At 68.2% G+C, this 207,774-nt stretch carries 174 protein-coding genes and 10 pseudogenes (1 of these 184 only partly in view); 106 read left to right on the top strand and 78 right to left on the bottom strand.

The window, feature by feature from the left end:
• Window positions 1–96 precede the first annotated feature (96 nt).
• The 4 genes from ACFV2O_RS24960 (at window position 97) to ACFV2O_RS24945 (ending at window position 3,423) form a co-directional block, all read left to right on the top strand.
• Window positions 97–903: an SDR family oxidoreductase gene (locus ACFV2O_RS24960; RefSeq protein ID WP_379253871.1), complete on the top strand. Its 807-nt coding sequence runs from the start codon at window positions 97–99 to the stop codon at window positions 901–903.
• 9 nt (window positions 904–912) lie between these two features.
• A complete protein-coding gene (locus ACFV2O_RS24955; protein WP_379253870.1) occupies window positions 913–1,110 on the top strand; it encodes a ferredoxin in 198 nt (65 codons plus the stop codon).
• Between the two features lie 139 nt (window positions 1,111–1,249).
• Window positions 1,250–2,842: a succinic semialdehyde dehydrogenase gene (locus tag ACFV2O_RS24950; protein WP_379253869.1), complete on the top strand. Its 1,593-nt coding sequence runs from the start codon at window positions 1,250–1,252 to the stop codon at window positions 2,840–2,842.
• Window positions 2,843–2,937: 95 nt separating this feature from the next.
• A complete protein-coding gene (locus ACFV2O_RS24945; protein WP_355075053.1) occupies window positions 2,938–3,423 on the top strand; it encodes a glutathione peroxidase in 486 nt (161 codons plus the stop codon).
• 218 nt (window positions 3,424–3,641) lie between these two features.
• Here the strand turns inward: ACFV2O_RS24945 and ACFV2O_RS24940 are convergent, their stop codons facing one another.
• The 3 genes from ACFV2O_RS24940 to ACFV2O_RS24930 form a co-directional block, all read right to left on the bottom strand.
• Window positions 3,642–5,006 (bottom strand): NtaA/DmoA family FMN-dependent monooxygenase, encoded by a 1,365-nt coding sequence (locus tag ACFV2O_RS24940; RefSeq protein ID WP_355075055.1) that lies wholly within the window; start codon window positions 5,004–5,006, stop codon window positions 3,642–3,644.
• Window positions 5,007–5,025: 19 nt separating this feature from the next.
• Window positions 5,026–6,060, bottom strand: coding sequence for an LLM class flavin-dependent oxidoreductase (locus tag ACFV2O_RS24935; protein WP_379253868.1), 1,035 nt, complete (start codon window positions 6,058–6,060; stop codon window positions 5,026–5,028).
• Between the two features lie 171 nt (window positions 6,061–6,231).
• Window positions 6,232–7,671 (bottom strand): MFS transporter, encoded by a 1,440-nt coding sequence (locus ACFV2O_RS24930; protein WP_379253867.1) that lies wholly within the window; start codon window positions 7,669–7,671, stop codon window positions 6,232–6,234.
• Between the two features lie 255 nt (window positions 7,672–7,926).
• Between ACFV2O_RS24930 and car the strand changes: the two genes are divergently transcribed.
• On the top strand, window positions 7,927–11,400 hold the full coding sequence (gene car, locus ACFV2O_RS24925) for a carboxylic acid reductase (RefSeq protein ID WP_379253886.1): 3,474 nt from the start codon (window positions 7,927–7,929) through the stop codon (window positions 11,398–11,400).
• A 3-nt stretch (window positions 11,401–11,403) separates the two neighbouring features.
• Here the strand turns inward: car and ACFV2O_RS24920 are convergent, their stop codons facing one another.
• Both ACFV2O_RS24920 and ACFV2O_RS24915 read right to left on the bottom strand, forming a co-directional pair.
• Window positions 11,404–13,068, bottom strand: a complete 1,665-nt coding sequence (locus tag ACFV2O_RS24920; RefSeq protein ID WP_379253866.1) for a sulfatase-like hydrolase/transferase — start codon at window positions 13,066–13,068, stop codon at window positions 11,404–11,406.
• Between the two features lie 196 nt (window positions 13,069–13,264).
• Window positions 13,265–13,954: a TetR/AcrR family transcriptional regulator gene (locus ACFV2O_RS24915; RefSeq protein WP_356965597.1), complete on the bottom strand. Its 690-nt coding sequence runs from the start codon at window positions 13,952–13,954 to the stop codon at window positions 13,265–13,267.
• 150 nt (window positions 13,955–14,104) lie between these two features.
• Here ACFV2O_RS24915 and ACFV2O_RS24910 point away from each other — a divergent pair, with 150 nt between their 5' ends.
• The 3 genes and pseudogenes from ACFV2O_RS24910 (at window position 14,105) to ACFV2O_RS24900 (ending at window position 16,919) form a co-directional block, all read left to right on the top strand.
• On the top strand, window positions 14,105–15,046 hold the full coding sequence (locus ACFV2O_RS24910; RefSeq protein WP_379253865.1) for an NAD-dependent epimerase/dehydratase family protein: 942 nt from the start codon (window positions 14,105–14,107) through the stop codon (window positions 15,044–15,046).
• A 292-nt stretch (window positions 15,047–15,338) separates the two neighbouring features.
• Complete coding sequence (locus tag ACFV2O_RS24905) at window positions 15,339–15,782, top strand: nuclear transport factor 2 family protein (RefSeq protein WP_379253864.1); 444 nt, start codon at window positions 15,339–15,341, stop codon at window positions 15,780–15,782.
• Between the two features lie 96 nt (window positions 15,783–15,878).
• Window positions 15,879–16,919 (top strand): annotated as a pseudogene (locus ACFV2O_RS24900) (IS3 family transposase).
• 51 nt (window positions 16,920–16,970) lie between these two features.
• Here the strand turns inward: ACFV2O_RS24900 and ACFV2O_RS24895 are convergent.
• Window positions 16,971–17,849 (bottom strand): hypothetical protein, encoded by an 879-nt coding sequence (locus ACFV2O_RS24895; protein ID WP_379253863.1) that lies wholly within the window; start codon window positions 17,847–17,849, stop codon window positions 16,971–16,973.
• A gap of 1,049 nt (window positions 17,850–18,898) precedes the next feature.
• Entirely contained in the window at window positions 18,899–19,570 is a 672-nt protein-coding gene (locus ACFV2O_RS24890; RefSeq protein WP_379253862.1) for a serine protease, read from the bottom strand.
• A 301-nt stretch (window positions 19,571–19,871) separates the two neighbouring features.
• Between ACFV2O_RS24890 and ACFV2O_RS24885 the strand changes: the two genes are divergently transcribed.
• Both ACFV2O_RS24885 and ACFV2O_RS24880 read left to right on the top strand, forming a co-directional pair.
• Window positions 19,872–20,450, top strand: coding sequence for a hemerythrin domain-containing protein (locus tag ACFV2O_RS24885; RefSeq protein WP_379253861.1), 579 nt, complete (start codon window positions 19,872–19,874; stop codon window positions 20,448–20,450).
• A 238-nt stretch (window positions 20,451–20,688) separates the two neighbouring features.
• Entirely contained in the window at window positions 20,689–21,738 is a 1,050-nt protein-coding gene (locus ACFV2O_RS24880) for an FAD-dependent oxidoreductase (RefSeq protein WP_379253860.1), read from the top strand.
• 61 nt (window positions 21,739–21,799) lie between these two features.
• Here the strand turns inward: ACFV2O_RS24880 and ACFV2O_RS24875 are convergent, their stop codons facing one another.
• From ACFV2O_RS24875 to ACFV2O_RS24860, 4 genes are all read right to left on the bottom strand, one after another.
• Window positions 21,800–22,342: a TetR/AcrR family transcriptional regulator gene (locus ACFV2O_RS24875; protein ID WP_379253859.1), complete on the bottom strand. Its 543-nt coding sequence runs from the start codon at window positions 22,340–22,342 to the stop codon at window positions 21,800–21,802.
• Between the two features lie 98 nt (window positions 22,343–22,440).
• A complete protein-coding gene (locus tag ACFV2O_RS24870) occupies window positions 22,441–23,418 on the bottom strand; it encodes an NADP-dependent oxidoreductase (RefSeq protein WP_379253858.1) in 978 nt (325 codons plus the stop codon).
• Between the two features lie 241 nt (window positions 23,419–23,659).
• Window positions 23,660–23,902, bottom strand: coding sequence for a hypothetical protein (locus tag ACFV2O_RS24865; protein ID WP_379253857.1), 243 nt, complete (start codon window positions 23,900–23,902; stop codon window positions 23,660–23,662).
• Window positions 23,899–25,506 (bottom strand): cytochrome bc complex cytochrome b subunit, encoded by a 1,608-nt coding sequence (locus tag ACFV2O_RS24860; protein WP_379253885.1) that lies wholly within the window; start codon window positions 25,504–25,506, stop codon window positions 23,899–23,901. Before ACFV2O_RS24860 ends, ACFV2O_RS24865 begins: the two co-directional genes overlap by 4 nt.
• Before the next feature lie 315 nt (window positions 25,507–25,821).
• Between ACFV2O_RS24860 and ACFV2O_RS24855 the strand changes: the two genes are divergently transcribed.
• Window positions 25,822–26,913, top strand: a complete 1,092-nt coding sequence (locus ACFV2O_RS24855; protein WP_379253856.1) for an AMP-binding protein — start codon at window positions 25,822–25,824, stop codon at window positions 26,911–26,913.
• Entirely contained in the window at window positions 26,913–28,316 is a 1,404-nt protein-coding gene (locus ACFV2O_RS24850) for an aldehyde dehydrogenase family protein (RefSeq protein ID WP_379253855.1), read from the top strand. The genes ACFV2O_RS24855 and ACFV2O_RS24850 overlap by 1 nt, the downstream gene beginning before the upstream one ends.
• Here ACFV2O_RS24850 and ACFV2O_RS24845 read toward each other — a convergent pair.
• On the bottom strand, window positions 28,313–28,996 hold the full coding sequence (locus tag ACFV2O_RS24845) for a PAS and ANTAR domain-containing protein (protein WP_379253854.1): 684 nt from the start codon (window positions 28,994–28,996) through the stop codon (window positions 28,313–28,315). The genes ACFV2O_RS24850 and ACFV2O_RS24845 overlap by 4 nt on opposite strands.
• A gap of 345 nt (window positions 28,997–29,341) precedes the next feature.
• On the opposite strand from ACFV2O_RS24845, the gene ACFV2O_RS24840 reads away from it, so the two are divergent.
• Window positions 29,342–30,037, top strand: a complete 696-nt coding sequence (locus tag ACFV2O_RS24840) for a type 1 glutamine amidotransferase domain-containing protein (protein WP_379253853.1) — start codon at window positions 29,342–29,344, stop codon at window positions 30,035–30,037.
• Between the two features lie 99 nt (window positions 30,038–30,136).
• On the opposite strand, the gene ACFV2O_RS24835 is transcribed toward ACFV2O_RS24840, so the two are convergent.
• A complete protein-coding gene (locus tag ACFV2O_RS24835; protein ID WP_379253852.1) occupies window positions 30,137–31,204 on the bottom strand; it encodes a glycerophosphodiester phosphodiesterase family protein in 1,068 nt (355 codons plus the stop codon).
• 264 nt (window positions 31,205–31,468) lie between these two features.
• On the opposite strand from ACFV2O_RS24835, the gene ACFV2O_RS24830 reads away from it, so the two are divergent.
• The 7 genes and pseudogenes from ACFV2O_RS24830 to ACFV2O_RS24800 form a co-directional block, all read left to right on the top strand.
• A complete protein-coding gene (locus ACFV2O_RS24830) occupies window positions 31,469–32,107 on the top strand; it encodes an SgcJ/EcaC family oxidoreductase (RefSeq protein ID WP_379253851.1) in 639 nt (212 codons plus the stop codon).
• An 8-nt stretch (window positions 32,108–32,115) separates the two neighbouring features.
• Window positions 32,116–32,823 (top strand): SDR family NAD(P)-dependent oxidoreductase, encoded by a 708-nt coding sequence (locus ACFV2O_RS24825; RefSeq protein ID WP_379253850.1) that lies wholly within the window; start codon window positions 32,116–32,118, stop codon window positions 32,821–32,823.
• Window positions 32,824–32,834: 11 nt separating this feature from the next.
• Window positions 32,835–33,278, top strand: a complete 444-nt coding sequence (locus tag ACFV2O_RS24820; protein ID WP_379253849.1) for an SgcJ/EcaC family oxidoreductase — start codon at window positions 32,835–32,837, stop codon at window positions 33,276–33,278.
• Window positions 33,278–33,901, top strand: coding sequence for an NAD(P)-dependent oxidoreductase (locus ACFV2O_RS24815; RefSeq protein ID WP_379253848.1), 624 nt, complete (start codon window positions 33,278–33,280; stop codon window positions 33,899–33,901). The genes ACFV2O_RS24820 and ACFV2O_RS24815 overlap by 1 nt, the downstream gene beginning before the upstream one ends.
• A 99-nt stretch (window positions 33,902–34,000) precedes the next feature.
• Window positions 34,001–34,588, top strand: coding sequence for a hypothetical protein (locus ACFV2O_RS24810; protein ID WP_379253847.1), 588 nt, complete (start codon window positions 34,001–34,003; stop codon window positions 34,586–34,588).
• A 460-nt stretch (window positions 34,589–35,048) separates the two neighbouring features.
• Window positions 35,049–36,020, top strand: a complete 972-nt coding sequence (locus ACFV2O_RS24805; RefSeq protein WP_379253846.1) for a DNA polymerase domain-containing protein — start codon at window positions 35,049–35,051, stop codon at window positions 36,018–36,020.
• Between the two features lie 497 nt (window positions 36,021–36,517).
• Window positions 36,518–36,675: pseudogene (locus ACFV2O_RS24800) on the top strand (transcriptional regulator); the annotation flags it as partial.
• Between the two features lie 349 nt (window positions 36,676–37,024).
• On the opposite strand, the gene ACFV2O_RS24795 reads toward ACFV2O_RS24800, so the two are convergent.
• Window positions 37,025–37,378, bottom strand: a complete 354-nt coding sequence (locus tag ACFV2O_RS24795; protein WP_379253845.1) for a hypothetical protein — start codon at window positions 37,376–37,378, stop codon at window positions 37,025–37,027.
• The gene (locus ACFV2O_RS24790) at window positions 37,371–37,826 is read right to left on the bottom strand and encodes a hypothetical protein (RefSeq protein ID WP_379253844.1); all 456 of its coding nucleotides are present in this window, start codon (window positions 37,824–37,826) and stop codon (window positions 37,371–37,373) included. Before ACFV2O_RS24790 ends, ACFV2O_RS24795 begins: the two co-directional genes overlap by 8 nt.
• Window positions 37,827–38,165: 339 nt before the next feature.
• Between ACFV2O_RS24790 and ACFV2O_RS24785 the strand changes: the two are divergent.
• A pseudogene (locus ACFV2O_RS24785) lies at window positions 38,166–38,383 on the top strand (hypothetical protein); the annotation flags it as partial.
• A 24-nt stretch (window positions 38,384–38,407) separates the two neighbouring features.
• Here ACFV2O_RS24785 and ACFV2O_RS24780 read toward each other — a convergent pair.
• On the bottom strand, window positions 38,408–39,388 hold the full coding sequence (locus ACFV2O_RS24780) for a zinc-dependent alcohol dehydrogenase family protein (protein WP_379253843.1): 981 nt from the start codon (window positions 39,386–39,388) through the stop codon (window positions 38,408–38,410).
• A gap of 99 nt (window positions 39,389–39,487) precedes the next feature.
• Here ACFV2O_RS24780 and ACFV2O_RS24775 point away from each other — a divergent pair, with 99 nt between their 5' ends.
• Entirely contained in the window at window positions 39,488–40,057 is a 570-nt protein-coding gene (locus tag ACFV2O_RS24775; protein ID WP_379253842.1) for a TetR family transcriptional regulator, read from the top strand.
• 150 nt (window positions 40,058–40,207) lie between these two features.
• Here ACFV2O_RS24775 and ACFV2O_RS24770 read toward each other — a convergent pair whose 3' ends face one another.
• The gene (locus ACFV2O_RS24770; RefSeq protein WP_379253841.1) at window positions 40,208–41,179 is read right to left on the bottom strand and encodes a DMT family transporter; all 972 of its coding nucleotides are present in this window, start codon (window positions 41,177–41,179) and stop codon (window positions 40,208–40,210) included.
• A 280-nt stretch (window positions 41,180–41,459) separates the two neighbouring features.
• On the opposite strand from ACFV2O_RS24770, the gene ACFV2O_RS24765 reads away from it, so the two are divergent.
• Window positions 41,460–42,023: an RNA polymerase sigma factor gene (locus tag ACFV2O_RS24765; protein WP_379253840.1), complete on the top strand. Its 564-nt coding sequence runs from the start codon at window positions 41,460–41,462 to the stop codon at window positions 42,021–42,023.
• Window positions 42,020–42,391, top strand: coding sequence for a hypothetical protein (locus ACFV2O_RS24760; RefSeq protein ID WP_379253839.1), 372 nt, complete (start codon window positions 42,020–42,022; stop codon window positions 42,389–42,391). The genes ACFV2O_RS24765 and ACFV2O_RS24760 overlap by 4 nt, the downstream gene beginning before the upstream one ends.
• Window positions 42,392–42,603: 212 nt before the next feature.
• On the opposite strand, the gene ACFV2O_RS24755 is transcribed toward ACFV2O_RS24760, so the two are convergent.
• Window positions 42,604–43,500 (bottom strand): LysR family transcriptional regulator, encoded by an 897-nt coding sequence (locus ACFV2O_RS24755; RefSeq protein WP_379253838.1) that lies wholly within the window; start codon window positions 43,498–43,500, stop codon window positions 42,604–42,606.
• Window positions 43,501–43,600: 100 nt separating this feature from the next.
• On the opposite strand from ACFV2O_RS24755, the gene ACFV2O_RS24750 reads away from it, so the two are divergent.
• Window positions 43,601–44,443 (top strand): TIGR03620 family F420-dependent LLM class oxidoreductase, encoded by an 843-nt coding sequence (locus ACFV2O_RS24750; RefSeq protein WP_379253837.1) that lies wholly within the window; start codon window positions 43,601–43,603, stop codon window positions 44,441–44,443.
• Between the two features lie 51 nt (window positions 44,444–44,494).
• A pseudogene (locus ACFV2O_RS24745) lies at window positions 44,495–44,617 on the top strand (ABC transporter permease); the annotation flags it as partial.
• Between the two features lie 124 nt (window positions 44,618–44,741).
• Here the strand turns inward: ACFV2O_RS24745 and ACFV2O_RS24740 are convergent.
• Window positions 44,742–45,299, bottom strand: coding sequence for a TetR/AcrR family transcriptional regulator (locus tag ACFV2O_RS24740; RefSeq protein WP_379253836.1), 558 nt, complete (start codon window positions 45,297–45,299; stop codon window positions 44,742–44,744).
• 83 nt (window positions 45,300–45,382) lie between these two features.
• Here ACFV2O_RS24740 and ACFV2O_RS24735 point away from each other — a divergent pair, with 83 nt between their 5' ends.
• The 3 genes from ACFV2O_RS24735 to ACFV2O_RS24725 all read left to right on the top strand — a co-directional run bounded on the left by ACFV2O_RS24735 (window position 45,383) and on the right by ACFV2O_RS24725 (window position 47,493).
• Window positions 45,383–46,600, top strand: coding sequence for an FAD-dependent monooxygenase (locus ACFV2O_RS24735; RefSeq protein WP_379253835.1), 1,218 nt, complete (start codon window positions 45,383–45,385; stop codon window positions 46,598–46,600).
• Between the two features lie 69 nt (window positions 46,601–46,669).
• Entirely contained in the window at window positions 46,670–47,140 is a 471-nt protein-coding gene (locus ACFV2O_RS24730) for a DIP1984 family protein (protein WP_355075129.1), read from the top strand.
• A 188-nt stretch (window positions 47,141–47,328) separates the two neighbouring features.
• On the top strand, window positions 47,329–47,493 hold the full coding sequence (locus ACFV2O_RS24725; RefSeq protein WP_379253834.1) for a hypothetical protein: 165 nt from the start codon (window positions 47,329–47,331) through the stop codon (window positions 47,491–47,493).
• Window positions 47,494–47,593: 100 nt separating this feature from the next.
• Here the strand turns inward: ACFV2O_RS24725 and ACFV2O_RS24720 are convergent, their stop codons facing one another.
• Window positions 47,594–47,785, bottom strand: a complete 192-nt coding sequence (locus ACFV2O_RS24720; protein ID WP_379253833.1) for a hypothetical protein — start codon at window positions 47,783–47,785, stop codon at window positions 47,594–47,596.
• 573 nt (window positions 47,786–48,358) lie between these two features.
• Here ACFV2O_RS24720 and ACFV2O_RS24715 point away from each other — a divergent pair.
• The 3 genes and pseudogenes from ACFV2O_RS24715 to ACFV2O_RS24705 form a co-directional block, all read left to right on the top strand.
• Window positions 48,359–49,579: a PucR family transcriptional regulator gene (locus ACFV2O_RS24715; protein WP_379253884.1), complete on the top strand. Its 1,221-nt coding sequence runs from the start codon at window positions 48,359–48,361 to the stop codon at window positions 49,577–49,579.
• A gap of 280 nt (window positions 49,580–49,859) precedes the next feature.
• On the top strand, window positions 49,860–50,084 hold the full coding sequence (locus ACFV2O_RS24710) for a hypothetical protein (protein ID WP_355075138.1): 225 nt from the start codon (window positions 49,860–49,862) through the stop codon (window positions 50,082–50,084).
• 54 nt (window positions 50,085–50,138) lie between these two features.
• A pseudogene (locus ACFV2O_RS24705) lies at window positions 50,139–50,398 on the top strand (hypothetical protein); the annotation flags it as partial.
• Here ACFV2O_RS24705 and ACFV2O_RS24700 read toward each other — a convergent pair.
• The gene (locus ACFV2O_RS24700) at window positions 50,376–50,996 is read right to left on the bottom strand and encodes a hypothetical protein (protein ID WP_379253832.1); all 621 of its coding nucleotides are present in this window, start codon (window positions 50,994–50,996) and stop codon (window positions 50,376–50,378) included. The pseudogene ACFV2O_RS24705 and the gene ACFV2O_RS24700 overlap by 23 nt on opposite strands.
• Before the next feature lie 220 nt (window positions 50,997–51,216).
• The gene (locus ACFV2O_RS24695) at window positions 51,217–51,435 is read right to left on the bottom strand and encodes a 2Fe-2S iron-sulfur cluster-binding protein (RefSeq protein WP_379253831.1); all 219 of its coding nucleotides are present in this window, start codon (window positions 51,433–51,435) and stop codon (window positions 51,217–51,219) included.
• Here ACFV2O_RS24695 and ACFV2O_RS24690 point away from each other — a divergent pair.
• The 5 genes and pseudogenes from ACFV2O_RS24690 to ACFV2O_RS24670 form a co-directional block, all read left to right on the top strand.
• A pseudogene (locus ACFV2O_RS24690) lies at window positions 51,400–51,739 on the top strand (enoyl-CoA hydratase/isomerase family protein); the annotation flags it as partial. The gene ACFV2O_RS24695 and the pseudogene ACFV2O_RS24690 overlap by 36 nt on opposite strands.
• Before the next feature lie 218 nt (window positions 51,740–51,957).
• Complete coding sequence (locus ACFV2O_RS24685) at window positions 51,958–53,808, top strand: SCO2524 family protein (RefSeq protein WP_355075144.1); 1,851 nt, start codon at window positions 51,958–51,960, stop codon at window positions 53,806–53,808.
• Window positions 53,809–53,818: 10 nt separating this feature from the next.
• Window positions 53,819–54,733 (top strand): SCO2523 family variant P-loop protein, encoded by a 915-nt coding sequence (locus ACFV2O_RS24680; RefSeq protein WP_355075146.1) that lies wholly within the window; start codon window positions 53,819–53,821, stop codon window positions 54,731–54,733.
• On the top strand, window positions 54,734–55,744 hold the full coding sequence (locus ACFV2O_RS24675; RefSeq protein ID WP_355075148.1) for an SCO2522 family protein: 1,011 nt from the start codon (window positions 54,734–54,736) through the stop codon (window positions 55,742–55,744).
• 1 nt (window position 55,745) lies between these two features.
• Window positions 55,746–56,717: an SCO2521 family protein gene (locus tag ACFV2O_RS24670; RefSeq protein WP_379253830.1), complete on the top strand. Its 972-nt coding sequence runs from the start codon at window positions 55,746–55,748 to the stop codon at window positions 56,715–56,717.
• Between the two features lie 12 nt (window positions 56,718–56,729).
• Here the strand turns inward: ACFV2O_RS24670 and ACFV2O_RS24665 are convergent, their stop codons facing one another.
• The 5 genes and pseudogenes from ACFV2O_RS24665 to ACFV2O_RS24645 form a co-directional block, all read right to left on the bottom strand.
• Window positions 56,730–57,551 carry a hypothetical protein gene (locus ACFV2O_RS24665; protein ID WP_379253829.1) on the bottom strand — a complete coding sequence of 274 codons (822 nt, stop codon included), beginning with the start codon at window positions 57,549–57,551 and terminating at the stop codon, window positions 56,730–56,732.
• Window position 57,552: 1 nt separating this feature from the next.
• Window positions 57,553–58,029 (bottom strand): GNAT family N-acetyltransferase, encoded by a 477-nt coding sequence (locus ACFV2O_RS24660; RefSeq protein WP_355075154.1) that lies wholly within the window; start codon window positions 58,027–58,029, stop codon window positions 57,553–57,555.
• Window positions 58,030–58,220: 191 nt separating this feature from the next.
• Window positions 58,221–58,359: pseudogene (locus tag ACFV2O_RS24655) on the bottom strand (3-hydroxyacyl-CoA dehydrogenase); the annotation flags it as partial.
• On the bottom strand, window positions 58,360–58,503 hold the full coding sequence (locus ACFV2O_RS24650) for a hypothetical protein (protein ID WP_379253828.1): 144 nt from the start codon (window positions 58,501–58,503) through the stop codon (window positions 58,360–58,362).
• Between the two features lie 43 nt (window positions 58,504–58,546).
• A complete protein-coding gene (locus tag ACFV2O_RS24645) occupies window positions 58,547–59,200 on the bottom strand; it encodes a TetR/AcrR family transcriptional regulator (RefSeq protein WP_379253827.1) in 654 nt (217 codons plus the stop codon).
• A 238-nt stretch (window positions 59,201–59,438) separates the two neighbouring features.
• Between ACFV2O_RS24645 and ACFV2O_RS24640 the strand changes: the two are divergent.
• Window positions 59,439–59,644, top strand: a pseudogene (locus tag ACFV2O_RS24640) (enoyl-CoA hydratase-related protein); the annotation flags it as partial.
• Window positions 59,645–59,706: 62 nt separating this feature from the next.
• On the opposite strand, the gene ACFV2O_RS24635 reads toward ACFV2O_RS24640, so the two are convergent.
• Window positions 59,707–60,216 carry a threonyl-tRNA synthetase editing domain-containing protein gene (locus ACFV2O_RS24635; protein ID WP_379253826.1) on the bottom strand — a complete coding sequence of 170 codons (510 nt, stop codon included), beginning with the start codon at window positions 60,214–60,216 and terminating at the stop codon, window positions 59,707–59,709.
• 560 nt (window positions 60,217–60,776) lie between these two features.
• On the opposite strand from ACFV2O_RS24635, the gene ACFV2O_RS24630 reads away from it, so the two are divergent.
• The 5 genes from ACFV2O_RS24630 to ACFV2O_RS24610 all read left to right on the top strand — a co-directional run bounded on the left by ACFV2O_RS24630 (window position 60,777) and on the right by ACFV2O_RS24610 (window position 63,860).
• The gene (locus ACFV2O_RS24630; protein ID WP_379253825.1) at window positions 60,777–61,070 is read left to right on the top strand and encodes a WXG100 family type VII secretion target; all 294 of its coding nucleotides are present in this window, start codon (window positions 60,777–60,779) and stop codon (window positions 61,068–61,070) included.
• A gap of 33 nt (window positions 61,071–61,103) precedes the next feature.
• Window positions 61,104–61,424, top strand: a complete 321-nt coding sequence (locus tag ACFV2O_RS24625) for a WXG100 family type VII secretion target (RefSeq protein ID WP_355075161.1) — start codon at window positions 61,104–61,106, stop codon at window positions 61,422–61,424.
• Entirely contained in the window at window positions 61,421–62,935 is a 1,515-nt protein-coding gene (locus tag ACFV2O_RS24620) for a hypothetical protein (protein WP_379253824.1), read from the top strand. Before ACFV2O_RS24625 ends, ACFV2O_RS24620 begins: the two co-directional genes overlap by 4 nt.
• Before the next feature lie 18 nt (window positions 62,936–62,953).
• Window positions 62,954–63,211: a hypothetical protein gene (locus ACFV2O_RS24615; RefSeq protein WP_364432179.1), complete on the top strand. Its 258-nt coding sequence runs from the start codon at window positions 62,954–62,956 to the stop codon at window positions 63,209–63,211.
• A 262-nt stretch (window positions 63,212–63,473) separates the two neighbouring features.
• Window positions 63,474–63,860, top strand: a complete 387-nt coding sequence (locus tag ACFV2O_RS24610) for an HIT family protein (protein ID WP_379253823.1) — start codon at window positions 63,474–63,476, stop codon at window positions 63,858–63,860.
• 71 nt (window positions 63,861–63,931) lie between these two features.
• On the opposite strand, the gene ACFV2O_RS24605 is transcribed toward ACFV2O_RS24610, so the two are convergent.
• Window positions 63,932–64,246 (bottom strand): hypothetical protein, encoded by a 315-nt coding sequence (locus ACFV2O_RS24605; RefSeq protein ID WP_379253822.1) that lies wholly within the window; start codon window positions 64,244–64,246, stop codon window positions 63,932–63,934.
• Between the two features lie 355 nt (window positions 64,247–64,601).
• Here ACFV2O_RS24605 and ACFV2O_RS24600 point away from each other — a divergent pair, with 355 nt between their 5' ends.
• The 3 genes from ACFV2O_RS24600 to ACFV2O_RS24590 all read left to right on the top strand — a co-directional run bounded on the left by ACFV2O_RS24600 (window position 64,602) and on the right by ACFV2O_RS24590 (window position 68,094).
• The gene (locus tag ACFV2O_RS24600; RefSeq protein ID WP_379253821.1) at window positions 64,602–64,916 is read left to right on the top strand and encodes a hypothetical protein; all 315 of its coding nucleotides are present in this window, start codon (window positions 64,602–64,604) and stop codon (window positions 64,914–64,916) included.
• Window positions 64,917–65,297: 381 nt separating this feature from the next.
• Complete coding sequence (locus tag ACFV2O_RS24595; protein ID WP_379253820.1) at window positions 65,298–66,779, top strand: phospholipase D-like domain-containing protein; 1,482 nt, start codon at window positions 65,298–65,300, stop codon at window positions 66,777–66,779.
• Between the two features lie 475 nt (window positions 66,780–67,254).
• The gene (locus tag ACFV2O_RS24590; RefSeq protein ID WP_379253883.1) at window positions 67,255–68,094 is read left to right on the top strand and encodes an alpha/beta fold hydrolase; all 840 of its coding nucleotides are present in this window, start codon (window positions 67,255–67,257) and stop codon (window positions 68,092–68,094) included.
• Window positions 68,095–68,421: 327 nt separating this feature from the next.
• Here ACFV2O_RS24590 and ACFV2O_RS24585 read toward each other — a convergent pair whose 3' ends face one another.
• Window positions 68,422–68,613, bottom strand: coding sequence for a hypothetical protein (locus ACFV2O_RS24585; RefSeq protein ID WP_355075174.1), 192 nt, complete (start codon window positions 68,611–68,613; stop codon window positions 68,422–68,424).
• Window positions 68,614–68,713: 100 nt separating this feature from the next.
• Window positions 68,714–68,911 carry a hypothetical protein gene (locus tag ACFV2O_RS24580; RefSeq protein ID WP_379253819.1) on the bottom strand — a complete coding sequence of 66 codons (198 nt, stop codon included), beginning with the start codon at window positions 68,909–68,911 and terminating at the stop codon, window positions 68,714–68,716.
• 251 nt (window positions 68,912–69,162) lie between these two features.
• Between ACFV2O_RS24580 and ACFV2O_RS24575 the strand changes: the two genes are divergently transcribed.
• From ACFV2O_RS24575 to ACFV2O_RS24540, 8 genes are all read left to right on the top strand, one after another.
• A complete protein-coding gene (locus ACFV2O_RS24575) occupies window positions 69,163–70,089 on the top strand; it encodes a helix-turn-helix domain-containing protein (protein ID WP_379253882.1) in 927 nt (308 codons plus the stop codon).
• Entirely contained in the window at window positions 70,079–70,285 is a 207-nt protein-coding gene (locus tag ACFV2O_RS24570) for a DUF397 domain-containing protein (protein WP_355075176.1), read from the top strand. The genes ACFV2O_RS24575 and ACFV2O_RS24570 overlap by 11 nt, the downstream gene beginning before the upstream one ends.
• 236 nt (window positions 70,286–70,521) lie before the next feature.
• Entirely contained in the window at window positions 70,522–70,887 is a 366-nt protein-coding gene (locus ACFV2O_RS24565) for a hypothetical protein (protein ID WP_379253818.1), read from the top strand.
• A gap of 32 nt (window positions 70,888–70,919) precedes the next feature.
• Window positions 70,920–71,060 (top strand): hypothetical protein, encoded by a 141-nt coding sequence (locus tag ACFV2O_RS24560; protein WP_379253817.1) that lies wholly within the window; start codon window positions 70,920–70,922, stop codon window positions 71,058–71,060.
• A 195-nt stretch (window positions 71,061–71,255) separates the two neighbouring features.
• Window positions 71,256–71,678 carry a hypothetical protein gene (locus ACFV2O_RS24555; protein ID WP_379253816.1) on the top strand — a complete coding sequence of 141 codons (423 nt, stop codon included), beginning with the start codon at window positions 71,256–71,258 and terminating at the stop codon, window positions 71,676–71,678.
• A 76-nt stretch (window positions 71,679–71,754) separates the two neighbouring features.
• Window positions 71,755–72,600: an LLM class F420-dependent oxidoreductase gene (locus ACFV2O_RS24550; protein ID WP_379253815.1), complete on the top strand. Its 846-nt coding sequence runs from the start codon at window positions 71,755–71,757 to the stop codon at window positions 72,598–72,600.
• Between the two features lie 29 nt (window positions 72,601–72,629).
• Window positions 72,630–72,821, top strand: a complete 192-nt coding sequence (locus ACFV2O_RS24545) for a hypothetical protein (protein ID WP_379253814.1) — start codon at window positions 72,630–72,632, stop codon at window positions 72,819–72,821.
• Window positions 72,822–72,882: 61 nt separating this feature from the next.
• Entirely contained in the window at window positions 72,883–73,629 is a 747-nt protein-coding gene (locus ACFV2O_RS24540) for a DUF6882 domain-containing protein (RefSeq protein ID WP_355075187.1), read from the top strand.
• Between the two features lie 9 nt (window positions 73,630–73,638).
• Here ACFV2O_RS24540 and ACFV2O_RS24535 read toward each other — a convergent pair whose 3' ends face one another.
• Window positions 73,639–74,835, bottom strand: a complete 1,197-nt coding sequence (locus ACFV2O_RS24535) for a lipase family protein (protein WP_379253813.1) — start codon at window positions 74,833–74,835, stop codon at window positions 73,639–73,641.
• Between the two features lie 427 nt (window positions 74,836–75,262).
• On the opposite strand from ACFV2O_RS24535, the gene ACFV2O_RS24530 reads away from it, so the two are divergent.
• Both ACFV2O_RS24530 and ACFV2O_RS24525 read left to right on the top strand, forming a co-directional pair.
• Window positions 75,263–75,847, top strand: a complete 585-nt coding sequence (locus ACFV2O_RS24530) for a hypothetical protein (RefSeq protein WP_379253812.1) — start codon at window positions 75,263–75,265, stop codon at window positions 75,845–75,847.
• A 122-nt stretch (window positions 75,848–75,969) separates the two neighbouring features.
• On the top strand, window positions 75,970–77,925 hold the full coding sequence (locus ACFV2O_RS24525; protein WP_379253811.1) for a GMC family oxidoreductase N-terminal domain-containing protein: 1,956 nt from the start codon (window positions 75,970–75,972) through the stop codon (window positions 77,923–77,925).
• 18 nt (window positions 77,926–77,943) lie between these two features.
• On the opposite strand, the gene ACFV2O_RS24520 is transcribed toward ACFV2O_RS24525, so the two are convergent.
• From ACFV2O_RS24520 to ACFV2O_RS24490, 7 genes are all read right to left on the bottom strand, one after another.
• Window positions 77,944–78,318, bottom strand: coding sequence for a DUF742 domain-containing protein (locus ACFV2O_RS24520; RefSeq protein ID WP_379253810.1), 375 nt, complete (start codon window positions 78,316–78,318; stop codon window positions 77,944–77,946).
• A complete protein-coding gene (locus ACFV2O_RS24515; RefSeq protein WP_379253809.1) occupies window positions 78,315–78,731 on the bottom strand; it encodes a roadblock/LC7 domain-containing protein in 417 nt (138 codons plus the stop codon). Before ACFV2O_RS24515 ends, ACFV2O_RS24520 begins: the two co-directional genes overlap by 4 nt.
• A gap of 29 nt (window positions 78,732–78,760) precedes the next feature.
• Window positions 78,761–81,088, bottom strand: coding sequence for a nitrate- and nitrite sensing domain-containing protein (locus ACFV2O_RS24510; RefSeq protein WP_379253808.1), 2,328 nt, complete (start codon window positions 81,086–81,088; stop codon window positions 78,761–78,763).
• Window positions 81,089–81,792: 704 nt separating this feature from the next.
• Entirely contained in the window at window positions 81,793–83,508 is a 1,716-nt protein-coding gene (locus ACFV2O_RS24505; RefSeq protein ID WP_379253807.1) for a 3-deoxy-7-phosphoheptulonate synthase, read from the bottom strand.
• Between the two features lie 50 nt (window positions 83,509–83,558).
• Window positions 83,559–85,028, bottom strand: a complete 1,470-nt coding sequence (locus tag ACFV2O_RS24500) for an NAD(P)/FAD-dependent oxidoreductase (RefSeq protein ID WP_356965660.1) — start codon at window positions 85,026–85,028, stop codon at window positions 83,559–83,561.
• A gap of 785 nt (window positions 85,029–85,813) precedes the next feature.
• Entirely contained in the window at window positions 85,814–86,296 is a 483-nt protein-coding gene (locus ACFV2O_RS24495) for a nuclear transport factor 2 family protein (RefSeq protein ID WP_379253806.1), read from the bottom strand.
• Window positions 86,297–86,471: 175 nt separating this feature from the next.
• The gene (locus ACFV2O_RS24490; RefSeq protein ID WP_379253805.1) at window positions 86,472–87,128 is read right to left on the bottom strand and encodes a TetR/AcrR family transcriptional regulator; all 657 of its coding nucleotides are present in this window, start codon (window positions 87,126–87,128) and stop codon (window positions 86,472–86,474) included.
• Window positions 87,129–87,300: 172 nt separating this feature from the next.
• Between ACFV2O_RS24490 and ACFV2O_RS24485 the strand changes: the two genes are divergently transcribed.
• Complete coding sequence (locus ACFV2O_RS24485; RefSeq protein ID WP_379253804.1) at window positions 87,301–87,792, top strand: GyrI-like domain-containing protein; 492 nt, start codon at window positions 87,301–87,303, stop codon at window positions 87,790–87,792.
• Between the two features lie 154 nt (window positions 87,793–87,946).
• Here ACFV2O_RS24485 and ACFV2O_RS24480 read toward each other — a convergent pair whose 3' ends face one another.
• Both ACFV2O_RS24480 and ACFV2O_RS24475 read right to left on the bottom strand, forming a co-directional pair.
• Window positions 87,947–88,099 carry a hypothetical protein gene (locus ACFV2O_RS24480; RefSeq protein ID WP_379253803.1) on the bottom strand — a complete coding sequence of 51 codons (153 nt, stop codon included), beginning with the start codon at window positions 88,097–88,099 and terminating at the stop codon, window positions 87,947–87,949.
• 240 nt (window positions 88,100–88,339) lie between these two features.
• Window positions 88,340–88,948 carry a TetR/AcrR family transcriptional regulator gene (locus ACFV2O_RS24475; protein ID WP_379253802.1) on the bottom strand — a complete coding sequence of 203 codons (609 nt, stop codon included), beginning with the start codon at window positions 88,946–88,948 and terminating at the stop codon, window positions 88,340–88,342.
• Between the two features lie 55 nt (window positions 88,949–89,003).
• Between ACFV2O_RS24475 and ACFV2O_RS24470 the strand changes: the two genes are divergently transcribed.
• Both ACFV2O_RS24470 and ACFV2O_RS24465 read left to right on the top strand, forming a co-directional pair.
• Window positions 89,004–92,189 (top strand): carboxyl transferase domain-containing protein, encoded by a 3,186-nt coding sequence (locus tag ACFV2O_RS24470; RefSeq protein ID WP_379253881.1) that lies wholly within the window; start codon window positions 89,004–89,006, stop codon window positions 92,187–92,189.
• Window positions 92,190–92,371: 182 nt separating this feature from the next.
• Window positions 92,372–92,497, top strand: a complete 126-nt coding sequence (locus ACFV2O_RS24465) for a hypothetical protein (protein ID WP_379253801.1) — start codon at window positions 92,372–92,374, stop codon at window positions 92,495–92,497.
• A 54-nt stretch (window positions 92,498–92,551) separates the two neighbouring features.
• Here the strand turns inward: ACFV2O_RS24465 and ACFV2O_RS24460 are convergent, their stop codons facing one another.
• Window positions 92,552–93,727, bottom strand: coding sequence for a serine hydrolase domain-containing protein (locus ACFV2O_RS24460; protein WP_379253800.1), 1,176 nt, complete (start codon window positions 93,725–93,727; stop codon window positions 92,552–92,554).
• A 155-nt stretch (window positions 93,728–93,882) separates the two neighbouring features.
• Between ACFV2O_RS24460 and ACFV2O_RS24455 the strand changes: the two genes are divergently transcribed.
• The 7 genes from ACFV2O_RS24455 to ACFV2O_RS24425 all read left to right on the top strand — a co-directional run bounded on the left by ACFV2O_RS24455 (window position 93,883) and on the right by ACFV2O_RS24425 (window position 100,269).
• Window positions 93,883–94,296 (top strand): YciI family protein, encoded by a 414-nt coding sequence (locus ACFV2O_RS24455; protein WP_355075219.1) that lies wholly within the window; start codon window positions 93,883–93,885, stop codon window positions 94,294–94,296.
• Between the two features lie 14 nt (window positions 94,297–94,310).
• Window positions 94,311–95,540: an RNA polymerase sigma factor gene (locus tag ACFV2O_RS24450; protein ID WP_379253799.1), complete on the top strand. Its 1,230-nt coding sequence runs from the start codon at window positions 94,311–94,313 to the stop codon at window positions 95,538–95,540.
• An 80-nt stretch (window positions 95,541–95,620) separates the two neighbouring features.
• Window positions 95,621–96,265, top strand: coding sequence for a pentapeptide repeat-containing protein (locus ACFV2O_RS24445; RefSeq protein ID WP_379253798.1), 645 nt, complete (start codon window positions 95,621–95,623; stop codon window positions 96,263–96,265).
• 168 nt (window positions 96,266–96,433) lie between these two features.
• Window positions 96,434–97,474, top strand: a complete 1,041-nt coding sequence (locus ACFV2O_RS24440; protein WP_379253797.1) for an AraC family transcriptional regulator — start codon at window positions 96,434–96,436, stop codon at window positions 97,472–97,474.
• Between the two features lie 294 nt (window positions 97,475–97,768).
• Window positions 97,769–98,791, top strand: coding sequence for a PP2C family protein-serine/threonine phosphatase (locus ACFV2O_RS24435; protein WP_379253796.1), 1,023 nt, complete (start codon window positions 97,769–97,771; stop codon window positions 98,789–98,791).
• Between the two features lie 35 nt (window positions 98,792–98,826).
• Complete coding sequence (locus ACFV2O_RS24430; protein WP_355075227.1) at window positions 98,827–99,687, top strand: SDR family oxidoreductase; 861 nt, start codon at window positions 98,827–98,829, stop codon at window positions 99,685–99,687.
• 54 nt (window positions 99,688–99,741) lie between these two features.
• Window positions 99,742–100,269, top strand: coding sequence for an AAA family ATPase (locus ACFV2O_RS24425; protein WP_379253795.1), 528 nt, complete (start codon window positions 99,742–99,744; stop codon window positions 100,267–100,269).
• 16 nt (window positions 100,270–100,285) lie between these two features.
• Here ACFV2O_RS24425 and ACFV2O_RS24420 read toward each other — a convergent pair whose 3' ends face one another.
• Genes ACFV2O_RS24420 through ACFV2O_RS24400 form a run of 5 tightly spaced genes read right to left on the bottom strand, consistent with a single transcriptional unit; the run spans window position 100,286 to window position 103,941 of the window.
• On the bottom strand, window positions 100,286–101,791 hold the full coding sequence (locus ACFV2O_RS24420) for an FAD-dependent oxidoreductase (protein ID WP_379253794.1): 1,506 nt from the start codon (window positions 101,789–101,791) through the stop codon (window positions 100,286–100,288).
• A 52-nt stretch (window positions 101,792–101,843) separates the two neighbouring features.
• Window positions 101,844–102,779: a glycosyltransferase family 9 protein gene (locus ACFV2O_RS24415; RefSeq protein WP_379253793.1), complete on the bottom strand. Its 936-nt coding sequence runs from the start codon at window positions 102,777–102,779 to the stop codon at window positions 101,844–101,846.
• Window positions 102,776–103,093 (bottom strand): hypothetical protein, encoded by a 318-nt coding sequence (locus ACFV2O_RS24410; RefSeq protein ID WP_379253792.1) that lies wholly within the window; start codon window positions 103,091–103,093, stop codon window positions 102,776–102,778. Before ACFV2O_RS24410 ends, ACFV2O_RS24415 begins: the two co-directional genes overlap by 4 nt.
• Window positions 103,090–103,548, bottom strand: a complete 459-nt coding sequence (locus ACFV2O_RS24405; protein ID WP_379253791.1) for a hypothetical protein — start codon at window positions 103,546–103,548, stop codon at window positions 103,090–103,092. The genes ACFV2O_RS24410 and ACFV2O_RS24405 overlap by 4 nt, the downstream gene beginning before the upstream one ends.
• A gap of 57 nt (window positions 103,549–103,605) precedes the next feature.
• On the bottom strand, window positions 103,606–103,941 hold the full coding sequence (locus tag ACFV2O_RS24400) for a hypothetical protein (RefSeq protein ID WP_379253790.1): 336 nt from the start codon (window positions 103,939–103,941) through the stop codon (window positions 103,606–103,608).
• A gap of 195 nt (window positions 103,942–104,136) precedes the next feature.
• Here ACFV2O_RS24400 and ACFV2O_RS24395 point away from each other — a divergent pair, with 195 nt between their 5' ends.
• Window positions 104,137–104,556 carry a CBS domain-containing protein gene (locus tag ACFV2O_RS24395; protein WP_355075241.1) on the top strand — a complete coding sequence of 140 codons (420 nt, stop codon included), beginning with the start codon at window positions 104,137–104,139 and terminating at the stop codon, window positions 104,554–104,556.
• A gap of 12 nt (window positions 104,557–104,568) precedes the next feature.
• On the opposite strand, the gene ACFV2O_RS24390 is transcribed toward ACFV2O_RS24395, so the two are convergent.
• From ACFV2O_RS24390 to ACFV2O_RS24380, 3 genes are read right to left on the bottom strand one after another with little or no spacing between them, the layout of a single operon-like run.
• Window positions 104,569–105,288 carry a metallophosphoesterase gene (locus ACFV2O_RS24390; protein WP_355075242.1) on the bottom strand — a complete coding sequence of 240 codons (720 nt, stop codon included), beginning with the start codon at window positions 105,286–105,288 and terminating at the stop codon, window positions 104,569–104,571.
• Between the two features lie 5 nt (window positions 105,289–105,293).
• On the bottom strand, window positions 105,294–105,563 hold the full coding sequence (locus ACFV2O_RS24385) for a BON domain-containing protein (protein WP_379253789.1): 270 nt from the start codon (window positions 105,561–105,563) through the stop codon (window positions 105,294–105,296).
• On the bottom strand, window positions 105,564–106,127 hold the full coding sequence (locus ACFV2O_RS24380) for a nucleotidyltransferase family protein (RefSeq protein ID WP_355075246.1): 564 nt from the start codon (window positions 106,125–106,127) through the stop codon (window positions 105,564–105,566).
• A gap of 142 nt (window positions 106,128–106,269) precedes the next feature.
• On the opposite strand from ACFV2O_RS24380, the gene ACFV2O_RS24375 reads away from it, so the two are divergent.
• Window positions 106,270–106,695 (top strand): ChaB family protein, encoded by a 426-nt coding sequence (locus tag ACFV2O_RS24375; protein WP_379253788.1) that lies wholly within the window; start codon window positions 106,270–106,272, stop codon window positions 106,693–106,695.
• Window positions 106,682–107,194: a DUF6328 family protein gene (locus tag ACFV2O_RS24370; RefSeq protein WP_379253787.1), complete on the top strand. Its 513-nt coding sequence runs from the start codon at window positions 106,682–106,684 to the stop codon at window positions 107,192–107,194. The genes ACFV2O_RS24375 and ACFV2O_RS24370 overlap by 14 nt, the downstream gene beginning before the upstream one ends.
• A gap of 1 nt (window position 107,195) precedes the next feature.
• Here ACFV2O_RS24370 and ACFV2O_RS24365 read toward each other — a convergent pair whose 3' ends face one another.
• Window positions 107,196–108,395 (bottom strand): glycosyltransferase, encoded by a 1,200-nt coding sequence (locus ACFV2O_RS24365; RefSeq protein ID WP_379253786.1) that lies wholly within the window; start codon window positions 108,393–108,395, stop codon window positions 107,196–107,198.
• A gap of 396 nt (window positions 108,396–108,791) precedes the next feature.
• Between ACFV2O_RS24365 and ACFV2O_RS24360 the strand changes: the two genes are divergently transcribed.
• The 11 genes from ACFV2O_RS24360 to thpD all read left to right on the top strand — a co-directional run bounded on the left by ACFV2O_RS24360 (window position 108,792) and on the right by thpD (window position 117,738).
• The gene (locus tag ACFV2O_RS24360; protein WP_355075253.1) at window positions 108,792–109,205 is read left to right on the top strand and encodes an STAS domain-containing protein; all 414 of its coding nucleotides are present in this window, start codon (window positions 108,792–108,794) and stop codon (window positions 109,203–109,205) included.
• A gap of 90 nt (window positions 109,206–109,295) precedes the next feature.
• Window positions 109,296–109,979, top strand: a complete 684-nt coding sequence (locus ACFV2O_RS24355) for a PAS and ANTAR domain-containing protein (protein WP_379253785.1) — start codon at window positions 109,296–109,298, stop codon at window positions 109,977–109,979.
• Window positions 109,980–110,148: 169 nt separating this feature from the next.
• Window positions 110,149–110,580 carry an anti-sigma factor gene (locus ACFV2O_RS24350; protein ID WP_355075255.1) on the top strand — a complete coding sequence of 144 codons (432 nt, stop codon included), beginning with the start codon at window positions 110,149–110,151 and terminating at the stop codon, window positions 110,578–110,580.
• Window positions 110,570–111,355 carry an RNA polymerase sigma factor SigF gene (locus tag ACFV2O_RS24345; protein ID WP_379253784.1) on the top strand — a complete coding sequence of 262 codons (786 nt, stop codon included), beginning with the start codon at window positions 110,570–110,572 and terminating at the stop codon, window positions 111,353–111,355. The genes ACFV2O_RS24350 and ACFV2O_RS24345 overlap by 11 nt, the downstream gene beginning before the upstream one ends.
• Window positions 111,356–111,867: 512 nt before the next feature.
• Window positions 111,868–112,215, top strand: a complete 348-nt coding sequence (locus tag ACFV2O_RS24340; protein WP_355075259.1) for a hypothetical protein — start codon at window positions 111,868–111,870, stop codon at window positions 112,213–112,215.
• Window positions 112,216–112,661: 446 nt separating this feature from the next.
• Window positions 112,662–113,372, top strand: coding sequence for a response regulator transcription factor (locus ACFV2O_RS24335; RefSeq protein ID WP_379253783.1), 711 nt, complete (start codon window positions 112,662–112,664; stop codon window positions 113,370–113,372).
• Window positions 113,359–114,468 (top strand): ATP-binding protein, encoded by a 1,110-nt coding sequence (locus tag ACFV2O_RS24330; RefSeq protein ID WP_379253782.1) that lies wholly within the window; start codon window positions 113,359–113,361, stop codon window positions 114,466–114,468. Before ACFV2O_RS24335 ends, ACFV2O_RS24330 begins: the two co-directional genes overlap by 14 nt.
• An 84-nt stretch (window positions 114,469–114,552) precedes the next feature.
• Complete coding sequence (ectA, locus tag ACFV2O_RS24325; protein WP_379253781.1) at window positions 114,553–115,155, top strand: diaminobutyrate acetyltransferase; 603 nt, start codon at window positions 114,553–114,555, stop codon at window positions 115,153–115,155.
• Window positions 115,152–116,429, top strand: coding sequence for a diaminobutyrate--2-oxoglutarate transaminase (gene ectB / locus ACFV2O_RS24320; RefSeq protein WP_379253780.1), 1,278 nt, complete (start codon window positions 115,152–115,154; stop codon window positions 116,427–116,429). Before ectA ends, ectB begins: the two co-directional genes overlap by 4 nt.
• Window positions 116,426–116,824, top strand: a complete 399-nt coding sequence (locus tag ACFV2O_RS24315) for an ectoine synthase (RefSeq protein ID WP_379253779.1) — start codon at window positions 116,426–116,428, stop codon at window positions 116,822–116,824. The genes ectB and ACFV2O_RS24315 overlap by 4 nt, the downstream gene beginning before the upstream one ends.
• 8 nt (window positions 116,825–116,832) lie before the next feature.
• The gene (gene thpD / locus ACFV2O_RS24310) at window positions 116,833–117,738 is read left to right on the top strand and encodes an ectoine hydroxylase (RefSeq protein ID WP_379253778.1); all 906 of its coding nucleotides are present in this window, start codon (window positions 116,833–116,835) and stop codon (window positions 117,736–117,738) included.
• A 94-nt stretch (window positions 117,739–117,832) separates the two neighbouring features.
• Here the strand turns inward: thpD and ACFV2O_RS24305 are convergent, their stop codons facing one another.
• The 3 genes and pseudogenes from ACFV2O_RS24305 to ACFV2O_RS24295 form a co-directional block, all read right to left on the bottom strand.
• On the bottom strand, window positions 117,833–118,996 hold the full coding sequence (locus tag ACFV2O_RS24305; protein ID WP_379253777.1) for a lactate 2-monooxygenase: 1,164 nt from the start codon (window positions 118,994–118,996) through the stop codon (window positions 117,833–117,835).
• Window positions 118,997–119,090: 94 nt separating this feature from the next.
• Window positions 119,091–119,705: pseudogene (locus ACFV2O_RS24300) on the bottom strand (ribosomal RNA small subunit methyltransferase A); the annotation flags it as partial.
• 191 nt (window positions 119,706–119,896) lie between these two features.
• Window positions 119,897–122,050, bottom strand: coding sequence for a hypothetical protein (locus ACFV2O_RS24295; RefSeq protein WP_379253776.1), 2,154 nt, complete (start codon window positions 122,048–122,050; stop codon window positions 119,897–119,899).
• Between the two features lie 407 nt (window positions 122,051–122,457).
• Here ACFV2O_RS24295 and ACFV2O_RS24290 point away from each other — a divergent pair, with 407 nt between their 5' ends.
• Together ACFV2O_RS24290 and ACFV2O_RS24285 are read left to right on the top strand one after the other, a co-directional pair.
• Window positions 122,458–123,540 (top strand): dihydrodipicolinate reductase, encoded by a 1,083-nt coding sequence (locus ACFV2O_RS24290; RefSeq protein WP_379253775.1) that lies wholly within the window; start codon window positions 122,458–122,460, stop codon window positions 123,538–123,540.
• A complete protein-coding gene (locus ACFV2O_RS24285; RefSeq protein ID WP_355075281.1) occupies window positions 123,537–124,028 on the top strand; it encodes a carboxymuconolactone decarboxylase family protein in 492 nt (163 codons plus the stop codon). The genes ACFV2O_RS24290 and ACFV2O_RS24285 overlap by 4 nt, the downstream gene beginning before the upstream one ends.
• Window positions 124,029–124,044: 16 nt before the next feature.
• Here ACFV2O_RS24285 and ACFV2O_RS24280 read toward each other — a convergent pair whose 3' ends face one another.
• Both ACFV2O_RS24280 and ACFV2O_RS24275 read right to left on the bottom strand, forming a co-directional pair.
• Window positions 124,045–124,752 (bottom strand): hypothetical protein, encoded by a 708-nt coding sequence (locus ACFV2O_RS24280; RefSeq protein WP_379253774.1) that lies wholly within the window; start codon window positions 124,750–124,752, stop codon window positions 124,045–124,047.
• Between the two features lie 77 nt (window positions 124,753–124,829).
• The gene (locus tag ACFV2O_RS24275; protein WP_364432320.1) at window positions 124,830–126,392 is read right to left on the bottom strand and encodes an amino acid permease; all 1,563 of its coding nucleotides are present in this window, start codon (window positions 126,390–126,392) and stop codon (window positions 124,830–124,832) included.
• 152 nt (window positions 126,393–126,544) lie between these two features.
• On the opposite strand from ACFV2O_RS24275, the gene ACFV2O_RS24270 reads away from it, so the two are divergent.
• Window positions 126,545–127,918 carry an FAD-dependent oxidoreductase gene (locus ACFV2O_RS24270; protein ID WP_379253773.1) on the top strand — a complete coding sequence of 458 codons (1,374 nt, stop codon included), beginning with the start codon at window positions 126,545–126,547 and terminating at the stop codon, window positions 127,916–127,918.
• 5 nt (window positions 127,919–127,923) lie between these two features.
• Here ACFV2O_RS24270 and ACFV2O_RS24265 read toward each other — a convergent pair whose 3' ends face one another.
• Together ACFV2O_RS24265 and ACFV2O_RS24260 are read right to left on the bottom strand one after the other, a co-directional pair.
• Entirely contained in the window at window positions 127,924–128,313 is a 390-nt protein-coding gene (locus ACFV2O_RS24265) for an ankyrin repeat domain-containing protein (protein WP_379253772.1), read from the bottom strand.
• A gap of 28 nt (window positions 128,314–128,341) precedes the next feature.
• A complete protein-coding gene (locus ACFV2O_RS24260) occupies window positions 128,342–128,977 on the bottom strand; it encodes a UdgX family uracil-DNA binding protein (RefSeq protein ID WP_379253771.1) in 636 nt (211 codons plus the stop codon).
• Between the two features lie 125 nt (window positions 128,978–129,102).
• Here ACFV2O_RS24260 and ACFV2O_RS24255 point away from each other — a divergent pair, with 125 nt between their 5' ends.
• The gene (locus tag ACFV2O_RS24255) at window positions 129,103–130,410 is read left to right on the top strand and encodes a glycosyltransferase 87 family protein (protein ID WP_379253770.1); all 1,308 of its coding nucleotides are present in this window, start codon (window positions 129,103–129,105) and stop codon (window positions 130,408–130,410) included.
• Window positions 130,411–130,434: 24 nt separating this feature from the next.
• Here the strand turns inward: ACFV2O_RS24255 and ACFV2O_RS24250 are convergent, their stop codons facing one another.
• Both ACFV2O_RS24250 and ACFV2O_RS24245 read right to left on the bottom strand, forming a co-directional pair.
• Window positions 130,435–130,881, bottom strand: coding sequence for a nuclear transport factor 2 family protein (locus ACFV2O_RS24250; protein ID WP_379253769.1), 447 nt, complete (start codon window positions 130,879–130,881; stop codon window positions 130,435–130,437).
• A gap of 73 nt (window positions 130,882–130,954) precedes the next feature.
• A complete protein-coding gene (locus tag ACFV2O_RS24245) occupies window positions 130,955–131,146 on the bottom strand; it encodes a hypothetical protein (RefSeq protein WP_355075296.1) in 192 nt (63 codons plus the stop codon).
• Window positions 131,147–131,256: 110 nt separating this feature from the next.
• Between ACFV2O_RS24245 and ACFV2O_RS24240 the strand changes: the two genes are divergently transcribed.
• Together ACFV2O_RS24240 and ACFV2O_RS24235 are read left to right on the top strand one after the other, a co-directional pair.
• On the top strand, window positions 131,257–132,450 hold the full coding sequence (locus ACFV2O_RS24240) for a GNAT family N-acetyltransferase (RefSeq protein WP_379253768.1): 1,194 nt from the start codon (window positions 131,257–131,259) through the stop codon (window positions 132,448–132,450).
• Between the two features lie 58 nt (window positions 132,451–132,508).
• On the top strand, window positions 132,509–133,273 hold the full coding sequence (locus ACFV2O_RS24235; RefSeq protein ID WP_379253767.1) for a trans-aconitate 2-methyltransferase: 765 nt from the start codon (window positions 132,509–132,511) through the stop codon (window positions 133,271–133,273).
• A 13-nt stretch (window positions 133,274–133,286) separates the two neighbouring features.
• On the opposite strand, the gene ACFV2O_RS24230 is transcribed toward ACFV2O_RS24235, so the two are convergent.
• The gene (locus ACFV2O_RS24230) at window positions 133,287–133,571 is read right to left on the bottom strand and encodes an ANTAR domain-containing protein (RefSeq protein WP_356965735.1); all 285 of its coding nucleotides are present in this window, start codon (window positions 133,569–133,571) and stop codon (window positions 133,287–133,289) included.
• A gap of 175 nt (window positions 133,572–133,746) precedes the next feature.
• Here ACFV2O_RS24230 and ACFV2O_RS24225 point away from each other — a divergent pair, with 175 nt between their 5' ends.
• Window positions 133,747–134,028, top strand: a complete 282-nt coding sequence (locus tag ACFV2O_RS24225) for a hypothetical protein (protein ID WP_355075301.1) — start codon at window positions 133,747–133,749, stop codon at window positions 134,026–134,028.
• A 37-nt stretch (window positions 134,029–134,065) separates the two neighbouring features.
• Here ACFV2O_RS24225 and ACFV2O_RS24220 read toward each other — a convergent pair whose 3' ends face one another.
• From ACFV2O_RS24220 to ACFV2O_RS24205, 4 genes are all read right to left on the bottom strand, one after another.
• Window positions 134,066–134,266: a hypothetical protein gene (locus tag ACFV2O_RS24220; protein ID WP_157170965.1), complete on the bottom strand. Its 201-nt coding sequence runs from the start codon at window positions 134,264–134,266 to the stop codon at window positions 134,066–134,068.
• Window positions 134,267–134,443: 177 nt separating this feature from the next.
• On the bottom strand, window positions 134,444–134,863 hold the full coding sequence (locus ACFV2O_RS24215; RefSeq protein WP_379253766.1) for a MerR family transcriptional regulator: 420 nt from the start codon (window positions 134,861–134,863) through the stop codon (window positions 134,444–134,446).
• 9 nt (window positions 134,864–134,872) lie between these two features.
• On the bottom strand, window positions 134,873–135,427 hold the full coding sequence (locus tag ACFV2O_RS24210) for a class I SAM-dependent methyltransferase (RefSeq protein ID WP_379253765.1): 555 nt from the start codon (window positions 135,425–135,427) through the stop codon (window positions 134,873–134,875).
• 339 nt (window positions 135,428–135,766) lie between these two features.
• Window positions 135,767–135,937 (bottom strand): hypothetical protein, encoded by a 171-nt coding sequence (locus ACFV2O_RS24205; RefSeq protein ID WP_355075308.1) that lies wholly within the window; start codon window positions 135,935–135,937, stop codon window positions 135,767–135,769.
• Between the two features lie 489 nt (window positions 135,938–136,426).
• Between ACFV2O_RS24205 and ACFV2O_RS24200 the strand changes: the two genes are divergently transcribed.
• The 3 genes and pseudogenes from ACFV2O_RS24200 to ACFV2O_RS24190 form a co-directional block, all read left to right on the top strand.
• Window positions 136,427–137,188: a hypothetical protein gene (locus ACFV2O_RS24200; protein ID WP_355075310.1), complete on the top strand. Its 762-nt coding sequence runs from the start codon at window positions 136,427–136,429 to the stop codon at window positions 137,186–137,188.
• 72 nt (window positions 137,189–137,260) lie between these two features.
• Entirely contained in the window at window positions 137,261–138,877 is a 1,617-nt protein-coding gene (locus ACFV2O_RS24195) for an FAD-dependent monooxygenase (RefSeq protein WP_379253764.1), read from the top strand.
• A gap of 86 nt (window positions 138,878–138,963) precedes the next feature.
• Window positions 138,964–139,635 (top strand): annotated as a pseudogene (locus ACFV2O_RS24190) (dienelactone hydrolase family protein); the annotation flags it as partial.
• Here the strand turns inward: ACFV2O_RS24190 and ACFV2O_RS24185 are convergent.
• Both ACFV2O_RS24185 and ACFV2O_RS24180 read right to left on the bottom strand, forming a co-directional pair.
• On the bottom strand, window positions 139,616–140,737 hold the full coding sequence (locus ACFV2O_RS24185) for a CapA family protein (RefSeq protein ID WP_379253763.1): 1,122 nt from the start codon (window positions 140,735–140,737) through the stop codon (window positions 139,616–139,618). The pseudogene ACFV2O_RS24190 and the gene ACFV2O_RS24185 overlap by 20 nt on opposite strands.
• Window positions 140,738–140,826: 89 nt before the next feature.
• Entirely contained in the window at window positions 140,827–141,366 is a 540-nt protein-coding gene (locus ACFV2O_RS24180) for a hypothetical protein (RefSeq protein ID WP_355075316.1), read from the bottom strand.
• Window positions 141,367–142,128: 762 nt separating this feature from the next.
• Here ACFV2O_RS24180 and ACFV2O_RS24175 point away from each other — a divergent pair.
• Both ACFV2O_RS24175 and ACFV2O_RS24170 read left to right on the top strand, forming a co-directional pair.
• Window positions 142,129–142,905 carry an MHYT domain-containing protein gene (locus ACFV2O_RS24175; RefSeq protein WP_379253762.1) on the top strand — a complete coding sequence of 259 codons (777 nt, stop codon included), beginning with the start codon at window positions 142,129–142,131 and terminating at the stop codon, window positions 142,903–142,905.
• Window positions 142,906–143,070: 165 nt separating this feature from the next.
• On the top strand, window positions 143,071–144,039 hold the full coding sequence (locus ACFV2O_RS24170) for a TIGR03557 family F420-dependent LLM class oxidoreductase (protein ID WP_379253761.1): 969 nt from the start codon (window positions 143,071–143,073) through the stop codon (window positions 144,037–144,039).
• Window positions 144,040–144,216: 177 nt separating this feature from the next.
• On the opposite strand, the gene ACFV2O_RS24165 is transcribed toward ACFV2O_RS24170, so the two are convergent.
• The 3 genes from ACFV2O_RS24165 to ACFV2O_RS24155 form a co-directional block, all read right to left on the bottom strand.
• The gene (locus ACFV2O_RS24165) at window positions 144,217–144,828 is read right to left on the bottom strand and encodes a TetR/AcrR family transcriptional regulator (RefSeq protein WP_355075322.1); all 612 of its coding nucleotides are present in this window, start codon (window positions 144,826–144,828) and stop codon (window positions 144,217–144,219) included.
• Window positions 144,825–146,456 carry an FAD-binding oxidoreductase gene (locus ACFV2O_RS24160; protein WP_379253760.1) on the bottom strand — a complete coding sequence of 544 codons (1,632 nt, stop codon included), beginning with the start codon at window positions 146,454–146,456 and terminating at the stop codon, window positions 144,825–144,827. The genes ACFV2O_RS24165 and ACFV2O_RS24160 overlap by 4 nt, the downstream gene beginning before the upstream one ends.
• 101 nt (window positions 146,457–146,557) lie before the next feature.
• Window positions 146,558–147,595 (bottom strand): cupin domain-containing protein, encoded by a 1,038-nt coding sequence (locus ACFV2O_RS24155; RefSeq protein WP_355075326.1) that lies wholly within the window; start codon window positions 147,593–147,595, stop codon window positions 146,558–146,560.
• A 363-nt stretch (window positions 147,596–147,958) separates the two neighbouring features.
• On the opposite strand from ACFV2O_RS24155, the gene ACFV2O_RS24150 reads away from it, so the two are divergent.
• Window positions 147,959–157,066, top strand: coding sequence for an amino acid adenylation domain-containing protein (locus ACFV2O_RS24150; RefSeq protein WP_379253759.1), 9,108 nt, complete (start codon window positions 147,959–147,961; stop codon window positions 157,064–157,066).
• Here ACFV2O_RS24150 and ACFV2O_RS24145 read toward each other — a convergent pair.
• Window positions 157,056–158,192: an NAD(P)/FAD-dependent oxidoreductase gene (locus ACFV2O_RS24145; RefSeq protein WP_379253758.1), complete on the bottom strand. Its 1,137-nt coding sequence runs from the start codon at window positions 158,190–158,192 to the stop codon at window positions 157,056–157,058. The two genes, ACFV2O_RS24150 and ACFV2O_RS24145, sit on opposite strands and share 11 nt — an antisense overlap.
• Window positions 158,193–158,381: 189 nt before the next feature.
• On the opposite strand from ACFV2O_RS24145, the gene ACFV2O_RS24140 reads away from it, so the two are divergent.
• From ACFV2O_RS24140 to ACFV2O_RS24110, 7 genes are all read left to right on the top strand, one after another.
• Complete coding sequence (locus ACFV2O_RS24140) at window positions 158,382–159,749, top strand: wax ester/triacylglycerol synthase family O-acyltransferase (protein WP_379253757.1); 1,368 nt, start codon at window positions 158,382–158,384, stop codon at window positions 159,747–159,749.
• A gap of 187 nt (window positions 159,750–159,936) precedes the next feature.
• A complete protein-coding gene (locus ACFV2O_RS24135) occupies window positions 159,937–160,389 on the top strand; it encodes a pyridoxamine 5'-phosphate oxidase family protein (RefSeq protein WP_379253880.1) in 453 nt (150 codons plus the stop codon).
• A gap of 314 nt (window positions 160,390–160,703) precedes the next feature.
• Entirely contained in the window at window positions 160,704–162,344 is a 1,641-nt protein-coding gene (locus tag ACFV2O_RS24130; protein ID WP_379253756.1) for an MFS transporter, read from the top strand.
• Between the two features lie 156 nt (window positions 162,345–162,500).
• Complete coding sequence (locus tag ACFV2O_RS24125) at window positions 162,501–163,403, top strand: universal stress protein (RefSeq protein ID WP_379253755.1); 903 nt, start codon at window positions 162,501–162,503, stop codon at window positions 163,401–163,403.
• A 213-nt stretch (window positions 163,404–163,616) separates the two neighbouring features.
• A complete protein-coding gene (locus ACFV2O_RS24120) occupies window positions 163,617–166,433 on the top strand; it encodes a cation-translocating P-type ATPase (RefSeq protein WP_379253754.1) in 2,817 nt (938 codons plus the stop codon).
• Between the two features lie 1,201 nt (window positions 166,434–167,634).
• Window positions 167,635–192,099, top strand: a complete 24,465-nt coding sequence (locus tag ACFV2O_RS24115; RefSeq protein ID WP_379253753.1) for a non-ribosomal peptide synthase/polyketide synthase — start codon at window positions 167,635–167,637, stop codon at window positions 192,097–192,099.
• A complete protein-coding gene (locus ACFV2O_RS24110) occupies window positions 192,093–192,887 on the top strand; it encodes an FkbM family methyltransferase (protein WP_355075341.1) in 795 nt (264 codons plus the stop codon). The genes ACFV2O_RS24115 and ACFV2O_RS24110 overlap by 7 nt, the downstream gene beginning before the upstream one ends.
• Window positions 192,888–193,060: 173 nt before the next feature.
• Here ACFV2O_RS24110 and ACFV2O_RS24105 read toward each other — a convergent pair whose 3' ends face one another.
• From ACFV2O_RS24105 to ACFV2O_RS24095, 3 genes are all read right to left on the bottom strand, one after another.
• Window positions 193,061–195,412 (bottom strand): arylsulfatase, encoded by a 2,352-nt coding sequence (locus ACFV2O_RS24105; protein WP_379253752.1) that lies wholly within the window; start codon window positions 195,410–195,412, stop codon window positions 193,061–193,063.
• A gap of 312 nt (window positions 195,413–195,724) precedes the next feature.
• The gene (locus ACFV2O_RS24100) at window positions 195,725–197,560 is read right to left on the bottom strand and encodes an acyl-CoA dehydrogenase (protein WP_379253751.1); all 1,836 of its coding nucleotides are present in this window, start codon (window positions 197,558–197,560) and stop codon (window positions 195,725–195,727) included.
• Between the two features lie 216 nt (window positions 197,561–197,776).
• Complete coding sequence (locus tag ACFV2O_RS24095) at window positions 197,777–199,006, bottom strand: TetR/AcrR family transcriptional regulator (RefSeq protein WP_379253750.1); 1,230 nt, start codon at window positions 199,004–199,006, stop codon at window positions 197,777–197,779.
• 208 nt (window positions 199,007–199,214) lie between these two features.
• Between ACFV2O_RS24095 and ACFV2O_RS24090 the strand changes: the two genes are divergently transcribed.
• Window positions 199,215–199,727 (top strand): MarR family transcriptional regulator, encoded by a 513-nt coding sequence (locus ACFV2O_RS24090; RefSeq protein ID WP_355075348.1) that lies wholly within the window; start codon window positions 199,215–199,217, stop codon window positions 199,725–199,727.
• A gap of 199 nt (window positions 199,728–199,926) precedes the next feature.
• On the opposite strand, the gene ACFV2O_RS24085 is transcribed toward ACFV2O_RS24090, so the two are convergent.
• Window positions 199,927–200,145, bottom strand: coding sequence for a TetR family transcriptional regulator (locus tag ACFV2O_RS24085; protein ID WP_379253879.1), 219 nt, complete (start codon window positions 200,143–200,145; stop codon window positions 199,927–199,929).
• Between the two features lie 217 nt (window positions 200,146–200,362).
• Between ACFV2O_RS24085 and gndA the strand changes: the two genes are divergently transcribed.
• On the top strand, window positions 200,363–201,808 hold the full coding sequence (gene gndA, locus ACFV2O_RS24080) for an NADP-dependent phosphogluconate dehydrogenase (protein WP_356965772.1): 1,446 nt from the start codon (window positions 200,363–200,365) through the stop codon (window positions 201,806–201,808).
• A gap of 55 nt (window positions 201,809–201,863) precedes the next feature.
• Here the strand turns inward: gndA and ACFV2O_RS24075 are convergent, their stop codons facing one another.
• Window positions 201,864–203,822, bottom strand: a complete 1,959-nt coding sequence (locus ACFV2O_RS24075) for a heavy metal translocating P-type ATPase (protein WP_379253749.1) — start codon at window positions 203,820–203,822, stop codon at window positions 201,864–201,866.
• Window positions 203,823–203,916: 94 nt separating this feature from the next.
• Between ACFV2O_RS24075 and ACFV2O_RS24070 the strand changes: the two genes are divergently transcribed.
• Window positions 203,917–204,279 (top strand): metalloregulator ArsR/SmtB family transcription factor, encoded by a 363-nt coding sequence (locus ACFV2O_RS24070; RefSeq protein WP_355075358.1) that lies wholly within the window; start codon window positions 203,917–203,919, stop codon window positions 204,277–204,279.
• 94 nt (window positions 204,280–204,373) lie between these two features.
• Window positions 204,374–205,765: a DUF1214 domain-containing protein gene (locus tag ACFV2O_RS24065; protein WP_379253748.1), complete on the top strand. Its 1,392-nt coding sequence runs from the start codon at window positions 204,374–204,376 to the stop codon at window positions 205,763–205,765.
• Between the two features lie 67 nt (window positions 205,766–205,832).
• Here ACFV2O_RS24065 and ACFV2O_RS24060 read toward each other — a convergent pair whose 3' ends face one another.
• Entirely contained in the window at window positions 205,833–206,174 is a 342-nt protein-coding gene (locus tag ACFV2O_RS24060; protein WP_379253747.1) for an ArsR/SmtB family transcription factor, read from the bottom strand.
• Window positions 206,175–206,235: 61 nt separating this feature from the next.
• Here ACFV2O_RS24060 and ACFV2O_RS24055 point away from each other — a divergent pair, with 61 nt between their 5' ends.
• Both ACFV2O_RS24055 and ACFV2O_RS24050 read left to right on the top strand, forming a co-directional pair.
• On the top strand, window positions 206,236–206,574 hold the full coding sequence (locus tag ACFV2O_RS24055) for a putative quinol monooxygenase (protein ID WP_356965779.1): 339 nt from the start codon (window positions 206,236–206,238) through the stop codon (window positions 206,572–206,574).
• An 89-nt stretch (window positions 206,575–206,663) separates the two neighbouring features.
• The gene (locus ACFV2O_RS24050; protein WP_355075366.1) at window positions 206,664–207,539 is read left to right on the top strand and encodes an LLM class F420-dependent oxidoreductase; all 876 of its coding nucleotides are present in this window, start codon (window positions 206,664–206,666) and stop codon (window positions 207,537–207,539) included.
• A gap of 96 nt (window positions 207,540–207,635) precedes the next feature.
• On the opposite strand, the gene ACFV2O_RS24045 is transcribed toward ACFV2O_RS24050, so the two are convergent.
• Window positions 207,636–207,774, bottom strand: the 3' portion of a protein-coding gene (locus ACFV2O_RS24045) for an adenosine-specific kinase (protein WP_379253746.1). It continues 344 nt past the right edge of the window; only the last 139 of its 483 coding nucleotides appear in the window; its start codon lies off the right edge, out of view — the gene reads right to left on this strand; the stop codon is at window positions 207,636–207,638.

Raw genomic sequence — 207,774 nt, 5'->3', positions numbered from 1 at the left:
GCGGTCCTATGACGTCCTCGATTCCGGGATCGCCCGGGTTCATTCGTCCAATGTGCGTGGCTTCGCGCACCTACCCATCACCGTGGAGACCCGATAATGCCAAGATTCGCACCCCATCCGGAGCGCAGGCCCGCGCTCGTCGCCGGCGCCTCCTCCGGGATCGGCGCGGCCACCGCCGTCGCCCTGGCCGAACTCGGCCACCCGGTCGCGCTCGGCGCGCGTCGCGTCGAGCAGTGCGCCGAACTGGCGGACAAGATCCGGGCCAACGGCGGTGCGGCGTTCGCCCATCGGTTGGACGTCACCGAGTCGGATTCGGTGGAGGAATTCGTGCGTGCCGCCGAAGAAGCGCTCGGCCCTACCGAGATCCTGGTCTCCAGTGCGGGCGACATCGAGTTCGGGCAGGCGTACGCGATGGATCCGGAACGATTCGTGCGCCAGGTGCAGGTTCATCTGGTCGGCGCGCAGCGTCTCGTGCACCGGGTGCTGCCCGGCATGCTGCGCAGGCAGCGCGGCGACATCGTATTGATCAGTTCGGATTGCGCCTCCGAGCCGCGTCCGCGCACGGGCGCCTACAGCGCGGCCAAGGCGGGACTGGAAGCGATGGCCGCGCAGATGCGGATGGAGCTCGAGGGTAGCGGCGTCCGCCTGTCCCAGGTGCGCCCCGGACCGACCTTGACCGGAATGGGCATGGACTCCACGCCCGAGATCGTCGGCCCGGTGCTGGAGGACTGGAAAGCGTGGGGGTTCGCCAGGCATCCGTACATGTTGCGCGCGAGCGACTTGGCCGCCGCGGTGGTCGCGGTGGTATCCACCCCGCGCGGCTCGCACTTGGTGCTGGTCGAAGTGCAACCCGAGGCGCCGATACGTCCCCTCCCGGACGGCGCGGGACCGAACGAACAGTAAGGAGTCACGATGCGAGTGCTCGCCGATCTGGATCTGTGTCAGGGGCATGCCGTGTGCCAGGACGAGGCGCCGGAGGCGTTCCACGTCCCCAAACGCGGCAAAGTCGAGATCCTCGACGCCGCCGCGGACCCGCGGGCCCGCGGCGACGTACAGCGCGCGGTCCGATACTGCCCGACCCGAGCGCTGTCGATCGCCACGGACGAATAAGCGGAATTCGTCCCTCGCGGCAGGTAGGCAGGGCGCGGCCGGGCGAATACGATGAATCCGAAATCGGAACGTGTTCTAATTCAGTCGCGCGGTCCGGCCCGGCACCTGCGGCGATGCCCGACGTCATGGAGAAGATCCGATGAGCACAGCACACACCGACAAGGCCGAGAGCACCTTGCCCGCCAGGATCACCGGGGAACTGCTCGCCCGGCTGACCGGCCTGGTCGCCGCCGACGGTGGCGCGGCGCCATATGAGATGACCGAGGTCTACACCGGCGCGCCGGTCGGTGCGCTTCCACAGTCGTCCCCGCAGGACGTGCTGACGGCGTGCGCCGCCGCCCGGGCGGCGCAGACGGAGTGGGCCGCACTGCCGCTGCGTCAGCGGCTTCGGGTGTTCGAGCGGCTGCACGAACTGATCCTCGGCGAGGTGGAGACCATCGCCGACCTCATCCAGATCGGGTGCGGCAAGACCCGTCGCATGGCCGTCGAGGAATCCTGCGACGTGCCCATGGTGATCAGCCATTACCTCAAGACCGCGCGCCGGGTGCTGCGGCCGAAGCGGCGCGGCGGCGCGATGCCGCTGATCACCTCCTCGATCGAGCAGCACCGGCCCAAAGGTCTCGTCGCCGTGATCGCGCCGTGGAACTTCCCCTTCGCCATCGCCCTGTCCGACGCCATGCCCGCGCTGATGGCAGGCAACGGCGTAGTCCTGAAGCCGGACAACAAGACCGCGCTGTGCGTGCTCTTCGGCGTCGAACTGCTGCACCGCGCCGGGCTGCCCCGCGGCCTGGTCCAGGTGGTGTGCGGTGAAGGGCCCGACATCGGGCCGACCCTGATCGACAACGTCGACTTCGTCATGTTCACCGGCTCGACCGCCACCGGCCGGATCGTCGGCGAGCAGGCCGGTCGCAACCTCATCGGATGCAGCCTGGAACTGGGCGGCAAGAACCCGATGATCGTGCTCGCCGACGCGAACCTGGACGAGGTGGTTCCCGGCGCGGTGTTCGCCGCGTTCGCCAACTCGGGGCAGGCGTGCATGCACATCGAACGGATCTACGTGCACCGGTCCCTCCACGAGGAATTCCTGCGCCGGTTGGTCGCCGCGGCGGCGGAATTGAACGGAAAGATCGGCGGGGCCTACGATTACACGCCGGAGTTCGGTTCGCTGGTCTCCCCGCAGCATCTGGAACGGGTCGCCGCGCACGTCGACGACGCGCGGGCCAAAGGCGCCACCGTGCACGTCGGCGGGCAAGCGCGCCCGGATGTCGGTCCCGCTTTCTACGAGGCCACTGTGCTGACCGGCGTGACACCCGAGATGACCCACGCGACGCTGGAGACCTTCGGCCCGGTCGTCACCGTGTACCCGTTCGACGACGAGCAGGAAGCGGTGCGCCTGGCCAACGCGACCGACTACGGTCTCAACGCCAGCGTGTGGACCCGGGATGCGGCACACGGCGAGCGGATCGCCGCACAGCTGCAAGCGGGCAACATCAACATCAACGACGGCTTCGTCGCGACCTACGCCGCCAAAGGCACGCCGTCGGGTGGAGTGAAGCAGTCCGGAGTCGGCACCCGGCACGGTGACCAGGGCCTGTTGAAGTACACCGATACGGTGAACGTCGGCGTGCTCAAGAAGCAGGTGCTCGCCGCGCGGGCCGGTCAGCCTTACGACAAGCAGCTGAAGATGACCTTGATGTCACTGCGGCTGATGCGCCGGACCAGGTTGCGCTGAAAGCTCGTAGGCCGATGCGCCCGCGGCGGTCGGAAACCCGGTGATCCGGTAGCGTGGCCGTCGGGGTGGATCTACGGAATCGAGAACGGATACCTATGAGCCTTCGAGAAGTCCCGCTACGCACGCTGTCCGGCGAGTCGACGACCTTGGCCGACTTGGTCGGCGACCGCGCCGTGCTGCTGGTGAACGTGGCCTCGAAATGCGGGCTGACACCGCAGTACTCCGGCCTGGTCGAACTGCACGAGTCCTACGGCCCGCGCGGTTTCAGCGTGGTCGGCGTGCCGTGCAACCAGTTCATGGGCCAGGAGCCCGGCACGGCGGAGGAGATCCAGCAGTTCTGTTCCACCACCTACGGCGTCGACTTCCCCTTGCTGGAGAAGACCGACGTCAACGGCGACCAGCGCCACCCCCTCTACCAGACCCTGGCCGACACCCCCGACGCCGAAGGCAACGCCGGCGACATCCAATGGAACTTCGAGAAGTTCCTCATCGACCGCGACGGCAAGGTAGCGGGCCGCTTCCGCCCCCGGACCACCCCCGACGCACCAGAATTGGTCGCCGCCATCGAATCCGTGCTCTGACCGAACGTGAAACCGGAGCCGCCGTCCATCCAGGACGGCGGCTCCGCTCGTATCCCTTCACGAATGGCGCATCGCTGCGGCGAATCGCGAGTAGCCCTCTCGATGGTGTGCCACTCGACAACTTCGGGCGCGATCGGTCGCGCGGCCTCCGGGCGCAGGCGTGCGAAGTGGTTGCCGAGCCGTCGCACAAGTTGGGCGGCGGCTCGGCTGTCGTGCGATCAGGAGCGGCGGGTGAGGGGTTCGCGTAGGCCGAGGTGGGCGCGGAGGGTGGTTCCGGTGTATTCCGTGCGGTAGACGCCGCGGTCTTGGAGTTCGGGGACGAGCCAGTTCACGATTTCGTCGAGGCCGGTCGGGACCAGGTAGGGGGAGATGTTGAAGCCGTCGGTCGCGCCGTGGCGGACCCAGCGGGCCAGTTCGTCCGCGACCTGGGTGGGGGTGCCCGCGAAGCCGGAACGTTCGGTGGAGGCGATCACGACTTCGCGCAGGGAGAGGTTTTCCGCCTCCGCCCTGGCCCGCCATTCGCGGGCGATGGCGATCGGGTCCTGTCCGGAACGCGGTGCGCCTCGGGTCTCCGAGATCGGCCGGGGCTGCGGATCGTCCGCGGGCAGGGGACCGTCGGGGTCGAGGCCGGACAGGTCGCGGCCCCAGATCTGGCCGGCCAGCGACAGCGCGGTCTGGCCGGTGTACTGGCCGCTCTTCACCCAGCGCACTTTCTCCTCGACCTCGGATTCCTTCTCCGCGAGAATGATCTGCGTGCCGGGCAGGATCCGGATGTCGTCCTCGGGGCGGCCCGCCGCGCGCAGGCGTGTACGGATGTCGTTCGCGAAAGCCAGCGCGTCGTCGAAATGCGTTCCGTGCCTGGAGAAGATGACATCGGCGTGCGCGGCGGCGAAATCGCGGCCCGTGGGTGAATCACCCGCCTGGAAGATCACCGGATGCCCTTGCGCGCTGCGCGGCAGCGTGGGGGTGATCGTCACGTCGAAGTGCGGGCCGGTCCGCACCACCGGATGGATCGCCTCGGCACGCGCCCACGACGGGCTCTGCTGCGAGGTCGCGATCGCGCCGTCGTCCCAGGCGTCCCAGATCGCCCGCACCGTGGCGACGAACTCCCCGGCGCGCTCGTAACGCAGCGCGTGGTCCAGGAATCCGCCGCGCCGGAAGTTCGCGCCGGTCCAGGCGTTGTCCGTGGTGACCGCGTTCCAGCCCGCCCGGCCGCCGGACAGCAGGTCCAGGCCGCCGAGTTTGCGCGCCAGGTCGGCGGGCTCGTTGTAGGTGGTGTTCTGAGTGGCCACCAGGCCGATGTGGCGGGTGACGCCCGCCAGCGCGGCGAGCTGGGTGATCGCGTCGGGGCGGCCCGCGATGTCCAGCTCCAGGATCGCGCCGTCCTGCTCGCGCAGGCGCAGGCCCTCACCGAGGAAGAACGCGTCGAACAAGCCGCGCTCGGCGGTCTGCGCGACCCGGCGGAAGGTTTCGAAGTCGATCTGCGAGCCGCTGGACGGGTCGGACCAGATGGTGGTGTGGTTCACGCCCTGGAAGAAGACGCCGAAATGGACCTGGGCGTCGGGACGCGGGAAGTCGGTCACGGAAACGATCTCCTGACGATCAGCGGGTGGTCGCGTAGCGGTTGGCGGGGCGGTTCAGGCCGAGGTTGGCGCGCAAGGTCGAACCGGGGATCGGGCGGTGCGCGACGCCGGTGCGCAAGAGCGCGGGGACGACCTCGCGCGCGAGCACGGGCAGATCCTCGTCGATCACGGCGAGGTGCAGCCGCACACCGTCCAGGTGCGCGCTGAGTTCGGTCAGCAGATCGGTCAATTCCCCGGCCGATCCGGAGAACGCCAGGCGGCCCGGCGAACCGGAGGATTCGCCGAATCGCTGTGCTGCGCGCGTGCCCGGAACGTCCAAGGTCACTTCGACTTCGGCGAACGCGAGCGCGGCCCCGCCGGAGTCCGCCGCCACGGCCGCCGCGACGGAATCGGCGGCGACGAGCCGGACATCGACCTCGCCTTCGGTGCCGAACACCACGGGCTGACCCTGTGGCGGCCGCGGCACGATCGCGGGTCCCTTCACCGAGAAGCTCTCGCCCTGGAAGTCGATGTAGTGCAGCTTGTTCCGGTCCAGGAATCGGCCGCTGGCGTAGTCGCGGATCACCGCGTCGTCTTCCCACGAGTCCCACAGGCGACGGGCCACCTCGATCGAATCCCGTTGCTCGCGGGCCAGATCGGCGTCTTCCGACACCGGTCGACGTCCCCAGGTGGCGGCGGCGCGTGGATCGTCGACGCGCTCGGCGATCCATCCGGCCCGTCCCCGCGAGGCGTAGTCCAGCGACGCCACCTGCGATGCCGTGTGGAACGGTTCGGCGTAGGTGGTGGCGACGGTAGGAACCAGACCGATCGTGCTGGTCGTTGCCGCGACGAAGGACGCCCGCGTCACCGCGTCGATGCGACCGGGAATCTCCTGCCCCGGCAGGATCGAGTCGGCGAACGTGGCCAGGGTGAACCCGGCGTTCTCGGCGGCGGCCACCCGCCTGTGCACGGTATCCGCGGTGAGCAGACGGTCCGGCGCGTGTGCCGCCCGCCGCCACGCCTCGGGGCGGAACCCCTCTCCGTCGAGTTCTACACCGAGCGCGAAAACGCCCATCCCGCACCTTCTTTCATCCCGCGAACGATGACGCGACGATCGGTGGCCCGAGCCGGGCACGATGCGGCTCGGGCCACCGGCGGCGCACCCCTTGCGAGCATGCGCGCAAGGGGCGGCCGATCGCGATGGTTTGCGTCGCGATGATTCGAAGGTTGTCGAACGGAGGGTCGGCTACCGTGCCGCCCGAGCCGCGAAAGCGGCCGCCAGCAGGACCGTGACGCCCTCGGCGATCGCGGTGCCGCCGAGCGCATGCGCCGCACTGCGCACCGTGCTGCCCGCGAGGCCGAGGAACAGCGACCCGAAACCGGCGATCCCGACCACCACGCCGAGTTGCACGTTGGTCACCAGGATGCCGCTCGCGTCGGCCGCCAGGCTCATCGGGACCTTGGCCAGCGTGCGGGTCATGAGCGGACTGAAGGCGATACCGTTGCCCGCGCCGCACAGGCCGAGCAGGGTCAGCGCGAGCGGTCCGACCTCGCCGCCGTCACGTAGCAGCACGCCGAGGGCGACCATGCTCACCGCCCCGACGACCAGGCCGAGCGGGATCATCACCGGATGGAACCGGGCCGGGACGCGTTCCCAGTTCAGGCTGGCGACGGCGAAGGTCACGCCGAGGGGGACGAACAGCAGTCCCGCGTGCAGCGCGCTGTAGCCCAGCGTGCTCTGTAGGTGGATCGCCATGACGAACATCCAGCCGCCGAAGGTCGCCATGGTCACGAACAGCGCGACCGCGGCGGGCACGAGGCCGGGCGCGGTGAGTACCGCCCGCGCGAACAGGGGCTCGCCGCCACGGGTGGCGACGACCCGCTCGATCGCCACGAACGAAGCGAAGCCGAGCACGCTGGCGGTCAGGGCGATCCACGACCACAACGGCCAATCCAGCTCCCGCCCCAGGACGAGCGGCAACACCAGCATCAGCACCGACGCGGTGAGCGTGGCCAGTCCCGGCAGATCGAGCTTGCGCTTGAGCCGCTGGGCCGAGGACGGCAGGATGCGCGGCGCCGCCGCGAGCAATACGAGGCCGATCGGCACGTTCACCAGGAACACGCCGCGCCAGCTGCTGCCGAAGAGATCGGCGTTGACGATCAGCCCGCCGAGGACCTGTCCGGCGACCATGCCGCCGGAGATGATGGCCGAGTAGACGCTCAGCGCCCGCGCGCGGGCGTCGCCGGTGAAGGTGCGCTGGATGAGCGTCATGATCTGCGGCACCATGGCCGCCGCGCCGACGCCCTGGGCGAACCGGAAGACGATCAGCGATGCCTCGTTCCAGGCCAGACCGCAGGCCAGCGAGGAGAGGGTGAACAGCGCGAGTCCGGCGATGAACGCGCGGCGCTGGGTGAATCGGTCGCCGAGGCGCGCCCCGGTGACCAGCAGGACGGCGTAGGCGATGACGTACCCGGCGACGATCAGCTGCAGCGCCGCGCCGCTGGTGTGCAGGGAATTGCGGATGGAGGGAATGGCGACGTTGACGATGGAGGCATCGAGCACCGCCATGAACTGCCCGGTGAGAATGACGGCGAGGAGGGCAAGCGAACGCCGCGCTCCCAGCACGGCCGGTGCGGCCGCGGCGGCCGTCGTCGCCGCGGGCCCCGGCGATATGGTCTGTGTCATGCACCGAGCATGCGGTGCGCCGGGCACCGGTAACAGGAGCCCGATAACACTGGTACCGGCAGCACCAGGCTCAGTGTGCGGCACAACGCGATACCGAGTAGTTTCGAGGCCTTCCCGGCACCGTGTCCAGTGTCACAGACGTGCGCGGAGGCTATTGCCTGACCAAAGTACTTAGACGAGCTAACGTGTTTATGGAGGCGCGTTCAAGGACCGAAGGAGGTCGTCGTGGCACCCGAAACACGCGGGGAGCGGCTCATGCGCCGCATCACCCGGCTATATGCCGAATACGACGACATCCGCAACGCCACACCGCGTGCGGACGTCGCCGAGAAGATTCGCGGCCCCGGTGCGGCGCTCGCTCAGATCGTCGAGACGGTGATGGTCGGCTACGCCGACCGGCCCGCCGTCGCCCAGCGCGCGACCGAGCTGCGCACCGACGAGACCGGACGCACCACGCTGACGCTGCTGCCGCGGTTCGACACCATCACCTACGGCGAGCTGTGGGAGCGCGTGCGCGCGGTCGCCGCCGCATGGCACGGTGACGCGGACACACCGCTGCGGGCAGGCGACTTCGTGGGCATCCTGGGCTTCACCAGCAGTGACTACACCACGCTCGACCTGGCCTGCATCCACCTCGGCCTGGTCGCGGTACCCATGCAATCCAGCGCACCGGTCGCCCAGCTCACCGCGATCGTGGCGGAGACCGAGCCGCGGGTGCTGGCGGCGACACCGGAACTGCTCGACGCCGCGGTGACGTGCGCGCTGTCGGAGTCCGGGCCACAACGGCTGGTCGTCTTCGACTACCACCCGGAAGACGACGACCAGCGGGCGGCGTTCGACGCGGCCCGCGCGCGGCTGGCCGACGCGGGCAGCGCGGTGCGCGTCGAATCGCTCGACGAGGTGCTGGCGCGCGGCCGGACGCTGCCGCCGGCGCCGCTGTTCGTCGCCGAGCCCGGCGAGGACCCGCTGGCGCTGCTGATCTACACCTCGGGCAGTACCGGAACCCCGAAAGGCGCGATGTACAGCCAGCGGCTGGTCGCCAGGGGATGGGTGAACCGGCCCGATGTCGCCGCGATCAACTTCAACTACATGCCGATGAGCCATGTGGCCGGTCGCGGGTCGCTGACCGGCGTGCTGGCGCGCGGCGGCACCGCGTACTTCGCGGCCGAGAGCGATATGTCGACGCTGTTCGACGACATCGCGCTGGCCCGGCCGACCGAGCTGTTCTTCGTTCCGCGCGTGTGCGACATGGTCTTCCAGCGCTACCAGAGCGAGGTGGACCGGCGCTCCGGACCCGGTGTGGACCGCGTCGCGCTGGAAGCGGAGGTGAAAACCGAACTGCGCGAACACTTCCTGGGTGGACGACTGGTCATGGCGATCTGCGGGAGCGCCCCGGTGTCGGCGGAGATGAAATCGTTCGTCGAGTCGGTGCTCGATCTGGAGTTGCACGACGGCTACGGATCCACCGAGGCGGGCGGCGTGGTCGTCATCGACGAACGGGTGCAGCGGCCGCCGGTACTGGACTACAAACTCGTCGACGTCCCCGAGCTGGGCTACTTCCGGACCGACAAGCCGCATCCGCGCGGCGAGCTGCTGTTGAAGAGCAGCACCCTGATCTCCGGGTACTACAAGCGGCCCGAGGTCACGGCCGAGGTCTTCGACTCCGACGGCTTCTACAAAACCGGCGACATCGTCGCCGAACTCGGCCCGGATCACCTGGTCTACGTCGATCGGCGCAACAACGTGCTGAAACTCTCCCAGGGCGAATTCGTCGCGGTCTCGCGTCTGGAGTCGGTCTACGCGACCAGTCCGCTGATCCGGCAGATCTTCGTGTACGGCAGCAGTGAACGCGCCTATCTGCTCGCCGTGATCGTGCCCACCGAGGACGTGCTGGCCTGGGGCGATCCCGAGAAGATGAAGACGGCGCTGAGCGACTCGCTGCGACAGCTGGCCAAGGACGCCGAGCTGCAGTCCTACGAGATCCCGCGCGAGTTCCTGATCGAGCCGGAACCGTTCACCACCGCCAACGGGTTGCTGAGCGGCATCGGAAAGCTGTTGCGGCCCAAGCTCAAAGAGCACTACGAGCCGCGCTTGCAAGCACTCTACGCCGAGCAGGCCGCCGGGCAGGCGAACGAACTGCTCGACCTGCGCCGCACCGCGGATCACCTACCCGTGCTGGAGACGGTGAGCCGCGCGGCGAAGGCCGTACTGGGCTGCGCGGACGCCGATCTGCGCCCCGACGCGCACTTCGGCGACCTCGGCGGCGATTCGCTCTCGGCGCTGTCGCTGTCGAACCTGCTGCACGAGATCTTCGAGGTCGAGGTGCCGGTGTCGGTGGTGATCAGCCCGGCCAACGGTCTGCGCGAGGTGGCGGCTTACATCGCGGCCGAGCGCGCCTCGGGGACGCGGGGCGCCACCTACGCCTCGGTGCACGGCGCCGGGCCGCAGGTCCGCGCCGCCGATCTGACCCTCGACAAGTTCCTCGACGCCGGCACCCTCGCCGAGGCGCCGAATCTGGCGCGCCCCTCCGCAACCGTGCGCACGGTGCTGCTGACCGGCGCGAACGGCTACCTCGGCCGTTTCCTGTGCCTGGAATGGCTGCGACGGATGCACGACAGCGGAGGCACGCTGGTCTGCCTGGTCCGGGGTTCCGACGCCGCCGCGGCGCGCAAGCGACTCGACAGCGCCTTCGACACCGGAGACCCCGGCCTGGTCCAGGAATTCCAGGATCTGGCCGCCGCGCATCTGGAGGTGATCCCCGGCGACATCGGTGATCCGAACCTGGGGCTCGACGATCGGACCTGGCAACGGCTGGCCGAACAGGTCGACGTGATCGTGCATCCCGCCGCGCTGGTCAACCACGTGCTGCCGTATCGGCAACTGTTCGGTCCCAACGTGGTCGGCACCGCCGAGTTGATCCGTCTCGCCCTGACCACGCGGCTCAAGCCGTTCACCTATCTGTCCACGGTCGCCGTGGCCACGCAAATAGATCCGGCCGTCTTCGCCGAGGACGGCGACATCCGCGAGCTGAGCGCGGTGCGCGCGGTGGACGACACTTACGCCAACGGCTACGGCAACAGCAAGTGGGCAGGCGAGGTACTGCTGCGCGAGGCCAATGACCTGTGCGGGCTGCCGGTGGCGGTGTTCCGGTCGGACATGATCCTCGCCGACCGGCGTTACACCGGTCAGCTCAACGTGCCCGACATCTTCACCCGGCTGCTGCTGAGCCTGCTCGTCACGGGGATCGCGCCGTTCTCCTTCTACCGCACCGACTCGAACGGTCAACGCTCGCGCGCCCACTACGACGGCTTGCCCGCCGATTTCACCGCCGAGGCGATCACCACTCTCGGCGCGACGGCGGGGACGGGTTTCCACAGTTTCGACGTGCTCAACCCGCACGACGACGGCCGCTCGCTCGACGAGTTCGTCGACTGGCTGATCGAGGCGGGCCATCGCATCGAGCGGATCGCCGATTACGACGAGTGGGTCACCCGATTCGAGACCTCCCTGCGGGCGTTACCGGAAGCTCAGCGCCAGGCCTCCGTGCTGCCGTTGTTGCACGCCTATCGACGACCGGCCCCGGCCGTTCGTGGCTCGGCAATGCCTGCGGAGAAATTCCGGGCTGCCGTCCGAGCCGCGAAAATCGGCGCCGATCAGGATATTCCGCAGATATCCCGGGAGCTGATCGAGAAATACGTCACCGACCTGGGCGTGCGGGGCTTGCTGTAGGAGCTAGGACGGCTTCGGCACGGCATCGAGCAAGGCGTTGCCGATGCGTTCGGCTTGGACCAACACGTTCGTCTGCGCCGAGATGTAGTCACCGATGCCTTCGTCCTGCGCGGCCCGCAGATACGGCGGCAGCGGTTGCTGGATCTCGGTGCGAATGACGTTGTCCAGCAGCGACTCCATCTCGCCGCGCAACGGATTCCCGGTGGCGGCTTGGTTGTCGAGTTCGAGCCTGCCGCCGTCGGTGCTGTAGTCGTAGAGCTCGAATTCCTGTGCGGCCGCCGGGTCGATCTGGATCCGGCCGTGCACCCAATGGGAATAGGAGGCGAATTTCGCGTCCGGAGTGCGCACCATCGCGACGTGGCCCGGGGCGTCCTGATTGAACAGCATCGCGGCTTCCTCGATCGAAGCCTCGTCGGTGGTATGGGCGACCCACGGCCTGCCCGCGGCTCCCGGGTTGCGGCACAGCGCGGCGATGTCGAGACGCCCGCTGAGATGTTCGTAGCGTCCGTCGCCGCGCCATCCGTCGCCGCCGGTGCCGATGGTGAGCAGCAGGGGAGTGAAATCGACACTGGAAGTGAGCTGGTCCCTGGTGCTCGTCCCGTTCACCGGGCTCAAGTGGCCGCGCGGATCGTGGACGTAGAGCGGGACGCGCAGCGCCTCGTCGTAGGCGGCGCCGCCCTTGCCGTGCAGGCCGTGGGAGCCCGCGTAATCACCGTGGTCGGAGGTGAAGACGACGACGGTGTTGGCGGCGACGTCCGGACGCGACTGCAAGGTGTCCAGCACGCGGCCGATCTGGATATCGACCTGCTGCTGCGCCCACAGATACAGATTGCGCATCTCGATCCAGGCCTGCATGGCTTCCGGCGTTCCGTAGGGCGCCGCTCCGAACGCCACCGCCGAGACCTCCACCAGCGCCATCTGCAGGCGCGGTTTGCGCGAAAGTTGTTCGAGCGACTCAAAATTGGGCGGCAGCTCGTTCATCCAGCGTGGGATGTCGGCGTTGAACTGGTCGCGACGGGTCCAGCGCGGCCACCATTGGATGTCGTGCGGGTTGACCAGCGACACGGTCGTGCACCAGGGCGCATTGCCGGAATCGTTGTGGAACCAGTCGACGAATTGGTCGACGATCTTCGGATCCATTTGCAGCCCTTGACCCGGCGCGCCGTTGGGTGAGGGATAGGTGCCGCCGTGGAATCCGTAGGCTTCGAGCGCGCCCGGTGTCCGATCCGGGTAGCTGCCGAGATGCCACTTGCCCCAGTAGGTGGTGTCGTAACCGTGGTCGCGCAGCATGGACCCCCACGTCGGGAACAGCGGCGACAACGTCGACTCCGACACCACCATGACCCCGGTCTGCTGCGCGTAGAGGCCGGTCAGCAGGCAACCCCGGGCGGGCGTGCAGTCGTTGGCCGCCGTGTAGTGATTCTCGAACGACACGCTGCCCCGGCGGATCCGTGCGATGTTCGGGAGCACGGCGTCCAGCGTCTGCTGGTCGGGAAACCACACGGGTGTCCGCATCTCGTCCACGATGATCACCAGGATGTTCGGCTTGTCCGGATCGGTGTCCGCTCGGGCCTTGCCCGGCGCGGCTCCGGTCGTGACGGCGGCCGCGGCCGTGGCCGAAGTGGCCGCACTGGACAGAAATCCCCTGCGAGTGAACGAGTTCGGCAATGTTCCTCCACGAATGAGTCGTGTTCGGTCGAATGGAACGCGGAGAATCTCGGTGCTGTGTACCGTAGCGCCGCCCGGCCTGCGCTACCCGCACGCCGGTGCGGACACGCCGCCATGTCGTCGTACAGATGAGCTGGTCGGACCGGGTCGAGGCCGGGCTGCGAAGAAGGCGACGAGGAGACCGCCGGAGGCCGGGTTACGGCAGGCCGACCAGGTCGGCCATCACGTTCATGTGGTGACCGAAGTATTCGTCGCGGGCGTCGATGGTTCCGTTCAGGCGGCCGAAGATCTCGAAGCTGATCAGGCCGAACAGCTGAGTCCAGCCGACGAAGACCCGGTCGAGCACGTCTTCGGGCATGTCGGCGGGCGGCTTCTGCTCGATGAGTCGGCGCAGGTCGGTGCGGACGGGCGCGGGCAGCGGGGCCGGAAGCGGTGGCGGCGTCAGTCTTCCCGCCCCCTCCTGCGCGATGGCGACCAGCCGGAAGACCACGGCCGTGGCGGGGGCCACGGTGTCCTCGGGTGCGAAGTATCCGGGTACCGGGCTGCCGTAGAGCAGTCCGTATTCGGCCGGATGGGCCAGCGCCCAGTCCCGCACCGCCGAGCACACCGCCAGCCACCGGCCGCGTAGATCGGCGGCGGGAACCTTCGCGTCGGCGGTCTCGGCTTCGGCGGCCAGGGCGCGGTAGGCGTCGAGAATCAAGGCGGTCAGCAGGTCGTCCCGGCTCGGGAAGTAGCGGTAGAGCGCGGACGGAACTATGTCCATATCCCGTGCGACCCCGCGTAAGGACAGGTTCGCGCCGTCCACGGCCAACCGTCTGCGCGCGACCTCTTTGATCTCCTCGGTCATCTCGGAGCGGATGCGGGCGCGTAGGGATCGGGCGGACATCTCCCCAGTGTAGAGAACAAGCAACCGATAACAGAACATATGTTGGTTTGGTGAACAGTGCTCTTGACTTCGCACATTGTTCTGTCTTACGGTGAAGCCCATGGAGAACACTGTTCTCTAAACGGAACGCCCGACAGGATGGATATTGCCATGGTTCTGCACGTTGTCATCGGAGCCGGCCCGGTGGGCGCGACCACCGCCGCGTTGCTCGCCGCACGCGGCGCCCAGGTGCGCGTGATCACCCGGCGCGGCGTCGGCCCGGATCATCCGCTGATCGAGCGCGTCGCCGCCGACGCCGCCGACTCGGCGGCATTGATCGGGCATTGCGCGGGCACGGAGGTGATCTTCCAGTGCGCGCAGCCTCCGTATCACCGCTGGGCGAGCGACTTTCCGCCCCTGGCCGCCGCCGTGTTGCAGGCGGCGGAGGCTACCGGCGCCGCGCTGCTGAGCGTCGGAAACCTGTATGGCTACGGTCAGGTCGACGGTCCGATCAGCGAACAGCACCCGCTGCGTCCCAACAGCGTGAAAGGGCGCGTGCGCGCGGAGCTCTGGACCGAGGCGCTGGCGGCGCACGAAGCGGGCCGCGTCCGCACCGCCGAAGTACGCGGATCGGACTACCTCGGCGCCGGAGCGACGTCGGCGTTCACCGTCGCGGCGCTGCCCGCCGTGCTGGCCGGCCGCCGGGTGCTGTTCCCCGCCGATCCGGACGCCGCGCACAGCTGGACCGACGTCACCGACACCGCACGTACTCTCGTCGCGGTCGCCCACGACGAAAACACTTGGGGCCGCGCTTGGCACACGCCCACCGCGCCGCCGATGTCCCTTCGCGAACTCGCCGGGCTCGCGGCGACGGTCGCGGACGCGCCGCCCGCGCGGGTGAGCCGGATGCCCTCCGCGGTGCTCTGGGTCGGAGGGCTCTTCGATCCCAACGCCCGCGAGATGCGCGAACTGCGGTATCAGTTCGATCGTCCGTTCGTGATCGACTCCTCGGCCGCGACCGCGGCCTTCGGCATCGAGCCGACGCCCACCGCGGAATCACTGCGCGCCACGATCGCCGCCCTTCGCGACGAGGCCTCCGCCTCCATCGACTGACGGCCGCCGGACGATTCGTGGAAGGGGACCGCGAACACGTCGTGGCGGACGAAGGCCAGGCGCTCGCTCGGGTCCGAGGAGTCATGAGCGGACCGGGCGCCGCGCCGCTACCGGCTGTCGGGCAGCGACCTCGTGCGACCACAGCGTGATTTCGACCTGGCTGCCGGGAACCACGGCCGTCACTCCTATGACGAGAGACAGTGGGGGAGAGGTAACACAACCGATCCCCGGTCTAGCACGATGGCTGATTCTCGCCAGCGCGGGCGGGGTGGCGGTGACGAGGATCGTGCGCATGACGGCTGATGTGATGAGCACCCTGAGGGCCTTCTACGCGTCGGAGGCGGCGTATCTCACCGACGGGTCCGGGTTCGAGGAAATGGTCCGGCATCTGGCGCCGGATGTGGTCATGCGCCAGGCGTCGAGCCTGCCCTATGGCGGCGATTGGCATGGACACGACGGATTCCGGAGATTCCTCGCCGCTATGCGAGAGAGCTGGGACGGCTTGTGGTTCGACGAGCAGCATTTCCTCGACGACGAGGCCAGTGTCGTGGTCTACAGCCGGGGTCGTCTACGTGCGCGGCGCACCGGACGGATACTGGAAACCTCACTGCTGCAATGGATCAGCTTTCGAGACGGCTTGATCGCCGAATTCCGGCCCTACTATCACGACACTTCGGCGGTCCTGGCCGCCCTGACCGAAGGGCCGTCGGCCGCGCAGCGCCCGTCGGCCGATTGACCGATCCCCTGGCCGAACGGCTAATACCATTTACCCGGATAATTTTGAATCGCCCCGGCATGTCCGGAGACTTCATCTCTTGGAGAGGATGGAGTCGTGTCGTCGAGGAAGAAGTATCCGGCCGAGTTGCGTGAGCGGGCGGTGCGGATGTTTGTGGAGGTCCGTGACCAGCACCCGTCGGAGTGGGCCGCGACGCGGGCGGTCGCGGAACTGCTGGGAGTGACGCATCCGGAAACGGTCCGGACGTGGGTGCGTCAGGCCGAGGTCGACGAGGGCGCCCGCTCAGGTGTCACTTCCGATGAGTCCGCGGAGCTGAAGCGGTTGCGGCGAAAAAACGCAGAACTCGAGCGCGCTAACGCAATTCTGAAAGCGGCGTCGGCTTTCTTCGCGGCCGAGATAGACCGGCCGCAGCGCTGATCACGAGGTTCGTCACCGAACACCAGGGCCGCCGGGAAGCCGACGGCCTGGTGTGGGGTGTGAAGTCTATCTGCGCTGCGCTGACCGAGCTCGGCGTAAGCCTCGCCCCCTCGACATATTACCAACATTGCAAGCGAGTCCCGACCAAGCGTCAGGTGCGTGAGGAGAACCTGAAACTGGAAGTCCAGCGCGTACATGGGTTGCCGACATCACGTATGTGTCCACCTGGTCAGGCTGGGTGTACGTGGCGTTCGTGATCGACGCCTACGCCCGTCGGATCATCGGCTGGCGTACTTCGACGTCGATGACCACGACGCTGGTGCTGGACGCGATCGAGCACGCGATCTGGACCCGGGAGCGGGCGGGCTGGAACGTGAAAAATGTTGTCCACCACCGGTTGAACCTGATCAATACACATCTATTGCGTTCACCGAACGCCTCGGCGAGGCCGGGATCCAGCCCAGCGTAGGCGCGGTGGGCTCCAGCTTCGACAACGCCCTCGCCGAGACCGTAAACGGCTTGTACAAAACCGAGCTGATCAAGCCGCGTGGCCCCTGGCGCAGCGTCGACCACGTCGAGTTCGCCACCGCCGAATGGGTGGATTGGTTCAACCACCGACGCCTCTACCAATACTGCGGCGACATCCCACCCGCCGAGATGGAAGCCGCCCACTACGCTCAGAACCCGGCCCAGCAACCCGCTGAGCTGTCACACCAGTAAGTCTCCGAACTCACCGGGGCGATTCATCTGCACGACCGGGTCGGCTCTGGGTCACTGCAGCAGCAGGGTGTGTGGATGGTCGGGCGATGCCGGGCAGACGCTGATGATCTGGTCATAGGAGCCGCCGCCGACTCGAACCCTGGTGGGTTGCCTGGCATCACTGGTGTCGGTCATGCCAGCGGCCTGGTCCTCGTAGGGGATCCAGTGACCGACGTTGGTGTGCCACTCGGAGGAGGCGATCGTCAGGAACGGCTCTGTTCGGGCACCGCAGGCAGGACAGGGCTGAGGGTAGGGATCGTTCGCTCCCCAACGTATCCAGCCCCCGACCTTCCACCCAGGTGCGATACACAGATCGTCGTACTGATAGTCGTTATCGGAGTGACCATCATCCAACTCCTGGTCGGCGAGCTCGGGCATGGTCCAGTCCTCGAGCTCGGCCATGCTCCAATCCCCTTCCTCCGCCAGCTCCACCCCTTCCGCCGGCCTCGCCTGCTCGTCATCGAGCTCCGACTCGGAAGGGTATTCGATGATGTGTTCCGGGTCGATCGTGCACGGCTCGAGCACGTAGTCCCCGCCGAATAGAACCGCCGCAGGCTCCGGGGGGTCGACAAGAATGTCGGTAACCGCGTCCGCGGACCGCCAGAACAGCGCAGTCCTAGGCATTCCCGCGGCTCCGGAGTCCGAGTCATGGTCGAACGGGCACCACAACACCTGCACCAGGTCCGCCCCTGCGGGCGGGCGTAAACCGGGCACGTCACGCACGTACAGTTGCGCGACCGGCAGCATCGCAATCGGACCATCGGGCATCGGGATACCCTCAACAATCCGTTCGAGGGTCTCCCGCTCCTGCGTCGTCAAATCCCTACCCCGGCGGGCCGTCTCGATCCGCCGTTTCAGCCTGGCGTCCGCCAGCGACATTGCGACCGGCATCGGCCTGGGTTCCGCTGGCCTGAAGTCCACCAGCGATACCGTTATCAACGGGCGCACCCCGGTTTCGTGGGGGCCGTGACAGTGCGGCCACGGCTCGGACGCCGGCCACAGCAGCGGCCCGCCGATCGAGCTGTCATGCGGGGAAGGGGTTCCAGGGCGTGGGTGCAACCGGGTCGCGGTCCGGGCCAACCGTGCCAGCGCGGGGAGGACAGCCGCGACGTCGAAGGGCCGGGGCGGAGTGGTGCGAGTCATATAAGCCTCCGGGACGCAGGGATACGCGATAGAGCATCGACCGCCGACGGTCGCACTTCGAGTGCCCAGGCTAGTGACACTCTGGCGAGCTTCCCGCAAATGGAGACACCGGCAGGCGCACCAGCCCTCACCCGAAACGACGGAAGCTTCCCCCGCCGACTGTTGACTTCCCACAACCAGATGCATCCGACCGATCGCCCACATCACCCGCCGCCACCCCCGCACTGACGTGATCATCTTTCGTCTACACATCGCCGTTCCGGCCTTCGGTGACGCTCAAACTGGTCTGGATTCAGTGTCCGTTTTCACCTGTCCAGCCAGGCTGTTCCAGCACCCGAGAACACCGTCCCCGGACCGCGCATGCGGTTGTCGCCTTGCAGGAGTGGCACCGTCTCCGGTGCCGGCGCGGCGCTCGATGCCGGTGCGCCGGGGGTTCTGGTGGTTGCGGTCGTTGTCGCGGCGGCCGCCGATCTGGTCGCCGGACCCGGCGAATCGTCGGATGTGGCGCAACCGGCGATCACGACCGCGGCGGCCAGGACGACAGCACCCAAGATTCGTTGCACACACTGACCCATTTCCAACCCCAGACCGTGGACGCACCCGTTCGACCGGACGTCGGCGGTAGCCTTCACGATCGGTCGATTCGACACCGACCCGAATGTAGGGCATCCGCACCGCATCTGAATGTCAGCTGTTCGACCGATATTTCGGAACCGGAGGCGGGAGAAACGCGGTATTCGGGTCGCTACTGCGATGCCGAAGTTCGCTCCACCCGCCTGCTGGTCACACTGCTGGGATCAGATGGGACGGAATCCGGCGCCGACGTCGTCGCGGGAGTCGATGTCGGCGAGGATGGCGTTGATGTCGGTTCCCACCTCGGGCCCGAGACACCCCATGCCCCAGTAGGCGTTGACCATGCCGACCAGGGTCGAACCGATCACCACCGGCGCGCCGGAATCGCCCTTGAGCACACACATTTGAGTCCAGGTGTCGCTGCCACGGCCCATCATGTCGCCCCAGGCGACACCGCAGGTTCGGCCGGTCGTGCGGCCCTTCTTGCACACCACGTCGGGAAATCGCGCGGGTGCGCCGAGGCCGTCGATGGAGAAACCACCGACGTCTCGGGCTGGAGCGACCCGCGCGTCATCGAATTGGATGATCGCGTAGTCCAGTTCGTGATCGGCGTAGACGAACCGCCCGAGCACCCCGTAGCTGGGATAGGTCACCGACGCCACCTGCGCCCCGGGCTCGCCGCAATGCCCCGCCGTCAAACCGACCAGCCTGCCGGCCGCGTCGTAGCCGATGGCGGTGAGCGTGCACTCGGCCCGGTCATCGATCACGATCCCCGATCCACCGCCGATCGGCGGCAGCGGCAACTGCGGTACACCGGCCGCCGCACCGGCTCCGACGGAAACCGGGCCGCACACCAGCGCGGCCGCGGAAATCACCTTCATCAGCGAACGAGACACCGTTCCTCCCACCGAGCCGAGCGAACCTCACCACCACCGAGCTACCCACACCTACCACGCGGAAACGGAGGATCGGTCGCAAAGCTGTCGCTCCCGAGGTTCGGTCAGCCGTTTCACGGCGAGGCACTTTGCCGTTGACGATCGCGATCGGGTATCCATGCGGGTTCCGCGGCGGAATGTGAGCGTCGGGCCGCGGCTCGGTAGTACGTTGTCGTCAGGTTCCCATGGACGTTCCGGCTGCCCGCGCGGCAGTCGGTCGTCGAGTCCAATGCTTACTCGAACGCGGCGTCAGGGAGGAAATGTGGACATTACCGAGCTGATTCTCGATGACCATCACGAGCAGCGGCGGCTGTTCGCGATCCTGGAGCAGATCGATCGCGGGGAAACCGCCGCGCTGTCCGCGATCTGGGACAGACTGGCGGCCTTCCTCGAGCTGCACGCGCAGGCCGAGGAGGAGATCTTCTATCCCGAGTTGCTCCAGGCAGGGATCGCGGCCCGGCGCGCGAGCGGGACGGAGGACGAGACACTCGACGCGATCCACGACCACAACGAGATCAGGGACGCGGTCGCCGAAGTAGCGCGACACCAGGTCGGCACCGACGATTGGTACGCGGCCGTAGCTGCGGCGAACCTGGCCAACAGCGACCATATGGCCGAGGAAGAACGTGAGGGGCTCACCGACTTCCGCCGCCTGGCCGGGTTGGCACGGCGCCACCGACTTGCCGTCGCCTTCGCCGCCTATGAGGCGCGCAATTACACCGGCGTCGAGCCTGTGGACAAAGATCCTGTCGGGTACGTCCGCGCGGCAGAGGCGACACTGCGCACCGGGGCGAGTGGATCGCTCAGTGTCGGCAGCCTGAAGCGAAGTCCACCGAGCTGAGCACCGTATGCGGAGGGGGAGCGCATGTCTCGACCCGTGCCTCACTCGAATTCCGTTGCCTCCAGGGGCTTTTGGATCGGTTGGCCCGCTCTGCCAGCGTGGGACGTGCTCTGCTGAGGTGCCATCCACGCTCAGTCGATCAGTCCTCGGCGAAGGCTCGGCCGAGCGTGGCAATCTGGATGAGTGCCCCTCCCAGCGGGTGGCCGTCGGCACGACAACGCCAGGAGGTCGCAGTTACATGGTCAGTGTTATCGGTGGTGGGATCGCGGGCAGTTGCCTGGCCGGTGGTCTCGCGCGGAAAGGTCGTCAGGTAACGGTCTACGAGCAGCAGCGCCCCGGTCCCGGAGCCGGGGCGTTTCTGTTCATCGATGGGCGCGGACACGACGCGATGGAGGCGATGGGCGTCGATCGTTCGGCGCTGTACGCGGTTTCGTATCCGCTGGCGGGGCTCGACTATGCAGACAGTCGCGGTCGGCGCAGCGAAATGCCCAGTCGCGGTCATCGGTTCTGGTTGCGCCGCAACCTCATGGGTGTGTTGTCGGAGTTCGTCGCGGGCTCCGGCGCGGAGCTGCGCTACGGCGAGCCGATCACCGAGGTGACCTCGGGTGACGACGGCCACGAGATCCGGCGCGGCGCGGACGTCGTCGCCGCCGAGGGACTGGTGGTCGGCGCCGACGGCATCGACTCCGTGGTCCGCGCGGGCCTGGAACCCGGCCGCATCCCGGTCTACGCCGGTGACGTTGTGCTGTACGGGATGACCGGCGCGCCATTGGATTCCCCGCCGGCCACCGCACCCGCAGTCCTGCACTTCTTCGCCGAGGTCGCCGAAGACGGCAGTGCCGGCAGTACTTTCGGGCACATCTGGCGCCCAGAGGATCCGGCGGCTCTGTGGTTCGTGCGGATCCCGCGCGAACCCCTGCCCGCTACCCGCGACGATATCGGGATGCGGCCGACCAGTGAATGGTCCGAAACCATCTTGGCCGCAACGCCTTCCATTGAGGCGCTGGTGTCGGATTTCCTGTCGCACACGGAACTGGTGCACGTCAGCAACGCCCGCGACGTTCCCCTGGACGGAGCTCGCGCGCCTCAGGATTCGGTGCTCCTGATCGGTGACGCCGACCACGCCATCACTCCGGCCGCCGGAGTCGGCGCACGTGACGCGCTCGAGGACGCACGCGCGGTGTTCGATGCGATCGTCGGCGCCGGCTCACCCGCCGAAGCGATGACGCAGCGCCGCAAGCAGATCATCACCGATCGCGAGGCAGCCCAGCGGGCCCGACGGCGATAATCCGGCATTCGGTCCGCCTCGGTGCGGTCGCTCAGCAGCCTTGCCCACAGTGGCGCTGCACTCAGCGACCGAGATTCGCCGCCAGGATCGCGTCGAGGAGTGCCGGAAGTCGCCGCCCGGGGCCCGCGCTGGAGAACAGGCCCGAGGTGGTGAATGTGCCGACGATCCCCAACTGGAGCTGGTCGGCGAAGGAATCGGGATCGGGCACGGCAAGGCGTCGACCTAGCCTGCGAAGGCGCATGCCCAGTTCCCGCTCGTGCTGAAGGCAGCGGTCACGGATCTCGTCATGTCTCTCGGAGAATTCGGCCGCCGTGTTGACGAAGGCGCAGCCTCGGTATCCAGGTGATGCCGCCATGTCGGTCATCCATGTGATCTGGGCCCGTAGCTCTGCCTCGGCATCGTCGGCGAACTGCTCCGCCACCTCGTCCCACCGTGCCCACAGTTGCTGGTCGATCCGGTCGAGAACCGCGAGGATGAGCGCGTCTTTGGTGGGGAACCACCGGTAGAGGCTGGCTTTGGCGATGCCGGCGCGGCGCACGACCTCATCCACACCGACGGCATGCACACCGTTGTCGTAGAAGAGTTGACAGGCGATGTCGAGCACCGCTTCTCGAAGCGCCGGTCCACGCAGCCGGGGGGCGCGAGAACCGGCGGTGCCCTGTTGCCGGGGCGGGGCTGCCGGCGTCCCGGTTCGCTGGGTGGTCATTTCGCTGAGTCCGGCATCACGATGACGGCCTTGCCGATGCCGGATCGGCTGGTCACCCACTGCTGTGCCCGACTCGCCTCCGCGAGCCCGAAGGTCGCTCCGATGTGCACGCGCAAGGAACCGGCTTCCGCGAGTTCGGATAAGGCTCTCAGTCCTTCGGGATCCGGGTCGACCAGGCAGGACACCGCGTCGATTCCTCGCGCGTTCGCTTCAGCACGGTAGTCCGGGACTGCCCAGCCCAAGGCGAGCGCAGCGCACCCGGCCGGGGCGATCCGGTCGAACAGCCGCAGGGCCAGCTCGCCGCCTACGACATCGCACAAGGCGTCGGCCGTGCCGATGGCGGCGACCGCCGCGTCGTCCCGGTAGTCCACGCAGTCGTCGGCGCCCCATGAGGTGACCAGCGAGTGGTGCTCGGGCCGAGCGAGCGCGATCACTTCCGCATCGAGCGCGCGAGCGATCTGCACGGCGAGATGTCCGACACCGCCGGAGGCGCCGTCGATCAGGACACGCTTGCCCCGCTCCACCCTCGCCGCTCGGAGCATCTGCCAGGCGGTCAGCCCGCACAACGGCAGCGCGGCCGCCTCCACCATGGTGAGGCCTGCCGGAGCGCGCACCACGTGGTGTGCGGGAGCCGTCACGTACTCCGCGTAAGCCCCGGCCGGATGGGGGAACCGGACCAAGCCGAAGACCGGGTCGCCGACGCGGTGCCTCGCCACGCCGTACCCGACCGCATCGACGGTTCCCGCCACGTCCCAGCCCGGGATGAGCGGAAGTGTCATCGACTGGACGTAGCCGTTCCCGCGACCGGTGTGCATGTCGACGGGGTTGACGCTCGTCGCCGCGACCTTGATCCGCACCTCCCCAGGGAGCGGCACCGGCCGGGGCAGTTCGCCCACGGCGAGCGGCGCGCCGAATTCGACGTGATGGGCGGCCAGCATCGTGACGGGCGTCTCCTCCGCGGCTCCGATGATCATGCGCCCGCCCGCAAGTCTGACTCCGTAGCCATGAAGGACTCCATCCGTCGCGCCGAAAGAGACTGATCTGTCTCGTTAAAAATAGGGACAGATCAGTCTTGTTGGCAATAGGTACGTCCGAATCCACCGACAGGAGTCCTGTTCGCGGCGCTCCCAGCGCCACCGCTCCACGAACTGACCGCACGAGCGATGTCCACAGAATCGGCTTCGAACACACTGGCGACCACTTCGAGTGGCATCTTCAAGATTCAGGCTGGCTCGTATGGGCGCAGATCACCTCGTAGGCCCGCGCGGCGTCCTCGGGGAAGACGAGAACGAGCAGGCGGTGGAGTCGGCCGCATCGGTCGGTCCGTCCCACAGTGGAACGGATCCCGTTGGCGCGCAAGGTGTCTCTTACGACGTTGCCCGCATGCTCGCTGGCGACGGTGGCCGCGGGGACCAGCAGGCCGTAGTCTTCGGCGTGCCCGGCGCGCCTCCGTCTCATCGGTCGTGCCTTTCGTTGTCGCGGCGCTGCTGGTATTCCCGGAGAACGGCAAGTTGCCTGCGTTCTTCGGTGTGCTCGGTCATCACCAGGCGCTCCGCTTCGGGCGCCGGATCCGGGCGCAGGAACGAGCCCGGTCCGGGCTTGCCCGCCAACCCCAGTTTGTTCATCTTTTTCGGTACCGGGGCGCCTTGATATTCGAGCGGAACCGGGTGGCCGTGGTCGTCGACTGGGCCCAACGGCTGGTGCATCTCGATGTATTCGCCGTGCGGTAAGCGTTTGATCACGCCGGTCTCGATGCCATGGGCGAGTACCGCGCGATCGCTGCGTTGCAGACCCAGGCACATTCGGTAGGTAAGGAAGTAGGCCGTAGGCGGGCACAGCAGCACCGCGATGCGGAAGAACCAGGTCGTCGCGTTGAGCGAGATGTCGAAGTTCAGTGCGATGATGTCGTTGACACACGCCAGCGTCAGCACCACGTAGAACGTGAGGGCCATGGCGCCGATTGCTGTGCGCACCGGCACGTCTCGCGGCCGCTGCAGCAGATTGTGATGCGCGGTGTCCCTCGAAAGACGCTTCTCGATCCAGGGGTACACCATCAGCGCCAAGAGCACCAATCCCATCGCCAGCGCGACCCAGAAGGCTGCCGGCACGGTGTAGTTGCCGATGTACAGTTCCCAAGGCGGCATGAGGCGTGCCATGCCGTCGGTCCACATCAGGTAGAAGTCGGGCTGCGAACCCGCCGATACCTGTGACGGGTTGTAAGGACCCAGGTTCCAGACCGGATTGATCTGGAAAAGGCCACCCATGAACGACACTGTCGCGAGGGTGAACATGAAGAAGGCGCCCTGATCGAGGGAGAACACCGGCACGATACGTGTGCCGACGACGTTGTTCTCGTTCCGGGCCGGTCCGGGAAACTGAGTGTGCTTCTGGTACCAGACGATTCCGATGTGTGCGACGACCAGCGCCGACATGATCGCCGGGAACAGCAGCACGTGCGTGATGTACAGACGGGGGATGATGATGTCGCCGGGGAAATCGCCCGCGAAGATCAGCCAGTGCAACCAGGTGCCCACCACGGGGATGGAAATCGTGAAACCCGAGAAGGCCGCGCGCATGCCGGTACCCGACAGCAGATCGTCAGGCAGCGAATAGCCGAAGAAGCCTTCGAACAGGGCGAGGATCAGTAGTAGTGAGCCGATCACCCAGGTGATCTCGCGTGGGCGGCGGAACGCGCCGGTGAAGAATATCCGGCACATATGCACGATCATCGACGCCACGAAAAGCAACGCGGTCCAATGGTGTACCTGCCGCACGAACAGCCCGCCGCGGACCTCGAAACTGAGATTCAGCGTCGACTCGTAGGCCCGGGACATGGTCAATCCCCGCATGGGCTGGTACGCGCCGTCGTATACCACCTCGCTCATAGAGGGATCGAAGAACAACGTCAGGTACACCCCTGACAGCAGCAGGATGATGAAGCTGTACAGGGCGATCTCGCCGAGCAGGAACGACCAGTGGGTCGGGAATACCTTGTTGATCGAGCGCTTGACGAAGGCGGAAGCGCGGTAACGTTCATCCAGGGCATCTGCTCCCCGTGACATGGTGCTCATAACTGGCGGGACCTCCCGGTCATCGACGGCTGCCCATAAGACATTTCGGGCCGCCGATTTCTGACACGATGTGATGGACATCACCAATGGATCCCCGTAGGCCGGGGGCGAGCGGCCGACGCCGCGGCGGGTACCACCGGTACGTGCTCGGCGAACGTGTACACGGCGTCGATCGCGGTTCTCGATATGAGTGTTCTATCGGCGGATCGAACTGGGCGACAGCGCGTTTGCCCTCGACCGGGCCGGGAGAGGATTGCGGCGTTCGAGCTGAAACCCCGATTCGGGGCACATCACTGGAGGCCGCGCATGCGCCCCGTAATCCTGGACCTCGCCGCGCACGACTACGCGATGATCGACGCGGAGGAATACCTGCGCGCCGTGCTGGCCTGGCATTTCAGCGAGGAGACGGGCAGCCCGTACTGGCTGCGCCGCGCGCGGACATTGGATTTCGATCCCATCGCCGATATCCGGACCTTCGCCGACCTGCGCCGTTTCCCCAACGTCATCGACGAATTCCGCACGGTCGCGGTGGAGGACTTGATCCCCCGCGGGCTGACGGGCGCCGACCGCGTCATCGCGGGGATCTATGAGAGCGGCGGCACCACCGGTGCGCCGAAGCGTTTCGTCATGTTCGACCGCTGGATGCAGTTCGCGCTCGGCTGGGACGAGCACCACTACGCCGGGCTCGGCACGGTGAACACCTTGGCCGTGGCGCCGAGTGGCCCGCACATGTTCGGTGAGTTCGCCGAACGCCGGGCGCGCAGGCACAACGGCGTGCGGTTCACCATCGACCTCGACCCGCGATGGATCAAGCAGATGATCGCGCGGGGCGACACCGAGAACACCGAGCGGTACGCCGAACACGTCGTCGACCAGGTCGCGCAGATCCTCACCACGCAGTCGGTGGGGATCCTGATCACCACTCCGCCGCTGCTGGAGCGCATCGCGCGTCGCGACGACCTGGTGGAGCAGATCCGCCGGAAGGTCAAGTTCATCTGCTGGAGCGGCGCGCACATGGACGCCGACACCCGCGACATCTTCCGGCAGGAGATCTTTCCCGGCATCCCGCTCAAAGGGCTCTACGGCAGCACCACCATCCTCGGCATGTCCCGGGAGCGCGACGAGGAGCGCCCCGACGGGCTGCCTGTCTTCGACCCGCCGAGCCCCTACCTGGCGTTCGAGGTGGTGGATCCGGAGACCGGCGACGACGTCGGCTACGGCGAGCGCGGTCAGGTCGTGATGCATCACCTCACGAAATACGCTCTGCTGCCCAACAATCCGGAACGGGACCTGGCCATGAAGGTCGAGCCGCCGAAGCAGGGTTCCGGCTGCTCGGTCGCCGATGTCGCGCCGATGACCTCCTTCGGCGGCGCCGAGGTCATCGAGGGGGTGTACTGATGGGCGAGTTCGTGCACATCGACGCCCTCGGTCCGCAGGGCAGCTATCGCGCCCGCGACCGCAAGTCCCTGACGACCTTGTCCGGCATCGAGATCGGGGAGATCTCCCAAGTGCCGCCGCTGTATGTGCGCCGGGCGCTGACGGCCATGCGCAAGGCGCCGGTGCTGCCCGCCGCCGAGCGATTCGCGGTGCTGGAACGGGCGGCCGACCTGTTCACCGCCGCCGAGATCGGCGGGCTCGGACCCGACGAATACGCGCGACTGGTCAGCGTCGCGTCGGGAGTCCCGCTGGCCGTCGTGCGCCAGTCGGTGCAATGGGTCGCCGATGTGCTGCGCGAGCAGCGCGACACCCTCGAACTCGCGATGCCGAAGGGCGCGGTGGCGGATTGGCAGGACCGGCGCACCCTCGCCGGATGCGCCGTCTGGACGCGCAGGGGCGATCTATTCGCGGTGCACGCGGCGGGAAACACCCCGGCGGTGCACGGTTTGTGGCCGGAGGCGCTCGCGTTGGGCTACAAGGTGGCGGTGCGGCCGTCGACCAGGGAGCCGTTTACCGCTTTTCGCCTGGTCAGCGCTCTGCGCATGGCGGGGTTGCCGCCGGAGCTGGTCACGCTGCTGCCGACCGACTACGAAGCGGCCGACGTGCTGGTGGCGGAGTCCGATTTCGCCATCGTCTACGGCGGGCAGGACGTGGTCGACAAGTACGGTGGCAGCGCGCGGGTGCTCACCCAGGGGCCGGGGCGCTCGAAGATCCTGGTGACCTCGGACGTGGACTGGCGAGCTGAGGTCGCGCTGATCGCCGAGTCGGTGAGCCACCTCGGCGGTACCGCCTGCACCTGCACTACCGCGGTGCTGGTCGAGGGCGATCCGGAGCCGCTGGCGCGTGCGCTCGCCGCGGAGTTGGGGGCCATTCCCAGCCTGCCGCCCGAGCACCCGGATGCCATCCTCACCGTGCAGCCCACCGAGTCCGCGGCGGCGATGGACCACTACCTGCGTCGGGTCGCGGGCGACGCGCGCCCGCTGCTCGGTGGTGACACCATCGTGGACGAACTGTCGCCCGGCGCGGCGGTGCTGCGCCCCGCGGTGCACCTCGTCGGCAGCAGCACCGCGCCGCAGCTCGGTGTGGAACTCGCCTTCCCCTGCGTGTGGGTGGGGCCGTGGTCACCCGCCGACGGCGTCGCCCCGCTGCGCGATTCGCTGGTTCTCACGGCGATGACCGAGCGGCGCGAACTCATCGACGCGCTGCTGGACGAGCCGACGATCACCAACCTCTATCTGGGTGACCATCCGACCACGTGGTTGCGTCCGGGGGTCCCGCACGACAGCTATCTCGGCGAGTTCCTCATGCGGACCAAGGGAATGATCCGTTCGGCGGCGACCCGACCGCGCACACCGGTCGGCTAGCCCGCGCCAGGTTCCGTTGGCGTGACCCGGTGGTGCAGGGTCAGCAGGAGATGATCGAAGCGGGTGCGCTGCTGAACCAGCGCACCGCCCATCGCGACGACGTCGGCGACGAGCTGCTCGGCCAGCGCGCGGATCTTGATGTTGGTCTCTTGCGAGCGCCAGCGCAGCACCCGGAACGCCTGATCGGCGTTGACGCCGTAGACGAACATCACGACGCCCTTGGCCTGCTCGATCACCGCGCGCGCGTCGATCACGTCCGGCAGCAGGTCGTCGAGGGCTTCCTGCCGGTTGTCTTCGAGGGTCTCGGTGACATCGATGAGGTAACCGGAGGAACCCACCACGGCGCCTTGCTCGTCGAACAGCTGGTCGCCGATGACGATCACGTCGTGCGTCTCGTTCTCGGTGTCGATGATCCGGTGACGCGTGCAGAACGGCGACGCGGTCTCGATGGCCTCGGCGAGCGTCTGGGCGACCCGCTCGCGGTCGTCGGGGTGCAGGTGGCGTTGCAGAAGTTCGGTGGACGGCTCGGCTTCTCCCGGTGCGTACCCGTAGATCGTGGCGACGTCGTCCGACCATTCCCACCGTTGGTCGGCGAACCAGAAGCGAAAGCTGCCGATATCGGGGCAACCACCGAGCATCTTGCGTGCAGTCTCCTGCTCGCACTGACCTATCTCCGTCACCGGTCCAGTATGGCGCGTAAACAAGTCCAGGTCAGGCGGGAGGGTCGGCGCTGCGTGACCGACCGGTGACCGGCTCGTGACTGCGCATCGCCCGGCCCAAGGAAAAAGTGAAACGGGAACGGCCGCGAATCGAAGTCATCTGCGAAGATCCATTGAGAAACCGATGTCTGAAATCGGTCTTCTTATTGGTATTCCATGGTTGCCGAAGGCTAGCGTCGACAGTGTCGTCGCTGACGATCCAGACGCGTGGGATCGATACCTCCAGGTGCCACGTGGACCAGCGCGACAGGACTCGATGACGCGAACCCCGACCGAGCGGGTTCCGGACGACGGAGACAACACACCATGTCGAAGATCCTTTTCGTGATGACCGGAGTCGACCACTGGACGCTGGCCGACGGGACGAAGCACCCGACCGGCTTCTGGGCCGAGGAATTCGTGGTGCCCTTCGAAAAGCTGAAAGGGGCGGGACACGAGATCGTGGTGGCCACGCCCGGCGGCGTCGTACCGAGCGTGGACAAAGGCAGCCTCGCGCCCGAGGCCAACGACGGTCAGGAGACCGCAGACCATCGAGCGCGGGTGATCGCCACGAGCGCCGAGCTGAACAACCCCGTCGACCTGGCGAAGGTGGACCTCGCCGACTACGCGGCGGTGTTCTACCCCGGCGGGCACGGGCCGATGGAAGATCTCGCGGTCGACGCCGACTCCGGTCGGCTGCTCGCCACCATCCTGACCTCCGGCAAGCCGCTGGCGGTGGTGTGCCATGCGCCTGCGGCCCTGCTCGCCGCCACGGGGGAAGATGGCGCGAACCCGTTCGCGGGCTATGCCTTGACCGGGTTCACCAATGCCGAAGAGACCCAAGCGGGCTTCGCGGACAAGGCCCGATGGTTGTTGCAAGACCGGCTCGTCGAGATCGGCGCCGACTTCCGGGAGGCCGATCCGTGGGCGCCGAATGTGGTGGTGGACCGCACGCTGATCACCGGCCAGAATCCGGCTTCCTCCGCAGGAGTGGCGGACGAACTGCTGAAAACTCTCGGTTGATCACGGGACCCGTCTACCCGATCGCGGAAAGGTGAGCGGCGGCCGCGTCGCCGTCCCGATCGGGGCAGTCCGCATGCCAGGTCGGCCGCGCGGGATCGCTCAGGATCGGTGGTATGCCGGTGGTAGGCGGTACCCGCGGTCGGACAGCACTGTGCGGAGCACGTCCGGGCGATTCGTGATGAGACCGTCCACCCCGAGGTCGAGCAGAGCGGTCATGGTGGAGCGGTCATCGACCGTCCATGGCACCACCCGCATGCCGCGGTGATGTGCGGCGCGGACGAGTTCGGGCGTGGTGAACGGCCGGTAGTCGGGGTCGGTGACGGTGCCGTCCTGCGGAGTGCCGTGCACCGGCGAGATCGCGGCCGCGCCGATGGCCGCCGCGGCCGCGACGTACTTCTCCTGCAACGATCCCGGAAAATCGTCGATATCCATGCCGCCCGCCCACGGTGAGCCACCGGGCTCTCCGGGTTGCAACTTCGGCCGGCCGTCGGTCAACGCGACGGTCGGCAGCTCGGGGGCCACCTCCCGCAGGCGCGTCAAGGCGCCGAAGTCGAAACTCTGGACAGTGACCTGCCGCCCGATGCCCGCCCGGCGGATCTCCGCCACGACGACGTCCACGAACTGCTCGCGCGGCGCGGTCTGTTCCGGGGCGGCGGCCTCGACCTTGGTCTCGATGTTCAGCATCACCTGATCGGCGCCATACGCGCGCACCAGATCGAATACCTCGGCCAGCAACGGCATTCGCGCTCCCGGCGCCCTGCGCTGCTCCGGGTGATCCGCGGACGGCACCGAACCGCAATCGATCGTCCGCACCTGAGCCAGCGTCAGGTCCCGGATGTAGGTAGTCCCCGGCACATACGGGAACTTCGGGTCGCCCGCGACGGCCGGCGCCGTGTCCACGCACTTCGCCGGACTCGGATCGCGATCGTGGGTGACCACCGCGTATCCGTCCGCGGTGATCTGCACGTCCAGCTCCAGCGTGCTCACCCCGAGTTCCAACGCGTTCGCGAACGCGGGCAGCGTATTCTCCGCCACCAGCCCCGCCCCACCTCGATGGGCTTGCAGATCGAACGCGGCCGGACCATCGGCCGCCACCGGTCCCGCCGCCGTCAGCGCACCGCCCGCCACAAGCCCCGCTACCACACCGCCTGCGCACATCCGCCGCATCACTTCATCGTGCCGCTCTGCGACCGCTCCGGGGTGAAGAAGCGATGAACGGACAGGCAACCGTCGAGGCGAACTCGGCCTCGACGAGACCGGGCCTGCGCACGTTGCCACCCCAGAGTGGATGGGGCAGCGCGGTCGGGATCGGCATCATGCGGACGTATTGACAAGGCGGAGGCATCTTCTCTAATCTCTTCTTCAACGAAGAAACTGCTCTAAAGATGAAACATCTTGTAAGCAGTAAATGCTGTGGGAAGGGATTTCACCATGACGTCGGCTATCGCAGGGACCGAACCGACTGCCTCGCGCAGTCCGCGACGACGCACCGTGGTCCGAGCCGTGGGGGTCGCCGTGCTGACGCTCGGCGTCGTCGGCGGAGGCGGGTACCTGTGGCTGGACCGGACCTCGGATGTCCGCAGTGCCGGCGTCATGGAGTGCACGCAGGTCGTTGCTGACGGTGGCAGCGCCGACGACCTGCGGGCCGTGTGCGGGACCATCGCCGCCATGACGGCGGCCTGGGCCCGCAACGACGCCGACGCGTTCGGCGCGACCTTCACCGAAAATGCCACCTACACCACCTTTCTGGGCACCCACTACGTGGGCCGCCGCGATCTGACCGAGGCGCACCGTGCCCTGTTCTCGGGATTCCTGAAGGGCACCGAACTCGCCGACTCCTTTCTCGGAGTGCGCTTCTACGGTGCCGACGTGGCGATCGTCACCAGCCGAGGTGACCGCTACGAAGGCGATCGCCCGGCGGAGTTGTCCAAGACGCAGACTTACACGTTGGTGCGCGAAGCCGACAGCCAGTGGCGGATCGCCAGTTTCCACAACACCAAGCGGCAGCCGGTCATGGAGCGCATCTCGTTCCTGTTCGACCCGGCGACGAAGCCGGAGGCCGAACGGTGAGAGCGTTGGTGACCGGCGCCAGCGCCGGGATCGGACGCGCATTCGCGAAATCGCTGGCAGCACAGGGGTATTCGGTGACCGTCGTGGCGCGCGGGATCGAAGCGCTGGAGATGTTGCTCGCCGAACTCGGTGACGGACACGACTATCTCGCCGCCGACCTCGGCACCGAAGAGGGACTGCGGGCGGTCGCGGAACGGCTTCGCGGCGGCGGTTACACGCTGCTGGTCAACAATGCCGGGACCGCCGCGCACGGCGATTTCACCGAGGTTGCGCTCGAAGCGTCGATCGCCACGTTGGAGGTGAACTGCCGGGCGGTGGTCGTGCTGGCCCACGCCTTCCTCGGTGCGGCCGCTCCCGGCGGCGTCCTGGTGAACGTGTCCTCCACGCTCGGGCACATACCGAAGCCGGGCCTCGCCGTCTACAGCGCTACCAAGGCGTTCGTCACGGCCTTGTCCGAAACGCTGTGGCACGAACAGCGAGCACGCGGCGTACGGGTGCTGGCTCTGTGCCCCGGCGTCACCGCCACCGCCTCGCAAACCGCCACCGACGTACCGCCCTGGCTGGTCCAGACACCCGAGCAGGTGGTGGACCGTGCGCGAAAAGCTCTGTCCGGCGGGTCCGGTTCCGTCGTACTCACCAGCCCGTTCAACCGGGCACTCATCGCCGTATTGCGGCTGTTCCCCCGCCGGGCCGCACTGGCCCTGCTGGCCGACTGAAGGAGATCGAAATGACCACCAGCACCGACACCGCCGCCATCCGCGCCCTCATCGAGCGCAGCAGGCAAGCGTGGGATCGCGGCGACGGCGCCGCCTACGGCGCCTGCTTCACCGACGACGCCACGGACATCACCTATGTCGGCACCGTCTACCACGGCGGTGCGGAGATCGGCCGGGCCCACCAAGCGCTGTTCGACAGCTTCCTGAAGGGCACGCGTCTGACCGTGGACATCGTCGAAATCCGTTGCTACGGACCGGATGCCGCCGTAGTCGTGACCCGCGGCGAATCCTCGAAGCGGCGGCCGGGCAAGCTCGGCAAACTCGCGACCTACACCGTCGTCCGCGACACCGACGGACAGTGGCGCATCGCGGCCGTGCAGAAGACCCAGCGCAAGCCGCTGATGGAGGCCGTGTCGTTCTTGACCCAGCCCGCCACCCGGCCCGCGGCGCACTGATGGCCGCCATCGCGGTCCTGGGCGCCACCGGCCGAACGGGGCGGATGGTGGTCGACCGGGCGCTGGCACGAGGACATCGCGTCACCGCGATCGTCCGCCCGGCCACTACCGCGGCGCCCGCGCTCGGGTCGACCGTGGTGACGGCCGACCCGTGTGCCGCGGGAGCGTTGACCGGCTTGCTCGACGGGTACGACGCGGTGATCTCCGCGCTCGGCGCGACCGGGCGCGGCCCCGCCACCGTCTACTCCGCCGCCACCGCCGAGATCATCGCCGCCATGCGTCCGGGCGGGCGGCTGCTGGTGATCTCCTCCGCGGCGCTGGACGTCCCGGCGGACGCGGGGCCGGGCGCCAGAGTCCTCGCCGCCGTCCTGCGGAGGGTCATGCGGCACACTTACTCGGATATGGCGCGCATGGAACACCTGCTCGCGCAGAGTGATCTGCGCTGGACCTCCGTCCGCCCCACGGGATTGACCGATGCGCAGGCCGACGGCAGTCCGCGCGTCTCGGTGGGGGCGAAAGGTAAGGTCGGTCCCCGCACTTCGCGTGCCGACCTCGCCGACTATCTCCTCGACGCCATCGACGACCCGCACACCTACCGGTCCGTTGTCGCTGTCTCGTCCTGATCGCGACCAACGCGGCGAGCTGTTGGTCGAGGCTTTCCGGGCACGGCTGACCGAGCGTGAGGAGTAGGCGCCGTTCCTCGACATCGGCAGGCTAGCTATATGGACCAGGAGACATCACGGCGAGGCGCCGACCTGCTGGCGGCCGACATCGAGTCGGCTCTCGGTTTCGAGGTGCACATCGATGAAACGATCCCCGAGCGGCTTCGCCGCCTGGCGGATCCACCGGGATGGCGGATCGAATTCACCGTCCCGGCTTTGAGCGTCGTAATTGGCACCACCCCCGTCGAGCGCACTCCCGACGGTGTGGCGTGCAGACTGGCCCGGGAAGTCCACGACGACATCCTGTCCCGCAGTGGAAAGATCTGGCCCGCCGACCCCGAGTGTGGGGACCAACCGTTGCTCCCCACTCTCGACGGATGGCGCGGCGCAGGCGGCTTGGTACCGTACGGGCAGGTCGACGCGGCGAAGGATCCTGATCCGAGCCTCGACGGTGTGGTCCGATGGTGGCTGCCCGACACCTACGACGGACTCATCGCCAGCCACTCCGGCGACGTATGGTTCTCCCTCTGGCAATACCAGGGCGACGAACAACTCATCACACCGGGCATGCCGGTGACATGGGTCATCGGCGAAGGCCGACACGGAAAATACAGCAAGGCAAGCGAAGTCCGACCAGCTCAGCCGTAGCCCAGACGGTTCAGTATTCGGCCCCGGAACCCCGAAGCCTGTCAGGCAGTGTAGGTACCGACGTGGTCGGTCGGTGTGCCGCCGATGGCGCGGATGGCGTCGTCGACGGTACGCATCGTCAGCCGCCGGTGGCGGGGCCTGACCGTGCGGGTCTTGCCTTCCGTTGGCCGACATCGGCTCGCGCATGCCGGAAACGATGGGTGACACTGCCACCAGATGGGGGCGATCTGTCACGAAATGCCTGGTGACGGGGCCGCCAAGGAACGTGTATCGTCGCCTATCAGCGGCACAGCGGCAGTTTGCGCAGGCCTGAACAGCAGTTTCCTCTCAGGCCATGGATGCGTGCGTCGCTCATTCGGTTCGGGCATCGGCAATTTTCGTGAATGTGCGAGAACGAGCGGGAAACCAGTTCGCCACCCCCGGTGATCGACCGGCGCACGGTGGTAGGGAGAGTGGAGCGATGGCGGGAGGCGAGCTGCGTCACGGGGTCGAATTGTCCAATCTCGATCAGCCGTTGTTCGACGAGGCCGAGGCGAGCAAAAGGGATCTGGTGGACTATCTGGAGTTCGCCGGGGAACGGTTACTGGGAGTGTTGCGCGGACGGCCGCTGTCGGTGGTAAGGGTGCGGCCGGGGCAGGAGCCGTTCATGCAGAAAAACCTCCCGAAGTACACGCCGGAGTGGGTGGCGCGGACGAAGGTCTGGGCAGAGAGTTCGCGGCGGGAGATCACCTACGCGCTTTGTGACGACCTGCGGACCCTGATCTGGTTCGGTAATCAGCGGGCGGTCGAATACCACCCGACCCTGTTCCTCGCGGAATCCGCACCGGACCCCACACATCTTGTGCTCGATCTCGATCCCGCACTGGGACAGACTTTCGCCGACGCCGTGGCAGGCGCCCGGCTGATCCGGGAAGCGCTGACTGCCGACGGGCTGTCCGGAGCAGTGAAGACGAGCGGTTCCAGGGGATTGCACGTGTTCGTGCCGGTGGTCTCAGGGACCGATGTCGAGGACGCGGCCGCGGCGACGCGGGCCGTGGCGGCGCGAGCCGAGCGGATCGATCCTTCGGTCGGCACGACAGCGTTCATCCGGGAAGACCGCCACGGCAAGGTCTTTCTCGACGCCACCCGTGCGGGTGGCGCCACCGTGGCCGCCGCATACAGTCCGCGTATCCGTCCGGGTGTCACCGTGTCGTTCCCGCTGCGCTGGTCGGACCTCGACGAGGTGACGCCGTCCGATTTCACTGTGCGGACCGTGCCGGACCTGCTCGGCGACAACGATCCGTGGCAGGCGGAGATGCCTGCCCCGCAGCATCTTCCTCCGGATCTGATCGAGGAGGGACACACGATTCCAGTGGCCCGGGTTCAGGCGATGCACGAGGGCAAACGGCGCGCCCGGGCACGCCGCGGGGCGGACGCGCCCCCGACCAGCTGATCCCGTCCGTGTCGGCACCGAACACGCGCGAGTACGCCAGGAAGTCGCCGGTCAGCATGGACTTCACCGCTTCGAGATCGTGGTCGAGGGTTTCCGGCGTGCAGGACAACAGCGCGACCGTGCCGCGGGAGGCGGCATCGAGCGCCGCCGCGGCGTCGCCGTCGGTTCGGTTGTCCGCCCGGTATCGGAGGAACAACAGCATCCGGCCGAGGTGATCGAGGTACCGGGCGTGTCGAGTGGGCAGCGGTTCGAGATCGTGTCCGCCGCCCTGCCCGGCGGCAACGCCGAAGCGCCCGCGCACCTGAGCCACGATCCGGACACGGTCGTGCAAGCAAACAAGACGAGTATCTGCGGGCCTTCCGCGACTACTTGTTCGGACATCGCCCGCAGCCGATCTACCCTCCCGGTCCCGGACGGCTTCCACTCGATGCGGGACAACACGATGCGAGGAACGAGCAAGAGCCCTCAGGGCCAAGAACATCCGGCAACGCCGGATAGTGCGCAGATCATGGGAACTGCGCATCGAAATCCGCGAGTTCCTGCGAACCCGCCGCGCGCGGCTGCCCCGCAGCAGGCCGGGCTGCCCGCCTACGGCGGCAACCGTCACGTGGCCGGGTTGCGCCGCGAAGAGGTCGCCCTGCTCGCCGGGGTGACATCTCTGCTACGCACTCCTTAATGCTCGCCTTGGGCAGTCACTCCCAACACTGGGACGAGCGGAGGTGAAGGGCGGGCACTGCTGCCCGCGCAACCCAGCGTGCGACCCCGATCGCCAACCCTCAACCAGGATGATCCGGCAACGCTGTGACCCGGTCGAACACGGAAGGTTATCGGTCGCCGGCTATTCCGTGCGTGCGTTCCGGTCCGTGTTCGGGGCCGCCACGGACAACGCTGGGTGCCCGACCAGGCGGCGTCATCACCGCCGCTTGCGGGTGCCTCGCCTGCCCTATCCACAAGAGTTTTCCACTTCCGACAGACGCGTTAGTTGAGCACCAGGGGTAGTTGCGTTAGTTGAGCTGTTGCGGTACCGCCGTGAACCCCGTCTCGCCGACGGTGATGACGCAGTGCGCGTCATGCCGGTCGAGCTCGTGCAGCGCTTCCAACAAATGGGTGGACATCAGCGATTGCCACTGTTGCCATTTCTGGTCTTCGGGATAGAGCGAGGACTTGCTCACCTCGACGTAGTAGGCGCGCAGTTCATCGTCCGTGACCGCGAACTCGATAGGCACATCCAGTCGTTCACCGCCACGCGCGGTGATCTGCAAGCCCTGATCCGACGACGAGATCTCCACCTGCCACTCGCGGCCTGCCGCGATCACCGATTGCGTCAGTTCGGCTGTGGTGGGGTGCGAGCTAGGCACGACATTTACCTCCAGGGAACGCGGTGACGATGACGCCGTTATCGACGATGACTGTGGGTTCGACGGTTTTCGCGATCTGCCCGTTGACGTGGTTGACCAAGTATATCTGCCCTGAGTAACAGGTTCTGGCGCCCTGCGGGACAACGAGGTCGGGGGTATCCAACGATTTACTGATCGCCATGTCGGCGATGTCGCGCCAGTTGCGGATTTCTATCACTGCAAGCCCTTGCCACTCCTCGCCGTGCTTGGTTTGGATGTGCCGGAATCCATAGCCGGTGTTACCGCAGGTCAACCGCGCTTTGCTGTACTTCGCGACAACTTTGTCTTCGGGAGTGCTGATACCGCACGCTCCCCACACTTGCTGTGCGGAAGCTGTTGGCGCGGAACTGATGACGGCGGGTATCGTCGCTGCGATCAAGGCAACGATGGTGAGTTTCGTGTGGTTCATGGTCTCCCCCTTGGGTGTTGCGATGCATGCGCATCAGCAACTGTTGAGTTGCCCTCTGGGATAAGCCCTCTCATTCATCTACTTGGACGTGGCCGTTCCGTCAGAAGAGGGTGTCGCGGCCCGCAACGGTCGTAGCCGGTGGGTCCACACTGGGCTGGTTCGGCGTCGATATCAACCTCGATCGCACCGAAGAGGTCAATGTTGTCCGAGTGGGCCGGTGAGATATGGGCAGGCTATTGATTTGCGCGATTTCACCGGCCCTCGTATTCAACTGCGCCCCAGGTGATGTGATCTCATCCAGATCGGTCTTCAGCGGCTCGACCATCGGGAGTTTCTCCATTGTTAGCACCGAATCCCCGCTACAGCAGGCGCGAACGCATCACTCCGGAGGCGGCGGGGTTGCGGCCCGGCCTGGCCCATCGACGGGTGCCGGGGTTGCGGCGCGAGGAGTTGGCGCGCGCGGCGGGGTCTCGGTCGACTACTACGTGCGCATGGAACGCGGCAGCCTCGCAGGCGCCTCCGAATCCGTCCACGACGCCCTGGCCACCGCGCTGCAAGCCCCGCTGAGCGCAACGTGAGGGTCAGATGGTGACGACGATTTTGCCGACCTGATGTCCCTGTTCCAGGTGGTGGTGTGCGGCGACGATGTCGTCGAGGGTGAACACGCTGTCGATCGTGGGGTGCAGGGCACCGGTGCGGATGCCCGCGGTCAGGAATGCCGCGATGCGGCGCACCGCCACAGGGTCGAGGGTGTGCTCGAAGCTCATGTACCGGATCATCGTGATCGGGCTGACCGGGAACGGCGCGGGCCGGGGATCGAGCCAGCCCACCGTGACCAGGATGCCGCTGAACGGCTTTGCCGCGTCGGCCAGTTGGGCCAGGCCGGGACCCATGACGGAGTCCAAGACGATGTCGGCGCCGGCCCCGGCGGTGTGCCGGTGCGTGGCCTCGACGACATCGTCGTGGTCGGTGACGATGACAGCGGCGGCGCCGGTGGCCAGCAAGATGTCCCGCTTCGCGGCGTGCCGGGTGACGGCTAGGGGAACGGCGCCGATCTGGTTGGCGATCTGGATGGCGGCGAGGCCGACAGAGCTGGAGGCGGCGGTGATCAGGACATGGTGACCGGGTCGCATCGCGGCCTTCTCGACGAGGGCGCCGTAGGCGGTGGAGTAGGCCACCCATAGCGCTGCGGCGCTCGTGGCGTCCAGTCCGGCGGGTCGAGCGATGACCCGATCGGCGGGCAGGACGATGTGTTCGGCGTAGGTGCCGTTGATGTCCATGTCGGGCACGGCGGTGACGACGACCGCATCGCCGATCGCCCATCCCTCGACCCCGGCGCCGAGGGCATCGATCGTTCCGGTTGCTTCGACTCCGAGACGGGCGTGTGGCATCCGGATCGGCCGCGGGGACATGCCCGCACGCGCCATCTGGTCCAGTCGGTTGATGCCGATGGCTTCGACCTTGATTCGCACCTCGTCGATGCCCGGGTCGCCGACCGGTTCGTCGATGATGCGCAGGACTTCGGGGGCGCCGGTCTCGTCGAAGACGACGACTCGTGACATGGAAGACTCCTGACTCAAATTTCTTGTACAGTCGTTCTAGGAACAATTTCTAGTACAGTCGTTTTAGGAATGTCAATCCGCGAACGAGGGAGCGCAACGATGGCAGGGCGGCCGGTCGACCATCGACACCGGGAAGAGCTGCTCGAGGCGGTGGTCGACTACACGATCGAGCATGGGCTCTCCGAACTGTCGTGGCGGCCGGTCGCGGCAGGCCTCGAGGTCTCACCGACCACCCTGGTGCACCACTTCGGCACCAAAGAACAAATGCTTCAGGCCATCCTCGAGCGGTTGCGGCGGCGCATGTTCGCTGCCACCGGTGATGCGGCGGGAGCGCATCCCGACCTGGCGACGGCAGCCCGCGCGGTCTGGACCCGCAGCTCCGACCCGCGGCGGTGGGCGGAGTTCAAGCTGTTCTTCGCCGTCTACGGGCGCGCTCTGCAAGCTCCGCGCCAATTCGCCGACTTCCTCGACCATGTCGTCACCGACTGGAAGATCGCACTGTGCGAAGCCCAGGCGTCCGACACCGACCCCGAGACCGCGGCTCGCACAGCCACATTGGTGATCGCCACGATCCGCGGCCTGCTGCTCGACCTGCTCGCCACCGGCGACCGCGACCGGGTCCAGGACGCCGCCGAAAGCTTTCTGGCAACCCTCGAGCGCCGGGCGTGACCATCGCGGTGACCCGCGGGCGACACCTCCGGAAATCTCGCTCGGCTAGACGGGGCGGCCGGTGAAGCCGTAGGCGCAGAAGCTCCACACCTCGGGGTCGAGCGGCGACGGTCATCTCGCCCGCTCGACGAGCCTTACCGGCTGCGGATTTCAGGCGACGACGCTTGGCGAGTCGCCCAGTCGTTTCCGCACGGTGGCCGTGATCCGGTGTCGTCCGGAGCCGGACGTCGAAGCCGCGTAGGCGCTGACGAGTATCACTGCGCAGCCGGACAACTGGAGCATCGTGGGCTGCTCGCCGAGGACGACCGCCGCCAAGGCGAGCGCACCGACCGGGGTCAGCATGAGCATGGCCGCGCTCACCGTGCTGCTCAGGTGAGCGGTGGCCAGGGCGATCAACAGCCAGCCGCCGATCTGTCCGCACACCGCCGTCAGGGTCAGCCAGCCCAGAGCCGCCCAGCCCGGCGTGAACGTGGCCCCCGGCCACAGCGCTCCGACGACGGCCGCGGACAGGAGCACCACCCGGTAGGACTGGACCACCTGCCCGTTGTGCCCGCCGCGGCGCAGGAGGAACAGGAACGCCGAGTAGCACAACGCGGCGAGGACGGCGTGGACCGTGCCCGATCCGGGGTCGCTGCCGGAGGCTCCGGTCTCGAAGACGCCGCCGGTGAGCAGGATGCCCGCCACCAGGAACGGCGAGACGACGAGGAACGCGCCCCGGATCGGCTCGCGGTCGATGAGCAGCGCCAGCAGCGGGACGATGACGACCTGCGCGTTCACCAGCACCGCGGTCAATCCGGCGCCGACCTCGTAGATCGCTCGCGTCCACAGCAGCGCGTCCGCGGCGAACAGCGCACCGGCCGTGACGGCGACCGCGGCCTGTCGCCAGGACAGCGCGCCTTCCCGGCCCCGTTCACCACCGGCCAGCGGCCACAGCAACGGCAACGGCAACGCGAGGGCACAACGGAAGAACGTGGCGGTGGCCGGTGCGGCGCCGGACAGATCGATGAAGACCCCCGAGGTCGCGACGCCGAGCGCGCCCACGGCCATCGCCGACCGGGGCCGTGCCCGAACTCCGCGCGACACCGCTCCCAGAAATCGCTGCCGCTGCGAACCATTGAGCATCCGCCGACGCTACAACCGAAGGTTCGGCGAGGGCATCCGATTATCCGCGCCATGGCGAGGTGCGCAGGCGATTGGACCGGAGCACTGCTTCGAACACGCGTGGCGTCGTGCTGAGATTCGGTGTGAATCCTTTTCCCGCGGTCGGTCCTCTCATAGTCGTGCCGGCAACCGGGTCGGCACGGTAACGAGGAGGTCGTTGTGATCATTGCCGCTATCGCTGTCGCCGCCGTGCTGGTCGGCTGGTGTAGCGTGACGCTGCTTCGCCGCCGGAGCCGCTCCCGTGACTGACCGGATCTGGCCCGACGAACAATTGGTCGTGGCGGCGCGCGAGGGCGACGCCGCGGCGATCACCACACTGGTATCGGGCTCCTATCCGCATGTCCGCCGGTTCGCCCACACACTGTGCGCCTCCGCCGAAGACGCGGAGGACGCCGCACAAGAGGCGCTGATCATCCTCTACCGCAAGATCGGGACCTTGCGGGCCTCCGGCGCGTTGGCGTCGTGGATGTTCCGCATCGTCCGCAACGAGTGCCTGCGGCAGTGGCGAACGAAGACCAGGCAGCCCGAGCCGATTCCGGACGCCGCCGTGGCGTCGGCCGAGGAGGAGGCGGTGCGGCGGCTCGAAGCAGGCCGGGTGGCGGCCGTGATCGCGGCGCTGCCCGCCGACCAGCGGCGGGTACTGATCATGCGCGATGTGCAGGGATACAGCGGCCGCACGGTCGCGGGCATGCTCGGGCTCAGCGTCGCGGCGATGAAGTCACGGCTGCACCGCGCCCGCGCGACGGTCCAGCACGAGCTGCGGAACACACCGTGGCCGGACTCCGGAGAGGCGCGAACGAAATGACCGACGAGCGAAGCTTCGCCAGCGCCTCGGTGCCCCGGCACCTGGCCCGCGGTGTCGCGGGCTTCGGCGCGCTGATCGGCGCGATCGCATTGCTGCCGGTATTCGGGGCGTTCAGCTTGCTGCTCGCGCCGGTGGGTCTGCTCGCACTGCGCGGGTGCCCGACCTGCTGGGCGATCGGATTGGTGCAGACGATCTCCCGGGGCCGGTTGCGGCGTTCGTGCGTCGACGGTCAGTGTCGATTGACCCTTGCCGGGCACTGTCGGACAGAGCACACGACAGTCGATCAAGTGCCCGACTCGGCGGTATCGCTCTTCGCCGATCACCGTGTCGCGGTTCGGTCACCGCGGGACTTGTCACGCCGGGACTGACGGGGCCGTCGTCCATCGAGGCCGAGCGCATGATCGCGGGGTGCGCTCGGCTCGGTGCGGTCCGGGTCGCTGTGCGCCGCTGAGCTGCCGAATTCTCTCCGGACAGGTTTCAGCACCGATTCACCTGTCCATCAGCACGTTCCGGACACGATTCACTGGCGCGCGACTTCGCGCCGGATGGGGAACGAAAGCGCGGGCCCATTCCGCCCGCGTCACATCCCGTTATCCGCGTCTGCCGTGGCGTCGCCGAACGCCGCGACCGCGCAGGCGACGGTGCAGCTGGCGTGATCCGAGAGCTGCTCGAGGGTGATCACGCTGCCGGTGATCGCTATCGGTGGGGTGACCGGCAGTACGCGGACTCGGAGGGAATCGGTTTCGGCGATCTGGTCCGCCGGAAGCAAGGCCCAGCTGTGCGGGTCGGAACCGATCTCGACTACGGCGTCCTGGGTGGTTCCGATAGGCCGGCCGAACTTCGGACGCACTCCGGCTTCTCGGAACGCGGCGTCGATCGCGTCGTGCAGCGGCGGATCGGACTGCCGGGACGGGACGCGCAGTGCGTCCCCGGCCAGGTCGGTGATGGCGGCTACGCCGTGCGCCGCGGCGGGATGATCTCTGGACACCACCGCGCGCAGCGGTTCCGACCAGGTCGGTGAGACGGTGAGCCCCGGCGCGGAGACCACACCGCGGGCCAGCGCCAAGTCGAGTTCGCCGCGCCGCAGCGCGTTCAGCCGCTCGACGACCGGCAGATCGACGAGGACGACTTCGAACGCCGGGGTGTGTTCGCGTAGCGCATCGATGCCGCGCTCGAGGCGGGCGGTCAGTCCTGCTGTCGTGCCGATGCGTACTGTCGCGGCGGGCCGACCGGCGACAGCACGAACTCGGTCGGCGGCGGCGAGCGCGTCCCGCGCCGCGGCGAGCACGCGACGCCCCGCCTCGGTGAGCTGGACGCGGCGTGGCGATCTGTCGAACAGCCGGACCCCCAGTTCTCGTTCCAGTCGTGCGATCTGCTGGCTGACCGCCGGTTGCACGATGCGCAGCCGCTCGGCGGCCCGGCCGAAATGGAGCTCCTCGGCGACGGCGACGAAGTATCGCAGAGCACGTAATTCCACTGTGCCTCCCGTCGGTACCTGCGGCGATCACATCATGTTATTGCTGCGCAGCGGAATCGGGTCTGGCTGCCTCCAACCGTCCTGTGCTGGAGTCGAAGTCATGAGCATCGAACTGGGTAGGCTCGGAGCCCACCTGCGCCACAGCGAGGTGACCCTGCGGCAAGCGGCCGAAATCGAGAGATCCGGGTACGGCGCGCTGTGGCTGACCATCTCGCCACCCGCCGATCTGACCGTGGCCGAGCGGATCCTCGACGCCACAGAGCATCTCGTGGTCGGCACCGCCGTGGTGAACATCTGGACCACCGACGCGAGGACGGTCGCCGCCTCCTACCACCGGATCGCGGCCGAACACCCCGATCGGTTGATCCTCGGGATCGGCGCCGGACACCGCGAAACGGATCCGGAATACGCGTCGCCCTACGACGCGATGGTGGCTTACCTCGCCGAGCTGGCCGACGCCGGTGTGCCCTCGGACCGGGTGGTGCTGGCGGCATTGGGGCCGAGGATGCTGCGCCTGGTGCGCGACCGCGCCGCCGGGACGATCCCGGTTCTGGTGACGCCCGAATATATTCGGCGAGCGCGGGAGATCCTCGGCGCTCGCCCGCTGGTGTTGCCCGGCCAAATGGTGGTGCTGGACAGCGACGTCGAACGAGGCCGCACGACCGGCCGAGCCCACGCCGCGGCCCCTGCCTTGCACGTCGCCAACTACACCGCCAATCTGCGCCGCATCGGCTTCACCGACGCCGACCTCACCGAGCCGGGCAGCGATCGCCTGATCGACGCTCTCGTGCTGCACGGCGATCCGGCCACCGTGGCCGCGGGCATCCGGGTCTCCCTCGAAGCGGGCGCGAACCACGTCGGCCTCACCGTCCTCGGCGACGACCCGATCGGCACGCTCCGTACGATCGCCGACGCGGTATTCAGCGCCGTGCCACGGAACTGACACCGGCTACCCGTTCGTTTACGAACCGCCTGGCCTCATCGAATTCGCCCGATGCAGGCCGTCGGAGGGCTGTTCGCCATGTCGGCGGACGCGGTGCGTTTCTTGTTCCGGAGACCGTTCCAGACCAGAGAGTTCCTCGAGCAGTCATGGTTCATCGTGCGGGTTCGATCGGCGCGGAAACGCCACCGGCACCGTTGTGCTGGTTCGGCTTCGAACCCGGTCGCTCGACACCACTCGTCACCGGAACCTCACCCGGGCGTGTGGCAGGCGAAAGTGGCGGTGTCCCGCGTCGGCGATCTCAACGAGTGGGAGCGGTGATGCGGCGCAGGGCTTCGGCGAGGTCGCTTCCGGTCGGCGCGCTCCCGGGGTCGATGAGGTATTGCGCCGCGACGCCGGTGAGCAGGGCTTGGTAAAGGGTGCCGAGGCTGCGCGCCGCGGCGGTGTCGGTTTCGGCGACGCCGTCGAAGAGTCGGGCCAAGCCGGAACGGGCCTCGTCGAGGTTCTCGGCGAGCCGGGCGCGGGCCTCGGGGTGGGCCAGCGCGTCGAAGGTGGCCGACCACACCCCGCGATGGGCGGCGAGCGTGGCCAGCACCGCGTCCCAGCGGTCGGCGAAGCGCTGCCACGGGTCGGTCTCGTCGGGCAACCGGGTGAGCGCGTGTTCGAGATCGGTGCCCCATTCGCGGGTCGCCTCGGCCAGCGCTTCGGTGAGCAGGGCCTCTTTGGTGCCGAAGTGGTAGCCGATGGCCGCCATGCTCACCCCGGCGGCGGTGGCGATGTCGCGCACCGTGGTACGTGCGTAGCCCTTGTCGAACAGGCAGCGGCGTGCGCCTGCCAGTAGATCCTCACGGTTTCCCATACGGATCATGGTAGCGCAATCGCCTTAGACATTTGTCTTGCACAGATGCGCAAAATGGTTGTACGGTTCATGGCATGCGGCAGATGAGCAATCGAAACGTCCTGATCTCCGGCGCCAGCATCGCCGGTCCCGCCCTGGCCTTCTGGCTGAAGCGCTACGGGTTCACCCCGACGATCGTGGAGAAATCGCCGACCCTGCGCGAGGGTGGGCAGGCCATCGACGTGCTGGGCACCGCCACCGAGGTGGTGCGGCGCATGGGCCTGCTCGACCGGGTGCACGAGATGAGTACGGGCAAGCGCGGCACCTCCTACGTCGACGCCACCGGCAGAACGCGGGCCAGCATCAGCAGCGAGACGTTCAACGGTGTCGGTGCCAACGGGGACACCGAGATCCAGCGTGGCGATCTCGCGCGAGTGTTGTATGAGGCCACCAGCGAGGACGTCGAATACCTCTTCGGCGACTCCATCACCGCTCTGGTGCAGGACGAGGAGGGCGTGCGGGTGAGCTTCGAGCACGCCCAACCGCGCACCTTCGACCTGGTCATCGGCGCCGACGGCGTTCATTCCCACACGCGCACATTGGTTTTCGGGCCGGAGTCGCAGTTCGCGCGGCATATGGGCTACTACATCTGCATCTACACGATCCCGAACTTCCTCGACCTCGATCACTGGGAGCTGGACTACAACACTCCCGGCAAGATCGCCGGAGCCTACAGCGCCCGGGAGAACACGCGGGCCAAAGCGATTTTCGCGTGGGCATCCGATCCGATCGACTACGACTACCGCGACATCGAGCAGCAGAAGAAGATCGTCGCCGACACCTTCGCCGGCCTCGGCTGGCAGGTGCCGCAACTGCTCGCCCACCTCGATCCCGCGCCGGATTTCTATTTCGACGCGATGGCGCAGATTCGCATGGACAGCTGGCACAAGGGCCGCATCGCCCTCGTCGGTGACGCCGGCTACTGCGCGTCACCGCTGTCCGGGCAGGGCGCGGACCTCTCCCTGGTCGGCGCCTACACCCTCGCGGGCGAGTTGGCCGCCGCCGCAGGCGATCACAGCATCGCGTTCGCTCGCTACGAACAACGGATGCGGCCCATGGTCGACGCCTGCCAGAAGTTCGCCGAGGGCGTGGGCGGGTGGTACGCACCCGCGAGCAAGGCGATGATTCGCTTCCGCGATCTCAACGTGCGCTTGCTGCCGTACCTGCCGTGGCGGGGCCTGATCGGCGGCGCCCCGCAGAAAGTCGCCCGCACCATCTCGGCCGGAGATTACGCGGACCTCGAGCGAGCCTCAGGGCGTTAATTCGGGTGACTCCTACCGTGACATGGTCGATACTCGACCGTTCATGGGTCGATGTCCGGAGGTGGGGAAGTGAAGTTGGCGGAGGCGTTGGCGTTGCGCGCGGATTCGGCGCGCCGAATCGAACAGTTGCGTGCTCGGATCGTGAGTAACGCTCGCTTTCAGGAGGGGGAGGAGCCCGCTGAGGACGCGGCGGATCTGCTGGCGGAGGCGGGACAGGTGCTCGGTGAATACGAGACGCTGATCCGGCGCATCAATCGGACCAACGCCGCCGCGCGGATCGGAGACGACGGCACCTTGACCGACGCGCTGGCCCGCCGGGATGCGTTGCGGCTGCGGCACTCTCTCGTCACGGCTGCGGCGGACGCCGCGGCGGGCAAGGGGCAGCCCGGGTACGCGCGCCAGTTGCGATCCGAGTTGAAGATGTTCTCGGCGTTGCCGGTTGCGGAACTGCGCGGGCAGGCCGATGACCTCGCCAAGGAACTGCGGGAACTCGACGTGCGCATCCAGCGCTCCAACTGGGAGGTCGACCTGCTGGACTGATGCGAGAGGTGGAGCGGGTAGCCGTCACGGAGGCGTGCACGAACCCGACGGGCCGGCGGGATATTCGGCCCACTTTCTCGGCGCACGAGGGGCAGTGCGCGGGGTTCGATTCCCCGTCTCACACCGCAGCCCAGCACCGCGCACACGAGACAGTGCACAGCACACAGCACACCACCATGTGCAGATCCGTGACGACGAGGGCGGGTAAGGGGCACTCCACCTCTCGCGTCGACCCAGAGTCCGCCGCACGGCAGGGATGGCAGGCCGGGGCGTACGTCGTCGTCGACGGTGATGACGAATCCGCTGTGGGCGCCCAGTTCCGCGACGTCCGCGATCTGCGCCGTGCCGCGTGATACTCCACGGCGAAAGCGCCCGCGTCGATGTGGATGTGCCAGAGGTCGCGGGCCGGTGCGATCGGATTTCCGGCGCGCACCGTGTGGGCGGGCCGGGACATCAGGGTGCCGGTCGCCCGGAGCGCCTACGCAGCAGCAGGGCGAAGAACAGCACGAGGACGCTGGCGAAGGCCAGACCGCCCGGCCGGGTGGCGCTGCTCGCACCGGCGGCCTGGAGCAGGTCGATCGGCTCGGCCGGTTTGCGCGCTGGGGTCTCGGTGGCCGGTGTCGCGGCGACACCGGCCACCGGCACCGCTGACAACGTGCCCGGCTCCGGCCCGGCCTGCGCTGAACCCGATCTACGTGGTCCCCGAGTTCGCCAAGGTCACCCTGTTTGTGCGCCGGTCACCCTCTAGGGCTTGGGTGACGCCGACTCGATCCACCCGTATCAATCGCTCGATGCGCAGCAGCAGGCCCACTGGACCTTGATTAGGGAAACGAACTTCCGTTGCTCGCATGGTCGACCGAACTCGGCGCGGCCCAGGCAGACGGTGTCTGCTGCGGATGCGTACGCGAGAGGGCGTGGATTCGCGCCGTTGCACTCGCCGGTTACTCTCTTTTTCGACCACTTGCCCCGGGCTATGCTCGAATCGTCGCTCGCGCCATCTCGGCCATCGGCGGCAGTGCAGTCGAACCGCCATTGTGAACAATCACTATCGCTTGCCGACCGCGCTTGCCGAATATCACGTTACTCGGAGTAAACCGTTCTCTACGTTCTTGCGCTGGCTACGCTGGTGCAATAGCTCAGTTAACGGGGGTGGAAGGAAGCTCCACCATGGCTCTCACCTTCGCCGGACGGCAAGGACTCACTGTATCCGGACGGCCCATGTCGCTGCCGCTGAAAGACGTGCGCGCCTTGTCGCGGCAGATGGTCGGGCATTTTGTCGAAACCGTCGCACCCTGCGGTACCTTGCCTGGTGACGCGATCCATGGCGACATCACCATCATCACCCGTGTGTGCTTGGAGCTGGCAGTCAGCATGCTGGACGGCAGCAACATCTCGGAGAAGACCGGGCAACTCGAGGAGGCGGCGGCGCAATGGGCTCGCGAAGGTGTGCCCATCGGTACCATTCACCACGCTATCCATGAGGGTTTCAAGATCGGCTTCGACCTGGTGGTGTCCACAGCCTTGGCCGAGCAGCGTGCCTCCGGCTCAGCTGACACCGATCCGATGCTCACCGTCAGTACGGCCGACTATCGAAGCATCCTCGACGGCGCCAAACTCGTCGTCGAAATGCTCGACACCATGACCACGGCGGTCTCGGCGGCTTATGTGCGTGAACTGCGCGCGGTCGTGTCGGAGCACCACACCGCGGTGCACACGCTGACCTCGGCGCTGCTCGGGGGTCATCCCACTTCCACCATGGCCCGAGAGTGTGGCATCGACATCTCCGAGCGCTATCGCGTAATAGCCCTCGCCATTCCGTCTCACCCGGACGAGTCCAATCCGGTGCTGGACGCGAAAGTCGTTGCCCGCCGCAAACTCCGGCGTGTGCAGGCGGAATTGGCCACCCGCTGCGACGATACCGTGCTTTCGCTGCTTTCGGTCGACGGTGGCACCCTGCTCATCCCCGCCGATCACATCACCAAGGGCGCCCTGAAGGAACTGATCGGGCATCTGTCGCGGGCGGCTCGCGTGCACATCACCGCCACCGAGGTGACCGCCTCTACCGACACCGTGCCCGCCGCCGCGGATCAAGCCCACGAACTGCTCGACATGGTCACCCGGCTCGGGTCGGTGCCTGGCCTGTACCACTTCGACGAGCTGGCTCTGGAATACCAGCTCACCCGCCCCGGCCCTGCCCGCGAACAGCTCGGGTCGCTGCTCGATCCCCTGGATGAATATCCGGAACTGCTGGAGACTCTGCAAATCCATATAGCGCACAACCTGAACCGCCGGCGCACTGCGCGGCTACTGCACGTACACACCAACACCGTGGATTACCGGCTCAAGCGGATCGGTCAGCTCACGGGTTTCGATCCGGCCGAGGCGAGCGGGCTTTGGCGCCTGCGTTCCGCGTTGGTCGCCCGCACATACCGCACGTGATCGGCGTGCGGTCGAGTGGGTGCGGAATCACTCCAGTCGATCAGAGTGCGCCGTTCGCGGTCGCAGCGCGGTAGCGCTGACGCCGGGCGAGCGTCAGTAAATGCGATATAGGGGAATGTTTGCATTCTCCATTCATGCCCGGACCCGACCCGACCGATTATTCGTGAAACCAAAATCAGGAGGCCGACATCGATAACGGTTGAAATGCATTGGGCCAGAGTCGAAGAGTTGGAAACCGAACATGAATGATATGCGAAGAACCGAGGTCGAAGGATTTCACGTGACATGGCGGCTGTTCCAGGATCACTTGATCTCCATCGTCGCCGTCCACGAGGCATCCGGCGTCACGCCGATCGTATCCTTCGGTCCCGAGAACTTTCCGGATCTCGCACAAGCGCGAGAACTCCTTCCGGAAATGACCAAGTTGTGGGACGCGGTACGCCATGACTTCTGGACGAAACTCATTCCGCCGCAACCGCGGTGCCGGCAGCGGCGATGGAAATGATTTCGAAACCAGATCAGTTCCGGCGTCAGCGAATCCGACTGCCCAACCCTGGGACAGCGGCGTCGCCCGCTCGGCATTCCCGCCGCCGCGGTCCGCGACCTGCCGGAAGCGCTGGATGCCAGCCCCGAAATCGTGGCGACGGCGGGGAATTCCGTTTGGTCGGCAGCCCGATCCGGATCGCCGGCTACGGGCCCCGCTACGCGCCACCGCCGCGATTGGGCGAGCGTGGCAGCCGAGGCCGTGACCGGCGGCCCTGTGCGGGCGGCCGCGACCACGAAGCCGGACGAGGCACTAGGCCTCGGGGCAAGGCGTGAGCCACCACCATCCGCCTGCCAGCTCCGTCGTTGGGCAGATAGGATCGCCGAACCCGTCGTACGGCCCGGCTCCGGGTGTTCCGGTGAAGTGCCCGTAACCGACTGCGCCGTCAGGGATTCCGACGTAGTCGGGCACGAAACGTACCGGCTGTCCACCGCTGGTGCCGATGACCGCCACCTTGCAGTTCGCCGAAACGAAGCACAGGTGACGCGGTAGCGCGACACCGTAGTAGTCGCCTGCGCCAGGCTCCGGCACTTCCACTGTGGCCGCCGCAGCGAACGCTGGGCGCTCGAGCTGAAACCGGGTCCACGCGGCGGCCTCGGGTTCGAGGATGAGGAAGACAGGTCCGCAGAGACCGATCACCGCGAGTACCGCCGTGACCGCCAAGGGCCATCGCCGCGCGTCGCGTCCCGCCCGCCACAGCGCGAGAGTGAACAGTGCGATCGAGATCAGGAACGCCAGCGCGGACAACGGCAAGGCGAGGAGCCACAGCTGAGTCAGTATCCAGCCGCGATGCAACGTATAGCCGAGTGTGACCACGGTCAGGAGAGCGGCCGCAAGAGGTGGCGTGGCCGAACGAAGCGTCTTCACGAACACAACGGCAAACCTACGTCGGCTGTGTGGAGAACTCGTGCGTGCGGTGTGCGGATGGTGTGTGCCGGGCGTGCTCGATGCGGTCACGACCGGTGGACGTCGATCTTCCGCCGTGCATGGCTTGTCGGGATTCGGGATTCGGGATTCGGGGTGCGCGGGTCGACGTTCGTCGCTCTCGTCCCTCGAGCGTGAAGTCGCGAGCGGGTGGGCGCGCCTCGTGCTCTCACTCGTAGTCGACGGTGATCGACTCGGTGTCCGGGACGGCGTGGTAGGTCAGTAGGTAGCCGTCATCGAACTCGTCATCGGTCAGGGCGTTGTTCCGGCGCAGTGTCGCGCTGCGTGAGGTCACCTCGGCGATGCAGGTGGCGCAATTGCCCGCCTCGCAGGAGAACGGCGGAGCCGAGCCGCCGCGGACGGTGGTCCGCTGCCCTGGCCGCTGCACACCAGCTTGCTGCTGGCCAAGGAGTACGCGCTCACCGGTGCGAAGATCCCCGCCGAGCGGGCCCGCGCGATGGGGTCTGGTCAACCCTGTGGTCACCGATCCGCGCACCGAGGCGCCGGCCTGCGCGAAACGCATTCTCGACCTGCCGCGCCGAGCGGTCGAGAGCACGAAGCGGCTGCTGAATCTGCACTTGGAACGGGCGGTGCCGGCCACCCTGGATTACGCGACGACCACGGAGGATCTCTCCTTCCGGACCGCGGACTTCCACGCGGTGATCAGCAAACTCACCGCGGGCCGGGGCTGACGCCGCGTCGCCGGTCGCAGGCGGCGCCGCCGGAACAGTAGCCGTGCAATAGCCCGTCGGACGCGCGAAGATTGCGCGGAACAAACTGCACCGCAGGATATCTCGCGGCAACCGGCGGTCCTGCAAAGGGTGCTTGGCTAAGTGAACATTCGCGGGGCACACTCTAGGTAACGACGTCCGGCGCCGCCGGTCGAATGCGGGGGCGAGGTCCGAGAACGATGAGGATTCGGCCGAGGCAGCAGTTGCTCGAGCTGTGGCGAGCGGTGCTGGCCTACTCCTATCGGAACGGAACGTGGACGTGGGGCGGGCGCGACGGCGCCAACTCGATCAGCGACGCCGAACAACTGCTCTGCCTGCTGTATCCGGCTACCGAGATCGCGGCGTTCGCGCTGGACCAGCCGAACGACATGAGTCCCGACGTCCGGTCCGCTCTCGCCCCGTTCGGCGAGGAGACCCGCATCGGCGGCGTCCTGGTCGACTTGGTGGAGGACTATCTGCGCCGCTACACCGGACCCGACGGCGAACCGGTCTTCGCCAGCGGCTCCTACTTGCGCTCGGGCGACGACACTCCGCTCACCCCGGGTCAGCAGGCGGTGGAGGTCGTCGACTCGTACTCGATGTCGTTGAGTCTGTGCATCGCGGCGCTGCGATTCCTGCGCGGATTCATGCGCTTCGTCAGCGGTGAGGTCCGGCTGGAGGCTCGCCAGCTGCGCGAGCGGATCCCCATGGTGATCGAACAGGTCAGCGCGCGGCTCACCGCGGCGATGGCGGGCCTGGTCCGCAGTTTCGTCATCCACACACCGGAGCCGAAGACCGAATACGGCCAGTCGATCGTCTACATGCTCAATCAGTCCCGCACGCCGTCCGACGAGGTCATCGAACGGCTGTCGACACAGCTGGAACGCCTGCGGGTGCAGGCGGCCAACGAGGTCAGGCTCAGCCAGACCACCGAGATCGATATCGCCGACGACGGGCGGCTGTTCGAATGCGGATGGAGCTGGGGCATCGTGCGCAGCGCCGAACCCATCGACCTCGTGCCCGGCCGGGTCAGCAGCACGCCCGGGCACGCCGAATCCCGTCCCTACCTGTACTTCACGGCCGTCGCACTGGACGGCATCAGCGACCTGTCGTCGCAGCGCATCCGGGAACTCGATCTGCTGACCGACGAGCAGCGCACGCTCGCCGACGCGCTGCAGTTGCGTTTCGAGCTGACCCGCAACTACTGGTCGAGGGTCGCCCGCTTCGACAGTGGCCGCTGGCCGCTGGAGGACATCCCGTGGCGTACCTCCGACGGCGAGGAATCGGAGTACTTCAGTCTCGTGGTCGCCGCCGTACTCATCCAGGACCTGGTCTACCGGGAGAGCACCGAGGATCTGGCGCGCACGGTGTCGGTGCTCGACCAGCTGGCCCGCCGGGGGCGCATCACCAGCCGGTTCACGGTCGATGATCCGGCCGCGCCATTGCACTTCCCGGGTGTGCGACTGAACCTGGCCGGCAGCGAGGACGTCGCCGACGGATCCCGATTGATCTGGTACGTCCCGGATTTCGCGACCTTGCTGCTCAAACGCTGCCTGGATGCCGCACGCCTGCGCACCGACGTGGACACCCGGGATCGGTTGATGGAACTCGCCGAGGCGGCGATGGATCACCTCGACCGGCGGGTGCTGCGGAACGGCTCGGTGGTCGGTTTGTGGGATGACATCGGCAGGCTGGTCGGCACGGGCGACATACGGACGGAAGGGCCGTCCTGGTTCGTCACGGAGCGAATGATGGAGTGCTTGGTCATCGCGTACAGCACCTTCGAGCAACCGCCGCTGGCTCCGCAGGCGATGGTCGCCCGCGCGGTGGACCTGCTCAGCGAGGCCGAGCATCTGCTCAATCAGGAGGAACTGGAGGTCGAGGGCCAGGATCGCTCGCCGAAACAGGCGGCGATCAACCGGATCCGGCAGTCGCTGGACCGGGCCCGCCGTGTGCTGCGCGAACGTCCCGGCACCGCCTACAGCCTGGCCACCCAGGCGTTGGTCCAGCTCGACGAACTGGCCTACGCCCGCCGGGACGCGACACGGTAGGGGCGGCATCGTGCTGGTGTTCTCCACCTCCGACAAGGGCGGCACCGGACGGTCGGTGACCAGTTGCAACATCGCCTACCGGCTGTGCCGTTCCGGCCTCAACGTCGTCTACGCCGACTTCGACCTCGGCTCGCCCACGGCCGGTGCGCTGTTCGAGATCGGCGCGGCCGAACGCGGCGTGCCCAGCGGCGGCGTGCATTCCTACCTGCTCGGCGAGAGCGGAACCGTCGCCCGCGTCGACGTGGGCGCGGCGACCGATCGGCCGGAACTGCGCCGGATCGGCCCCAACTCGGGGCGGCTGGTGCTGCTGCCGGGAGACGAGGGCGGCGCCGAATTCCTCACCGACGACGACGCGGTGGTCGAGCGCTGCGCGGAACTACTGGTCGCGCTGGATCACGAGTTCCGGGTGGTGTTCGTGGATCTGAGCGCGGGCCGTTCCGCGGCGCTGCAGATCGTGTTGCAGGCGACCGCCTTACCGCAACTGCGCGGGCTGACTGCTCGATGGTTGATCTTCCACCGCTGGACGCGCCAGCACATCTTGGCCGCCGCCGGCCTGGTGTACGGCTCGCACGGATTGCTGAAGGCGGGAGCCGAGTGCGGCCACGACCCGGAGGAGTTGCTCGGGTCGGTGCGTTACGTGCGCACCGCGGTGCCCGACGCCAACTGGGACGGTGTCGCCCAGCGCCCGGCGCAGGCGGCGTGGCTGCAAGAGCAGGACACCGCGCTGCGGCGGCTGGCCACCGCCAAACGGCTCGGCACGACGGCGGTGCTCGGCTCAACCCCGATCGAGCCGGTGCTGCAACGGCGCGAGCAGCTCATACTCGACGCCGACGTCAACGCCCAGATCGCCAACGAGCAGACCGCGCAGGCCTATGCCGAGCTCGCTCGACGACTGGTCGACAACGCGACCTGGGAGAGGCTGTAGATGGGGGAAACACAGGGCTACAGCGAGGCCACCGAACAGCCGCGAATCGCTCAGGTCCCGTTGTCGCACTTGTCGATCGAGGTCGGGCATTTCTATCTCAACGACATCAGCTCCGACATCGAACGGGTCGGCGCGGAGTTCCGCCGCATCGTCCCGCTGGTATCTGCCTTCACCGAGTCGGCCAAGGTGCAATTCGGACCGAACGCCCGGGTCAGCACCTGCTACCTGATCGACGACTACTTCCAGCCCGACACCGACCCCGCCGCCATCCTCACCAAGCTGCTGGGCGCCGCGGACGAAGCCGGGTTGGTCATCGACTATCTGGCCCGGGAGTCCGCCTGCTGGCGGGCCTCGAGGTTCGTCGACGGTGTGGCGTTCGGTGAGCCGATTCCCGTGGCGGAGATGGTGGCCGCGCGCATCGTCGCCGAGCCCGCGCCGCCGAGCACCGGCCGCAGGCCGCCGACCGCGGAATCGGGCTGGCTGTGCAACGGGCGGCGGTCCTCCGAGGACGAACGCGGCCAGGCCATGCGGCAGCGGATCTATCAGCCGCCGGAGGAGTTCGGCCGCCGCGAGCATTCGATCTTCCTGGACGTGGAACTGTGGAGCAAGCACGTCGTCGACGGGGTGGCGGTCACGCGCTGGTCGTGCCCGTTCCTGGCCGCGGTCTGGCATCTGTTGCGGCTGGGCATGCTGCGCTACCACGGCGCCGCCGTGGTGGATCCGCAACCATGGCGCCGCGAGGATCTCGCGCCGCGTCGCTGGCACGACATTCCGCCGGTGGTGCGGCTCAATCCGTCCGCCGCGCCGTTCGCCGCCTACAAGACCTTGTCGATGCTGCCCAAGCGGTACATCGGCATCGAGCACGCGGTGCGGCTGGTGCTCGACCATCTCGATCTCGACGACGACGTGGTCGAACAGACCATCGTCCGTGGCGGCGGAGAGGTGCCACCGGTGCCGGTGCCGCGCGCGGTCAGCGAACGGCTCTCGCACCTGCTGCTCGACGGAGCCTGACATGGCCTCGACCACGCCTTTGGTCGTGCTCGGTGAAGTACGCACCTGCCTGCTGCCGTCGGCGACCGCGCTGACCGGACCCGAGGCCTGCGATCTGCTGGCGCTCATGCCGGGCTGCACGGTGCGTTGGCGGGAGCGGCCGGGCACGCTGGCGGTGTCGCCGACCACCGCGGTCGGCGTCGATTGCGATCTGGCCGTGGGCGAGCAGACCGCCCACATCGTCGGGACCGTGGCGACCAGCGCGGTCCTGTCCGGCGGCCGCGTGCTGCAGTCCAGCGCGCGCACCGAGGTGGTCCGCGCGGCCAACCGGCGCAGGCAGACGTGGTCGCACTACCTCAGCCGCAAGGGCGTGACCGAGGTCATCAGCCGCCTGCCCGAAAGAAGCGGCAGCGCCGAGGCTTTGGCCGAGGGCTATCTCACCGGTCCGGTCGGCGCCGAGACGCTGGACCTGGCTTCGATCAGCGAGCGGCTGCTGGCTCGCCTGCGCGCCGACACCAGGCTGGACCAGAAGCCGCCGGTGCGGACCGGCGCCACCCGGTTGCGCTGGGTTGCCTGGATCGGGGGCGGTGCGGGCCCCACCGCCAAGCTGCACCTGGACGACGCCACCGTGCGCACCGTCCGGATGCGGGTGCGCAACGAGGCCGATCTGCATGAGGCGCAGCGGTTCTGCGAGGACCTGGCCGCGCACGACTGGCTGCTGACCGTCGTCACCGACGCGCTGGCCGAGGCCGACCGCTTCCCCTCGCACAGTCGCGAACGCACCGACATCCTCGCCCCCGTGCTGGAGGATCTCACCGGACTGTGGATGCCGGGAGCGCACACTCCGGCATCGATGCGGACGTTGTGGCAGAAGTTGCAGACGGATCCCGGGTTGTCTCGCCAATGGAACGCCCTCGTCGCGCGGTTGCAGAACCGTATCGCCATCGCGACGCTGGACGCGCTGCGGCACAAGGCTTTCGACGCCGAATGGTAGCGCCGCGTCGCGCTACATCCGGAACCACTTGCGCACCAGCAGCGCGAAGAACACCGACATCGACACCGTGCCCATCCACGCTTCCACGGCGAACAACGGCCGGGCGATCGGGCGCAGATCCTCGGTGTCACCGGGGCCCAGGGGATTGATGAAGCTGGTCACGCAGGTATAGACGGTGGCGGCGGGCGAGGGATTGCCGTTCAGGGCCAAAGCGGCGACGGTGAACAGCACCAGCTGCACCGCGACCCAGCCGAGCAGCCAGAATGGCCGGTACCCGTAGCCGCACAGCACATACGACAGTTGTCCGGTCCACCGCCGCCAGCCCGGCGGCAGCGCGAGCGTGCGCGCCCGCGCCAAGCGCAGACCGCAGCGGTCCTGCGCTTCGTCGTCCTCGTTCATCCGGTACAGTGCGGCGCCTCTGCGATAGGCGAGGGCGGCGTGACCGGGCAGACGCGCCGCGGAGAGCTGAGCGCCCAACTGCTCGTACACCTCGGCCAGCATGGTGTTCTGCCGACTGCTCAGCCGCAATGGGCCGCGGAATTCGAGTTCCGCGGCCAGCAGCGCCGCCGGGATCGCGCTCGGCACCCGCCAGCCGGCCTCGTCGGGTATCGGTTGCCGTGCGGCGGCGTACAGATGCCGGAACACCAGGGAATCGGAGCGCCGCCGCGTGCTGGGCGGGTCGTAGTCGGCCAGAACAGCCTCGGCGTGCGCTGCGAACCGCTCCAGTTCGGTCTGCTCCGAGCGCTCACCCCGATCGAGTTCGGCGGTGTATTCGTCGGCGCGCCTTGTGATCCGGGTCGAGACGGATGCGACGAAGGGCGAGATCTCCCCCATGTCACGAGTCTAGCGGTCGGCCTTTCAGCCGGTATTCGAAAACGTCGCGGGGCTCGCCAGGGCCGAAATACCGGTCGTCGTGCTCGACGAACTCGAAGCCCGCTCGTTTGAAAAGGTTGCTCGCGTGCTGATTGTCCGGCCGCACGGTCAGGTACACCACTTCGGCTCCCACTTTCCGGCACGTCTGCAGTGTGCGGCTCAGCAGGCCGCGCCCGTACCCTCCACCCTGGTGCCTCTTGGCCACCGCGAAGGTGAACAGCAACGCCCGGCCCTTCTTCTCCAGGGTCAGCGCGTAACCGATCACCGTGCCGTCCACCTCCACGACCAGCCATTCGGATCCGTGCAGGTCGAACAGCTGGCGCAGCATCAGATACAGGTACGGCTCGGCGAACACCTCGGCCTCGATGGCCGCGATGTCGTCCAGATCGGCGAAGCAGGCCCGCCGGTATTCCGGCTGAGGCGCTTTGGCGATGTTCATCCGCTCCCTACTGCCAGGGCATAGGCCGTCCGATTCCAGCTTAAACGTCACTCACCGAGCGGGGTCAGTGTAGAACCAGCGAAATCGTTCCCCGGCGCGGCGGGCGGTCGGTGTCGCGTCCGCGCCGGACGACCCGGGCGATGCCGCGAGGCTGTCACGGAGGCAGTCGGGCTCGCTCGCCGCGCAGCGGGCTACTTCGGCGGGAAGCGCAAGGCGCCGTCGAGGCGGATGACTTCGCCGTTGAGGTAGTCGTTTTCGATGATGGCGGCGGGCCAGCTCGGCGTACTCCTCGGAACGGCCCATGCGCTCGAGGAACGGCACCTGCGGGCCTCAGTAGGCCTCCTCCGTGGGTGTCGACCGAGATGCGCAGGGCCCGAGCGATTCCGCTTCGGCGACGGTGGCGAGCACAGAGTCTTCGTCGGTGGCGTCGGTGTGCACGTAGCGGATTCCGAGTTCGGTCTCGAAGATCGGCATGCACCAAGTGTAAGTTAAACTCTCTATCGAGAGAATGGAGTTCTCAGTAGCGAGCGAAACCGTGGGCGCAGAAGTTCCATACTTCGGACGCGGTGATCGGATGCTGCGTCTCGTCGTCGGCCGCTCCCGCGGATTGCGCGGTGAACATGACGGTCTGCATGACCATGGCCGCCGTCCGGCGCGAATCGACCTCCGGGCGCAGTCGGCCCGCGTCCTTGGCCAGGTCCATCAGTTCGGTGAACAGCGCCAGCATCGGCGCGTGCGCGACCTTCACGTGATCAGGATGCGAGATCAGCAGCTGGGGTGCGAAATCGGTGAACAGTGGGCGTTGCGCCGACGGATCCGGCAGGCACAGCTCGAACAGCAGCTCGACGGCCACCTGGAGTTTGTCCAGCGGCTCGGTCTGGCCGTCGGCGGCGGCGCGCAGCTGGTCGGACGTGCGGCTCAGGGCGTCCTCGAAGAGGGCGAGCAGCAGTTCGTGTTTGCCGTCGAACTGCAGGTAGAAGCTGCGCAGGGACTGCCGTGAGCGGTCCACCACCTCCTGCACCGTGAAGTCCGTGCTGCCCTTCTCGGTGATGATCGCCTGAGCGGCGTCCAGGAACCGCTGCACGCGCTCCTCGGCGCGCAACTTCGCGGTGCGAAGGGAGCGCTCGACGGCGCGCTGCTTCCAGGCCGGTTTCTCGCTCGGGCTGGTCACGGGCGCCTCGGTCCTCGGTCATATGGAGAGAACATGAGTGCACTGTACGGGAGAACGGTGTGTCATCGGGTTCTCGAGTCGCCGTGTCCGCCCAGTTGTGAGACTATCCTTTCCTGATACGAGAATAATATTATCGCACCTGAGCGGCGGTGGGGAGGAGGCAGACCGCGGTGGTCCGTTCGGACCGCTCAGGTCGCCCTTCGGTGCGCCGTCGCCGCCGGACACGAGCTCGGCCGTCTTGTACTCCGAGGAGCTCGATTCGTACATTCGCTATGAGGCCGCCGACCGGATCGCCACCATTACTCTCGACCGCCCGGAGGCGGCCAACGCGCAGAACGGCGAACTGCTGGATCAACTCGACGCCGCCTGGGTGCGTGCCGCCGAGGACGACGAGGCGCGGTCATCGTGCTGCGCGGTGCGGGTAAGCAGTTCTCCCACGATCACCACCGGGATATGCCGTTGCGGGCGGCAGAAATGCGCTTCGCGCGCCCGCTACTTCCCGGCGGTCACGGGCTCGTCAACGCGCGGGACTCGGAGCTCGAGTGTTCAGCTCTCACGCCTTCGAGCCGGCCGCGATCGTTGCGGTCGGCATGAATCGGCGGGAAGCGGGTCATCCGTTGCTCCCACTCGCCGTCGCGTACTTCCATGCGCCAGGTCTTGTTCCAGCCGAATGGCATCATGTGCACGGCGAAGTCGTGATCGCGCAGGTGTTCGGCGATCCGGGCGAGCACGGTTCTCGCCGTCGTGGTGTCGCATTCGTGACCGGGCCGGGTGAGATGCGAGAAGCCATTGATGACGATCCAGGTAGTGTCGGTCTTGCGCGCGATACGGCGGATCGCTTTGGCTGCGGCACGGGCGAACGTCGAGTCTCCGCGCTCGACACCGATGAGAAGAAGCAGGCACTCGCCGAATTCGTGCGTCACTCCGGGTATGTCGGGCTCGAGCGGCATCGCGGCGGAACTGGGAGTGGTTACGGCATAGTTGAGTGTTCGACAACGTTGACTCAATATGTTCACGCCGAGTCCTCACCTGGAAACCATCTGATCACCAGCCAACCGTCATCGCCCTTGATGGCCGGCCGCGGTGTGAACTATAAAGGCCGACCATCGCCGCGGCGCCTTCCCTCGGTTGGAGGGCTTGGGCCACCACTCGGACTGAGGAGCCTGCCGTGGTGTCGACTACATCGAACACTCAGATCTACACCGGGCGTGTCGACAAGGTCGCTTACGCCGAGATCTGTGCCCCGTGCCGACATCGCACAGGTCGCCGCTGATCGACCTGAAGCCGTCGATGAGCCCATGGAGTGTTGCGAAATCGGGATGTTCTCGAGCACTCGCTCCTCGGCACTTGATTCGACCTGCGGATCCCGGAGCCGCCCCGGCGCGGTCCACCCGTCGTCGGGCGAGGCTCGCCCACCACTCTCGGATTTGGGTCACGGAAGATCCAGTGTGAGAGTTTGAGTTTTGGATGGAACCGAACGACTGTCCGGTGCGTCCAACCATTCGAAACCATCCTGTGGGGGGATGAGAGGGCATAGCAGTTGACGTACGACCCGTCTGCCACAACCACGTTCACCGTGGTTCCTGAAACCGTCTCCGGTGCGGGGCGCTATGTGCAACAGACCGCGCAGGCCCTCATCAGCGGGTTGCGTTCGGCCAGTGCCGAAGTCGACGGGCTCATGTCGAGCTGGCGCGGCGCGGCGGCCAGCGCATACGCGGGCGCCTGGGACGAGACCCATAGTGCCGCACTCGAGGTGTTCGAAGCGCTGGCCGACATGGCCGACTTGCTGGGCGTGGTGGTCGACCGCAGCGCGGCCGCCGATACGGAGGCCGCGAACCAGTACAGCTCGTTGAGCTTGCCCCCGATCTGACCGCGATCCAAACCGAAACCGCTGGGAGAACCCGTGACCGAGTATCGCGTCGATCTCGCGCACCTGGAATCCGTAACCGCCCGAATAGAGGGCTTGAACGGATTCGTGGCCGATTCCTTGGTCGAAATAGACGAACGCATAGCCGCTCTGAAAGGAACATGGAACGGTGAAGCCGCCGAAGCTCACGCCCTGGCTCACGCCGAGTGGACCACCGCCGCTGCGAAGATCCGTGACGGGCTCGCGAGGATGAAGTCCGCCGCCGCATCCGCTCGCAAAGAGTACGAAGCTGTCGTGGCGGCCAATCTGGCCATCCTCGGGCGTGGCGGTAGCGGTGGCGACGGGGCCCCGCGGTGACCGTGCTCGACGTGTCGGTGCCGGTCTACTACGACACCGCGCAGAAATTAGCCGATGCCGCGTCGCGATTCTGGATGTCCATCGATGACGAGTGGCCGAACATGGCCATGGCTACGAATATGGCGGGCTCGTATTCGGATGCGAAGAAGTGGGGCGAGTCCTACGACAATCGGGCCGCTGCCATTCTGAGCATGGTATCGAAAATCGCTACCGCCGCGCACGACTACGCCACGATATTGCAGACCCTCGGCTACAACCACGAGCTAGCCGAACACAATGCAACCATCGGTGAGGCAGCGCCACCACCCGCCCAGCCCCCGCCGTTCCTGCCTCCGGTGGTGGTGTGCCGAATCCCGTTGCCCTCGGCCGGCGGTCCCGGAAATGGTTTGGTCGATGAGGGCATCGGGCTCGCCGAGATGATCGGCATCATCGTGCCGGACGGCAACGCCACGACCATCTCCAATGCGGGCGATACGTGGGCGCGGACCGCGGCGGCCGAAGCGGTGGCATCTTTCCCGGCCGCGCTCGAGGCCGCGGCCGTGGCCTTCGATTCGCTCACCGCACCCGAAGTCGCGTTCATCGATGAAGACCTGCGCACGGTCAAGGCTTCCGCCGAATCGGTGATCACCGCGATGAACGATCTTGCCCAATCCTGCCGCGACCACCGTGTCGCGCTGGACGAGCTACGCGCCAACCTCAAGACCCAACTCGAGGCGATTCGGGATGCGCTGCTGACCGAGCTGGCCATCAACGCGGCGATCTCGATTGCCTCGAGCTGGATCACCTTCGGTGTCTCCGCGGCTGTCGGTGTTGCCGGTGCCGCTGCGATCTGTGCGCGGTATGCCCGGCCGATCCGGCTCATGATCGAGCAATGGCAGACCGAACGCAGGATCGCGGCCGGGGTGAAGCTGGATGAGGATATCGCCCGGCACGTGCGGGACCTCGAGGCTCTGCCAGGCGGGCGGCTGCCGGTCAAACCGGATCCGGTCGGACCGCCGAAAAAGGACCCGATCGAGCTACCCAAGATCGAACATCCCGAAGGCATTCCCAAGGTGGATCTACCGCGAGCGGATATCGACACGATCGGCCGCTACACCGGCAACAGCGCACCACTCAACACCGCGATCCGATCCGGCGAGCCACTGACACCCGCACAGATAGCCGAGCGCGACGCGATGAATGCCGCGTTGGACAAGTGCCCCGTCTACCAGGGGGCGGTGACCCGGCGCGTAGACATTTCCGCAGAAGACCTGGCACGGTACGAGCCCGGATCAACGATCATCGAAAAGCCGTTCACCTCGGGGTCCGCGACACCGGAGGCTGCGAAGGACCTGCCGGTGGAAATGCAAATATGGTCGGCAGACGGCCGCTACATCGGCCACCATTCCGGCGTCCCCGAAGAACTCGAAGTCGTATTCAAAACCAATACACCGTTCAAAATCGAAGACAGGTTTCCCGATCCGGAGACAGGGCGCATCATCATCCAAATGCGCGAACTGCCCCGGCCCTAGAAAGGACAAAGAAGGACGATGCCAGAAGAGGTCAACGGGAAGATTTTTTACGCACCCGGCGAATACCCGTATGAGGACAATATTTCAGACGAGGAACTGGCGAAGATCAAAGCGGGATTCGCGGCATTCAACGCACGCCGCGACGCCGTACCGGAAAACGAGCGAATCCACTTGCGCGACCGGTTCGGAGACGAAGACAAATTGGGCACCCCGCAGGAAGCCGAGTACCTGGCCGAAGTGGAGGAGCGCAAGAAGCGGGGCGAGTACTGGGGGTAACCACGCGGGTCGGGTCGGGGCGGATGCTCATCGGGCGAACTGTGAGCACCCGACGGCACGGTCTCTCCGGAGCGAATCAGTTGCTCGGATCAGATCCTGAGCCGGAGTGGGCGGGCGCTTGATTGCCGTACAAGAACTGGCTCTGACCAGGGTGATGCTCTTGCGATCTCTTCAGCGTGGGGCTCGCTGCCGCAGCAGCGGTACTGTGATCCGCATGCGGGGGTGCATGATCTGCGACAAACACCGTGGGAGCGGACCGCTGGTGAGCCCGGTGATCCATGCCGATGAGCTCGTGCTGGTGACCCACCGGCCTGCCCACGGCGAATGGGCGCGGCCGGGGTACCTGTTCGTCGAGCCTCGCCGCCACGTCGCGGCCCTCGACCTGCTCGACGACGCCGAGACAGTAGCGCTTGCCCGCTCTGTCCGCTCGTCGATCGGCGCCCTGCGCCGGGTCCTCGAACCGGGCCACGTCTTCACCTTCGTCGCCGGCCTGAGCGTGGCCCACGTCCACCAGCACGTCTTCACCCGCCCATCCGACACCGCACGAGATGTGCCGTGGCACAACGCCGATACCCCGGACGCACCTCGGATCCCCGCATCCGAACTCGACGCGCTGTGCGCCGAACTGGCGGCGGCGCTGCCAGGCTGAGGTAGATCAACTCGACCTTCGGTTCGCCAGACTGAACGGCTCACCGTTCTGCGGTCGGCGCTGATTGCGGCTCAGTTGCCGGGATGGGCGTCGCGGTCGTGGCTGGTGGGGTGGCCGTCCTTGTCGTACCACTGGCCGTTCGCATCGCGGGTCCAGCCTTCGAATTCGGTGCCGATCAAGCTGTCGACTCCCCAACGTTCCCCCAGGCCCAGCGAGGGGGGCTGTGCAGGTTCGGGCGGGGCATTGCGGCGTTTCTCCTCGAATGCGGCGAGTAGTTCGTCGGCGCGCGCGAGTTCTTCGTCAGAAGGGATCAAGCCTCGTGCTTCCGATTCCTCTCGACTGTAGAAAGTGAAGCGGCCGACTCTTTCTGACTCCGGTTCTGGCATGGTATGTCTCCTATGGTTCGACCAGTGTGATAATAGTGCGACCCGTTTTCGAAGAACTTCGGCGGGCGGCTCAGCGACTCGAGACCGATCCGCGGCAAGGTCGTTTCCGGCCTGACAATCCCGCAGCCTGTTATCGCGCCCGCGCGCAGTTTGGCGAGGCGCGCACCGCCGCGTGTTTCGACAACTTCAGCGGCTGGTCCGGCCGGTCGTGATCTCAGCGTGGAACCCTCGGCCACCCGGAGGTCGTACCTGCGAGTCAGATTTGCAGCGTTCCTTGAACGGGGGTGCTCTTGCCGCCATTGGGATGTGATGTCCCCAAGGGCGGCGACAAGAACGTCAGATCAGGAGGAAGCTGATGACCGACGGATCGGCGGTGGTATTGGAGGCGACCGACGTCTGGTACTACTCACGTGGTGACGAGGCGGTGTTCTTCGAGTGGCTCGACAGGATTCCCTCGGTCCGCTCGTACGGTGGGCGACTCAGCACGCTGGAGATCGTCGTCGATACCCCGGTAGACGACGACTCCCTGCGAGAGCTCCTGGCCCTCTTCTACCGGTACCGCATCGACTTGGCTCAACTTCGCCAGCTCGATAACAGCCAAATCGGCACTTGGTTCCGCGACCCTGAAAAGTGCTGGCACGAATCTGTTTTCGGCACCTCCGCCAATTGATCACAATCCCCTGGACGATGCCTACGACCTGGCCACACGTCGGCGATGGACGTCGGCAGGTGCCGCACGAAGTCGCCGGTCGAGTCGGCCGCCTCCGCGTCGCCCCCCTCGCCTTCGGAGGCGACCACCCTCACTCGCGTATCCGGGTCCAGTTGGCGGGGCACGGAACGGACGAGTCGCTGCAGGCAGTCCTGGACCCCGGCATCCCAGCCCAAGGGAATCAGGAGGTCTTCCCGAAGATTCGCTATTCGAAGTCGCGGACCAGCAGGGCGGAACGGGATCGCGGTGACGATGCTCACCGAGAAGGTGAGCGACCGCGCAGTACTGTGAATCGGTCACCTGCGGTGCGGGTGTCCGGCTGGACGAGAGAACTGACTACCCATGAGCGACGAGCGACAAATCCTCATACCCGGCGAAACCTGCTGGCAGATCGCACGGGCCGACCGGCTGGCATGCATTGTCGACGCGGCGGACTATTTCCGCTATGCCAAGTCCGCCATGTTGCAGGCCCGTAAACGCATTGTGCTGATCGGCTGGGACTTCGATACCCGGATCAAGTTCGAGCCGCAGGAGAAGACTCTCGAAGGGCCGAATCGGCTGGGCAAATTCCTGTCCTGGCTGCCGAAACAGCGACCGGATCTCGACATCTACCTGCTGAAGTGGAATGTCGGCGCGTTCGCGGCGATCAGCCGTGGGATGACACCGATCTTCGTTGTCAATTGGATGACCGATCGGCGGTTGCACTTGGAAATCGACGGCGCGCACCCGATCGGTTCAGCGCACCATCAGAAGATCGTGGTGATCGACGACGCGCTCGCCTTCTGCGGTGGTATCGACATGACCGTCGATCGCTGGGACACCAGCGACCATCGGGACGACAACCACTACCGAACCGAGCCGAACGGCAACCGGTACGGACCATGGCACGACGCGACCACCGCCGTCGACGGCGACGCGGCGAAGGCGATCGGCGAACTGGCCCGGGCCCGGTGGAAGGCGGCGACGGGAGAGCAGTTGGCGGCGGTCGACGAGATCGCCGGTGACACGCCGTGGCCGGACGGGTTGGAGCCGACGATGCGGTCTGTGGATGTTGGTATCGTGCGGACCTTCCCCGAGCTCGCCGACCGCGCCGAAGTCAGGGAGGTCGAGGCGCTGTATCTGGCGGCGATCGCGGGCGCCACGCGGTCGTTGTACATCGAGAGCCAGTACCTGGCCTCGCGCACTCTCGCCGAGGCGATCGCCGCACGGCTACGTGAGCCGAATGGTCCGGAGATCGTGCTGGTACTGCCGCGTCACGCCGATGGCTGGCTCGAGCAACAGGCGATGGATGGGGCTCGCCGCCGCTTACTCCATCTGTTATGGAAGGCCGATACCGAAAACCGGTTCGGTGTCTACTACCCCGTCACCGAGGCGGGCGCGCCGATCTACGTCCACGCCAAGGTGCTGGTGGTGGACGATCGGCTGCTGCGGGTGGGATCGTCGAACCTCAACAACCGCTCGATGGGCTTCGACACCGAATGCGACCTGGCAGTCGAGGTCACCCCCGCCACCGAGGAAGGTGACCTGCTGCGGGACACCATCCTCGGTATCCGGCGCCAGCTGATCTGCGAACATCTCGATGCCGAACCCGCGAAGTTCGACGCCACACTCGCCGAGACGTCGTCGCTGCTGCGCACGGTCGAGGCCCTGCGCGGCAACGGCCGGACCCTGGTGCGGTTCGAGCCGGGGACCGTCGAGGACGAAGACAGCCCACTGGCGGACAACGAATTGCTGGATCCCGAACGCACGCCACCGCGCCTGCGGGACAACCCGTTGCTGATCCGGGGTATCCGCAAGCTGAAGACAGCGGTGGGCGTGCGCTGACGTAATGGCATGCCGCACAGCTGCGTCCGCGGATCACAACGACCAACCGCCGTACGTCGTTCCAGATGCGGTGACGGCGGTCGGCGGCACGCCTATGACGTTGCGCAGCAATTGAAATCAGCATCGGTAGCGTTGGACCGTGAGGTTCAAGCGATATTCGGCACCAGGAAGGGGAGTGCCGCCGATACTTATCGCGAGGGATGGGACGACATGCAGGACGGCGCGATAAGGCATGGGACGCGCTCACCGGCCTGGCCTCGAAGCTCGGCGTCAGTGTGTCGACGCTGCAGAATCCGGACAGCTCCAACGCGGCGCCGATCATATTTTGAACGCACGGTAATGCCGATCCCGGGTGATTGGGGAGTGTGGACGCGATCTCGGCTGCACCGATGATTTTCGGGTGAATCTGTCGTCGATACCTCTGGAGATGCCGACAGATAGGAGTCCAGGCATGACGAGACCGTTTCGGTTGGGCATGACGTCGGTGCGGGCGAACGGTGTGGATCTCGGCATCGAGAGCTTCGGTCGCGAGGACGATCCGCTGTTCCTGCTGGTCGGCGGCACAACAATGGTCTCCTGGCCCGACGCGCTGTGCGAGCGGCTCGCCTCGGGCGGGCGGCGCGTGGTCCGCTACGACCTGCGCGACTCCGGCGCGTCGACGACCCTCGACCCTCAGAATCCGGCATACAACCTGCGGGATCTCGCCACCGACGCGGCCGCGCTCGTCGAGGTGCTCGGCGCCGGGACCGCCCATCTCGGTGGTGTCGGCGTCGGTGGGATGGTCGCTCAGGTCGCCGCATTGGACCACCCGGACGTGTTCTCCGCACTAACCCTCGTCGGCACCCGGCCGGTGGCCCCAGGCCCGGTCGATGAGGACCTGCCCGACCACGACCGCGCGGTCATGGGCGCGTTGTTCTCCCGCCCACGGCCGGACTGGACCGACCGGGATGCGGTCGCGGCGTTCGCCGCCGAGGGCGCCGCGCTGATGGGCAACGATCCGCAGCAGGCGCGGGCGACGGCGGCCCGAATCTGGGATCGGACACCGTCGAGCGATCCCGCGGTGCACCAGGAGAACCAGCTCGGGATGGTGTTCTCCCGGCTCGACTGCGCCCCGCGCTGGCGGGAGCGGCTCGGTGAGCTCGACGTGCCCACGCTCGTGGTGCACGGTCGCGCCGACCCGTTCTTCCCGGTCGGCAACGGTGAAGTCCTCGCCGCCGAAATCCCGGGGGCGCGACTGCTCGTCCTCGACGACATGGGTACCGCTCTGCGCCCAGCGGCGGCCGACCAGGTCGCTGCCGCCATACTCACCCTGTAACCGCCCGGCTGGGAGGCATCCTGAGCCAGCGGCACGCACCATGATGCCGCTGATCGCGCTGACCGAACCGGCCCGGCGCGGCACCTCGGAAGATCAACGAGCAGTAGTGCCCGTCCGACGCCGGCCGATCGCACCATCATGCCGAGTACAGGGCGTCCGCAGGAGCGTGTACGCGACCTCGACCGCACCCGATGAATTTCGGGTGGCTCCCTCGTCGAATGGAGTGTCGAACTCGAGGCGTCGCCTGCTGATGCCAACAGGACGAGATGCGCACATGTGTGGCTCGGCCTCCGCTCCGGAGCCAGCGTAAGGCGCCGAGTAGCTCGCCTATCCCGTCGGTGCGTGCCATCGCGTCGACAACTGGCATCCCACCGCGAACTCTTCGGCGTCGCGCAGCGCTCTGCCCGCGATGAGGTCCAGTTCGAGCGAGTCGTCGCCGTATCCGGTTGTCGCCGCGATCATCTGGCGGGCGGTGGACCGGATCGCCGACTTGTCGCCGGTCACTGTCCAGCGGTTCACGGCAGGCACGTGGATGAGCCAGCGTGGGCCGCAACAGTGCACCGTGACGCGGTAGTGGCGCACGGTCACGGCCTTCGCGCGCGGACGGCCCGATGGCGGGTCACTCGCTCCACGACAGGGCTTCGGTGAGGGTCACCGGAGGCGGGGGAGGGGTCGGCACCCCGCCTCCGGGACGTTCGGGTGTGTCGGCCCACTGCCGCAGCGCGTCGGCGTAGCGCTCGAGCACGGGCAGCGGCACGCCCTTGTAGGGGGCGCGAGCCCGTGGGAACGGAACGCGTTGCGGTAGTGCGTTGGTCATGTGTCCTCCCACTGTCCGAGTGGCGGCGAACGGGGAGTCACGCCGCGCCGATCTCGCGGTCAGTGGAGCACCGGATGCGGGCCGTATGGATATTCCCGCGCGAATTCGCGACAGAAAGTGGCGAAAGCCCTGGACACCTTCCAGCGACCCTGCACAATAGCCTCCGGTGGGGCGAAAGACCGCCTTCCACAAGGACTTTCGGAACATTCCAGTCAGTGGGTGTGAATATTCCACGGAAGGGAGCAAACAGCATGGGGGAGAGCGATGCGGGCGCCGGTATTCGGCAGCTCAAAGCCGACATTCGCGGGACGGGAGGCGTTCCACACCGCAGCCTCGGCCGCTGCCTGCGCGGCATGAGGCAGGAGGCGGGATTGTCCATCGAAGTGGCGGCGCGGGCCATCGGGCGCGGGGCGGGGACGCTGCACCGTTTGGAAACCGGTGCGCCGAACGTGGTCGTCCGGGAGGAAGATCTGCGGCGGCTGTGCAGGCTGTATCAGCGGGTGGAGATGCTGCCGGTGTTGAAATCGCTCGCTGCACAGGGGAGGACGCCGTCGTGGTTGGACGAGTTTCCCGATCAAGTGAATCCGACATTCAACGCCTACGTGCAGATGGAGGCGGCAGCGTCTCGTATCACTGTCTATCGCCCCGATATGGTGCCCGGACTGTTTCAGACTCCGGACTACGCGCGGGCGCTGGATCGTGTCTACTTTCCGATGGACACCGCAGAGGAGATCGAGCGTCGCGTCCGAGTGCGGCGTAACAGGCAAGCGTTGATCTGTCGTGACTTCTCGCCGCTGGCAGCTGTGCTCGTGCTGGACGAGGCAGTGACCAGGCGAGTCGTCGGCAGTCCACGCGTGATGTCGACGCAGCTGCGCCATCTGGCCGGTCTGCCGCCGAATGTTCGCGTGCAGGTGCTTCCTTTCGGGGCAGGCTTCCCGCTGGGAGTCTCGACCGGTCCCTTCACGATCCTGGATTTCGCCGGTGACGGAGAGGGTCGGCCGCTGGAGCCGCCGGTGGTCTATGTCGAGAGCTACACAGGCAACATCTACCTGGAGCGCACCAGCACCGTGCGTCGGTACCGAGCTGGATTCGAGGTAATCCAGCGAGTAGCTTTGGATGTGCCGAATAGCAAACGCCTCCTGCGGCAGGTAGCGAAGGAGTTCGACTGTGTCCGTTGATCTATCCGGAGCGCACTGGTTCAAGAGCACCCGTAGTGCTGCTGGAAACGACTGTGTCGAGATCGCGCATCTGGACGGCGGGCGCGTGGGGGTTCGTGACTCGAAGAATCCTCACGGTGGGGCGTTGGTGTTCACGCCCTCGGAGTGGGATGCGTTTCTGTCGGTCGCTCGGGGCGGCGAGTTCGACCGATCTTGAGCTCCGCCTGCTCGATCGCCGGTGTTCATCGATGACCGCAGTAGGTACGCTTCTGCGGCCAGCAGTACTTCCGAGACCGAGAGCTTCGACGGATATCGTGCGCTACATCGGCTGCGTCGGCGGGTTGGGGGACCTGCCGACCTCCTCGCGCAGCGTACCGCCGATATCAATGATCGACGGTGTCTTCAGCATCGGCACCGCATACATTTCATGACGCGGCGAGACCGAGGAGACCGATGAGTACACCGATTCCACCGCGAACGTTGACCGACCTCGAAACCGGTGTCGCCGTGAAGCTGCTGTCGTCGGGCGACCCCGGCGCCTCCGAGTACCAGGCGCAGGTGCCGTATTCGCGGGTCGTCGCCACCTGGGGTATCGGTTCACCCAGCATCGATCTGGCGGTGCGGGCCGGTGCGGTGCGAGCATCCGGTTCGCCGGACGGGATCTTCGCCAGCGGAGGGGTCACCGACCGCGACGGATCACCGATCGGCGAGGTCATACTGTGGGTCGAGGACGGCTGGCTCAGCGGAATCGAGTACGCCTGGCATACGGACGAACTCCCGCACGCGCTGCCCGAGCCCGGTCGAATCGAGCTTCTGTAGCGCGAGATGATGATTGGGCCATATTGAGCCGCATGCCGCACACCGAGATCGAGATCACCGCGGAGTTGGTGCGGGGTCTGCTGCGTGACCAGCACCCCGACCTAGCCGACCGCCCTGTGCGGCTCGGCGCGCGTGGCTGGGACAACCAGCTGTGGCGGCTGCGATATCAGTGATGCGCTCGAGCTTCGGCTCGTAATCCCTTCGGGTCGATGCTGTATCTGCGGTACATGCCGTGCGGCGTAACGACTAGAGGTTGATCACGGATAAGACGTGCAGCCGGGCCGGTGTTCTCGAACTCCCGGTACCGAGGCCCGGCGGCCGTGTATCCGGGCATGTCGATCAGTGTGCAGACTCAGAGGGGAAAGATCATGCGCTCAGTTACCAAATTGGCCACGACCGCCGCTGCCGCCGTAGTGGCTTGCGCCCCGGCGTTCGTCTTCGCCGGTACCGCCTCGGCCGAGGCCGTCAACCTCCCGGTGCTCTACACCACGGCGACGGAAGCGGGCCTGTGCTACGGCACGATTCGCGGGAACGTTGACCAGGACTCTTCCCAGGGACTTCACCTCACCAGCGCCTTCGAGGGCATCGGCACCTGCGCGACCACCGCTTACGTCTCCTGGCACAACGTCGACACCGGCGCGCGGGGGAGCACCACGATCAAGCTGGTCGGCTCGTGGTACAACTCCGCCACCATCCCCTCCGGCCCCGGCCACGTCGAGTTGTCCGTCACCACAAAGGAAATCTTCCACTCGCCCGATTCGGTTCAGGTGCAGTACGTCATCCCGGGGTGATCGGTAGTGAAGCCGGGCATCACGGCCGCGGCAAGTCGCATTGGCGGACTCGAGTGCGGCGGGTAACTTCGAGCAAATGGATGCCGGCGTAGCCTACTTCCCGACCCACGATGGCCTCGGGCCCGCGGAGCTCGCTCGAACCGTCGAGGAACGCGGCCATCGGTGGCTGATGTGGGCGGAGCATACGCACATCCCGGCGGCGCGGGAGACGCCATGGCGCGGCGAGAAGGGCGCGCCGCCGCTGCCGCGAAAATACGCGCACACCTATGACCCTTTCGTGGCGAGCGCCTACGCGTTGAGCGCCACGAAAGCGCTACGGGTCGGGACCGGTATCGCGCTCGTGGCCCAGCGTGACCCGATCATCACCGCCAAGGAGGTCGCGTCGCTCGATCATCTGTCCGGCGGGCGATTCGACTTCGGCATCGGCGCAGGCTGGAACCGTGAAGAGATGGCGAATCACGGCACCGATCCACGGACCCGGATGAAGCGCATGGGCGAGCACGTCCGAGCGATGAAGGTATTCTGGACGCAGCACGAGGCCTCGTTCGACGGCGAGTACATCTCGTTCGACCGGATCTGGAGTGATCCCAAGCCGATCCAGCGGCCGCACCCGCCGATCCTCGTCGGCGGCAATGGCCCGACGGTGCTGGATCGCGTGCTCGAGTACGGCGACGCATGGATGCCCAATCACGGCCCCGGGATCATCGAGCGGATCGCCGAGTTGCGGACGCGGGCCGATCGCCCGATCGACGTCGTTGTGATGGGCGCACCCGCCGATGACCTCCAGGTTCTCGAAGCCTACGAGCAAGCGGGAGTCGACCGCGTGCTGTTCTGGTTGCCATCGGCCCACCGCAGCGTCATCGAGCGCGAGCTCGATCGGGTCGAGGCGACGATGGCCGAGCTGCACGACCGCCCGGTGTGAAGCGCGACCGGCCGTATCGTGTCCCAGCCGTGACGCCGAAATCCCCATATCGGAGCCGAATCAGCGATTTGCCCGCCGGGCGCCGGATCGATCCCAGCGAACTGGGCCAGGAGGTGGTCCAGCAGCATGCCTACCGGTGCGACCAGTGCGGGTCCATGACGTTCTTCGCCGACGGTTTCCTGCCGCACCCGCTGCCGGGACGCACGACCGCTCGGGGCTGAGCACGGCACGACAGCCGGTCCGGAAGCGGAGCGATGGCTCCGCGTTGACTACGCTGACGCGGTGTCCCAATCCGTGCCACTGACGAGACTTCTCGATGACGCGGGCTTGCTGTCGCTCGAGCACCGCCTGCACCTCGAGGAGGTGCTCGGCGCACACGTGTTGGAGGCCGACCTGGACGGACGTCGGCTCGAATTCCTCGGTGACGAAGGCTCCTTCGTGTGCACCGACGTCCACCTGCTCGGAACGGCGGATGCCGACACGTGGCTGTGGGGATGGGTCAACCCCTGGGGCTACCCGCCGTCGCTGCTGCGCGCGGCGGAGACCGTGCGCGAGTTCGGGTCCCGCTACCGTGTCGCCGAATTGTGTTCGGCCGAACTGCCCGTGGTCCTCGGTGGCGCGGCGCCGGAGCCCTATCAGGTGGCCGGCTTGATGGCGGATGCCGCGAAGATCGTTTGCGGGCGCTGGAACTCCTACTGCGGTGTCATCGATGGCGCCTGCGTGGCGTTCCTCATCGACCACCCGGCCTTCGAATTGCCCGCGCCCACCCCCTCCGGCCTCGCTCGCGTGCTGGCGCACGGCTTCGGTGCACTGCCACTGACGGATCACCGGCGTGCCGTGTACAGCTACCTCACCCGGCGGGGACTGAACACCGAATTCCTCGACGACTACCGGTTGCTGGAATTCGGCGACGACGGTCTCGCCGGCGAGGTCGAGTTCGACGCTTCGGGCCGGATCGCGAACCTCGATATCCGGATCGTCATGGACGGGATCGACGCACCCTTCGAATCGCAGCCCCAGCCGGCGTGATCCGACCGGTCAGCTCGGCGGGAACTGTTGCTCGAACCAGCCGAGGATCTCGGGGACGGCTATCCGGGCCGTTCCGGCGTGGTCCACGTCGCCCAGGTCCCGCAGCGTGGCGTTGCCGCTGCCGAGAGCTTGCAGGCAGTGCTCGGCATTCGGAAACGGCACGGCGCGATCGCCGCGGGCAGCGTAGAGGTGAACGGGTACCCGCGGCGTCCAGTCGCAGGTGCGGTCGCTCTCGGCGATAGCCGCCGCGGTGGCGCCGGTCGGCTCGGCGGCGGACTGGATGAACCCGGATGTCAGCAATTGTCCGGGGGTGGGCGCCAGCGAGGTCACGATGGTGATCTCGGTGTGGAAGCCGTCGAAGAGTTCTTCGACCTTGTCGGCGTAGGGCTGCTGGAAGGCCTCGGTCGGGTCGTCGTAGAGGTGGTGGATCCGGTTCATGGAAGTGATCCAGTAGGAGAGGAAGAGCACCGCCGCGCCCGGTAGCACCCGCCCGTCCAGTGCGGCGGGCGCCTGGACGTGCCGTAGGTCGTAGGGTCCGCTGATCGGGGCCAAGGCGGCGACCCCGAACCCTGGGATCGCACCGGCGGCCAGCGCTTTGCCGAGCGCCATCGCGGCGTGGCCGCCCTGGGAGAAGCCGGTCACGAGCACGTCCGGATCGAGCTCTCGGCGCTGCTGGGCCACGAGGGAAGCGGTCGCGCGCAACAGGTCGGCCGAAGCGCTGACCTCCGAGGGCGCATGGGTGTAGGGATGCGTCCCCGGACCGTTCCCGAGGCCCAAGTAGTCCGGTGCGGTCGCCGCGTAGCCCGCGGCGGCGAAGGCCACCGTGCGCAGCCGATCGGGGAGGTTGCGGGTGTCGACCGACGGCGCGTCGCTCTTCAGCGTCATGGTTCCGTGCTCGTAGCTGACCACCCGCAGCCGCCGGGAGTCCGTGCGCGGCAGCGCCACCAGCCCGCTGGCGGTGGTTTGGTCGCCGTGCGGGGTGATCGTCCGGTACTCGATGCGGAAGGCGTCGACGCCGTTGCGCACCGGAGTAGAGATTCCGCCGTTGGTCAACAGGGCGGCGGTCTGCTCGGGCGGCAGACTCAGCAGGGGCGTCGTGGAAACGATCTCACCGCGGGCGGGCGGCGGTTCGTGTTCGGTGTTGCCGCATCCGGCGGCTCCCAACAAGACGACCACCGCGACCAGGCAGCGCCTCAGACGGTACATCCGTCGGTCCTCTCGACGATCATCGGCTTCGTTCCATCATCGCGCGTGCGCCTACAGGTCGTCGGGCGGTGCGGCCGGGCCGCCGGGATCGGACGGTGGTTTCGGGTCTCGTGGAAGGCTCGGAGTTCGCGGCGAGCGGAGGGAAGCCGCTCCGCTCGTCCGCATCCCGCGCGTCCGGTGCCTGGTCGTAGCTGATCCGGCCACAAGCAGTTCACCCTACCGTTAAGTAAATGTGTGTTCCAAGTGATATAGGGCTATCTACCAGTATGGAGAAGCTATATGTTATGAATCATTATCGTCGACTGCGGTAGTTCGGTGTGGTTGCTACCCGGGCGGCGCGAGGTTGTCGACGCTACCCGGCCGACGCCGTCCGGGCGGCGTCGACATCCCAATCGCGGCTGATCGAGGGACTACCCGAGGAGTGGGCATGAGCACGCCGACGGCGAGCGCGACTACCGAGATCTACTTTCGCGCGGCGGCCGCGACCCTGGTCGAGGCGGCGACGGTGCTTGCGGACTTCGGATGCTCGCCGGTGGATGTCTCCGGGATACTCGAGCGCTCGCGCCGAGTCGAGCACGCGCTCGGCGTGGTCATCGGCAACTTGACCGCCGCGCTGGAGTCCGAGCCCGTGGCCGCCGACGCCGCGCAGTTGTCCGAACTCGGGCGGGCGCTCGGCCGCGTCGTCGAACGAATCCGGGCGGCAGCCGCGCTCGCGGACGCCCGCCTCGTGACGTCGGTGCCGGACGAGGTGCTCGAAGTCGTGATGACGATAGGTCGCTGCGCACATCTCACCGCCGCTGCGCTGGGCGCGTGCGACCAACCGCTGCTCGGGTCGTATCGCGCCGAGTTGCTGCGCCTCGCGGTGCACGCCGAGCGGACCTTCACCCGGTGGTCGCTGTCGCGGCCACGGACCGGCGCGAACCCGACGGCGGAACTCGGCAAGGCGCTCGTCTCGGTCGTGCACGCGTTCCTGGCGGTCGGTTACGCGGCCGCGATCGTGATCAGGGCGTGAACGCTATGTGGCCATGCATTCTTTCCCGCGATCCGAAATAACCAGGGCAAACGGGTTTTTAGTTAGTGGTTGTTCATGTCGTGTGATAGAACTCACTGGCGAAACGAAGGGGACTGTTCGACATGGAACCAACAGCCAAGCAACGCGCGGCGATGAACGTCATCTGCGACACGTTCAACCCCGGCGACGGGTTGACGCTGCCGTCGGCGAGCGCGCTCGGAGCCGTTGACACCGTCTTCCAACTGCTGGGGCGCAATCCGCGCGAGGCGGAGAAGAAGCAACTGGCCACGCTGCTGAACCTGTGGGATTCCCGGCTGACCGGCCTGCTCACCGGCAGCGGTCTCCGGCGCTTCTCCCGCCTTTCGCAGGAGGAGCGGGAACGGGCATTGCTGCGGCTGGCCGATTCGCGTTTCGAATCCGTGCGGGTGATCTTCGGGGCGCTCAAACAAGCGTCGCTGCTGTCCTACAACATCACTCCCGGCCCGACGGGCGTCAATCCGCTGTGGAAGGAGATCGGGTATCCGGCCCCTGCCGGTCCGCTGACCACGGCGCCCGCACCCGTGTTGACACCGCTGCGTTGCACCGAGACGACCGAATTCGACTGTGACTTAGTGATCGTCGGTTCCGGCGCCGGAGGCGGTGTGGCCGCCGCGGTATTGGCCGAAGCGGGCCTGGACGTCGTGGTGCTGGAACGCGGAAACTACTACGACGACCGCGATTTCGGCGCGGGCGAGCTGGACGGGTTGCAACACCTGTACGCACCGGGGCCGCCGGGCACCGCCGACGGTCAGATCACCCTCGTCGCGGGCACGTGCCTAGGGGGTGGGACGGTCGTCAACTGGAGTACGTCTTTGCCGACGCCGGAGAATGTCCGGGCGGAGTGGGCCGCCCTGGGCGCCGCCCAGTTCGCCGAGGACGAATTCGGCGACGCGCTCGACGTGGTGCGGCGGCGGCTCGGTGTCACCGATCGGCGGTCGGTGCTGTCGGCTCGCGACGGCGTTCTCGAGCGCGGCGCCCGCGCGCTCGGCTGGGCGGTGGACACGTTGCCGCGCAACGTGACCGACGCCTGCGACGCCGGTGTGGAGTGCGGCCGGTGCGGTTACGGCTGCCGCCTGGGCGCCAAGCAGTCGGTGACCAAGACCTGGCTCGCCGACGCGGCGGATCGGGGCGCGCGACTGGTCGTGGACGCCGACGTGCGGCGGATCAGTGTGCGAAATGGTCGCGCGGAAGGCGTTTCGGCGGTCACGTCCGACGGCGTGGCGATCGAGGTGCGCGCTCGTGCGGTGGTGGTGGCGGCCGGTGCGATCCAGACTCCGGCGTTGCTGCGGCGCTCCGGGCTGCGCAACCAGAACATCGGCCGCCATCTGCGCCTGCACCCGGCGGCCGCGGTGTTCGGGGTGTTCGAGGAAGAGATCCGGCCGTGGGAGGGCGGCTTGCAGACCCGGATCTGCCGCGAGCACAGCGATTTGGACGGCAACGGCTACGGCGTGATCTACGAGACCGGGCCGATTCATCCCGGTCTCGCCACCGGGTTCATGAGCTGGCGCGGCGCGGAGAACCATCGGACCACCATGCTCGATTTCGCGCGTTCGAACGCGATCGGCATCATCACGCGCGACCGCGATTCGGGCACCGTGTCCGTCGATCGCGGCGGTGAGCCGATCGTGAACTACCGGTTGTCGGACTACGATGCCGCCCATTTGCACACCGGGTTCGAGGGGGCGGCGAGCATTCTGGAAGCAGCGGGTGCGCAGCGCATCTTCTCCGGGCACCAAGCGGGCGTCTCCTACGAACCGGGCCGCCGCGGCTCGCACGCCGATTTCGCCGCCGCGTGCCGGGCCGCCGGGTACGGACCGGGGCAATGCTCCCTGGGCGCACTGCACATCATGGGTTCGGCGCGGATGGGCGGCTCAGCGGAAACCTCGGCCACCAACCCGGACGGCGCCACGTGGGAGGTGGCGAACATCGTCGTCGCCGACGCCTCCAGCTTCCCCACCGCGTCGGGCGTCAACCCCATGGTCTCGATCGAGGCGATCGCCTACATGAACGCGAAAAGGCTTGTCGCGCGGTTGAGCTGAATACCGGCCGGGGTCGGGTCAGAGCGCGCGAATGCCGTCGAGCACCGCGCGCAGGAGACCGAGATCCGATTCGGACCCGACCGTGGGCTCCGCCGACCGGTAGATCAGCCTGCCGTCGTCGAGCAGGTCGCCGATGAGGACCTTCGTCATCGTCAGCGGCAGGTTCAATCGCGCGGACACCTCCGCTACCGACTGCGGGGTGCGGCAAAGCTGCACGATGGCGGCGTATTCCGGTTCGGTGCGCCGCAGTGCGGTGCCCGGCGCGCCATCGACCACCAGGGTGACCAAGTTCAGTTCCGGGCGCACGGCACGACCCCGGCCGCGAGTGATGGCGAAGAGCCGGACCATCGGACCGGCGTCTTCCTCGTACCAGGGATCGTGCTGATAACTCATGGCTGTGTCGAAGCGGGTGGGTGCGGGCGCGTGTCGACCGACAGATGTGTTCCGACTCGCTGCACCGTCTGATTCATTTCGTAGGCCACCATACCCATATCGGCGGTCTCGGACGCCAGCAGTGCCAGGCAGGCGTTGGTTCCGGCCGTGGTGACGAACAGCACGGCGTGGTCGAGTTCCACCACCGTCTGGCAGACGCCGCCTGCGTCGAAATGGTGGCCGACGCTGCGGGATAGGCTGTGCAGCGCCGATGTCATCGCGCAGAACCGCTCGGCGTCGGCCTTGTCCAGTTGGGCCGAATGGCCGATCAGCAGCCCGTCGGAAGACAGCAGCACCGCGGATTTCGCTCCGACCAATCCGGTGACCAGCTCGTCGAGCAGCCAACCGAGGCCGGTTCCCTGGGAAGTAGTCATCGTCGCCTTCTGCAGAGGGGGATTGCGGACTAATCGAAGTCGGGACGCTTCCGGCGTCCCTGGCGGGTGCCGTTCTCGATGGCACTCATCAGATTGCGTGCTTCATCGGCGGTCCGCTGTCGTATCGGGGCGGCGGGCGCCGTCTGCTCCTGCTCCTGGGGAGATTGACGGCGGCGGCGTGGGAGCGGCGGCCTGGCGTCCGCGGCCGGACCGGGATCTGGTGTGGCCGCGGTGTCGAAGCCACGGTCGTCGCTGTGCGGGGTCGGTGCCGGGGCCTGTTGCTCGGAGGCCGGGGTGAACCATGCCGATCGGCCCGGTACCGGCGCCGGTCGAGGCGGGAGGTCGTCCGGCGCCTGCGGCCGCACGGGCTCGATGGGGTCAGCGTCGCTCTGCTCGCGCGGCGAGGTCTCCGACCGCAGGAGTGCGCTCGGAATGAGCACCACCGCCCGCACGCCGCCGTAGGCCGACTCACCCAGACGTACCGAAACACCGTGCCGGTGAGCCAGTTTCGCGACGACGAACAATCCGAGCCTGGTGTCGCTGGACAAAGTCACCACACTGAAATCCGGTGGGGTGGACAGCAGTTCGTTGCGCGCGGCGAAGTCGGCCTCCGACATGCCCAAGCCCTGGTCGATGATCTCGACCGCGACGCCGCGCCCGACCACGACGCCGGACACCTCGACCCGCGCCTGCGGGGGTGAGAAGGCTGTCGCGTTGTCCATCAGCTCGGCCATCAGGTGGATCAGGTCGGCGACGGCGTTGCTCGACACCTGGAGTTCCGGCAGCCTGCCGGTCTGGATCCTGGCGTAGTCGAGACTTTCGGCGACGGCGGCGCGGACCAGATCGATCAGTGGAACCGGCTTGCGCCAGCGTCTACCCGGCTTCTCGCCGCCGAGGATGATGAGGTTCTCGGCGTTGCGGCGGGCCCGCGTCGCCAGGTGGTCGAGCTGGAACAGCAGCTCGAGCTGGTCGGCGTTCTCCTCCTTGCGTTCGGCTTGGTCGAGCAGCGCCAACTGGCGGTGCACCACGACCTGGCTGCGATGGGCGATGTTGAGGAATACCGCGTTGACGCCCGTTCGCGTCTTCGCCTCGGCGACCGCGGCGGATACGGCCGCGACATGGGCGCGGTTGAAGGCGTCGCCCACCTGGCCCAATTCGTCGGAACCGAAATCCAGTCGGGCCAACCCGGCCTCGGAGTCGATGCTTTCGCCTCGGCCGAGCCTGCCCATGAGATCGGGCAGCTGCTGGTCCGCCAGTTCCAGTGTGTCGCGCCGCAATCGCCGCATTCGCCCGATGAAGCGATTGGCCATGATCAACGCCGCGAGGAAGGCGATGGTCGCGACCAACAGCACCCCCGCGCCACCGAGCATGGAATGCCGCGCGGTTTCATCGCCTCGCTCCCGCGCGATCTGGTGCGCGTCGCGGCTCTGGTCGTCCCAGAGCTTCAGCAGGGCCGCCGAGACCTGGCCGGAGGCTTCTTGCCAGGCCGCGACACCCATGGGCAACGACGACGTGGTCCTGGAGGCCGAGCGGCCGCTCTGGGTCCTGCCGGTACCGGTGGACTCGTCGGAGTCGGAGCCCGCCTCCACCGGACCGCGCACCAGCACCGCGTCCTGCATCGCGACGAGCTTCTGATAGGCCGGTCCGGCGGTGATCTCCTGGAGCTGGGCGAGTCGCTTGTTCTTCAACACGCGGCCGGAGTAGGCGACCTCACTGCGGAATTCGCCTACCAACCGGCTGAATTCGGTCAATTGCGCGGGAGTGTTCTCGCCGACGGTCAGCGCCACCGCGCCCAGGGTGTCCGCCATCGACAGGGCTTCGGCCGCGCGTAGGGGCTCGACGCCGTAGTTCAGTTCCATGGCGATGTCGGCTTCCGGCGCCACCCGGGCGGCGAGGGTCGACGCGGCGATGATCGTGCCGATGACCCCGCTGAAGACTTCGAAAACCTCGTGCGGCGCGGCCTGCCGGGTGTCGACCCCGCCGCGCAGCGTCGGAACCATCGCGAACAGCTTGTTGTAGCCCTCGATATCGGAGGCGGACCCGCCGGGATTCAGTTTGCGGGCGGCATCGCCTTTCGCCATCACCCCCGCCAGCGCCGCGTCCGAACGCTGGCGTGCGGCGGCGAGCCCGCGGGCGACTTCGGTGTCACCGGCCAGGGACAACAGCGACAGGCGACGCTCCTCCTGGAACGCCTGGACCATGAGGACGGCCGGTGCCGTCGTGCTGCTGGCCAGCTCCGCCCATTCCTTGGCCGCCTGGGCGGATCGCACCAGATAGCCGGCCGCGCCCACACCGATGATGAGTAGCGTGACGCTCGATATGAGCACGATCGCCAGCAGGCGTACCCGGACACTCACTCGACCACGGACATCACGCCGGCTCGACCGAACCACTCCCATAGCGGATTCGCGCAGCTCTGACCACTTGCTCACGGCTGGAAAATGCCTACCCTCTGACACGGCCCCGCCCGACCCGGGCGGCACCTCACCTGTACCCGTTCCGAAGAATAACGAAAGTGTAGCGGTTCGATCGCGAATCCCACGGATTCGCTTGGGCCAGCAAGTGAATCGAAATTATTCCGAAATTCGAGCACGCGAGCTCGGGTGCGACGGGCTCCGCGCGTGATCGTCGACCGTAAACGCGCGCGGATGGATTGCTACTCAGCGGTATAGCGTAGCCGATCCGCAGCTGCGAGAACCAGAGCGAACATCTGTCTCTAACTTACCGATGGTTCTGGTCGTATATGGACAGCTCGTTCGATTCCTCAGCTGTCCGTCTGTGCGATATGGGTGATCGGTTCCGTGTCATCGAACCAGACACCGAGAAGGGCAGCCCAATGTCCACGGAACCGGGTGATGATATAGCGCCGACTTCGATATCCGATTCCCGCTGCTGGCAATAAATCCGTCGCTCGATCGCCACACCGACACTCGCCGCTGCGACCCGCGCTGTTCGTGCAAGCGCTGCGAAGTCCCGGAGCGCCGCAGAGTGCCCGGCGAACGATTCCCGCGGTGGCGCGGCTCTCGTTACCGGACCGTCGGCGCCGCGCCGGGAGTTCGTGTCATCGCGGTGACCAGGCGGCCCGCAGTTCGAGCGCGGCGATGACGCGATGAAGCGTTTCGACGGGGTCGGGGCCGCATTCGAGATGCAGGCCGCCGGGAACGGTGCCGGTCGTTCGGCACGTGTCGAAGAACGCGCGAATCACGTCGGCGACATCGTCGGCACCGAAGTCGCCGCCGAAGTCGCCGCCGTGCGGCATGCGCGTGGACGGCATCGGATCGCACACCCAGCAGATCGGTGTGTCACACGCGGCGGCCGCGGCGAACAAGGACGGAAGCGTATCGAGGGTACGGGCGACGCCGAATCGGGGGACCAGTGTGAGCCGCCCCGGCTCTTTCCGCGGATTCAATGTGCGACAGAGGAACTCGATGTCGTCCGGCGTAGTGGCGGAGCCGAGTGCCACCGCGACAGGGTTACCGGCATGGATGGCGACCCGCATTCGGTCGTGGGCGAGAGCCCCCGCCCGATCGTCGAGCCACAAAAGGTGTGCCGAGCGATCCCACCATCGTTCGTCGGGTCCCTGGCCGGGCGGGACGACCGGTTCGCGGGAGATGCGCAGCAGCGGTAGCCAATTGTGCAGTTCACTGGCGCCCGGCGGTGCGATCGCGGCGACGGGCAACAGCCCGCTCACCGCGCGGAGCAGGTCGCGTCGCACCGGATCGTGCGACCGGTCGGCGGCGCGGCGCAAAATGTTCACGCACAGCGTGATCGGCAAGCGGTCGGCGGGCCACTCGTCGAGCGCCGCGACAGCGCGGAGGTCGCCGTGGTGTCGTCCGGGCGCTCGTTCGATGGTGACCGTCGCTGCTCCCAGCCCATGGGTCATGACCGCGGCCGCCGCGTACGTCAGTGCCCTGCGCGCGGCAACCGTTCTGGTGTCGGCTCCAGCAGAGGCGTCGTCGCGGCCACCGAGGTGCAGGACGAAACCATCTCCCCGTGCTGCCTTCGCCAAATCCGCTGTGAGGACCTCACATTCGTGGGGTTGTATGGGCCCGGGCCGCGAATGCCGCAAGCGGACGGGTGGCGCTGCGGAGTCCGCACCCCGCTGTACGCTGCCCAGGAATTCGTGCGCCTCGAACAGTCGGCTCGCGACCAGGAACGACCCCGGCCGCGCGGGTTCCGGTTCGTCGGCCCAAGGCGGATCGGCACCGGCCGTGGCGGCGTGGTCGGGTGGGATGACGTCCGGGTTGAACGACTCCCGGATGTAGCAGAGCGGCCGATCCCCGAGCGTCATGACGTATGCCCGTGCCGCGCAGAGGCGACCGTCCGGCCACCGCACCACGCCGGTCCGCAGGAGATGCCGCCGCTGGGATACGCCACGGGAGATGAGTCCGGTCCCGATCGGCACCCGCACATCGTCCATACCGGAAGCGGCCGCGCCCGCGCGCACCGCGACGACGTAATTGATGGATGCGGTGACCAACTCGGCGTTGACCAGGCAGGAGCGGCGGACGATGACGCGATCGGAACCGGATACCCCCAGAGCGTCGGTGACCGTGGTCGGCAGCCGACCGGCCGCGATGTCGTCCTGACGCAATACCCGCACCTGCAGGTCGGTGCGAAGAATCGCCGCCAGCGCGGGGGTGGTGAATCCGTCACTCGCCAGCAGCATCCTGGTCAGCGGGTGGTCGAATCGCCCGATCTCGTCGTGGGTGCGCAATCCCGAACCACCGGGCGGGCGATCACCCGGTGGTTCGGGGCCGGTGTGCGTGATCGTCACGACCGGCTCCGTGCAGTGCCTGTCACGAGAAATCCGTGCCGGTACCGGCGCTAAAGGGTGGTGGCAGCCGTCGGTGGAAGAACGGGACGAGCCACGGCGGCGATCTCCGCTTCGGTCCGCGGCCGATCGGTGAGGCCGAGCACCGGCTCGGTCGTGATGCGCAACTGGCCGGTCGTCGTGTCCGCCAACGGATCGCGCCAGTGATCCCACACGACGGACATGTCGAGGTGGCCCATGTACTCGAGGTTCGCCGACTCCGCGTGCAGACCTTCGGCCGCGGAGATGATGGTCGCGGTCGCGGCGCGCTGTTGCACGCCCGAGGACTCGTCCATGTCGGTCAGGCCGGCCATGATCTCGGTGAACTGAGCCTGCTTCGTGTCGCCGCTGTGCCCGGTGGTCAAGGTGCCCGCGTGCGCGAAATACTCCTCCGAGCCCACATACTGCTCGTACATCCGCGACACCAGGACGAGGAATCGCGTGTAGGCCCGGCGATAGGCGTCCTCGTAGAAGGCCAGCGCGGCGGACTCGCTCAGTTCGCCGCGCAGGATCGTCGCGATCGCCGCCGCGGCGACCAGGCCGGAGTACGTCGCGAGATGCACGCCGCTGGACAACAGCGGATCGAGGAAGCAGGCCGCGTCGCCGACGACCACCCAGCCCGGACCGCTGAACCGGTCGGAGGTGTAGGAGTAGTCCTGCTCCGCCTTGACCTCCGCGACCTGCCGCGCACCGACGAGCAACTTGCTCATCGCCGCGCTGTCGGCGATGGTCTGTGCGTAGTACGCCTCTCGGCCGAGTTCGCGGAGTTTGGGAGCGGCTTTGCGCGCCGAGACGACATAGCCGACGCTGTGGCGGCCGTTCGAGAGCGGAATGTTCCAGAACCAACCTCCCTCCGGCGTGGAGACGACGTTGATCGCGCCCTCCGGGCTGTCCGGATGTAGGTGTGCGCCTTCCCAATACGACCACACGGCGACGTTGCGAAAGGCGGGATGCTGCTGCCGATCGACGACCTGGTGTTTGGCCAGCACGCCCGCGCGGCCGGAGGCGTCGACGAGGAAGTCGATCTCGGTGGTGTGCACTTCGTCGTCACCGTCGACGGTCCATTCCACGGCCGTCGGCCGGTCGCCCTCGAACAGGACGTTGGTGACCGTGGCCTGCTCGATCACCCGCGCGCCCTGCTCGGCGGCGTTGCGCAGCAGCAGTTCGTCGAAGACGTCGCGCTGGACCTGCCAGGACCAGGCCTCGGCGTCCACGAGCTTGGACCAGTCCAGCAACCAGTTGTCGTCCTGCCACTGGAAGTGGCCACCTCGTTTGATCTGGAAGCCGTGTGCGGCCACCGCGTCGTAGGCGCCGGAGACGCGCAAGGTCGACAGGACCGAAGCCAACAGGCTCTCGCCGATGTGGTAGCGCGGGAACTTATCTCGTTCCAGGAGGGTCACCCGGACCCCCGATTTCGCGAGCAGGGCTGCGGTGGTGGACCCGGCTGGGCCGCCACCGATGACCAGAACATGCGGATTGTCCATAGCGAACTCCCTGGAACTGCCGACAACGGATCGTGCGCCCGCCTCAGTGGTGGAAGGACTCCGGGCGAGCCGCGGTCTTCGACGCGTCCGAATCAAGTTTTGCCACTGATTAGCTAAACTAACGGTGCACGGTTCGATTGTAGCAATTGATAGCCAAACCTCAATAGATACAAGCTATTTGGCAACCATCGGCCTACCCGCCTGCGGGTTACTGAAGGGTTGCCAAAATGCCCGCAGGAGACCTTGCCGCTGGACTGTCGTCACTGGGCATGAGCTGCGATGCCGAAGATGGTGGACATCGCATCGTCGATGGAAACCGTTGCGGGAGGGAGTATTTCGCCAGCGCTATGCGATCGCGGCGGGGAATGTGGAGGTCAGGGTAGGCGGCGATGACATAGGTCGTTCGGTCATCACCCCTCTTTCCCAACGGATCCAAGGATACGGCGGACCCTCGCGTTGCACGAATCGTTCACCAAGAGTTACCGCGTTGGTGACCAGGTCTCCGCTTCGGCCAACTCCCGGCGACGGTCCAGGCGGGCGGACGACATTGTGGCGCGGCGGATTTGCCGACCCTTCTGACCTGCGCGGTAAAGAATTTCGCGGTGTCGGTGGTTGTGACACTCCGATGGGCGAACTCGGTGGCGTGCGCCGAGCCGTCATCGCGCGGGCGCGAACGGCGACACGACCGCCAAGTCATCCGGGAACGGGCGTTCGCGATCACAGAAGTCGGTGTCGCGTCGCGTGAAGGCGGCGAAGTGCCGGGAAATGGGCGAGAAGGGGCGAGTTCAGGCCGGGCCGCGTCCGGCGGCGACCCGGCCCGCGACGGGCCGTACGTCGCGGTGGGATATCAGCCACTCGCCGTCGTATTTCTCGTATCTGTCCTGCACCAGGCCGATGGTGGTCCAGTCCGCGGGGCGGTTGGTGTCGGCGAATTCCCTGGTGGTGAACCAATGCCATACCGTGGCGTAGGCGGTGAGCAGCGGGCCGTCCTCGGTCCACTCGATGGTGGCCTGCCCGGCGACATGCGCCACCATGGCGCGCTGGGATTTCGGCGCGCGGCTCATGTACGCGGTGAACTCGTCGCGTCCGTGGAAGCGCACCACCGGGCCGGGCATGATCCGGTACTCGATCAGCGCGTCCGGTGTGAAACATTCGACGAAACGTTCGCTCTCCCCGGTGTCCGCGAGTCGGAAGAAGTGATAAAACGTGCGGTAGATCGCCCGCTCGGCTTCGATGGTCGCGAGCAGATCTTCGGGTGCGCCGGTCACGTCGGTCCTTTCCCCGGCGACAAGGTATCGCACGGTGAGTCGTTCGGTGTCGAATTCGGCGGCAGCAGGACTTCGCGGGTGCGCTGCGGCTCTCACCGGGGTGTGGCGGCTGCGGTGCGCTCCTGCGCGTCGACGGTGGAGGCGAATGCCGTGTCGAAGCGGAAGGGCTACGGGCTCACGAGTTTTCCGGCGCTTCGTAGGCGCGCAAGAAGGTGTCGACCCCCGTCGTGGCGACCGCGCGCATCTCGGTGGTGGAGACCTTGCGCGTGCCCAGCCGTGAGCGGCCCTCCATCGGGCCGGTGATCAGCGCGAGGAACTGTTCCGCGGCGGTGGCCGGGTCGCACGCGCGCAAGCGGCCGGACAGCGACAGGCGCGCCAGCCGATCGGCCAGCGCATCGGCCAGTTGGTCGGACGTGCGGCTCACCACGATGTCGATCAGGTCGGGGAACTGGGCGACCTGCCCGTAGGTCAGCCACCGCAGCGACCGGGATCGCTCGGAGCAGCAGACCCGGATCAGCCGGTACGCCAGGTCCTCCAGCGTGGCGCGCAAGTCGGGGCCGGGGTTGCGCAACCGTTCCACCACCGCCAGGTTCTCGGCCAGCACCGCGTCGCCCGCGGCCGCCAGCGTGTGCCGGAACAGGGTTTCCTTGTCGTTGAGGTGGTTGTAGATGGTCGGCTTGGCGACGCCTGCCGCCTCGGCGATCTCCTGCACACACGCCTGCGCGTAACCGCGGCGTGCGAAGACCGCGAACGCGGCGTCCAGGATCGCCTGCCGTTTGTCGATCCGCCCGCGCGAAGCCGCCTGTCCGGCTTGCGATGTCACTGCTGCCACTCCCGCAGTCTAGTACGCTGACGAATATTAGATTGAACCGGCGGGTACAAAGCTTCGCTTGTTTCGGCTCGAGCCCGTGACCATGAGACCCGGCGCACGGCGGCACCGATGAGTTTCCGGCGGTCACGGCGTCGTTGGTGATGGAGTATCCGTGAGCTGATCAAGGAGAATCATGACCGACGACCTGGCTGCCGCCTCCACGGCCGATCCCGAATTGCTCGATGTCCCGGAGGTCACCACGGCGGTTATCCGTGACCGTGTCCCACCCGCGGGCTTGCGAGACTTCTTCGACCGGTCGTTCCGGATCCTGCCGGAGGTCGTCGCCGGACAAGGCGCGACGATCGAGGGGCCGGCATTCTGCGTGTATCGGGCGGAGTCCGATGCCGCGCTGGACCTGGAGGTGGGGTTCGCGGTCGACCGGGACCTGCGCCCGGAGCGCGACGTCAGGGCCGGTTGCCTGCCCGCGGGCCGCGTGGCGAGGATCGTGCACGCCGGTGGATTCGACGGCTTGGCTGCCGCCTGGGAACACCTGCGGGCCTGGATCGATGAGCAGGGACTGGCCGCGGAGCCGCTGCGGTGGGAGGTCTACCTGACCAAGCCCGCTCCGGACATGGACCCCACGGATCTGCGCACCGAGCTGAACTGGCCGGTTGCGCAGCGATGATCGAACCCGCGCCCGCCCGGCGGCGCGGCCGACGAACTGTTGGCGGCAGCTTCGGCGGGACGGCGTCGAATCGAAGACCTCGCTTCGAACGCGTGACCAGCGGCGTCCCGGAATCTCACGACGCTGATCCTCGCGTCGGCCCGGCTTCGCGGGTTCACGTATCGGGGTCTTCGTCTCGGTCGGTGTGGGGCCCTGGGCCCGCCAGATTGCCGGCATTCTCGGAGTGGCCTTCGAGAATGCCCTTTTCTCGCGCGTTCGAGGTTTCGTGCGAGTCGTCCTTGTCGGTGGTGTCGTGGGGCTGATTCATGACTGCTTCTCCTCGGGAAAAGTCGACGTGGGTGTCCGGTCCGGGTGGAGCTATCGCGAATCGGCCTACCCCTGGAGCCACGGGACAAACCGAGGGGAGCGCCCGGTCCAGCCATATTGGACGCGGTGCTCGACGGGTTCAATCGCGCTGTAAGTCAATTGAATGCGTGATGCACGGCTCTCGCGGTGCGGTGGCGGCGAACAGCAGGGAAAAGAATGACGCAGGTCAGGCGGTGACGGGCTACAGGCCGAGCAGGGTTTCCGCGACCTTTCCCATGGCGTCGCGATACTCCGCACGGCTGGATTCGTCGGCGGTCCGACGCGCGAGGATGCCCGCGGTGAGGGTGTAGCCGATCGTTTCCGCGATCACCCGCGGCGTCGCCACCGGGGTGATGCGGCCCGCGTCGAGTTGACGCTGGAGATACCGGGTGAAGCGGCGGATCGGCCGTTCGGTGATCTCCTCGGACAGCGCCGCCACTTTGGGGTCCACGGATCCGCGCTCATCGATCAGGCGCAGCAGAGGTCCCGCCGCGGCGACCGCCGTGGCGAAGGATTCGATGGTGGCGCGCAACATCTTTCGCGGATCGTCATCCTCGATGCCCGGCTCCTGCGCAGCGAGGAAGTCGTCGCGCACCCGCTCGGCCAGCGCGAGAAAGATCTCCTCCTTGGAGGCGAAGTACACGTACATCGTCGCGCGGGAGACGCCGGCCTCCGCGGTGATGGCGGCGACGGTGGTGTTGTCGTAGCCGCGCTCCGCGAACACGCGGGTCGCGGCGTCGAGCAGATCACGGTGCCGGGAGGTGTGCGAGCGCTCCCGCGCGGCGCGCACCGACCAGGTGGACTGGGTCACGCCGATATGGTGACTCATATTGACGTTGACGTCAATGTCAACCAGACTGGGCGGCATGCAGGTCGTCGTGGCGAACAGGGGAGAAGTAGCGGTCCGCGTGTTGCGCACCGCCCGGGAACGGGGTTGGCGAACCCTCGCGGTGCATACCGCCGAGGAACGAGACGCGCTGCACGTCCGGCTGGCCGACGATGCCGTGCCATTGCCCGGCGTGGGAGCCTCCGCCTACCTCGATGTCGCGGCCGTCGTCACGGCGGCGAGGAAGGCGGGCCCCGGCGCATTGGTGCACCCCGGCTACGGATTCCTCAGCGAGAGCGCCGAATTCGCGAAGGCGTGCGCGGCGGCCCAACTCGTGTTCGCCGGTCCGTCGCCCGAAGCGCTCGAAATCTTCGGCGACAAGACCGCGGCACGCGCGGCGGCCGAGCGCGCGGGTGTCCCGGTTATCCCGGCGAGCCGCCGCGGCGCGGACATCGCCGAGGTGCGGGCACTGCTCACCGCGCACCCCGACGGGGTGATGGTGAAGGCCGCGGCGGGCGGTGGCGGGCGCGGTATGCGTGCGGTGCGCGACGCGGCCCGCCTCCCGGAGGTGTTCGAACGCTGCCGCGCGGAGGCGCTGGCCGGATTCGGTGACGACGCGGTCTACGCGGAGGCGCTGATCACCGGCGCGCGGCACATCGAGGTTCAGATCGTCACCGACGGACCCGTGGCGGCGGCGGTCGGCGACCGCGATTGCAGCGTGCAGCGCAGGCAGCAGAAACTGCTCGAGGTCGCGCCCGCCCCCGAATTGCCGGCCGGGTTGCGCGAGCGGTTGCATCGCTGGGCGGTCCGGCTCGCCGAATCCGTCGGCTGCCGCGGTGTCCTCACCGTCGAATTCCTGGCGCGCGGCGACGAGGCGTGGTTTCTCGAGGTCAACCCGCGGCTGCAGGTCGAGCACACCGTCACCGAAGCGGTTCTGGGAATCGATCTGGTGGCGGTGCAATGCGATCTCGCCCGCGGCGCCACGCTGGCCGATCTCGCGCTCCCCGATCCCGGTTCCGCGCGCGGTTACGCGGTGCAGGCGCGCCTGAACGCCGAAACCGTCACCGCGGGCGGCGACGTGCTGCCCGGCACCGGCACGCTGACCCGGTTCGCGCCACCGACCGGAGTCGGCGTACGGGTCGACACGGCCGCGTTCACCGGTATGCGGCAGGACGCGCGCTTCGACTCGTTACTGGCCAAGGTCATCGCCTGCGGACCGTCCTATCCGGCCGCGCTGCGCCGGTGCGCCGACGCGCTGGCCGAGACCGTCGTGACCGGGGTGGACACCAATATCGCCGTGCTGCGCGCGATCTTGACGGATCTGTCGGAGGGCCGCGTCGTGCCGACCACGTGGTTCGAGCGGAACGTCGACGAATTGGTCCGGCGGGCGGATGACTTCGCCGTCGTCGTGCCCGCTGCGCCCGACCGGGAAGAGAGCGCGGCCGCCGAAGTGACGCTGGACGGCGACGAGGAGGCGGTGCGGTCGCCCATGGGTGGCACGGTGGTCGCGCTCACCGAGCCCGGCGTCGTTGTCGCGGCGGGCGGCGAGGTCGCGGTGCTGGAAGCGATGAAGATGCAGCACGTGGTGCGCGCCGAGCAGGACATGCGCGTGTGCCGCCACGTGGCGGCGATCGGCGCGGTCGTCGATTCGCACGCGCCGCTGCTGACCTTCGTCCCCGCCGAGCACGAGGGCGCGGTCGTGGATCACACCGCGGTGGACCTGGATGCGGTGCGCGCCGACCTCGCCGAAGTCCACGCCCGCCGACGGGGAGTGCTCGACGAAGCCCGGCCGGAGGCGGTCGCCAAACGCCATCGGCTCGGGCGGCGCACCGCCAGAGAGAACATCACCGACCTCGTCGACGCGGACAGCTTCGTGGAGTACGGCGCGCTCGCGGTGGCCGCCCAGCGCCTGCGTCGCAGTCCGGAGGACCTGATCGCGAACACGCCCGCGGACGGCCTGATCGCGGGCGTGGCCACCGTCGGCGCCGAGCGATTCGGTCCCGGCCGCTCGCGCGCGGTGGTGCTGTCCTACGACTACACGGTGCTGGCGGGCACCCAAGGGATGCGCAACCACGTCAAGACCGACCGCATGCTGGAACTCGCACGCGAACAACGGCTTCCGGTGATCTTCTTCACCGAGGGCGGCGGCGGCAGACCGGGCGACACCGACTATCCCGGCATCTCCGGTCTGGACGTGACCACCTTCCGCGCGATGGGCGCACTCTCGGGCCGGGTTCCGCTGATCGGCATCGTGTCCGGACGCTGCTTCGCGGGCAACGCGGCGCTGCTCGGCATGTGCGATGTCGTGATCGCCACTCCCGACGCGAATATCGGCATGGGCGGCCCCGCCATGATCGAGGGCGGCGGCCTGGGCGTCTACGCCCCGGAGGACATCGGCCCCGTCGAGGTGCAGCGTCGCAACGGCGTCGTGCACATCGTGGCCGCGGACGAGGCGGAGGCGGTCGCCACCGCGCGGCGCTATCTCGCCTACTTCCAAGGCGACATCGAGGAATGGACCGCGCCGGACCCGCGGCTGGCGCGGCACGTGGTTCCGGAGAATCGCCTGCGTGCGTTCGATATTCGTGCCGCGATCGAGGCCGTCGCGGATGTCGGGTCGGTGCTGGAGCTGCGCCGCGACTGGGCGGCCGGGATCATTACCGCACTGATCCGGGTCGAGGGACGGCCGTTCGGTTTGATCGCCAACGACTGCCATCATCACGGCGGGGCGATCGATGCTCCGGCCGCCGACAAGCTCAGCATGTTCCTACGTCTGTGTGACGAGCACGGCTTGCCGATCGTCTCCTTCTGCGACACACCGGGCTTCATGGTGGGCCCCGACGCGGAGAAGGACGCCACGGTGACGAAGTTCAGCCGCCTGTTCATCGACTCCGCCGCGCTGTCGGTGCCGCTGGGCACCGTCATCGTGCGCAAGGGCTACGGTCTGGGCGCTCAGGCCATGGCGGCGGGCTCGTTCCGCGCTCCCCGGTTCGTCATCGCCTGGCCGACCGGCGAGATCGGCGGCATGGGCCTGGAGGGCGCGGTCCGCCTCGGGTTCGCGAAAGAGCTGGCCGCCATCGAGGATCCGGGCGAGCGGCAGCAGGCGTTCGACAACCTGGTCCAGCTCGCCTACGCCAACGGCAAGGCTCTCACCGCCGCCACCGTTCTGGAAGTCGACGACGTCATAGATCCGGCCGATACGCGCCGCTGGATCCGTACGCTGCGCTGACCGGTACGGCAGCCAGGGATCCGGCGCGACCCGCCACCCGCTCCGGGTTGAGATCATGATCCGCACGCGCGCCCTATCAGGCGCCGTGCCAGAACGGTCCGTCCTCACCACGGGATCGAGGACGGGCGAGCCGGCAACGCCCGCGACACATCCACGGCAGAGAGACCTGCCACGAGTTGACCGTGACCACCGATCCAGCGACCGGCACGGCGCGGATGCGCGTGGCACTCGGCGGTGACGACGCGACGACCACGCGGATCGCCGACCGGCTCGCCGGACTCGTCGACGTGCACGTGACCGTGCGCTGAACCGCCGCACCCGGTGACCGGGTAAGCCCGCGCGCGTCGCGGCGGAGCGAACGCTCAGCGCACGGTCGCGTGCGCGCCGTTCAGCGCGTCGACCAGGTTGCGGGCGCGCAGATCGAGCGCGCCTTCGACAATGTGGTTGGTGACGTAGGCGAAGGCGAGACGGCGTTCGGGATCGGCGAACGCGAGACTGCCGCCGCGGCCCGGATGGCCGAACGAGGCGGCTCCGCCCAGTGGCAGTTCCGCGGTGGGCAGCATGTACCCCGAGGCATAACGGCCGGGCAGCATCAGGACGTGATCGGTGCCCGCGACCTGTTCCCGGCTGGCAGCGGCGAGAGTGTCGGCGGTGAGCAGGCGCGTGCCCTCGACCTCGTCGACGAGCGCCGCGTACAGACGCGCCAGGCCGCGGGCGGTGCCGATGCCGTTGCTCGCGGGCAGTTCCGCGGCTTGGACGGCCGGTGAATTGAAGTCGATGTCCGCCGGGTCGGTGATCTGGAAGGCCCGATTGACCAGGGCCTGCGGATCACGCATCGCCGCGAGCAGCGGACGCAGCGACTCGGGAACGGCGTCCTCGGGCACCGCGGTCAAGTCGGGCGCGGGCGCGAATACCAAGCGGCTGACCCGGGCCTGCTCGGACGGTGGCAGGCCGATGAAGAAGTCGATATCGAGCGGACCCGCGATCTCCTCGGCGAGAAACCGGCCGGGCGTGCGACCGGACACGCGGCGGATCACTTCGCCGACCAGCCAGCCGTAGGTGCGCCCGTGATACCCGAACGCGGTGCCGGGGGGCCAATTCGGCGCTTGCGCGGCCAGTGCGTCCACCATCGGCGTCCAGGCCAGTGCGTCACCCAGTTCGACCGGCTTGTCCAGCGCCGCGAGGCCCGCTTGGTGCGTCAGCAGCCAGCGCACCGGGATGTCGGCCTTACCCGCCGCCGCGAATTCCGGCCAGTAGCGCGCCACCGGAGCGTCGAGATCGAATTCGCCCCGTTGCGCGAGCAGGTGCGCGATGGTGGCGACGACGCCTTTCGTCGCCGAATAGACCAGCTGCAAGGTGTCGCGCTGCCACGGTCGCCCGGTATCGGGATCGGCCGTTCCGCCCCACAGATCGACCACCGGCCGCCCGTCCAGGTACACGCAGACCGCGGCGCCGACGTCGCCCTGCTCGGTGAAATTGGCCGCGAACGCCTCCCGCACGGCCTCGTAGCCGGCGGCGGCCGTTCCCTCGATGATCATGCGGGACAGCATGTCATGACGCGGCCGAGCAGAGCATCCGGCCTGGTGACCACCATCGAGAAGTTTTTTCCACCGCGATGTCCGAGAATGGTCAGCGGCTCCGACGTTCCAGACGAGCGGCGCCACCGGGGCGCCGACGACCCAGAGGAATCGCCATGAAATACATGATCCTGAGCTACGCCTCGCAGCGGGACTATGACGGCATGGTCGGCAAGGACACGGGCAAGCCGGCGTGGACGGCCGAGGAATTCGCGGCACTGACCCAGTTCATGACCGAACTCAACAAGAAGCTCGAGGAATCGGGCGAACTCGTGGAGACCCGGGGACTTGCGGAGCCGGTACACACCAGGCGGCTGGGCATCAAGGACGGAAAGCCGTTCGTCACCGACGGCCCCTACGCCGAGACCCAGGAAGTGCTCGCGGGATTCTGGATCGTGGAATGCGAGAGCTTCGACCGCGCCACCGAGATCGCGGCCGAACTCAACAAGTGCCCAGCTCCCGCGCACGTGCTCCAATCGGTCTACGCCGATGTGCGCCCGATCGCCGAAGCCGCTCCCGAATTCGGCTGACCGTGCCCGATCCGGTGGCGACGGACCTGCTGCGCCCGTTGGCGCCGCAGGTCCTCGCCGCGCTCGTGCGCAAGTACGGGCACTTCGACACCGCGGAGGACGCGGTGCAGGAGGCGTTGCTCGCCGCGGCGACGCAGTGGCCCGCCGACGGTGTCCCGGCCAAACCGCTGGCCTGGCTGATCACCGTCGCCTCGCGCAGGCTCACCGATCTGCTGCGGGCCGAGCAGGCCCGCAGGCAACGCGAACAGACCGTGGCTCGCTGGGCGCTGCCGGAGGACTGGCTGACGCCGCCCGCCGACCGGCAGCCCAGCGACGCCGACGACACCCTGATCCTGCTTTTCCTGTGCTGTCACCCCGCGCTGTCGCCGTCCTCGCAGGTCGCGCTCACGCTGCGCGCGGTCGGCGGCCTCACCACCGCGGAGATCGCCCGGTGCTTCCTGGTTCCGGAACCGACCATGGCGAAACGCGTCGGCCGGGCGAAGCGCACTATCGCACGCAGCGGCGTGCCGTTCGCGCCGCCGTCCGCGGCCGACCGGGCCGACCGGCTGGCCGCCGTGCTACACGTGCTGTATCTGATCTTCACCGAGGGCTACGCCGCCACTTCCGGCCCCCATCTGCACCGGGTCGAGCTGTCGGCCGAGGCGATCCGGCTCACCCGCCTCGTGCACCGCCTGCTGCCCGAGGACGACGAAGTGGCGGGACTGCTGGCGCTGATGCTGCTCACCGACGCCCGTCGTGCCGCACGCACCGGCCCCGGCGGCGAGCTGATCCCGATGGAGGAACAGGACCGCGGCCGATGGGACGCGGGCGCGATCGCCGAGGGAATCGCACTGGTCACCGCCGCACTGCCACGGGGCATTCCGGGGCCGTATCAGTTGCAAGCCGCGATCGCCGCACTGCACGACGAAGCGCCCAGTTACGCCGCGACGGACTGGCCGCAGATCGCCCTGCTCTACGAACGCCTGCTGGCGGCGTCCGACAATCCGATGGTCGCGCTGAACCACGCGGTCGCGGTGGCGATGGCGGTGGGACCCGCGGCGGGGCTGAAGCTGGCCGACGATCTCGGCGAGCGTCTCGCCGGCGACCACCGCTTGCCCGCCGTGCGCGGACACCTGCTGGAGATGCTCGGCGACATCGCCGGCGCCCGCGGGGCCTATCTTGCCGCCGCGGAGCGGACGACGAGCATTCCGCAGCAGCGCTACCTGCTGTCCCGCGCCGCCCGGCTGGAGTCGAGCGGCGACTGATCTCGATCGGCGGCCGAACTTGTCGTTGCGCACCGGAATACTCGTCGCCGACCGATCTTCGTGACGAACTGGAGGAGTGCATGGCGCGCGAACTCGACGACCTGCCCTACGCGCGGTATCTCACCGCCTTGGACGGGGACCTCGAAGCAGAGGGCGACTACGACTGCGTCCGGGTCGACGGCGGTGCGCTGGACGACGTCGATGTGTCGCACGCGCGCTTCAACGAGTCGGCGTTCAGCTCGAACACCTTCACCCGCGGCACGCTGCGCTACAGCCGGTTCACCGATGTGTGGCTGCGCCACGTCCGCTGGGTCGGCACCGAATTGGCCGACACGGCGTGGCTGGACAGCGAGGTGGTGGCGGGCGCGATGTCCGGTGTCGACTTCGCGGGCGCGAACCTGCGGCGGGTGCGATTCGAAGGTTGCAAGTTCGACTCGGTGAACTTTCGCCGGGCCCAATTGCGCGAGGTGACCTTCACCGACTGCGTGCTGCGCGATTGTGACTTCGCCGAGGCCGCGCTGACCGAGATCACGGTGCCCGGCTCGGCGCTCGTCCGGCTCTCGCTCCGCAACGCTCGCGTGGTGAAAGTGGACCTGCGCGGCGCGACGGCGCTCGATGTCGCCGACGGGCTCGACAGCCTGCGCGGGGCGACGATCAGCAGTCCACAGCTGATGGATCTCGCGCCCGCCTTCGCGCGTTCCATCGGTATCACCGTGCGGGATTGATGGCGCCGAACTCACGCGACACCGGACACGGCTACCGTTCCGGCGACGAAAACAGCTGACTGCCAGCGGCTGCCGTGACGACATTTCGGCGAACCGCCGATGCGCACGACACCCGATTGATACATTGCGCCGATACCGCGCAGTACCGCTTCATCGAGGACGCGAGTCATGGTCGATCCGGATCCCCTCCGCAGCACCGCAGGCGTGCGTGCGCTCGTACGCATCGCCGGAGAGCGGGGCATGGCGCCCGCCGAGTGCCTGGCCGGTACCACGCTGGCGCCCGCCGAACTGGGCGACCCCTCCGCCGAGATCACCGCGCAGGACGAACTGCTGGTGGTGCAGACGGTGCTCGGCCGGTTCGGCGACGAGCCGGGACTCGGTCTCGCGGCGGCGGTCCGGCACGATCTGCGGTCGCGCTGGCCGTGGGGTCTCGCGCTGCTGGGCAGCCGGACGCTGCGTGAGCTGATCGAGGTGGGGTCGCGCTACATCGGTCGCACAGTGCCGTTCGGGCGACTGGCCATCGAGGAAGCCGACGGCGAAGCGCGGCTGGTTTTCGACGACGCCGACATCCCACCCGAGATGCGGGCCTTCTTCGCCGAAGCGGCCCTGGCCGGATTGCCCGCCTTCGATCGTGAATTGTTCGCCGTGGGCGTCCCGGTGCGGCGGGTCGGTTTCCGGCACGCCGGTCCGCGCGACATCAAGCGGTACCGCGACGTCTTCGGTGTGGCGCCGGTTTTCGGTGCGCCGACGAGCGCGGTGGTCTTCGACCGCGGTGTGCTGGACCGGCCGCTGCCACCGGCGAACGCCGCCGCGCGGGACAACTGCGGACAACTGTGCCGCGACCTGCTGGACCGGCGCCGGTCACGCACCGGCGTCGCGGCGTCGGTGCGCGACCGCCTCGTTCGCACTCCGGGTGAGATCCCCGATCAGGCGACAGTCGCTCTCGGGCTGTTCATGAGCTCGCGCACCCTGTCGCGGCGGCTGAACGAGGAGGGCACCTCGTTCCGGGCGCTGCTGGACGAGGTACGCCAGACCATGTCGGAGGTGCTGCTCGCGCACACCGACATGACCACCGAACAGGTCGCCGCGCGACTGGGCTATGCGGAGGCGGCGTCCTTCATCCGGGCCTTCCGCCGTTGGCAGGGCTGCCCTCCGCAGACGTTTCGCACGCGGGGGCGGCGGTCGCATCGGTCGCCCGAGCTGGTCTGAGCGACGAGCGGCTGCCCTCGTGCGGATCATCCGGCGCGGGGTGCCATCTCTCGCGGGTGCGGGCAGACCGTCGGCTATCGTGCTGCCGGGCAGCGGGCAGGGAGATCCGGCACCGGGATCGAGACCCGGAACACTCCCGTACTATCGCGATCGGAGTCGGCCTGCCGGGGAGATGAAGGAGGAGGGTGTGGAAGTTCGCACCAGCAATACGCCACTGTGGTTACGGTTGGGCCAACGACTTCCGGAGCATGGCGCGCCCGCGGGCCACGGCACTGTCGGCCGGGGAGCCGTTCGATGAACGATGAAGGTGCCGACCTACGCTGCGCCGGATGCTCGGCTGTCGGACTCGACGGCCTGCGGTGCGGGTCCTGCGGTCGGGAACTCGGTTATCGATACATAGCGCTGCCCGGTCCCGACGCCACGTCGTGCGCCGATTGCGGAGGCGACCACTTCTACGCCGACGGGCGCTGTGCGCGGTGCGGCCGGTCGCGCCCGGTGCCGGATCGCTTCGACACCGATCTGGGCGCGGTGGCGGTGCTCACCGATCGCGGCATCGCCCACGCGCGCAACGAGGACGCCGTCGCGGCCGGGGTGCTGGAAGGCGTAGTGCCGGAAACGGACGCGTCGGTCGTGATCGCCGTCAGTGACGGCGTGTCGACTTCGTCCCGGCCGCAGGTGGCCTCCGGCGCGGCGGTCCGGGCCGGTGTCGGCGCGACCGCCGCCGCGCTCGCGGCCGGACAGCCCGCGACCGAGGCGATCATGGCCGGGTTGGCGGCCGCGGTGCAGGCGGTCCGCGACGTGGACGTTCCCGATGGTCCCGCGCCCTCGTGCACGTATGTGTCCGCCATCGTCGCCCACCACGGCTCGGAAACCGAGATCACCGTGGCGAACGTCGGTGACAGCCGCGCCTATTGGCTGCCGACCCAGCGCGACGAGCAGGCCCAGCGCTTGACCGTCGACGACTCGTGGGCACAGGCACTGGTCGACGCGGGTGCGATGGACGAGCGCGCGGCGATGGCCGATCCCCGGGCGCACACGCTGATCCGCTGGCTCGGCGCGGACAGCCCGCCGAAGCCGTGGGCGGACAATTGCGTTCGGACGGTGCGCGTCTCGGGGCCCGGTGTGCTGCTGCTGTGCTCCGACGGGCTGTGGAACTACTCGCCCGCGCCCGCCACGCTGGCCGACCAGGTGGCGGCGAAGGCGCCCGCGGAGGCGGCCCGCGCGCTCGCGGAGTTCGCATTGCGTTGCGGTGGCGGCGACAACATCACGGTCGCGCTCGCGCCGGTTCCGTGGGAGAGCCGTTCGCCTGTTCCATAGACAGTGATGTTCATGGTTGCGTATGGTCATCGACTATGACGAAGTTCGCCGGCAAAACCTGTCTGATCACCGGCGCGGCCAGCGGTCTCGGTCGCAGTACGGCGCTCGCGGCGGCAGCCGAAGGCGCTTCGCTCGTGCTGACCGATATCGCCGCTGACGGCCTGGCGCGGACCGCGGCCGACGCGCGCGCCGCGGGCGCGACCGTTCACGTCGCCGAGGCGGCCGATGTCAGTGACTACGACCAGGTCGTGGCGCTGGCGGCCCAGGTGCACGACGTGGTCGGCAGCGTCGACATCGTCATGAACGTGGCCGGTATCGCCACGTGGGGGACCGTGGACCGGCTGACGCACGATCAGTGGCGGCGCACCGTCGACATCGACCTCATGGGCCCGATCCACGTGATCGAAGCGTTCGTCCCGCCGATGATCGCGGCCGGACGCGGCGGTCACGTGGTGAACGTGTCCTCGGCGGCCGGTCTGTTCGGCTTGCCGTGGCACGCGCCGTACAGCGCCGGCAAGTTCGGCCTGCGCGGGGTGTCGGAGGTGCTGCGCTTCGACTTGGCACGCCACCGCATCGGCGTGAGCTTGGTGTGTCCGGGCGCCATGGCCACGCCGATGGTCGACAGCGTCGACATCGCGGGCGTCGATCGCACGGCCGAAGCGGTGCAGCGGGGCATGGCGCTGTTCATGCGGCACGCGGTCACCCCGGAGGCGGCGGCGCGCTCGATCGTGCGTGGTGTCGAGCGCAACCGCTACCTCGTGTTCACCTCGCCCGACATTCGCGTGGGCTTCTGGGCGCAGCGGTATTTCCCGCCCGCGTACAACGCCGCGATGCGCGGATTGAATTGGGCGATGAACCGCTATGTCGAGCAGAAGGCAGGCGCTCGGGCGAACTGAGCGTCGGCGGGGTCGCCGTAGCCGGTCGTGGCGGGGCGCGCCATGATCGTCGTCATGGCATCGGCTGTCTATCTGATCACCGGCATCCAGGCCGCGGGCAAATCCACCGTCGCCCAGGCGCTGGCCGAGCGGCTGCCGCGCTCGGCGCACGTGCGCGGGGACGCCTTCCGCCGGTTCGTGGTGAACGGGCGTGCAGAGATGACCGCGGACCCCTCGCCCGAGGCGCTGGCCCAGTTGCGGCTACGGCACAGCCTGGCCGCGGCGACGGCCGACGCCTATGCCGATGCCGGGTTCACGGCTGTGCTGCAGGATGTCTTCCTCGGTGAATTCCTGCCCTGGACGGCGGATCTGATCGTCACGCGACCGCTGTATGTCGTCGTGCTCGCGCCGCGCACCGAAGTGGTCCTGGCGCGCGAGGCCGGACGCGGAAAAGACGCCTACGACGAATTCACCGTCGCGGGGCTGGACAGGGTGTTGCGCGAGACCACTCCCCGGATCGGGCTCTGGCTGGACACGTCGGATCTCACGGTCGAGCAGACGGTCGATCGAATCCTCGCCGATGCCAGGCCGCTGACGGACTGAGCAGCCCGTCGCCCGTTCACCGGGTGTCGCGCGGCTCGTGCAGGGGAGTGAGCGAGCTGGTGGCCGGGCCCTCGAGCAGCGTGCCGTCCGCGGCGAAACGCGAGCCGTGCAGCGGACAGTCCCAAGTGCGTTCGGCGTCGTTCCAGTTGACGATGCCGTAGAGATGCGGGCACACCGCCGAGACCCGGTTGGTGACGCCGTCCACCGTGCACACCGCCGTCGGGTGCAGGCCCTCGCGCAGGACCATGCCGCAGTCTTCGGCCGGAGCGTCGCCGTCGTGGTGGGTCGCGACCCGCAGCCAGCCCGCGGAGAGTTTCTGTGCCACGGCGCCGTTGATCTTCGTCGCCGCGGGCAGTGCCTTGAGCTCGTCCGGACGCCAGCTCGCGAGCGCGCCCGCCCATCGAGGTGCCGCCCCGGTGAACCGTCCGGCCAGCGCGATCGCCGCGGCGACCCCGTTGGTCAAACCCCACTTGGCGTAGCCGGTGGCCAGCTGAATGTCGTTCTGCCCCGGCAGCAATGGACCCACATAGGGAAGCTCTCCGATAGGGGAGTAGTCCTGAGCCGACCAGCGGTACGTCAGCTCGGCGCCCGGGAACCAGGTGTGCGCCCAGTTCACCAGATCCTCCACTTTCTCCCGGGTCGATCCGCCGCGGCCGACGACATGACCGTTGCCGCCGACCAGCAGAAGCTCGCCATCCGGTCCCTGCGCGCGGCGCAGGGAGCGAGTCGGGCTGCCCGCGCTGATGTACATATCGCGCGGAGCCGGTCGGTCCAGGCGGAAGGCCGTCAGATAGGAGCGTTGCGGAGTGAGGCGGGCGAAGAATCCGCCACGATCGAGGATGGGCGTCCCCGTGGCCAGCACCACCCGGCCCGCGCCGAGGTCGCCGTGTTCGGTGGAGACGACGAGATCACCGCCGCCACCGTGATGTACGCCGCGCACGAGGGTGGATTCGTAGATCGGCGCGCCGTGTGACTCCACGTCGGCCGCGAGCGCGGCCAACAGGGCCATCGGATCGAGTTGGGCCTGATCGGCCAAGCGCACCGCGCCGCGCGCGGGAAAGTCGACGTCCAGCTCGCGTAACAGCTCGGTGGGCAGGCCCGCCTTCTGCGTCGCGGCGTATTCCGCTCGCACGGCCGACATTTCGTCGTCGTTCTGCGCGTAGGTCAAGGCTGCTGCCCGCTCGACGGTCACGCCGTGTGCGGCACAGTACTCCAAGAGCCATTCCTGCCCTTCGCGATTGGCCGCCACATAGTCGCGCAGGACGTCGTCGGAATGGTGCCGGGCGATCTGCTGCGCACGCGTCCCCTGCAGCAGGCTGACCTTCCCCGTGGTGGCCCCGGTGGTGCCCGCACCGACGCGTCTTCCTTCGACCACGGCCACTTCCACGCCGTTCTCGACCAGCAGCAGGGCGGTCACCAGTCCGGTGAGCCCGCCGCCGATCACCACCGTGTCGAAGCGCGATCCCGGCGTCAACCGCAACCGCGCCGGAACCTGCGCGCCGTGCAACCATAGGGACGTCATATGCCCGAGATAGCCGGTCTCGACGGGGCGAAACGCCCGTGCGGATTCCTTCTCATACTCGCACGTGGCCGCTGAGCTGCCGATCGGCGGCGGCGAGCACCTCGGCGGCGCTGATCATCGCCAATCCGGGCGCGGGTGTGTCCGCCCGCGGGTCGCCGGGGTGCCCGGCCCACAGCGCGACATGCGCCGCCCGTTCCGGTGGCGGCCCCCAGACCGCGGGCGAGTCGGGACCGAAGATCAGCACCGACGGTGTGCCGAACGCCGTGGCCAGATGCCCGACGCCGGTGTCGCCGCTGAGCACGAGGGACGCGTCGGCCACCGTCGCGGCGAGTTGGCGCAGCGTGAGTTCGCCTGCCAGGACGTCGTTTTCGGGCAAGCCCGCCTGTGCCGCGACGCTGAGGGCGAGCGGACGGTCCGCGGCACTGCCGACGATACGTACCGGACATCCCCACTCGCGCAGGCCGGCGGCCACCGTCGCGAAACGGTCGGCCGGCCAGCGACGCGCCGGGGCGCCGCCCGGATAGACGATGATGGAGCGCCGCTCTCCGGTGCACTCCGGTGGTGGCGTGATGTCCAGCCGGGCCGAATCGGCCGGGATGCCCGCCCAATCCAGTAGCCGGCACCACCGCATGGTGTCGGGCACGCCTGGCTCGTACAGCGGACCCGGCGCCTGCGGAAAGTCCTTGTGGCGGTGGGTGATCATCCGTTCCGGATCGGTCGCGAGCAGCGCGCGTATGCTCTCGGCCCCGCAGTCGTGCAGATTGACCGCGAAGGTCGGCGCCGCGGCGTTCCAGCGCAATCCGGCGGCCATCGGCGTCGCGTGGAGTTCGTCGACGCACGCGGCCAGTTCCACCACCGGGCGCAGCCATCCCGGCGCGGCCAGAACGAGCCGGTGTCGCGGGCGCGCGTCGTGCAACGCGCGCAGGGCGGGAACCGCGGTCAGCAGCTCCCGCAACCCGTGCGCGCGCAACGCGAGCAAGACGGTCATTTCGGCACGAAGATGCCGGTGAGGTCGGCCTTGCGGATCGGGGTGTCCGGATTGGCCTGCGCCGCGCACATCAACTTGATCGCCGTGATCGCCGCGTCGACGGTTCTGGCGTCGGGCGTCTCGTGACCCTCGCGCTCCTCTTCGAGGAACTTCTCGGTGGTGACGCGCTGCTTATCGGGATCCTGGGCGACGTATTCGTTGCACGGTGTGTCACCGCCCTTGTTCACGATCTTCTCCGGCTCGTCGCCGCACCCCGCCGCGCACACCGCCAGCGCGGCAAGGACGGCGACGCCCATCCGGCGCGCGGCGCTCATCGGCCGAACCCCGCCAGCGCCGAGGCCAGGTCCGGTACGCCGAGCGCCTGCACCGCCTGTTCGCGCACGTCGGGGCAGGTCTGCGTAGTGACGGCGTCGACCGTGTCGCGGTGGGTGACGACGACGTCGTTGAGCCCGCCGTTACGGGCCGCCCAGTTGTGCACGGTGCCGTTGAACGTCACCTTGGCCACCGTGGCGCTCTGGCCACGCCAGGTGTCGATGTCCGCGCCCATCATGTCGCACAGCTGCTTCGCCGCTTCCGCCGTGATCTGGTCAGTGTTCGGCACCTGGGGGCTGCTCGGCCCCGGCATGGTGATCGAGACGGTCGCGGGCTGGGGCGTATCCGCGGCCGGATCGCCGCCGTCGACCGAACATGCCGTGAGCGCCGATCCCGCCGCCATAGCGCCGATGAGCAGGGCGAAGCGGCCCAAGGGCCGATTGGGCTGGTGTGTCATTCCTTCTCCTGGAGTTCGAAGCCGCATCCCCGCGGGCGGCACGCGATCGGGCGAGGATCAGTGACCGGCGGCGTCCCGCAGCCGCCTGCCTTCTCGCGCCTTGATCCGGCGGTGCTCGGCGACGATCACCAAGACGCCCGCGATGATGCAGACGCCGCTGACGACCCCCGCCACCACCGCCCACCCCGCGAATCCGTACCCGGCGGCGGTGAGCGTCAGGGCCATGGCCACGATGCCCACCGCGACCAGGATGATGCCCGGCCAGTTCCGGGCGTCCTCGATGGATTCTCCGGCGTGTGTCCGAATGGTGCGGGTGTCGTCCGGAAACGCGTGGGTCCGGGGTGCGTCTCCGGCGCCGGATCCCGCGGTCGGCTCGTTCGGTGCTGGCAGCATCGGAGGTCCTTTCTGCTGAGCGGCAACGATTTCGGTGCGCGGACAACCCGCGGCCCGCGGCGTTGCGAGCGGGCCGTCCTGGGCGGCCATACCGGTCGGATGCCCGCGTTAAGGGATCCGAAACGGGGGTAGGACGTCAGCGAGCGACCCTGTTCCGGGCCGCTCGTACCCGCGAGAAGATTCAGGAGGATCCCGATGACAACAGCACGGGACATCATGACCCCGAACGTGGAGTGTGTCCGCTCCAGCGACACGGTGGTTGCGGCCGCGCAGCGCATGGCGGAGTTGAACGTCGGCGCCTTACCCATCTGCGGTGAGGACGACAAGCTGAAAGGAATGCTCACCGATCGCGACATCGTCGTAAAGGTGATCGCCCAGCGTAAGGACCCGCTCGGCGTCGACGCGGGCGAACTCGGGGGCGAGGAATTGGTCACCGTCGAAGCCGACGACGACGTACGCAAGGTGATGTCGGTGATGTCGCAGCATCAGGTGCGCCGCGTGCCGGTACTGGAGAAAGGCAAGCTGGTCGGAATCATCGCGCAGGCCGACGTGGCCACCACCGTCGAGAACACCCAGTCGGGCAGCACCGTGGAGGCGATCTCGACCGACTTCTGAGTCCGGCCCTACTCAGACCGCGGCCGGGTGCATGTCGTAGACCGCGTACGCCGCTCGGATCACCGGCTGGGCGACATTGCGCACCCGGATGCCGCCCGGAGTGGTGCCGCGCTCGGTGCCCGCGTGCGCATGACCGTGCAACGCCAGGTCGGCGCCGTGTTCATCGATCGCCTCGCCGAGCAGGTAGGAGCCGAGGAACGGATAGATCTCCCTCGGCTCGCCGTGCAGGGTGTCGCTGATCGGGGAGTAGTGCGTGAGCGCGACGGTGACGTCGGTGTGCAGATTCGCCAGCGCATCGCCGAGTGCGGCGGCCACGTCCACGGTGTGCCCGGCGAATTCGCGCATCAGGGGTTCACCGAAGACGCTTGCGCACTTGCCCGCGAAGCCGCCGCCGAAGCCTTTCGTGCCCGCGACCCCGAGCGTGCTCCCGTCGAGGTGCAACGTCACCGAAGTGCCTTCCAGCACCGTGATGCCGTGGTCGGCCAGCACGGTGCTGATCTCCTGATCGGCGTCGCTGTGATAGTCGTGGTTGCCCAGGACGGCGACGACCGGCACGCCCAGATCGGCGAACTCCTCCGCGACCACCCGGCCTTCGTCGACGGCGCCGTGGCGCGTCAGGTCGCCCGCCAGCAGGAGCACATCCGCTCGTGCGGACAGTCCGTCCAGTGCCTCCCGCCATTGCCCGCGCGAATCCACGCCGAGATGTACGTCCCCGACCGCGGCTATCCGCATGCCGCTCAACTCCTTTCGGATCCGTCCGGCTCCAGCGTCTCGGTTTCGACGGGCGCCTTGGGACGGGTGACATGGACGTCGTTGTGTATCCGAGCGTGCGGAAGCTGTTCGCGCACGACGGTTTCCATCTGCTGTTTGCAGTTCTCGCTGCTCACCTCGCCGCACAGCACCACGACGTCGCCGCGAATGGTCACCTGCACACCGAGTTCGGCGGTGCGGGGGTCCTCGGCCAGCGCCCGGCGTAATCGTGCGACCAGGTATTGCGGCTGCTCCATCTACTCCACCTTTCCGGTGCGGGTGATGCCGAGATCGTCCAGCAGGCCCAGGAAGGCGCGCGCGTAGGGCGAGGCCTTGGTCTGCTCGCGCACCACCTCCCAGTCGACCTGTTCGCGCAGGTCGCGCGCGATGTGCAGAATCGGGCTGAGATCAAGGCGGTGCGCGTCGAAGACGAGCATCTTGTCGATCATCAGGTCGGTACCGCTGATCACCGGGGCCTTGGCGGGCCCGATCCGCATCTCGGTGGCCCGGTCGAGCAGTTCGTCGGTCACCTCGCGATCGTTCGGGCGGTGAATGACGTCCACCAGGATGTCGTCGGCGTAGACCTTGCGTAGCCAGTTCTCCGGCGGGTCGCACACCCGCAGGCCCGCACGGGCCAGCGTTTGGATCGCCCGCCCGCTGTCGGCCGGTTTGACGAAGATGTCCACGTCGTGCTGGGAGGTGGGGCCGCCACGGGCGTAGACCGCGCAGCCGCCCGCCACCGCGAAGCGGATGTCTGTCGCCGCCAAGGCGTTCACCGTGCGGGTGAGCGCATGCAGCAGCTGATCGGTGGTAACGGCCATGCAGCGGTGGTACCCGGCGGACACCGGGTTAATCGACGTTTCACCGGGTATGCGTCCGGATATCCGGACGCGCCCGACGCGGCCCGGCACCGGGCTTTCGGACCACTTCGGACCAACCTCGCGAGCAGGGAAGGAGCGACACATGCCCAAGACGACAGCGCGCGGCGATGTGAAGAAGTCCGAGCTGCCGAGCACGCTGAAGCGGTCGGAGGAGAAGGCGCAGCGCACCTTCGCCGAGGCGCACGACGCCGCGCTGGAGCAGTACGACGGGAACGAACAGCGCGCCCACCGCGTCGCCTATGCCGCGCTGAAGCACAGCTACGAGAAAGTCGGCGACCACTGGGAGCCCAAGGCGCACCGCGGTCCCTCGGACGAACGCGCCAGGCAACACGGGCCGGACGCGCGAGGTGAGACGGCCGAAGGCGTCGATGCCAACGCGTCGAAACAACACCTGCTGGAGGTCGCCCGGCGACTCGAGGTCACCGGCCGCTCGCGGATGAGCAAGGACGAACTCGTCGAGGCGATCAAGAAACGCAACCGCCGGGAGGCCGCGCGTGCCCGAGGGTGAGGACGACGACTGGGCCCGCCGTGCGCGCGGCGAGACCGAGCTGGAACGACTGGACCGGAACTGGGCGAGCCTGATCCAAGAGTTGCGCGTCGTACAGACCGGTGTGCAATTCCTGTTCGGGGCGTTGCTGGTGCTGCCGTTCCAGGCATCGTTCGGCACGCTGGCGCCGGGCCTGCGAGCGCTGTACATCGCCACTTTGGCTGCTGTGCTGGGGGCGACGGTGTTCCTGATCGCGCCGGTGTCCTGGCATCGGATCCTGTTCCGCAGGCACCGGCTGGGCAATGTCGTCTGGGCGGCGCACCGGTGCGCGATGGCCGGCGTCGCACTGCTGGGTCTCGCGTTGATCGGCGCGGTGGTTCTCGTGGTCGACTATGTGACGGGCACGGCAGCGGCGATAGTGACCGGTATCGCCGCCGTCGCGTTGTTCGTGTCGACATGGCTCGTCGCCCCGTGGCGCTGGCGCAGCGCGTCCGAGGACGTCCGCGCCGAGCACTACTGATTCACCGCGCCCAGGAGACGACCTCGCCCGCGTGAGCGGGGGCGCCGCGGTGGTAGGCGCTGAGCGTCTCGACCGCGACCCGATCCCAGGAATTGCGGCTCGCGGCCCGCTGATAGGCTGCCGCGCCCCAGGTTTCGCGCAACGTCGAGTCCGCCAGGAGCGGGCGCACCGCCCGCACGATGGCAGCGGGTTCGGGCGGAGCGACGAATCGTCCCGTGACGCCGTCGACCACGGTATCCAGCAGGCCGCCGACAGCCGTGGCGATCACCGGCTTCCCGCAGGCCATAGCCTCCAGCGCCACCCGGCCGAACGGCTCGTACCAGGGCGTGCAGAGCACGACGTCGGCGGAGCGGTACAGCCGGGGCAGGGTCGGCCGCGTGACCGGTCCGGTCAATCGAAGCCGTTCTCGCACACCATGATCCGATGCGATGCGGCGCAGCCTGCGGCCTTCGGCGTCGTCCTCGTCGTCGGCGGCGGGGCCGCCGACGATCACCAGCTCCGTGTCCGGCAGCTCCGCCAGCGCTCCGATAAGGGGGTCGAATCCGCTGCGGCGCACCAGCTCTCCGGCCGCGAGCAGCCGGTGCGTGGCGTGCCGATCGGCGGCCGCGCCCTCCGGGGTGAACCTCGTGAGGTCGACCCCGTGCGGCACGATCGAGGTACGGAAGCGCGGCACGCCCATCCTGGCCAGCTCCCCGACCTCGTCGGAGCAGGTCGCCACCACGTGCGCCGCCCGCGTCGCGATGAGCCGCTCGAACCGGATCCGCGAGCGTGGGCTCGGGTCGGCGAGACCTTCGCAGCGCCGCTGCACGGTGCCGAGCCCGTGGAAGGTCAGCACCACCGGGATGCCGTGGGCGCGGGAGGCCAGTTCGGCGGCGAGCCCGGACTTCCAGTAGTGCGCGTGCGCGATGTCGGGCCGATCGGCACCCCAGTGCCGTCGCAGAACGGTGCCGAAGTCACCGAGGTAGGGCAGGGTGCGGTCGCTCGGCAAGGGGTTGGGCGGTCCGGCCGCGACGTGCACCACGCGATAGCCGCCGTCGGCGAGCAATTCGGCCGGGGCGTGCGGACTGATACGTCGGGTATAAACCGTCACGTCGTGGCCCCGGCGGGCATAGGCGGCCGACAACTCCGCTACATAGGCGCCGCGGCCGCCCCCGTCGGCGGGGCTGCCTTCGGCGAGCGGGCTGGCATCTTCGGAAACCATGGCAATCTTCACCGGGTGCTCCGTTCTCGTCGCGGGCGGCATCCGGACGCGCGGATACGCGCGGTTGCCCTACGACCGGCATCGCGTGACGTTCGGGAATATGTTCGGTATATGCCCGCGGCCGGCCCGATGAAACCCCACGTCAGCGGTCAGATTCCCGGCCGAACGGTCGGTTCGTCCCGGTCGCGGGCTCTCCGGCGGCGGGTCACGTTCTCCTACCGAACGCTGTCGGGAAGGGGTCGGCCGTGCCACACTGTAGGGAGGTTGAGATCACAGCCGACCCCGGTTCGACGCATTCGGCGCAGCCGGTCGATGGGACGGCACGGCAACCGATTCGCGCGCTGCCCTCTCCGGCCGTCGCGGAGGACTGGATACCCCCTACACGGGAGGTTCGACTTGTCTGCCATTTCTCTGCTACGGGACCACGCCGAGGGCGTGCATCTCAATGGTTCGGGACCGGGACGTCGTCGGGACAACCGGTTGTGGGCACAGCGGGTGGACCGCCGTCGCGAATGCGTGGTGGTCCGGGTCGAAGGCGAGTTGGACGCCGCCGTGTCGGCCGAATTCTTCGAGACGGTCGAGCGTGCGTTGCAGTCACCGTGCGATGCCGTCGTGATCGATCTGCGAGCGGCGAGGTTCTTGAGTCTGCGCGCGGCCGTGCGGCTCGGTGCGCTGCGCAGAGAGGGGTTGGGTCGTCCGGACCTGCGCATCGTCGTGGGCGGACCGGGAGTCGAGCGGGCACTCGAGGTGACCGGCGTGCGGTCGTTGTTCCCCCGCTACCAGTCCATGCGCACAGCTTTGGACGCCTGAGCCGAAGACTGTCGCCCGAGGCCGGGGCTCGCCGGTGTGACCGCTCCCGATCCGGTCACACCGGGCGCGTCGGCATCGGATACTTCAGCGGTGAGTGAAAGCAGGTCGGTCCAGCCCGAGAACGCCCTCGCGCTGGACCAGGTGATCGGTACCGGAAGGCCGCAAAGTGTCGGCAGTTTCCGTTTCTGGTTCGCCGACCAGCGTTGGGAATGGTCGGACGAGGTCGCGTCGATGCACGGTTACGCGGTGGGGACCGTGACGCCGACCACGGAGTTGTTGCTGAAGCACAAGCACCCGGACGATCGCGAAGCGGTGGCCAGCGCCTTGGCGCGGTCGATCGCCGACGCGGAACCGTTCTCCAGTCGCCATCGCATCATCGACACCGCCGGCGCGGTCCACCACGTGGTCCTGGTCGCCGACCGGATGATCGACGACTCGGGGCTGGTGGTGGGCACCTCCGGCTACTACATCGACGTCACCGACACCCTCGCGGAGCACCGGCAGGAGACGCTGGACGACGCCCTGCCCGAGTTGTACGCGGCCCGAGCGGTGATCGAGCAGGCGAAGGGCGCGCTCATGCTGATCTACGGCGTCGGCCCCGAGCAGGCGTTCCGTGTGCTGAGCTGGCGATCGCAGGAGACCAACGTCAAACTGCGCAAACTGGCCGCGCGGCTGGTCGCCGATCTGCCCGGTCTGGCGGGCGTCACGATAGGGCTGCGCACCGAATTCGATCATCTGCTGCTCACCGCCCACGAGCGCATCGACGGCGACTGACCCGGCGTTTCGATCCCATCCCGGCGGGTACGTCCCGGACGAGGAACGCGGCGATATTCCACTCCACATTCCGTGGCGTCCGCGGTGTTCCGGTGGCTGAGAAGGAGAACTCGGCGGCGGTATGCAGGCCGCAGTGGAGTGGCTGTGAGGACAAGGTGGTGATGGGCAAATGGGGGAGTCGACTTCCCGATCCTCGACCGACACGACGACAGTCGGTGTACGGGTGCCCGCTCGGCTGGAACAGTTGACCATGCTCCGCGCGCTCGCCGAGACAGTCGCCCTCATCGCGGACTTCGCCTTGGACGAGGTGACCGATATCCGGCTCGCGCTCGACGAGGTGGCGACCTCGCTCATCATCGACGCCGCCGTTGGCTCGACGATCGACTGCGAGTTCACCTATGACGACGGCAAGATGTTCGTGCACGTCTCCTCGGTGGCGGTCACCGAGTCGGTGCTCGGGCACGCCGGGCTCGGCTGGCACATCGTACGCACGCTGACCGATTCGATCGCCGCCGCGCAGGGCTCCTACGACAGTGTGCTCGGCGGATACCCGACAGTGATCGACTTCAGCTGGGTGCGAGGTGCGCCGAATGGCGGGTGAGCCGAGGTCGCGCGGGGATACCTACGACAACATCGAGCCGCTGTTCGAGAAGATCGCCGCGCTGGATCCCGGCGATCCACGACGTGCGCCGATGCGTCGGGAGCTGATCGAACGATGCCTGCCGCTGGCCGAGCACATCGCCCGCAAGTTCGCCGGGCGCGGCGAGAACTTCGACGACCTGCTGCAAGTGGCCCGCCTGGGGTTGGTGCAGGCAGCGGACCGTTTCGACGTCACGCGCGGATCGTCGTTCCTGTCCTTCGCCGTGCCCACGATCATGGGCGAGGTCCGGCGGCACTTCCGGGACAACACCTGGGCGGTGCGGGTGCCCCGCCGGACCAAGGAGATCCAGCTGAGTATCGGTCCGACCGTCGAAACGCTGTCCCAGCGACTGGGCCGGATGCCACGCGCCAGGGAGATCGCGGCGGAGCTGGATGTCGAGCTCGTCGAGGTGACCCAAGCGCTGATCGCGGGCAACGCCTACCAGTCGTCGTCCATCGACGCGACCGCCGGTGAGGACGCCGAGAACACCGCGCAGCCGCTACTGGACAGCCTCGGCGCCGAAGAGTCCTCCTATCACCTGGTCGAGGACGTGATGGCGGTCCAACCGCTGCTCGGCGAACTTCCCGAGCGTGAGCGTCAGGTGCTGACCATGCGTTTCTTCGAGTCATTGACGCAGAATCAGATCGCCGAGCGGCTCGGAGTCTCCCAGATGCACGTTTCGCGCATTCTTTCCCGGACCTTGAACGCGCTGCGCGAGCAGGCGCTGCGGGACTGACGTCGGCCGTTACACCGGATTCGGCGGAGTCGGGTCCGGCGACGGTCCGGGTAGACCGGGGTCCGGCGAAGGGCGGCCGGGATCCGGCGCGGGGGGCGTCGGCGCCGGTCCTGGTACCGGCGGACGTGGCGCGGGGCCGGGCACCGGTGGCAGCGGATGCGGATCAGGTTCCGGCGGAACAGGATTGGGCTCCGGAATGGGGTCCGGCTCGGGAATGGGCGGTACGGGATCCGGTTCCGGGATGGGCGGTACGGGGTCCGGCTCGGGCGTGGGCGGGACCGGCTGTGTCGCGCTGTCGGTGGACATGCGAACTCCTCCTCGTTCGGGTGATCGGCGTGCGCTACGGCTGTGACCGCGCTTCGTCCGGCCGATCATCGGCCGGTTACCCACCGATCACGGCGCCAACCGGTTCGCTCGGCAGCCACGGTTCGGCCGACCAGTTTGCATAACAGGCCCAACGGGTAGTTAGACAGGAACCGGACAACAGATGCCGATGGCTCGAGGAGCTCGTCATGACCGACCAGCGCCGCCCAGGCACCCGGAATCCGCGGTTCGGACCGGGTGGGCCGGGGGCGTCGATCCAGTCCCGAGGGATCTCCGTCACCAGGAACCACGATGTCATCCGCCGCTGGGCCGCCCAGCGCGGAGCCCGGCCCGCGACCGTGCCGGGCAGCGAGCACGACGGACGGCTCGGGGTGTTGCGATTCGACTTCCCCGGGTACGGGGGCGCCGTGCTGCGCCCGGTGCGGTGGGAAGAGTGGTTCGCCACGTTCGATGCCAGGAAACTTCGCTTCTGGTACGAGGAGCGCGGCACCGATGATCCGCCGAGCAACTTCAACCGTTTGGAGCCGCCGCGATAGCCGGGCGGCCGCTGGAATAGTCGTGAGACCGGTCACGGTGGCGCGCCCGTGATCAGCGCATCGGAATCAATGTGACGCACGGCACGATAGCCTCGCGAAACCTATTGTCGGCCCTGGGGTTCGCGCAGGCGCGACCTGATGCGATCGATTATTCGAAAAATGCTGTTACCGTGCACGTTTCGCGTTCGATGTCGTTCTCCGCGTCGTGCCGCGGTGCGCGGAAGGCGAGTTCCGCTGCCGCCCCGGTGCTGCCCGAGTCGGGCGGGCGTATAGCGTCGATGGAACAACCAAGAGGCCCCACATCGGTCTGCCGGACGTTTACCGGCCGGGCACAGGGGTACTCGAAGCCGAGCAAAGGTTGCTCGAAAAGCGGAAGGTCGCGTCGGTATGGGGATGCGGTTGTCCGCATCGTGACGCGCTTCCGCATGTCTGCAAGGGATAAGGTCTTGAGCGCAAACCTGATGATCGTGGAAGACGACGACCGGGTCCGCGGTGCCTTACGGCTCGCTATGGAAGACGAGGGATACGACGTCGACGAGGCGGAGGAAGCCGAGGACGCGCTCACTCATCTGCGCAGCAATGGTGTTCCCGATGTGATGATCGTCGATCTGATGCTCGGCGGCATGGACGGGTTCGAGTGTATCCGGGAGATCCGCCGCGACCATGACGTCCCGATCATCGTGGTCAGCGCTCGCGACGACACCCACGACGTGGTGGCCGCCCTGGAGGCGGGTGCCGACGATTTCGTGACCAAGCCGTTCGAAATCAAGGAGATCACCGCTCGTATGCGCGCGGTGCGCCGCCGCTTCCGGCTGACCGCCGAACGGGAGACGCCGCAGGAGATGGTGCTCGAGGCAGACGACACGGCTCCGCTGGTCCTCGCGCAGGACAGCGGGGTGGTGCGCCGCGGCGACGAGGAGATCAGGCTGACGCTCACCGAATTCCGTTTGCTGTGTGAGCTGGCCGAGACGCCGGGCCGGGTGCTCAGCCGCACGGTGCTGCTCGAACGTGTTTGGGACCGTGGGTTTTTCGGCGACGAACGCATCGTGGACGTGCACATGCGCCGGTTGCGCACGAAGATCGAGCGGGATCCGTCCGATCCGCGCATCGTGGTGACGGTGCGCGGGCTCGGCTATCGCCTCGATGTGCGCCGCTGAACGCTGCTCCGACGCCGAACGCTGGAATCCGAACGCCTGGAGCCTTCGCGCCAGGGTGACCGCCGCCTTCGCGACGATCGCCGCGCTGATGTCGCTGGTACTGGTCGTTTCGGTCTTCGTGATCAGCCGCGGCTACCTGGAAGCGCAGCGAACACACGCGGGCAGCGAATCGCCGGGAGACCTCAACGCGGATCTCGATCTGCTGCGCAACGTGCTCATCTGCTGCGCCGTCGTGGTCACCCTGATCGGCGCGGCGGTCGGCTGGTGGGCGAGCAGGCGGGTGCTGACCCCGCTGCACCAGTTGGCGGGCACCGCCGCACGGATCGCCTCCGGTGATCTCGACCAGCGGTTGCCCGCGACCGGGGACCAGGATCTGGCGATCACCGTCGAGTCGTTCAACACCATGGTGGACTCGCTGCAACGGCGCATCGAGCGCGAACACCGGCTGTTCGGTGACGTCAGCCACGAGCTGCGCACGCCCCTGACCACCCTGATGGCCAGCGTCGACGTGCTCAACCGGCATCGCGGCGATCTGCCGGAACGTTCGCAACGGGCGCTCGGCCTGATCACCGCCGAGGTCGAGCACCTGCGCAAACTGCTGGACGATCTGCTCGCTCTGGCGCGGGTGGAAGCGGGCATGCATCACGGCGACGCCGAGCCGCTGTCGGTGCGCGACCTGCTGGTGCACACGCTGAGCGACCGTCGCTATCCGGGCGAGCTGCTCACGGTGCGTCAGGACGTCACCGTGCGCGGCCGCAAGGTCGAACTGGAGCGCGCGGTGGCCAACCTGCTGCACAACGCCGACCGGCACGGCGGCGGTGTGGTCGCGGTGAGCATCGACCGCGACGGCACCGACGCGGTGCTCACCGTCGACGACGCGGGCCCCGGCGTCCCCGCCGCGGACCGCGACCGGATCTTCGAACGATTCGCCACCGCCCGCAGCGGCCGCCGCTCGCCGGACGGAACGGGGATCGGATTGGCGCTGGTCGCCGAGACGGTCGCCACACACGGTGGCGGGGTGCACTGCACCGACCGTCCCGGCGGCGGCGCGCGATTCGTCGTGCGGTTGCCCCGGCTCGGCGACATCCATCCGTAATACGACCGTAAAGAAGTCGACAGGTTCACCTCAAAGTCGCTTCGCAAGCCTGGATAAGTACAGCTGATCAGACGAGGGAGTTGTATGTCATCGCCAACCCTGTCCCCAGCGGAGATCGAGCGATCGCGCGTCGGGAACGCCGCCGCCGCTCTGGGGGCCACCCCGTCTCGGAGAAATGCCGGACCCGCCGTGGTCCTGCGCACGCCCCGCTTGGGCGACGGCGCCCCGATGTGGCGCATCGCGAAGAATTCCGCGGTGCTGGACGTCAATTCGAGCTACGCGTACCTGATGTGGTGCCGGGACTTCGCCGGAACCTCGGTGGTCGCCGAATCCGACGGCCGCGTCGTCGGATACGTGATCGGATTCGTCCGTCCGCAGGCGCCCGACACCGTCTTCGTCTGGCAGATCGCGGTGGACCGCGCGCAGCGCGGCCGCGGCATCGGTGCCGAGCTGCTCCACACGTTGCTCAACAGCGTCGCGGCTCAGGGAGTTTCAGTACTCGAAACCACCATCTCGCCGGACAACGCCGGTTCCATCGCGCTGTTCACGTCGGTGGCCGCTGCGCGCGGCGCCGAGGTGACCAAGCGCCACTTGTTCGACGCGGGCGTCTTCCCCGACAGCCACGCACCCGAAGACCTGTATCGCATCGCCCCGACCGCCCGCACCACCGAGGAGGATCACCGATGATCAACGCGGACACCACCGTTTTCGAGAGTCTGGAGTCGAACGTGCGCGGTTACTGCCGCGCCTGGCCCACCGTGTTCACCACGGCGAAGGGCAGCTGGTTGCGCGACGAAGAAGGCAAGGACTACCTGGACTTCTTCGCGGGCGCCGGTGCCCTGAACTACGGGCACAACAACGATGTGCTCAAGCGCTCGCTGCTGGACTACATCGCGAGCGACGGCATCACCCACGGCCTCGACATGTCGACCGGAGCCAAGCGCGAACTGCTGGAGACGTTGCGCGACACGCTCTTCACCCCGCGCGGCCTGGACTACAAGGTCCAGTTCCCCGGCCCGACCGGCGCCAACGCGGTCGAGGCCGCGCTCAAGCTGGCGCGTAAGGTCACCGGCCGCGAGACCATCGTCAGTTTCACCAACGCCTTCCACGGCATGACCCTCGGCGCGCTGTCGGTCACCGGCAACGCCGCCAAGCGCGCGGGCGCCGGTGTGCCCTTGGTGCACGCCGCGCACATGCCCTACGACGGCTACTTCGACGGCACCACCGCCGACTTCCAGTGGATGGAGAAGGTGCTCGACGACACCTCGTCGGGCTTCGACCGCCCGGCCGCGGTGATCGTGGAGACGGTGCAGGGCGAAGGCGGCGTCAACGTCGCCCGCGCGGAGTGGCTGCGCCACCTCGCCGGGCTGTGCACGGAGCGGGAGATCCTGTTGATCGTCGACGACGTGCAGATGGGCTGCGGCCGCACCGGACCGTTCTTCTCCTTCGAGATCGCGGGCATCACGCCCGACATCGTGACGTTGTCGAAGTCGATCGGCGGCTACGGCCTGCCCATGGCGCTGGTGCTGTTCAAGCCGGAGCTGGACGAGTGGTCGCCGGGTGAGCACAACGGCACCTTCCGCGGCAACAACCCCGCGTTCGTCACCGCGACGACCGCGCTGCGCCACTACTGGTCCGACGACGCCCTGCAGACCGCGACCCTGGCCAAGGGCGAGAAGATCGCCCGCAGCTTGGGCGAGCTTGCCGCGCACTTCCCCGGCGTCTCGACCCGTGGACGCGGACTGGTGCAAGGCGTGGTGTTCGACGATCCCTCGCAGGCGGGCAAGGTCTGCCAGATCGCCTTCGAGCGCGGGCTGCTGGTGGAGACCTCCGGCTCGACCGACGAGGTGGTGAAGCTGCTGCCGCCGTTGACGGTCACCGACGAGGAACTCGACCAAGGGCTCGGCGTCCTCGCCGGCGCTGTCGAGTCGGTGTGCGGGGGGATGGGGGCGATCGCATGATCGTGCGCAGCACCGCGGAGATCACCGGTACCGAGCGCGACGTGGCGGGCGAAGGCTGGCGCAGCAAGCGCATCGTCCTGGGCGGCGACGGCGTCGGCTTCTCGTTCCACGAGACCACCATTGACGCCGGGACGGTGCACGAGTTCCACTATCTGAATCACGTGGAGGCCGTGTGGCTCGTCGAGGGCGAGGGCACGCTCACCGATCTGGACAACGGCGTCACCTACGAGCTCGCGCCCGGCTCGATGTACCTGCTCGACGGACACGAACGCCACCGCTTGGAGGTGCGCACCACGATGCGGATGATGTGCGTGTTCAACCCGCCGGTCACCGGTCAGGAGGTTCACGACAGCAACGGCGTCTATCCGCTGGTCACCGCGACGATCGGAGGTTGAGGACACCAATGGTTCTGCAGCACACCGAAACACCGCCCGAGACGGCTCGCTACGATCGCTACCCGACCCGTCTCGGCGCGCCCGCTCCGCACTTGGAGCGTGCCGACCCCGCGGTGTGGGGGGAGGTCGAGAGCCCGGAACTGGCCTCGTTCGACGCCGATGGGTTCGCCATCCTGGATCAGCTGCTCACGCCCACGGAAGTGGGCGAGTACAGCGAGGAGATCACCAGGCTGGCGAACGATCCGGCGCTGCGCGACGACGACCGTGTCATCGTGGAGAAGTCGTCGAACCGGGTGCGTTCGGTCTTCGAGGTGCACAAGCTGAGCGAGGCGATCGCCGAACTGGTGCGTCAACCGCGGGTGCTCCGGCTGGCCGAACAGGTGCTGGGGTCGCCGGTGTACGTGCACCAGAGCCGGGTGAACTACATGCCCGGTTTCCGCGGCACCGGTTTCTACTGGCACTCCGATTTCGAGACCTGGCACGCCGAGGACGGCATGCCCGCGCCGCGAGCGGTGAGCCTGTCGATCGCGTTGACCGACAACTATCCGATCAACGGCAGTCTCATGGTGATGCCGGGCTCGCACCACACCTTCGTGCCGTGCCTGGGCAGCACTCCGGCCGAGCACTACCGGGAGTCGTTGCAGGAGCAGGAGATCGGCGTGCCGACGAGCGACGACATCACCGCGCTCGCGAACCGGTACGGGATCAGTCAGTTCACCGGCCGGGCGGGCTCGGCGCTGTTGTTCGACTCCAACCTGATGCACGGGTCGTCGAACAACATCACGCCGTTCCCGCGCTCGAACATCTTCGTGGTGTTCAACAGCGTGCACAACACGCTCGTCGACCCGTTCGCCGCGCCCGCGCCGCGACCGGGCTACATCGGCAGCCGGGACTTCACACCGCTGTCGGGGTGATTTCGAGCCGCCCCGCGCGTGCCTCCCGCCCTGATCGTCGGGCGAGCCGTACGCGCGGGGCGTTTCGCCTGACGTCCGCTGTTTTTCGCGTGGATCAGGCGAGCCGCCGGATCGCTTCCGGACCGAGGTCGGCGATCGTCGGGTAGCCGTCCACCGCCATCAGCAGATCGGCCTCGGCGAGCAGCGAACGCACCACGTGCACGAGGCCGTCGACACCCCCGAGGGCGAGCCCGTAGGGGTAGGGGCGTCCGATGCCGACGGCCGTGGCGCCGAGCGCCAGCGCTTTGACGATGTCGGCGCCGGTGCGGACGCCGGAGTCGAACAGCACCGGCAGGCCGTCGGCCGCCGCGACCACCTCCGGCAGATGCTCGATCGCGGGGATGCCGCCATTGGCTTGTCTGCCGCCGTGATTCGAGCAGTAGATGCCGTCGACGCCCGCCTCCTTGGCGCGCCGTGCGTCGTCGGGATGGCAGATGCCCTTGAGGACGAGCGGCAGGTTGGTCAGCGATCGCAGCCACGTCAGGTCGTCCCAGGTCAACGCGTTGCCGAACAGCGAGATCCAGGTGAGAATGGCGGTTTTCGGATCCTGTTCGGGTGGGCTGGGCAGCAGCGCTCGGAAGACCGGATCGCTGAAGTAGTTGGCCAGGCAGTGGCCGCGCAGCTGGGGAAAGTTGGAATTCGTCAGATCGCGCGGGCGCCAGCCGGGCACCCAGGTGTCCAACGTGACCACGATGGCCTTGAATCCCGCCGCTTCCGCCCGCTGGACCAGGCTCTGCGCGAGATCCCGATCGGTGGGGGTGTAGAGCTGGAACATCCCGGGGGTGTCGCCGAACTCGGCCGCCACGTCCTCGAGCGGATCGACGGTGAGGGTGGAGGCCACCATCGGGACGCCGGTGCGCGCCGCGGCCTTGGCTGTGGCGATGTCGCCGTGCCCGTCCTGGGCGCACAGCCCGATCACGCCGACCGGGGCCAGGAAGATCGGCGTCGGCAGCGTCATGCCGAACAGCTCGATCGAGAGGTCGCGCGTCTTGCTCGCGCGCAACATGCGCGGGATCAGGCCCAGTTTCTCGAAGGCCGTCACATTGGCGCGTTGGGTGAGTTCGTCGCCGGCTCCGCCCGCGACGTACGACCAGATCCCCGGTGGCAGCGCCGCCCGGGCCTTGGCTTCCAGGTCGGCGTACGTCATCGGGAAATCGGGCAGCACGCCGCCGAGCCCTTGGAAGTAGATCTCGTTCTGGTAGTCGCCGAAGTTGGTCACGCTGCTCCTGTCCACGTCTCGATGCATGAATGTATCCGATACGTTCCTGTAGCGGGTTCGGTGCGGCCATGCTTCCCCCTACTCCGGAGAAACCCAACTCGACCAGCCTGCGGTAAGCGCCGAGCTGCTCGCGCGGCACCAGCGGCTCGGGCCGGTTGCGCAACCGCAGGACGGCGGCATCGACTCGCGGAACCGGATGGAAACTGTGCCTGCCGACGCGCGCGCCCAGTTCGATTGCCGTCGTCGGCCAGTGGGCGACGGTGAGCTTGGTCCAGCGGCCGTAATCACCGGAGTGCCTGCGAGCGAACTCGAGCTGGGTGAGCAGGGTCGCGGCGGTGAGCCCGTCCGCGCCCAGGCGCCAGCGCACGATGTCGGTGGTGATGGCGAACGGCACGTTGGCCACGACGGCGAACGGCTCCCGAGGCGGGCGCACCGTGCGGAAATCGCGGTGGTACAACTGGATTCGCGGATCGTCCGCGTATCGGCGGCCCAACAGTGCCGCGTAGCGCCGATCCTTCTCGTAGGCGCGGACCCGGCCGTTCACGGTCAGCAATTGCCTGGTCAGTATGCCGGCACCGGGTCCGACTTCGAGAACGAGATCGTCGGCGGTGACGCCGGAGGCGTGCACGGTCAGCCGGGCGGCGCGTGCGTCGGTGAGGAAGTTCTGCGAGAGCCGCTTTCGTGTTGTCGCCGGGTCGCTGACGCGGATTCCGCTCGAACGGATCAGGAGATCGCAGCGGTACGGTGCACCGGCAGAGCGCGGGCCTCCGTACGCAGCCGGAGGTAATACGCGCCGACCGCGTACGCTCCGTTCATGCCGGGACTGCCACACATGTCCCGCACCGTACGACCGTCACCCAGCCGTGTGCCACTTCTTTTCCGGATGCGGCACCGTGGAGTTCAGCGCGGCGTCGACTGGCCGACCACGTCCGGGTCTTGCCGCTCGGCGGCGTAGGCCCGCCAGGACTTGGCCTCCGCGTGCTTGCCGAGCTGGTCGAGGAGATCGGCGAGTTCGGCGATGGCGCGCGGCTCGTGGCGGTCGGCGGCGGTGCGCCACCAGGATTCGGCCCCGACGGGATCGCCGCGCCGCAGCCGGACCCTGCCGAGTTCGTAGGCGGCACCCGCGTGCCCGGCATCGGAGGCCTGCGCCCACAGTCCGCATGCCTGCTCTTCGTCGCCGCGGCGGTACATCGCGACGCCGAGGTCGTAGAGCGCACCGCGATACCCGGGGTCGCCCGACTGCCTGGACTCGCTCGCCCGGGGCGGGGCCTCGACCGGAGCGGGCCGTTCGCCGGGCTGCGGGACTCCGTTCGGCACCGACGCCGTATCGGGAACCCGGGTACTCGACACGCTCGCCGGGGGGGTGCTGTTGGTGTCCACCGGGTCGAGCTCACGGACGGGTTTCTCCGCTGCCGGGGGCGTTTGCGACACCTGTCCGCCGAGCGGTGAGTTCGATTCTCGCTGGATGTGATTCGGCTCCGCAGCGCCGGAACTCGAAGGCGAAGTCTGCGCCGGGGGCTGGGCGTGCGTGCCGGCGAGGTCGAATGCGCGATATGGGTCCGCCGTCGGACGGTTCGCGACCCGCGGGCTCGATCCGGCGTGCGGACCGTCCGCCGAGGGGGAGGTGGTGGGCGGGACTCGAGTGTCCTGGGGGACGGGCCCGGACCCGGGAGGTGAGGTGCCTGTTTGGGGCTGGGTGTGTGTGCCGATGGGGTCGAGTGCGCTGGGGTCCGCCGCAGTTGGACGGTTCGCGAGCGGGCTCGATCCGGCGTGCGGACCATCTGCCGAGGGGGAGGCGGTGGCCGGGACTCGAGTCGCCTGAGGGACGGGCCCGGACCCGGGAGGTGAGGTGCCTGTTTGGGGTTGGGCGTGTGTGCCGACGGGGTCGAGTGCGCGATATGGGTGCGCGGTCCACGGATTCGCGACGAGCGGGCTGGCTTCGGTGCTCGTGCCGTCCGCCGCGGGGCGAGCGGGTAGCGGAGCGTTCGGTGCGGGTGGCGTATTGCCGAGGAGCAGGCCGGTGCGGGAGCGTGCCGGGTCCTCGGGCGGATGTGTATGTGCGACCGGAGGTCCGAAGGTTCCGTACGAGTCCGCCGCCGTTCTCTCGTGCGCGATCCTCGGATGGTGAGCGAGGTTCCGGGCGGGTACTTCGGACTCCGGCTGCGGCCCAGGCGACTGGGTGGTCGAGCTCGACGCCGGCTGCGCGCTGTCCGGGGCTCGGGAGCCGGGAGCGGAAGATGGAGTTTCCGCAGTGGATCGTGTGGCGCGGGAGGACTGCAGATTCACGAAGAGACTGCCTGCGCGGCGGGGCGGGGTCGTTTCCGTCGTTTTCTCGGCACCGCCACCGACGGCTGCCGAGGAAACCCCGGTGAGCCGTTCGGCCGCCGTCGCGGATGCGCTCGCGGCCGTAGCGGCGTCGATACGCGGAACGGGCATGGTGGGCGCGGTGGGCGGGCCCGCCGACGAGATCGCCTGCGGAATAGGCGGATTCATGCCGATCGTAGCCGTCGCGGGCGCGGCGGGAGCCGGAGGCTCCGGGGCGACCGGTGTGGGAGCGGTGGACAGTTCCACGACCAGGTTCGCGAAGTTCGGTGGCCCCTCGCCGACGCTGCACCACAGCACGACGCGACCGTTGGGCCGGTGCTCGACGACGATGCCGTAGTTGCCCGTCCACGACTTCTGCGTGCCGAATTCGTCCACCCAGACGGGGGTCAGTGTCACCAGGGTCACCGGCGCGCTGGGCGTGACGGCGAAGCTGACCCCCGCGGCCAGCGCGTCGCTCCACGCGTCGACTCCGGCGAGTGAACGTCCGTGCAGGTCCAGATAGCCGTCGACGACCGACAGACCCATGCCGAGCCCACGCAGCCCTGCGGGCGGTGCGGCGGAGATCATGGTCAAGGCGATGGTGGTGGGCGCGGGGCCGACTTGCTCGGTGTACATCGGGTAGACCATGCTGCCGTGCCAGCGGATCGGATCCGCGCTCTGGTAACGCGCGGCCAGCGGCAGCTCTTCGGGCGTATTCCGGGCAGCCCACGACGAATACCGCTCGTTCACTGTCGCGCGCCTGCCTTTCCACCCGATCCCTACCGCCGCCCCCGCGCCGGGCAGCGGGATATACCGTACTCGCCGCGAACCGGAACTGCGCCGCGATCCCCTGGCGGCAGGTAATGCCCCGAGCCTCAACGCTACCGGGGAGTTCACGCCATTTCCCAATGGTGCGCAGTGGCGAGCCGGGCGCGGAATCGGGCGGCGCACGCGTGTGCGGACCCTGTTGTCGATATCCGAAGCGAGGAAAAGGATCGCATCGGCGAGGCCGGTGTCCCGCGCTGCCATGGGCGAACGGTCCGCTGCGACCGTCGCTCCCGGAACCGGCGGACGGAGTGCGCTGTGGCGCTCGAGGGGGATCGGAGCGCTTTTCCGGAACGCCGAACAGCCGACCAAGCGCTTGCTACGCTCGATTGATGATCTCCACGGTGGTCTGGGGAACCGGCAACGTCGGCCGGGCGGCCATCCGGGCCGTCGACGCGCACCCCGCGCTGCGTTTGACCGGGGTGCTGGTGCACGATCCGGCGAAGGTCGGCCGCGATGCGGGCGAACTCGGCGGGCTGGATCGGGACTTGGGCGTCGCCGCGAGCGATGATGTCGGCGCCATTCTCGGCGCACGCCCGGACGCGGTGGTCTACGCCGCCTCCGGCGACATCCGGCCGGACGACGCGCTCGCCGATATCGTGCGCGCCCTGCGCGCGGGCGCGGTGGTTGTCACCCCTGCTCTCTACGCCCTCTACGATCCGCGCAACGCACCGCCAGAGGTACGCGACCCGGTACTGGCGGCGATCGCCGAGAGCGGCGGATCGCTGTTCGTCTCCGGTATCGACCCCGGGTGGGGCAACGACGTACTGCCGCTGCTGATCAGCGGGCTCGGGAGCACGTTGGAGACGATCCGCTGCCAGGAGATCTTCGACTACTCCACCTACGACCAGCCGGACTCGGTGCGCTACCTGGTCGGCATGGGGCAGCCGATGGACTATCAGCCGCCGATGCTCGCGCCGTCGGTGCCGACCATGGTGTGGGGCGGGCAGATCCGGCTGATGGCACGGGCGCTCGGTGTCGAACTCGACGAGATCCGCGAGACGCTGGATCGGCGCGCCCTCGACGCCACCGTCACCACGACGTCCATGGGTGAATTCGAGGCGGGCACCCAGGGCGCCGTGCGTTTCGAAGTGCAGGGCATCGTCGCGGGGCAACCGCGACTGGTCGTCGAACACGTCACCCGCATCCATCCGACGTGTGCGCCCGATTGGCCCGTACCGGCCGGCGGCGGCGCGGGTGCGCACCGGGTGATCATCGAGGGGCACCCGCGCATCGAAGTGACCGTCGAGGCGACCGACGAAGACGGCAACCGCTCCGCGGGCGGGAACGCCACGGCCGTCGGCCGCCTGGTCGGCGCGATCGACTGGCTGGTGGCGGCGAAACCCGGACTCTACGACGCACTGGATGTCCCGTTGCGTCCCGCCGTCGGCAAACTCGGAAGGAAGCACCCATGATCATCGACGTTCCCGAGGGCAAGGATCCGATCGGCTACGTCTGGGGTGAGATGGTCCCCGGCATCGGCGTCGCCGCCTCGAATTTCTCGCTGTCGGTGTACTCGCACAGCACGCTCGGCCTGCGTGAGTTCGAGGCGGCCCGGCTGCGCATCGCCCAGATCAACGGCTGTCTGTTCTGCATGGACTGGCGCACCGAACGCGACGGGGTGAAGGTCGAGCCCGAATTCGCCGACGCCGTCACGAACTGGCGCACCACCGACGCTTTCGACGAACGCACCCGGCTCGCCGCCGAATACGCCGAGCGTTACGCCACCGACCATCACAACCTGGACGAAGAGTTCTGGCATCGGATGCTCGCCCGCTACAGTCAGGCCGAAGTCGTCGAACTGAGCATGAGCATCGGCTCATGGCTGGCGTTCGGCCGGTTGAACCACGTGCTCGGCTTGGATTCGGTGTGCGTGCTGCCCGGCCATACCGGCAACCGGTGAACCGGCGCCGAAAAAGCTAGACCGGCATTCTCGACACCCACGCGGGCTGCCCGTCGACCAGGCCCAGTTCGAACTCCTCGGGAGCGTCGAGCACGGCGCCGAGCTGGCGGAGCGCTCGATCGGCGGAGATTTCCGCCGGGAAACGAATGTATTCGAGGGTGGCGCCGGATATCCGGGCCCGGAATCGGTACCGGAATTCCACCTGACCCGCGTAGGTCAGCGCGATACGACCCTGCCAGTCGATGTCGTGCCTGCCGTCGGATCGCCGGGTGAACGACACTTCCTGGTCGGCGACCGAGTCGTGCCCGAGCAGATAGATGTTGAACGCAAGGTATTCGACGTCGTCGGCGTGCGCGAGGGGCAGCGGGTCGACCGTGAGGCGCTGCGGTTGTTCGGATTTCAGTCGAAAGGGCCGGCCCGGCGCCGCGGCGCGCAGGCCGGTGGCGTCGTCCTCGCCCCAGTACGTGGACGACAGCGTGCAGCTGTGATAGTTCTGCCACACGATCGGCGACAGCCAGTCCTCGCCGTCCTCCTCGCCGTGGGCGGGGTCGCGTTCGGCGTTGTACGCCGCGGAGCGCAGATGCAGATCGAACCACAGGCTGCCGGCCTGGTCCATCCGGCCGGTCCACGCGAACTCCTCGATCGCGTGCCCTTCCGGCCACGGATTGCCCGGGAACACAATTCTCCCGGCGGGCGAAAAACGCACCAGGTCGGTCCTTTCCATGCCGACACACCCTAGCGACCGAGGCCGACAAACTCGATACGCCAGATCAGGGAAGCCGCGACCGGACCGGTCGTGCCTCAGGCGTTGGCCGGCGCCTCCTGCTCCGGCTGATCGGCGGGCGGCTCGTCCACCGTCCGTTTCGGCCCGGTGAACCAGGTCCGGGCCGACGCCAGCCACCAGATGCCGATCGCGCCCACCACGCCGACCAGGGTGATCGGTGCGTAGTTCACGGTGTTCCAGGTGAATTCGCTGTGCCACGGATAGCCGCGGGCGTCGGTGGGCAGGATGAACAGGAAGCTGATCAGCACGATCCAGATCAACGCGACCACTCCGACCGGGCGATACCACGCGCCCAATCGCCATGGGCCGGTGCGGAATCGGCTACCGTGCCGCTGCCGCAACAGGATCGGAATGCCGTAGGCGATGTAGAGCCCGATGGTCGCGACCGAGGTCGCCGCGGCGTAGGCGGTCGGTGCGTTCGCCGCGGGCACCAGCATGGACGGAATCAGCAGCACGAACGCGAAGAACGAGATGAACAGCACCGCGTGCACCGGTACCTTGCGCGTGGAAAGCCGCGACCAGAACCTCGACCCCGGCACGGCGCCGTCCCGCGCGAACGCGAACAGCATGCGGGAAGCCGAGGTCACCGAGGCATATCCGCAGAACAATTGCGCGACCGCCGCGATGATCAGCAGCGAACCCGACCAGAAGCCGTTCAGCGAGTTCTCCAGGATGTAGATCACGGGATAGCCGCTGTTCTTCGCTGGATCCAGCGCGTCGTCCAGATTCGGGATGGCGAACGTCACCGCCATGATGAGCAGATATCCGGCGATCGCCGACACGACGATCGTGTTGATGATCCCTTTGGCCGCCATCCGCGACGCGTCGTGTGTTTCCTCCGACATATGCGCGGAAGCGTCGTAGCCGGTGAAAGTGTATTGCGCATGCAGCAGGCCGAGCAGGAAGCTGAACGCGACCCCGCCGAATCCGATCGCGCTGTTGTCCACCGTCTCGGTGAAGACGAATCGGGCACTCTGGTGGTGTTCCGCTCCGAAGCCGAGGACGACCACGAAGATCGCCACACCACCCACGTGCCACCACGCGGACACATTGTTGATCACCGCCGACAGATGCGGGCCGATCACGTTCAAGACGGCGTGCAGGACCAGGATGGCGGCGAACACCAGGAAAATCGCGGTGCGGTCGGTGCCGATGTCGATTCCGACGACGTTCAACACCACGGTGGTGAAGATGGCGGCGCCGTAATCGATCGCCGCGGTCACGGCGATCTGCCCGATCAGGTTGAACCATCCGGTGAACCAGCCCCACACCGGTCCGCCCAGTTCGGCGGCCCACCAGTACAAGCCGCCGGAGGTCGGGTAGGCGGAGGCCAATTCCGCCATGGCGAGTCCTACGAACAACACCATGAGCGAGACCAGCGGCCATCCCCAGGCCATGGTGATCGGGCCGCCGTTCGCCAGACCGATGCCGTAGCTGGCCAATCCACCGGTCAGGATGGACACGATCGTGAAGCTGATGGCGAAATTCGAGAAACCCGACCATGATCTGGCCAGTTCCTGCTTGTAGCCCAGTTCGGCGAGCCGACGTTCGTCGTCGGAAGGGGGTCGGATCTCGGTCATGTCGTGCTCCCGGGTCAAAACGCTGCCCTCATACCGCGTTTGCCAGAAGATCAGTGTGAAGTACGGATCGGTCACCCGCAGCGCAACCAGCAAATTCGTGGAACGGGTGGCCCACGCGGCCGCCGGGTGGACGCCGAACGTAGCGTGAAGCCATGAGCGAGCGACTGGTGGTCATCGGCGGTGACGCGACCGGAATGTCGGCGGCCTCGCAGGCGCGCCGGATGAAGAACGCCGACGCGCTGGAGATCGTGGTCTTCGAACGCGGCGGGTTCACCTCCTACTCGGCCTGCGGCATTCCGTACTGGGTCGGCGGTCACGTCGTCGACCGGGATGCCCTGATCGCCCGCACGCCCGAGGAACATCGGTCCCGCGAGATCGACTTGCGGCTGCACACCGCGGTCACCGAGATCGATGCCGAGCAGGCTCGCGTGCGCTATCGCGACCGGGAAACCGGCGCGTCGGCATGGATGTCCTACGACCACCTCGTCATCGCCACCGGCGCCCGCCCCGTCCGGCCGCGGCTGCCCGGTATCGACGCGAACGGTGTGCACGGTGTGCAGACGCTCGACGACGGGCAGGCGCTGCTCGACACGCTGGAGCGGGCGCGCGGCAACCGCGCCGTCGTGGTCGGGGCCGGTTACATCGGCGTGGAGATGGCCGAGGCCCTCATCCGGCGCGGCTACGACGTCACGATGGTCAACCGCGGCTCGGAACCCATGTCCACGCTCGACCCCGACATGGGGGCTCTGGTGCGCGACGCGATGTGCGGAATGGGCGTCAAGGTGGTCGGCGACGCCGAGGTGTCCGAGTTCCGGACGGATGACGACGGCCGGATCGCCGCGGTTGTCACCGACACCGCGGAGTACCCGGCCGACGTGGTGGTGCTCGGCATCGGCGTGCGCCCGGAGACCGAGCTGGCCCGCGCCGCCGGTCTGCCGGTGGGGGAGTACGGCGGGCTGCGGACCGATGTCGCCATGCGGGTACGCGGGCACGAGAGCATCTGGGCGGGCGGCGATTGCGTCGAGGTGCTGGACCTCGTCTCGGGCCGGGAACGCCACATCCCGCTCGGCACCCATGCCAACAAGCACGGTCAGATCATCGGCGCGAACATCGGCGGGGGATACGCGGTCTTTCCCGGCGTCGTGGGCACCGCGGTCAGCAAGGTATGCGAACTCGAGGTCGCCCGCACGGGTCTTCGGGAGAAGGACGCCAGGGCAGCGGGCCTGCAATACGTGACCGTCGCGGTCGAATCCACCAGCCGCGCCGGCTACTACCCGGACGCGGCGCCGATGACGGTGAAAATACTCGCCGAGCGGCTCACCGGACGCTTGCTCGGCACCCAGATCGTGGGACGGGAGGGCGCGGCCAAGCGCGTCGACATCGCCGCGGTCGCGCTGACCGCCCGGATGACCGTCGATCAGATGACGATGCTCGATCTCGGTTACGCACCGCCGTTCTCCCCGGTGTGGGATCCCGTTCTGGTAGCAGCGCGCAAGGCCGTCACCGCTGTGCGCAAGCGCGGGTAGCCCGCTCAGCCGAAGATTTCCAGCAGCTCGGTCTTGCCGAACATGACCGCGGCGTCGCGGGCCGACGGGGTGCCCGCGTCGGGGTCGGCGCCCGCCGCTGCGAGTTGTCGCACGATCTCGCTCTCGCCCTTGAAAACCGCCCCGGCCAGCGGAGTCTGGCCCTTGTCGTTGGCACGGTCCGGATCGGCCGACCGTTGCAGCAGCGCCGCCACGGCATCGGGGTGCCCGTGGTAGGCGGCGAGCATGAGCAGGGTGTCGCCCGCGTCGTTGGTGAGGTCGACCGGCACGCCGGCGTCCACATAGGCGGCCAACCTCGCGGTGTCTCCGCGCCGAGCGAAGTCGAACACCTTGGCGGCCAGTTCCAGCAGTTCCGGGTCGATCTCGTCGGTGCTCATCCACTCACTCCTGTCCTGGGCCGCGTGATCAGCGCGCGGCCGCCGACTTTCCGAGTTGTTCCCGCACTATGCGCAGATCGTCGACGAACGCTTCGTAGGCGGCGGTACGGTCGGGCGCGCGCAACACCGACGAGGGGTGCACGGTGGCGATCGCGCGGAAGTCGGCCGTCTCGACGACCTCGCCGCGGCGTGCGCTGACCTTGAACGCGGGACCGAGCACCGCCTGCGCCGCGATCGCGCCGAGGCACACCACCAACCGCGGACGCAGCAGATCGAGTTCGGCGTCGAGCCATGCCGAGCAGGCGACCACCTCGGTGCGGCCGGGTTGCTTGTGGATGCGCCGCTTGCCGCGCTCCACGAACTTGAAATGTTTCACCGCGTTGGTCAGGTAGACCGCGTCGCGGTCGATGCCGACCTCCGCCAGCGCCCGGTCGAGCAGCCGCCCCGCCGGACCGACGAACGGATGGCCTGCCACGTCCTCCTGATCGCCGGGCTGCTCGCCGATCAGTACCACGTCCGCGTCCTGGGGCCCCGCGCCGAACACCGTCTGCGTGGCATGGCGGTAGAGATCGCACCCGTGACAGTCGCAGGCCGCTTGCCGCAGCGCCGTCAGATCCGCGTTCTCGGGGACGTACATCGCGGCGCCGGGCGCCTTCGTCACCATCGGCCGACCTCCTCTGCCCCTCGTGCTGGTGGCGGCTTACCCGTTTCCGCGGCCCTCACGCGACAGTCGCGTATCTGCCTCCCATGTGGTGAACGAGCGGACCCGGGTCGGTATAGTCGCCGCGGATGAGTAGTGTCACCGCCACCGCCGGAACGCCGATGTCCCAGAACCGTCGACTCGCGCGCGTGCTGCGCCCGGCGCCGGTTCTCGCACTCGCGTTCTCCGCGTTCTGTCTGCTGACACCGGTCTGGCCGTTCCACAAGATCACCGGCGGGTTCATCGACCTGCAGGTCTATCGCCTCGGCGTAGACGCCATGCGGCACGGCGCCGACATGTACGGGCAATTGCCGCAGACCACCATCGGAGCGGGTCTGCCGTTCATCTACCCGCCCTTCGCCGCGCTCGCGCTCGGCCCCTTCGCAATGCTGCCCTGGGACGTCGCCGCGTTGAGCTTCTTCGTCTCGTCGGTGGCCGCGTTGGCCCTCACGCTCTATCTGGTGGCGCGGCGGGTGTGGCCGGACGAGTCGCAGCGCCGGCTGGCAGTCTGGGCCACCGCGTGCGCCACTCCGCTGGGGCTGCTGCTGGAGCCGATTCACTCCACGCTGGACTTCGGTCAGGTCAACCTGTTGCTGATGGCCCTGGTCGCCGCCGATTGCCTCACCCACAAGTCGCGCTGGCCCCGGGGCATGCTGATCGGCGTCGCCGCCGCGATCAAGCTGACGCCCGCGGCGTTCGTGCTCTACTTCCTGGTCCGGCGGGACTACCGCGCGGCCGCGACCGCCGCGGTCACCGGCGCGGCCGCCACGGCGCTCGGCTTCGCGATTCTGCCGAAGGAGTCCGTCAAGTATTGGTTCGGCGGCCTGGGCAACGTGTCCGGGCTGAGCGGTTCGGCATTCCACACGAATCAGTCGATTCAAGCGGTGTTCTCTCGTTTCGAAACGCCCGAGCCCGCGTTCACCATCATCTGGTTGGTCCTCGGCGCGTTGCTGCTCGCGCTGGTGATCACCGCCATGCGCCGAGCCGCCGACTTGCCCGCGCTCGCGCTGTCCCTCAACGCCGTCTTCACGCTGCTGGTTTCGCCGATCTCTTGGTCCCACCACTGGGTGTGGATCGCGCCCGCGTTGTTCGCCATGGTAGGTCACGCGTCCCGCCTGCCTGGTAGGCGGGCGATCGGGTGGTGGGTGACGTTCGTGGTGACCGCGGCGGTATTCGTCATCGGCCCGCACAACTGGCTGCCCGACGGCGAGCACCGGGAGACCGCGTGGACACCCTGGCAGCATTTCATCGGCAACACCTACGTCTGGTTCAGTGTGGCGCTGGTCGTGCTGTTCCTGGTCGCCAGCAGGCGGAAGGTCGTTGGCGGCGGGAGCCCCGCCCGCGAGGAACCGGCCCACACGTCCGAGGCCCCGCCCTCAGCGCTGTCGGCGCGCTGAGGAACAGCGGCGGTCTCCGTCGCGTCAGCCCATGCCGGGAGCGGACGGCGCTACGAAGAGGAAGCTCTTCTCCTCGACGCGCTGCTTGATCCGCCACTGTCCGTCCACGCGGACGAACGTGTCGTGGTACCAGAGACCGCACAGCATCATCGTCGGCGGTCCGTCGCCCCCGGACACGAGCATCGGGTTGTGACACATCGTCCGCCCGGTGGCGGTGTCACCGTCGACTTGGATGGACGAGTTGCTGATCAGGTGTTGGAAGGCCGGGAAGTTGGGCAGGACGGCGGCCAGGAACTGCTTCGTCGCCGCCAGATCGCCCACCGATCCGCCCATGGCCGAGTAGTCGATGTGCGCGTCCGGGGTGAACACCTCGTCCAGCAGGTCCCACTGTCGAGTGTCGACCGCGTGCGAATACCGCACCATCAGGTCTTCGATCTCGAGTCGATCCGAAATCTCCTGCAACGACAGCATGCCTGCCTCCCGATTGACGTCGATACCGGGTAGATGCCACCAGGATTCGGCGTGCGAGGCAAGGTCCGCGCGGTCAAGCCTTGCGCGGCAGGATGTTCAGCACGAGTGTGAGCCCAGCCACGATGCTCACACACGCCACGAGCGTGGTGAACGCCGATTGGGTGAGCGCCGCGATGCCGATCGAAAAGGCAAGGCACGTGGTCAAAGCGAGCGCGCCGGTTCCCGGTTCCACACCGGCGATGCGGGTTGGTCGGTGATCCGTCATTGCTATGTGCTACCCACCGCGGCCCGTTACGAAACCGTGATGCCGGCTGATTTTCCGCCGGGGCGTGCCAGCAGGTCAGCGCCCGATGGCGGCTCGGGCAGGATCGAGTCGTGACCGTCGCTGTGCAGACCCTCCTCGCCGAGGATGACATCCGTTCCGCCAACTCCCTTTTCCGCACGGCCATGGTGGGCTTGCCGCCGCTGACCCCTACCGCGGAGCTGTCGGAGCCCGGTCGCACGCTCGGCGCCTACATCGATGGCGAACTGATCGGCACCGCGGAGTCGTACACCAGCAGGCTGGTCGTCCCCGGCGGCGCGCGCCTGCCGCACGCGGCGGTCACCCACGTCGGAGTGCTGCCGACCCACACGCGCCGCGGGGCGCTCACCGCGTTGTTGCACCGTCAGCTCGCCGACATCGCCGAACGCGGCGAAGCGGTCGCCACGTTGCGCGCGTCGGAGGGCGCGATCTACGAACGGTTCGGCTACGGCATCGCCAGCTCGTTCGCGCGGGTGGAGTTGCAGCGCCGTCGGGCCCGGCTGCGCGACACGGTGGCGGCGTCCGGTCCGGTGCGTTTCATCGACGGCGCCGCGGCGTGGAAACTGTTGCCGCAGATCTACGCGACGGCCGACGTCGCCTGGACCGGCGCTGTCGATCGGCCCGAATACTGGTGGCGGTTGCAGGAATCGCTGAGCACGGAGCCGAACTACTGTCTGGTCCACGGCCCGGCCGGCGCCGAGGACGGGTTCGTCCGCTACCAGCCGGTCGATCCGAGGAGCTGGCTGTCCCGGCCGGAAAAACAGGTGGTGATCAACGATTTCGTCGCGACGACGCCCGCGGCGTATCGCGGGCTGATCCGCGGGCTGATGTCGATCGACCTGGTCGATACGTTCGTGTTCCCGTTCCTCGCCCTGGACAGTCCGCTGCGCCACCTGCTCACCGACGAACGCGCGGTGCGCGTGCTGTCGACCAGGGACGAGACCTGGTTGCGCCTGGTCGATGTCGGGCACGCGCTGGCGCGGCGCACCTATCGCCAGGCCGCCGCGGTCGTGGTGGAGGTGCGGGACCCGATCCTGACGGCGAACTCCGGCCGCTACCGGATCGCTGTCGACGGCGTGCGACGAGTTCGGGAGAACCCGGATCTCACCACGAGTATCTCCGATCTCGCGGCGGTCTATCTGGGCGGAACGACATGGCGCGAACTGGCTTTCGCGGGACGTGTCGACGAACATCGTCCCGGTGCGGTCGCGGACGCGGACGCGCTGTTCGCCACCGACTCGTTGCCGTTCTCGGGGACCTTCTTCTGAGCGCGAGGCAGGCGTACAGTACGTACGTACGGTTTGGTAGCGAGCCTCGGAGTGGCCTATGTGGGATCCCCAGCAGTACCTCGCCTTCGACGATCACCGGTCCCGCCCGTTCTTCGACCTGCTGAGCCGGGTCGCCGCGGCCGAACCGCGGGTGGTGGTGGACCTGGGCTGCGGTCCCGGGCATCTCACGGCGGTCTTCGCGCGGCGCTGGCCGGGCGCGATCGTGCGAGCGCTCGACTCGTCGCCGGAGATGGTCGCGGCCGCGCGAGATCGTGGCATCGATGCGACGCTCGGGACGGTACAGGAATGGCAGCCGAGCGCGGAGACCGATGTCGTGGTCTGCAACGCCGTCCTCCAATGGGTGCCAGGGCATCCGGACTTGCTGGCTCGGTGGATGCGAGAGCTTCCAACGGGCGCGTTTCTGGCCGTGCAGGTGCCCGGAAATTTCGACGCGGCCTCGCACCGGGCGATCCGCCAGGTGGCCGCTCGCGACGATTGGCGCGACAGCCTCGGACGAGCGGGCATCCTCGAGCCGAGGGCGGTGCTCGATCCCGCCGGATACGCCGACCTGCTCGCCGCCACGGGCGGGGCGGTCGATGCCTGGGAGACGACGTACCTGCAACGCTTGAGCGGAGAAGATCCGGTGCTCGAGTGGGTCACCGGCACGGCGTTGCGGCCCGTGCGCGGGGCCCTCGACGACGCGCAGTGGCAGGAATTCACAGCGCAACTCGCCCCACTGTTGCGCAACGCCTACCCTCGACGCGCCGACGGCGCCACTTGGCTGCCCTTCCGGCGAGTCTTCGCCGTCGCCCAGAAGCGATAGGCCGCAGCGGCGCTCAACGGCCGTGCTCGTGCGCGGTCGACAGCAGCCGGTCGACCCGGCTGCGCAGTTCGCTGGTCACGGCGGGCATGCCGACCGACGGTAGCTCGGCTGCCACATTGGCGGCGAGAACGCGCAATTTGGTGTTGGTTTCCTGCGACCGCACGCGCAGGATGGCGAACGCTTCGTCGGCGTCGAGGCCATAGACCAGCATGACCGCGCCTTTGGCTTGTTCGATCACCGCCCGCGCGGCTACCGGGTCGAGGTCACCGCCCGCCGTGCCGTCACCGTCGTAGCTCACATGCACGCACTACCCGTCCACGGCGGTTCGACACGCGCTTCGCGCGCGGGAACACCGGCGTTGCGGTGGCCTCGGCCCGGTGAGGGGTTGACGCGAGCCTCGGGGATCGCGATACTTCGAACGTCATAGCGATTGCGTATAACTTGTCCTGCGGAAACGCGACGGAGACAGATCAATGACGATCCATACGGCAGTCGAAGCATTTCTTCTGGCTCAGGTGGACGACCCGGTCCCCGAAGCCCCCCCGAACTCGGAAAAAATTCTCCAGCTGTTCCGGTATTTCACGTGGTTCGTGATTCTCTCCGGAGTCACCGGAATCGCCTATGCGGGTGGAAGATTCGCCTGGGAAAAATGGAACGGCGGTCCGCTCGCGTCGGCGAAAATGGTCGCGGGCGGAATGCTCGGCGGCGTCATCGCCACCAGCGCGGGGACGATCATGAATGCGCTGATCGGTTGAATCGGTCGGCCGGCGCATCCGAATCCGGCCGCCGCGGTCAGTCGGTAACCTCCAATTCGACCAATTGACCCGGCGTGAAAGACTTTTCGCGCCGATTGGTCTCGACGCCGAAGACCGCGACCACGAGGTCGCCGCCCGGCTGGACCACTCCTGCTTGGGTGAGGGTGCCGTACCCGACGATGGATTCGCCGACATGATCGGCGAGTTCCACCGCGGGAATTCGAATCGTCCTGCTCACGGGGCACCTCTATCGAGTCGAAGTGTTACTGGCTGCTGTGTCCGAGTTCGCAGGACTCGATCCTAATCCCAGAAAAGCGGCGCAGCACCCCCTGTCGCCGCCGATTCACCGCGCCGCGCCCGCACGGCGGCAAACTGCGCCGTCAGGACGGAATTCCGTGCGCCATAACGATTTACCTCATGGCCTTGACCGGTTCGTGACCAGCGCGAGCGCGTCGGCGACCTTGGCCTGGAAGTGCGGGCACTCACGGAAGTCCGCGGCGGCGCAGTCGAGAGCGTGCGTAATGGTCTCCAGCGCCGCGGTGGACTGCGCGATCCGGCTGACGAGCTGGTCGCGGTGGGCAAGCAGCAAGTCGCGGCGAGCGGAGCGGTCGGACGCCTCGGCGAAGAGCGTGGCGAGTTCCTCCAGCGACAAACCCGCCTGCTTGCCGATCAGGATCATCGCCACGGTTTCCGCATCGTCGTCGCGGTAGCGGCGACGGCCCGCCCCGTCCCGCCGCGGCGCGAGCAATCCGGCATCCTCCCAGTGCCGCAGCACATGGGTGGCCAGACCGAACCGCGCCGCGAGTTCACCGATCGGCATGTCGTCGCCCGCCATATCCGCACTCTAGGCGGCGCGGGCGGTGAGCCGCGTGTACAGCCCGATGGGCTGACGCCGCGGACGTACCGCTTCCCGCCGCACGGTCGCCGCCTCGAACGAACGGCGCAACGCGCTGAGCGCGGCCGCCGAGCGCAGGAAACGGAAGTCGTAGATCGCCACGGCGCCGCCGGGTCGCGATACCCGCGCCAGCTCGGCTATCGCGCGGTCGACCTCCGGCCACTCGTGCATGCTCAGGCTCGAAACGACCAGATCGAAGCTGTCGTCGGGGTAGGGAAGCGCGGCCACGTCACCGACCGACAGTTCCACCGCGCCGCCGGACAGCTTCGCGGCGGCGAGGTCGATCATGTGCGGGGACAGGTCGATGCCGTGCAGCCGCAGATCCGGCCGCCGAGAACCCAACTGCGCCAATAGTTCCCCCGGCCCGGTCCCCACGTCGAGCACGCACGCCCCCGATTGCGCGATTGCGTCGACGTCCGCGGCGATCCGGCGGTACAGGCCCCCGAGCAGCCGGGAAGCCCGCTGGTCGTAGCCGCGGCTCTGCTTTGCTCCGAACGTTGTCATGGTCACCTCTCCTCGTGCTGCGCTCAGCTTGCGAGTTGAGGTCGACCTGAAGTCAAGAGTTGCTTTCGGCGCCGAGTCGCCGAGGCTTGCCACCCGCATCGCGCCTCAGTGGACGACCGGCGATCGCGGGTGCGGCACAAAGCAGGTCCGATGGTGACAGTGCCGCCGCAACGGTCGATCCACGTGCGGCGGCGACTGCGACGATCTGCCTTCCTCATGTCGATTCGCGTGACACCGGGCGGGATGCCTCGCACACCGCCGATCATCGGAGCTGGAGAAAACTTCCAGCCGAGAAGCGCGGCCCCGCCGGAACGCGGCGGGGCCGCACAACAGGCGCTCTCAGATGCACCAGACGGCGCTGCCGAGCGGTATGCAGAAGACTACCGAGCCGAAAACCGGCGTCGCGGCGCCGGACGGCGTCGTTTCGGCGGTAGCGGCGGGAGCCGCGATGACGCCGAAGGAGACGGCCATTGCGGTCGCTGCGACGATTTTCGTGATTTTGGTCGACATTGTGCATCCTTTGACTCGAGTGAAACTTAACTCTGACTCACGAGATTCATGCTTCACCCATAGTCCGGTGAGCACCAGGCAAGGAAACGTCAAGTTCCCCGGCTTTACGTAACAGGACGATCACCGATGGCGCTTTTTTCGGGGTAGTGGCAGCCAACCCGGGCGAAAAACCTACCGGCGGATTCTTTTTGCCCACAATCACCGGAATTACGTGCTTCGATATGTGTTCGACTCTCCTTTGCCCAATGGAGATCTGGCTATCTCCGATCGTGTCGTGGAGTGATAGCCGTCGGCCCGATGCGTTGCCACGGCAGGCGCTGTGCGGATTGGTTCGGCGCGAGGGAGAGCCGTTCGGTAACGGTGATCGTTACGCCCTGGAAGCGGGGTGGGGCCGCCTGTTGGGCCGCGCCGCCGCATCCGCATGAAGACTTCCCACTGTTGGTGAGTTGGGCCCGAATTCGGTCGGCGCCGCGACCCTAAACTGAGGTAATGGTGCAGCCAACGCCCTGGCAGTCGGACGAAACGCGAGACGACCGGTCCGCCCGGCAGGACCGGGCGGGAAGCGGCGCCGTCGTGCCGGCGAAGGCAATTCTGGCCGCGCTGCGCGGATATTGGGGCTATGTGTGGGCCGCGGTCGGAAGCCTGGTGACGCTCGTGCTGCTGTTCCAGCCATGGCTCACCGCCGCAGGCGCCGATGGCAAGGTCAGCACCAACGCGTTCGGCCGGATGGAGATCACCACGCGGTTCCTCAACGTCTGGTCGCGATCGGCGCCTCCCGGCGCCCGGATCACCGGCTTCTGGGCGTTGCTCGCCTGTGCCGCTATCGTCATCGCGCTTTTCGCGATCGTGGTGAACCTGCGCCTTCGTATCGAGGCGCTCAATCGGCTGGCGACGCTGGCCACGTTGGTCGCCGCATTGTTCGTGGTGTTCACGGTGCTCTACATCAACAGCAAGGGCCCCGAGCTGAAGGCGATGGTCGGACGCAAGACGGATCTGGGCGGGCAGATCGGATCGTTGATGAACTGGGCGTTCGGCAACGGCAAACTCGTCGTGCCCGGTATCGGGCAGGTCGCCTACACGTCCGCGACGCTCACGCCGTGGGCGCTGCTCGCGGGCGTGACTTCGCTGGGCTCGGCGGTCGCCGCCGTCACCCAGTGGGTCCGCAACCGATCGGGCAACCTGTTCCGCCTCCCGTTGCGGATCAACGTCGTCACGTCGAAGCCGTCCGCCGAATCCGAAGACGCGGACTGACCGTCAACCCCCGCGGGGCCGAGTAGACTCGCCCGAATCACTGTGTGAGTACGCAGTCCGAGGCGGTAACGCATGGTCGGCACAGAGGTACTCATTGCCGGTGCTGGGCCGGTCGGGTTGACCGCGGCAATCGAGTTGGCCCGGCGCGGTGTCGCCTGCCGAATCGTGGACGCGCTGCCCGAGCCGCCCCGATACGCGAAGGCCGTGGGCATCCAACCGCGAACGCTCGAGGTGTTCGAAGGGTTGGGTGTCCTGCGCCGGATGCTCGACGCATCCCTCCAGTTGCGTGGCCAGCTGATGTACGTGAACGGCGCCGAGGTGGCCAGGACGGAACTCACGCTGCCCGCGGACGTCCCCTACGGGTTCATCGGGCTGCCGCAATACGTGACCGAGCGAATCCTGCGGGAGCGATTGGCCGAGACGGGCACCCGGATCGAACGCGCCACCTGGCTGACGACCTTCGAGCAGGACGACAGCGGCGTGCGCGCGGTGCTCGTCGACGCCGACGGCGAACACACCGTCGACGCGCAGTTCCTGATCGGCTGCGACGGAGCGCACAGCATCGTCCGCAAGCGGCTGGGCCTGTCCTTCGGGGGAGCGGCGTTCGCCGAGCAATACATGCTCGGCGATGTCGAACTCGACTGGTCGCTGCCCCGCGGCTACGTCATCCGCTCGACGCACCGCACCGAAGGCGTCACCGATGACCTGCTGGTGTGCATACCGTTGCCGGGACGCGGCCGGTACCGAGTGTCGATGCTGGTCCCCGACGAACTCACCACGGCGGAAACGCCCAACCCCGACCAACTCGTGCACGGATTCGAAGGCGGCCCCACGCCGCGGTTGCACCATATCCAAGCCGTCCTCGACCGCCTCGCTCCCGAGCCGGTCACCGCGTCGAAACTGCGATGGTCGTCGGTCTTCCGGATCAGTCACCGCATCGTCGATGCCTACGCGCGCGGACGGGTTTTCGTGGCAGGCGACGCAGCGCATATTCATCCGCCCACCGGCGCGCAGGGGATGAACACGGGCATTCAGGACGCGCACAATCTCGCGTGGAAGCTCGCGCTGGCGGTCAACGGCGACAGTGCACCGAAACTGCCTGTCAGCTACGACGCCGAGCGCAGGCCGGTCGGCGAAGAAGTGGTCGGACGCACCGTGCGCAGTGCGCGGGAGGGTATCGGGGCCGGGGAGCCGGACCTGGATTTCGTCATCCGGCGTGAGGCGCAACTGCTGATCGATTACCGCGACAGCCCGATCGTCGCGCGCGCGGCCCACCGCTGGCCGGGTCTGCGGGCGGGACTGCGCGCTCCCGACGCCGCCGGGTTGGTCCGCGGCGCGGTCACCTTTCCGATCCGCCTGTTCGCGCTGTTCGGACGGACCGATCACACCCTCCTGCTCTACGCCGACGACAGCGCCGGGACCGAAATCGGGGCGCTGGCCGATCTTGCCGCAGCGGCGCGCCGCCGAGCGCACCGGCGCCTGGACGTGTACCTGCTCGCCGCACCCGGAGCGCGGGTCGGCGATACGCTGCTGCCGGTCGTCCGCGACCGTGACGCCGATTTCGCGAAGGCCTACGGCGCCACCGGCGCAGCCGCGTATGTCGTGCGTCCCGACGGATACCTCGGTTACGCGGGGTGGGCGTCCGCGATCGACGATCTGACCGAGTACCTCGGCGCGACGTTCCGCTGACGGCGCCACGCCCATTGTGCGGACGAAGGACCTTCCCCCCTTGCGTGCGACCGACTCGATCGGGTACCCCGGATAACAGGAGGTGTTCGATGCCGTCCGCACACCCGTCCCCGACGCGGACAGAAGAGGTCATCGTGCCGTCGGAGTCCACCCGACTGGCCGGGGTGCTGGCTGTGCCGCCGGAGCGCACCGCGCTGATCGCCTTCGCCCATGGCAGCGGCAGCGGCAGGCGCAGTCCGCGCAACCGGTTCGTCGCCGAGGTCCTCAATCAGGCGGGATTCGCGACGATGCTGGTGGATCTGCTGACCGTCGAGGAGGAAGGCGACCGCGCCCGCGTGTTCGACATCCAGTTGCTCGCTCACCGGCTGGTCGAGGTGACGCACTGGCTGCGGACGCGGCCGGAGCTCGGTGGCCTGCCGACCGGATATTTCGGGGCGAGCACCGGCGCGGGCGCGGCACTGTGGGCGGCGACCGAACCGGGCACCGAGATCGCGGCGGTCGTCTCCCGTGGCGGTCGTCCGGATCTGGCCGGTTCGCGGTTGGGCTCGGTCCGCGCACCGACACTGCTCATCGTGGGTGGCAACGATCGATGGGTGCTGGAGATGAATCGGGAGGCGCAGTTACGGATGCCGTGCCCGAGTGAGCTGGACATCGTTCCCGGCGCGACACACCTGTTCGAGGAACCCGGTGCGCTCGAACAAGTCGCCGACTCGGCGGTAGCGTGGTTCCTCCGCCATCTCACCGTCGTGCGCCACTGAACACCACGGGGAGGTCGTCGGTTCCGGGCGCGACGCGGGTGCCGAAACCGCGGCTGATGTCTTCGATTTTGGCGCAGAGCCAACGGGATTCGGTGCGCGGGGCCCATTCCAGGCGCATGTGCCGCACCTGCAGTGGAATCAGCCGGACCTCCGCCGAACCGTGGTCCACCGCCACGAGATACAGCGGATGCAGATCGGTGTGGTACCGCTCGTGGCCGCGGATGCCTTCGTAGTCGTCGATGACGTCGCCGCACCCGTAGAGGATCGGTTTGCCACGGTAGATCTCGATCGGACGCGGATGATGCGCGGAGTGCCCGTGCACCACGTCGACTCCGGCGTCGATCAATCGGTGTGCGAACTGTGTTTCGGTTCGCGTCACGTCGTAGCCCCAGTTCGGCCCCCAATGCACGGAAACGATGCCGATGTCGTTGTCCCGCTTGTGCGCCGCCACCTCGGCGGCGACATCATCGGCCGCCGTGGCGCCGGGGGAGTAGCCCACTCGCCACAGGCCCGGCCGGTCGCGCCGTGCCGACCAGGATTCCGGAACACCGCTGGATCCGGCGGCGACCGACACGATCACCACGCGGCGGCCGTCGGCGAGTTCCACCGTGGCGGGGGCACGCGCGCCCGCGAGGTCGGCGCCCGCGCCGGCGCGGTCGATATGCGCGGCGTCGAGCGCTTCGAGGGTGTCGGCGAGCCCGGGAATTCCGAAATCGAGCACGTGATTGTTGGCCAGCGCGCAGACCACCGGTGCGATCGCGGTCAACGCGGGCACGTTGTCCGGATGCATCCGGTAATGAATGCCCTTCGCGGGAGCGAACGCGCCGTCGGCGGTGATCGACGTCTCCAGGTTGAGCAACCGCACCTCGGGATCGAGCTGGGCGAGCAGCGGCAGCACATCACCCCACAAGTGCCGGTATCCGACCGGATGAGTGAACTCGCCGTGCGCGCGCTCGGCCAGCTCCACGTAGGTTCGTGCGTCGTTGACGTACCGTTCGCGCAGCCTCGGGTCGCCGGGATGCGGCAGGATCTGGTCGACACCCCGGCCCAGCATGACGTCGCCGCCGAGCAGCACCGTCGCCATGTCACCATTGTCGATCATCGCGGCCTCGATGTGAACGCGCCGCTAATCGCGTACCGCACCCGAGTACCGGGCGTGACCCGTACTCGCCGACCTCCTGGAGTGGTCGGCTACCGAGTCGCCTGCCGGGCCATCGAAAGCAGCTGCTGCGGGTCGTCGGCGTAGACGGTGGCGATGACGTTCGCTCGCGCGGCGAGATCACGGGCGAGATCGCGGATCTCCTCCGACGCGGCCGGGTCGGCGTCGATCCCGGTCAGCAGATCGCGGGTATGGATCGCGGTAGCCTGCGCGCAGCGTCGCAGGCGTGCTTTCGCGACGGTGTCGAGCGCGGCGGGACTGAGATAGCGCTGAATGTGCTCGCCGCGGTCGGTGACCTGGTTGACGATCGGTTCGGTCGCCGCGTCGGTGAGCCAGCGTTCGGCGTCGGCCGTGATCTCGAAGACGAGATCGTGGTCTCGGATGTCGGTCGGATTGGCGGAGGTGGTCAGCAGGGCCATGCTCGCCCGTCCGATCGCGAGGAACCCGCTCATCGCGTGGGCGAGCAGGATATGCGGGTTTGCTGTCGGCAACTGGTGTAGACGTTCCCCCACGACGGTGACCCAGCAGGCGAGGTGTTCGGCTCCGGTGTCGATCGACGTCGCTGTCGGCATAGCGCGACCATACGCTGTTACCCAGGTGAGATATACGGAGAAACGCTGAAAGTTCGCCAGAAGTCGCGATTGGGCGTGCTCGCCGACCGGCCTCGCTCCGTTGCGCCGCCGCGGCAGCGCCGGAATCGGCGTTCCCGATCGTCGCGTTCATGCTGGCCTCGGGCGACGATCCCAGGGGATACGAGGGCGTGGAAAGTCTCTGCCGGAGTGGGTCATCGGGGGACGGAGGCTGGCCGTCGCGTCCGGACTTGGGCGTTAACTGTGATTGTGCCCGTGCTCGGCTTCCGAAAGGTTCGGCCGCCGTGCCGAAATCGCATTCGCACGTGCATCCGACCAGGGGTCCGGTTGACCGATGTGGCACTTCCAAGTTCGGCTACCGCTCGGATGCCGGATGCCGGATGCCGGATGCCGGATGCCGGATGCCGGATGCCGGATGCCGGATGCCGGATGCCGGATGCCGGATGCCGGATGCCGGATGACCGGTACCGGCGGCCACGGGTCCGGTGAGTGGGATACGGGTCGTGCTGCCGTCACGTGGAAGCCAGATACTAGCTGTCGAGCGCCCTTACGCGCGGAGGTGGCGCTGTGGGCCGCAGCCCCTTCGCTTCGCTGGCCTACCAGCGCACTTCCCGCTATTTGGAACTCATCCTATGTTTATAAAGAGGATAGTAGTACTCTAAACTATCTACCTGCAGTTTCAATATGTGAGATCCGGGCTTCGCGTCGCCGATGGCTCGAATCTATCCAGCGAGGGAGTGTCGCGTGCTGGAAATCGACCACTTCAGTCACGGATGGCTTACGCCCATCGTCGCCTACGTCATGTCGTTCACCGGATCATTGCTGGGACTTCGATGCGTAGCCAGATCTCGTACCGGGTCCGCACGCGACGGCTGGCTGATCGCCGCGGCGGTCGCGATCGGCGGCACCGGCATCTGGGTCATGCACTTCATCGCGATGCTCGGCTTCGCCATCGAGGGGGCGACGATCCGGTACGACGTTCCGATCACCCTGCTCAGCGCCGTGATCGCCATGGCTGTGGTGTGGATCGGACTGCGCATCGCACACCAGCGAGCGCTGGGACCGGTGGGACTGCTGGCCGGCGGCGGGGTGACCGGTCTTGGCGTCGGCGCGATGCACTACGCGGGCATGTACGCCATGAAATCCGACGCGATGATCGGCTACGACGGACGGATCGTCGCGTTGTCCATGGTGATCGCCGTCGTCGCGGCGACCGCCGCGTTGTGGTTCACGCTGCACACCCGCAGCACGCTCGTCACCGTCGGCGCGGCGGCGGTCATGGGTGTCGCGGTGTCCGGCATGCACTACACGGGCATGCTCGCGATGCACGTGCACGAAGCCGAGCACATGCACGCACCTTCCGGGGCCGGCGCGACGCAGTTGCTCACCCCGCTGATCGTGAGCATCAGCCTGGTGACGGTGCTGCTACTGCTGCACCTGGGTGTCACGGAAGTCGACGACGAGAACACCTATGTGCCGCAGGGCCGGCACGCTGCCAGCTACTGGCCGACTCGTGAGTGAACCGACCAGGTAGCGCTTTGTCGCCGGTCGGCCGAATGACGCGGTAGCCCGTTGCCCCGGCACCGCCCGGGGCGCGGCGACGTTTTCACCGCCGCGTGCGGGTACGCGCGCCAAGAGCCGGTTCGCGCGGTGGCCGGACGCTCCCAGTCGAACCAGGAGGTGGCGATGCGCATCGGGTACAAACTGGCGGCCGAGGCATTCGGTCCGAACGAGCTTGTCCGGCAAGCCGTTCGGGCGGAAGAGGCGGGTTTCGACTTCGTCGAGATCAGTGACCACTTCCATCCTTGGCTGGACAACCAGGGGCACTCGCCGTTCGCCTGGACCGTGCTCGGAACCATCGCGGCGAAGACCGAGCGGATCGAGCTCGCGACCGGAGTGACCTGCCCCATTCTGCGATACCACCCCGCGATCGTCGCGCAGGCGGCAGCCACTCTGGCGATCTTGTCCGGCAACCGCTTCACCCTCGGTGTCGGTTCTGGTGAACGTCTCAACGAGCATGTCGTCGGCCGGGAATTCCCGCCCGTACGCATCCGGCATCGCATGCTGCGCGAGGCCATCGAGATCATCCGCTTGCTCTGGAGCGGCGGCTATCACTCCTACGACGGGGAATTCCTGAGCCTTTCCGACGCACGGGTCTTCGACCTGCCCGAGACCCTCCCGCCCATCGCCGTCGCCAGCGGTGGGCTGGAGGCGGCCGGCATCGCCGCGGAACTCGGCGACGGCCTGTTCGCGACCGAGCCCGAGTCCGAAATCGTCGAGCGCTACCGCGCGTCGGGCGGCGCGGGCCCCCGATACGCGGAAGTCGGCATGGCGTGGGCGCCCGATGAGGAAACGGCGGCGAAGGCGGTGCTCGATACGACCCGCTGGGCCCTGACGGGCTGGAAGGTGATGAGCGAGTTGCCGAACCCGGTCAATTTCGCCGCGGCGACCACCACCGTCCGGCTCGAAGACGTCCTCGACAACTTCGCCTGCGGTCCGGACCCGGCCCGCTATCTCGATGCCGCCCAGCAGTACACCGATGCGGGCTTCGACCATCTCGTGATGCAGAACGCCGGTCCCGACCCCGACGGCTTCCTGGACTTCTACCGCCGTGAACTCGACAAACCTCTCCGTGCACTGACCCCGAGCGTCTGAGCGCGAAACTTCCGTCACCGACGGGCGCGCGGTCGTCGTCGCTATCTTCCGTCGCGCCGTGCACGTCGCGGGTGGGCAGCCGCTCACGCCCGCCGGCGTGCGGCGCATGTCCGCTTGTTCCGCGCGTAACGCGTTGCCCGCGACGAGGTGTTGCATTGCAACGCAAGGCGACCGCGATCAGGTCCGTCGAGTGGTCGTTCCACGGACCGTGGTGAACAGGCGCAGGCAGCGCTGGGTCATGTCCTCGGGCGTGTGGTCGGGATGGTCGCTCCACCACGAGATGGTGGTGGACACGATGCTGAACCACAGCGCCAGCAGCAGCGAGTGATCGCCGGGATCGGAGATGCCGGCATCGGCCAGAATCTCCGATACCCCTGCCGAGCCCATGCCGTTCAAGGCATCCTGATAATGCCGGGCCACCGCGAAGGCCGCACCCGGACGTGGCAGTGTGGGGTCGTAGACGATCTTCCAGTTCTGGGTGCGTCCGTCCAGTGCGTGGAAGATCCCGGTCAGTGTCGCCAGCGCCCGGTCGTGCGCACCATGCGTGGACTGGGCCGCCGCGACCGCGTCGACCAGGCTCTTCCCGGCGCGGTGCACGCAAGCCGCGTGCAGTGCGTCGCGGGAGCCGAAGTAGGCGTACACGAGCGGCTTGGACACGCCTGCGGCCGAGGCGATTTCGGCGACCGAAGCCTTGGCGTAGCCGCGTTCGCCGAATTCGGTGGTGGCGATGTCGAGGATCTGCTCTTCCCGCCGCTCGCGGGGCACGCCCTTGGTGCCCGGCCTGCTCACCGGTCCTCCCCGGTGGCCCGGTGTACGACCGGGTCGATCAGCACACCGGGATTGAGGATGCCCGCGGGATCGAGTGCCGATTTGGCCGCGCGCAGCGCCGCGGCGAAAGGTTCGGGTCGCTGGCGGTCGTACCAGGGGCGGTGGTCGCGGCCGACGGCGTGATGGTGCGTGATGGTCGCGCCGTTGCGGTGCAGGGCCTCCGACACGGCCGTCTTGATCTCGTCCCATTGCTCGACGGTCCGTCCCCACCGGCCCGCGGCGTAGATGCCGAAGTACGGCGCGGGTCCGTCCGGATAGACATGGGTGAACCGGCAGGTCGAAACACCGGTCACGCCGGCGGATCGGAACGCGTCCGTGGTCGCTTCCTGCACCGCCGCTCGCAGGGCCTCGAAACGGTCCCAGGTGCAGGCTGTTTCGAAGGTCTCGACGATCATGGATTGGGCGGCGAGCGCGTCGCGCTGGTAGGGCATGCGGAGGAACGCCGAGCGCCACGCGTCGGCCGCGCCCGTGCGCGCCGAGTCTACGGCGGAATCGGTGGTGCGGACCCCGTCCGGAATCGTGCCGCCGTGCTCGCGGCAGATCCGCACCGCACGACGCATCGGCTCGTCGACGGGATGGTCGGCGGACTCGAAGCCGAGGACGAGCACCCCGCCCGCCGCGCTGACGCCCGCGTTGATGAACGCCTCCACCGGATCCAGCAGCCGGCAGTTCGCCGGATACAACGCGGACTGGGCGATGGCGCGCGTCGCGGCCACGGCCGCGCCGTAGTCGCCGAACACCACCGACGCCCCGGACCGCCAGCGCGGACGATCCTGCAAGCGCATCCACGCTTCGGTGATGACGCCGAGGATGCCCTCCGAGCCGAGGAACATCCGATCGGGTGACGGACCCGCGCCGGACCCGGGCAGCCTGCGGGATTCGCTGATCCCGGCCGGTGTGACCACCCGTAGCGATTCGACCATGTCGTCGATGTGGGTGTAGACGGTCGCGTAGTGCCCGCCCGCCCGGGTGGCCAGCCAGCCGCCGAGCGTGGAGAACTCGAACGACTGCGGAAAGTGCCGCAGCGTCAGACCATCCGGCCGCAATGCCGCTTCCAGCGCCGGGCCGAGTATGCCCGCTTGGATTCGTGCGGCTCGGCTGGTGCGGTCGAGTTCGACGATCCGACTCAGGCGGCCGGTGTCCAGCGATACCGACCCGGCGTAGGCGTCGGCGCCGCGGAGTTCGACACCACCCACCACCGACGTTCCGCCGCCGAACGGCACCACGGCGACGCCCGCGCTCGCGCACCAGTCCAGGATGTCGAGGACGTCCTGCTCGGTCCGCGGCCGCAACACCTGGTCGGGTACGTGGTCGACGCGGCCGAGCAGATTGCGCACCACATCGCGGAATGCCTGCCCATGGCCGTGTGCGACCCGGTCGCCGAGGTCTTCGGAGGCCAAGGGGGTCAACGCGTCCGGCACCCGGACGCGTGGCGGAGGCACGCTCAACGACGTCAGGTCCGGCGCCTCGTGCACGGTCAACTCGGCTTTCGGCAGCAGTGCCGCCACGCGTTCGGTCAGGACCTTCCGCTCGGTCCCGGTGACCGCGTCCTCCCGGTTGCCCCAACCCCACCACGATTTCGTCGCCATCGCTGCGCTCCGTCCGCTGAATTGACTCGATGGTAAATTACCTGACGATCAATTGGCGGCGAATGCTCGATGTCGCGGGCGGGTCGACGCCGCGCCGCGACTTACCGGACGAGTGCGTTGTTCCGCGTGACGATCAACGGATCGCTCGGCGTGAAGGGCAGGTCGGGAAGTGCGTCCAGGGCGACGCCGAACGTCGCGGCCAGCACTTTCCTGGAATAGGCGCTCATCGAGGCGCGGTAGCCGATGTCCGCGGGCGTGGGTTGGTCGAAGAAGATCAGCAAGTGGATCTCGGGGGAGTCGACGACTTCGATGTGGTGCGGGTAGGCGCGCGGGACGAAGTACACCTCGCCTTCGCGCACGATGTAGGTGTCCAAGGTGCCGTCCGGATCCATGATCGTCATTCGCGCCGAGCCGCGATGGACGTAGCCCATTTCGGCGGTCACCGGATGCCAGTGCGGTTCACGCATGCCGTCTTCGCGCACCCGCAGCGAGTACATCGAGATGTCACGCAATGCGGGCCAGAACTGGGCGCGGGCGGTGCGCGCGGAACCGACCGGCGAGTCCACCGGGGCGGGCATCGCCTCGATCGCGAAGTGGTGCGGATCGCCGTAGCGGGCGGTGCACGGGATGTCGGGCTCGCCCTCGCGTCGCACGACGAGTTTTGCGGTGGTGTCGCGCCGGATCTTCGCGAAGTCCTCGGCGGGCAGGTCGTAGGTGTTGCCGAGCACCGAATCGGTCATCGCGCCGAGGCTCGCGCTGAATCCGAAGTCCTCCGGTCGTTCGTGGCGGAAGGCGAGGATGAACTCGGCCTCGGTATCGCCGACGTTCTCCACGTGATGCAGCGCGCCGGAGTCGATGTGGAACATCTCGCCCGCGCTCACCAGGAACGAGGAGAATCTGCTGCCGTCGTCCAAGACCGAGACCAGGGCCCGGCCCGCGGTGCAATAGGTGAGTTCGGTGGCGTTGGCGTGCCAGTGCGGTTCGCGGATCGCGCCGGGGGCGAGCGTCAGGCGTTTGATCGAGAGACCGCTGAGGATCGGGAAGCTGTCGGCGGTGAGCCGGGTGAGCGAGCCGAGTTCGCTGCGGTGGATCTGCTCACCCTTCCGTAGGGAGGCCACATGGATCGATGGTGTCTGCACGGTTGCTCCTCGCTCGCGGTCGAAGGATCGGTGTTGCGCGCTCGCGCCGGTATCGGCGCATGGCAGCTCGGGGAGACCGCGCCCCATGCGTCATAGCCGAAAGCCTTGCATAGTGATTTGCGGCACAATGAATAGTGCTGATGGGTGGTGCCCAAACGAATGTTTTTCACATCACACCATGTCATAGCCCAATGCGGGTGCGGGTAATCCTAGGACCTTTACCAACCTCGGCGCGCCGATCCGATCGGTGTTCGCTAAGGTCCGTTCTGCACGCTCGGGTCATGGTTCACGCATTTGAGGCACCGCTTCTGGCTCCATAGCCGGAGCGGACGATGATCGACCAGAGAGTGAACTCGCCGCCGCATGACCCCGACACGCCGTTCCGCACGTCGCCCCCAGCATTCACGAGCACGCAATCTTCTGTTCCCGCAACTGCTCACGGCCGCGGTCGACACGGCGTTCGACTCGGCGGCCCTCCGGTACAATCCGACCGGCGATCCCGCGGACCAGCGTGAGCTCAGCTACCGGGAATTGGACGAGATGTCGTCGCGATGGGCCCGCTACCTGATCGGGTTCGGCGTAGGGCCGGGAGACTTCGTCGCGGTGGCCGTCACCCGCTCGATCGAGTCGGTGCTCGCGGTGTGGGCGGTCGCGAAGACCGGCGCCACCTACGTGCCCGTCGATCCCTCCTATCCGGCGGATCGGATCGCGCACATGATCGCCGACTGCGGCGCCGTCGTCGGCCTCACCACCTCGGCGCATCGCGCGGCACTCGGCGCGCCCGGCATGACGTGGATCGAACTCGATTCCGAAGCGCACCGGCAGAAGGTCGCCGCCGCGCCCGGCCATTCGATCTGCTACCTGGACCGGCTTCGTCCCCTCACCGAACAGCACCTCGCCTACCTGATCTACACCTCCGGCTCGACGGGCAAGCCGAAAGGCGTCGCGGTCACCCATGCCGGTCTCGCGGGCCTGGTCGAGCACGAGATCGCCGCCCGGGCGGTGAGCCGGGCATCACGCGTCTCGCATCTGTGCACGCCGAGCTTCGACTTCTCGGTGATCGAGATGCTGCTCGCCTTCTCGGCGGGCGCGACGCTGGTCGTGGCGCCGCCCACGGTGTTCGGCGGCGCCGAACTGGCCGATCTGCTGCGGCGCGAGCGGGTCACGCATCTGTGCATCACCCCGGGAGCCCTGGAATCCATCGAGCCGGCCGGGCTCGACGACCTCAGGGCCATCCTGTGCGGCGGGGAGCGTGTGGGCCCCGAGCTGGCCGCACGGTGGGCGACCGGCGCCCGGTCCTTCTATATCGTCTACGGCCCCACCGAGACCACCATCTTCGCCACCGGCACCGAGGCGCTGTGTGCGGGCGGCGCGACCCATATCGGCACTCCGGTCCCGGGGCTGGGCGTCCACGTGCTGGACGCGCGGCTGCGGATGGTGCCCACCGGCGTGATCGGCGAGCTGTATCTGTCCGGACCGGCGCTGGCGCAGGGATACCTCGGACGCCCCGGGCTGACCGCGGACCGATTCGTCGCCAATCCGTTCGCTGCGGCACCCGGCTCCCGCATGTATCGCACCGGCGATCTGGTGCGGCGCGACTGGGCGGGACACCTCGAACACCACGGACGGGTGGACTTCCAGGTCAAGATCCGAGGGCTGCGGATCGAGCTCGGCGAGATCGACAACGCGCTGACCGCCCACCCCGACGTCGACTACGCCGCGACACTCGGCACGACACTGCCGTCCGGCGCCACCGCGCTGGTCTCCTACGTGCTGCCACGAGCGGCGACCGGCCCGGACGGCAGCGTCCGGGTGGCGCTCGACACCGCCGAATTGGCCGATCTCCTGGCGAAAACCCTTCCGGCATACATGATTCCGGCCGCGATCACAGTGCTCGACGAACTCCCGCTGACACCGGTCGGCAAGCTGGATCGCGCCGCGCTGCCGGAGCCGGTGCTCAACACCAGGCAGTTCCGTGCGCCCGCCACGCCGACCGAGCAGGTGGTCGCCGACGTCTTCGCCGCGCTGCTCCTCCCGCCGGGCGACTCCGAAACCGCCCGGGTCGGTGCCAACGACGACTTCTTCGAACTGGGCGGCAATTCGCTGATCGCGACGCAGGCCGCGGCGCGGCTCGGTACCACGCTGGGCGTCCGCGTTCCGGTCGCGCTGTTGTTCGAGGCCTCGGTGGTGGCGAAACTGGCCGAACGCCTGAACGAACTGGCTCGAGTCACCCACCCGGCTCCGCGACCGATGGCGCGACCGGACCGGGTGCCGCTGTCGTACGCACAGCGCCGGATGTGGTTCCTCAATCGGTTCGACCCGGCCGCGGCGAGCAACAACATCCCACTGGCGGTGCGGTTGAGCGGACAGCTGGACGTGGACGCGCTGCGGGCGGCGATCCGGGATCTGGTCGAGCGGCACGAGGTGCTGCGGACCAGCTATCCGGAGCGCGACGGGACGGGCAGCCAGCGGGTGCACGCGCTGTCGGAGCCGGGCGCGGTGCCCGAGCTGCCGGTGCTCGACGTCGCCGAAGCCGAGGTCCTCGAGCACACGGTGGCCGCGGTGGTCGAGGGCTTCGATGTCACGGCCGCGCCGCCGCTCCGGTTGCGTCTGCTGCGTTCGAGCGAGTCCGAGCACGTGCTGGTCGGCGTGGTCCACCACATCGCCGCCGACGGCTCCTCGATGGGACCGCTGACCGCCGATCTGATGAGCGCGTACTCGGCCAGGACCGAGGGCCACGCTCCCGCTTGGCAGCCGTTGCCCTTGCAGTACGCGGACTACACGTTGTGGCAGCGCGAGATGCTCGGCGCCGAGAGCGATCCGGACTCGACGCTCGCCCGCCAGCTCGGTTTCTGGCGGCAGCGGCTGGCGGACCTGCCGGAACGGCTGGACCTACCCGCCGACCGGCCGCGCCCCGCGGTGTTCTCCGGTCGCGGCGCCACCCACGAATTCAAGATCGACGCGGCGGTGCACGCCGCACTGGACCGGCTGGCACACCGCCACGACGCGACGTTGTTCATGGTCGCGCACGCCGCGTACACGGTCTTGCTGGCCCGGCTGTCGAACACCCGCGACATCACCGTCGGCGCGCCGGTGGCCGGTCGTGGCGAGGCCACGGTGGACGGCCTGATCGGCATGTTCGTCAACACCCTCGCGCTGCGTACCGAGATCGACCCCGGCCACAGCTTCACCGAGCTGCTCGAGCAGGTGCGCAGGCGGGACATCGAGGCCTTCGGCCACGCCGACGTGCCGTTCGAACGCCTGGTGGAGGAGCTCGACCCGGTGCGGTCGAGCGCGCATCACCCGCTGTTCCAGACCATGCTGACCTTCCAGAACTTCGCGCCGACGACACTGGAACTGCCCGGGCTGCGGGTTTCCGCGGTGGACTTCGCGCTGCCGCTGGCGAAATTCGATCTCGAGCTGACCATGGTGCCGCACGAGGACGAGCGGACGCCGCTGGGCATCTCGGCCGCGTTCACCTATTCCACCGACCTGTTCGACGAGGCCACGGTGGCGGGATTCGCCCGGCGGCTGTGCGTGATCCTCGCGGCCGTCGCGGATTCGGCGGATCGGGCGGTCGGGGAGATCGACTTGCTCGATTCCGCGGAGCGCGCCGCGATCCTGGCCGGGTGGAACGACACCCGGCACCCGGTCGCGGCGGGGCTGGTGCTCGACGGGTACCGGCGTGCGGTAGCCCGGCACCCGGACGAGATAGCGGTGGTCCACGCGGATACGCAGTTGACCTACCGCGAGTTCGACGAGCGGGTCAACCGGCTCGCCCGGGTACTCGCCGATCACGGCGTCGGCGCGGAAACCCTTGTGGCGCTCGCGGTCCGGCGGTCGGTGGATCTCGTGGTCGGCATGTACGCGATCCTCACCGCCGGTGGCGCGTACGTACCGCTCGACCCCGATCACCCCGCCGAGCGGATCGCGCACGTGCTCGAGGTCGCGAAACCGGTCTGCGTGCTCACCACTTCCGCCGACGCGATCCCGGTACCCGATCATGTCGCCGTCCTGTCCCTGGACGCCCTCGGCGCGGACCAGCGCTCGGGAGCTGCGATTCGTTCCGACGAACTGAGGCGGGCGGTGCTGCCGCAGCACCCCGCCTATGTGATCTTCACGTCCGGTTCGACCGGGCGTCCGAAGGGTGTGGCGGTCTCGCACGCCGCGATCGACAACCAGATCGAGTGGATGCTCGCCCAGTACCCCATGGGCCCGCAGGACGTATACCTGCAGAAGACAGCGGCGACCTTCGACGTCTCTCTGTGGGGCTACCTGATGCCGTTGCGCGCGGGCGCGAAACTCGTGCTCGCCGACCACGACGGGCATCGTGACGCCGCCTACCTCGCCGCGGCCGTAGCCGCGCACCGTGTGACGGTCACCGATTTCGTGCCCTCCATGTTGACCGAGTTCGCCGCCCATGCGACGGCGGAAAGTCTCGCGACACTGCGGGATCTGTTCGTCATCGGGGAAGCTCTGCCGCCGGAGACCGTGCGCGTGGTCCGCGCGGTCTCCGGCGCACAGGTGCACAACCTGTACGGACCCACCGAGGCGGCGGTCTCGGTGACGTACCGGCCCGCCGGAACGGGCGACGGTGTGACGGTGCCGATCGGGCAGCCGCAGTGGAATACTCAGGTATACGTGCTGGATTCGCGCCTGCGACCCGTTCCGGCCGGGGTACCGGGCGAACTGTACCTGGCCGGCGAACAGCTGGCCCGTGGATACGTGCGGCAAGCGGCGCTGACCGCGGACCGTTTCGTCGCCAACCCGTTCGACCGCGGAACCAGGATGTACCGCACCGGCGACCTGGCGGTCTGGCGTGCGCCTCGCGCGGACGAGCCGCAACGCCTGGAATACCTCGGGCGCACCGACTTCCAGGTGAAATTCCGCGGCCAGCGCATCGAACTCGGTGAGATCGAGACGGCGCTGCTCGCGCAGCCGTCGGTGAGCCAAGCGGTCGCGGCGGTGGTGGCATCGCCGTCGGGAGATCGGCTGGCGGCCTATGTCGTCGCGCGTCCGGGGCAGGTCATCGATCGTGGCGAACTCGTTGCCGGGATGTCGGCGGTCCTTCCCGCGTACATGATCCCGTCCGCGCTGGTGGAGCTGGCGGCGTTGCCGCTGAACGCGAGCGGGAAACTCGATCGCAAAGCGCTGCCCGAGCCCGCCACCGAGACCACGGCGTTCCGAGCGCCGCGCAACCCCGCCGAACAGGCCGTCGCGCAGGTGTTCGCCGAACTGCTCGGCGTCGAGCGAGCGGGCATCGACGACGACTTCTTCGCGCTCGGCGGCAATTCGCTGCTCGCCACCCGGGCCGTCGCACGGGTTAACGAGGCGCTCGGATCGCGGGTCACCGTGCGGGATCTGTTCGAGGCGCCCGCGGTGTGGGCACTCGCCGCGCGGGTGGTCGCCGGTGGGACGGGCGTGGCTCGCGCGCCCTTGGCGCGAGTGCGACGACCGGATCGCATCCCGCTGTCGCCTGCGCAGCAGCGGATGTGGTTGCTCAACCGCATCGAGCCGGACTCGCCCGCCTACAACATGCCCTTCGCCGTCCGGCTGACCGGCACTCTCGATCTGCCCGCGCTGCGCCACGCGCTCGCCGACGTGATCGAACGGCACGAGGTGCTGCGCACCCGCTACCCGGTCGACGCCGACGGGCAGCCGTATCAGGAGATCCTTCCGACCGATGCGGTCCTTCCCGACGGCATCGTGATCGAGCACGGTGTCACGGATGCCGCGGCCATGGTGGACGCGCTGATGTCCGCGGGCTTCGACGTGACCGCGGACGCGCCCGTGCGCCTGCGGCTGTTCACCTCGGGCCCAGATCATCTGCTCGTCATCGTGACCCACCACATCTCGGCGGACGGTTCGTCGCTCGCGCCGCTGGCCCGCGACCTGGTGACCGCCTACGTGGCCAGGCTCGGCGGCGGCGCGCCGGACTGGTCGCCGCTGCCGGTGCAGTACGCCGATTACGCGATCTGGCAGCACGGCACGATCGGATCCGAGGACGACGAGTATTCCGTTGCGGCGCAACAGCTGTCGTATTGGCGCGGGCAGCTGTCCGGGCTCACCGGACCGCTGGAACTGCCAGCCGATCGCCCGCGCTCGTCGACAGTCTCGACGCGCGGTGCGTCGACCGGCTGCACGATCCCGGCGCGGGTACACGAGCGGCTGACCGGAATCGCGCGCGAGCACAACGCGACGCTGTTCATGGTGGTGCACGCGGCCCTCGCCACGCTGATCGGACGCCTCTGCGGCGCCACGGACGTCGTCATCGGGACCCCGGTGGCCGGGCGGGGCGAACATGCGCTGGACGACTTGGTCGGGATGTTCGTCAACACGCTGGCGTTGCGCGTCGACGTCGACCCCGACGTGCGGTTCCACGATCTCGTCGAGCGCTCTCGTGAAGTCGCCGTCTCGGCCTTCGCCAACGCGGACGTTCCTTTCGAGCGAGTGGTCGAGGAGACCGATCCCGCGCGCACCGGAGCGCGCACCTCGCTGTTCCCGGTGATGCTGTCGTTCCAGAACCTCGAGCAGCCCACCCTGGCGTTGCCGGATCTGACGGTCACCGCCGTCGACAACGGCGAGATCACGGCCAAATTCGATGTGCAAGTGGTCGTCGAGCCGCGGGCGTGCGGCGACGGCCGGACGGAATCGGCGGTGACCTTCACCTACGCCACGGACCTGTTCGACGAATCGACCGTCCGCGCCTTCGCGCGCCGGTTCGAGCGCATCGTGTCCGCGGTCGCCGAAGATCCCTCGGCGCGGGTGTGGGACATCGACATCCTCGACGAGAGCGAACACTGCCCGGCGGTCGCGCACGAGGCGCGGGCCGGGACCGAAACGGTGGCGACCCTGCCCGAGCTGATCGGTGAGCAAGCACGGCGCAGGCCGGAGGCGGAGGCCGTCCGGTTCGGTGCCGCCACACTGAGTTTCGGCGCGTTGTACAAGCGCGCGAATCGAATCGCCCGCGCGCTGATCGCCGCCGGAGCGGGCCCGGAAACCCTGGTCGCCGTGGCGGTCCCGCGCACCGAGGACCTACCGGTCGCGTTGCTCGGAGTGCTGGCCGCCGGTGCCGCGTACCTGCCGATCGACCTCGGCTATCCGGCGCAGCGGCTGGCGTTCGTGCTCGCCGACGCGGCACCGGTGTGCGTGCTGACCACCGCCGCCGAGCGCTCCGCCATCCCGGACACCGACCTGCCCACCGTGTTGCTGGAGCAGACGGCGGAGTTCGCCGACGATCCGATCACCGACGCCGACCGGGCGTCGCCGCTGCTGCCGGACAACCTCGCCTACGTCATCTACACGTCGGGTTCGACGGGCGTGCCGAAGGGTGTCGGCGTGACGCATCGCAATGCTGTGCGACTGTTCACCGAGGCGCGGCCGCTGTTCGAATTCGGCGAGCACGACGTCTGGACGTTGTTCCACTCCTTCGCGTTCGACTTCTCGGTGTGGGAGCTGTGGTGCGCGCTCGTGACCGGCGGCACCGTCGTCGTGGTCGACTACGCGACCTCGCGCTCACCGGAGCTGTTCCGTGAGTTGCTGATTCGCGAGCAGGTGACGGTGCTGAACCAGACGCCGTCGGCATTCTGTCAACTGGTCGAAGCCGATCGGGACGCCTCGGCCGCGTCCGGCGAATTCGCGCTGCGGTATGTGATCTTCGGCGGTGAGGCGCTGGATCTGCGGCACCTGCGACGCTGGCGTGAGCGTCGTCCGGGGGAATCGCCGCGACTGGTCAACATGTACGGCATCACGGAGACCACCGTGCACGTCTCCTTCCTGGACGTCGGCGCGGAGCTGATGGAAAGCCCGGCCAGCCTGATCGGGCGAGCGCTGCCCGGGCTGGACACGCACGTGCTGGACATTCGTCTGCGACCGGCGCCGGTCGGTACGCCCGGTGAGATCTATGTCGCGGGCGGTCAGCTCTCCCGCGGCTACGTGGGGCGGCCCGGGCTCACCGCGACGCGGTTCGTCGCGAATCCCTTCGGGCCGCCGGGATCGCGGATGTACCGCTCGGGTGACCTCGCGCGCTGGAATCGGTTCGGCGGCGACGCCGGCCTCGCCTACTCCGGTCGCGGCGACCAGCAGGTGCAGTTGCGCGGGTTCCGGATCGAACTCGGGGAGATCGAATCGGCGCTGGTGCGGTGTTCCGGCGTGCGTCAGGCCGTCGCGCTGGTCCGGACCGATCCGACGCTCGGTGACCAGCTCGTGGGCTATGTCCTGCCCGAACCGGGGGCGCGGCCGGACCCGGCCGAGTTGCGCGAACAGGTGGCCGAACACCTGACCGGCTACATGGTGCCCGCCGCGATCGTGGTGATCGACGCCATCCCGTTGACCCCCAACGGCAAGCTCGACAAGCGGGCGTTGCCCGCGCCGGCGTTCCGCGCGCGCGAGTTCCGCGCTGCTGTCACTCCCGTGGAGGCGACCGTCGCGGCCGCCTTCGCCGCGGTGCTCGGCGCCGAGCGCTTCGGCATGGACGACAACTTCTTCGAGCACGGCGGCAACTCACTGCTCGCCGCGAAGCTGACTCTGCGGCTGTCGTCCGCGCTGGGCGCCCGGATTCCGGTGATGCGGGTGTTCACCGCGCCCACACCCGCGGAACTGGTCGCCGACCTGGCCCGCCGGGCGAGCGGCGAAGTCCGGACCGAGGCGGCCTTCGACATGCTGCTGCCGCTGCGTCCCGGCGGTTCGGCCGCGCCGCTGTTCTGTGTGCATCCCGTGTCGGGCATCTCCTGGTCGTATGCGGGCCTCGCCGCCTACCTCGACCCGGAACGGCCGCTCTACGGCCTGCAAACGCCCGTGCTGGCCGGCGATGAGGTGATGCCGGATTCGATCGAGGAATGGGCCCGCCGCTACCTCGAGCTGATCCGCGCGAAACAACCGACCGGTCCTTACCATCTGCTCGGCTGGTCCTTCGGCGGCGTCATCGCGCACGAGATGGCGGTCCAGCTGCAACGCGAAGGCGAGCGAGTCGCGCTGCTCGCGGTGATGGACAGCTACATGGCGGATCCGCCCGGCACGCCGCCGGGTGACGCGGGCCAGGTCCCGGTGGCCGAGTTGATCGGCGGCCTGCTGGGTGAGCAGGCGGGCGACCTCGGCAACGTCGCGGAGGTGGACTGGGCCGCGCTGCCGCAGAAGATGACCGAACTTCCGGAGCCGTTCGCGTCGTTCGGCTCCGACCGCGTCACCCGGATCCTGGACGCGGCGGTGCACTCGGTCGCGCTCCGCGGCGCCTACGTCCCGCCGGTGTACCGGGGCGATGTCCTCTATTTCACCGCCGCGCTCGACGATCCGACCGGCTGTGTCGGCGCGTCGATCTGGAGCGAGGTCGTCGACGGCCGCGTGCACAACCATCCCGTGTCGACGACGCACTGGCGAATGACCGTCGCGTCCGGCCTGGCCGAGATCGCCGCGGTGCTGACCCGCGCGTGGCGAGCGGGCGAGCCGGGCGGTGAGGACTCGGTCAGCCGGTGAACCAGCGGTGCAGCCGGGCATCGGCGGCGGCGGCCTTCTCCCGGGCGAGTTCCACCGAGGGCACGCTGAACGGTGCGACCGGCGCGGGACCGGAGAGGAAATCGGCCTCGACCTTGCCGACCAGCCCGCCGCCGAACTCGATATGGCAGGTGCCCCGCCCGCGATACTGTGCCTGCGGCGCCGAGCCGCCGAACCCGGCCTCGATGCCAGCGGCGACCGTACGAGCGGCGTCCTCGGCGAACACGCCCGCCCGCGGGACCGGCGCGTCGGCGCAGTCGCCGAGGGCGTAGACGCCAGGAAACGGCGTCTCGAGGGTGTGCGGGTCCACGGCGATCCAGCCGTCGTTCCCGCCCTCGGTGAGCCCCGACGCCTCGACGACCGCGGGAACCCGGTGCTTCGGGATTCCGATGAACAGGTCGTAGGGCACCTCGCCGGTCCTGGTGACCGCGATGTGGCGGTCCGGGTCGAGCGCGTGCACCCGGCGCCCCGGCGAATAGGCGATGCCACGCCGCGCCAGCGCTTCGACGATGGCGGCGGAGGTTTGCGCGGACACCGGAATCGGTGCGTCCATGGGGGTGAAGAACTGCATGTGGGTGCGGTTCCGGATCCCGCGCCTGGTGAGCGCTTCGTGCAGGAGCATCGCGCCTTCGTAGGGCGCGGGCGGGCACTTGAACGGGATGCTCAGCACCGCGAGGACGACGGCTCCGCCGTCGAAACCCGCCAGGCGTTCGCGCAATCGGCGGGCGCCGTCGATCGAGTAGTACTCGTAGCCGTCCTCGACGAAGCCGGGGGTAGCGCCGGGATCGTAGTCGGCGCCCAGCGCGACGACGAGGATGTCGGGGTCGTACACCGCCTGGTCGGTGCGGACGCGGCGTGCTCTCGGATCGATCTCGGTGACCTCCTCCTGCCGGAATTCGACGCGCGGATGGCTGAAGCGGGAATACGGCACCCGCGCTGTCTCCGGGGGCAGGTCACGGAACAGAATGTCCAGTTTGGCGAAGCCGAAGGTGAAGGAGTCGTTTCGGTCGATGATGACGACACGGAGTTCGTCGGCCGGCGAACCCGACAGACGGGTGGCCAGCTCCAGCCCTCCGAACCCCGCACCGAGAATGAGTACGGTTCGCATACGCCGATTCTTCCCCTGGTGACGCCGCCGAGTCGAGGGTTGCTTCCAAGCCTGCCGACGGCCGAGTCCCGGTCCGGCGAAGTGGCGCGCCGTGGCCGGAGTGCCCTGCGTTCGGTGACCTTCGGCCATCATCTGAACCGACGCTTCGCGCGATGCTGGAGAGACGAAGCGACTCGAATGAGCATCCCCATGACAGAACTACGACCCCTCGATTCCGGCTTCATGGAACTGGAGGACTCCGACCGGCATATCAGTCTCGGCATCGGCGCGGTGGCGATCATCTCCGGTGCCCCACCGAGCAGGTCCGAGCTGAGCGGCGTAGTCGCCAAGGGCGTGCGGCGGAACGCGCGCTTGCGCCAGAAGGTGCGGCGGGCGCCGCTCGACCTGGCCACGCCGGTGTGGGAGGACGACCCCAATTTCGATCTCGCACACCATATTCGGTGGACCGCACTGCCCGCGCCGGGTGATGAGGCCGCGTTGTGCGAATTGGTGGCGACGGAACTCGAGGAGCGACTCGATCGCGACCATCCGCTGTGGCAGTGCGTCGTCGTCGAACACCTCGCGGCGGACCGCTGGGCACTGCTGGTCAAAGCGCATCACAGTCTGGTGGACGGCGTATCCGGCATCTCGGTGTTCCGAAGTTTCTGCGATGCCGTGGCCGAGGAGCCGAACGATCCGGTGACCGAGCCACCGAGCCGTACCGAGGTGCGCCGGCCGGATCTGGTTCGAGAACTGTCGCGGCTACCTGTCGTCGTGCCGCGGTCGGTGGTCGCCATGACGCGCGGTCTGGCGCCGCTGCTGTCCGCCGTCGTGTCGCCGGCCACCGAGTGCTCGCTGAACGGTCCCATCGGACGCCAGCGCCGGTATGTCGTGGCCCGGGCCGCCCTGTCGGATGTCCATGAGATCGGCGCGGTGTTCGGCGTCACGGTCAACGATGTCGTCCTGGCCGTGGTCGCCGCCGCTTATCGTGAACTGTTGGTCGGCCGCGACGAACGGCCGTCTCCGGACAAACTGCGTATTCTCGTCCCGATCTCCATGCGCTCCGAACAAGCGAAATACACACTGGACAACCGAGTTTCGGCGGTGCTGCCGTTCCTGCCGATCGAGGTCGCCGACCCGGTGGAGCGGCTGAGGGCGATCCGGGAACGGATGAACCGGCACAAGTCGGGAGGCGAAGCGCAGGCGGAGAAATCGGTGCTCGCGCTGGCGGGCCTGGTGCCGTTCGCGCCCCTGGCATGGAGTCTTCGTCTGCTGGCACGGTTTCCGCAACGAACCGTGGGGGCGCTGGTGACGAATGTGCCCGGCCCGCGTGAACAGCTGACCGTGCGCGGGCGTGTGGTGTCGGAACTTCTGCCTGCCATGCCGATCGCCATGCGGTTGCGCACGGCGGTCGCGGTCCTCAGTTACGCGGGCCACCTGACCTTCGGCATCACCGGAGACTATGACACCGCTCCCGATATCGCCGTGCTCGCCGAAGGCATCGAGCGGGAGATCCGGCGGCTGTGGGAGCGGGCCGGGATCCGGCGACCGTCCCGGCCCGAGGAGATCCGACCGTGACGCGCCTTCACGGCGGTGCGGCCCGAGCCGCCGGGACCGGCTGCGCGAAGAGGACGGATCGGGGACTTTCTGCCCTGTCCGGCAGTAGGACTCGGTGATGATATGGGAGGCCGTGGTGTCGAGTGAAGACCGGAGAGCGAGGTTGTTGCCAGGTGGATGCACGCGCGATGTGCCCCGGCCCGAGATCATGATCGCCTCGAACGGCCGTGTCGCGGACCACGGCGTAGCGGGCCGCACGATGGTCGAGATCGACCGCGAGGAGGCGCTGCGGCTGCTGGCCGGCGTCGCCTACGGACGCGTGGTGTTCACTCGCGACGCACTGCCCGCGATTCGCCCGGTCAACCATTTCGTCGACGGCGGTGTGGTCATCGTGCGTACCCGGGTCACCTCACGGCTCACCGACACCGTCCGTGCCGATCCGTCCGTCGTCGTGGCGTACGAGGCCGACGACATCGACGCGGTGCGCCATGTGGGCTGGTCGGTCGTCGTGACCGGTCTCGCGCGTACGGTCACCGACCCCGAACGGATCGCGCGCTATACGGGGCTGCTGCGCCCGTGGGCCGATGGGCTCATGGACACCGTCATCGCTATCGAACCCACGATCGTGACGGGTGTCAGACTGCTCGGCGAGCAGGGATAGGTCGCCGTAGCGAAGCGCAACGGGTCGGTGACCCGAAGCCGGTCACCGCGAGCAATTGCGGGTCCGCGGTGGACGTCTGTGATCAAATGAGGTGGATGTTGCGGCGTTCCCTTCCGACCGTCGGCGGTCGTCCGACGGCGGGGGCGCGTGGCCGATTCGGCCACCGGACCAGAAAACCAGGCAGGTGGCCCGGCAAGTCGCCCGCCGACAGATCGCCGACGCCAGGGCGCTGCTCGGTTCCGGCACGGCGACCGCCGCCGTAGCCGAGTGGCTCGGGCCCCGGCTCTCGGCCGAGACCGGGACGGAACCGAGACATGAGCATCGAGAGTTCTTCGGTATCGCAGGCCAGGCCGAATTCCGTTCTGGTACTGGGTGTACTGGCCGCGGGCCAATTCCTGATGACGCTCGACAGCTCGGTGATGAACGTGTCGATGGCGACCGTGGCCCAGGACGTCGGTACGACGATCACCGGAATCCAAACCGCGATCACCCTCTACACGTTGGTGATGGCGACGCTGATGCTGACCGGCGGGAAGGTGGGCTCCATCGTGGGCCGTCGCCGGGCGTTCGGCCTCGGGCTGGTGATCTACGGCGCCGGTTCCTGCACCACCGGCCTGGCGCCGAATCTGCCGGTTCTGCTGTTGGGTTGGTCGCTGCTCGAGGGGATCGGAGCGGCTCTGATCATGCCCGCGATCGTGTCCCTGGTCGCTGCGAACTACGCCCCGGAACGCCGCGCGGCGGCCTATGGATTGGTGGCGGCGGCCGGCGCGATGGCGGTCGCGGTGGGGCCGCTGCTCGGCGGCGCGGTGACGACATACGCGTCCTGGCGGTACGTGTTCTTCGGCGAGGTCGTCATCGTCGTACTGATCCTGCTGGTGCTCCGCAGGATCGAGGACGCCCCCGCGGAGCAGGTACGGCTCGATCTGGTGGGCTCGCTGCTATCGGTGGCCGGGCTCGGCATGGTCGTCTTCGGCGTCCTGCGGTCGAGCACGTGGGGCTGGGTGCGGGTGAAGCCGGGCGGTCCCGCCGTGCTCGGGCTCTCCCCGGTCATCTGGCTGCTGATCGCCGGACTGCTGGTCTCGTACCTGTTCCTGCGGTGGCAGACCCATCTGGTCGACACGGGCCGGGAGCCGCTGGTGGATCCGGGATTGCTGCGTAATCGGCAGCTCACCGGCGGCCTGAGCATGTTCTTCGCTCAGTTCACGGTGCAGGCGGGGGTGTTCTTCGCGGTTCCGCTGTTCCTGTCGGTGGTGCTCGAACTCAGCGCCGTGGAAACGGGCGTGCGGATCCTGCCGCTGTCGGTGGCGCTGGTTCTGGCGGCGACGGCGATTCCGAAGTTCCGGCCGCGGGCGAACCCGCGACGGGTGGTACGGCTGGGGCTGGGCTCGATGATCACCGGCATCCTGATTCTGGTCGCCGGTATGGACCCCGCAGCGAACGCCGGGGTGGTCTCGATTCCGATGCTGCTGATGGGACTCGGACTGGGCGCTCTGGCCTCGCAGTTGGGGGCGGTCACCGTCTCGTCGGTGCCCGATGCGCAGAGCGGCGCGGTCGGCGGGCTGCAGAACACCGTGACCAATCTCGGCGCATCGCTCGGCACCGCCTTGATCGGCTCGGTGCTGATCGCGACCCTGACCTCGTCGGTCGTCGCGGGCATCGAAAACGATCCCGCGGTTCCCGCGTCGGTGCAGCAGCGGGCGACCACCGAACTCGCGGGCGGCGTGCCGTTCCTGTCCAACACCCAACTCGAGGATGCCCTCCATGCCGCCGGAGTGCAGCAGTCCACCGCGGACGCCGTCATATCCGTCAACTCCGAGGCGCGGCTGGAAGCCTTGCGGGTGGCGTTGGCCGTGACTGCCCTGCTCGCCATCGCGCCGCTGTTCGCCACCGGCAGGTTGCCACGGCGACCGGCCGCGCGGAGCCGGGATGACCCGGCCGAGACCGACGAATCGTAAAAGCAGCCTCCGGCAGAGGTCCGACGGCCCGCCCGGTGAATGACCTTCGTCTCTGCCGACTTCGTGGGGGACGCGAGATGCTCGATGCCGATGGCAGCGGCGGCGTGGACGGCCGATGGGACGCCTGCGGCGCCGCTCTCGACGGAGGGAATCTTCATGACTACCGAAAGCGCCTCGCGCGAAACGAATCTCGACTTTCCCGTCTTGGCGGCCGTCGACGGCTCGGCCAGCTCGTACCAGGCGGTCGCTTGGGCAGCGGTCGAAGCCGCGCTGCATCACCGCGCGCTGCACATCGTCACTTCGATGGCGATCCAGACCGGTTTCGGCCCCGAGATGTCGCTCGGAGAAGCCGATCTGGAGTGGTTGCGCGACGACGGCGAGCGCATCCTCACGGAGGCGGCGCGGGTGGCGCGCACGGCAGTGCCGGGCGCCGAACCCGCCATCACCACCGAGGTGACTTTCGAACTGATCATTCCCATGCTCATCGAAAGGTCCGCGCGAGCGTGGATGCTGGTGGTGGGCAGTCGCGGGATGGGTGCGTTCCAGCGGGGGCTGCTCGGCTCGGTGAGCACCGCGGCCACCCATCACGCGCGGTGCCCGGTCGCGGTGATCCATGGCATCGCGGCGATCGACGCCGTGTCGGCCCGGCAGCCCGTGCTGGTGGGCGTCGATGGGACCGACAACAGTGTGGCCGCCGTCGAACTGGCCTTCGAGGAGGCGTCGCGCCGAAAGGTCGACGTGGTCGCGCTGCACGCGTGGAGCGACACCAGCGGTCTGGACGCACCGGTCCGCGGCTGGGATGGCGCGCGCGAGTCGGCGGAGGCGGTGCTGGCCGAGAGTCTGGCCGGTTGGGCCGATCGCTACCCGGACGTCGCGGTACGTCGCGTCGTCACGGCGGGCCGGCCGGGACGATCGTTGCTGGACGAGTCGGCGAACGCACAGTTGGTTGTGGTCGGCAGTCACGGCAGAGGAGGGTTCGCCAGCATGCTGCTGGGCTCGACGAGCAACACCCTGCTGCACTCGGTGGAGGTGCCTTTGATCGTCGTTCGAACGCGGTGAAGGTCGTTTGCGAGCCGCGATGACCAGCACTGACCGCGTGTCGGTCGCGGTGCTGTCTCTGTTGGGTCAATCCGGTGTGCCCATCGCTTGCCCGTGGTTGTCTGGATATCTCACTGCGACATCATGGCGATCGGGGCCTCGTGCCCGCTCACGTCCGGATCGGGCGCTGGAGAACCTGCCATGCGGTCCCAGCCGAGAAAGGACCAGCGGGACATGGCAACGACGGAATCAGCGCGGGACCGCGTACGTCAGGCCGACTCGGAGAGGCGACCGGTCTGGTACGCGCAGGACGCGGACGCGGTGCTGGCGGCTCTCGGCTCGGACCGGCAGTCCGGCCTGACCGCACTCGACGTCGAGGAACGGCGAAAGCGATACGGGCCCAACGAGCTCGCCGCGGAACCCGCGCCGTCGGTCTGGGCGATGGCGTTGCTGCAGTCGAAGGATCCGATGAACCTGATGCTGCTGGTGGTCACGGTGGTCAGTGTGATCATCGGCGAGATTCCGACGGCGATCGTGGTCGGGGTGCTGGTCGGGCTCAATGTCGTGCTGGGTACCCAGCAGGAGGTCAAGGCGCGGGCCAGCGTCGACGCGCTGGCGAGGATGCAGACGCCGCAGGCGCGGGTTGTGCGCGACGGGTCGCTGACGCGCTGTGCCGCGACCGAGCTCGTGCCGGGCGACATCGTCGAACTGGAGGCAGGCGACATCGTCCCCGCGGACGGCAGACTGTTGAAATCCACCACCCTCGAGACCCAGGAAGCGGCGCTGACGGGGGAGAGCGCGCCCGTCGCCAAGGACGCCCACACGCTCGGCGCCGCCGACGTCGCCCTGGGCGACCGGGCCGACATGGTCTTCCAGAGCACGTCGGTGACGCGCGGCACCGCCGCCATGGTGGTCACCGAGACCGGCTCGGACACCGAGATGGGCCGGATCGCGTCGATGCTCTCGGCGGTCGCCCCGAGCAAGTCGCCGTTGCAACGGGAGCTGGATGCGCTGACGAAGGTGCTGGGCGCGGTCGCCTGGACGGCGGTGGCGATCATCGTGATCATCGGGGCGATTCGCGGACAGAGCATCACGGCGGTGCTGTTGCTCGGGATCTCGATGGGCGTGTCGGCGATCCCGACCGGCTTGCCCACATTCGTGCAGGCGATGCTGGCCTACGGGGCGCGCCGGCTGGCCGAGGCCAAGGCCGTCGTCAAGAACCTCACCGATGTCGAGACACTCGGCGCGACGAGCGCCATCAACTCCGACAAGACCGGCACGCTGACGATGAACCAGATGACGGTGCGGTCGCTGTACTTCCACGGCCGGTGGTACACCGTCGAGGGCCAGGGGTACGACAAGTCCGGGGCGATCACCCACGCCGCCGGGCAGGCGGCGCCGGACTTCACCCTGCTGGCCTACGGGCTGTGCCTGGACAGCGACGCCACCGTCGCCGACAGCGGGGAGGTCGTGGGCGATCCGACCGAGGCGGCGCTGGTGGTGCTGGCGGCCAAGCTCGGCGTCGACGCACCCCTGACCCGCCGAACCTACCCCCGGGTCGCCGAAGTGCCGTTCGATTCGGCCTACAAATTCATGGCGACGTTCCACCACCTGGAAGTCGACGGGAGCACCCGGTTCGTCGAATTGGTCAAAGGCGGGCCCGACGTCGTCCTGGACCGGTGCGCGACCGCGTACCGTCCGGGCAGGCGAGCCGTGCCGATCGACGACATGCGGCACGAGATCGCGGCCGCGAATCGCGCCATGTCGGAGAAGGGGTTGCGCGTGCTGGCCTTCGCCGCACGCTTGCTCGACGAGCAGGAGGAAGCCGCCGTTGCCGACCCGATGTCCTTCGTCGGGGAACTCACCTTCGTCGGCATGGTCGGGATCATCGATCCGCTGCGGCGCGAGGCGATCGAGGCGGTGCGCACCGCGCGGGCGGCCGGCATCGAGGTCCGCATGATCACCGGAGATCACGCGATCACCGCGTCCGCGATCGGCGCCGAACTCGGCCTCGGGCCCGGTGCGATCGGCGGCGGCGAACTCCAGGCGATGACCGACGAGCAGTTGTCGGCGGCCTTGCCGAATCTGCACGTGTTCGGGCGGGTCACCCCGCAGGACAAACTGCGGCTGGCCGACCTGATGCAGCGCGGCGGTGACGTGGTGGCCATGACCGGCGACGCGGTCAACGACGCCGCCGCCCTGAAGAAGGCCGATATCGGCGTGGCGATGGGATCGGGCAGCGAAGTCACCAAGCAGGCGGGCAAGATGGTGCTCACCGACGACAACTTCGGGACCCTGATCACCGCGATCCGGCTGGGGCGCGGCATCTACGACAAGATCGTGTCCTATATCCGCTATCAGATGTCCAAGCTGTTCGCGCTGGTGGCGCTGTTCCTCGTCGCCAGCGTCTTCGACATCAACGACGGGGTCGCGCTGACCCCGCTCATGGTGCTGTTCCAGCACTTCTTCATCACCCTGTTCCCGGTCGCCGTGATCATGCTCGATCCGCCGCCGCCGGACCTGATGAACAAGCCGCCCCGCGACCCGGCGAAGCCGATCGCGAACCGGAATTCGTTCGTGCAGTGGCTGGCCTACGGTGCTGTGCAACTGGCCGTGACGCTCGCCGCGATGCTCCTCGCGCCGGGGGAGATGAGCACGACTACGGCGAGTGTCCCGATGACCATGGCGTTCGTGGTGCTGTCGTTCGGTTCCATCCTGAGCGGCCTGGTCATGCGCCGCGACCCGGAGTCCGGCGTCACCGCACCGGTTCTCGGCGCGGTGAAGATCCTGTCGATTCCGGTCGTGGTCACCGTGTTCGCGGTCGAGATCGGGTTCCTGCAGGATCTGCTGATGACGAGGTCGCTGACGGGTGGTCAGTGGCTGGCCTGCCTGGGCTGGTCGCTCGTGGTCCCGATCGTCATCGAAGCAGAGAAGGCGGTGCGACGTCGGCGCCGATCCGGCGCGCCCGCGCCGATCCCCACAATAACGGCGGTCGGTCCGGGACGGGCGAGTGAGCGAGCGGTGCTGCCGGACGTCGCGTCGTCCCGGTGATTGTCCATACGCCCGGGTCCTGGCGTGCGGCAGGGGACACCACGCCGATTTGCCGAACTCTCCTACGAAGAATTTTTGCGGCCGTATCCGGTGGACCAGCACACGGCTGCGGCGCAGCCCCGATTCCCTTGCGGGCAAAATGTCTTCAGCGTTGTGCCGGTCTGCGTCCGGCGCGGCCGTCGTGCCGATTGCCCCGGCATGGTCGCCGGTCGCCGGTGCCTGCCCGGCCTGCTATCGGCCGTTCGAATCCGCGGCCTGACCGGGACGATGTCCGTCGTGAGCGCTGATCGACCGCCGTCCGGCCGTGCGTGAAAGCGTGGTGGGCGCTGGACTTCTCTCGGGAACCACCGCTTTCCGGCAGCGATCTTCGGCGCACACGGAAGCGTGGAAACAATTCATCGCCTGATATGAGCGCCCTGCCGAACGGAAGTATGTGGTGCGAGACGGTACCCGATGCAGATTGTTTCGGGGTCGATGAATGGGCACTCGTATGGAATTGTCGGGGCGTTGCGACGATTGATGGAAGTGGGTGTCTATTGGTAAAGGGAACCGAGATTGCCAGTTTATTGCTATAACTGTCGACCGGTAATTCATTGTCGATCGAAGGTGTGGGCGGGGAGGTCCTGCGGCCCCTCGCTCGGCCGTCTGGCCGGTCGCGGACGTACCGGCTTGATTCCGCCCCTGACCCGGCATGTACGATGCCCGATCGCAGGTGTCTCTCCTCGGTTACTTGCCTCGGAACCAGGATCTTCTCCGGGGATGCGCGATCGGAGTAGCGGCGCCGTGCGAGATGTGCCACGGGTCCGCGGCGCTGGAATCGGGATCCGAAACACCGGCTTCCGTGCGGGGCCGAGAGGTTTGATACGACTAGACTCAGCCAGGCTGCTGTCAGATAGCTTGTCCCACCAGAGTGTCGATGCTCCACCGCAGATTCAAAAGTTCTGTTTTCAGATTTTGAGACGACTGGAAATGCCGACAAACAGGAGGTGTGGGAGCCGCCGTAGCGGCCACAATGGTGTCCGATTCGGATGCCGGGAACCGGCTGATCGAGCTACACGCGAAACCTGAACGACGCGGCGAACAGCAGGGGTACGCCGCTTCTCAGCAGACCAAGTGCATATATAAGCCAGATTTCGGACGCGGTGAGCTGCGTGGTTCCGCCATGCCTTCGCGCGTCCGGGTAGGAATAAGGGGTCATGCGATGCATCTGAAGTCAGACGGAACCGCCGATGGCGAACCGGGATTGATTCCGCTCTCGAGCGCGCAGTACGGCATGTGGCTCGCGGATCATGTGCCCGGTGGACCGGCTGTCAACATCGCACACTACGTCGAGATCGATGGCCCGGTGGACCACGACGCGTTCACCCGCGCGGTGAACGACGGCGGGCACGAAACCGAGTCCCTCGTGGTGCGGGTGATCGAATCCGACGGACGCCCTTATCAATTCGTGGACCGCGGCATCATCTACGACGAGCCGGTGCTGGATTTCAGCGATGCGGAGGATCCGATCGCGGCGGCGATGGAGTGGATGCGCCGCGACTACAACACGAAGGCGGTCGATCTCAGTCGCGACCGGCTCACCCGGACCAGGCTGATCCGGGTCGGCGAGGACCACTACTTCTGGTACGGCCGCGCGCATCATCTGGTGGTCGACGGGTACGGCGCCTTCAACAGTCTCACCCGAATGGCCGAGCACTACAACGCGCAGCTGGAAGGCAGGCCACCGACGCGGCTGGACGCGGCGAGTCTGCACGACATCGTCGAAGCGGAGCGCGTCTATCGCGCCGGCTCGCGGTACCAGGCGGACAAAAAATATTGGCTGGACAAGGTTTCCGATCTGCCGACACCGGTGAGCCTGTCCGGCCGAACGGCACGTTCCGGCAAGGTGGACCGCGTCGCAGGCCTGCAGCTCCCGGCGCACCTGTCCGACCGGCTCGACCGCTTCGCCGACGAGGTGAACGCATCCGCCGCGCAGGTGGTGATCGCGGCGTTCGCGGCGTTTCTCGCCCGGATGACCGGCACCGAGGATGTCGCGCTGTCGCTTCCGGTGACCGCCCGGGTGACCAAGCGCCTGCGCAACTCCGCCGCGATGTTGGCCAACATGGTGCCGATTCGTTTCGCCGTGCGCCATTCGACCACCGTGGAGGAGCTGGTCCGCGCCTCGGTGTCGGAGCTCGTCTCGGCCATGCGCCACCAGCTGTACCGGTTCGAGGATCTGCGCCGCGACTCGGCCGCGATCGATTCGTCGGCGAACTCGTTCGGCCCGATCGTGAACATCTTGTTCTTCGACTCGGAGATTCGCCTCGGCTCGGCCGTCGGCCGCTACCGCGCGCTGACCTCGGGCGCGCTCGACGATCTGCAGCTCAACCTGTACCGCTCGGGCGCGGACGCGCCGCTGCTCATCGAATTGCACGGCAATCCGAACCTCTACGGGCAGGACGAACTCGAGTCGCACGCCGACCGGTTCCTGGATTTCCTGCAGCGGATGATGGACTCGTCCCTGGACACCCGCATCGGTGACATCCAGCTGGTCGGCCCCGCCGAGGAATTGCGCATCGTCGAGGAACTCGCCGGTCGCGACGGTGAATCCCCTTCGGCCACACTGGTGGATCTGCTGACCCGGCAAGCGGCGGCGACTCCGTCCGCGGTGGCCGTGACGTCCGAGGCGACCAGTCTCACCTACCGCGAGCTCGACGAACGATCCACCCGGTTCGCCCGCGGGCTCATCGCACTCGGCGCGGGACCGGAAGCACTGGTGGCCATCGCGATGCCGCGCGACGCCGACCTGATCGTCGCCGTGCTCGGCGTGCTGAAATCGGGCGCGGGGTACCTTCCGCTGGACACCGCCCATCCGGCCGAGCGGCTCGAATACGTACTGGACGACGCGAACCCGATCGCCGTGGTGACCACGCGGGGCATGCGCGAGCACGTGCCGGGCGATCCCGGCCGCGTCGTGCTGTTCGACGACGTTCTCGCCGCGGAGCAGGCCGCCGACCCGATCACCGATGCCGATCGGACCGGCCCGCTGCGTCCCGATCACCTCGCCTATGTCATCTACACGTCCGGGTCGACCGGCCGGCCGAAGGGCGTATCGATCACGCACCGTGCCGTGTCCACCTACCTGGTGAATTCGTGCGCGGAGATCGGGATTCGATCCGACGACGTCTGGACGCTGTTCCACTCCTTCGCCTTCGACTACTCGGTCTGGGAGATCTTCGGCGCGCTGGTCACCGGCGGCCGGATCGTGGTCGTGGACAGCCTCACCACCCGTTCGCCGGACGACGTGGTGCGCCTGGCGGCGCGGGAGAAGGTCACCGTCTTCAGCCAGACGCCGTCGGCGTTCTATCAGTTCGCGGCCGCGCGCCAGCGGTACGCGCACGCGGGAGAGCCGGAAGGCGAACTGTCGCTGCGGCTGGTCGTCTTGTCCGGCGAAGCTCTCGATCCCGCCGGGCTGGCCGACTGGTACGAGCACAACCCGGACCTGCCGGTGCTGGCCAACAGTTACGGCATCACCGAGACCACCGTCTTCGTCACCTACACCGCCCTCACGCCGGACGTCGCCGTCCCGGGCGCGCCGAGCACGGTCGGCCCGGCATTGCCGGGCCTGCGAACCTACGTCCTGGACGAGCGGTTGCGTCCGTGCCCGCTCGGCGCGTGGGGCGAGATCTACGTCGCGGGAACGCAGCTGGCTCGCGGCTATCTCAACCGACCGGCGTTGAGCGCGGGACGTTTCGTCGCCGACCCCTTCGGCGGTGCGGGCAGGCGTCTCTACCGCAGCGGCGACGTGGCGCGCTGGAATCACCGGGGCGAACTGGAGTATCGCGGCCGCGCCGACCAGCAGGTGCAGTTGCGCGGGTTCCGGATCGAGCTGGACGAGATCCGCAACGCCCTGCTGGCCCACGACAGCGTCGCCGCGGCGGTCGTCGTGGTGCATCTGCCCGGCACGGAGGCGGCACGGCTGGTGGGATACGTCGTACCCGCCGTCGGCGCCACCTGCGAGCCGGACGATTTGCGCACCCACGTCGGCGGGATGCTGCCGGAGTACATGGTGCCGTCGAGCGTCGTCGTGATCGACGCGGTGCCGCTGACCGTGAACGGCAAAGTGGATCACCGGGCACTGCCCGAGCCGGTGTTCGATTCGGCCGCGGCCTACGTCGCTCCCCGCACGGTCGTCGAGGAGTCGATCGCGGACGTCTTCGCCGAGGTGCTCGGCACCGACCGGGTGGGCGTGTTCGACAGCTTCTTCGACCTCGGCGGCAACTCGATCACCGCGACCAGCGCGGCGGTGCGCATCGCGGAAGCGACCCGGTGCGATGTGTCGGTGCGCGACCTGTTCGTCAAACAGACCATCGCGGAACTCGCCGCGCACATCGAGGACGGACACCGTTCCGGCAGGCCCGCGCTGCGGGCGGCGGGCAGACCCGATCCCATTCCGCTCGCGCCGGCGCAGAACAGGATGTGGCTGGTCAACCAGACCGACCCGACCTCGGCCGCCTACAACATCCCCCTGATCGTCCAGCTCACCGGACGTCTCGACGTGGCGGCGCTGCGTGCCGCGCTGACCGACGTGATCGATCGGCACGAATCGCTGCGCACCGTCTACCCCGCGGTGAACGGCGAAGGGACACAAGTGATTCTGCCTGCCGACGAGGTTGTCGCTGGGCTCGACCTGACGCCGCGGCCGACCGACCCGGACGAGATCGAGGGCCGAATCCGCGACCTGGCTTCGGTCGGGACCGATCTGCGCGAACGCGCTCCGATCCGGGCGGCGCTGCTCGCGACCGCCGACCGCACGCGGCATGTCCTGGCCGTGGTCCTGCACCACATCTGCTGCGACGGATCGTCGCTGCGGCCCCTCGCGGCGGATGTCGCCGTCGCCTACGAGGCGAGGGCGCAGAAGAAGATCCCGGACTGGGAACCGCTGAGCGTCCAGTACGCCGACTACAGCGTCTGGCATCGCAGCCTGCTCGGCGACCCGGACGACCCGGATTCCCGGGCGGCCCGCCAATTGCGGTACTGGTCGCAGCGTTTGGCGGGGATGCCGCCGGTCTTGGAGCTGCCGGCCGACCGGCCGCGTCCGGCCCGCCGGACCATGCGCGGCGACGTCGCGGACACGGTGATCCCCGCGGAGACCTTCGCCGGAATCGAGCGGCTGGCGCGCGCGGCCAACGTCACGACGTTCATGGTCGTCCACGCCGCCCTGGCCGTGCTGCTGGCGCGGATGTCGGGCTCGGCGGACATCACCATCGGCACGCCGGTCGCCGGTCGCGGCGAACGCGCGCTCGAGCCGCTCATCGGCATGTTCGTCAACACCGTGCCATTGCGTACCGAGGTGTCCGCCGAGGAGTCGTTCACCGAGTTCCTCGCACGCGTCAAGGGCATCGACGTCGACGCCTTCGCCAACAGCGACCTGCCCTACGAACGTGTCGTGGACGAACTGCATCCGAAGCGGTCCCCGGCGTACGCGCCGCTGTGCCAGGTGTATCTCGCGTTCGAGAACATGGACCGGGCGAACTTGGAGCTGTCCGAGCTCACCGTCGAGCTGCTGGACCCCGGCGCCGAACCGGCGAAGGTGGACATCATCGTCACCGTCGCCGAGAACACCGCCGCGGGCGGCGATGTCGCGCTGCGCGTCAACTACGCGACAGACCTGTTCGATGGGGAGACCGTCGAAGAGCTCGCCGAACGACTGAATCGGGTGCTCGACGCGTTCGTGGCGAATCCACGGGCCCGAGTCGGCGACGTGGATTTGTTGTCGGGAGTCGAGCGTCTGGGATTGGTCCCTGCCTCCGGTGGTCGTGCCGAGCCGCCCCGGGTGCTGGCGGATGTGTTGCTGGTGGGTGAACGCACCGCGCCTGCCGTGGTGGCGGGGGATCGCGTGCTCTCCTACGGGGAGTTGGACGACTGGTCGAATCGTCTCGCGCGGGTCCTGATCGACTGGGGGGTGGGGCCGGGGGATCAGGTCGCGCTGGCCATGGGGCGGTCGGTCGAGTTCGTGGTCGGTGTGTGGGCGGTGGCGCGGGCGGGCGCCGCGTTCGTGCCGGTCGATCCGCGCTATCCGAGCGAGCGGGTCGCGCACCTGGTCGCGGACGCGAATATCGAGGTCGGGCTCACCGTCGAGGCGTCGTGCGGCATGCTTCCCGGTCACGTGCGGCAATTGGTTCTCGACCATCCTGGCACCGAGGCGTTCCTCGCGGCGCAGTCCCCGGCTGTGGTGACCGACGCGGAACGGGTGCGGGCCTGCCGTGTGGCCGACGCGGCCTACGTGGTGTACACCTCGGGCTCGACCGGCAGGCCGAAAGGCGTGGCGGTCACCCACGAGGGCTTGGCGAATTTCGCGATCGAGCAGCGTGAGCGGTATCGGGTGGATCGCAGGTCACGCGTGTTGCAGGTGGCGGCGCCCGGCTTCGACGCGGTGATGCTCGAGTTGCTCATGGCGCACGCCAACGGCGCGGTGCTGGTCGTCTCGCCGCCGGAGGTGTTCGCCGGGGCGCAGCTGGCGGAATTGATTCGCGCACAAGAGGTCTCGCACGCGTTCGTGACGCCCAGCGTGCTGGCGACGATGTCGCCCGCCGGACTCGATTCGCTGCGGGTGCTGGTGGCGGGCGGAGAAGCGGTATCGGCCGAGACGGTTTCGGTATGGGCGCCGGGGCGTCGGCTGCACAACGGGTACGGGCCGACCGAGACCACGATCATGGTGGCGATCAGCGATCCGCTGTGCGTCGGCGACCCGGTGACCATCGGCGGCCCGATCCGCGGCGTCGACGCGGTGGTTCTCGACGAGCGGTTGCGGCCCGTCCCGGTCGGGGTGACCGGACAGCTGTACGTCTCGGGCGTGCAGCTGTCGCGCGGGTACCTCAATCGTCCCGCCTCGACCGCCGCCACGTTCGTCGCCAACCCGTACGGTCCCGCGGGCACCCGCATGTACGGCACCGGTGACCTGGCGCGCTGGACCGCCGACCACACCTTGGAGTACCTGGGGCGCACCGACTTCCAGGTCAAGATCCGCGGACAGCGCATCGAACCGGGCGAGATCGAAGCCGTCCTCGCCGGGCACCCCACCGTCGCGGCAGCCGTCGTGGTGGGCGTGCACGCCGAGACCGGGTCACGCCTGGCGGCGTACGTGGTGCCCGCCGACGGCGTGGTCGATACCGCGGAACTGACCAGGTATGCGGCGCAACGCCTGCCGTCGCACATGGTGCCGGACACGGTCATGGTGCTCGACACGCTCCCACTGTCGGCGGTGGGCAAAGTCGATCGCGCCGCCCTGCCGGAACCTGAATTCGCCCCCGCCGTGGAGTTCGTCGCGCCGCGCAACGCCACGGAGCAGATCGTGGCCGACATCTGCGCGGGCGTGCTGGGCGTCGAACGCGTCGGCGTGCTCGACGGTTTCTTCGATCTCGGCGGCAACTCGCTGTCGGCCACCCGCGCGGCCGCGCAGCTCAGCGGTGCGTTCGGCGTCGAGGTGCCGCTGCGCGCGATCTTCGAGACGCCGACCATCGGGGCGCTGGCGGAGCGCCTGCGCAGTGCCGACGCGGCGACCAGGGCGCCGCTGGTGCCGCAGGAGCGCCCGGACCGGATCCCGCTCTCACCCGCCCAGGCCAGGATGTGGTTTCTCAATCAGTTCGACACGAGCTCACCGGTGTACAACATCCCGCTGGTCGTGCGGATGTCGGGAGACCTCGACGTGGCCGCGATGCACGCGGCGATCGCGGATGTGCTCGAACGGCACGAGGCGCTGCGCACGGTGTACCCGGACAGCGACAGCGGGCCGCATCAGATGATCGTGTCGGTGCCGACGGCGCTGCCGCCGCTGACGCCGGTGGCGGTCACGGCCGGTGCGGTCGAGGCGCGCGTCGCCGCCGAGGTCGCTGTGGGCTTCGACGTCACCACTGAGGTTCCGTTCCGGGTCGCGTTGTTGCGCAGCGCGGCCGACGAGCATGCCTTGGTGCTCGTGGTCCATCACATCAGCTTCGACGGGTCCTCGCTCGCGCCGCTGGCCGCGGACCTGATGGCCGCTTACCGTGCCCGGGTCGGGAACGAAGCGCCGCAGTGGGCCCCGTTGCCGGTGCAGTACGCGGATTACGCGTTGTGGCAACGGAAGCTGCTCGGCAGCGAGGACGATCCGCACAGTCCGACCGTCGCCCAGACCCGGTACTGGATCGCGGCTCTCGCCGATCTGCCCGAGGTACTGGATCTGCCCACCGACCGTACGCGGCCCGCGAAGCAGTCGTTCCGGGGCGCGACGGTCTCGGCCACCCTCCCCGCGGATCTGCACCGCGAGGTGATCGCGCTGGCCCGCAGCCACGACGCGACGGTCTTCATGGTGATGCACGCCGCCTACGCGGCGCTGCTGGCGCGGTTGTCCGGTACCGGGGACATCGCGGTCGGCACACCGATCGCCGGTCGTGGCGAGCCGGGGTTGGACGGCCTGGTCGGGATGTTCGTCAACACGCTGGTGTTGCGGACGTACATCGAACCCGGCGCGTCCTTCGTCCGGATCCTGGACCAGGTCCGGGCCACCGACCTGGCCGCCTTCGAGAACGCCGACATCCCGTTCGAGCGTCTGGTCGAGGTGCTGAATCCGCCGCGCTCGACGGCACACGCGCCGTTGACGCAGGTGGGCTTCTCGTTCCAGAACATCGAGATCCCCACGGTGCGGTTCGAGGGCCTGACGGTCTCGGCGCGGATGGCCGATCCCAGCGTGGCGAAGTACGACCTGCACCTGAATCTGGTCGACGCCTTGGCGGCGGATGGCGAGCCGGGGGACATGGCGGTCGAATTCGGCTACGCGACGGATCTGTTCGACGAGTCGACGGTCGAGTCGATGTTCGACCGCTATCTGCTGTTGCTGCGCGCGATCGTCGGTGACCCCACCCGCGCCATCGGCGACATGGATCTGCTGACCGCCGAAGAGGCGCACCGGATCGCGGCCCGGTCGAGCGGCGTACGGACGCAGGCTCCGTCAGCGACGATCGCGGACCTGTTCGCCGCACAGGTAGCCGCGACGCCGGAACACCCGGCGGTGCTCGACGCCGCCGGTGGTGCCCGGCTCGACTACCGGGAATTCGGGGCACGGGTGAATTCGCTGGCCCGCGCGCTGATCCGGCGCGGCATCGGACCGGAGACCATTGTGGCGGTGGCGATGCGCCGCTCGGTGGACCTGCTGGCCACGCTGTACGCCATCCACGCGGCGGGCGCGGCCTACTTGCCACTGGACCCGGACCATCCGGCCGACCGGGTGAGTTCCGTCCTCTCCGCCGCGCGTCCCGCCGCGATTCTCACCCGTACGGCCGATCGGGCGAGTCTGCCCGGCGGCGTGCCGGTCTGGACGCTCGGCGAGCTGGAGGCCGAGCGCCTGGACGCGTCGGCGCTGACCGATGCCGATCGGATCCGGCCGCTGCGCCCGGACGATCTGGCCTACGTCATCTACACCTCCGGTTCGACGGGTGTGCCCAAGGGCGTGGCGGTTCCGCACGCCGCGGTGGTGAACCAGCTGCGCTGGATGCGCGATCACTATCGGCTCGGTGGCGACGACGTCATGCTGCTGCGCACCCCGGTGACGTTCGACCTCTCCGTCTGGGAACTGTTCTCCGCGCCGACCTGCGGCGCTGCCTTGGTGGTCGCCGGTCCCGACGCGCACGGCGATCCGCGCGAGATCGCCCGGCTGATGGCCGAGTATCACGTGACCACGGTGGATTTCGTCCCGTCGCTGCTCGCGGCGTTCCTCGAGGTGGCAACTCCGGATCAGTTCCCGGACCTGCGGCGCGTACTGTGCATCGGTGAGGCGTTGTCCGCAGAGATCGCGCGCCGCTTCCGGGATTTCAGCGACGCCCGCATCGACAACCTGTACGGCCCGACGGAAGCGGCGGTCAGTGTCACCGCGCACCGGATCGACGTGGTCGAAGGCGCGACCGTGCCGATCGGCGTGCCCGAGGCGAATGTCACGGTGCACGTGCTGGACTCGCGGCTGCATCCCGTGCCGGTCGGCGTCACCGGCGAGCTGTACCTGGGCGGCGTGCAGCTTGCCCGCGGATACCACGAACGCCCGGACCTGACGGCCGCGACGTTCGTCGCCGATCCCTCCGGCGCCGCGGACGGCGCGCGTCTCTATCGCACCGGTGACCTCGTGCGCTGGGACGGCGACGGCAACCTGCGCTATATCGGCCGCGCCGACACCCAGGTGAAGGTGCGCGGCCTGCGGATCGAACTCGGCGACATCGAAGCGGCGCTGCTCGCGCACGAGCAGGTGCGCGCGGCCGTCGCGCAGATACGCGGCGACGGCGGTGAGCAGCGGCTGGTGGCCTACGTCGTCGCGGATGGCGCGCTCGACGCCCGGCAGGTCCGGAATTCGCTGCTGGACCGCCTGCCCGCCTATATGGTGCCGTCGTCGGTGACCCGGATCGACTCGATTCCCCTCAATGCCAACGGCAAGGTGGAGTATCGAGCGTTGCCCGAGCCGGACCCGAGCGCCCAGGACACCGAGTTCCGGGCGCCGCGAGGTCTGATCGAACAGGCGATCGCCGCGGTTTTCGCGGAACTGTTCGACCGCCCCGAAATCGGCGCGGACGACGATTTCTTCGAGTTGGGCGGCAACTCGCTGGTCGCGACGCGCGCGCTGAGCCGGATCGGGGACGTCGTGGACGTGACCATTCCGGTGCGCGCGATCTTCGAGGCACCGACCGTGTCGGGGCTGGCCGAGCGCATCACCCAGTTGCGCGCGGTCCCGAGTCTGCCCGCGCCGACGCGGGTCACGCGGCCGGACCGTATCCCGCTGTCGCACGCGCAGACCCGGATGTGGTTCCTCAACCAGTACGACCCCGCCGCGCCCGGATATGTCGTGCCACTGGCGATCCGGCTGGAAGGCGCGCTCGATCCGGCCGCGTTGACGGCCGCTGTCGGCGATGTGCTCGAGCGGCACGAGAGCTTGCGCACCATGTATCCCGCGGTCGACGGCACGCCCACCCAGGTCGTGCTGAACGCCGAAGACGTGCTCGCGACCTGCGATCTCACCCCGCAGGCCGTCGGTGAGCGGGAACTGCCGCACCGGCTGGCCGAATTCTGCGGCACCGGATTCGACGTGGCCGAGGGTGTGCCGCTGCGGGTGGCGCTGTACCAATTGTCCGACGAGGCGTGGACGCTCGCGCTGGCCGCGCACCACATCAGTTGTGACGGCTTCTCGGTGGCCCCGCTGGCGGCCGACCTGGTGACGGCGTACCGGGCGCGCTCCGGCGGTACCGCGCCGGATTGGGCGCCGCTGCCGGTGCAGTTCGCCGACTACGCCTTGTGGCAGCGAGCGGTCCTCGGTTCCGCGGACGACCAGGACTCGCCGGTGGCCCGCGACATCGCTTACTGGCGAACGCAACTCGCGGGCGTACCGGAGCTGCTCGAATTGCCGACCGACCGGCCGAGGCCGATCGAGCAATCCCAGCGCGGGGCGGTGATCCAGGTCGCCATACCCGGTGAACTGCAAGGGCGGGTGGAATCGCTGGCACGGCGCTCCGGTGCCACCACGTTCATGGTGGTGCACGCGGCCCTGGCGGTGTTGCTGTCGAGGCTGTCCGGCAGCGACGACGTCACCGTCGGTGTGCCGCACGCGGGCCGGGGCGACCGGTCGCTGGACCACCTGGTCGGCATGTTCGTCAACACCTTGGTGCTGCGGTCGCGGGTCACGCTCGACCAGACGTTCGCGAGTCTGCTGGACCAGGTGCGGCGCACCGACATCGAGGCGTTCGATCACGCCACCGTGCCGTTCGAGCAACTGGTGGACGCGCTGAACCCGGTGCGATCGACCGCGCATACGCCGTTGTTCCAAGTGCTGCTGGCCTACCAGAACATGACCCGGGCTCGCGTCGAACTGCCGGGACTCACCGTGGAGAACGTGGACCCCTGCGACAGCGCGGCGATCTATGACCTGTTGCTGATGGTCAGCGAAGGCCACGGCACGCACAACGAGCCGACCGGCATGACGTTGCGCCTGACCTACGCCACGGATCTGTTCGACGAGGACACGGTGCGCGGCTTCGCCGACCGGTTCGTCCAGGTCCTCGATACCGCGGCCCGCGATGCCGAGGCCACCGTCGGGGAGATCGGCCTGCTCGACGAGGCGGAGCGGTCTCGAGTGCTGGAGCGGTGGAACGACACCGGTGGCTCGGCCGCACCGGGCCGGACGCTCGTCGACGTCTTCGACGAACAGGTCGCGCGCACCCCGGACGCCACGGCGCTGCGGCTTCCGGACGGAAGTACGTCGACCTACCGGGATTTCGACGCACGCGTCAACCGGCTGGCTCGCTGGCTCATCGGGCGCGGTGCCGGGCCGGAGACGATCGTGGCGGTGGCGGTCCGCCGATCGGCCGAGCTGGTCACGGCACTGTACGCGGTCGTGAAGGCGGGCGCCGCGTTCCTGCCCATCGACCCGGATCACCCGAGCGCGCGGATCGCGCACGTCCTCGGCGCGGCCGATCCTCTGCTGGTGCTCACGACCGCGGACGACGGCCAGGGCCTGCCCGACGGATTCGAGTACGCGCGGATCGACCGGCTGGACGTGACCGGTCTGTCCGGCGCTCGGATCACGGACGCGCAGCGCCGCACACCGCTGCGGCCGAACCATCTGGCTTATGTGCTGTTCACCTCCGGGTCCACCGGGGTGCCCAAGGGCGTGGCGCTGACCCATGCCGCCACCGTGAGCCAGCTGGCGTGGGCCCAGCAGCGGTGGCCGCACGGAACGTCCGACGCGGTGCTGCACAAGACGCCGATCACGTTCGACATCGCCGTGTGGGAGTTGTTCTGGCCGTTGCAGACCGGCGCGCACATCGTCGTGGCCGAACCGGGCGGACATCGCGATCCCGTTCACCTGGCGAAGGTCATCGCACGGCACGAGATCACCACCGTGCACTTCGTCCCGTCGATGCTCGATGTCCTGCTGGAATCGGCCGGGGTCGCGGAACTGCCCTCGATCCGGCGGGTGTTCGTCGCGGGTGAGGCGCTGGCGCAGCGCACGGTCGACGCCGCGGCGCACGTCTTCACGCACGCGGAGCTGGTGAACTGGTACGGGCCCGCGGAGGCGGAGGTGGTCACCGCGCAGCGGTGCGCGCCGGGTGCGTCGGCCGTCGCGGCGGTGCCGATCGGAGCGCCCGCCGGCGGCATGAAGGTCTACGTGCTGGATTCGCGGTTGCGGCCGGTGCCGGTCGGGGTCGTCGGGGAGCTGTACGTCTCGGGTGTCCAATTGGCGCGCGGATACCACGCGCGCGCCGATCTCACCTGCGGCGCCTTCGTCGCCAACCCATTCGGCGTTGCGGGACAGCGGCTGTACCGGACCGGTGACCTGGTCCGGTGGCGCAAGACCGGCGAGCTGGAATACCTGGGGCGCGGCGACTTCCAGGTGAAGGTGCGCGGTCAGCGGGTGGAGCCCGGTGACATCGAAGCCGCGCTGCGCGCCTGCGGGCAGGTAGCGCGTGCCGTGGCCATCGTGACGACGGAGCGCATCGTCGGTTACGTGACGTTGGCGCCGGGCGCGGTCATCGACGGCCGCGCGATCCGCGAAGAGCTGACCCGGACGCTGCCGTCCTACTTGGTTCCGGACGTCGTGCAGGTGCTCGACGCGATGCCGCTCACCGCGAACGGCAAGCTCGACCGGTCGGCGCTGCCGCGGCCGGTGTTCGACGACGGGGCGGACTTCGTCTCGCCGCGCACCGACGGCGAGGTGGTGCTGGCGCGTCTGGTCGCCGAACTCACCGGCGCGGAACGGGTGAGCGTGACCGCGAATCTCTTCGAGATCGGTGTCAACTCGCTGTCGGCCGCTCAGCTCGCGGCGCGGGCACAGGCGGTCGTCGGTGTCGATGTCGGCATCAAGGACGTCTTCGATGCGGCGACCATCGCCGCGCTGGCGGAGCGGATCTCGGCACGGACCAGATCCACCGCTGTTGCGCTGACCGCGCGGCCACGCACCGGCGCGATCCCGTTGGCGACGGCGCAACGGCGGATCTGGTTCCTCAACCAGTTCGACACCTCCTCGGCGGCCTACAACATCTGCTTCGCGGCCCGCCTGACCGGGCCGCTGGACACGGAGGCACTGCGTGCCGCGTTCCTCGACGTGGTGACCAGGCACGAGCCCTTGCGGACGGTGTATCCGCTCGTCGACGGCGAGCCCTGCCAGGTGGTGCGGGAGGTCGCGACGATCGCCGCGGACATGGCTTTCGAACCGGAGCCGGTCGTCGGCGAGACGGAACTCGCCGACCGCATGCGGAACGCGGTCGAGGCGGGATTCGACATCGCGGAATCGGTACCAGTGCGTGCGCGGTTGTATCGCACCGCGACGCGGGAACATGTGCTGGTGGTGGTGGTCCATCACATCGCCGCCGACGGAGCGTCGATGGCTCCGCTCGGCCGCGACGTGTTCGCCGCGTACCGGGCGCGGGTGGGCGGCCATGCGCCCCGGTGGGAGTCGCCGGTGGTCCAGTACGCCGACTACGCGATGTGGCAGCAGGAGCTGCTCGGCTCCGAGGACGATCCGGCGTCGCTGATCGCGCGGCAGATCGATTACTGGACGGACGCTCTTGACGGTTCCCCGGAGCTGCTCGCCCTGCCGACGGACCGGCCACGCCCCGCCACCCTCTCGACCGACGGCGGCAACGTCCGGTTCGAGCTGCCCGCGCGGCTGCACGACGACATCGTGCGGCTGGCCCAGCGCGAGGGTGTCACGGTGTTCGTCGTCCTGCACGCGGCCCTGTCGATCCTGCTGGCGCGCACCGCGCACAGCGACGACATCTCGGTCGGCACGCCGGTCGCCGGTCGCGGCAGGCCGGAACTCGACGATCTGGTCGGCATGTTCGTGAACACCGTGGTGCTGCGGACCCGCATCGACGAAGATCGCTCGTTCCGGGAGCTTCTCGCCGTAGTGCGCGATGTCGACCTCGAAGCGCTCGCCCACGCCGACCTGCCCTACGAGCGGCTCGTCGACGTCATCGGCCGTCCGCGTTCGACGGCGTATTCGCCGCTGTTCCAAGTGATGTTCGGGTTGCAGAACACCGGAGCGGCCCGATTCGAGCTGCCCGGAATCGACGTCGAGATCATGGACCCCGGCATCGCGCAGGCCAAAGCCGACCTCACCGTGCTGGTGACCGAGCGGCGCGAAGGCGATCGGCCCGCCGGAATCGACGGCGAGATCATCTACGCCACCGATCTTTTCGTCCAGTCGACCGCGCATGCTCTGGCGGAGAGGTTCATCCGCGTTCTCGAGGCGGTCACCGCCCATCCCGCGCGGGCGATCGGCCACATCGATCTGTTGAGCGCCGCCGACACCGAACGCTTGGTGCCCGCGCGGGGCGGCGACGACGCGCGGCCTTGCTTGCTGCCGGATCTGCTGGCGACGGCCGTGGCATCGGCTCCGGCGGCGGTGGCCCTGATCGGGGACGGCGAAGCCCTCACGTACGCGGAGCTGGACGTCAGGGCCAACCGGCTCGCTCGTCACCTGCTCGCCCAGGGAGTCGGGCCGGGAGTGTTCGTGGCGCTTGCCGTGCCACGCTCGATCGAGTATCACGTCGCCATGTGGGCGATCGCGAAGACCGGCGCCACGTTCGTCCCGGTCGACCTGCGCTACCCCGCCGAGCGGATCGCGCACATGGTGAGCGATTCCGGCGTCCGCGTCGGGCTCACGCTCGCGACCGCACGCGGGGAGCTGCCGGACGCGATGCTCTGGCTGATGCTCGACGATCCGCGCACGGCGCAGGAGATCACGGCGCGGTCCGGCGCGGCGGTGACCGATGCGGAACGCGGACGTGTGCTGCGGATCGAGGACGCCGCCTACCTGATCTACACGTCCGGTTCGACCGGAACGCCCAAGGGTGTCGTGGTCACCCATGCCGGGTTGGCGAACTTCGCGGCCGAGCAAACCGAACGCTACCGGGTCGACGGCACGTCCCGGGTGCTGCAAGTGGCGGCGCCCGCGTTCGACGCGGTGCTGCTCGAAGCGCTGATGGCGCATGCGGCGTGCGCGGCGTTGGTCGTGTCGCCACCGGAGGTGTTCGGCGGGCCGGATCTGGCCGCGCTGATCCGGACGCATCGGGTGTCGCACGCGTTCCTGACGCCGAGCGTGCTGGCGACCATGGCGCCCGCGGGTCTCGAGTCGGTGCGGATGCTCGCGGTCGGCGGCGAGATGGTGCCCGCGGAGCTGATCGCCACCTGGGCGCCGGGTCGCCGGTTGCACAACATCTACGGCCCGACCGAGACGACGATCGTGATCACGATGAGCGATCCGGTGCGGCCGGGCGATCCGATCGCGATCGGCGGCCCGATTCGCGGCGCGGAGGCCTTGGTGCTGGACGCGCGCTTGCGCCCGGTGCCGGTCGGAGTCGCGGGGGAGCTGTACCTGTCGGGTGCGCAGCTGGCGCGCGGCTACCTCAACCGGCGTTCGGTCACGGCCGGTGCGTTCGTCGCGAATCCGTACGGTAGGCCGGGCGGGCGGATGTACCGCACCGGGGACATCGTCCGCTGGACGACGCGGCGCACGCTCGAATACGTCGGCCGCAGCGACTTCCAGATCAAGATCCGTGGCCAGCGCATCGAACTCGGTGAGATCGACGCGGCGCTGCTCACGCATCCGGCGGTGGCCGCCGCGGTGACCGTCAGCCGCACGGGGCCGGGCGGGCACCCGGTGCTGGCCGCGTACATCGTGACCGAAGCCGCGACGGTCGCCGACCCGGAGACCGTGCTCGAACACGTCGCGTCGGTATTGCCCGCGCACATGGTGCCGTCGGTGCTCACCGTGCTCGATCGCATGCCGATCACCTCGACCGGCAAGGTGGATCGGAAAGCGTTGCCGGAGCCGGTCTTCCGCGCCGACGGAGACGCGGAGGCGGCGTCCACGGATCTGGAACGCACCGTCGCGGCCGCGTTCGCGGATGTTCTCGGCGTCGCGTCGGTCGGTGTCTCCACCTCGTTCTTCGCCCTCGGCGGCGATTCGATCCTGTCGATCCAGCTGGCTTCCCGGTTGAAGTCGGCAGGTGTCGTGGTGACGGCGCGGGACATCTTCGAGCAGAAGACCGTCCGTGGCCTGGCGCGGGTCGCCGCGGCCGCCGAACGGTCTTCGCTCGCGGAGTTGCCTGGTGGCGGCGTGGGCGAGATCCCGTTCACCCCGGTGGTTTCCTGGTTCACCGAGCGTCTCGGCGCCGCTCCCCGGTTCGCTCAGTCGATGCTGGTGCGCTTGCCGCGCGACGCGCGAGTCGAGGACGTGACCGCGACGGTGCGGGCGGTGCTGCGACAGCACGACATGCTGCGCGCGCGGCTGCGCGAACAGTGCTTGGAGGTGCCGCGGCCCGAGGCCGCGGATGCCGCGGACGTGGTGCTGACCCGCACCTTCCGCGCGCACGAGACCCCGGGCAGTGACGGTTTCACCGCGGTGGTGGAAGCGGCGCTGGCCGAGGCGTCGGACCGCCTCGACCCGGCGGCGGGCCGGATGGCGCAGGTCGTGTGCCTGCTGCCCGAACCGGGCCTCGACGCCGAGGCGCGGGCGCTCGTGGTCGTCCATCACCTCGTGGTCGACGGTGTGTCCTGGCGAATCCTGATTCCCGACTTCGCGACAGCCTGGCAGCAGGTCACGCGGGGACGAACGGTGGAATTGCCCGCGCAAGGGACATCCATGCGCCGATGGGCGCACGCGCTGGCCGATGCCGCCGCGGCCCGTGCCGGGGAGTTCGACCTGTGGCACCGGATGGGTGCGGCGCCGGATCCGCTGCTCGGCAGCGTGGTGCTCGATCCCGCCGTCGACACCCAGTCGACCGTGCGGCATCTGACGGTGTCCCTCCCGGTGGACGTCACTTCGGCATTGCTCGACGCGGTGCCGAAGGCCGCGCACGGCAGCGTCGACGACGCGTTGCTGGCCGGCCTGGCCGTGGCTGCGACGCGCTGGCGCCACCGGCGCGGTATCGCGCACGCGGGTGTGAAAGTCCTCTTGGAGGGGCACGGCCGCGCGGAACAGATCGCCGAGGGAGCGGATGTCTCCCGCACGGTGGGCTGGTTCACCAACACCTACCCCGTGGCGCTCGACCTGAGCGGGGTGAATGCGGATGATCCGCGTGCCGCGGTGAAATCCGTGAAAGACCAGTTGCGCGTGATCCCGGACAAGGGGATCGGCTACGGCCTGTTGCGTTACCTCCACGCCGACACCCGCGACCGGCTCGCGGCGCTGCCGGAGCCGCAGATCGGTTTCAACAATCTCGGCCGCGTCGGCGTCGACCTCACGACGCTGCCGGACCTCGCGTGGATTCCGACCGACGAGCCGTTCGACCGGTGGTCGGCCTTCGATCCCGACATGCCCGTGGCGGCGGCCGTCACGATCGACGTGAACATCGTGGACACCGAAGCGGGACCGCGCCTGTCGGCGCGGATCGGCTACGCGTCCCGGCTGTTCGAGCGCGACGACGTGGCCGAACTCGCCGACGAATGGATCGGCGCGGTGACCGGGATCGCGACCGCGGCCCTCACGAACGAGGACTGGGGCTTCTCACCCGCCGACGTTCCACTCGTCGAGGTCACACAATCCGACCTGGACGGGTTCGCCGGCCGCTACGGAGCGCTCGGCGATGTCTGGTCGCTGGCGCCGCTGCAGGCGGGACTGCTGTTCCATGCCGAACTCGCCGCGGGTGATCTCGACGTCTACACCGCGCAATCGACGCTCGCCCTCGCCGGTGTGATCGATGCGGATCGGCTGGAGCGCTCCGCCGCGGCCTTGCTGGAGCGTCATCCGAATCTGCGAGCCGCCTTCGTGCGCACGGCCGATGGCACTCCGGCGCAGGTGATTCCGGCGGCCGCCGCCGTGCGCTGGCGGCGGGTCGATCTGCGCGACGGCACGACGACCCCCGAGGAGCTGATCGCGGCCGAGCGGGCGGTCCCGTTCGATCCCGCCGATCCTCCGCTGCTGCGGTTCCTGCTGATCGCCGTGGCGCCACAGGACTTCCGGCTGGTGCTGACGGCGCACCACCTGCTGTTGGACGGCTGGTCGTTGCCGTTGCTGTGGCGCGAGTTGATCGGCCTCTACGCGGTGAGTGCGCGGGCCGAGCTGCTGCCCGCCGCGGCGTCGTACCGCGGCTACCTGGAATGGCTGGATCGGCGCGAGCCGTCGACCGGCATCGAGGTGTGGCGGGAGGTCCTGCGCGATTTCACCGAACCGACGGTGATCGCCGACGCGCGCACGCACACGACGGTCGGCATCCCGGTCGACCTGGCGGTGGTGCTGGATCGTGCCGTCACCGCGGAACTGGTGGAATTCGCTCGGGCACGGGCGGTGACCATGTCGACGATCGTGCAGTTCGCCTGGGCGGTGGTCCTGGGGAACCTGCTCGGCACCGAGCGTGTGGTGTTCGGCAGCACGGTGTCGGGACGTCCCGCCGACCTGCCCGGCGTGGAATCGATGATCGGCTTGTTCATCAACACGATTCCAGTGGCCGTGCACCTCCCGCGAACCTGGACCGTCGAGGACGCGCTGCGGCGGTTGCAGGCCGACAACACCCGCCTGCTCGATCACCACGACGTCGAACTGTCCCGGATCCTGGCGGACACGGGCGCTGCCCAGCTGTTCGACACGCTGGTCGTCTTCGAGTCGTATCCGGTCGACAGCAGCGGCCTGGGCGACGCGGACATCGACGGCATGCGGGTGGTCGCGGCCGACGGAAGCGACGCAGCGCACTATCCGATCACGGTGCAGGCGCACCAGACCGATCAGCTGCACGTCATGATCCGCTACCAGCGGGCCCGCGTGGACGACTCGACGGCCGCCGGTCTGGCCGCCCGGCTGGAGACCGTGCTGCGCGCCATCACGACCGATCCGGGCGCGCTGCTGGGCGCGGTCGACCTGCTGACCGCGGCCGAGCGCCGTGACCTGGTACCCGCCACCGGCGGACCCGCCGCGGCGCCCCGGGTCCTCGCTGAGCTGTTGGCCGCCGGTGTCGCGGTGGATCCCGAAGCGGCAGCGATCGTTTCGGACGGGCACACGATGTCGTACGCCGAGTTGGACGCCTGGTCGAACCGTGTCGCGCGCGAGCTGATCGACTGGGGTGTCGGCCCCGGCGACCAGGTGGCGTTGGCGATGGCCCGATCGGTGGAACTCGTGGTCGGCATGTGGGCGGTCACCAAGACCGGCGCCGCGTTCCTGCCCGTGGATCCGCGCAACCCCGCCGAACGCGTCGGGCACATGGTCGCAGACTCGCAGGTGCGGGTCGCGGTCACGGTCGAGGCGTGGCGAGAGCTGGTTTCCGGCCCCGTCCGGCGGCTGGTACTCGACGATCCGGAAACCCGCAAAGCGATCGAGGCGCGGTCCTCGGACGCGGTGACCGACACGGATCGAACACGGACGCCGCATGTTCACGACACCGCGTACGTGCTGTACACCTCGGGCTCGACCGGGACGCCTAAGGGCGTCGCGGTCACCCACGAGGGGCTGGCCAATTTCGCGGCCGTGGAACGTGACCGTTTCGGCGCGGACAGCCGGTCGCGAGTACTGCACGCGTCCGCTCCCGGTTTCGACGTCGTGGTCCTCGAGTTGCTGCTGGCCCACACCAACGGCGCGGTACTCGTGGTCGCGCCGCCGGAAGTGTTCGGCGGCCCCGAACTGGCGGAATTCATTCGGCAGCAGCACGTCTCGCACTGCTTCCTGACGCCGAGCGTGCTGTCGACGATGCCACCGGAGGGGTTGGATCGCCTGCGGGTGCTGATGGCCGGTGGCGAGGCCGTGACGCCGGAGATCGTCACGCAGTGGTCGCCGGGCCGGCGACTGCTGAACGGGTACGGCCCGACCGAAACGACGATCCTGGCCGGAATCGGTGGCCCGCTGCATCCCGGTGCGGCCGTCACGATCGGTGGTCCGATCAGCGGCGTCGAGGCTGTCGTGCTGGACGCCTGGCTGCGGCCGGTGCCGGTGGGCGTGGTCGGCGAGTTGTATCTCGCCGGTGTGCAACTGGCCCGCGGATACGTGAACCGCCCGGTGGCGACGTCGAACGCGTTCGTCGCGAACCCGTTCGGTGCGCCGGGATCCCGCATGTACCGCACCGGCGACCTGGCTCGCTGGACGCCGGAGCACACCGTGGAGTACCTCGGTCGTCGCGACTTCCAAGTCAAGATTCGCGGTCAACGGATCGAGCTCGGTGAGATCGAGGCTGTGCTGGCCGCGCAACCCGGCGTGGAACACGCGGTCGTCGTGCTGCGCGAAGACGAGCGCGGCGTCGGCAGACTCGTCGGCTACCTGGTCGGCGCCGAGAACCTGGATCCGGAGGAGATCAGGGCGGCCGCGCGACTGCGGCTGCCCACGCACATGGTGCCCGACATCTGCGCGGTGCTCACCGAATTCCCCCTCACCAGAACCGGAAAGCTCGACCGCCTGGCACTGCCCGCGCCGCGGTTCTCGGCGGCACGGGCCTGGACCGCACCGGGTACGGAGACCGAACGGCAAGTCGCGGAAGTCTTCGGAAGCGTCCTCGGCATCGACCGGGTGGGGGCGGGCGACAGCTTCTTCGACCTCGGCGGCAACTCGTTGTCGGCGACGCGGGTGACCGCACAGTTGGGTACCGCGCTCGGAGTGAGCGTGGGCGTTCGCGACCTGTTCGAAGCGCCCACGGTCGCCGGACTCGCCGCCCGTCTGGACGCCTCCGAGCGGACGGTCCGCGCGCCACTGGTGCCGCGCACCCGCTCCGGGCTGGTGCCGTTGTCGCCGGCGCAACAGCGGATGTGGTTCCTCAACCAGCTCGACACCTCCGTCGGCGCGTACAACATCCCGCTGGTGATCCGGTTGACGGGCGAACTCGACATCGACGCGTTGCGGCGCGCGTGCGAGCTGGTCCTCGATCGGCACGAGTCATTGCGAACCAGATTCCCGATGACCGACGGGACGCCACATCAGGTCGCGGTCCCCGTCGAAGAGGTCACGATCGGGCTGACCGCCGTACCGGTCGAGGCGGATCGGCTGATGGAGCGAGTACTCGCCACCGTCTCGGCGAGTTTCGATGTGACACAGGCGCCTCCGCTGCGCATGGCGTTGTTCCGGCTCGGAGCCACCGAGCACGTCTTGGTCATCGCCGTGCACCACATCTGTGCCGACGGGCAGTCCATGATGCCGCTCGCGCGAGACGTGGCGGTGGCCTACCAGGCGAGCAGACAAGGGACACAACCGATCTGGCCCGCTCTCGCGGTCCAGTACGCGGACTACACGCTCTGGCAGCGCGATGTACTCGGCGACGAGCGCGACCCGGGCTCGGTCATGTCCCGGCAGTTGCGCTTCTGGAAGGACACCCTCGCCGGGCTGCCCGAACTGCTCGAACTGCCCACCGACCTGCCGCGTCCGCCGGTGGCGTCGATGCGTGGCCGGACCGTGGATTTCGAGATCTCCGCCGCGTTGCGGGAACGAATCGGCGCGCTGGCGCGCGCGGCGAACGCGACTGTCTTCATGGTCGTGCACGCCGCGCTGGCCGTCCTGCTGTCGCGGTCGGCCGGTGTCGGCGATGTCGCGGTGGGTGCTCCGGTGGCCGGACGCGGGGAGCGCGAACTCGATGATCTGATCGGCATGTTCGTCAACACCCTCGTGCTGCGGTCACGGGTGTCGTCGCGTCAGTCGTTCGCCGAGCTGCTCGCGGCGACGCGGGAAACGGATCTGGCGGCGTTCGCCCATGCCGACGTGCCGTTCGAGCAGGTGGTGGAGGCGATCAATCCACCGAGGTCCACGGCCCATCTGCCGCTGTACCAGGTGACGCTCGATGTGCAGAACCTGAGCAAGGCCGCGTTGGAACTGCCGGGCCTCACCGTCGAGCCGGTCGAGAACGGCTTCGAACCGGCGCAGGCCGACCTGAACCTGAATCTTGTCGAAGGCTCCGGCGCCGGTGGGCAGGCGGAGGGCATCCGAGGTCGCCTGACCTACGCCACCGATCTCTTCGTCGAGGAGACGATGACCCGGTTCGCGGCGGCCTTCGTGCGGATCCTGGAGCAGGTGACCGCCGATCCGGAGGTCGCCGTCGGTGACATCGACCTCGTGGGCCCACAGCAGCGTCGCGAGCTGCTCGGCGCGGCCGGTGTCGCCGGGGTCGCCGTGCCGGACACGACCCTCGCGGAACTGTTCACCATCCAGGCCGTCGCGCGACCGGACGCGGTCGCGGTGACCGACGGCGAGTCGCGGCTGACCTACGCGGAGCTGGATCGGCGCTCCGCCGCGGTGGCCGCTCGGCTGGCGGAGCGGGGAGTGGGTCCGGAATCGCTGGTGGCCGTGGCGTTGCCGCGGTCGGCGGACCTGGTCGTCGGCCTGCTCGGCGTCGTGCGCGCGGGTGCGGGATATCTGCCGCTGGATGTGGCGTATCCGCCTGAGCGATTGCGTTTCATGCTCGACGATGCTCGTCCGGCCGCGGTTCTGACCTCGGCGGACCTGGCCGCCGCGATGCCGGAGTGCACCGCGCCGGTACTGCTCATCGAGGAGTGCGCGAACGACGACGCGGCGGCCTCCGATTCGGTGGGGTCGCCTGCGCGGCCGGGCAACGTCGCCTACGTGATCTACACGTCGGGATCGACGGGCCGCCCGAAGGGCGTGACTGTCGGCCACCGGGAAGCGGTCACCCTGTTCACCAACGCGGCCGAGAGATTCGACCTCGGACCCGACGACGTGTGGACGATGTTCCATTCCTACGCCTTCGATTTCGCGGTGTGGGAGATCTGGGGCGCGCTGCTGTCCGGCGGCAAGGTGGTCGTGGTCGACTACGACACCTCCCGGTCGCCGGAGGCGTTCGTGGACGTCGTGGCGCGGGAGGGCGTGACCGTGTTGAGCCAGACGCCGTCGGCGTTCTACGGATTCGTCGACGCGGAGCGCCGCTATCGGGAATCCGGCTGCCCCGCAGGAGATCTCGCCTTGCGTTATGTCGTTTTCGGTGGCGAGGCGCTGGACGCGTCGCGGTTGGACGACTGGTTCGCCGCGCACGCGCCTGGCATGCCACGGCTGATCAACATGTACGGCATCACCGAGACGACCGTGCACGTCACGTTCTCCGAAGTGACGCGGGCGAGCTCGGGCGGCATCGGTGTGCCGCTGCCCGGGCTGCGGGCGTACGTTCTCGACGACCGGCTGCGTCCGGTGCCGATCGGTGTTGCCGGAGAGATCTATGTGGCTGGTGGGCAGCTTTCCCGGGGATATCTGGGGGCCGCCGCACTGACCGCGGGCCGATTCGTGGCGAATCCCTTCGATCCCGACGGCGCCCGGCTCTATCGATCCGGGGATGTCGGTCGCTGGCGGAAGTCCGCGAGCGGGCTGGAGTTGGCGTACGCGGGCCGGGCCGACGCGCAGGTGCAGTTGCGTGGTTTCCGCATCGAACTCGGCGAGGTGGAGTCGGCGCTGTTGCGCCATCCGCTCGTCACCCAGGCCGCGGTCACGGTGCACCGGCACGATCGCGGTGTCGATCAGCTGATCGGCTACGTCGTCGGCGTCGACGGCGAGCGGATCGATCCGGCGGAGGTCCGCGAGGCCGCCGCCCAGGTGCTGACCGGCTACATGGTGCCCGCGACGATCATGGTGTTGCCCGCCCTGCCGTTGACGGTCAACGGCAAGCTCGACCGAAAAGCACTGCCCGACCCCGAGTTCGACGAGTCGACGATCGCGTTCGTGGCTCCGAGGACCCACACGGAGAAGGTGATCGGCGACGTCTACGCGCAGGTCCTCGGCGTCCAGCGGGTCGGGGCATCGGACGGCTTCTTCGATCTCGGCGGCAACTCGCTGCTGGCCACCATGGTGGTGACCGAGTTGCGCGGCCGCGGCGTGACGATCCAGTTGCCGTGGATGTTCGACGACGCGACGCCGCGAGCCCTGGCGGCACGGGCCGACGGCACGGCGGGCGGTTCGGGGCTGCAAGTATTGCTGCCGCTGCGCGCGCACGGCCCGAAGCCCGCGGTGTTCGCGGTGCACCCCGCGGGCGGACTGGCGTGGTTCTACGGCGGAATGGCCGAACATCTGCACAAGGACCGGCCGGTCTACGGCTTGCAGGATCCCCATGTCGTGGCGGGCGAACCCGGTGCGCGTTCCGTCGACGAACTCGCGGAACGCTATGTCGCCGAGATCCGCCGAGTGCAGCCGAGCGGGCCGTACCACCTGCTGGGGTGGTCGCTGGGCGGTGCGATCGCGCATGCCGTCGCGGTCCGGCTCCAGCGGGAAGGACAGCAGGTCGGCATGCTGGCCATGATGGACAGCGCGGCCGGCGACTCCGAGGCGCTGGCCGCGGCGATGAGCGGCACCGCGGACGAGCCCGCGCCGAGCGAACTGATGGCCGATCTGCTCGGTGGCTGGCGTGAGCTGTTCGACCTCGGCGCCGAGGTGACCGCGCAGACCCACGAGCAGGCCTGGGCGGTGATCCGCGATCAGGTGACCGCCACCGGGATGTTCACCGCCGAACAGGTCGACCGGGTGATGGAGAGCTTCCGGACCGCGAGCGATATCGCCCGGGAGCACCGGCCGGGTGTCTTCGACGGCGATCTGATCTTCTTCACCGCAGGAAAAGACCGCGCGGACCACGACGCCGTCGTGCGGACGTGGCGGCCGTTCATCACCGGCGATCTGCACAACACGGTCGTCGACGCACGACATCTCGAGTTGACCCATCCGCACGCACTGGCCGTCATCGGCCCGATCCTCGAAAGGTTCGCGAACGCATGCTGAAGACTCTCGATCAACTCCAGCAACTCCGGCTCGAGGACGGCAGGACGGTCGCCTGTACCAGTCCGGCCGAGGCGCGGATGTTGTGGGGCGAGATGTCGACCGACGGCTTCTATCGGCTAGCGGCCGCGCTGCTGCGTCCCGGGGACATCGCACTGGACATCGGCGCGAACATCGGGCTGAGCGCGATGATGTTCGCCGAGACCTGCCCCGGCGTCCGGGTGATCGCCGCCGAGCCGGCCCCGGCGACCTTCGACTGTCTGCAGCGCAATATGGCCGCTCATGTGCCGGACGGCGTGCCGTTGCAAGTCGCGGTCGGCGCGGCGCCCGGCAGCGCGCCGTTCACCTGGTACCCACGGGCGTCGGCCAATTCGGGTCTCTACGCCGACCGCGCGGCCGACGACCGGGCCACCGAGATCTACCTGCGCAACAGCGGCCTGAACGACGAGGCGATCGCTCTCATCACCGCCGGGCTGCACGAAGGCGAGCGAATGGAGGTCGAAGTCACCACCGTTTCGGCGATACTCGACGAGCACGGCGGGAACGCGGAGGTCGGCTTGCTCAAGGTCGACGTCGAGCGAGCGGAGCTCGATGTCCTGCGCGGCATAGCCGCCGCGGACTGGCCGCGTATCCGTGCCGTCGTCGCCGAGGTGCACGATCGGGACGACCGCTTGGCCCAGTGCCGCGAATTGTTGAGCGGACATGGTCTGTACGCGCGAACGCGCCAAGACCCGAGCCTGGCCGGAACCGAACTGCACGAGATCTACGCCGTCAGACCGGAGAGCGTCTGACGGTCCCGCGCCGTCTTGCTCCATCTCGGCACGGGTCCAGCCTGCGGATACTCTCCCAGGCTGTTCCCGTGCCGGATCGCCGCCTTCCCGCGCGCTCTCCAGAACAGCCGGATCCCACTGTCGCGGGTGTGGCGACGACCCCCGGGTATTAGAGAGCGCGGCGGGCGTATCGGTTACTGCCGAGCCATGTGCATGCGCATCTCGCTCTTGGCGTCCGTTGTCAGTTCTCCGGACAGATCCACGACGACCGTGCGCAACGTGCCGGTGAACCGGAAGGGCGGCCGGTAGTCGGGCACCACCGCGGAGCCCGGGTTGGCGCCGCAGGTCATCCCACCGGGGTTGAACGCGACCGGCGTGATGAACGGGAAATCGGCTTCGCCTGCCGGGCTGCGGTCGACGTAGAGCCGGGCGGTGCCAGGGGTGCCCTTGCCATTGCCGAAATCCGGTGCGCCGGTGGGTTCGAACTCGAAGCGCAATTCGTGGCGGCCTTCCGGGATGGTTCGTGTCGAGGCGACGCGGTGCACGGTGCGCCGCACGTAGTTGTGGGCGTAGTGCAAGTGGCCGTCTGCGACGAAGAAGGTCCAGCCTCCGGCATTGGTGCCCTGGCACAGCAAGACGCCCTCGGCGCCGCCGGACGGGATCTCCACTTCGGCGGTGACGCTGTGCGGGCGGTTCAGCACCCGCGGCGAGACGGCCGCAGGCAGCGTCTCGGTGTCCGGGCGCAGGGTGTATCGGGTCTGCGCGGGCGTGATCTGCGGACGCTCGGCGAGCAGCCGTTGCAATCCGCTGCCGTCGATCGGCAGCACGTCGTAGCGGCCTGCTTCCACATACCACAGGGCGATCATCTCGTTGAGCTTGTCTCGACGTTCAGCGGCGAGGTCACGGGTCTCGGCGAAGTCCTCGGCGACGTGGTAGAGCTCCCAATCGTCGGCGTCGAGCCGGCCGAGGTCATCGGCCGTGATCGGCGTGCCGAACGGCCGGTCCGCTTCGGCGAAGGACGGGCCCGGCCAGGGGCACACGGCCCGCCAGCCGTTGTGGTCGATGGCTCGGTGGCCGAGCATTTCGAAGTACTGCGTGTGGTGCCGGGTCGCGGCGGTGGAATCGTCGAAAGTGTGGGCGAAACCGACACCGTGCAAGGGGGACTGGGATACGCCCTTGATGGTGTCCGGCGGTTCGAGGCCGAAAGCGTCGAGAACGGTGGGAACGACGTCGATCAGGTGCGCGTACTGGGTTCGGATCTCGCCCTGTGCGGTGATGCCCCGAGGCCAATGGACCAGGAAGGGATCGCTGACGCCGCCGCGGTAGGTTTCGCGTTTCCACCGCCGGAAGGGAGTATTGCCCGCCCAGGTCCAACCCCACGGATAGTGGTTGAACGTGGTCGGACCGCCCAGCTCGTCGATGGCGCGCAGGCTGTCCTCGATCGGTTCCGGGGCGTTGTTGAAGAACTGCAGTTCGTTCGTGGTTCCGGTGACCCCGCCCTCCGGGCTGGCGCCGTTGTCGGACACGAGCATGAGCAGGGTGTTGTCCAGCTCGCCGAGCTGGTCGAGGAAGTCGAGCAGTCGTCCGATGTGGTGGTCGGTGTGGGTGAGGAATCCGGCGTAGACCTCCATCATTCGTGCCGCCAGGCGGCGTGCGTCGGCGGACAGCGCGGCCCATTCGGGCACATCCGGATCACGGCGGGAAAGCCGCGCGTCCGGTGGTACGACACCGAGCTCGCGCTGCCGGTCGAACGTGTATTCGCGATAGGCGTCCCAGCCGCCGTCGAATCGGCCGCGGTAACGGTCCGCCCACTCCCTCGGCACGTGGTGCGGCGCATGTGTGGCGCCGGTGCAGAAGTTCAAGAAGAACGGCTTGTCCGGGGCGACCTGTTTGGCCCCGGCGATGAAGGAGATCGCCTTGTCCACCAGATCGGCGGTCAGGTGGTAGCCGTCTTCCGGGGTGGCGGGCGGCTCGACCTGATGGTTGTCGTGGACCAGATCCGGATACCACTGACTGGTGTCGCCGCCGAGGAAGCCGTAGAACCGCTCGAAGCCCCGCCCGAGCGGCCAACGATCGTAGGGGCCTGCGGCGGATTCCTGCTCCGACGGCACCAGATGCCATTTGCCGACCATGTAGGTGTTGTAGCCGTGCTGCAACAGCATCTCCGAGAGGAATCCGTTCTCGAATGGGATATTGCCGTTGTAGCCCGGATACCCGGTGGCGATCTCCGTGATGCCCGCCATGGCGTTGGCGTGATGGTTACGCCCGGTGATGAGACAGGAACGCGACGGTGAGCACAGCGCGGTCGTGTGCATATTGTTGTACAGCAGTCCGCCCGCGGCCAACGCGTCGAAATGCGGCGTGGAAATGGGACTGCCGTAACACCCGAGCTGTCCGAATCCGGTGTCGTCGAGCACGATGAACACCAAGTTCGGTGCGCCGGGCGCCGCCCGTACCGGTTGTGGCCATGCGGGATTCGACACATCCGTCGTTCGCCCGATGATTCCGGGAAAAGCCGTTCCCCGTTTGTATTCTTCCAGTGACATCTACCCGCCCTCCGTCCTGCGGATGGACTGGACACCGCCAGCCTGGTTGTCCGAATGAACGCGTGCGATGCCACTGCGTCGACGAGCGGTGCCGCGGTGGCACTGCGCGATCAAGTACTGCCGCGGAGCCGGGTGGGTCCTCATCGTCGGAAATCGACGCCACCGGAGCGTCCGATATCGGTTCCTCGCCCATCCGCTATCGCGACGTGAGTCAAATGCTAGACGACGCGGGCGCGACTGTCAGTGGCGGAAGCCGACCGGCCGCCGCATCGTCGGATGCGGCGGCCGGTGCGACCCTGATCGCCGAGGGTGTCAGAATGCGGCTTCGTCGAGATCCATGACGCTGATGTCGACGTCGGAGATGACCGACCATTCCGCGCTGAGGTGCGGCAGGACGGTTTTGGCGAAGAACGACGCGACGGCGATCTTGCCTTCATAGAAAGCGCGGTCTCCGCCGCCCGGCTCGGCATCCAAGGCCGCGGCGGCGATCTCGGCGGCGACGATCAGACGCCAGGCGATGAGGAGATCGCCGACGGCGAGCAGGAACCGGACGGAATTCAGTCCGATCTTGTACAACTCGGTGGGTTGCTGCTGGGCGGCGATCAGGTGCTGGGTGAATCGGCCCGCCATGTCCTGGACGTCCTCCAGCGCGGTGGCCAGCAGCACCTTCTCGGTCTTGAGCCTGCCGTTGCCCACGCCGGATTGCGCCGTGTCCCGGATCTTGCCCGCGATGTGTGCGAGCGCGACGCCGCGATCGCGGGCGATCTTGCGGAAGAAGAAGTCCTGCGCCTGGATCGCGGTGGTGCCCTCGTAGAGCGAGTCGATCTTCGCGTCGCGGATGTACTGCTCGATCGGGTAGTCCTGCAGGAAGCCCGAACCGCCCAGGGTCTGCAGCGACTCGGTCAGGTACTGGTAGGCCCGCTCCGAGCCGACGCCCTTGACGATCGGAAGCAGCAGGTCGTTGACCCGCGCGGCCAGCTCGGCATCCGCCCCCGAGATGTGCTGCGCGACAACGTCGTTCTGGTGACCGGCGGTGTACAGGTATACCGCGCGCAGGCCTTCGGCGTAGGCCTTCTGCATCATCAGCGACCGGCGCACGTCGGGGTGCCGGGTGATGGTCACCTTCGGTGCGGACTTGTCCGCCATCTGGGTCAGATCGCTGCCCTGCACCCGGTTCTTCGCGTATTCGAGGGCATTGAGGTAGCCGGTCGACAAGGTGGCGATGGCCTTGGTGCCCACCATCATCCGAGCTTCCTCGATGACGTGGAACATCTGCGCGATGCCGTTGTGCACCTCGCCGACCAGCCAGCCCTTGGCCGGGACGCCGTGGCCGCCGAAGGTGAGCTCACAGGTGGCGGACGCTTTCAGGCCCATCTTGTGCTCGACGTTGGTGACGAAGACGCCGTTGCGGTCGCCCAGCTCACCGGTCTCGTGGTCGAAGTGGAACTTCGGTACGAAGAACAGCGACAGGCCCTTGGTGCCCGGTCCCGCGCCTTCGGGGCGAGCCAGCACCAGGTGGGCGATGTTGCCGAACAAGTCGTCGGCGTCGGCGGAGGTGATGAACCGCTTCACGCCCTCGATGTGCCAGGTGCCGTCTTCCTGCTCGATCGCCTTGGTGCGACCGGCGCCGACGTCGGAACCGGCGTCGGGCTCGGTCAGCACCATGGTGGCGCCCCAGTTGAGTTCGGTGATGAATCGCGCCCAGCGCCGCTGCTGCTCGGTGCCGATGCCGTCGATGATGTGGGCCATCATCGGCCCGGTCAGATACATGTAGGCCGCGGGCTGCGCCCCGAGCACGAATTCGCTGATGGCCCAGCTGACCATCGAGGGGGCGGGCACTCCGCCGACCGCCTCGGACTTGCCGACGCGCCACCATTCGGCGTCGTACCAGGCGCGCACCGCCTTCTTGAACGACTCCGGCAGGCTGACCGAGTGGGTGGCCGGATCGAAAACCGGCGGGTTGCGGTCGGTTTCGGCATACGGTTCGGCGACCGGCCCTTCGGCCAGGCGCGCGGCCTCCGCCAGCATCGATCGCACGGTGTCGCCGTCCAGGTCCCCGAACGCTCCGGTCCGCAGGATGTCGTCGAGTCCGTACACCTCGAACAAATTGAACTCGAGGTCACGCACGTTGCTCTTGTAATGGCTCACGAGCCAGGGCCTTTCGAGAAACGGCCGGTGTACCGGCGAGGGATTCGGCGGGCGCACGGATAGGTGCTCACCCACGGCACACTGTGCGGCACCGATGACGCGAAAGCAATCTTATGTTAATAACCACTAAGTAGATGGTCGGATGTCCAACGGCATTCAATCCGCTGCTAGCACGTAATTGGCGCAGCTAAGTTAATGCTCGCTAAGTGGTGTAAATCACTGCGAGGAGGTGCGGCCGGGATTTCCCGCCGTTTCGATCCGCTCCCCGATGGCTACGAGGACGTCGACGAGATCGGCGCGCCGCCGGAAGCGGGGATTGCGTACGGCATCGATGACGACGGTGACGATCGCGCGGCTGAGCACCCGCGCGACGGGCGCGGATAGATCCGGCCGCACCGCCTGCAGCATGCGGGCCCACTGGGCGATGCCGTCGAGGCGCACCCTCCGATAGCGCTGCACCCCGTCGCCAGGAAGATGCCGGGTCTCGCTGACCGTGATCGCCAGGAGGTCGGGTTCGTCGACGCCCAATTGCGCGAAGCTGCGCATGAGCGAGCGCAGGGACTCCTCGGCGCTGCGGCCCTCGGCGATCGCCCGGGCGAGCAGCAGTCGCAGCCACTCGTCCTGGCGCCGGACGATCTGGTCCAGCAACTCCGCCTTGCTGGAGAAATGGTGATACAGGGCGGGTCCGGTGACGCCGACGGCCGCACCGATGTCCTCGATGCCCACCGCGGCGTAACCGCGGGTGCTGAACAGCCGCGCCGCCTCGGCGAGCATTCGCTCCGAGCGCAGCGCTCGGTCCAGTGCGGTGTTGCCGATCTCGGTGCGCGGTGGCCGGCTCGGCGCGTGGCCGTTCGGGTGTTCGGGCATCCGGGTCGTGATCACCGCCGCGACGGCGGCGTCGAGCACCTGCGCGGCGGCCGGCGCGGGCAACTCGGCGCGGTGATAGGAGGGGCTGACCGCGATCGACAGCACGCACCAGCTCAGCAATTCGACATCGGCCGTGCTCAGTTCGGGTCGGCGTAAGTGGATCGTGTGTCGTAGGTAGCGGGTGAGCCGCGCGACGCGGACGAGCACCGCGGTCTTGTCGGCGGCGGTCAGATTGCGGAACTCCAGTTGCCACAGCCGCGGCAGGCCGCGCAACTCCAGCGCGACCCGGACCAACTCGGCCGTTACCGCGCCGCCGGAGTCATCGGCGCGATATGCGGCGTCCAGCCGGTTCAAGGTGTCGTCGAGGCCAACCAGCAGGCATTGGCCCAGAAGTTGCTGTTTGTTGCGGAAGTGTCGATACAACGCCGTCGCGGAGATGCCCACCGCAGCCGCGATGTCGGCCATCGTCGTGCCGTAATAGCCGCCGTGCGTGAAGGCGTCGACCGCGGCGGCCAGGATCATCTCGCGTCGATGCGGTGGTCTCCGCCGTGGTTGTCCGCCGTTCGCCTGTGTGCCCATCGCGGTCAGTGTCGCGCATCGGGCGGTCCGCACCAGCTATCGGGCCGCCTCCCGATAGCTGGTGGGCCGTGGCGATCTGTCGCGGCCACCGGTCCGTATGACGATTTCGTCACGGGCCACGCCGATGTCCTACTGTCGAGTAGGCTTCCCGCAGCTATCACCAGCCCGGGGATCGTTGTCCCACCAGGTAAGCAGAGGGAGCCCGCCCGTGAGCGCTGACACCGCGGACGCCACAGCACTGTCCACCATCGCGGCCCGGCTGCGCATTGCGACGACCGTCATCCTGCGGCGCGCCCGGAGAGATCCCGACGAACGGCGGCTGTCCGCGACGCAGTGGGCGGTCTTAGGACGGCTGCACCGATACGGCGCCATGGCCGCGGTCGACTTGGCGCGGCTGGAGATGCTGCGGCCGCAGACGATGCGCAACGTGGTCGACGGCTTGCGCGACCAGGGTCTGATCATCGGTGTGCGTGACCCGAACGACGGACGCCGGGTGAATCTGACTCTCACCGACGAAGGCCGCGCGTGGGTGTGCGGACATCAGGCGTCCGCGAACGACGCGCTGGCGCAAGCGTTGTCGGAGAGTTTGCGGACGGGTGAGTTGCACAAGGTCGGCGAGGCGCTGGATCTGCTCGAGCGCATCGCTTACGGTGACCGGGGAGCGGATGCGCTGATCGCGGGCGGTCTCGGCGCCGGGTCACTGGTGGCCGATTCGCGATGACTCGGCGGCCGCCCGGCCGGGGTCGGCGGGCGGCGTGAGCCCGGGTCGCCGCCGCCGACCTCGAGGCGGCGCAGATGGAATTCCACTTCGTCGGCGAGGACCCGTTCGAGTTGTCGGAGGCGTTCGACACTCGCGGCGGTGCGGGGGGCCTGATCGAAGAGCAGCCGGTGCATATCCGGTTGAGCCGTGTGCAACCGCGTCACGGCGACGACCAGCTGCCGGAGGGTGTCGACCAGAGGCGGCTGTTCGGCACGCAGGTGCCCGGCCGTTTCCAGCAGCGCCTGGGAAGCGTGCCGCAGGTGCCAGTGAGTAGAGCAGTGCGTCCTTGTCGGGGACGTAGTGATAAGAGGGTGCCGATGGAGACGCCGGCGAGTTCGGCGATCTTGTTGGTCGTCGTCGCGGCGTAACCGTCCTCGATGACCTACGCCGGAGCTGGGATTCTCGGCCACAGTCGAGCACCTGGTCGTGGCGCGGCCACCAAGTCCACATCGAGCGGGTGAGCGGCTCGTGATGCGCTCCGAGCCCGCACCGGCGGAGTGGGTAAGGTCTGAAGCGTCGTGGAACGGACGCCACGATGCCGCCGCCGAACAGCTTCGCGCGGACGCGCCGCCCTGTCGAACGAAGAGAGCTGATTGATGCCGACCTCTACAGCGCGCGCACAGATCGGGGTCACCGGTCTGGCGGTCATGGGTAGCAACATCGCACGGAACTTCGCCAGGAACGGCTATACCGTTGCGCTGCACAACCGCAGCATCGCCAAGACCGACGCACTGCTCGAGGCCCACGGCGACGACGGCGACTTCGTGCGGACCGAAACGATCGAGGAGTTCGTCGCCGCGCTGGAGAAGCCGCGCCGGGTGCTCATCATGGTGAAGGCAGGCGCCGCGACCGACGCGGTCATCGAGGAACTCGCGGACGCGATGGAGCCGGGCGACATCATCATCGATGGTGGAAACGCCCTCTACACCGACACCATTCGGCGGGAAGCCGCGATGCGCGAGCGCGGGCTGAACTTCGTCGGAGCGGGCATCTCCGGGGGCGAGGAGGGCGCCCTCAACGGCCCCGCGATCATGCCCGGCGGCCCCAAGGAGTCCTACGACTCGCTCGGGCCGCTGCTGGAATCCATCGCGGCGAAGGTCGACGGAACGCCCTGCTGCACCCACATCGGCCCGGACGGCTCCGGACATTTCGTCAAGATGGTGCACAACGGCATCGAGTACGCCGACATGCAGTTGATCGGTGAGGCCTACCACCTGTTCCGCGACGCGCTCGGTTTCGACGCCAAACAGATCGCGGACGTGTTCACCCAGTGGAACTCCGGCGACCTGGAGAGCTACCTGGTCGAGATCACCGCCGAGGTGCTGAACCAGGTCGACGCGAAGACGGGCAAGCCGCTGGTCGACGTGATCGTCGACGCGGCGGAGCAGAAGGGCACCGGGCGCTGGACGGTGAAGTCCGCGCTCGACCTCGGCGTGCCGGTGACCGGAATCGCCGAAGCGGTGTTCGCGCGGGCGCTGTCCGGTTCGCGCGAGCAGCGCAAGGCCGCGCGGGGTCTGGCTTCCGGGCGGCTGGCCGACAAGCCCACCGACGTGGAGCGGTTCACCGAGGACATCCGGCAGGCGCTCTACGCCTCGAAGGTGGTCGCCTACGCGCAGGGCTTCGACCAGATCGCGGCGGGCAGCGCCGAATACGACTGGAACTTGCGGCCGGGTGATCTCGCGACGATCTGGCGTGGCGGCTGCATCATCCGCGCCCGGTTCCTCAACCGGATCAAGGACGCCTACGACGAGAACCCGGCGCTGCCGAGCTTGATTCTCGCACCGTACTTCCGTGAGGCGATCGAGACGGCCATCGACAGCTGGCGCCGCGTCGTGGCCACCGCGACACTGCTCGGCATTCCGGTGCCCGCGTTCGCTTCGTCGCTGTCTTACTACGACGCCCTGCGCGCCGAGCGTCTCCCGGCCGCGCTCACCCAGGGGCAGCGTGATTTCTTCGGTGCGCACACCTACGAGCGGGTGGACGCCGAAGGCAAGTTCCACACGCTGTGGAGCGGGGACCGCGGCGAGGTTCGCGCCGACTAGCCGGACGCGCTGTCGCAGTGCGGGATTCGTTTCCGCACTGCGACGGAGGTCGCTGTCACTCCCGTGATCCGGCAGCTCGCTCCCACGCACCCCGGCGGAGCAGGCGTAGCCCGTTGAGCCCGACGAGGACGGTGGATCCCTCGTGCCCGGCGACGCCGAGGGGGAGCGGCAGGGTCCCGGCGAGGTCCCAGACGACCAGCACGCCGATGCAGGTGGCGGCGATGGCCAAGTTGGCGGTCACCACCCGTCGCGCCTGCCGGGACAACGCGATCACCGCCGGGATCGTGGTCAGGTCGTCGCGCACGACGACGGCGTCCGCGGTCCGCAGGGTCAGGTCGGATCCGGCGCCGCCCATGGCGATGCCGACCTCGGCCGCGGCGAGCGCCGGGGCATCGTTGATGCCGTCGCCGACCACGGTCAGTTTCCGCCGGTCGGCTTGCAACTCGCGCACCGCGATCATCTTGTCGTCGGGCAGCAGTTCCGCCCGGACGTCGGTGATGCCGACACACGCGGCGAGCCGATCGGCGGTGGCGGTGTTGTCGCCGGTCAGCAGTATCGGCGCGCTGCCGGTCAGCGCGGTCGTCGCGCGCACGGCCGCCACCGCTTCGGGCCGGAGCTGGTCGGTCAGTGCGAGCACTCCGATCGGTTCGTGCTCGCAGGTCACGACCACGGCGGTGTAGCCGCTCGCGTGGAAGGCGTCGACAGTTGTGTGGCCGTCGTGGGTGGGTTCCCACGCGGCGGGGGAGCCGACGCCGATGAGACGGTCACCGACACGGGCGGTCACGCCGCGACCTGGGTGGGCCGTGAATTCGGTGACCTCGGGCAGCCGCAGCTCTCGGGTGCGGGCCGCGCGCACGATCGCCGCCGCGAGGGGGTGCTCGCTCGGGTGCTCGGCCGCGGCGGCGAGCCGAAGCACCTCGGCGTCGGTGAATCGCTGGTCCAGGCAGCGGATCTCGGCGAGTTCCGGGATGCCGCGGGTCAGGGTGCCGGTCTTGTCGAAGGCGACGTGCGTGGTGGCGCCGAGCTTTTCCATGACCACCGCGGATTTGACCAGGACACCGTGACGCCCCGCGTTGGCGACGGCCGCCAGCAGGGGCGGCATGGTGGCCAGCACCACCGCGCAGGGGGAGGCGACGATCATGAACGTCATCGCTCGCAGCAGCGCTCGCCGCACGTTGTCACCGAGCAGCAGCGGGATGGCGAACACCGCGAGGGTGACCGCGACCATGCCGACGGAGTAGCGCTGTTCCACCTTCTCGATGAAGAGCTGAGTGCGCGCTTTGGTTCGGGCCGCCTGCTCGACCAGGGCCGCGATGCGCGCTACCACGGAGTCCTGCGCGCGGCGCACGACGCGGATGCGCAGGGCCCCCGTGCCGTTGAGGGTGCCCGCGTACACCTCGTCGCCCTGGTTTTTGTTCACCGGCAACGGTTCGCCGGTGATGGTGGCCTGATCGACCTCACTGCCGCCGGAGAGGACGGTCGCGTCCGCGGCGATCCGCTCGCCGGGCCGCACCACGAGGACGTCTCCGATGCGCAGTTCGGTGGCGTGGACCGTCTCTTCCTCGCCGTCGCCCGCGACCCGGGTCGCGGTGTCGGGTGTGAGGTCGAGCAGTCCGCGCACCGAGTCCTCGGTCCGGGCGGTGGCCAGCGCTTCCAGGGCGCCGGAGGTCGCGAAGATGACGATCAGCAACGCGCCGTCGGTGATCTGGCCGATGGCCGCCGCTCCGATCGCCGCGGCGACCATGAGCAGGTCGACGTCGAGCGTCTTGTCGCGGAGAGCCTGTAAGCCGGCCCACCCCGGTTCCCAGCCGCCTGCGGCGTAGCAGGCCAGGTACAGGCCCCAGCGCAGCCACTGGGGGCCATCGATCAGCTGCACCGCCAGCCCGGCGCAGAAGAAGACCACGGCCACTGCGGCCCAACGGGCTTCGGGAAGGGCGAACAGCCGGGTCCGGCGCACGGGTACGCGACCGGATGGCGGAGTCGGACGAGTCGGCGCGAGCGTCGGCGCGGCCACGGGTCACCTCCAGAACAGCAACGGACAGACGGCCCGAACCATACCAGAACACATGAACATGTCTTCATTTGTTCCTAGAGTATGCTGTTCAGTCATGGGACACGGCGTCGAAGGCAGGGACCGCCCTGCCGTGCGCTTGGATCCCGAATCGGCCACCCATGTGGCGACCACGTTGCAGGCGCTGGCCACACCGAGCCGCTTGATGATCCTCACCGAACTGCGCCAAGGGCCGCTGCCGGTGAGCGCGCTGGCCGATGCCATCGGCATGGAACAGTCCGCCGTCTCCCACCAGCTTCGGCTGCTGCGCAATCTGGGTCTGGTCACGGGCACTCGCACCGGCCGCAGCATCGTCTACAGCCTCTACGACAACCACGTCGCCCAACTGCTGGACGAGGCGATCTACCACAGCGAACACCTGCGCCTCGGCTTGTCCGACCGTCCTGAGGCCGCGGTCTGACCGCCTCTGCGGCACTGGCGATCCGGCTGCTCGGCAAGTCTTTCACCCGCTTCGGGTGATGTCGGCCCGGTACGGCGGTGGCACCGTCCAGGAAATGACGGATCCGGCGATGGTGGACAACCGGTACGAGTTCGCGAATGGCTATCCGATCGAGTCCTCCGCGACTCGGGTATGGGACGACAGCGTGTTCCAGCGCGCCGTGGTCGCGTACCGGTTCTGGTATCCGACCGTGTCGATGGAAGGAATTTTCAACGGAAACAGGGAGATCGGACTGAACGACAACCGCGCGGTCGGAATCGCCTCGACCGGGCCGCGGCATGTCGGGTTCACTCTGAATTCCGATACCCCGTATGGCGCCGCGGTGCTGGATCTGTCGGCGGGGCCGATGGTGGTCGAGCTTCCGCCGGGACCGTACATCGGCCTGGTCGACGATCATCATCAACGGTGGATCACCGATCTCGGCATTCCCAGGCCCGACCGAGGGCAGGGCGGCACTTACGTCATCGTTCCTCCCGGCTACGCGGGGGCGTTGCCGGATCGGGCGCACGTCGGGCGATCCGCGTCCTTCAAAGTGCTGCTCGCCGTGCGCGCGCTGCCGATCGGTGGCGACCTGGCCGAGGCGATGGATGCGCTGCGGGCGGTCCGGGTGCATCCGCTCGAGGAGGCGGGCGCGGTGCTGGACATCATCGACACCACCGAGGTGGCCATGGACTCCACCTGTTTGTGCTGGGAAGCCGACATCTCTTACTGGCGGGTGCTGCACGGGATTCTCGAGACGGAACCGGTGGTGCCGGAGTTCTTGCCGATGTACGGGCTGCTCGGGGCGATCGGTCTCGAGCGAGGCGTTCGGTTCGCGCCCGACCGCCGGTCCGCGGCGCTGTTGACGGCCGCGGCGCGGACCGGGCGCGGTCAATTGCTCGTCTCGGCGTTCGCCAGTGGCCGGCCGGACCGCATGGCCTGGCCGGACCGTCGCTGGGAATGGGTGGGACTGGTCGCCGACAACGGCGACTTCCGGACCGCCTCCGGTCTCGACCTCGAAGCGCGCGACCGGTGGTTCGCCCAAGCGATCATCGCCTCACCGGCCGTGTTCCGGCGGCAGGTGGGCGGCGGATCGCTGTATTGGCTCGCCATGCGGGACGGGCGAGGGGATAACTTGGACGGTAGTGCCACTTATACCCTCGATATACCGCGGCCGGTGCCGGCCGGGCTGTTCTGGTCCGTGACGGTCTACGACGCGCAGACCCGCTCGCAGATCCAGGCCGACCAGGGCAAGGCCGCCCTCCGGTCGCTGTTCGAGTTGCGCGACCTCCCGCCCGACGGCCCCGTGCGGCTGCACTTCGGCCCCATTCCTCCTGACGGCGTCGAGACCCGCTGGCTGCAAACCGTCCCCGGCCGCGGATGGTTCGCCTATCTGCGCATCTACGGACCCGAGGAAGCGGCGTTCGACCAGACTTGGCGGCCCGGCGATTTCGAGCGCGCGAGCTGATCGAGTGTGGCGACGGCCCTCGCGGCTCGGCCTATGGGGCGGGTTGACAGCGCTTGCGTCTCATCGATCAGGCCGATGTCTCCGGCGAAGATCGTCGGTCCGGGATTTCCGCGCGGAGCAACTCGATCAAGCCAGGGAATCGGTGCTGGAGTTCGGCTCTGCGTAGTTGGGCCATATTGCTGTTGCCGCGATCGACCTGACGGATCAGCCCGGCCTGGCGAAGAACCCGAAAGTGGTGTGTGAGTGTCGCTTTCGATACCGGGAGGCCGAACGAACTGCAATGGCGCTCGGTGCCGTCGGGCTCGGCGAGGAGCGTGAGGATCACCTGGCGGCGATGCCGATCGGCGAGCGCGGCGAACACCGAACCGAGTTCCATCTCCTCCGGTGCGGGCTGATCGCTGCCGGGCACGGCGAACCTCCTCCATAGGTACGTGTTGCATCGTACCTCAGTGGCCGCTAGCGTCCGAGGTATGAAAAATCTCGTACCTGATCATGCGCCCTACGCCCTCGTCGGTTTCGCCCACCCCAAACCGGAGCGCGCGGCGGAACTGCGTGAGTTGCTGTTGTCCTTCGTCGAGCCCACGCGCGCCGAAGAAGGTTCGTTGGAGTATCACTTCCACGAGGACAAGGACCGGCCGGGCACGTTCGTCTTCTACGAGGTATGGCGGTCCAAGGAAGATCTCGATCGTCATTTGGCCCTGCCGCACATGCGGGCGTTCTGGGACAAGCGCATGGATTACCTCGAACGGGATCTCGACATCCGCTGGCTGTCGATGCACAGCCCGTATCCGCGCCCGGTCGCAGGCTGACCACCTGATCGATCCGCTGCTTGACCTGGAGCGCACTCCAGCGCTTAGGGTGCGCTCATACAGGGTTGTCCAGCAGAAGGGATCACTTCATGGAGCTCGGTTTTCACATACCAATCTTCGATATCGACGGTGGCACCACCGCCATCGCCGGTGAGCTGGCAAGGGTGGGCGCGGCGGCGGAAGAATCCGGCGCGACGTGGCTGTCGTTCATGGACCACTACTTCCAGATAGAGCCGACCGGCCTGCCCGCGGAGGCGAACATGCTGGAGGGGTACACGACCCTCGGCTATCTGGCCGCGCACACTTCGCGCATCGACCTCGGACTGCTCGTCACCGGCGTGACCTACCGTCACCCCGGTCTGCTCGCCAAGATCGTCACCACCCTCGACGTCCTGTCGGGCGGCCGGGCGGTCCTCGGGATCGGCGCCGCGTGGTTCGAGCGCGAGCACCGCGGGCTCGGTGTGCCGTACCCGCCGACCGCCGAACGGTTCGAGCGGCTGGAGGAGACGCTGCGCATCTGCCGCCAGATGTGGGACCCGCAGGACAACGGGCCGTTCGACGGGAAGTACTACCAGCTGGCCGAGACGCTGTGCTCGCCGCAGCCCATCAACCGGCCGAAGGTGCTCGTCGGCGGCGGGGGAGAGCGCAAGACGCTGCGGTTGGTCGCGCAGTACGGCGACGCCTGCAACCTGTTCGGCTCCTCGCCCGGGGACGTCGAGCACAAACTCGACGTGCTGCGCAGGCATTGTGACGACGTCGGCCGCGACTATGACGAGATCCGCAAGACGATCATCGCCAACAACCCGCGGCCGAGCCCGGAAAACCGCGACGAATTCGTCCGGCAGATGGCCGACTATGCCGAACTCGGCATCGAGACGGCCATCGTCACTCCGACCACCGGCTCACCGGCGGCATGGATAGACGGCATGGCGCCTGCCGTCCCGCAACTGGCGGAACTCGGCTGAGGTATCCGGCGCGGGCCCGGATCGCTTGCGGGATTCCGGGCCCAGCCGGTGCGCCGACCATCGGTGCGCGCCGTACGAACCGGCGGGGCAGCGGTCCTACAGTTTGTAGCCGATCTGACGCAACAGCTGCTTCCGGGCCGCCTGGTCGTCGGCATCTTCCACGCCGAGCGGCGGCGAACCGTCGATCACTCCGATGATTCCTCTGCCGAGTTCGGTTTCCGCGATCAGAACCTCG

The sequence above is a fragment of the Nocardia sp. NPDC059691 genome, assembly GCF_042733915.1.
GTDB classification, from domain to species: Bacteria; Actinomycetota; Actinomycetes; order Mycobacteriales; family Mycobacteriaceae; genus Nocardia; species Nocardia sichangensis.
This window is presented reverse-complemented; position numbering and strand designations above follow the sequence as displayed.

What these genes read in the sequence shown, in the direction of transcription:
- ACFV2O_RS24580 (WP_379253819.1), bottom strand. Translation starts at nt 68,911, where the DNA reads ATGACCAACGCACTACCGCAACGCGTTCCGTTCCCACGGGCTCGCGCC.
- ACFV2O_RS24160 (WP_379253760.1), bottom strand. Translation starts at nt 146,456, where the DNA reads ATGGCGACGAAATCGTGGTGGGGTTGGGGCAACCGGGAGGACGCGGTC.
- ACFV2O_RS24760 (WP_379253839.1), top strand. Translation starts at nt 42,020, where the DNA reads ATGACCGACGAGCGAAGCTTCGCCAGCGCCTCGGTGCCCCGGCACCTG.
- ACFV2O_RS24515 (WP_379253809.1), bottom strand. Translation starts at nt 78,731, where the DNA reads ATGACTACTTCCCAGGGAACCGGCCTCGGTTGGCTGCTCGACGAGCTG.
- ACFV2O_RS24865 (WP_379253857.1), bottom strand. Translation starts at nt 23,902, where the DNA reads ATGAGACGGAGGCGCGCCGGGCACGCCGAAGACTACGGCCTGCTGGTC.
- ACFV2O_RS24750 (WP_379253837.1), top strand. Translation starts at nt 43,601, where the DNA reads ATGAGCATCGAACTGGGTAGGCTCGGAGCCCACCTGCGCCACAGCGAG.
- ACFV2O_RS24605 (WP_379253822.1), bottom strand. Translation starts at nt 64,246, where the DNA reads ATGCCAGAACCGGAGTCAGAAAGAGTCGGCCGCTTCACTTTCTACAGT.
- ACFV2O_RS24380 (WP_355075246.1), bottom strand. Translation starts at nt 106,127, where the DNA reads ATGGCCGTTACCACCGATCAGCTGCTGCATGCGCTCACCCGCACGGTG.
- ACFV2O_RS24170 (WP_379253761.1), top strand. Translation starts at nt 143,071, where the DNA reads ATGCGCATCGGGTACAAACTGGCGGCCGAGGCATTCGGTCCGAACGAG.
- ACFV2O_RS24530 (WP_379253812.1), top strand. Translation starts at nt 75,263, where the DNA reads ATGAGCACGCCGACGGCGAGCGCGACTACCGAGATCTACTTTCGCGCG.
- ACFV2O_RS24565 (WP_379253818.1), top strand. Translation starts at nt 70,522, where the DNA reads ATGAGTACACCGATTCCACCGCGAACGTTGACCGACCTCGAAACCGGT.
- ACFV2O_RS24445 (WP_379253798.1), top strand. Translation starts at nt 95,621, where the DNA reads ATGGCGCGCGAACTCGACGACCTGCCCTACGCGCGGTATCTCACCGCC.
- ACFV2O_RS24340 (WP_355075259.1), top strand. Translation starts at nt 111,868, where the DNA reads ATGACCGACCAGCGCCGCCCAGGCACCCGGAATCCGCGGTTCGGACCG.
- ACFV2O_RS24390 (WP_355075242.1), bottom strand. Translation starts at nt 105,288, where the DNA reads ATGCGGATAGCCGCGGTCGGGGACGTACATCTCGGCGTGGATTCGCGC.
- ACFV2O_RS24055 (WP_356965779.1), top strand. Translation starts at nt 206,236, where the DNA reads ATGAAAAATCTCGTACCTGATCATGCGCCCTACGCCCTCGTCGGTTTC.
- ACFV2O_RS24615 (WP_364432179.1), top strand. Translation starts at nt 62,954, where the DNA reads ATGCCAGAAGAGGTCAACGGGAAGATTTTTTACGCACCCGGCGAATAC.
- ACFV2O_RS24120 (WP_379253754.1), top strand. Translation starts at nt 163,617, where the DNA reads ATGGCAACGACGGAATCAGCGCGGGACCGCGTACGTCAGGCCGACTCG.
- ACFV2O_RS24255 (WP_379253770.1), top strand. Translation starts at nt 129,103, where the DNA reads ATGAGTAGTGTCACCGCCACCGCCGGAACGCCGATGTCCCAGAACCGT.
- ACFV2O_RS24385 (WP_379253789.1), bottom strand. Translation starts at nt 105,563, where the DNA reads ATGGAGCAGCCGCAATACCTGGTCGCACGATTACGCCGGGCGCTGGCC.
- ACFV2O_RS24330 (WP_379253782.1), top strand. Translation starts at nt 113,359, where the DNA reads ATGTGCGCCGCTGAACGCTGCTCCGACGCCGAACGCTGGAATCCGAAC.
- ACFV2O_RS24500 (WP_356965660.1), bottom strand. Translation starts at nt 85,028, where the DNA reads ATGGACAATCCGCATGTTCTGGTCATCGGTGGCGGCCCAGCCGGGTCC.
- ACFV2O_RS24065 (WP_379253748.1), top strand. Translation starts at nt 204,374, where the DNA reads ATGACGGATCCGGCGATGGTGGACAACCGGTACGAGTTCGCGAATGGC.
- ACFV2O_RS24365 (WP_379253786.1), bottom strand. Translation starts at nt 108,395, where the DNA reads ATGGTTTCCGAAGATGCCAGCCCGCTCGCCGAAGGCAGCCCCGCCGAC.
- ACFV2O_RS24420 (WP_379253794.1), bottom strand. Translation starts at nt 101,791, where the DNA reads ATGACGTCCCTATGGTTGCACGGCGCGCAGGTTCCGGCGCGGTTGCGG.
- ACFV2O_RS24270 (WP_379253773.1), top strand. Translation starts at nt 126,545, where the DNA reads ATGAGCGAGCGACTGGTGGTCATCGGCGGTGACGCGACCGGAATGTCG.
- ACFV2O_RS24435 (WP_379253796.1), top strand. Translation starts at nt 97,769, where the DNA reads ATGAACGATGAAGGTGCCGACCTACGCTGCGCCGGATGCTCGGCTGTC.
- ACFV2O_RS24960 (WP_379253871.1), top strand. Translation starts at nt 97, where the DNA reads ATGCCAAGATTCGCACCCCATCCGGAGCGCAGGCCCGCGCTCGTCGCC.
- ACFV2O_RS24590 (WP_379253883.1), top strand. Translation starts at nt 67,255, where the DNA reads ATGACGTCGGTGCGGGCGAACGGTGTGGATCTCGGCATCGAGAGCTTC.
- ACFV2O_RS24560 (WP_379253817.1), top strand. Translation starts at nt 70,920, where the DNA reads ATGCCGCACACCGAGATCGAGATCACCGCGGAGTTGGTGCGGGGTCTG.
- ACFV2O_RS24430 (WP_355075227.1), top strand. Translation starts at nt 98,827, where the DNA reads ATGACGAAGTTCGCCGGCAAAACCTGTCTGATCACCGGCGCGGCCAGC.
- ACFV2O_RS24395 (WP_355075241.1), top strand. Translation starts at nt 104,137, where the DNA reads ATGACAACAGCACGGGACATCATGACCCCGAACGTGGAGTGTGTCCGC.
- ACFV2O_RS24895 (WP_379253863.1), bottom strand. Translation starts at nt 17,849, where the DNA reads ATGCCGGTCGCAATGTCGCTGGCGGACGCCAGGCTGAAACGGCGGATC.
- ACFV2O_RS24830 (WP_379253851.1), top strand. Translation starts at nt 31,469, where the DNA reads ATGACGTCGGCTATCGCAGGGACCGAACCGACTGCCTCGCGCAGTCCG.
- ACFV2O_RS24600 (WP_379253821.1), top strand. Translation starts at nt 64,602, where the DNA reads ATGACCGACGGATCGGCGGTGGTATTGGAGGCGACCGACGTCTGGTAC.
- ACFV2O_RS24860 (WP_379253885.1), bottom strand. Translation starts at nt 25,506, where the DNA reads ATGTCACGGGGAGCAGATGCCCTGGATGAACGTTACCGCGCTTCCGCC.
- ACFV2O_RS24205 (WP_355075308.1), bottom strand. Translation starts at nt 135,937, where the DNA reads ATGTCGACCAAAATCACGAAAATCGTCGCAGCGACCGCAATGGCCGTC.
- ACFV2O_RS24200 (WP_355075310.1), top strand. Translation starts at nt 136,427, where the DNA reads ATGGTGCAGCCAACGCCCTGGCAGTCGGACGAAACGCGAGACGACCGG.
- ACFV2O_RS24675 (WP_355075148.1), top strand. Translation starts at nt 54,734, where the DNA reads ATGGGGGAAACACAGGGCTACAGCGAGGCCACCGAACAGCCGCGAATC.
- ACFV2O_RS24850 (WP_379253855.1), top strand. Translation starts at nt 26,913, where the DNA reads ATGGGCGAGTTCGTGCACATCGACGCCCTCGGTCCGCAGGGCAGCTAT.
- ACFV2O_RS24280 (WP_379253774.1), bottom strand. Translation starts at nt 124,752, where the DNA reads ATGGAAAGGACCGACCTGGTGCGTTTTTCGCCCGCCGGGAGAATTGTG.
- ACFV2O_RS24400 (WP_379253790.1), bottom strand. Translation starts at nt 103,941, where the DNA reads ATGCTGCCAGCACCGAACGAGCCGACCGCGGGATCCGGCGCCGGAGAC.
- ACFV2O_RS24670 (WP_379253830.1), top strand. Translation starts at nt 55,746, where the DNA reads ATGGCCTCGACCACGCCTTTGGTCGTGCTCGGTGAAGTACGCACCTGC.
- ACFV2O_RS24775 (WP_379253842.1), top strand. Translation starts at nt 39,488, where the DNA reads ATGGCAGGGCGGCCGGTCGACCATCGACACCGGGAAGAGCTGCTCGAG.
- ACFV2O_RS24815 (WP_379253848.1), top strand. Translation starts at nt 33,278, where the DNA reads ATGGCCGCCATCGCGGTCCTGGGCGCCACCGGCCGAACGGGGCGGATG.
- ACFV2O_RS24735 (WP_379253835.1), top strand. Translation starts at nt 45,383, where the DNA reads ATGAGCAATCGAAACGTCCTGATCTCCGGCGCCAGCATCGCCGGTCCC.
- ACFV2O_RS24235 (WP_379253767.1), top strand. Translation starts at nt 132,509, where the DNA reads ATGTGGGATCCCCAGCAGTACCTCGCCTTCGACGATCACCGGTCCCGC.
- ACFV2O_RS24260 (WP_379253771.1), bottom strand. Translation starts at nt 128,977, where the DNA reads ATGGTGACGAAGGCGCCCGGCGCCGCGATGTACGTCCCCGAGAACGCG.
- ACFV2O_RS24265 (WP_379253772.1), bottom strand. Translation starts at nt 128,313, where the DNA reads ATGAGCACCGACGAGATCGACCCGGAACTGCTGGAACTGGCCGCCAAG.
- ACFV2O_RS24770 (WP_379253841.1), bottom strand. Translation starts at nt 41,179, where the DNA reads ATGCTCAATGGTTCGCAGCGGCAGCGATTTCTGGGAGCGGTGTCGCGC.
- ACFV2O_RS24245 (WP_355075296.1), bottom strand. Translation starts at nt 131,146, where the DNA reads ATGACGGATCACCGACCAACCCGCATCGCCGGTGTGGAACCGGGAACC.
- ACFV2O_RS24425 (WP_379253795.1), top strand. Translation starts at nt 99,742, where the DNA reads ATGGCATCGGCTGTCTATCTGATCACCGGCATCCAGGCCGCGGGCAAA.
- ACFV2O_RS24575 (WP_379253882.1), top strand. Translation starts at nt 69,163, where the DNA reads ATGGGGGAGAGCGATGCGGGCGCCGGTATTCGGCAGCTCAAAGCCGAC.
- ACFV2O_RS24440 (WP_379253797.1), top strand. Translation starts at nt 96,434, where the DNA reads ATGGTCGATCCGGATCCCCTCCGCAGCACCGCAGGCGTGCGTGCGCTC.
- ACFV2O_RS24415 (WP_379253793.1), bottom strand. Translation starts at nt 102,779, where the DNA reads ATGACCGTCTTGCTCGCGTTGCGCGCGCACGGGTTGCGGGAGCTGCTG.
- ACFV2O_RS24650 (WP_379253828.1), bottom strand. Translation starts at nt 58,503, where the DNA reads ATGCCGATCTTCGAGACCGAACTCGGAATCCGCTACGTGCACACCGAC.
- ACFV2O_RS24810 (WP_379253847.1), top strand. Translation starts at nt 34,001, where the DNA reads ATGGACCAGGAGACATCACGGCGAGGCGCCGACCTGCTGGCGGCCGAC.
- ACFV2O_RS24145 (WP_379253758.1), bottom strand. Translation starts at nt 158,192, where the DNA reads ATGCGAACCGTACTCATTCTCGGTGCGGGGTTCGGAGGGCTGGAGCTG.
- ACFV2O_RS24930 (WP_379253867.1), bottom strand. Translation starts at nt 7,671, where the DNA reads ATGACACAGACCATATCGCCGGGGCCCGCGGCGACGACGGCCGCCGCG.
- ACFV2O_RS24195 (WP_379253764.1), top strand. Translation starts at nt 137,261, where the DNA reads ATGGTCGGCACAGAGGTACTCATTGCCGGTGCTGGGCCGGTCGGGTTG.
- ACFV2O_RS24840 (WP_379253853.1), top strand. Translation starts at nt 29,342, where the DNA reads ATGTCGAAGATCCTTTTCGTGATGACCGGAGTCGACCACTGGACGCTG.
- ACFV2O_RS24275 (WP_364432320.1), bottom strand. Translation starts at nt 126,392, where the DNA reads ATGACCGAGATCCGACCCCCTTCCGACGACGAACGTCGGCTCGCCGAA.
- ectA (WP_379253781.1), top strand. Translation starts at nt 114,553, where the DNA reads ATGTCATCGCCAACCCTGTCCCCAGCGGAGATCGAGCGATCGCGCGTC.
- ACFV2O_RS24685 (WP_355075144.1), top strand. Translation starts at nt 51,958, where the DNA reads ATGAGGATTCGGCCGAGGCAGCAGTTGCTCGAGCTGTGGCGAGCGGTG.
- ACFV2O_RS24480 (WP_379253803.1), bottom strand. Translation starts at nt 88,099, where the DNA reads ATGAATCAGCCCCACGACACCACCGACAAGGACGACTCGCACGAAACC.
- ACFV2O_RS24880 (WP_379253860.1), top strand. Translation starts at nt 20,689, where the DNA reads ATGGTCAGTGTTATCGGTGGTGGGATCGCGGGCAGTTGCCTGGCCGGT.
- ACFV2O_RS24525 (WP_379253811.1), top strand. Translation starts at nt 75,970, where the DNA reads ATGGAACCAACAGCCAAGCAACGCGCGGCGATGAACGTCATCTGCGAC.
- ACFV2O_RS24910 (WP_379253865.1), top strand. Translation starts at nt 14,105, where the DNA reads ATGGTTCTGCACGTTGTCATCGGAGCCGGCCCGGTGGGCGCGACCACC.
- ACFV2O_RS24215 (WP_379253766.1), bottom strand. Translation starts at nt 134,863, where the DNA reads ATGGCGGGCGACGACATGCCGATCGGTGAACTCGCGGCGCGGTTCGGT.
- ACFV2O_RS24740 (WP_379253836.1), bottom strand. Translation starts at nt 45,299, where the DNA reads ATGGGAAACCGTGAGGATCTACTGGCAGGCGCACGCCGCTGCCTGTTC.
- ACFV2O_RS24130 (WP_379253756.1), top strand. Translation starts at nt 160,704, where the DNA reads ATGAGCATCGAGAGTTCTTCGGTATCGCAGGCCAGGCCGAATTCCGTT.
- ACFV2O_RS24050 (WP_355075366.1), top strand. Translation starts at nt 206,664, where the DNA reads ATGGAGCTCGGTTTTCACATACCAATCTTCGATATCGACGGTGGCACC.
- ACFV2O_RS24915 (WP_356965597.1), bottom strand. Translation starts at nt 13,954, where the DNA reads ATGTCCGCCCGATCCCTACGCGCCCGCATCCGCTCCGAGATGACCGAG.
- gndA (WP_356965772.1), top strand. Translation starts at nt 200,363, where the DNA reads ATGCCGACCTCTACAGCGCGCGCACAGATCGGGGTCACCGGTCTGGCG.
- ACFV2O_RS24805 (WP_379253846.1), top strand. Translation starts at nt 35,049, where the DNA reads ATGGCGGGAGGCGAGCTGCGTCACGGGGTCGAATTGTCCAATCTCGAT.
- ACFV2O_RS24180 (WP_355075316.1), bottom strand. Translation starts at nt 141,366, where the DNA reads ATGCCGACAGCGACGTCGATCGACACCGGAGCCGAACACCTCGCCTGC.
- ACFV2O_RS24150 (WP_379253759.1), top strand. Translation starts at nt 147,959, where the DNA reads ATGACCCCGACACGCCGTTCCGCACGTCGCCCCCAGCATTCACGAGCA.
- ACFV2O_RS24345 (WP_379253784.1), top strand. Translation starts at nt 110,570, where the DNA reads ATGGCGGGTGAGCCGAGGTCGCGCGGGGATACCTACGACAACATCGAG.
- ACFV2O_RS24470 (WP_379253881.1), top strand. Translation starts at nt 89,004, where the DNA reads ATGCAGGTCGTCGTGGCGAACAGGGGAGAAGTAGCGGTCCGCGTGTTG.
- ACFV2O_RS24375 (WP_379253788.1), top strand. Translation starts at nt 106,270, where the DNA reads ATGCCCAAGACGACAGCGCGCGGCGATGTGAAGAAGTCCGAGCTGCCG.
- ACFV2O_RS24225 (WP_355075301.1), top strand. Translation starts at nt 133,747, where the DNA reads ATGACGATCCATACGGCAGTCGAAGCATTTCTTCTGGCTCAGGTGGAC.
- ACFV2O_RS24555 (WP_379253816.1), top strand. Translation starts at nt 71,256, where the DNA reads ATGCGCTCAGTTACCAAATTGGCCACGACCGCCGCTGCCGCCGTAGTG.
- ACFV2O_RS24315 (WP_379253779.1), top strand. Translation starts at nt 116,426, where the DNA reads ATGATCGTGCGCAGCACCGCGGAGATCACCGGTACCGAGCGCGACGTG.
- ACFV2O_RS24660 (WP_355075154.1), bottom strand. Translation starts at nt 58,029, where the DNA reads ATGAACATCGCCAAAGCGCCTCAGCCGGAATACCGGCGGGCCTGCTTC.
- ACFV2O_RS24955 (WP_379253870.1), top strand. Translation starts at nt 913, where the DNA reads ATGCGAGTGCTCGCCGATCTGGATCTGTGTCAGGGGCATGCCGTGTGC.
- ACFV2O_RS24665 (WP_379253829.1), bottom strand. Translation starts at nt 57,551, where the DNA reads ATGGGGGAGATCTCGCCCTTCGTCGCATCCGTCTCGACCCGGATCACA.
- ACFV2O_RS24115 (WP_379253753.1), top strand. Translation starts at nt 167,635, where the DNA reads ATGCATCTGAAGTCAGACGGAACCGCCGATGGCGAACCGGGATTGATT.
- ACFV2O_RS24535 (WP_379253813.1), bottom strand. Translation starts at nt 74,835, where the DNA reads ATGTACCGTCTGAGGCGCTGCCTGGTCGCGGTGGTCGTCTTGTTGGGA.
- ACFV2O_RS24820 (WP_379253849.1), top strand. Translation starts at nt 32,835, where the DNA reads ATGACCACCAGCACCGACACCGCCGCCATCCGCGCCCTCATCGAGCGC.
- ACFV2O_RS24780 (WP_379253843.1), bottom strand. Translation starts at nt 39,388, where the DNA reads ATGTCACGAGTCGTCGTCTTCGACGAGACCGGCGCCCCCGAAGTCCTG.
- ACFV2O_RS24290 (WP_379253775.1), top strand. Translation starts at nt 122,458, where the DNA reads ATGATCTCCACGGTGGTCTGGGGAACCGGCAACGTCGGCCGGGCGGCC.
- ACFV2O_RS24455 (WP_355075219.1), top strand. Translation starts at nt 93,883, where the DNA reads ATGAAATACATGATCCTGAGCTACGCCTCGCAGCGGGACTATGACGGC.
- ACFV2O_RS24210 (WP_379253765.1), bottom strand. Translation starts at nt 135,427, where the DNA reads ATGACAACGTTCGGAGCAAAGCAGAGCCGCGGCTACGACCAGCGGGCT.
- ACFV2O_RS24140 (WP_379253757.1), top strand. Translation starts at nt 158,382, where the DNA reads ATGACAGAACTACGACCCCTCGATTCCGGCTTCATGGAACTGGAGGAC.
- ACFV2O_RS24935 (WP_379253868.1), bottom strand. Translation starts at nt 6,060, where the DNA reads ATGGGCGTTTTCGCGCTCGGTGTAGAACTCGACGGAGAGGGGTTCCGC.
- ACFV2O_RS24460 (WP_379253800.1), bottom strand. Translation starts at nt 93,727, where the DNA reads ATGATCATCGAGGGAACGGCCGCCGCCGGCTACGAGGCCGTGCGGGAG.
- car (WP_379253886.1), top strand. Translation starts at nt 7,927, where the DNA reads ATGCGCCGCATCACCCGGCTATATGCCGAATACGACGACATCCGCAAC.
- ACFV2O_RS24485 (WP_379253804.1), top strand. Translation starts at nt 87,301, where the DNA reads ATGACCGACGACCTGGCTGCCGCCTCCACGGCCGATCCCGAATTGCTC.
- thpD (WP_379253778.1), top strand. Translation starts at nt 116,833, where the DNA reads ATGGTTCTGCAGCACACCGAAACACCGCCCGAGACGGCTCGCTACGAT.
- ACFV2O_RS24790 (WP_379253844.1), bottom strand. Translation starts at nt 37,826, where the DNA reads ATGAACCACACGAAACTCACCATCGTTGCCTTGATCGCAGCGACGATA.
- ACFV2O_RS24185 (WP_379253763.1), bottom strand. Translation starts at nt 140,737, where the DNA reads ATGATCGACAATGGTGACATGGCGACGGTGCTGCTCGGCGGCGACGTC.
- ectB (WP_379253780.1), top strand. Translation starts at nt 115,152, where the DNA reads ATGATCAACGCGGACACCACCGTTTTCGAGAGTCTGGAGTCGAACGTG.
- ACFV2O_RS24945 (WP_355075053.1), top strand. Translation starts at nt 2,938, where the DNA reads ATGAGCCTTCGAGAAGTCCCGCTACGCACGCTGTCCGGCGAGTCGACG.
- ACFV2O_RS24350 (WP_355075255.1), top strand. Translation starts at nt 110,149, where the DNA reads ATGGGGGAGTCGACTTCCCGATCCTCGACCGACACGACGACAGTCGGT.
- ACFV2O_RS24595 (WP_379253820.1), top strand. Translation starts at nt 65,298, where the DNA reads ATGAGCGACGAGCGACAAATCCTCATACCCGGCGAAACCTGCTGGCAG.
- ACFV2O_RS24285 (WP_355075281.1), top strand. Translation starts at nt 123,537, where the DNA reads ATGATCATCGACGTTCCCGAGGGCAAGGATCCGATCGGCTACGTCTGG.
- ACFV2O_RS24950 (WP_379253869.1), top strand. Translation starts at nt 1,250, where the DNA reads ATGAGCACAGCACACACCGACAAGGCCGAGAGCACCTTGCCCGCCAGG.
- ACFV2O_RS24520 (WP_379253810.1), bottom strand. Translation starts at nt 78,318, where the DNA reads ATGAGTTATCAGCACGATCCCTGGTACGAGGAAGACGCCGGTCCGATG.
- ACFV2O_RS24405 (WP_379253791.1), bottom strand. Translation starts at nt 103,548, where the DNA reads ATGACACACCAGCCCAATCGGCCCTTGGGCCGCTTCGCCCTGCTCATC.
- ACFV2O_RS24110 (WP_355075341.1), top strand. Translation starts at nt 192,093, where the DNA reads ATGCTGAAGACTCTCGATCAACTCCAGCAACTCCGGCTCGAGGACGGC.
- ACFV2O_RS24905 (WP_379253864.1), top strand. Translation starts at nt 15,339, where the DNA reads ATGACGGCTGATGTGATGAGCACCCTGAGGGCCTTCTACGCGTCGGAG.
- ACFV2O_RS24105 (WP_379253752.1), bottom strand. Translation starts at nt 195,412, where the DNA reads ATGTCACTGGAAGAATACAAACGGGGAACGGCTTTTCCCGGAATCATC.
- ACFV2O_RS24550 (WP_379253815.1), top strand. Translation starts at nt 71,755, where the DNA reads ATGGATGCCGGCGTAGCCTACTTCCCGACCCACGATGGCCTCGGGCCC.
- ACFV2O_RS24870 (WP_379253858.1), bottom strand. Translation starts at nt 23,418, where the DNA reads ATGATCATCGGAGCCGCGGAGGAGACGCCCGTCACGATGCTGGCCGCC.
- ACFV2O_RS24095 (WP_379253750.1), bottom strand. Translation starts at nt 199,006, where the DNA reads ATGGGCACACAGGCGAACGGCGGACAACCACGGCGGAGACCACCGCAT.
- ACFV2O_RS24125 (WP_379253755.1), top strand. Translation starts at nt 162,501, where the DNA reads ATGACTACCGAAAGCGCCTCGCGCGAAACGAATCTCGACTTTCCCGTC.
- ACFV2O_RS24250 (WP_379253769.1), bottom strand. Translation starts at nt 130,881, where the DNA reads ATGCTGTCGTTGCAGGAGATTTCGGATCGACTCGAGATCGAAGACCTG.
- ACFV2O_RS24835 (WP_379253852.1), bottom strand. Translation starts at nt 31,204, where the DNA reads ATGCGGCGGATGTGCGCAGGCGGTGTGGTAGCGGGGCTTGTGGCGGGC.
- ACFV2O_RS24715 (WP_379253884.1), top strand. Translation starts at nt 48,359, where the DNA reads ATGTCGCTGCCGCTGAAAGACGTGCGCGCCTTGTCGCGGCAGATGGTC.
- ACFV2O_RS24135 (WP_379253880.1), top strand. Translation starts at nt 159,937, where the DNA reads ATGATCGCCTCGAACGGCCGTGTCGCGGACCACGGCGTAGCGGGCCGC.
- ACFV2O_RS24070 (WP_355075358.1), top strand. Translation starts at nt 203,917, where the DNA reads ATGGGACACGGCGTCGAAGGCAGGGACCGCCCTGCCGTGCGCTTGGAT.
- ACFV2O_RS24410 (WP_379253792.1), bottom strand. Translation starts at nt 103,093, where the DNA reads ATGAGCGCCGCGCGCCGGATGGGCGTCGCCGTCCTTGCCGCGCTGGCG.
- ACFV2O_RS24855 (WP_379253856.1), top strand. Translation starts at nt 25,822, where the DNA reads ATGCGCCCCGTAATCCTGGACCTCGCCGCGCACGACTACGCGATGATC.